The organism is Achromobacter sp. UMC71, from assembly GCF_014170305.1.
In the GTDB taxonomy this organism is placed as follows: domain Bacteria; phylum Pseudomonadota; class Gammaproteobacteria; order Burkholderiales; family Burkholderiaceae_B; genus Achromobacter.
The window spans coordinates 168,137-395,364 of sequence record NZ_LZZT01000031.1 but is presented as its reverse complement, the minus strand read 5'-3'; the positions used below and the strand labels follow the sequence as shown (position 1 = coordinate 395,364).

Below are 227,228 nucleotides of genomic sequence, written 5' to 3'. Positions count from 1 at the left end.
CCTTGCGGGAGGCGGTTTCGGTTTGACGTGAGACAGGTGTCTCAGTATGATTCTTTCGTCTCATTTCTAGATTCTACAGGCCCTGGCGGCCTCACACATATCGAGGCGCGCACCGAGTGTAGCCGCCCGCGGAGGAGTCATGACGCATGCGAACCGGCGGGTCTACGTGGCCGCCACCTACGACACCAAGGGCCACGAGGCCGAATACGTCGCCGGCCTGCTCAAGCGGGAAGGGCTGGACGTGGTCACCGTGGACGTGTCCACCACCGGCGCGGCCAGCGTGGCCAGCGTGCAGGCCCGCGAGGTCGCCAACAGCCACCCGCAGGGTGCGCAAGCCGTCTTCACCGGCGACCGTGGCACGGCCATCGCCGCCATGGCGCTGGCGTTTGAACGCTATGCCGCCGGCAGCCCCGCCATCGGCGCCTTGCTGGGCCTGGGCGGATCGGGCGGCACCGCGTTGATCACGCCCGCCATGCAGGCGCTGCCCATCGGCGTGCCCAAGCTGATGGTCTCGACCATGGCGTCCGGCAACGTCGCGCCGTACGTCGGCCCGTCGGACATCGCCATGATGTATTCGGTGACCGACGTGGCGGGCCTGAATCGCATCTCGCGCCGCGTGCTGGCCAATGCCGCGGGCGCCATCGGCGGGGCGTTCCGCCAGGCTGCCAGCGCCACCGCCGACGACAGCCGGCCCGCCGTGGGCATCACCATGTTCGGCGTCACCACCGCCTGCGTGCAGCAGGTGACGCCGCTGCTCGAATCGCGCTTTGACTGCCTGGTGTTTCACGCCACCGGCACGGGCGGCCAGTCGATGGAAAAACTGCTGGACAGCCATCTGCTGGCCGGCGTGCTGGACCTGACCACTACCGAAGTCTGCGACTTCCTGTTTGGCGGCGTGCTGGCCTGCACCGAAGACCGCTTCGGCGCGGTGGCGCGTACGCGCGCGCCGTATGTGGGGTCCTGCGGCGCGCTGGACATGGTGAACTTCGGCAGCATGGATTCCGTGCCCGAACGCTACCAGGGCCGCACGTTCTATCCCCACAATCCGCAGGTGACGCTGATGCGCACCACGGTAGAAGAAAACAAGCGGCAGGGCGAATGGATCGCCGCCAGGCTGAACCGTTGCGACGGCCCCGTGCGCTTCCTGATCCCGCAAGGCGGCGTGTCGGCGCTGGACGCGCCGGGCCAGGCGTTCTGGGACCCGCAGGCCGACGCCGCGCTGTTCGCGGCGCTGGAAGCCAACCTGGTGCAGACCGCCGACCGGCGCCTGATCCGGGTCCCCTGCCACATCAACGACCCGCTGTTCGCCCAGACCGCGGTCGATCATTACCTTGACATCGCTACCCACTGAGGACCTTCGCCATGCCGCGTTTTGACCGTCACCAACTGCTGGACAAGTTTCGCGCCATGGTGCGCGCCCGTACCCCCATCGTGGGCGGCGGCGCAGGTACCGGGCTGTCCGCCAAGTGCGAGGAAGCGGGCGGCATCGACCTCATCGTGATCTACAACTCGGGCCGCTACCGCATGGCCGGACGCGGCTCGCTGGCCGGCCTGCTGGCCTACGGCAACGCCAACGACATCGTGGTCGACATGGGCCGCGAAGTGCTGCCCGTGGTCAAGCACACCCCCGTGCTGGCCGGTGTCAACGGCACCGATCCGTTTTGCGATTTCGACCTGTTCCTGGATGACCTGAAGCGCCAGGGCTTTGCCGGCGTGCAGAATTTCCCCACCGTGGGCCTGATCGACGGCACCTTCCGCGCCAACCTGGAAGAAACCGGCATGGGCTACGCGCTGGAAGTCGACATGATCCGCCTGGCCCACGAAAAGGGCCTGCTGACCACGCCCTACGTGTTCAACGAAGACGATGCCGTGGCGATGACGCAGGCCGGCGCCGACATCATCGTGGCGCACATGGGCCTGACCACCGGCGGCTCCATCGGCGCTGAAACCGCGCTGACGCTGGACGACTGCGTGGCCGCCATCGACCGCATCGCGGCCGCGGCCCTGGCGGTGCGGCCAGACGTGATCGTGCTGTGCCACGGCGGCCCGATCGCCACGCCCGAAGACGCGGCCCACATCCTGCGCCATTGCAAGCATTGCCATGGCTTCTATGGCGCCAGCTCGATGGAGCGCCTGCCCACCGAACAGGCGCTGACCGCCGCTACCCGCGAGTTCAAGCAGTTGACGTTCTGACGTTCCCCTTCATCCGCACCGGCCCCGGCGCAAGGCGCCTGGGGCATCCCTGCCAGGAGTCCGCATGTCGCATACCGTCTATATCAGCGCCGTCATCCACGCCCCGCTGGCCCGCGTCTGGCCGCTGTTTCGCGATTTCAACGGCCTGGCGGGCTGGCATCCGGGTATCGCCCAAAGCCGCCTGGAAGAGGGCGGCCGGCATGACGCGGTGGGCTCAGTGCGTTACCTGACGCTCAAGCCGTCGGGCTTCGTGCGCGAGCAACTGCTGATGCTGGACGATCCCGGCACCGCGCTGCGCTATTCCATCATCGAGACCGACCTGCCGATGCGCGACTACATCGCGGGCGTGACGCTGCGCCCCGTGACCGAGGGCGACACGACGCTGGTGCAGTGGTGGGCGGATTTCCGCGTCGAAGACGGCGCGGACCTGCAGGCGGTGGCCGCCGCGGTGGGGCAGGGCGTCTTCGCGGCCGGGCTGGCGGCGCTGGACGAAAAACTGCGCGGTTGACCGACGCGGCGCCGGGGGGGGCGGCCGTTGCGGATCACAGCGCGCGCGGGCCGCAGCCCCCCGGTGGCAACATCGCGGGCCGCGGCGTTCTGGCTAGCCGCGCTTGCGTCCCGCGCTTGCAGCCGGCCTGCACCCCGCAGGCAGTGCCGCCGTACGCAGATACTTGCGGATCGCCAGGATCAACGCCTGGGCCGCCGGGCTCAGCGGGTATTCCTTGTGGCGGATGATGCACATCGTGCGCACTACGGTCGGCCGCGCGAGCAGCCCATACGCCAGCTCCGGTTCCATCACGCGCTGCGCCGCCAGCGCGGGCAGCACCGCCACCCCCATGCCGGCCTTCACCAGCGCTGCCTGCGACGTCGTGCTGGACGCTTCATAGAACGGCGCCGCGGCTTCGATCGGCAGATCGGCGCGGGCCCGCAGCAGCGCCATGATGCCGGTTTCGTCCACCACCCCCACCAGCTTGCGGCCGGCCAGGTCCGCCCAACGCATCGTGCCGTCGCGGCCCGGACGCAGATCGGGATCGTCGCGCCGGTACAGCACGCCGAAGCGGTCTTCGAGCAGGGCGTCGAAGTGGAGCCCGGGGGCATCGGCCCAGCGGCTGGTCAGGCCGAAGTCGACGTCGCGCGTGGCTACCTTGCGCTGAATGCGGCCCGAGTTGTCATCGCTGAGATACAGCCGGATGGCGGGATATTGTGCTGCGAATTCGGCCGCCGCAGGCGCGATGATCTGGGTAATGGCCGACGGCGCCGCCGCCACGCCCACGCGGCCGCGCTCCAGGGCGCCGAATCGCACCACGTCGCCGATGGCGCCGTCGAAGTCGGCCAGCAGCCGCATCACGCGCGGCAGGAACTCCTCGCCCGCCGCGGTCAGCAGCACGCGCCGGCTGGTGCGGGCGAACAACTGCGTGCCCAGCGCGTCTTCCAGTTGCCGCACCAGGCTGGTCACGGAAGACTGGGTCTGGAACAGGCGCTTGGCCGCGTGCGTGAAACTGGATTCCTGCGCCACCGCGACGAAGGCGGTCAGGTGCTTCAGGGTGACGTGCTTGGGCAGGCGATACATTTCAAATCCCGATAGATGAATCAGTAAAAACAATTTTTCCAGATTGATCAGGCGGACGATACTAGAGCCTGTTCCCACTGGAAGGCGCCTTCCAGTGGGAACAGGCCCTGGGGCCTTCATCAAGATCGGGGGGCGATCGTGTCCCACGATCCGCGCAACAAGAGGCCGGCATCCATGTCCGGCCCGCATCAAGGCAGAGCAATGCAGGACACTTTGGATCTGGTCATCGAAGGCGGCTGGGTGATCGACGGGCTGGGCGGGCCGCGGCAACGGGCCGACGTGGGCATCCACGGGCAGCGCATCGCCGCCATCGGCGACCTGTCCGCCAGGCCCGCGGTGCGCCGTATCGATGCCACGGGCAAGATCGTGGCGCCGGGCTTCATCGACACGCACGGGCACGATGACCTGATGTTCGTGGAAAGGCCGGGGCTCGAATGGAAGACCAGCCAGGGCATCACCTCGGTGGTGGTGGGCAACTGCGGCATCAGCGGCGCGCCCGCGCCGCTGCCCGGCAACACCGCGGCGGCGCTGGCGCTGCTGGGCGAATCGCCCCTGTTCGCCGATATGGCTGCCTACTTCGCCGCCTTGCAGGCGCAGCAGCCAATGATCAACGTGGCCGCCCTGGTGGGCCATGCCAACCTGCGGCTGGCGGCCATGCGCGAACCGGCCGCACAGCCTACCGAAGCGGAACAGCAGGCCATGCAGCAGATGCTGGCCGACGCGCTGGACGCAGGCGCGGTGGGCTTCAGCACGGGCCTGGCCTACCAGCCAGGCGGCGCGGCTCGGCAGGCCGAGCTGGACGGGCTGGCGCAGGTGGCGGCGGCGCGCGGCGCCCTGCATACCAGCCATATCCGCAACGAAGGCGATCGCGTCGAGGAAGCGGTCGACGAAGTGCTGTCGGTCGGCCGCCGCACCGGTTGCGCCACCGTGCTGTCGCATCACAAATGCATGATGCCGGACAACTGGGGCAAGAGCCGCGTCACGCTGGCCAGCATCGACCAGGCGCGCGCCGCCGGCGTCGACGTGGCGCTGGATATCTACCCGTATCCCGGCAGCTCCACGATCCTGATTCCCGAGCGCGCCGAGCTCATCGACGACATTCGCATCACCTGGTCCACGCCGCATCCGGAATGCGGCGGCCAGATGTTGCGCGACATCGCCGCCGCGTGGGGCTGCGACAAGGCCGAAGCCGCGCGGCGCCTGTGCCCGGCCGGCGCCATCTATTTCGCCATGGACGAAGCCGAAGTGCGCCGCATCTTCCAGCACGAGTGCTGCATGGTCGGGTCCGATGGCCTGCCCAACGACGCGCATCCGCACCCCCGGCTGTGGGGCAGTTTCACGCGCGTGCTGGGTCGCTATGTACGCGAGGCCGAATTGCTGACGCTGGAGGCCGCGGTGGCCAAGATGACCGCGCTGCCGGCCCGCGTGTTCGGCCTGGCGGATCGCGGCCGCCTGGCGGCTGGCGCCTGGGCCGACGTGGTGGTGTTCGACGCCGACACCGTCGAGGACCGCGCCACCTGGGACGCGCCGACGCTGGCCTCGGCCGGCATCGAGCACGTGCTTGTCAACGGCTGCTCGGTGTTTCCGACGGTGGCCGGCCAGCCGCGTCCCGGCCGGATATTGCGCCGCGAGACTGCTGCTGGCGGCGTTGCCGATTTTCCCCAATAACAAGCAGAACCCATCCCCACAGGAGACAACTTCATGATCCGCAAGACTTGTGCCGCCTTGGCGCTGGCCGCCATGCTGCCCGCCGCCCATGCCGAATTTCCCGACCGTCCCATCACCCTGATCGTGCCGTTCCCGGCGGGCGGGCCCACCGACATCGTCGGCCGCCTGGCCGCCGCCAAGGCGGGCGAGATCCTGGGCCAGCAGATCGTGGTGGAAAACCGCACCGGCGCGTCCGGCACCATCGGCATGGCCGCTACGGCGCGCGCCAAGCCGGACGGCTACACGGTGGGGTTGGCCACCGTCAGCACCCATGGCACCGCGCCGCACCTGTTCCCCAACCTGGCCTACGACCCGGTCAAGGACTTCACGCCGGTCAGCAATCTGGTGACCAGCCCCAATATCCTCAGTGTCAACCCGCAGTACCCGGCCAAGACCTTGGCCGAGTTCGTCACGCACGTGCGCGCCAACCCGGGCAAGGATGGCTACGCCAACGCTGGCGCGGGCGGCATCAACGACCTGGGCATGATCTGGTTCCTGCAGATCACGGGCGGCAAGATGAACAGCATCTCGTACCGTGGCTCGGCGCCCGCGCTGACCGACACGGTGGGCGGCGTGGTGCCGGTGATCTTCGACAACTTCCCATCGTCGCTGCCGTACATCAAGAGCCAGCATCTGCGGCCGCTGGCCATCACCGGCACGGCGCGCAACTCGCGTCTGCCGGACGTGCCGACTTTTGCCGAGCAGGGCTACAAGGATTACGACGTCACGGCCTGGTACGGCGTGGTGGGGCCGGCGGGCATGCCCGACGCGGTGCGCGACAAGTTGGCGCAGGCCTTCGCCCGCGCGGTGCGCGACCCCGCCACAGCGGCCAAGATGGAAGAGACGGGCGCTTTCCCGCTGGGCAACACGCCAGCGGAGTTCGCCGAGCAGATCCGCACCGAACGCGACCGCTGGAAGGCGGTGATCGACAACGCGCAGATCAAGCTGCAGTAAGCCAGGGCGGGGCGGGGGCCGTCAGCGCAAGCGCGGCGGCAGCGGCGCAAGAAAAACGGCGCAAGAAAAACGATGCAGGCGCGGCGGCGCGTCAATACACGTCGCGCCGGTAGCGGCCGTCGTGCAGCATCGTCTGCAGTGGATCGTCGCCCAGCATCTGGCGCAGGGCGGCGTCCACGCCGCCCGCCATGCCTTGCAGGCTGCCGCAGACATAGATCGCGGCGCCGTCGTCGACCCAGGCTTTCACGCGTTCCGCTTGTTCCAGCAAGCAATGCTGCACGTAGCGGCGCTCGGCCTGGTCGCGCGAATACACGGTGTCCACGCGTGCCAGCGTGCCGTCCCGGTGCCAGGCCTCGATCTCGTCGCGGCAAAAGCCATCGTGCGCCGCGTTGCGTTCGCCGAACACCAGCCAGTTGCGTCGGTGCCCCGCCATCCGCCGTGCCTTGATCAGCGCGCGCAAGCCTGCCAGGCCCGTGCCGTTGCCCACCAGGATCAGCGGACGGCCGTCCTGCGGCGCATGGAAATTGCGGTTGCCGCGCACCCGCAAGGCGATCTCGTCGCCCGTCTGCGCGATGTGCGTCAGCCAACCGCTGCCCAGGCCCAGCCCGCCGTCCGCGGCGCGCATCTGGCGCACCAGCAGTTGCAGCGTGCCGTCGGCGGGCAGCGACGCAATCGAGTATTCGCGGTGCGCCATCAAGGGGCCGCCGCGCATCTGGCGCGGGCCGACTTCCGCGATGTCGCCGGCCTGCCAGGCGGGCGTGGCGGCGTCGGGCGGCGTCAGCGTCAGCAGGTAGCAGGGCCCGCCCTGGCTGCCGGGATTGAGCAGTTCGCGCCGCGCCAGGCGCCAGGATTCATACGCCGGCGCCTGCCAGTCGGGCAAGTCGCTGCGGCCGGCCAGCAGGCCCAGGTGATGCTGCCAGTGACGCAGCGCGGCCGGGTCGCCGTCGTCGACCTCGACCAGATCGAACAGCGGGGCCGCGCCTTGCGCGTGCAGCCAGTCGTCCAGCCGATGGCCAAAGCCGCAGAAGTGGGCGTAGTCGCTGTCGCCCAGCGCCAGCACGGCGTATTGCAGGCCGGCCAAGGTGGTGGGCGTTTCGCGGTGGGGAAGGGACGCGCCGGCGGCCGGCGCCGCCGGACGGGCGCCGCTCTGCATGACCTGTCCCGCGAACGCGGCCGCTGCATCGGGCGGATCGCCTTCGCCATACGTGCTGGCGATGAACAGCACGCGGCGGTAACTGGCCAGGCGCGCGGCATCCAGCTGGCCCAGCGGGGTGACGCGCACCGTCAAGCCGCCGGCGCGTAGCGCATCGGCGGTCTGCGCGGCCAAGGCTTCGGCGTAGCCGGTCTGGCTGGCATAGGCGACCAGCATGTCGTCCTGCGCGGCCGGGGCATCCAGGTCCTGTCGAGCCGCCAAGGCTTGCGACCGGCGGCGCCTGACGCCGCGCCAGGCCCAGCCGCACAACAGCAGCCAGGCCAGCACCACGCACGCAGCGGCAATCCAGCGCAGCGTCATAAGTCAGCAGGGGGCGGCCAGCGCCTGGAAGGCGGCGGTGGCGCTGACACGGTAGCCATCGGCTTCGCGCAGGATGAACAAGGCAGCTACGCCATGACGTTCGGCATGGGCCAGGCCGTCGCGTTCGCCTAGCACCGTCAGCGCGGTGGCCAGCGCGTCGGCCTGCATGCAGCCGGCGTGCAGCACGGTGACGGACGCCACGCCGTTGCGTACCGGCTGGCCGCTGCGCGGGTCGATCGTGTGGGCATAGCGGGCATCGCCGTCGCCCGCATGGCGGCGGTAGTCGCCCGAGGTGGCGATGGAGAGGTCCTGCAAGGGCAAGGCCAGCGCGTGGTCGTCGCTGCCGTCGGGCACTTCGACCGCTACACGCCACGGCGCGCCATCGGGCCGCTTGCCGCGCGCGCGCAGCTCGCCGCCCACTTCCACCAGGTAGTTCGCGATGCCCAGCGCATCCAGCGCCTGCGCGGCGCGGTCCACGCCATAGCCTTTGGCGATGGAGGACAGGTCCAGGTAGATGCCGCCGGGCTGGTGCGCGGCCTGGCGCGCCTCGTCCAGTTGCACGCGGCGCCAGCCGCAGCGCAGCCAGGCTGCCTCGATGGCGGCGGCGGACGGCGGTTCGAAGGCGCGCTGCCACGGCCCGAACCCCCAGGCGTTGACCAGCGGCCCCACCGTCGGGTCATAGGCGCCGCCGCAATCTTCAGCCAGCGCCAGCGCATGGCGCAGCACATGGAAGAACGCGGCGGGCAGCTCGCGCCAGCCGGCGGCGGCGCGGTTGTAGCGGCTGATGTCCGATTCCGCTTCCCAGGTGCTCATCTGCGCGACCACCTCGTCCAGCGCGGCCTGGATCGCCTGCCGCGCGGACGCGTCGGTGGCGCCGGCCGGCAGCGCCAGCCGCGCTGACCAGGTGGTGCCCATGGTCGCGCCCGCCAGCGCCGCGGCCCGCAAGGGCAGGGCGCCGAAGCGGACACGCATGGCTGGCGCCGCGCCGCGCGGGGCGTAGGAAGGGACGGACCTCATGCGGGGCAACCGGTCAGGGCTGCAGCACTTCGACCGTGCCGGCGTACGACAGCCGGCGCTTCTTGGCCTGCGGCACGGTGACCTTGGCGTCTTCGGTGCCGGCTTCGATCCAGTACAGGCCGGGCTGCGGCCACTTGACCGAGAACTTGCCGTCCTTGTCGGTCTTCACGGCGATTTCGCCGACCTTGTCGCGATAGCGGCTGCCGCCGGGCACGATGGTCACGTCCAGGCCGGCGGCGGGCTTGCCATCCAGCAGCATCTGGAAGCTGGCCGCTTCGCCGGTGAACAGATCGTTGGGGTGCGTGGCGGGCGCCAGCTCCAGGCCGCGGCCTACGGGCTTGACGGCGCTGGGCTTGCCGGCCGTCACGAAGGTCTCGACGCGGCCCAGGCTCTGGGTCACTTCCAGGTCGGCGGCGCCGGCCGGCACGGCTTGCGCCAGGCCTTCGGGCTTGCCGAAGTAGCGCTTGGGCTTGCCGTCTTCCTTCCAGCGCGCGAACACGCCGTCGTTCACCACCGCGATGCGGTAGGTGCCGGCCTGCTTGAGTTGCAGGTCGAAGGTGCTGCGCAGCTTGCCGCGGTTCAGGTTTTCGGCGTCGGCGGCCGAGCCGTCCGGCGCCACCACGGCCAGGCCGTCCAGGCGCAGCGGCGCATGGTTGAAATAGAACTTGTCGTTGCCCACCGCGGCGTCCACGGTGATCCAGCTGTCGGTGCCCGACAGCACGGTCGACGACGGCACCATCCAGACGTCATGGGCCTGGGCGGCGAAGGGCAGGCACAGCGCCAGGGCGGCGGCCAGTTTGGCGGCGGATTTCATGGTTGCGTTCCTAGAGAGGTGAGAGGGGTGGATCAAGGTTTCAGGTCCAGGGCGATGGCGCCCAGCTCGTGTTCGCCGCGCGCGGTCAGTTGCTCGGTCTTTTGCGGCGGCCACTGGAAGGGGATGCGCAGCAGTTCGCGGCCGCCCACTTCGCGCGCCGCTTCCACCACCACCGCGTACTGGCCCGGCTTCAGGCCGGCCAGGGGTTTGGCGTTGGCGTCAAAGCGCAGGGCATGCTTGCCAGCCGGCTTGGTCGCGCCGCTGACGCCATCGACCGGGAAGGTCTGGTTGCGGCCGCTGCGGCGCCACCACTGGCGCATGTCCTTGAGCCATTCGGTGCCTTCGTTGTTCTTCTTGGCCACGTCGTACCAGACGGCCAGGTCGGCGGCCACGCTCTGGTCGGGGTTTTCGATCCAGATCGCCACGTACGGACGGTGGTACTCGGCCACGTCCAGGCGCGGCACTTCGATGGACAGGCCGATGTCGGCGGCATGGGCCGTTCGGGCGATCAGGCCGGCCAGCAGGGCCGACAGCAATAACTTGCGCATGGAAATCTCCAGGGCGGATCGGGTGAATCAGTGAATGAAGAGCAAGGCCAGGACCAGCGGGATCACGACGCCCAGCCCCACCATGGGCCAGGTCGCGCCACGGTTGCCCGCGTGCATCTTGAGCAGCACCAGCCCGGTCAGTGAAAAGACCAGACAGGCGATGGCGAAAATGTCCAGGAACCAGCTCCAGGCCAGGCCGGTGTTGCGGCCCTTGTGCAGGTCGTTGAGGTAGGCGATCCAGCCGCGGTCGGTGCGTTCGTACTCGACCTCGCCGCTGTCGCGGTCGATCGACAGCCAGGCGTCGCCGCCGGCGCGCGGCAGGGATACGTAGACTTCGCCGGCCGACCATTCGGCGTCGCGGCCGGCCGCGCCCGCGTCCAGTTCCTGGTCCAGCCACTGGGCGACGGCAACGGGCAGCGGGGCTTTCTTCTGGCTGGCCGGGGCGGTCAGCTGCGCCAGCACGGTGTCGGGCAGGCGCGCCTGGCGGGTAGCCACGACCGCCTTCGATTCGATGTGCGAGGCGTTGTTCAGCGTCAGGCCTGTGACCGCGAACAGCAGCATGCCCAGCAGGCAGAGCGCCGAGCTGATCCAGTGCCATTGGTGCAGCGTCTTGAGCCAATAGGCCCGGCGCCGGGGGGATGCGTGACTGTCCATGGGATGGGCGAAATCGAAGGGCCGGATTCTAACATTCAAATGAGAATTACTCTTATAGAACACATTGTTAACGCGCGAATAAATTTCAATCGATTTCGGACCGCTTCCCGGGCGCGGCGATAAGATAGGGCACCCGTACACACCCTCGGAGGTCGTCATGCTTGAATCGCAAGTCGTGGATCAGATCGGTCGTCATTGGGGTTGGGTGGCGCTGCGCGGCGTGGTCGCCATCCTGTTCGGCTTGATGGCCATGTTCATGCCGGCCATCACGTTGTCGGCGCTGGTGCTGGTCTGGGGCGCGTTCGCGCTGGTCGATGGCGTGCTGGCGTTGATCGCGGGCTTTCGCATCCGCGACCAGGGCAAGCCGCTATGGGCGCTGATCATCGTCGGCCTGCTGGGCGTGGCCGCTGGCATCGTCACGTTCCTGTGGCCGGGCCTGACCGCGCTGGTCCTGCTCTACATCATCGCCATCTGGGCGCTGGTGGCCGGCCTGTTCCAGGTCATCGCCGCGATCCGCTTTCGCAAGGACATCCGCAACGAATGGTTCCTGGGGCTGTCGGGCCTGGTGTCGATCCTGTTCGGCGCCATGCTGATCGCGCAGCCGGGCGCGGGCGCCCTGGCGCTGGTGTGGGTCATCGGCATCTACGCGGTGTTCTTTGGCATACTGCTGCTGGTCTTTTCCTTGCGCCTGAAGCAGCACCGCGCCCCCTGAGCCATGTCCGCCTACCAGACCCTGATTCCCCTGAATTTCCTGGCCGTGGGCCTGGGCGCCGTGCTGGGCGCATGGGCCCGCTGGCTGGCCAGCCTGTGGCTGAACACTGAGTCCTGGCCCTGGGGCACGCTGGCGGTCAATCTGGCGGGGGGGTATCTGGTCGGCCTGTTGCTGGCGCTGGTTGCCGGCCACCCGGAATGGCCAGCCTGGGTGCGGCTGGGCGCCATCACCGGCTTCATGGGCGGCCTGACCACGTTCTCGACCTTCTCGGCTGAAACAGTCGCCATGCTGGAACGCGGCGCGTATGCCGGCGCGCTGGGCTACGCCGGCTTCAGCCTGCTGGGGTCGCTGCTGCTGACGGGGTTGGGGCTGGCCACGGTCAACCTGCTGCGCTAGGGCCTTCTAGTGTGAACAGGCCCTGGCCGTGCCCCCCGCGCTTCTGCTTAGTAGTCGCCAGCCCGGGGATTCAACACCCGCGCGGCTTCCAGCCCGCTGCGCACCGCGCCTTCCAGCACGCCGGGGTAGCCCGTGTCGGTCCAGTCGCCGGCCAAGGCCAGCGTGGGCCAGGGCGTGGTATTCAGCGGCCGGCTCAGGCCCGGCACCGCCGCGAAGGTGGCGCGCTTCTCGATGAACAGTTCAGCCGCCGATACTTCGGGCATCGGCGGCAGCCGTTGCGGATAGGCCGCGGCCTGTTCGGCCACCTGGTCGATCAGCGCTTCGATGGATTGCTGGCGATTGCGCTCGGTCAGCGTGGTGGCGGCGCTGGCCACCACCGCGAGTTCGCCGGCCTGGGCGTCGCCCGCCAGCTGCGCGCGGTCGAACAGCCATTGGCCCACATGGCCGCGCGCGGGTTCCTCGCGCAGCATCATCATGGGTTCGGGCAGGCGCCAGGGTTCGGCCAGGCGTAGATTGAGCGTGGCGATGGGCAGGTAGTCAAAGGCCCGCAGCGCATCCAGCAGCCCGGTCGCGCCCGCGGCCCGCAACGGGCCTTCGAGCAGGCGCGCCGCGAAGGCCGGCGGCACCGCCAGCACGGCGGCGTCGAAGCGTTCCTGGTTGATGTCGATGCCGTCCTCGGCCGGCTGCAGTTGGCGCACGGTGCTGCCGTAGCGCATGGTGACCAGGCGCGCGGCGGCATCGGGCCACAGCGCCGACAGGTCGGTGCAGGGCATGAGCAGGTCGCTGTCTTCGCGGCGGCCGGCCAGGCTGTCGCGCAGCACGCGGGCGAACAGCCCGGCGCAGGCCGTGGCCAGCGGGGTATTCAGCGCGGCCAGGCAGAGGGGTTCCCAGACCTGGCGGATCAGCGTGTCGGATTGCGCGTGGTAGTGCAGCAGCTGCTGCACGGTCCAGTCGCGTGGCGGCTTCCAGGACATGGTGCGCAGGCCGCGCATCAGGCGCAGCGTGGCCAGGCGGTCGGCCCACGACAGGCCGCGGGCGCGCAAGATCGCCACCGCCATGTGCAGGGGCGCGGGCAGGCGCGGCGCCGATAGATGGAAGCGGCCGTCCAGGCTGGCCAGGCGCAAGGGCCGACGCATCAGCAGGGCATCGGGGTTGCGGCCCACCCGGCGCATCAACGCCAGCGTGTGCTTGTAGGCGCCCGACAGCAGGTGCTGGCCGTTGTCCAGCGGGGATTCGAAACCGTCGTGGAACACACGCCGGGCGCGTCCGCCGGGCGTGTGGCCGGCTTCAAAGACCGTGACCTTGGCGCCCGCTTCGCGCAAGGCGACGCTGGCGGCCAGGCCGGCCCAGCCGGCGCCGATGACCGCGGCCTTCACCGCGCCAACCGGCGGACCAGTCCACGGCCGCCGCCCACCCAGGTTTTCCAGGCCAGCCAGAGCTTGCGCAGGGGCGTCAGCGAAATGCGCTGATGCAGCACCTGCCAGTTGTCGCGTTCGATCTCGTCGAGCAACGCGTGGTAGATCGCCGCCATCATCAGGCCGGGGCGCTGCGCGCGCCGGTCGGTTTCGGGCAGGCTGCGCATTGCTTCGCGGTACAGCTCGCGGGCGCGGTCGGCCTGGAACTTCATCAGGGCCGAAAAGCGCTCGGAGTATTCGCCGTTCAGGATGTCCGAAGCCTTGACCTCGAACTGCTGCATGTCGTTGACCGGAATGTAGATGCGGCCGCGGCGCGCATCGTCGCCGACGTCGCGGATGATGTTGGTCATCTGGAACGCCAGGCCCAGCTTTTCGGCGTAGACGAGCGTGGCCGGGTCGGTGTAGCCGAACACGCCGGCCGACAGCTCGCCCACCACGCCGGCGGCGTGCCAGCAATATTTGCGCAGGCCCGGCCAGTCCAGGTAGCGGGTCTGGTCCAGGTCCATTTCCATGCCGTCGATGATGGCCAGCAGACGCTCGCGGGTGATCGAACAGCTTTGCAGGTGCGGCTGCAGCGCCCGGGTCACGGGATGGTCGGGCTTGCCGTCGAACATCTGGTCGACCTGCGTGCGCCACCAGGCCAGCTTGATGCGCGCCAGCGACGGGTCGGTGCATTCGTCGACCACGTCATCGACCTCGCGGCAGTACGCGTACAGCGCCGTGATGGCGCGGCGCCGCTCGGGCGGCAGGAACAGGAAGGAATAGTAGAAGCTGGAACCGCTTTTGGCGGCTTTCTCCTGGCAGTACTCGTCAGGGGTCATAGTTGGCAGGGCCGGTTACTTACTTGATAGAGCGCCACAACATGATGGCCCAGTCTTTGGCGCCCAATTCGGGGCGGTTCATGAATACATCGTAGCCGCCCGCCTCGATACGCTCCAGCACGCGCAGGCCGCCTTGCACCACCAGGCGCAGCTCCAGGCCGATGCGGCCCGGCAGGCGGCGCGCCAGCGGAGCGCCGAAGTGTAGCAGCGAGCGGGTGCGTTCCACCTCGAACGCCATCAGCTCGCGCCAGGCGGGCGTCAGGCGGGCCGCGGCCAGGTCTTCTTCCGAGACGCCGAAGCGGCGCAGGTCTTCCTGCGGGATATAGACGCGGTGCTTGTGCCAATCGACCCGCACATCCTGCCAGAAGTTCACTTGCTGCAAGCCGGTGCAGATGGCGTCGGACTGCTCCACGTCTTGCGGCGCGGTGGCGCCGAACAGGTGCAGCATCAGGCGGCCCACCGGATTGGCCGAGCGGGTGCAGTAGTCGGCCAGGGCGGCGTAGCCGTCATAGCGCTTGACGCTGATGTCCTGCTCGAAGGCGGACAGCAGGTCGTAGAACGGGGTGATGGGCAGCTGGTGGCGGGCGATGGTGGCGGCCAGCGGCACGAAGATGCTGGCCAGCGCTGGCGCGCCGGGGGCGGGTACCGTGCCCGGTTCGGCGCCGATGCGGTGCAGTTCGGCGCGAAACGCCGCCAATTGCGCCAAGCGCTCGGCGTCGCTGGCGCTGCCTTCGTCGGCGATGTCGTCGGCGGCGCGGGCAAACCGGTACAGATCGGTCACGGCGCCGCGCAGCCGGCGCGGCAGCAGCAGCGAGGCAACGGGGAAATTTTCGTAGTGATCGATGGGCATATGGGGTCCTGCGGTCTGGCCGCTGTGGGCCGGATCCGGATCATTTTAGAGTACGCGTGGCGCCGCGATCCTGCTGCCGCCGCGACGCCGATCAGTTAGACTTAAGCGCCACAGGATCTCATACCATGCCCCGCCCAGTCTCAGCCACCGTTTCCGTCTCCGCCCTGGCGCACAACCTGGCGGCCGTGCGCCGCCATCTGGACCAGACCGCCGCCGCCGCTTCCGGCCTGCCGCCGTCGATCTGGGCGGTCATCAAAGCCAATGCCTACGGCCATGGCATCGAACAGGCCGTCGCCGGGTTCTCCAAGGCCCAGGGTCTGGCCATGCTCGACCTGGACGAGGCCGTGCGCTGCCGCGAAGCCGGCTGGGGCGGCCCCATCCTGCTGCTCGAAGGCTTCTTCAACCCGTCCGACCTCGATCTGGTCGACCGCTACCATCTCAGCATCACCGTGCATCAGCGCGAGCAGCTGGACATGCTGGCGCGGGCCCGCCTGTCGCGCCGGGTCGACATCATGCTCAAGCTCAACAGCGGCATGAACCGGCTGGGCTTTTCGCCCGCCGCCTATCCCGCCGCCCACGAACGCGCCCAGTTGCTGCAGCAGCAGGGTACGGTCGGCTCGATTGGCAAAATGACCCATTTCGCCTGCGCCGACGGCCCCCAGGGCGTCAGCGAACAAATGGCCGTGTTCAATTCGGTGACGCATAAGCTGCCCGGCCCCGTCAGCGTTTGCAATTCGGCGGCCACCTTGCGCTTTGCCGAGATCGCCGTGGCGTCCGAAAACCAGGCGCACTGGGTTCGCCCCGGCATCTGCCTGTACGGCGCCTCGCCGTTCGCCGATGCCGACGCCGCCTCGTTCGGGCTCAAGCCGGCCATGTCGCTGCGCTCCGAGATCATCGCGGTGCAGGAACTGAAAGCCGGCGACTCGGTCGGCTACGGCGCGCTGTTTCGGGCCGACCGCCCCATGCGGGTCGGCATCGTCGCCTGCGGCTACGCCGACGGCTACCCCCGCCACGCCGCCACCGGCACCCCGGTGGCCGTCGCCGGCATCCGCACCCGCCTGGTGGGCCGGGTCTCGATGGACATGCTGATCGTCGACCTCGATCCCATCCCCGCCGCCGGCGTGGGTACCCCGGTTTCGCTATGGGGCGAAGACGGCCCCTCGGTGGACGAAGTCGCGCTGGCGGCCGGCACCATCGGCTACGAGCTGCTCTGCGCCCTGGCCCCCCGCGTGCCCGTCACCCGGGACGCCTGACCCTCGCCCCAGGGGGCGCCTGCGGCTTTTGCCGTCATCCTTACAGATGACCCTGAAACGGCTGGCGCCACCCGTCCCCCAAGACGGGGCCGGATGGTGTCCAGCGTGCAAGAATTGCTACGCAATTTACAAGACAGCCACCGCCGGATGGTGTCTACTTGAAAAAACGGGCGCCCAAGCGCCCGTTTTCGACCCAGTAAACAATCAACGAGGTTTCGATCCATGAAGGACAAATGCGTGCTCATTACGGGCGCCACCAAAGGCATAGGCTGGGCGCTTACTCAGCGGCTGTCCGACATGGGTTGTCATGTGGTCGGCATCGCGCGCAATACCGGCGATGTGGACTTCCCCGGCTATCTCTATGCCTGTGACCTGGCCGACGCTGGCCGCACCGAAGAAGTGCTGCGCGAAATCCGCGAGAAATTCCCCGTCGACGCCGTCGTCAACAACGTCGGCATCGCCTCGCCCCAGCCGCTGGGCGAGATCGACCTGGCCACCCTGTACAACGTGCTGGACCTGAACGTGCGCGTGGCCGTGCAGGTCACGCAGGCGTTCATCGAGTCGATGAAGGTGCGCCGCGCCGGCCGCATCGTCAACGTGTGCAGCCGCGCCATCCACGGCGGCCTGGAACGCACCGCCTACTCGGCCGCCAAGAGCGCGCTGGTGGGCTGCACCCGCACCTGGGCGCTGGAATTGGCCGAATACGGCGTCACGGCCAACGCCGTGGCCCCGGGCCCGATTGAAACCGAAATGTTCCGCGCCACCCGCCCCGCGGGCAGCGAAGGCGAAAAGCGCGCGCTGGCCTCGGTGCCCATGAAGCGTCTGGGCACCCCGGCCGAAGTGGCCGCCGCCATCGCCTTCCTGCTGTCGGACGATGCCGGCTTCATCACCGGCCAGGTGCTGGGCGTTGACGGCGGCGGCAGCCTGGGCGGTCGCTCCTGACCGACGCCGGCAGGGCCGTGCCCTGATGAATCCGCGCTCCGCAAGACAGACCGGCCCGCTGCAAGCGGGCCGGTTTTCATCTCCGCGTCGCGCGTCAAGCGCGACTATCAGGCGTCAATACGGTCCATTGGCCGCGTCCACGGTCTTCACGTTCTTGAATTCGCCCGCCAGCTTTTCGGCGGCGCGCGCCAGCAGCACCGCATCCACGCCCACGGCCACGAAGGTCGCGCCCAGCGCCAGGTAGTGGCGCGCCTGCGGCACGCCGCTATGCAGGATGCCGGCCGCCTTGCCGGACTTGACGATGCGGGCGATGGCCGCGTCGATGACCTGGGCGACTTCGGGGTGCTCGGGCTTGCCCAGGTAGCCCATGCTGGCCGACAGGTCGGCCGGGCCGATGAAGGCGCCGTCGACCCCGTCCACCGCCAGGATCTCGTCCAGTGCCTCGATGCCGCGCGGGGTTTCGATCTGCACGATCACGCACATCTCGTCGTTGGCGCGTTCCAGGTAGTCGGGGATACGGTTCCAGCGCGACGAGCGCGCCAGGGCGCTGCCCACGCCGCGAATGCCCGCCGGCGGATAGCGCACCGCGGCCACGGCGGCGGCGGCTTCTTCGGCCGACTGCACCATTGGCACCAGCAAGGTCTGCGCGCCCGTGTCCAGGATCTGCTTGATCTGCACCGGGTCGTTCCAGGACGGCCGCACCACCGGCGCCACCGGATAGGCGGCCACCGACTGCAGCTGGGCCAGCGTGGTCTGCAGCGTGTTGGGCGCGTGCTCGCCGTCGATCAGCAGCCAGTCGAAGCCGGCGCCGGCACAGATCTCGGACGTATACGCGCTGGCCAGGCCAGCCCACAAGCCGATCTGGGGTTGGCCGGCGCGCAACGCGCGCTTGAAGTGGTTGGTCAGGATATCCATGAGCGGCAAAGGGTTCAGATGAAGTGGCAGTTGACGGAACCGAGCACGCCGTAATCGACGTTGAAGGTATCGCCGGGGCGGGCCAGCACCGGGCGGGTGAACGAACCCGACAGGATGATCTCGCCTGCCTCCAGCGCCACGTCGTGGGCGGCCAGCTTGTTAGCCAGCCATACTACGCCATTGGCGGGGTGATTCAAGACGCCGGCGGCGATGCCGGTTTCCTCGATCACCGCGTTGCGCGACAGGATCGCGCCGATCCAGCGCAGGTCCAGCTCGCCGATCTTGACCGGCCGTCCGCCCATCACCACGCCGGCGTTGGCTGCGTTATCGGCGATGGTGTCGAACACCTTGCGTGGCCGCTTGCTGTCGGGGTCGATGCCGTGCGAGCGGGCGTCGATGATTTCCAGCGCCGGGATCACGTAATCCACCGCGTCGTACACCTGGAACAGCGTTACGTCGGGGCCCTTGAGCGGCTTGCCCAGCACGAAGGCCAGTTCCACTTCCAGGCGCGGCAGGATGAAGCGGCCGGCAGGGATGTCGCTGCCGTCCGCGAAGAACATGTCGTCCAGCAGCATGCCGAAATCGGGCTCGTCGATCTGCGAGGCCTGCTGCATGGCGCGCGAGGTCAGGCCGATCTTGTGGCCGCGCTTGATGCGGCCTTCGCCCAGCTTGATGTCCATCCAGGCGCGCTGGATGGCATACGCGTCGGCGATGGTGATGTCGGGATACTCGAGCGAGATCTGGCGTATCTGCTGGCGGGTGCGTTCGGCGTCGTGCAAGCGCGCGGCGATGGCACGCAGGGTGGCGGAATCGATCATGGCAGGGGTCCAGGTAAAGGGGGGAATTCAGAGCGGGGCGGGAACCAGCGTGTTCACCAGCCGGCCGATGCCTTCGATCTCGGTCACGACCTCGTCGCCGGGGACGACGTTGACGATGCCGTCGGGCGTGCCCGTCAGGATCAGGTCGCCGGGGGACAACGTCATGAAGCTGCTGAAGTAGGCAATCAGGGCGGGGATGTCGAACACCATGTCGCGGGTGTTGCCGCGTTGCGTTTCGACGCCGTTGACCGTGGTGCGCAGGTTCAGGTTCATGGGATCGGGCACGTCGTCGCGATCCACCAGCCAGGGCCCCAGCGGCGTGCAGGTGTCGCGGCTTTTCACGCGCAGGTTGGGGCGGTACCAATTTTCCAGGTAGTCGCGCAGGGCATAGTCGTTGGCCACCGTGTAGCCGGCCACGTAGTCGTAGGCCTGGTCACGCGAGACGTTGCGGGCCGTCTTGCCGATCACCACCGCCAGCTCGCACTCGTAGTGCATGAAGGCCACGTCGGCGGGGCGCAACGTCTGCGCGCGATGGCCGACGAAGGTGTTGGCCGCCTTCAGGAAACCCAGCGGTTCCTCGGGCGCCTTGAACGCCAGTTCCTTGGCGTGGTCGGCGTAGTTGATGGCCAGGGTGAACGTGGTGCGCGGTTCGATCGGCGGCAGCCAGGTGACGGCGTCTTCGGCCAGGCAGCGGCCGTCCGCCAGGCGGACCTGGCCGGGGCCGGCCTCGGTGGCGGCATGGAGCGCGCCTTCATAGGCGATGCGTGCATGTTTCATGGCGGGGTTCCGTGGGGGCGGCGCGCGTCAGGCGCTTGCGGCGATGGCGTTGCCCAGCGTGCCGATCTGGGCGATGCGAATGTCGTAGCGTTGGCCGGCGCGGGCGCGCGGCGGCTCAAACGGGGCGCCGGCCAGCAGGATGTCGCCGGCCTCGAAGCTCATGAACGCAGTCACGTCGGCGATCAGCCTGGCCACCGGCCGGATCAGGTCGGCCGTGCTGGCGCGTTGCACCAGTTCGCCGTCGACGCGTACTTCGATAGCCAGCGCGTTCGGATCCGGCACCGCCGTGGTCGGCGCGAGGTCGCGGCCGATGGGGCAGAAGCCGTCGCGGCATTGCTGCTTGAGCGCCGGGCGGAAGTAGCTGGCGTGCGGCGCCGACAGGTCGGCTACCACGCGATAGCCGGCCACATGATCCAATGCCTCGGCCTCGCTGACGCGCGCGGCGCGGCGGCTGAAGACGATGCCCAGGCAGGCGCCGATCGTCACTTCCGGCACGTCGGCGGGCAGCGTGATGACGTCGCCGTCCGCGGCATAGGTATTGGCAGGCTTGATGTACAGCACCGGCGCCTGCGGCGCGGCCTTGTAGGGGGGCGCGTTCACCGCGTCGCCCAGCGCCGCCAGCGCCTGGCGCGTGTTCAGCGCCACGCCCACCACGCTGCGCGGCGGCGCGCTGCCAGCGGCGGCGGCGCGCCGGGCCAGGTACTCGCGGTAGTTGTTGCGCTTGTAGTTCAGCACCGGGTCGGCCTCTTCGACCTGCAGCGAAATGCCCAGCGGCCGGCGCGCCATTTCCGTCGCCAGCGCCTGGTCCAGGGCCTGGAACACGCGTTCCCCCAGGGCGGCCTGCTGCTCGGCGCTGCGGCCATGGCCGATGCGCAGCAGCACGTGCACGAACGCGTTTTCGGGGTGGCCGTCCACGATCAGGTAATCGTCGATCCGCAACGCCCGCGTGCGCGCGCCGGCCAGGGGATACAGGCTGCCGTCGCCCACGGCGGCATCCTGCACCACGCGCATCAGCTTGCGGGTGTCCAGGTCGAGGTTGGCGGAGTATTCAATCCAGATGTGTGGCATGGCAGGCGCGGGGCGAACCCTTTCCGGCAAATATTGTTAGCATGTTAATTATCATAGTGAAAAACCCCCGCGGCGGCAACGCATACCCAGCGGGGTTTTCCGCCGTTGACAGCGATCATGCGCGCGAATAAAGTTAACTAGTTAACTAAATAATAGAACCCCCCGCCGGAGGCCTTCCGCCTCTGGGAAGCCAGCCGGTTTCAACCCGGCGGCCACCGGTCAGCAAGGAGACGCATGTGAGCATCAAGCACTGGATCAACGGCAAACAGGTCGACAGCGCCGAGCGCTTCATCACCTACGACCCGGCCACGGGCGAGGCGATCGACGAAGTCGCCGCGGGCGGCCAGCAGGAAATCGACGCCGCCGTCGCGGCCGCCACCGAGGCCTTCCCCAAATGGGCTGGCACGCCCGCCAAGGAACGCGCGCGCCTGATGCGCCGCCTGGGCGAACTGATCGACCGCAACGTGCCGCAGCTGGCCGAGCTGGAAACGCGCGACACAGGTCTGCCGATTTCGCAGACCCGCAAGCAGCTGATCCCGCGCGCTTCCGAGAACTTCACCTTCTTCGCCGAAGTCTGCACCCGCATGAACGGCCACACCTATCCGGTGGACGACCAGATGCTGAACTACACGCTCTACCAGCCGGTCGGCGTGTGCGCCCTGGTGTCGCCCTGGAACGTGCCTTTCATGACCGCCACCTGGAAGACCGCGCCGTGCCTGGCGCTGGGCAATACCGCGGTGCTGAAAATGTCGGAACTGTCGCCGCTCACTGCCGACCAATTGGGCCTGCTGGCACTGGAGGCCGGCATTGCGCCGGGCGTGCTGAACGTGGTGCAGGGCTACGGCGCCACCGCAGGCGATGCGCTGGTGCGGCATCCCGGCGTGCGCGCCATTTCGTTCACCGGCGGCACGGTCACGGGCAAGAAGATCCTGTCCAGCGCCGGCGGCATCAAGAAATTCTCGATGGAACTGGGCGGCAAGTCGCCCGTGCTGGTGTTCGACGACGCCGACGTCGAGCGCGCGCTGGACGCGGCGCTGTTCACCATCTTTTCGCTCAATGGCGAACGCTGCACCGCGGGTTCGCGCATCTTCGTGCAGGAATCCATCTACGCCGACTTCGTGCGGCGCTTCGCCGAACGGGCCCAGCGCCTGGTGGTGGGCGATCCGACCGACGCTGCCACCCATGTCGGCGCCATGATCACGCGCCAGCATTGGGAAAAGGTCACCCGCTACATCCGCCTGGCCGCCGACGAGGGCGCCCGCATCCTGGCCGGCGGTCCCGACATGCCGCAGGGCCTGCCCGCGCGCCTGGCCGGCGGCAATTTCGTGCGTCCCACGGTGCTGGCCGACGTCGACAACCGCATGCGCTGCGCTCAGGAAGAAATCTTCGGCCCCGTCGCCTGCCTGATTCCGTTCAAGGACGAGGCCCACGGCCTGGCGCTGGCCAATGACGTCAAGTACGGCCTGGCGTCCTATATCTGGACCAGCGATATCGGCCGCGCGCATCGCCTGGCCCGCGGCATCGAGGCCGGCATGGTGTTCATCAACAGCCAGAACGTGCGCGATCTGCGCCAGCCGTTCGGCGGCACCAAGGAATCGGGCACCGGCCGCGAGGGCGGCGAGTACAGCTACGAAGTGTTCGCCGAGATCAAGAACGTCTGCGTCTCGATGGGCAGCCACCACATCCCCAAGTGGGGCGTTTAAGCCCCCTCAGTATTCGGAGACAACACCATGGGCAAGCTCGCGCTGGCGGCCAAGGTAACGCACGTGCCGTCGATGTACCTTTCTGAAATGCCCGGCAAGCATTACGGCTGCCGCGAGGCCGCCATCCAGGGGCACCGCATCATCGGCCAGCGTTGCCGCGACCTGGATGTGGACACGCTGGTCGTGCTGGATGTGCACTGGCTGGTCAACGCCGGCTACCACGTCAACTGCAACGAGCGTTTCTCGGGCCGCTACACCAGCAACGAGCTGCCACACTTCATCAAGGACATGGACTACGCCTACCGCGGCGATCCGGCGCTGGGCCGGCGCATCGCCGAATGCGCCAGCGCGGCCGGCGTGGCCACGCGCTCGCACGAAATCGCCAGCCTGGAACTGGAATACGGCACGCTGGTGCCGATGCGCTACATGAATGGCGACGATCGCTTCAAGGTCGTGTCGGTGGCGGCCTGGTGCGCCTGGCATGCGCTGGAAGACAGCCGCCGCTTCGGCGCGGCGCTGGGCCAGGCCATCGAGCAAAGCGACAGCCGGGTGGCGGTGTTGGCCAGCGGCTCGCTGTCGCACCGCTTCAACGACAACAACAGTCCGGAAGCCGCCATGCACCAGATCAGCCGCGAATTCTTCCGGCAGGTCGACTTGCGGGTGGTGGACTTGTGGCGCCAGGGCGACTGGAAGCGCTTCTGCGCCATGCTGCCGGAATACGCCGAGCTCTGCGTGGGCGAGGGCGGCATGCACGACACGGCCATGCTGCTGGGGTTGCTGGGCTGGGATGCCTACGACCAGCCGGCCGAGATCGTGACGGACTACTTCGCCAGCTCGGGCACGGGGCAGATCAACGCGATCTTTCCCGTGCCGGCGTGATCATTGCGCGACCGGTTCGCGCTTGATCAGCTCGACCATCGCGTCGACGTCGGCATACAGCCGGTCCAGCAATTCCTTGCCGATACGGGCTTCGATTTCCTGGTATTTGGCGTCCACTTGCGGCCGCATGCGGTCGATCAGCTTGTTGCTCTTGGGCGTCAGCGAAATCTCCTGGCGCCGCTGGTCGGCGTTGGAGCGCACGCGCTTGATCAGGCCTTGTTCTTCCATGCCGGCCAGCATGCGGGTCAGGCTGGGGCTCAGGATCTGGCAACTGCGGGCGATCTGGTTGGGTTCCATCGAGCCCACTTCGCTCAGGGTGCGCAGCACCCGCCATTGCTGTTCGGTCACGCCCGCGGCGTGCAGGATCGGCCTGAAGTGCGCCATCAGGGTTTCGCGCGCGTAAAGCAGCAGGTGGGGAAGATTGCGGTGGTGGAAGCTGGGACTCATGGCGGCCATGTTAGCAAGAAGCCGTTCTTGTTTCTGATCGATCATTGCCGATCGTTACTCAGGGGTATCAACGCCCAGGCCCGCATGGGATGCGGGCCTGGGCGGGAAAGGAACGGGAAAAAAGGGGTCAGGACGCCGGGTTTTGCTGCGCCAGTTCGTGCAGGTCATCCGGCAGGGTCAGGTCGGGCGCACCTTGCTGCAATTCGCGCAGGGCAGCGACGGCTTCGTCGGTCTGGTCGTCCTGCATCAGGGCGCGGATGTGCGCCACGCGGGCCTCGATATCCTGTTCGCTGAAGGCCACGACGTCGGTCGTGGCGGCTTCGGCCGGTTGCTCGGCGGCGGCTTGCGGCGTGGCGTCGGCGGTTTGCGGCGCGGCTGCGGCCTCGGGGACGCTGGCCGGCACGGCAGCCGGCGCGGCGGCGGGGGCCTGAGCGGCGGTGCGCTGGACCGGCGCGGGCGCGGCTTGCGGAGCGGGCGTTTCGGCGGCCATCACCGGCCGCGGCGCCGGGGCGCGTTCCGCGGTGGTGCCGATCTCGTGAGGGACGGCCAATTGGGCGTTCAGGTCGGCCATTTCGGCGCTTTCGCGCATGTCGGTCCAGGCGAAGACGCCGGCCACGATCGCCAGGCAGGCGGCCGCGGCCCAGCCCGGATGCCAGCTGCGGCCGGGATGCCAGGTGCGGCGCACGGCCGCTTCCAATTCGGGGCTGCCGCCTGCCCTGGGCTTGCGATACAGGGCGCGCAAATCCAGTTCGTCGTCTTCGTCGAAGGGGGGGCGATAGGTAATGCTCATGCGCGTACTCCTCGCGCTTACGCCTGGTGGCAGGGCGTATTCGCGTTTGACCTTGCTTGTGCCGCGCCGGTGGTCCGGCGATCTCGTCCAGGCTCGGGTCGTGTTCCGGTTTAGATGTTGATTATGCGCGATTTGAAGAAATCTGCCAGTGAATTTCGTGTATTTGCAGGGTGTAACGCGACGACGTCCCCGATTGTGCAAGCAAACTGACAGGTGTGTGCACCAGCACGGGGCAAAGCGTGCGGAAAACGCGCGCGGACGCGGGCCGGCGGGGCGGGCTTGCCGGTACACTTTCGCCCATGGCCAAATCCCGAACCGTCTATGTGTGCGCCGAGTGCGGCGGCACCACCCCCAAGTGGCAAGGCAAGTGTCCGCACTGCAATGCCTGGAACACCCTGGAAGAAACCGTGGAATCGTCGGCGCCCGCCGCCGCCGCGCACCGCTACGCGCCGCTGGCATCCAGCAGCCCGGTGCGCAGCCTGTCCGAGATCGAGGCCCGCGAGACCCCCCGCCAGCCCACCGGGCTGGAAGAATTCGACCGCGTGCTGGGCGGCGGCCTGGTGGCTGGCGCCGTGGTGCTGATCGGCGGCGACCCCGGCATCGGCAAGTCCACGCTGCTGCTGCAGGCGCTGGCCTCGCTGTCGGAAACCACCAACGTCCTGTATGTCACCGGCGAAGAATCGGCCGAGCAGGTGGCACTGCGCGCGCGCCGCCTGGGCCTGCAGACCGGCAACATCAATCTGCTGGCGGAAATCCGCCTCGAGGCCATCCAGGCCGCGGTGTCCGAGCAGAAACCCACCGTCGCCGTGATCGACTCGATCCAGACCCTGTACAGCGGCGAACTGACCGCCGCGCCCGGGTCTGTGTCGCAGGTGCGCGAATGCGCCGCGCAACTCACGCGCCTGGCCAAGCAGACCGGCATTGCCATCGTCATGATCGGCCACGTCACCAAGGACGGCGCGCTGGCCGGCCCGCGTGTGCTCGAACACATCGTCGACACGGTGCTCTACTTCGAAGGCGACACGCATTCGTCGTTCCGCCTGGTGCGCGCCTTCAAGAACCGTTTCGGCGCCGTCAACGAACTGGGCGTCTTCGCCATGACCGACCGCGGGCTGCGCGGCGTGGCCAACCCGTCGGCCCTGTTCCTGTCGCAGCACGAACAGCAGGTGGCGGGTTCCTGCGTGATGGCCACGCAAGAGGGCACCCGCCCGCTGCTGGTCGAAATCCAGGCGCTGGTGGACAGCTCCCATGCCCCCAACCCGCGCCGCCTGACCGTCGGCCTGGAAGGCAACCGCCTGGCGATGCTGCTGGCGGTGCTGCACCGGCACGCGGGCGTGTCGACCTTCGACCAGGACGTGTTCGTCAACGCCGTGGGCGGCGTGCGCATCACCGAGCCGGCGGCCGACCTGCCGGTGCTGCTGGCCATCATGTCGTCGCTGCGCGACCGGCCGCTGCCGCGCGGCCTGATCGCCTTCGGCGAAGTCGGCCTGGCAGGCGAAATCCGGCCCGCGCCGCGCGGCCAGGAACGCCTGCGCGAAGCCGCCAAGCTGGGCTTTTCCATCGCCCTCATTCCCAAGGCCAACGCGCCGCGCCAGCCCATCGAAGGGCTGGAAATCTGGGCAGTGGACCGCCTGGATGCCGCGCTGGACAAATTGCGCTGACGGGAGCACGACGTGACGGTATGGCTTATTGCCCTGTGCCTGGGCGCGGGGTGTCTTATCGGCTTCATGGGCGGCGTGCTGGGCATCGGCGGCGGCCTGATCGCCATTCCGGCGCTGGTGCTGCTGATGAGCATGTCGCAGCAGCTGGCGCAGGGCACCGCGCTCATCATGGTGCTGCCCACCATCATGATGGCGGTGCGCAAGTACAACCAGCAGACCCGCATCGACCGGCGCGTGGCGCTGGCCGGGGCCGCGGGCGCGGTGGTATTCACCTGGGTCGGTGCGCGGCTGGCGCTGGGCATCGATTCCAGCAAGCTGCGCCTGAGCTTCGCCGTGTTTCTCTTTTTCATCGCGTTGTTCTACGCCTGGCAGACCTGGCGGGCCGGCGTGGCCGCCAAGTCGCCCAGGCCGGCCGCCGGCCGCGCCGCGCCCGTGTTCACGCCGCGCCGCGCCAGCGTGCTGGGCGTCCTGTGCGGCACGCTGGGCGGCTTTTTCGGCGTGGGCGGTGCGGTGCTCGCCGTGCCCATCATCACCTCGGTCTTCCGTCTGCCGCAGACCACCGCCCAGGCGCTGGCCCTGTGCATGGTGATCCCGGGCTCGGCCGTGGCGCTGGTCACGTATTCGTGGGCCGGCCAGGCCGATTGGCTGGTGGGCCTGCCGCTGGCCGCGGGCAGCCTGCTGTTCGTGCCGGTGGGCGTGCGGCTGGCCTATCGCTTGCCTGAACGCAAACTGAGAGCCTGCTTTGCCGCGATGCTGTTCGCCACCGTGGCGCTGCTGGCTTTTGAAAGCTAGGGCCGTGCGGCGCGCTGCGTGTTGTCACGATCCCATGACGAAGCGTTAGCGCCGGAAAATTTCCTGTTCCGGGCTGAACCTTCGACGGGACGCGGGTTCCAACGGAGTACGGGTCATGCGGCGATGTTGCCGCCCCGAGTAGGAAAGGCCTTCGGGCCGATACCATCAGGAGTTCATGTAATGACGACTCACTCCCGTATCGCTGCGTTCTTGTCCACCTCGGCCTTGTGCCTCGGTCTTGCTGCGGCGCCTTCGGCGTTCGCGGCGGGCGCCGATGCCACGACCAAGGCGGGCGACACCAAGACCCAGGCGCAGCACAAGCATCACAAGTCCGACAAAACCTCCGCCAAGCAGGCCGCCCCGAAATCGGGCGCTGCCAAAACGGATGCATCGGGCGGCATGGCGCCCGCGAAGTAAAGCAGTAAGGTAGGACCGCAGTGCCGGGCCGCAAGGTCCAAGTTCCTTTGCACGGCTAACGGGCGCAAGCCTGAAAGTCGAAAGCCTCTCGGTATGGGCGCCGAGAGGCTTTTTCGTTTCCGGGTCACGCATCGCGCGCGGGCCCGTCAAGTGTGCCGCGGCGGGCGTCAACGCATGACGCCCGGGGCGCGCTTCATTGCACCGGCGTGATCACGCGGCCGGTGTCGAAATAGGCCTGCAGGTTTTCCAGCATCAGGTCTTCCATCGACTGGCGCGTTTCCAGCGTGGCGCTGCCGATGTGCGGCAGCAGCACGGCCTGGTCGCTTTTGATCAGCGCCTCGGGCACCTTGGGTTCATGCTCGAATACATCCAGCGCGGCGCAGCCGAGCTTGCCGGCTTCCAGCGCGGCCACCAGCGCGGTTTCGTCGATGACCGGGCCGCGCGCGATGTTGACGATGATGCCCTTGGGGCCCAGCGCTTCCAGCACTTCGCGGTTGACCAGGTGGCGCGTGCTGGGGCCGCCCACGGTGGCCACGATCAGGAAATCGGCCCAGGCGGCCAGGTCCGTCAGCGAGGCCTCGTAGCCGAAGTCCACGTCGTCGCGCTTCTTGCGGTTGTGATAGCGCACCTGCATGTCGAAACCGATGCCGCGGCGGGCGATGGCCTCGCCGATGCGGCCCAGGCCGACGATGCCCAGCTTCTTGCCGCTGACGCGCTGGCCCAGCGGAATACTGCCGTGCACCTGGCCCCATTGGCCGGCGCGCACGAAGCGTTCGCCCTGGCCCATGCGGCGCGCTCCGGCGATCAACAGGCCCCAGGCCAGGTCCGCCACGCAGTCCGTCAACACGTCCGGCGTGTTGCTGACCTGCACGCCGCGCTTGTGCGCGGCCGCGACGTCGATGGTCTCGTAGCCCACGCCCCAGCTGCAGATGGCCTTCAGGTCGGGCAGGGCGTTGATGAGTTCGGCGTTGGCGCCGAAGTTGGCCGACGTGACGACGGCGGTGATGCCCTTGCCGAGTTCGGCCAGCGCGGCTTTGCGGTCCGGCTGCTTCCACAGCTCGATGACGTCGTAACGGTCCGCAAGGCGCTGGTTCGCGGAGGGCGAGCCGGCCAGCGAGCCGACCTGGATGATGCGATGCTTGGTGGTCATGTTGTCGTACAGGTGGGTGGCGAAACGCTCATGCTACTTGATCCGGCCGGATAGCCGGCTGAGAGGCCAGGGGCCGGCGGTAAGGGCCCGCCCCGATGCGTCGACCCTTTGCAGCCGGCCACCAGGACGGCGGCCCGGCGCGAAGCCTGCGACCACGCCGTCCGCGGCGCCCATCATTCCAGCTGGATATTGGCTTTCTGGATCACGTCCTTCCAGCGCTTGACCTCGGCTTCCTGGAAGGCGGCGAACTGCTGCGGCGTGTTGGCCACGACCTCAAAGCCCAGGCCTTGCAGGGTCTTCTCGGTCTGCGGATCGCGCAGGGCGGTCTGCAGCGCTTTGGTCAGTTGCTGCACCACCGCCGGCGGCGTGCCCTTGGGCACGGCGAAGCCCTGCCAGGAATACACCACCATGTCCTGGATGCCGGCCTCGGCCAGCGTCGGCACGTTGGGCAGGTCCGGCGTGCGCGCATCGCCGGTGATGGCCAGGGCCTTGAGCTTGCCGGCCTTGATGTGGTTCTGCACCGCGCCCAGGTTCTGGAACGACACGTTGACCTGGCCGCCGATCAGGTCGGCAATGGCCGCGCCGCCGCCGCGGTAGGGCACGTCCACGCCCGAGGTCTGGGTGCGCTGGCGGAACAGCACCGCCGACAGATGGTCCGACGAGCCCGTGCCGGACGAGGCATAGGACAGCTTGCCCGGATTCTTGTTGGCGTAGGCCACCAGCTCGGCCACCGTGTTGGCGGGGAAATCGGCCGAGGCCACCAGCACGTTGGGATTGCGCACCGCCTGGGTCAGGTAGTCGAAATCCTTGCTGGGGTTGTAGGACAGGTTCTTGTACAGAGCCTCATTGATGGCGAAGGTGCCGATCGAGCCGACCATCATGGTGTAGCCGTCGGGCGTGGCGCGGGCCAGCGCCTGCGCGCCGATGGCGCTGTTGGCGCCGGGCTTGTTCTCCACCACGAAGGTCTGGCCTAGCGCCTTGGACAGGCCAGGCGTGACGCTGCGGGCCGTGATGTCGGACGAGCCGCCCGGCACGAAGGGCACGATCATCGTGACGGGTTTGGTGGGATAGCCGGCGGCCTGCGCCGCCGGTCCGGCAAGCAGCGTGGCCGCGGCCAGTGCGACCGCGCATAGGGATTTGTTCATGTTGTCTCCTGGTTCGCGTGATGATGATGAACCCGGCGCCCACGCGTGGCGGCCGGATCCGGACCGGCACGGGTCAATCGACCTTGGCGCCTGATTGCTTCACCACCTCGGCCCACTTGACGGTTTCCTGCGCCATGAACCGGGTGAACTGCGCGGGCGTGTTGCCCGACGGCGTGGCGCCCTGGGCCTGCAGCTGGGCGCGCACCGGCTCCAGCTGCAAGGCCGCGGCGACGTCGCGCTGGATCTTGTCCACGATCTGCGGCGGCGTGCCTGCCGGGGCCAGCAGGCCGAACCAGCTGGACGCCTCGTAGCCCGCCACGCCGGCCTCGGCCAGCGTCGGCACGTCCGGCAAGGCCGGCGAACGCGCGGCGGTGGTGACCGCCAGCGGCCGCAGCTTGCCGCCCTTGATGAATCCCATCGACGAGGGCAGGTTGTCGAAGATCAGGTCGGCCGAGCCCGACATCACGTCGGTCAGCGCCGGGCTGCTCCCCTTGTAAGGAATGTGCGTCATGCGCGTGCCCGTCATGGTCTGGAACAACTCGCCGGACAGGTGGGTCGACGTGCCGTTGCCGGTGGACGCCATGTTGACGCTGCCGGGGTTGGCCTTCAGATACTTGATCAGGTCGGCCACGCTGCGGATGCCGTGCTTGTCGGCAAAGCCAGGGTTCAGTTCCAGCACGTTGGGGACCGGGATCACCAGCGTGACCGGCACGAAGTCCTTGACCGGGTCGTACGGCAGCTTGGCGTAGACGGACGGGTTGATGGCGTGGGTGCTGACGGTGCCCATCAGCAGCGTGTAGCCGTCAGGGGTGGCGCGGGCGGCTTCGCCAGAACCGACGTTGCCGCCGGCGCCCGCCTTGTTGTCCACCACCACCGCTTTACCCCAGGCCTTGCCGAGCTCGGCCGCCACCACGCGCGCGGCGATGTCGGCGGTGCCGCCGGCCGGGAAGGGCACGATGATCCTGACGTCGCGCTCGGGATAGTCCGCCTGGGCGGACGCGGCGGGCAGCAGGAAGGCCGCGGCGGCCAGACAGGCGGCAAGGGCCAGGCGGCCTCGCACAGGGGCTGCATGCATGGAATTCGTCTCCTCGGTGTGCGCGTGGCCGCGCATCGTTTGTGGGGTGTTCCGTCCGGGGATGAGCCCGGGCTTGAATGCTGCCGGCGTCTATCGCGCCTCGCCGTCGTGGTGCCGATGACTTGTAAAAAGAATATAGGTATTGAGCATTTACTTGTCAACCAAGTATACTTTTTTCACCATACTTATTTGACAACTGGATTCCGGTGACGGGATCCGCCAGGAGTCTTCCCGCCATGAAAACGTCCCCGGTTGCCGTCCAGGATCTGCAGCGTTCCGTCATCGCCGTGCCGCCCCTGGCGCGCCATGCCGACCTGTCCTTGAACGAGGCCGCCAACCAGGCGTTGCTCAAGCACCTGGAAGCCGGCGGCGTGCGCAACGTGATGTACGGCGGCAACGCCAACTTCTACAACGTGGGCGTGGGCGAGTACGCGCGCATCGTGGACATGTTGGCCGCGCTGGCCGGCCCGGACACCTGGATCCTGCCCTCGGTCGGGCCGGACTACGGCAAGATGATGGACCAGGCCGCCATCCTGCGCAGCCGTGCCTTTCCCACGGCCATGCTGCTGCCGATGTCGTTTCCCTATACCGACGCGGGCCTGGCCGACGGCGTGCGCCGCTTCACCGACGCGCTGGGCAAACCCGCGGTGGTCTACATCAAGTCGGCCGACTACCTGGCGCCGGCCACCGCCGCGAAGCTGATCGAAGAAGGGCGCATCGTGGCATTCAAGTACGCCGTGGTGCGCGAAGACCCGGCCCGCGACGCCTACCTGAGCGCGTTGCTGCAAGCCGTGGATGCGAATCGCGTCGTCAGCGGCATCGGCGAGCGCCCCGCCATCGTCCATTACCGCGATTTCGGCTTGAAGAGCTTCACGTCCGGCTCGGTCTGCGTGGCGCCGCAAGGCTCGATGCGCCTGCTGCATCTGCTGCGTGAAGGCCGCTATGACGAAGCCGAGGCGGTGCGCCAGCATTACCTGGGCCTGGAAGACTGCCGCGACGGCATCAGCCCGATCCGCGTGCTGCACGACGCGGTGACGCTGTCCGGTGTGGCCGACATGGGTCCGATGCTGCCACTGTTGACCGGCATTTCCAGCGCCGAGCGCGAACGCGTGGCGCCGGTGGCGCGGGCGTTGGCGGCCTGGGACCGTGACGCGGCAGGCGATGCCGCCAAGCTGGCGGTGGACAAAAAGGCCGCGGTCGCCTGAGCCGCGCGTTGGCGGCGCCCGCGGCATTGACGGTACGATTAGCGCTCTTGTCATAGCGCCCAGTTCCCCAGGAGGTTTCGTGGCCCGACCGAAAGCATCGCCCCCGTCCGCGCCGCAGGCGTCTGCCGAGCCGGACGCCATCGGCGCGCTGGTGCTCGAGCGCGGCCACCGGGTCCGCCTGGCCGACCAGCTCTACGGCCAGATCTTCGAGCAGATCGTCTCGGGCAAGCTCAATGTCGGCGACAAGCTGCCCTCCGAAAACGAAATCTGCGATCGCTTCGGCGTTTCGCGGCCCGTGGTGCGCGAAGCGCTGCTGCGCCTGCGCGCCGATGGCCTGATCACCGCGCACCAGGGCCTGGGCACTTTCGTCAGCCACCAGCCCGCACCGCGCCTGACCGCCTTCAGCGACGTGCAGAACGTGGGCGCCTATCTGCGCGCGCAAGAGTTGCGCGTAGCCCTGGAAGGCGATGCCGCCCGGCTGGCCGCGCTGCGTCGCACCGACGAGCAACTGCAAAAAATCGAAGCCGCGCACGCCGCCTTTGCCGACAGCCTGGCGCGTGGCGAAGTCTCGGCCGAAATGGACCTGGCGTTCCATGCCAGCATCACCGAGGCCACCGGCAACGATTTCTACCTGGGCGTGCTGGAAAGCATCCATGAATCCATCAACGGCTTCATGCGCCTGACGCTCAACCTGACCCGCACCGGTTCGCGCCAACGCGCCCAGCGCGTCCTGGACGAGCACGCCACCATTCTTGACGCGATCCGCGCGCAGGACGGCGAACGCGCCCGGGTCGCCATGCAATTCCATCTGGGCCAGGCCCGCCACCGGCTGGTCGACCGCGAACGCGATTGACCTGTCCGCACTGGCCCGGCCCTTCACATACCTACAACAGGAGACAGCGCGTGCAAGGCAATGGTTCGGCAGGAACGGCGGCATCGGCAGGACAGGTGCGCGAGCAGATTCTGGTGGTGCTGCAGGCTTGGGGCATGGCGCCCGACCTGGCCGCCGTGACCGCGGGCCTGATGGCCGAGACGGATCTGCTGGGCATCGACTCGCACGGCATCTCGATGCTGCCGTCGTATGAAGAAAAATGGCGCGCCGGCTCGCTCAAGCTGGATGCGCGGCCCCGCCTGGTGCGCGACGGCGGCGCCAGCGCGCTGCTGGACGGCATGGGCGGGCTGGGCTATCCGGTGTCGGCGCAGGCCATGAACCTGGCCGTGGACAAGGCGCTGGAGCACGGCGTGGGCGCGGTGTCGGTGTGCAACTCGCATCACTTCGGCGCGGCCGGCGTGTATGCGCGCATCGCGGTCGAGCGCGGCGTGGTCGGGCTGGTCACCAGCAGCGCCAACGGCGTCATCATGGTGCCTACGCGCGGCGCCATGCCCATGCTGGGCACCAATCCCATCGCCTTCGGCGCGCCGGCCGCCAGCAACGAACCGTTCGTGCTCGACATGGCCACCACCACCGTGGCGGCCAACAAGGTCAAGGTCTATGACTTCCTGGACAAGCCGCTGCCCTCGGGCTGGGCGGTCGACGGGCAGGGCGCGCCGGTCACCGCGGCCGACACCGCCATGCAGTTCATCTTCAAGCGCCCCGAAGGCGGCCTGACGCCGCTGGGCGGCACGGCGGCCATGAGCAGCCACAAGGGCTACGGCCTGGCCATGATGGCGCAGATCCTGGGCGGCACGCTCAGCGGCAGCGCCCTGGCGGCGCGCCGCAATGTCACGCGGCGGCCAGGCGAGCCCGATGACGTTGGGCATTTCTTCCTGGCGCTCAACCCCGACGCCTTCCGCGCGGCCGGTTCATTCGAGTCCGACATGGACGACCTGATCGACACGCTGCACGACACGCCGCCCGCGCGGCCCGACGAGCCGGTGCTGGTGGCGGGCGAGCCCGAAACCGCCGAGCGCGAGCGCCGCCGGGTCCAGGGCATTCCGATTCCGGCCGCGCTCGCGGCGCGCCTGCGCGAGATCTGCCAGCGCGCCGGCGCCCCCTATCTGCTGGACTGAGCGCGCGGCTTTCCCTTTCGCGCTGGGCGCCTGGCGGCCGGCGCGAGAACACACCGACCCGGTCACCGGGCGGCATGCATTAGAAAAAAACGACAAGGAGACAAACCATGCAAGAAAAGACATCGCCGGGGCGCCGCCGGCTGGGGCTGGCCGCAATCGCGGCCGGCGCCGTCGTCGCGCTGTGTCCGGGCCTGCTGCTGGCGCAGTCCGGCAACTGGCCTACACGGCCGGTCAAGCTGATCGTGCCGTTCCCCGCGGGCGGCAGCACCGATGCGGTCGGCCGCCTGCTCGCGGCCGAGCTATCCAAGGAATTGGGCCAGAGCGTCATCGTCGAGAACAAGGGCGGGGCCAACGGCAACATCGGTTCCGACGTCGTCGCCAAGGCCGAGCCCGACGGCTACACGCTGCTCTTGTCCGGCGTGGGCTCCAATGCCATCAGCTACGCGCTCTACCAGAGCATGCCGTACCGCGACAGCGACTTCGCGCACATCTCGCTGCTTGCGACCGGCCCCAACGTGTTGGTGGCCAACATGGAATTCCCGGCCACCACCTTCGCCGACTTCATCAAGCTGGTGCGCGACAACCCGGGCAAGTACACCCACGCCAGTTCGGGCAGCGGTTCGTCGGGGCACCTGGCCATGGAAATGCTCAAGCAGGCCGCCAAGATCGACCTGGTGCACGTGCCCTACAAAGGCGGCGCCGCGGCCATCACCGACATGATCGGCGGCCGCGTTTCGGTGATGTTCCTGAACCAGGATTCCTTGCTGCCGCAGGTCAAGGCCGGTAAGCTGCGGGCCCTGGCGGTGGCCAGCGCACAGCGCAATCCGGCCTACCCGGATACGCCCACGGTGGCGGAATCGGGCTACCCGGGGTTTGCGGCCGAATCCTGGTTCGGCCTGTCGGCGCCGGCCAAGACGCCGCCCGCCGTCATCCAGCGCCTGAACCAGGCCACGGTCAAGGCCCTGGCTTCACCGGATATCCGGCAAAAGCTGGAAAGCGTAGGCTTCGTGGTGGTGGGCGACGACCCGAAGGCGTTTTCGGCCTTCGTCCAATCCGAAATCACCAAATGGGGCGCGGCGGCCAAGGCCTCCGGCGCCCGCATGGATTAAGGCCTGCCAGCAGGCCATGTGCGATACCCCCGCGCGCCGGCAGGCGGCGGGGTTTTCATTCGATGGGAATCCTAAGCATCATGACTTCACCCTTGCCCAACCGCTTCCGCCAACGCGTCCTGGCCCGTGAGCGCCTGATCGGCTTCTGGATGTGCATGTCCAGCCACATCACCGCCGAACTGGCGGGCCTGGCCGACTTCGACTGGCTGCTGCTGGACGGCGAGCATTCGCCCAACACCGTGCCGATGTTCCTGCAGCAGCTGCAGGCCTTGCAGGGCAGCGCCAGCGCTGCCGTCGGCCGCCCGACCTGGAACGACCCGGTCGAGATCAAGCGCCTGCTCGACATCGGTTTCTATAACCTCCTGATTCCCTTCATCGAATCCGAGGACGACGCGCGCCGTGCCGTGGCCGCCACGCGCTATCCGCCGCAAGGCATCCGCGGCGTGGCGGGCATGCAGCGCAGCAACCGCTACGGCACCGTGCCCGACTACCTGAAGACCATCAACGACAACATCTGCGTGCTGCTGCAGATCGAAAGCCGCGCGGGCATCGACGCGGTGGACGAGATTGCCGCGGTCGAGGGCGTGGATGGCGTGTTCATCGGGCCGTCGGATCTGGCCGCGGCGTTGGGTCATCTGGGCAATCCCGGCCATCCGGAGGTGCAGGAGGCCATCCGCCACCTGTACCAGCGCGTCACGGCGCAGGGCAAGGCCGTGGGCATCCTGGCGCCGGTGCAGGCCGATGCGCGCCGCTACCTGGACATGGGCATGCACTTCGTGGCGGTCGGCACTGACCTGGGCGTGTTCAAGCAAGCCACCTTCGCGCTGCGCGAAGCGTTTCCTTCCTGACAATGCCTGCGGGGCGCCTGGGCGCCCCGCATTGCTCCGGGTGCCGGACCTTGCGCGCAAGGCCCGGACGCGGGTTTCAGTCTTCCAGCGCCAGCAGGTCGGCCACCGTCTGACGGCGGCGGATCAGGCGCGCTTCGTTCTTGTCCAGCAGCACTTCGGCCGCCAGCGGGCGGGTGTTGTAGTTGGAAGACATCGACGAGCCATAGGCGCCGGCGTTATGGAACACCATGAAGTCGCCGATGCGCGGCTGCGGCAAGGCCTGGTCCGACACCACGCCGCCCGCGTCCTGCGTGAACACGTCGCCCGATTCGCACAGCGGGCCGGCCACGGCGATGCGCGTTTCGGGCACGCCCTGCGGCGCGCTGCCGTCCGGCGCATGCACCGAGATGCGGTGGTAGCTGCCGTACATGGCGGGGCGCATCAGGTCGTTGAAGCCGGCATCGACCAGCGCGAAGTCGCGCCCGGGGCGGCGGTTGATCGCATGCACTTCGGCGACCAGCGCGCCCGCTTCGGCCACCAGGAAGCGGCCGGGTTCGATCTCCAGGCGGACCGCGTGGCCCAGATGCTGTTCGATGCGCTTGCGGGCGGCATCCCATTGGTCGAAATAGTGGTCGCAGTCGATGCGCGGCTCGCCGTCGCGATACGGAATCGACAGGCCGCCGCCTGCCGAGATGGCCTCGATGTCGTGGTCCAGCGAGGCCACCACGTCCACCATCGCATCGCACACGCTGGACAGGTGGCCGTAGTCGACCCCCGAGCCGATGTGCATGTGGATGCCGACCAGCTTCAGGCCGTGGCGGCGCACGATGGCCACCGCTTCGGCCACGTCATCGATCCAGATGCCGTGCTTGCTTTGCGGGCCGCCGGTGTTGGTCTTGTTGCTGTGGCCATGGCCAAAGCCGGGGTTGATGCGCAGCCAGACGCGGTGTCCGGGCGCGGCCTGGCCGACGCGCTCGAGCATGTCGAGCGAACCGGCATTGACGGTGATGTCGTGCTTGATGACGGTGGCCAGGGTGGCATGGTCGATCAGGTCGGCCGTGAACACCACGCCGGCCGGTTCGCCTTCGGGCTGAAAGCCGGCAGCCAGGCTGCGTTCGATCTCGCCCAGCGACACCGCGTCCACCATCACGCCTTCGGCGCGCATCAGGCGCAGGATGTGCAGGTTCGAGCAGGCCTTCTGGGCGTAGCGGATGACGTCGAAGCGGCGCAGCTGGGCGATGCGTTCGCGGATGACGGCGGCATCGTAGACCCACAGCGGGGTGCCGTGCTGGGCGGCGAGTTGGGTGAGTTGGCGCGGATCGAAAGCCATCGCGGGCGGACCTTGTCAGTAGGGGAGAGTCAGGCGGGCATCATGCCTGAGCCAGCCCATCCAGTAAAATGCTTAAATATTCAAGATCGATTCATTCCTGATATGGATTCGCCATGCTCACGCACCGGCATATCGAAGTCTTCCGCGCCCTGATGATCGCCGGCAGCGTCACCAAGGCGGCCGACCTGCTGTTCACCTCCCAGCCCACGGTCAGCCGCGAGTTGGCGCGCATGGAGCAGAGCATCGGTTTCGCCCTGTTCGAGCGCATCCGCGGCCGCTTGCGGCCCACCATGCCGGCGTTGGCGCTGTACGACGAGATCCGCCAGTCCTACACCGGCCTGGAGCGCGTGGCCTCCGCCGCCGCGCGCCTGCGTTCGTTCCAGGACGGGCAACTGGCCGTGATCGCCTTGCCGGCGTTTTCACACTCGCTGCTGCCGGGCGCCTTCCGCCGCTTTCGCGGCACGCACCCGGGCGTGAGCCTGTCGCTGGAAGCACAGGAGTCGCCCTTCCTGGAGGAATGGCTGACCGCGCAGCGCTACGACCTGGGGCTGACGGAGCACGAGCTGGAGCCGGCAGGCACGCGGCTGGAACTGCTGATCGAGGTGGATGAAGTGTGCGTGCTGCCCGACGGCCACCCGTTGCTGGCGCGGCAGGCGCTGGAACTGGCCGATTTCGCCGGCGAGCCCTTCATCAGCCTGTCGTCCAGCGACCCCTACCGGATCCAGATCGACGAGGCCTTCGCGGCCCAGGGGGTATTGCGGCGGGCCATCATCGAAACGCCCACGGCGGTGTCGGTGTGCACCTTCGTGCGCCAGGGTCTGGGCCTGGCCATCGTCAACCCGCTGACCGCGCTGGATTTCATCGGCCGCGGCCTGCACATCCGGCCCCTGACGCGGTCGTTTCCGTTCCGGGTCAATCTGGTGTTTCCGGAGCACCGCCCCAAGAACCCGCTGGTGGACGCGTTTACGGCCTCATTGCGCGACGAGGCCGCGCAGGTCCGCGCCCGGCTGGCCGCCCGTCAGGACTGACTGGGCAACAAAAAAGGATGCCCAGGGGCATCCTTTTTTATTTGCCGTATTCATGACGCCCTGTGTAGCAGGGCGGCAGAATCTTAGGCCAGCGCCTTGATGGCGGCAGCCAGGCGGCTCTTGTGGCGAGCAGCCTTATTCTTGTGGATGATGTTCTTGTCAGCCACGCGATCGATCACGCTCGACGCTTTCTGGAACACTTCGCCAGCCGCAGCCTTGTCGCCGGCAGCGATGGATTGGCGAACGCGCTTGATGGCGGTGCGCAGCATCGAGCGCAGGCTGGAATTGTGCTTGTTGCGCTCAACGGATTGGCGAGCGCGCTTGCGGGCTTGGGCGGTATTGGCCATGTTGCTATATAAGTTGAATTCGGCAAAGTCGAACATTTTAGCAAGTCCCTAGGGGATTGCAAGCTTTAAATGCCACGTCTGCCGATGGAACGCCCGTCAACCGGGCGGGGGGCGCTACGGGGAGAACCCCTGAGGCTGAAACCTGGGTTGGAGAACCCCGGCTGAAAACTTCCGGCTGAAATCCCTGACTTGATAACCCTGACTTGCCGGGGGAATCAATACTGGAGTTGCGCCTCAAGTTTCCGAGTTAAGCCTTATTGCGCCTACTGGATAAAAACACGGTGCTCAGTATACAACGAAGCGGCCCCGGGTTACAGGGTTGTGTCAGAGAGCGTGGTCAGGCCGCGACGTTGATCGAGACAAACCAGGGGGTATAACGCCGCACCTGGATGGGCATCATGTCCTGCAGCGTGCTCAGCGCGGCGTCGGTGTCGTCCAGCGGAAAGTGGCCGGATACCGGCAGGCCGCCGGCGGCCATGGACACGCGCAGGCTGCCGCTGCGGTAGGGACGCAGGGCGGCGATCACCTCGGCCAGGGGGCGGCCGCGGGCATCGACCCAGCCGGCTTCCCAGGCGGCCTCGGCCATCAGTTCGGCGCGCGGCGTGTCGATGCGGGAGGCGTCAAAGCGCGCGCCGGTCCCGGCGCGCACGATGCCGTGGGCGCCGGCCATGGTTTCCACCACCACCTCGTGCTCATGCACCACGACCACCGTGCGCTGGGCCTGCTGGCGCACCATGTAACGGGTGCCCAGCGCCCGCACGGTGCCTTCGGCGGTCTGGACCAGGAAGGGGCGGCGGGCGTCGGGCGCCACCGAAACGGTGACGGCGCCGTCCAGCAGCCGTACCTGGCGGTAGGCGGGCGTGAAGTCCAGATTGACGCGGCTGCGGGCGTCCAGCAGCAGTTGGCTGCCGTCCGACAGGATGTAGCGGCGGCGTTCGCCCGTGGCGGTGGCGGCATCGGCCGCGACGTTGTTCAGCGGGTAAAAGGCGTTGCCGACATAGGCGGCACAGGCGCCCGCGCTGGCGAGCGCCAGCGAGCCGGCCAGAAAACGGCGGCGCGGGGGCACGGCCACGTCGGCGGCGGTCGCGGCGGCGGGTACGGGCGTAAGCGGAATCGGCGGCTGCGGCGCCGTCGTGGCATAGCCAGCCGGGTAGGCATCGCCCAACCGGCCGAACGTCGACCCTGCCAGGGTGCCCGTCAATTGTTGCCAGGCATTCTCGTGGAGAGGGTCAGCTGCGCGCCACGCCAGGAAATCGTTGTAGTCCTGTGCTGTCGCTTTACCGGAGCGCAGCAGCAGTAACCAATTGATCACTTGGTCCGCCATGGGGTGTCCTTGGGCGTACTTCACTTCAACTCCCCGCCCGTGTTGCCAGGCGGGAATCCTTTCGATGGCAATTTGTAAATAATAAAGGTTTTTTACCAAAGATTACCGGCCAGTTGTCAATTCTTGACGAATCAAATGCAAAAAAGCCGGTGCTAGGCCGGCTTTTTGCGGAAGATGAGGCATTTCTGCGAGTGCCTTACTTCGCCGGGCGGCGTCCGAAGTCTCGGGGACGGAACCCAAACAGTAACAACATGCCGAAGTAAACCGCGCTGCAGGCCAGCAATACGCCGCCCAGCCACAGCGCGCGCTGCCCCGAATGGGCCTGCAGCCCGATCCAGTCAATACGGCCATCAGCGTAGATGAGCAGGGCAGCCAGGGCGGCCAGGGCCGGTATCAGCCGCAGCGCGAAGCGGCCCCAGCCGGGGGCGGGCTGATAGACGCCGCGGCGGCGCAGGCCGATCAGCAGCGCCAGGGCGTTCAGGCAGGCGCCCAGGCCGATGGCCAGCGCCAGGCCCGCATGGGCCAGCAGCGGCACCAGGGCCAGGTTCATCAGCTGGGTCAGGACCAGCACGCCGATGGCGATTTTCACGGGGGTGCGGATGTCCTGCTTGGCGTAGAAGCCGGGCGCCAGGATCTTGACCGCCAGCAGGCCGATCAGGCCGGCGGAATAGGAAATGACGGCCAGCCGGGTTTGCAGCACATCCTGCGCCGAAAAGGCGCCATAGTGGAACAACGTGGCCACCAGTCCGTCGGACAGCAGCGCCAGGCCCACCGCCGCCGGCAGGCCGAACAGCAGCACCAGCCGCAGGCCCCAGTCCAGCAGCGCGCTGTAACCGCCGTGGTCATCGCGGGCATGGGCAGCCGACAGGCTGGGCAACAGCACGGTGCCCAGCGCCACGCCCAGCAGCGCGGTCGGGAATTCCATCAGCCGATCGGCGAACGACAGCCAGGTGACGCTGCCCGGCGTGAGCCACGTGGCGATGTTGGTGTTGATGAGCAGCGAAATCTGCGCGACCGACACGCCCAGCGTGGCGGGCGCCATCTGCTTGAGGATGCGCTGCACCGTAGGGTCGGCCCAGGCCTGGCGGAACCGCAGCGAAAAGCGCGGCGTCATGCCCAGCCGCGCCAGCGCGACCCACTGCACCGCCAGTTGCGCCACGCCGCCGATCATCACGCCGATGGCCAGCGCGTAGACGGGCACGTCCATGCGCGGCGCCAGCCAGATGCAGGCGGCGATCATGGACAGGTTGAGCAGCACGGGCGTGAACGCCGGTACCGCGAAGCGGCGCCAGGTGTTCAGCACGCCCGAGGCGAACGCGATCAGCGACATGCAGAAGATGTAGGGGAACATCATCCGCGTCATCCAGACGGCGGCGCCAAATTCCGTATCGCGGGCGGCGCCCCGCAAGCCGCTGGCCATGGCCGACACGACCCACGGCGCGGCGATGATGCCGATCAGGGTGATGGCCATCAGCGCGGCCGTCAGCAGCAGGGCGACCCGGTCGAGCAAGGTGCGCACCTCGGCTTCGGAGCGGCTGTTGCGGGCGTGGCCCAGAATGGGCACGAACGCCTGGGCGAACGCGCCTTCGGCGAACAGCCGGCGCAGCAGGTTGGGAATACGGAACGCGACCCAGAAGGCATCCGTGATGGGCCCGGCGCCAAAGGCGCGGGCCACCAGGATGTCGCGGATCAGGCCGGAGATGCGTGACAGCAGCGTAAAGCTGCTGACGGTGGCCGCCGAACGGAACAGGCTCATGGGGTAATTACGTCAAAAGAAAGCAGACTAGCAATAAAAAGCGCCGCCCCAAAGGAACGGCGTTCTTCAAGTATGCCCAGAAGAAGGTTTTTTCCCGCCGGGCCTTCCCAAGGGAAAAAGGCCCCCTCGGGGGGCAGAGAGCCCTCGAAGAGGGCGCGGCGTGGGGGCACTATTTCGGCGGCATCCGGATGGCGCCGTCCAGGCGAATGGTTTCGCCGTTCAGCATGTCGTTCGTGATGATGCTTTGCACCAGCTTGGCGTAGTCTTCCGGGCGGCCCAGGCGGGCGGGGAAGGGGATGCTGGCGGCCAGCGAATCCTGCACTTCCTGGGGCATGCCGAAGATCATCGGGGTGCCGAAGATGCCCGGGGCGATGGTCATGCAGCGGATGCCGGTCTTGGACAGGTCGCGGGCGATCGGCAGGGTCATGCCGGCCACGCCGGCCTTGGACGCGGCGTAGGCCGCCTGGCCGATCTGGCCGTCGAACGCGGCGACCGATGCGGTGTTGATCATCACGCCGCGTTCGCCGGTGGGTTCGGGCGTGTTGCCGCTCATGGCCTCGGCGGCCAGGCGCATCATGTTGAAGCTGCCGATCAGGTTGATCGACACGACCTTTTGGAACAGGTCCAGCGGGTGCGCGCCGTTCTTGCCGACGATCTTGGCGGCGGGGGCGACGCCGGCGCAGTTGACCAGGCCGAACAGGGTGCCGAGTTCCTTCGCGGCGGCGACGGCGCGCTGGCCGTCGGCCTCTTGCGTCACATCGCAATGCACATAGCGCTGGCCCAGTTCCTTGGCCAGTTCTTCGCCAGGCCCGTCCTGCAGGTCGGCGATGACGACCTTGGCGCCGTTGGCCACCAGCATGCGCACGGTGCCGGCGCCCAGGCCGGACGCGCCGCCGGTAACGATGAATACCTTGTTTGCGATTTCCATGTCTCTACCACCAGATCAAATTCAAGGGATGAAAACGGGGGGACGAAAGCGGCGCGACGGGCGCCGGATGTGACAAGGCCTTCGGGCCCGCGCCGGGACGCGTCGCGTCCGGCCGGCGCCGAAGGCCTCGTGCCATCAAAGCGCCGGTCAGCTATTGACGGCGTCGAACAGGCGCGACTTGATTTCGTCGACCGCGCCCACGCCCGAGATCTTGCGATACTTCGGGGCGTCGGCCGGGTGCTGCTGGGCCCACGACGAGTAATAGTCGACCAGCGGACGGGTCTGCTGGCGGTAGACGTTCAGGCGGTTGCGGACGGTGTCCTCGCGGTCGTCATCGCGCTGGATCAGGTCTTCGCCGGTGATGTCGTCCTTGCCGTCGACCTTGGGCGGGTTGAAGCGCACGTGGTAGCTGCGGCCGCTAGGCTGGTGCACGCGGCGCCCGCTCATGCGTTCGATGATGTCTTCTTCCGGGACTTCGATTTCCACCACGTAGTCCAGCTTGACGCCGGCGCTTTTCAGCGCGTCGGCTTGCGGGATAGTGCGCGGGAAGCCGTCGAACAAATAGCCATTGGCGCAGTCGGGCTGCTTCAGGCGGTCTTGCACGAGGCCGATGATGATCTCATCCGAGACCAGGCCGCCGGCATCCATGACCTTTTTGGCTTCAATGCCCAGGGGCGTGCCGGCTTTGACCGCTGCACGCAGCATGTCGCCGGTGGAAATCTGGGGAATGCCGAAGTGCTGGGTGAGAAAAGCGGCCTGAGTGCCTTTGCCGGCGCCGGGAGGTCCGAGCAAGATGAGACGCATGAGTGCTCCTGAATGGGGTTTAATTTTTGTGGTCCGAGCGATTATGCCGCAACGCAGCAGCCTCTGCGGGGCTGCGCCATGCGAAATAACCCTTATATCCGTTTGCTATAGATCAAGCGTACGCGTTCCAGGTCCGCCGGGGTATCTACGCCAGCGGCAGGAGGGTGCGAGGCCTGGTGCACGACGATGACGTGGCCGTGTTCCATGGCGCGCAACTGCTCCAGCGATTCGAACCGTTCCAGCGCGCCTTGCGGCAGGGCCGGGTAGCGGCGCAGGAACGACACGCGGTAAGCATACAGGCCGATGTGGTGCCAAGCCGGCAGGCCGTCGGCCAGCACGCGCTCGCCGCCGGCCAGCGCATCGCGGGCCCAGGGAATCGGGGCGCGTGAGAAATACAGGGCGCGGCCGTCGGCGGCGCACACCAGTTTCACGACATTGGGGTTGAACAGCGCCTGGGCGTCCGCCAGCGGGCAGGCGCAGGTGGCGATGTCGGCTTCTGGGCTGGCGATCAGCCGGGCCGCCACGGCGTCGATGAGTTCGGGCTCGATCAGCGGTTCGTCGCCTTGTACGTTGACGACCACGGCGTCATCGGGCAGGCCCAGCTGCAGGGCAGCCTCGGCCAGCCGGTCGGTGCCGGTGGGGTGGTCGGCGCGGGTCATCAGCGCCTGCAGGCCATGGGCCTGGGCAGCCTGCTGCACGCGCGCGTCGTCGGTGGCGATATACACCTGCGAGGCACCGGACAGCGCCGCGCGCTCGGCCGTGCGCACCACCATCGGCTTGCCGGCAATGTCGGCGAGCGGCTTGTCGGGCAGGCGGGTCGAGGCGGTCCGCGCCGGGATCAGGGCGATGAAGCTCACGGGGGCGGCGGGTCAGGAAGTAGCGGGGGCGTCGTCCAGCGAGCGCGCTTCGGATTCAAGCATGACGGGAATGCCGTCGCGCAGCGGGAACGCCAGGCGGTCGGCGCGGCAGACCAGTTCGGCCTGGGTCCGGTCGTGTTCGAGGCGGCCCTTGCACAGGGGGCAGACGAGGATGTCGAGAAGGCGGGATTCCATGACCGGGATTCTAAAACAGTTTGGCGGCCGCGCAGCCGCAATGGGCCGTCTGGCGCATGGGGAAAGGCCGGCTGGGATCGGCTCAATTGCGTGGTCTGTTAATTATTGTCACGTTTTGACGCGGGCGCTACATATTTCGGGACAGATCATAGCTATGATCCGCCGCGATTCCTAGAAAGAGGATAGCGATGGATTCCAACACCATTCGGATCGGATTGTTCCTCATCATCCTGATCTGGTCGGTTATCAGCGGCATTACCTATATGGTCCGCCGCAGCGGCAACAAGAGCGCACTGCGCGAACTGAAGCAAGAGGGGCAGCCGCTGCGTCGCCTCAGCGCCGAGGAACAGGCGCTGGTGCAGCCGTTCCTGGTCTATCCGGCGAACCCGAAGAAAACCGCCCAGTTGCTCGGCGACGGGGTGTTCCCCCTGCGGGGCGCCTTCGTGCGCCACGGGCTGGAGAGCGGCCAAGGGACGGCGACGCTGCACGACACGCTGGGAGGCGTGGACGTGGTGCTGCCCTACGACGCACGCGATTACCTGCGTGAAGACAATCAGGCCGAAGTCGTGATGACGGAGAAATTCGCCATCGTGGTGGCCTTGAACGGCGAATACGATCTGGCCGGCGGCCGCGAGCGCGATGCGCGCCGCCAGAAGCAGAACCAGCAATGGACGGGCGGCAAGCAGGGCGCGATGCAGAATGTGGTCGACGCCGATGCCGCCGACCCGGCGCACGGCGCCCAGGCCGCGCGCGAATTCGACGATGCCACCCGTGTCGAGATCCTGAGCCAGCGCGACGAGACCCCGGCCGAGGTCGCCCATCGTCAATCGCGTGGCATCGCCTTCTGGCCGGGCCTGCTGTGGCTGGTGGCGTTCGTCTGCATCGGCGTCGCGGGCATGGGCGGCGGCATGACATGGCTGGCGGCCGCGGCGGCGCCGGCGCTGCTGGCGCTGTGGCTGACCTGGCGCCGTCCGGCGTTGGGCGAGCCGCAGAAGGTGAACCGCGTGCGCGGCGAGCTCAACGCGATCGTGCTGACCAATCCGGCCAATGCCCAAGCGGTATCGACCCAGCTGTTCCTGGGCGACAAGCTGCCCATTTCGTTGCCGGATCACTGGCGCGCCAATCTGGAGCTGCCGGAGGATGGCCGCGTGGACGTGGACCTGCGGGTCGAGGACTACGCGGTGCTGCGCCTGGGCGGCAACTATTCCGTGGATGAGGAGCAGCGCCTGTACCCGAAGGTGTACTGGGGCCGGCATGTGACGCTGGCGCTGGTGGGCTTGATCGCGGGCGGCGTGCTGGCCTCGATCATGGCCAATGCGGGGGCCAGCCTGCAAAGCGATATCGCGCAGACGTCCGCGTGGCTGCGCGGGGCCCAGCCGCGCGCCTACGCGTCGGCCGCCGCACTGGCGCAGGACCTGCCCGTCGTCGGCGACATGGTGGCGCTGCGTGGCAAGGGCCGCTGCCAGTTCCAGCCGGATGAATACCGGCCGGACGCGCTGCGCTTCGATTGCGAACGCCTGCGCTGGCAGGGCGATGCGGCGCCCGCCGATGAATTGCATGCGGACCCCGCCGTGCTGCAGCTGTATTCGGGCAATTTCCTGAAGACGCGGCCCAATCCGATGATGGACATGCTGGTGCGCAGCCAGATCTACAACAGCATGGCCGGCAATCCGCTGGCCGCGTACAACGCCCGCAATATGTCGGCCGTGACGATCACGCGGCTGACCAACACGGTGCTGACGGTGGAGCAGGCGTGCGAAGCCGCCACCGGCCAGGCGATCGCCGACTGCGACCGCGTGAAGGCCGAACTGGCCGACAAGCTGATGCTGGCCAAGGATGAACCCGGCAACTGGCTCGAACTGCTCAAGCTGGCGCAGGACGGCGCCTTCAAGCGTCAAGGCAACGCGGACGAAGGGGTGTTGCTGTCGCGTCATGTGGACCAGGTGCGCGACTTGGCCAAGTCCAGCATGCAGCCTGTGTTGCAAGCGGCCATCGATCAGTCGGCGCGCGCCATCATGGCGAGCCAGCGGGGCGGCGTCGTGCTGCAGGTCTGGCCCGGCCGCTACGCGGAACTGCCGGAATTGCTGGATGGCGCCCAGCGGCAGGATCTGCTGCTTGCCTGGCAACGGCAGGTGGCGATGATGTCGGCCGACGGCGCCATGCCGTTCGAGGTCGCCGGCATGGTGACGGCCGTGGAACACGAGGCCTCGGGCACCCCCGTCATCGCCGTCGATGCGCGGCGTTCGCTGGACGATCCGTGGCCGGCGCTGGCCCGCGTGCTATGGCTGGCCCTGGCGGTCTTACTGGTGGCGGTGCATCTGCCGCTGGCGCTGGCGCGTTGGCGCGCCGCCGCCGCGCGTCGACGCAATCTGGCGGAATATGCCAGCCACCGCAGCGCGGCCAAGCCGGGGTTTTTCTGAGCGAAGCGGGCGTCTGACGGCCTGGTGGATGCAAAAAGGAGCCGGTGCAAGGCTCCTTTTTTTCGTCCATCAGGCTTTTGGGTCCGCGCGCACAAGGCGTCAGCGCGCCGGCGCGCGCAGCGCTTGCGCCAGCCAGTCGAACAACTGCGGGTCGGAAAAGCCGGCCTGCACCGGCACTTCCCAGAGACGCGCGTCGTGCAAGGCGGCGCACTTGATCGCGTCCTTCGAGGTCACCAGCACGGTCTGCGCCGTCAGGGCCTTGAACGGCGATTCCGCGTAATCATGGTGGTCGGGCAGCGGCAACGTGGCATCAAGCCGGATGCCTTGCGCCCGCAAGGTCGAAAAGAAGCGTTCGGGATTGCCGATGCCTGCCGCGGCGGCGACGTCCGGCCGGCCGGCGAACGCCGCCAGCGGACGTATCGCGCCGCCTTCGACCTGGCGAGCGTCGCCGGGCTCCAGCCACATGGCGGCTTCACGGGGGCGCCCGCTGGACGAAACCGCGGTGCGGCCATCGGGCAGCCCGATATTGGTGATCACCGCGTCCACGTCGCGCAGCCGGCTGGCCGGTTCGCGCAAGGGGCCGGCGGGCAGCAGCCGGCCGTTGCCGACGCCGCGCGCATCCTGCACCACGATTTCGATGTCGCGCGCCAGCGCCAGGTGCTGCAGACCGTCGTCGGAGACGATCACGTCCACCTGCGGATGGTCGCGCAGCAGCGCCTGGGCGGCCAGCGCGCGGCGCGGGTGCACCGATACCGGGGCGCCAGTGGCGCGCGCGATCAGCGCCGGCTCGTCGCCGAACTGCGCGGCGGTCAGTTCGCCTTGTCCGACGCGGGCATCCGGCCCGACCTTGACGCCATAGCCGCGGCTGACCACGCCCGGCGTGTAGCCGCGCGCGCGCAGCCCTTGCACGGTGGCGATGACCATTGGCGTCTTGCCGGTGCCGCCTACGTAGATGTTTCCGACCACCACCACGGGCACCGGTGCGCGGTAGGCCTGTTTACGGCCGTCGCGATAGCGCGCGCGCTTGTCCGCCACCACGCGGGCAGTCAGCGCGGACAACGGCAGGAGCAGGGTGGAGAGCCAGCCGCCGTGCTGCCATTGGCGTGCGAGCAGCGAGGCCTTGGGGGAACGTGCGCTCACCGGGCGGTCTGGGCGGCGAAGTTGACGCGGGCGATGCCGGCCAGCCGGGCCGCTTCCATGACGTTGATCACGGACTGATGGGTGGCCTGGGCGTCGGCGTTGATGACCACCAGCGCCTCGGGCTTGCCGGCGGCCGCCTGACGTAGGACCTCGGCGATTTCGGGCGGCGTCGAGACGTCGATCAGCGTGCCGTTCAGTGCGTAGCGGCCGTCCTGGCTGACGGCGACTTCGAGGGCCGGCGGCGTTTCCTGGTCGGCGGACGCTTGCGGCAGCGTGACCTTCAACTGCGTGAAACGGGCGAACGACGTGGTGGCCGCCAGGAAGATCAGGATGACCAGCAGGACGTCGATGAGCGGGATCAGATTGATGTCCAGCTCGTCGCGGTCGCCCCGGGAGCCCCGGAAATTCATGAACGCCCCTCGCGCGGGGCAGGCTGCGGCGCCACGGCGCGCGCCAGCCGCGAGGCCGACAGTTCCATGGCGTTCAGGTAGCCGTCCACCCGGCCGCGCAGGTAGCGGTGGGCGATCATGGCGGGGATGGCGATGAGAATGCCGAAGCCCGTGTTGTACAGCGCGATGGAGATGCCGCGGGCCAATTGCGCCGGGTCGCCGCCGCCAGGGGTGTACGAGCCGAAAATCTCGATCATGCCGACCACGGTGCCGAACAGGCCCATCAGGGGGGCGACCACGGCGATGGTGCCGATGGCCGGAATGTAGCGGCTTAGGTCGTGGGAGACTGCGCGGCCGGTGTCTTCGACCACGCTGCGCAGTTCTTCGCGCGGCAGGTGGCGGTGACGCATCACTTCGGCCAGCACGCGGCCCAGGGGTGAGTTGCGTTCCAGGCGATTCAGGGCTTCGGGCGTGTCCTGGTGGTTGCGCAGCATGTCGGCGACTTGTTCGTTCAGGCCGCGCGGCAGGACCTGGCTACGGCGCAGCGACAGGAAGCGCTCGAATATCAGCGCAAGACCCAGGACGGATGTCGCCAGCAGGGGCCAGATAGGCCAGCCGGCCTCGCGCAGGATGGAAAGCAAAGCGGTCAACTCCAGGAGCGCCCGGGCGGGGCAACAGGGCGCGCCCAAGCAACTGATCAAGCCGAAACTGTAACGGCGTGGCGGGGATGTGGCAAGGGCGGCCGGCCGCCGAAACTATCCACAGAAGTTGTGGATAATTCTGTGCAAAACTCCGCCGGAACGCTTGTGAACACAGGGCTGGCGCTTGTTTGCTTCAAATTAGAGCAGCGGTGTTTTTGTTAAAAGTCCATAAAAAACAGCAGCTTGCGCCGAATTTGCTGGCTTTCGGGGCGGTTGCGGCAAAAAAGCCGGGACGCGGTATCATTGCGCCCCGCTACGTATGCCCTGTGGACAGGTACGCATCGGAAAGCCTTATGACAATTGAACTTGCAGTCACAAACAACGTATTTGCGCGGGATATCCTGACGGTTGCCCAGCTGAACCAAGCAGTGGGGCAGTTGTTGGAGCGCAGCATCCCGGCGCTGTGGGTGCGCGGCGAGATTTCCAACTTTACGCAGGCGGCTTCCGGGCATTGGTACTTCACGCTCAAGGACAGCCGCGCCTCCGTGCGGGCTGTCATGTTCCGGGGCCGCGCCAGCGCGGTGGGCTTCGTGCCGCGGGCAGGCGATCAGGTCGAAATCAGGGCCAGAGTGTCGCTGTACGAGCCGCGGGGCGATTATCAATTGCAGGTCGACGCTATGCGCCGCGCCGGGATCGGCAACCTGTACGAGGCCTTCCTGCGCCTGAAGGAACAACTGGCTTCCGAGGGGCTGTTCGATCCGGCGCGCAAGCGCGAACCGGTGCCGTTGCCCCGCGCGATCGGGGTGGTGACCTCGCTGCATGCCGCCGCGCTGCGCGACGTGCTGTCGGCGCTGGCCCGCCGCGCGCCGCAAGTACCCGTCATCATCTATCCCGCGCCGGTGCAGGGCGCCGACGCGGCCGGCCGGCTGGCTGCCCAGGTGCGCCTGGCCAACGAGCGCGCCGAAGTGGACACGTTGCTGCTCGTTCGCGGCGGCGGCAGCATCGAAGACCTCTGGAGCTTCAACGACGAAGGCCTCGCGCGCGAAGTCGCGGCCAGCGCCATTACCGTGATCAGCGGCGTCGGCCACGAAACCGACTTCACGATCGCCGATTTCGTCGCCGACGTGCGCGCGCCGACGCCTACCGCGGCCGCCGAACTGGCCTGCGTGCCGCGTTCTGACCTGCTGGGCCGCGTGATGCAGTCGGCCCAGGCCATGGCCCGGGGCCAGCAGCGCCGTCTGGAGCGCGCCGCGCAACGCCTGGACCGCGCCAGCGCGCAACTGGTGTCGCCGGCGCAGCGCCTTGAGCACCAGCGCGAACGCTTGAACAGCCTGGGCTATCGCCTGGCGTCCGCCTGGGCCGGACCGCAGGCGCGGCGCAATGCGCGCGTTAATTTACTGGCGCAGCGCCTCGCGCATCGTGTTCCGGACACCGGCCGCGGCGCCGACCGTCTGGCTTCGGTCGTTCGTCAACTGGGCCAGGCGCACGCGCGCCTGCTGGTCCAGCGGCGCAACCGCCTGGCCTCGGCCAGCGCCCAATTGCGCGCGCTGGATCCCGGCAACACGCTGGCGCGCGGTTATGCTATCGCCCGCCATGCCGATGGCCGTATCGTGCGCGATGCCGCCGACCTGGCGCCGGGGCAGGGGCTGGACCTCAGCTTTGCCCAGGGCGGTGCGAAGGTCGACGTGACGCAAGTGCGCAAGACACGCGAGGCGTCCTGACGCGGGCGCGTGCGCGCGGGCCGGCAAGCCGGCAAGTTGGGTAACGGGTGGAACCATGCAGCAATTGACACCACGCAAGGGCCGGCGCGGCGTGCGCCAGGCCGTCACGCTCGCCGGCCTGCTGGCCGCCGCGCTTTCGCTGGGCGCCGCCGGGCTCGCCCCGTCGGCCCAGGCGCAAGGGCCCGGCAACGCCAAGCCCGCGAGCAAGACCGAAACCAAGGCCCGCGCGGCCGAGCGGCCCGCCGCCAGTTCCGCGCAAGCCGGCACGGACAGCTGCGATTGCGCCTCGCCCTACCGCGAGTACAAGGCGGCCGACACGGCCGACACCCGCGCCTTGTTCGCGGCCATCGACGCCGTCGATGAGGCTGCGTTCACCGCGGCCTTGGCCAAGGTGCCCCGGCCAGGCGACTACGCGCGGGAAGGCGTGCCGCTGCTGCACGCGCTGTTGATGCCGCCGTGGCCGCGCAGCAAGCGCGTGTATTGGGACATGTCCGCACAGGAGACGGCGCGGCTGCGCCAGGCCTACCGCGATACGTTGCCGGCGCGCGCCCGCATGTTGGCGGCGCTGCTGGCCACTCAGCCGCCGCTGAACGACATCACGTACGAATCCCGCCGCCCGCCGGTGCATCTGGCGTTGCTGTACGGCTCGCCCGGCATCCTGGACATGCTGCTGGCCGCCGGCGCCCGCGCGGACCAGCGCGGCGACGAGAACCGGACACCGCTGGACTTCCTGCTCAACCGCGATTTCGAATTCGCGGTGCGCATGACCTATCTGCCCCGCCTGGTGGACCGGCAGGAAACCACGCGCATGGTGCTGGCGCTGCTCAAGGCCGGCGCGCCGCGCCCCTTTGCCTATGTGGATGACAACAGCGACGACGTCACGCGCAGCGCGCTCAAGGACGCGCAGGGGCAGCCGCGCTTTGCCGCGGACTATCTGGCCTGGCCGGCGCTGGTCGAACTGACCGAAGGGGCCGACGTGGTGCGCGCCTTGGCCGCCACGGGCACCAAGCCGGCCTACGGCGACGGCATCAGCCCGCTGGCGCTGGCGGCGTACACCGGCAACGCGGGCGCGGTGTACGCGTTGATGGAACTGGGCCCGCGCACCACGCCGGCCACGGGCTACGGCGCCACGGGCGATATCGACCTGTGGCTGGACGCGGCGCAGGCCGCGCTGGCCGCCGGCCATGGCGACATCGCCCAGCTGCTGTTGCGCGCCGGCATGCCGTTCAGCCAGCGCGGCCCGCAGACCGGCACCGACACGGCGGTGTTCGTGCGCATGCAAGCCGACGCACAGCCGATCCTGAACCTGGCCGCGCGCCAGGGCGACGTGGCCACGGTGAAGCGCCTGCTGGCGCTGGGCGCGCCGGTCGAAGGCGACAGCGCGGATCCGTACGGCGACACGCCGCTGGCCGACGCGGTGCAGGCGCACCAGTTCGATGCCGCGCGCGCATTGCTGGCCGCGGGGGCGAACCCCGCGCTGCTGCGCCAGGGCTACGACCGCAAGTCCGCGCTGGCACGCGCCATCGACGCCGACGATCCGGCGCTGCTGCGTGATCTGCTGGCGGCGACGCCGCGCGAATCCTTGCAGGCGCTTCTGGCCGACCCCGCGCATTCCCCCGTGGCGCAGGCCCTGCGCCAGCCAGGCAAGCAGGGTGCCGCCATGCTGCGGCAACTGGCCGAGGCCGGGCTGGATTTGAAGACGCTGGATGCCGGCGCGATCCGGCAGGCGCTGGAAAGCCGCGACGCGGCGATGGCGACCTACCTGATGGATGCCGGCGTGCCGGTCAATCCGCCGCCAGCCGCGGCGGCGGCATCGGACGGCGCGTACGACCGCCAGGGCGTGCCGCCGTTGCTGGTGGCCGTGACCTCGGACCAGCCGGCCATGGTGGACGCGTTGCTGGCCAAGGGCGCGGACCCGCTGGGCCTGGCGCCCGAAGGCCGCAGCGCCCTGTATTGGGCGATCGGCAACGGCGATGAGGCCTTGCTCGAACGCCTGCTGCGGGCGGGCGCGAAGCTGGACGACCCGCGCTTGCCGCGGGCGCCCGCCCGCTATGCATTGCTCAATGCCGCGGTGGCCTCGGGAGATATCGCGCGGGTGAACCGCGTGGCGCAGGCCAGTGGGCAAGCCATCGCAAGCGCGTGCCTGACCGATGGCGCCGAATACGCGCTGCTGGACCAGGCCGGCTATTTTGCGCAGCTGCAAGCGGCCGGCTTCACTGGCGCGCATACCGATTGCATGAAAGACGCCGACCCCTTGTCGCAGCGGCTCTTGTCCGCCTTGCTGCGCGACCGGCAACTGGCGGTCGCGCGCCGCGATTCCGTCGTCGACGTGCTGACGCGCCTGAAGGCCGGCGGCGCGGACCTGGATGCGCGCCTCGAACACGGCGACACGCCGCTGATCGCCGCCATCCAGATCGGCCGCGCCGACCTGGCCGATGCGATGTTGGCCGCCGGCGCCAGCGCGGACGCGGCCGATGCGCAGGGCCGCAGCCCCGCCTGGGTGGCGCTGGAAAGCGGGCAGCCTGACATGCTGGCGCTGCTGGCGCGATACCAGGCCCGGTTCGCCGGCGCCGCCGCGCCGCAGGGGCAGTCGTTCGACCAGACGCTGGCGTGCCAATCCGCGCCGGCTTTCGCGGCCGCGCTGCAGGCCGCGGGCGTATCGGTCAAGCCAGGCTGCCCGGCGACGCCAGCGGCAGGCAAGGGCGCCCAGCGTGGCGCCGGCAAGGTCGCGCCGGGCATTGCCGGTCATTACTATCTGCGCGGCATGCGCGAAGTGGGCAGCGAACTGCTGCTGACCGAAGATGGCCGCTTCCAATACCTGATGAGCTACGGCGCGGTCGACATCGAGGCCAGCGGCCAGTGGCGCAGCGACGGCAAGCAGGTCCATCTGGACACGCCCCCGATTCAGCCGTTCTCCGCCATCGCCGACGTGCGCGCCGACGCACGTCCGGCCGATGCGGATCAACTGACCGTGCGCGTCTACTACCAAGGCCGGCCGGTCAAGGTCGACGTCGCCATGTCGTCGGCCCAGGCCGATTACGCCGGCACGCCCAAGCAATCCGAGGGTGCCGATGGCGTCAGCGCGCCGATCGCGGCGGGCGATCTCAAGGCACTGGCCGTGTTCGTGCCGCTGCCCGCCGGCGCGCGCTGGCATCGCGCGGACATCAGCAAGTTGGATGCCCAGGCGCGCGCGGTGCGCATCGATCTGGCGCTGCCCGAGGCGGCCAGTCGCACGCCGTTGCACATGACATTGGCATTACGCGCGGATGGCGCATTGACGGCCTCGCAGGGCGGTCGCGAACTGCGATATGAGAAAGAGTAGCGTTTACGCGCCGCAGTCATAAACACATGCCTGTTAACCCCGCGCCGCTGCGGGGTTAACGCGGTATCCTCGCAGAGTTGCCGATACAATTGAACGGCTTGATCGTGCACTCAACAGAAGGAACCCACACATGGCACATACTCTTCCCCCCCTGCCTTACGAACTGGACGCACTGGCTCCGCACATCTCCAAAGAGACGCTGGAGTTCCACTACGGCAAGCATCACCAGACCTACGTCACGAACCTGAACAACCTGATCCCGGGCACCGAGTTCGAGACCCTGTCGCTGGAAGACATCGTCAAGAAGTCCTCGGGCGGCATCTTCAACAACGCTGCGCAAATCTGGAACCACACGTTCTACTGGAACAGCCTGGCCCCCAAGGCCGGCGGCGCACCCACCGGCAAGCTGGCTGATGCCATCAACGCCAAGTGGGGCAGCTTCGATGCCTTCAAGGAAGCCTTCAACAAGTCGGCTGCCGGCAACTTCGGTTCGGGCTGGACCTGGCTGGTCAAGAAGGCCGACGGTTCCGTCGACATCGTCAACACCAGCAACGCGGCTACCCCGCTGACCACGGCCGACAAGCCGCTGCTCACCTGTGATGTCTGGGAACACGCCTACTACATCGACTACCGCAATGCCCGTCCCAAGTACCTGGAAAACTTCTGGGCCCTGGTGAACTGGGACTTCGCGGCCAAGAACTTCGCCTGAACGGCGCTGCATCGCGATCCTCGCACAGCCGGCGTCCAGCCGGCCGCTGCATGATCCGATCGCACTGAAAAAGGCCTCTCGTTGCACGAGAGGCCTTTCATTTATTCAGCCAGAATTCAGTTTTCTCCGTTGTGGGTCGTGTGACCGGCAGCAGGTGTCGATTGTCGAGTTCATTGCGACGAAATGAATAATAAACAGCCGGTTCTTTCGCGTTCTCGCGGGAAATCGCAAACGCTATCGTTGCCCCCGGTCTGCGACTGAGCCACGGGGCCAATGACTGCGGCATGCCCGCCATAAACCGTGGCAATTGAACGGGATGGGAAGCATGTTGCGGTATTTTTCGGGTTTACGTATCGGCTCGCGCCTGTCGGGCGCGTTCCTGCTGGTCGCGGTGATCGGCGGCGCCATCGGCGCCTTTGGCGTGTGGGGACTGGCCCGCATCAATGAAATGAACGACCGGCTCTACGACACCGAGCTGCGGGGTATTTCAGACATCAAAGAAGCCAACATCAATCTCATTTATGCCGGACGTGCGCGCAGCGGTTTCCTGGCCGCTTCTAGCCAGGAAGAACGCCAGGCTCTGCGCAAGCAGTTCGACGACGCAGTCAAGACCATGGACACGCTGCGCGAAAAGGCCGCCGCGAATTTCCATGCGGAGGAGGGCAAGCGCCTGTTGGCGCAGTTCGCCGAAACCGAGCAGGTCTGGAAGCGTGATGCCGCCGAGTTCTTCGCTGCTGCGCAATCGCATGCGTTGGCGCAGGCCGACGCCAGGGTCGACGCCATCGAAAAGCGCGTCATTGCCTCGTCGCAAAAGCTCGACGACCTGATGACCGACCTGGCCGTGGGCAAGGAAAAAGTCGCCGCGCAATCGGTGCAGGCCGGCACGGATCTCTACGAAACCATGCGCCTGATCATGATCGTGCTGGCCGTGGTGGGGGTGGCCGTGGGCATGCTGCTGGGGTGGCTGGTGACGCGCGGCATCGTGCGTCCGCTGCAGCAGGCCGTGGTGGCCGCGCGCCAGGTGGCCGCGGGCGACCTCACCACTGACATCCAGGTCGCCACGCGCGACGAAACCGGCGACCTGATGGACGCGCTCAAGGCCATGAACGAAAGCCTGGGGCGCATTGTGCGCGACGTGCGCGACGGTTGCGAAAGCATTGCGTCCGCCTCCTCGCAGATCGCGCAAGGCAACTCCGATCTGTCGCAACGCACCGAAGAGCAGGCCGCCTCGCTGGAAGAAACCGCGGCGTCCATGGAACAGCTCACCAGCACGGTGCAGCAGAACGCCAACAACGCCAGCGAGGCCGAGCGCCTCGTCACCCGGGCATCAACCGTGGCCGTGCGCGGCGGTGAAGTGGTCGAAGGCGTGGTGCAGACCATGAGCGCGATCTCGGACAGCTCGCGCCGCATCGCCGACATCACGGGCGTGATCGACGGCATCGCGTTCCAGACCAACATCCTGGCGCTCAACGCGGCGGTGGAAGCGGCGCGCGCTGGCGAGCAGGGCCGCGGTTTTGCCGTGGTCGCGGGCGAAGTCCGCACCCTGGCGCAGCGCTCCGCCGTGGCCGCCAAGGAAATCAAGGCCCTGATCGACGAGTCCGTCACCCGTGTCGAAGGGGGGACCCGCCAGGTCGACGAGGCGGGCCGCACCATGCGCGAAGTGGTCGACAGCGTGGGCCAGGTCGCGACCCTGGTGCGCGAAATATCCAGCGCGTCGGCCGAACAGTCTTCCGGCATCGGCCAGGTGAACCAGGCGGTGGCGCAGATGGACAGCGTCACGCAGCAGAACGCCGCGCTGGTGGAAGAGGCCGCCGCGGCCGCGGGCAGCATGCAGGAGCAGGCCGCCCGCCTGGCGCAGGAAGTGCGCCGCTTCAAGGTCGATGCCGGCGGTGGCTCGGCAAGCGCCGCGCAGGCGCGCCTGATCCAGGCGGTGCCCGCCGCCACGCGCAAGCCGGCGGCGCAAATCGCCACGCGGCGTCCCGCGCTGGCGCAGGCCTCGGACGACGATTGGTCCTCGTTCTAAGCGGTGCGCGCGGGGCCTAAGGCCTGTGCGAGGCGCTTTCCAGTGTGAACAGGCCCTGGTCAAAGGGCCCGCGTTGTGGGCTGGCAGTCAGGAGGGAATGGTAAGGTTAGCCACGTCCCGCTGCTTGCGTTGCCCATGAACCTACCCACTCCGCTGCGCCGTATCGCCACCGGTTCTCGCCACTTCCTGCGCCGCAAAGTGCGCCAGGCCAACCGCCTGTCCCGCAAGAGCGTGCAGATGGCCTTGCTGCTGGGCGGCGCGGCGCTGGTGGCGCTGGTCTCGCTGGGCTTCGCCTATCTGGCCGACAAGGCGCTGGAGTGGAATCGCGACTGGACTTCCGCCCACGGCTGGCTGGCGCTGGTGGTGCTGCCTTGCGGCCTGGCCGGCCTGCGCTGGGCCACCTTGCGGTTCGCGCCCAACGCCGTTGGCAGCGGTATCCCTCAAGTCATCGGCGCCTTGTCCCTATCGCCGGGCGCCAGCCAGCGCAGCCTGGTTTCGCTGGCGCAGGCGCTCTGGAAAATCCCCTTGGCATTTCTTGGCATGCTGGCCGGCGCGTCCATTGGCCGCGAAGGCCCGTCGGTGCAGGTCGGCGCCGCCGTCATGCTGGCCTGGGGGGATTTCTGGAAGCGCCGCGGCGTGCAACTGCGCGGCTTTCATGCCAACGAACTGATCGCCGCCGGCGCGGCCGGCGGCCTGGCCGCGGCCTTCAATGCGCCCCTGGCCGGCGTCATCTTCGCCATCGAGGAACTGGGCCGCGGCACTGTGCTGCGCTGGCAGCGGCTGGTGCTGATTGGCGTGCTGGCGGCGGGTTTCCTGGTGGTGGCGGTGGCCGGCAACAATCCCTATTTTGGCGTCTTCGGCGGCGCGCCGCTGGCCCACGGCATGCTGTGGTGGGTGGTGGCGTGCGCCATGCTCAACGGCGCGCTCGGCGGCATTTTCGCGCGGCTGCTGGGCAAGGGCGCCGCGGGTATGGCGCCCGCGACGTGGCGCGGCTGGATCCGCGCCCATCCTATCTGGACCGCCTTCGTCATGGGCCTGGTGCTGGCGCTGATCGGCCTGGCCACCGCCGGCAGCGTCTACGGTACCGGCTACGGCGCGGCGGCCAACCTGCTGTCGGGCCAGTCACCCGATCCCTTGCCCGCGGGCTTCGGCCTGGCCAAGCTGGCGGCCACCGTCACGTCCTATTGGGCGGGCATCCCCGGCGGCATCTTCACTCCAGCGCTGACCACCGGCGCCGGCATCGGCCATCACATCTGGCAATTGGCGGGCGAGGGCGTGGACCAGCGCGTGCTGGTGCTGTTGTCCATGGCCGCTTTCCTGGCCGCGGCCACGCAGGCGCCGCTGACGGCCAGTGTGGTGGTCATGGAAATGACGGGCAGCCAGCCCATGCTGTTCTGGTTGCTGGTCGGCTCGCTGCTCGCCTCGGGCGTGTCGCGCCAGTTCTGCCCACAGCCCTTCTATCACCTGGCCGCGGGCCGCTTCCGGCGTCAGGCCATCGTCGACGCGGGGCGCGCCGCCAAGTCCCGCCCGGCAACGCCGTAGCCGCGCCGTTCAAGTGAACATCCATTGGACACTGTCCGTGCTGCGGACATCCGCCCGATGCACCAACTTGGCGCGAAACCGCTGCGTTAAGATCGAGCGCATCCGATTTCTTCACTTCTATCCGAGCTTCTCATGACCGTGCATGCCTATATTTGTGACGCGATCCGCACCCCCTTCGGCCGCTACGGCGGCGCGCTGGCGACCGTGCGTCCCGACGACCTCGCGGCAGTAGCCATCAAGGCCCTCGTGGCGCGCAACCCCGGCGTGCGCTGGGAAGAAATCGACGATGCCATCCTGGGTTGCGCCAACCAGGCCGGCGAAGACAACCGCAACGTCGCCCGGATGGCCACGCTGCTGGCCGGCCTGCCGGTCGAAGTGCCCGGCGCCACCGTCAACCGCCTGTGCGGTTCGGGCCTGGACGCCATCGGCAGCGCCGCGCGCGCCATCCGCGCCGGCGAAGCCGGCCTGATGCTGGCCGGCGGCGTCGAAAGCATGAGCCGCGCGCCGTTCGTCATGGGCAAGGCCGACAGCGCGTTCTCGCGCAACGCCGCCATCTACGACACCACCATCGGCTGGCGCTTCATCAACAAGCTGATGAAGGCCCAGTACGGCGTCGACTCCATGCCCGAAACGGCCGAGAACGTCGCCGACGACTTCAAGATCAACCGCGAAGACCAGGATCTGTTCGCGCTGGCCAGCCAGCAAAAGACGGCCCGCGCCCAGAAAGAAGGCTTCTTCGACACCGAAATCGTGCCGGTCTCGATCGCCCAGAAAAAGGGCGATCCCATCATCGTCTCCAAGGACGAACACCCCCGCGAAACCAGCCTTGAAGCGCTGGCCAAGCTCAAGGGCGTGGTCCGCGAAGGCGGCACCGTCACCGCCGGCAATGCTTCGGGCGTGAACGACGGCGCGGCCGCGCTGTTGCTGGCCGACGAAAAGGGCGCCGCCCGCCACGGCCTGACCCCGCGCGCCCGCGTGGTCGGCATGGCCACCGCCGGCGTCGCGCCGCGCATCATGGGCATCGGCCCGGCACCCGCCACCCGCAAGGTGCTGGCCCAGACCGGTCTGACCCTGGACCAGATGGACGTGATCGAGCTGAACGAAGCGTTTGCGGCCCAAGGTCTGGCCGTGCTGCGCCAGCTGGGCATTGCCGACAACGATCCGCGCGTCAACCCCAACGGCGGCGCCATCGCGCTGGGCCACCCGCTGGGCGCCAGCGGCGCCCGCCTGGCCACCACCGCGATCAACCAGCTGCACCGTACCGGCGGCCGCTACGCGCTGTGCACCATGTGCATCGGCGTGGGCCAGGGCATCGCCCTGATCATCGAGCGCGTCTGATCCGGCGCCGGCCTGCCGCGCATTCAGACCGCAACGCAGGCCGCGTTCCACGATACGCGGCGTCCGCCCGCCGGCCGGGCGGCCAAACAAACAAGGGAGCCCTCGGGCTCCCTTGCTTTATGATCCGGGCGGCAAGGCCTGCCGCCCCGGTGCGCGTATTCAGGGCAGGCCGTCGATTTTCCGGCCGGCCTTGATGCCGTGGCCATCGAACCAGCCCTGGGCCATTTCCAGCGCATAGCGCACCGGTTTCTTGGAGCAGTGGGCGTCGTCGGTCTGCGGCGCCATGTCTTCGATGTTGACGATCGTGCCGTCGTCGGCGATAAAAGCGATCGACAGCGGCAGGATGGTGTTGCGCATCCAGAAGCATTGCACGTCGGGCTGCTCGAAGACGAACAGCATGCCGTCGTTGCCCGGCAGTTCCTTGCGGAACATGAGGCCGTCGCGGCGGGTGGCTTCCGTATTGGCGACTTCTGCGCGGATAATATGGATACCGGCAGCCAGTTGCGTGGTGGGCAGCGGCGCTTGCGGTCCGCTCGGGGCTTGCGCGTGGGTGGCCAGGGGCAGGGCCAGCGCGGCGGCGCTCAGCAGCGCGCAAACCGCCCCGCGTGATGCCGCTTTAATGAACGCTGTTTTGAACAACGCACGACCAACCTGAAACAAAGCAGCATTCTTCAGCATAACCAGATGCGGTAATCGCAGTAATAAGAAAATAACAAGGCGGGGCCCGAAAGCCCCGCCTGATAATGGCGCAACCTTACCGTTGCGCTGTAATCGGTAACTCAGGCAGCGGTGATATTGAGCGCCTGTTTGCCTTTGGGCCCCTGGATAATCTCGAAAGCCACTTTCTGGCCTTCTTTCAGGGTTTTAAAACCATTCATCTGGATAGACGAAAAGTGGGCGAACAGATCTTCACCGCCGTCGTCGGGCGTAATGAAGCCAAACCCCTTTGCATCGTTGAACCATTTGACGGTGCCCGTCGATTTGGGATTGTCCCCTTGGACGGCGGTTGCGGTCGTATCAGACATGCGGACTGCCTCATTGAATCGTATGTTGACGAAGGGCATCGCGGCCTAGACCCCTGTCCCCCCTCCGGCCTCCTGGCAGGTTTTCGGTGAATTGAAAACCCCAGAATGCGTGGATAATGCGCCGCTTTTCTTTGTGTAGTCAAGTATGGAAACTACGCATTTCTACCTGTAATTTTGCGTAAGTTACATGCAAGCCGTCCCCCGATTAAATAGAATAGCCGCCCTATGAGTTCTACCTTGGATACCCAGCACGATTTGGCCGTCGAGAAGGCGCCGGCGCGCGTTGCGCCGCCTCCGATGTACCAGGTCCTGTTGCTGAATGACGACTACACCCCGATGGAGTTTGTCGTGAAGGTGCTGCAGAAGTTCTTCAACAAGAACCACGAAGAAGCCACCCGGATCATGTTGCAGGTGCATCACGAGGGCCGTGGCGTGTGCGGCGTCTATCCGCGCGACCTCGCGGCCACCCGGATTGCCCAGGTGGCGCAGTATGCGCGGGCGCGTCAGCACCCGCTGCAGTGCGTGATGGAACCGGTTTAGAACACAGAACAAAAAAAACGCCGCCGTAAACAGGCGGCGTTGTGTTGCACAGGATCAGGACGCAGTCCCCGCGAACCGAGAAGCGCGCGGGTGTCAGGTCGGCAGCTCCGCCGCAAAGGAGCGATGCATTTGAGTAGGCGGGGAGGTTTGCCGTGAGTGGAAAGAACAGCAAGACCTGGCTGGCGGTAGCCGGCGTGATCGTATTGGCCGGCGCCCTGGGCGTGGGCTGGTGGATGGGCAAGGGCGGTCAACCCGCCGCGCCCGCCGCGCCGCCGGCGGCAACGTCCGCGGCCGTCCCTGGCGCCGCCACCCCTCCCGGCGAGGCCAAGCCCGCCGCCTTGCCGGCCTCGGCCGTGGTCGGCGCGGCCGACCCGTTTGCCGCGCTCAATTGCCAGCCGCGCCAGTACAACGATACCTTGGCGCTGGCGATCACGTTCACGCAGCCGGTCGACTCCAAGGCCAAGCTCGAGAGCTTCCTGCAGGTCATTGACACCGGCTCCGCGTCGGGCAAGGCCGACCAGGACAGCGAACAGGCCGCCCGCGCCGGCGACCAGCCCGCCTCGGTCAAGCCGGGCGATTCGGCCCCCAAGGGCAAGATCGTCCAGGGCAACTGGGTGGTGGGCGACAACCCCCGCATGGTCTATTTCCCCTACGTCCAGCCGCAGCGCTCGTACGCCATCTCGGTGCGCGCCGGCCTGCCGGGCGCGGGCGAAAAGGTCACACTGCCGACGGCATCGCACTGCGAAGTGACCACCGAAGCCATGCCGCCTTCGTTCTATTTCGCCAGCCGCGGCGTGGTGCTGCCGGCTGGCCAGAACGGCGGCCTGCCGGTCGCGACCGTCAACGTGCCCGAGGTCGACGTGCAGTTCCTGCGCGTGGCCCCCGAGCGCGTGCCGGAACTGTTCGACTCCGTGCTGCGCATCGGCCGCACGGCCAACGCCTCGTCGGATGACGATGACAGCGCGGGCGGTTACGACGAAGACGACGAGTGGCGCTATTCCGACAACCGCAGCCTCAAGGGCTCGGTCAGCAACTGGGACCTGGATCGCCTGAACACGTTGACCACCAGCGTCTACCAGGGCCGCTTCCTGACGGACGATAAGCCCAACCGCCGCCACGTCACCTTCCTGCCCGTTGAAGGCGTCAAGGAACTGCAAGAACCCGGTATCTATATCGCGGTGATGAGCCAGCCCGGCCGCTTCCGCTACGAATACCAGGTTACCTACTTCTATGTCAGCGACATCGGTCTGCACGCGCGCCGCTACAGCGACCGTATCGAAGCCTATTCGGTGTCGCTCAAGAGCGGCCAGGCCATCTCGGGCGCGGTGTTCGAACTGGTCGATGGCGCCGGCAAATCGCTGGCCAAGGCCCAGGCCGATGCCCAGGGTCATGTGCGCTTCGAAGGCAGCTTCACCAACGCGCGCATCATCCGTGCCTCGCGCGACAAGGAAATGACCGTGCTGGCGTTGGGCGAGCCCGCGCTGGACCTGTCCGAGTTCGACACGGGCGGCCATATTTCCCGCCCCAATAACCTCTTCGTCTACGCCGGCCGCAATCTGTACCGCCCCGGTGAAACCTTCCATGTGTCGGTGCTGCCGCGCGATCTGGACGGCCGCGTGATGCCGGCTTCGCCCCTGACTGCCACGATCAAGCGCCCCGACGGCCGCGTGGTGTCGACGAATCTGTGGCAACCCGCCAAGGACCTGCAGGGCTATGTCGAACGCGCAATCGATCTGCCGCCCGACGCGCAGACCGGCGCCTGGATGCTGGAGTTGCGCGTCGACCCCGCCTCGCGTACCCCGGATGCCTCGTGGAAGTTCCAGGTCGAGGAATTCCTGCCTGAACGCATGAAGATGGCGCTGACCTCCGATCAGGATGTGTTGTCGCCGAGCGACAGCCTGACGGTCGATGTGCAGGGCGACTACCTGTATGGCGCGCCCGCCGCCGGCAACCGCCTGCTGTCCAGCTTCCAGGTCAAGCGCGACCGCTTTGCCCTGCCACAGCAATGGCCCGGCTTCATCTTCGGCGATGTGGCCGACGATACCCGCCGCCATTTCGAGGAACTGCCCGAAGCCGCGCTGGATTCCACCGGCGCCGCCCAGCTCGAGATCGAGCCGCGCACCGACGGCACCCATTCGCCCATGAAGGTGCGGGTGTCGGCCAGCCTGCTGGAATCGGGCGGCCGCCCGGTGGTGCGTTCGATCGAGCGCAGCGTCTGGCCCGCCGACAAGCTGATAGCCGTGCGTCCGCAATTCGACAGCGACGTGGCCCGCGAAGGCGCGCCTGCCGCCTTCGAAGTGCTGCGCGTGGATGCGCAAGGCAAGATCGCGCCGCTGCCGCAAGCGCAGATGCGCCTGTATCGCGAAGAACGCCAGTACTACTGGCGCTTCGATGACCAGCGCGGCTGGAACAGCGGCTATACCGAGACCGAAGAACTGGTCGATTCGCGCGAGATCGCGCTGAACGACCGCAGCCAGCTGACCGTGCCGGTCAAGTGGGGCCGCTATCGCCTGGAAATCGCCGATCCTGAAACGGGTGAAACCCTGCGCTATCGCTTCTACGCGGGCTGGAATGCGCAGGACGCCGACGCTATGGGCAACCGCCCCGACCGCGTCCAGATGAAGCTCGAGGGTGTGCCGGCCAAGCCGGGCGACTCCGTCAAGCTGACGCTGACGCCGCCGCACGACGGCCAGGCGCTGATCACGGTGGAAGGCGACCGCATGCTGTGGTCCACCTGGGTGGCCGTGAAGGCGACGGGCACGCAAGTGGAAATCCCGATCGACAAGACCTGGAAGCGTCACGACCTGTACGTCGCCGCGGCGGTGTTCCGTCCCGGCAGCGAAGGCGACCGCGTGACGCCGGCGCGCGCACTGGGCCTGGCGTTCCTGCCGATCGCCAGCGCCGACCGCAAGCTGGACGTCAAGCTGACAGCCGCCGCCAAGACCGAACCCGAAACCAAGACCACTGTTCGCGTCAAGGTGGACGGCGCCCAGGGCAAGCAAGCCATGGTGACGCTGTCGGCCGTGGACGTGGGCATTCTCAATATCAACCAGTACCGCACGCCCGACCCGCTGGACTTCTTCTTCGGCAAGCACCGCTACGCGCCCGAATTGCTGGATATGTACGGCAAGCTCATCGAGAAGATGGACGGCACCAAGGGCAAGCTGAAGTGGGGCGGTGACGCCGCCATGCGCGGCGACAGCAAGAGCCTGCCCAAGAAGGTCAAGCTGGTCGACCTGTTCTCGGGTCCGGTCAAGCTGAACGACAAGGGCGAGGCCGACATCCCGCTGGATCTGCCTGACTTCAACGGCACGCTGCGCCTGATGGCCGTCGCGTTCACGCCGGACAACTTCGGCAGCACCGACACCGAGATGGTGGTGGCGGCGCCGATCGTGGCTGAACTGAACACGCCGCGCTTCATCACTCCGGGCGACCAGGCCGCCATCGCGCTGGACGTCACCAACCTGAGCGGCGCCGACCAGAAGGTGACGGTCAAGCTGGAAGCGCTGGATCCGCTGGGCATCGTCGACGGTACGCGTACCGTGACGCTCAAGGACAAGCAACGCACCACGCTGCGCTTTAACGCCACCACTACCGGTTCCTACGGCCTGGGCCTGATCCGCCTGACCGTGGACGGGCAGGGCGGCGGCAAGCCCGTGCATATCGTGCGCGAATCGGTGCTGCAGGTGCAGCCGGCCTACGCGGCCGAGCGTCAGGTGCGCCGTCTGCGCCTGAACCCGGGCGAAAGCAATGCGCCGCAAGCCTCGTGGGTAGCGTCCTACTATCCGGACTCGACCACCGTCAGCCTGACGGTCTCGAACCGCCCGCCGTTCAACGTCAACCGCCTGGTCGAAGGCCTGCTCAACTACCCCTACGGTTGCACCGAGCAGACCATCAGCGCAACCCTGCCCTGGGTCATGCTGGACGAGGACGCCGCCAAGCAGTTCGGCCTGAAGCCGCGTACCCAGGCTGAACGCGAAGCCAAGGTCGCCGGCGCCATCGGACGCCTGTCCGGCATGCGCAACGCGGTGGGTTCGTACAACCTGTGGAGCAGCTCGTCCTCGCGCGACGTGTGGCTGACGGCCTATGCCGTGGGCTTCCTGCAGGATGCCCGCGACAAGGGCTTCTCGGTGCCCGAGGCGTCGCTGGACCGTTCGCGCCAGTGGCTGCTCGAACAAGTGCAGCAGAGCTCCGGCTCGTTCGGCACCTGGTCGGCCAACCTGAAGCGCAACCTGGAGTCGGGCCGCCTGGACAGCGGCGACATCAACACGCTGCGTGAAGACCACCGCCGCTTTGCCGGCCTGGCCACCGCCGTGCTGGCGCTGGCGCGCGACAAGAAGGCGCCGCTCTCCACCGTGCGCCAGCTGTTCGACAACTACCAGGAGCGCGCGCGTTCGCCGCTGCCCCTGATCCAACTGGCCGCCGCCTTCAAGCTGATGGGCGACGAAGGGCGCATGAAGTCCGCGCTGGATCAGGCCATGGCGCGCGAATACGGCATCAACCGCCGCAACCAGAGCGCGTACTACGACGAGTGGATGGGCGACTACGGCAGCGCCGTGCGCGACTACGCCCTGGCATATGCGCTGGCCAACCAGTACCAGCTGCGCCACGACCGCGTGGAAAACCTGATGACGCAGCTGGCCGCGCGCCTGGGCAACCGCTCGTACCTGTCGACGCAAGAGCAGATGGCCCTGTTGCTGGCTGCCCGCGCCGCCGGCGGCGACAAGGGTACGCCGTGGGAAGCCACGCTGACCGTCAACGGCGCTCGCAAGCCGCTGACGGGCGGCAAGTCCGACCAGACGGTGTCCCTGACCGCGGCCGACTTGGCGAATACCCAGCTCGTCAACACCGGCAGCCAGTCGCTGTTCATCGAGTACGACATCCAGGGCAGCCCGACGACCGTGCCCGCGCCGCGCAACGACGTGATCCAGCTCAAGCGTGGCTGGTACCGTCCTGACGGCCGGCCGTGGGACGGCGGCACGCTGCAGACCGGCGACATGCTGGTGGTGTGGGTTCAGGCCAGCGCCAACCAGAACATCCCGGACGGCCTGCTGGTGGACCGCGTGCCCGCCGGCTTCGAGGTCGAGAACCTGAACCTGTCGCAAAGCCCCGAAATGCAGGACTGGAGCATCGGCGGGCGCCGCGTGGCCGACGCGATGGCGGATCCCAACATCAAGCACCGCGAATTCCGCGATGACCGTTATGTTGCGGCCGTATCGCTGGGCCGTGGCAAAGTGGACGTGTTCTATCTGGTGCGAGTCGTCACGCCGGGCCGTTATTCGGTGCCCTCGACGGTGGCTGAAGATATGTACCGTCCCGAGATCCGCGGTGTAGGCGAGCAATGGAGCACGGTCGAAATCCGCGATCGCGGCGCCAAGCAGCGTCCTTGACCGCCGCCGCCACCCCGTCGGCGGGCGCCTCGCGCGCCCGCCGCTGGCGGCGGCGCGGCATCTACGCGGCCAGCGTGTTGTTTGCGCTGGCCGCGTTGTTATTCGCGCTGGATCGCCTCTATCCCTTGCCCCCGATCGATTCGGGCGGCGCTGCCGTGGTGGTTGCCGCCGACGGCACCCCGCTGCGCAACTATCCCAGCCGTGATGGCATCTGGCGCTATCCGGTCAAGCCGGAGCAGGTGTCGCCGCACTACCTGGACACGCTGCTGACCTACGAAGACCGCTGGTTCTACTGGCACCCGGGGGTCAATCCGGTGGCGCTGGCGCGTGCCGGCTGGCAGTGGGTCACCAACCGCCGCATCGTGTCGGGCGGATCCACCCTGACCATGCAGGTCGCGCGGCTGATCGACCCCCAGCTCGCCGGTAAACCGTCGCGCTCGATGGCGGCCAAACTGCGCCAGGCCTGGCGCGCCGTGCAACTGGAAATGCACTACAGCAAGGACGAGATCCTGTCGCTCTATCTGACCCACGCGCCCATGGGCGGCATCGTGGAAGGGGTGGAGATGGGCTCGCGGCTGTGGCTGGGCAAGCCCGCCCGCGACCTGAGCCCGGCCGAAGCCGCCATGCTGACCGCCTTGCCGCAGGCCCCGTCGCGCCTGCGTCCGGACCGCCACCCCGAGGCCGCCCAGAGCGCCCGCGACAAGGTGCTGGACCGCATGGTGGAGCTGGGCCGCTGGACCCCGGCCGAAGTGGCCGACGCCAAGATCGAGCGGGTGGTGGCGCCGCCGCTGCGGGCCCGCTGGCTGGCGCCGCTGGCCGCGCAGCGCTTGTTGCAGGAAGCCGGGCGCAAGACCGGCGGCCCGCGCCGCCCCGGCAGCCGCCCGCCTTTGGTGGCGTCGACCCTGGACGCCGACATGCAGGCCGCGGTCGAGCGGATGCTGCTGGACCGGGTCGACAACCTGCCGCCCAAGGTGTCCATGGCCGTGCTGGTGATGGACAACGACACCCTGGAGGTCAAGGCCTATGCCGGCTCGGCCGACTTTTCCGATGATTCCCGATACGCCCACGTGGATATGGTCCGCGGCGTGCGCTCGCCGGGTTCTACTCTGAAGCCGTTCCTGTACGCCCAGGCGCTGGACGACGGCCTGATTCACTCGGAAAGCCTGCTGATCGACGCGCCCATGTCGTTCGGCGGGTATGCCCCAGGTAACTTCCAGGCCGCGTTTTCCGGTCCGATCAGCGTCTCGCAGGCCCTGCAGCGGTCGCTGAACGTGCCTGCCGTGGACCTGCTGGACCGGGTGGGACCCAGCCGTTTCGCCTCGGTTATGCTCAAGGGAGGCGTCTGGTTACGAATGCCTGCTGGCGCCGAACCCAATCTGAGCTTGATTTTGGGCGGGGGCGGCACCACATTGGAAGAACTGGTGGGCGCTTACCGGGCCCTGGCCCGCGGCGGCGTCTCCGGCCGGCCCCGGCTGCGTCCGGAGCAGCCGCGGGTCGAGTCCCGTATGATTAGTGCTGGCGCCGCCTGGATTGTCCGGGACATCCTCGAAGGCGGAGGCCACCCGGACCGGCCGTTCTATCAGTCGGGCAGCCCGGCCCGCCAACTGGCCTGGAAAACCGGGACAAGTTTTGGTTTCCGGGACGCCTGGGCGATCGGCGTGACCGACAGCTGGACCATAGGTGTGTGGGTGGGCCGCCCGGACGGCACGCCCAATCCCGGATTTTTCGGGGCGAATGTGGCGGCGCCGCTACTGCAGGACATCGTGGCGGCGTTACCAGAAGGCCCGCAGCACGTCCGCGTCAGGCCCGAAACGGTGCGGGCGGTCGTGACGTGCTGGCCACTGGGCTATAAATTGGGCAGCGTGCCGTCGGGCGAGTGCCCGGAACAGCGCGCCGCCTGGGCCTTGAATGAAACGGTGCCGCCGTCGTTTTCCGGCTACGCCGATGCCACGCAGGGCCCGTTGCGATTGGGCGGCGTGGCAACCGGTTCGGTGCTTCGGCCCGTGCCGGGCAGCAGGCAGGTGGCGCTGGATGTGGATGTGCAGGGCGCCGAAGGCGAAGTATGGTGGATGCTTGACGGTCGCGTGGTTGGCCATGGCGCGTCGAGTCATCCGTTTAATTTAGTGCTGGCGCAAGACGGCCGGTATACGCTTACCGTCATGGACGCGCAAGGTCGCCACGATAGCGTGGTTTTTGAAATCGCTGGCGTTACGCCATGATCGGCATAGAATATGAATCGTGTATTTGACCGCTTCGATGCGTTACGGAGGAAGCGTGATTTCCCAAGAGCTTGAAGTCAGCCTGCATATGGCTTTCGTCGAGGCCCGTTCGGCCCGGCACGAATTTATTACCGTCGAGCACCTGCTGTTGGCGTTGCTCGACAACGCGTCGGCAGTGGAAGTGTTGCGCGCCTGCGCCGCCAATCTGGATGACCTGCGCCGCAATCTGCGCCAGTTCGTTTCGGAAAACACCCCGGTGATCCCCAGCGGCGCGGAAGTCGATACCCAACCCACGCTGGGTTTCCAGCGCGTGATCCAACGCGCGATCATGCATGTGTCCGCGGGCGGCACCGGCAAGAAACCGGTCACCGGCGCGAACGTGCTCGTAGCCATTTTCGGCGAAAAGGATTCGCACGCCGTGTACTACCTGCAACAGCAGGGTGTCACACGGCTGGACGTCGTCAATTTTCTGTCGCATGGCATTACCAAACAGCCACAGGTGGAGTCCGCCGCCGTGCAGAAAGAGCAGCAGACCAATGGTGAAGAGCAGGGCGAATCGCGCCAGTCGCCGCTGGATCAGTACGCGACCGACCTGAACGCCGCGGCGCTGGCCGGCCGCATCGATCCGCTGATCGGACGCGAGCACGAAGTCGAACGCGTGATCCAGGTGCTGTGCCGCCGCCGCAAGAACAACCCGCTGCTGGTCGGCGAGGCCGGTGTGGGCAAGACCGCCATCGCCGAAGGCCTGGCCTGGCGCATCACGCGTGGCGAAGTTCCCGAAATCCTGCAGGCCGCGCAAGTGTTCGCGCTGGACATGGGCGCGCTGCTGGCGGGCACCAAGTACCGCGGTGATTTCGAACAGCGCCTGAAGGGCGTGCTCAAGCAGATCCGCGGCAACCCCGACGCGATCCTGTTCATCGACGAAATCCATACGCTGATCGGGGCCGGCTCGGCTTCGGGCGGCACGCTGGATGCGTCCAATCTGCTCAAGCCGGCCCTGTCCTCGGGCCAGTTGAAGTGCATTGGCGCCACCACCTATACCGAGTACCGCGGCGTCTTCGAGAAAGACCACGCGCTGTCGCGCCGGTTCCAGAAGATCGACGTGCCCGAACCCAGCGTCGAACAGACCGTGCAGATCCTGCGCGGCCTCAAGAGCCGCTTCGAAGAACATCACAACGTCCGCTATTCCGCCGCCGCGCTGTCGGCCGCCGCGGAACTGTCGGCGCGCTTCATCAACGATCGCCACCTGCCTGACAAGGCCATCGACGTGATCGACGAAGCCGGCGCCGCCCAGCGCCTGCTGCCGCGTTCGCGCCAGAAGAAGGTGATCGGCAAGGTCGATATCGAAAACATCGTTTCCAAGATCGCGCGCATTCCGCCGCAGTCTGTCTCCAACGACGACCGCAGCAAGCTCGCCACGCTGGACCGCGACCTCAAGACCGTGGTCTTCGGCCAGGACAACGCCATCGACGCGTTGGCCGCCGCCATCAAGATGGCGCGCTCGGGCCTGGGCAAGCCGGAAAAGCCGATCGGCGCCTTCCTGTTCTCCGGCCCGACCGGGGTGGGCAAGACCGAAGTCGCGCGCCAGCTGGCTTTCACGCTGGGCGTGGAACTGCTGCGTTTCGACATGTCGGAATACATGGAACGCCACGCGGTATCGCGCCTGATCGGCGCGCCGCCGGGATACGTCGGTTTCGACCAGGGCGGCCTGCTCACCGAGGCTATCACCAAGCAGCCGCATTGCGTGTTGCTGCTCGATGAAATCGAAAAGGCCCATCCGGACGTCTTCAACATCCTGCTGCAGGTCATGGACCACGGCACGCTGACGGACAACAACGGCCGCAAGGCGGACTTCCGCAACGTCATCGTCATCATGACGACGAACGCGGGCGCCGAAACCTTGAACCGTCCGTCCATCGGCTTTGCCAATTCGCGCGTCGTGGGCGACGAAATGGCGGAAATCCGCCGCATGTTCACGCCCGAGTTCCGCAATCGCCTGGACGCGATCATCCCGTTCGCGCCGCTGGATCGCGAGATCATCCTGCGGGTGGTCGACAAGTTCCTGATGCAGCTCGAAGACCAGCTGCACGAGCGCCGCGTGGAGGCCGTGTTCACCACGCGCCTGCGCGACCACCTTGCCAAGGAAGGGTTCGACCCGCTCATGGGCGCCCGGCCGATGCAGCGTCTCATCCAGGACACCATCCGCCGCGCCCTGGCCGACGAGCTGCTGTTCGGCAAGCTGGTCGACGGCGGTACGGTCACGGTGGACCTGGGCGACGACAACAAGGTCACGCTGGACTTCGACGACCATGGCAAGCCGCCGTCGGCCGCGCCCGACAAGCAGGAAGTCGAGCTCGTCGATTAGGCCTATGACCGCGGACCGCCAGCCGCTGATCGAGTGCGAACACTGCGCAAGCATCTATCGCCGACATCAGCTTGAACCTGGCGAGACCGCCAATTGCGCCCGCTGCGGTGCCATTCTGTGGCGCTACAGCGGGCTTACTTTGTCCAATTGGCTGGCGCTCGCCATTTCCGCCCTGATCATCTTCGGCGTGGCCAACGCCTACCCGGTTGCTTCGATGTCCGTGCAGGGCATGGTGCAGCAGGCGTCCCTGCTCGACGCCATTGCCATCACCTGGCGTCAAGGCCACTACATCGTGGCCATCATGACCGGACTGGCGGGCTTTGCCTTGCCGTTGCTGCAGCTCTCCGTGCTGTTGTGGGTGCTGGGGCCGCTGTCGCGCGGCGCCGAACCTGCCGGTTTCCATGGCGCGATGCGCCTGTTGGGCCTGCTGCGGCCCTGGTGCATGGTGCCGGTATTCCTGTTGGGCGTGCTGGTGGCGGTGGTCAAACTGGCCGGCATGGCGGCCGTGTCGCCCGGTATCGGGCTGGCGGCGTTTGGGGTGCTCACCATTTTGCTGACCATGCTGGGCCGCCTGACGCCGCACGTGCTGTGGCGCTATGCCGAATCGGAGGGCGTCGTGCCCGTCCATGTGCCCGAGGCCGGGCCGGACGTGGTGCTGACCGGCTGCCACGTTTGCGGGCAGGTGCAGGCGCTGCCGCGCAACGCCGACGAAGAAGCCGAACACCATTGCGTGCGCTGCCACGCGGTGGTGCATTACCGCAAGCCCGACCACCTGGCCCGCACCTGGGCGCTGCTGCTGGCCGCGGTGGTGTTCTATATTCCTGCGAACGTATTGCCGGTCATGAAGGTCAGTTCGGTGCTGGGCGACAGCGCTCATACCATCCTGGGCGGCGTGGTCGAGCTCTGGAACATGGGGTCATGGGACATCGCGCTGATCGTCTTCATTGCCAGCGTGGCGGTGCCGCTGACCAAGTTGCTGGCGCTGATCCTGCTATTGTTGACGGAACAGTGGCGCAGCACGACCAACCTGCGGCCGCGCACGCGGTTGTACGAGATGGTCGAGTTCATTGGCCAGTGGTCGATGTTGGACGTGTTTGTCGTGATCCTGCTGGCGGCGCTTGCCGACTTCCAGGGCTTGATGGAAATCAGCGCCGGCGGGGGCGCCGCGGCGTTCGGCGTGGTGGTCATCCTGACCATGCTGTCGGCCATGAGCTTTGACCTGCGGCGCAGCTGGGACCTGGAAGGCGAAAGCGAAATCGATATGGAACAACCGCCAGTGGCGAGCGGGCGGCGGCAGCCGGCGCCCGCCCCTGGCTCGGAAATGGGCTGACACGCCGGGCGCCCGCCACTGTCCGGCGCGGGGCCGAACGGTGTTCACCGCTTGAAGTAGAAAGAAGAAAAGGAACAACAGATGGCCGAGCAAGCTCCGGGATCGGGTGAAGAGAAGTTTGCGTCACCGACCATATCGCGCAAGCGCAAGAGCCGGATCTCCTGGATCTGGCTGGTGCCCGTTGTCGCCGCGCTGATGGGCTTGTCGCTGGTGGTGCGTACGTGGATGCAGGCCGGCCCGGATCTGTCTATCGAATTCAACACCGCCGAAGGGCTGGAGGTCGGCAAGACCCAGCTGCGCTACAAGGACGTGAACGTCGGCACGGTGAAGTCCATCGGTTTCAACAGCGACCGCAGCAAGGTCGTGGTGCAGGCCGAACTGTCCAAGGACGTGGCCGACCTGGCGCGCGAGGGCACCAACTTCTGGGTGGTGCGTCCGCGGCTCGATGTCAGCGGCGTGTCGGGGCTGGGCACCTTGTTGTCCGGGGCCTATATCGGCGTGGACGCGGTCGAGAGCAAGGATGCGTCCAAGAAGGCCACCAAGCTGCACTTCGTGGGCCTGGAGACGCCGCCGGCCGTGACGCATGACCGCGCCGGCAAGCGCTTCAAGCTCAAGGCATCGGATCTGGGTTCGCTGGACATCGGCTCGCCGGTGTATTTCCGCCGCATCAATGTGGGCCGTGTGATCGGCTATGCGCTGGACAAGACTGGTGACGCCGTCAATGTCGAAGTGTTCGTGGACGCGCCGAACGACAAGTTCGTCACCAACGGGACGCGCTTCTGGAACGCCAGCGGTGTGGATTTCAGCGTCAACGCCGAAGGCCTGAAGGTGCGCACCCAGTCGCTGGTGTCGATGGCGGTGGGCGGCGTGGCGTTCGAGCCGGTCTACAGCGCCCGCGATGCCGGCACGCCGGCCGCCGCCGATGCGCGTTTCGAGCTATACGCCACCGAGGCGGCCGCCAAGGCCAATCCGGACGGCGAGGCCTTCCCGATCCGCATGCGCTTTGACCAGTCGATCCGCGGCCTGTCGGTGGGCGCGTCGATCGATTTCTCGGGTATTACGCTGGGCAACGTCACGCAGATCAACCTGGACTTCGACCCCGTCAGCAAGCGCTTCTATTCGGTGGTGGACGCCACCTTGTATCCGGAACGCCTGGGCCGGGTGTACGAGGAAGTGCGCGCCCGCGCCGTCGAGGACGGCGACCAGGCCGGCGGCCGCTTGCTGGGCATCATGATCAAGCACGGCCTGCGCGCGCAGTTGCGTACCGCCAATCTCCTGACCGGCCAGTTGTACGTGGTGCTGGACGACTTCCCCAACGCCAAGCCGGTGGACTTCAAGATGTCCAGTCCGGCCCTGATCCCGACTGTGCCGGGCAACCTGGACCAGTTGCAGCAGCAGGTCAGCAATATCGTCGCCAAGATCGACAAGATCCCGTTCGACAAGATCGGCGAAGATCTGCGCACCACGCTGGCCAGCACCTCCAAGCTGATGACGCGCCTGGACAAGCAGGTGGCGCCGCAGGCACAGGGCGTGCTCAAGCAGGCGCAGGAATCCATGGCCAATCTGAATGCGCTGCTGGCCTCGGATGCCTCGTTGCCGGTCAACGCCGAAAAGGCTATGCAGGAACTGAGCCGCGCGGCCCGGTCGCTGCGCGCGTTGGCCGACTTCCTGCAATCGAACCCCGAATCGTTGCTGCGTGGTCGCGGCGACGACCCGATCCCCGGCGCCGGTCCGGTCAGGAACTGAACCCATGAATAGACTTCGCTCCCGCTCCGTCCGTCCCGCCGTTGCCGCCAAGCGTGCCCGGTTGCGGGCCCTGGGCCTGCCGGCGCTGGCCTTGGCCGCGCTGCTGGCCGGCTGCGCCTCGTCGCCACCGGTGCATTACTACACCTTGCAGGGACCCTCGCCCCAGGCGCCCGCGGTGCCGCGCGCGGCGGCGCCTTTCCTGATCGATGTGCAAGGCGTCAACGTGGCGGCGCAGGCTGACCAGCCGCAACTGATGGTGCGCACGGGCGACGGCAGCGTCTCGGCGCTGTACTCCGAGCGCTGGACCTCGCCGCTGGGCGACGAAATCCGCGGCGCGCTGTCGGATGCCCTGAAGCATGACCTGGGCGCGCTGGATGTGCAGGTGGTCAAGCCCGGTCCCACCGCGCCGGTCTGGCGGGTGCAGACCGACGTACAGCGCTTTGACCTGGTGTCGGGCAGCATGGCACAGCTGGATGTCACCTGGCGGGTGCGGCCGGTGAACCTCAAGGGCGCTGGCCTGCTGTGCCGCAGCGTCGTCACCGAAAAGGTCTCCGAGGCAGGCGTGCCCGCGCTGATTACGGCGCAGCAGCGCGCGGTCGTGGCGCTGGCCGGCGCCATGGCATCGGCCATCCGGGGGCAGACCCCGGACACGGGCGGCGCGGTGCAGATGCTGGGCTGCTCGCCGTTGCCGGACTGAGTCTGGCGGACAGCAAAATGGGGGCAGGGCGGGTGCCAAAACTCGCCATGATCTCAATCGGTTAACCCTAGGGTTAACCTCAATACAAACGCGGTTGCAACCTGACTAGCATACGGTCCTACCGATGCTGGGTCCTTCCGTTTGGGCCCGGTGTGACCTTTGCCATGCGACAGGAAGCAATCTCTTATGGCCAGCACCACCCTCGGCGTCAAAGTCGATGACGCGCTTCGCGACCGCCTGAAGTCGGCCGCGCAAAAGCTCAACTGCACGCCGCACTGGCTGCACAAGCAGGCGATTCTCGCCTACCTGGACAAGATCGAGCGCGGCCATCTGCCCGCCGAAATGTCCCATCTGGGCGGGGACGAGGGGGGCGACGACGAGAGCGGCGAACACCAGGCTGCCGCCACGCCGCCGTTCTACGAGTTCGGTCAGGACGTGCAGCCGCAGTCCGTGCTGCGCGCGGCCATCACCGCCGCCTATCGCCGCCCCGAGCCCGAGTGCGTGCCGCTGTTGCTGGGCCAGGCCCGCATGCCCAATCTGGAAAAAGTGCATGCGATGGCCACGGACCTGGTCAAGAAGCTGCGCGGCAAGCGCACCGGCGGCGGGGTCGAGGGGCTGATCCAGGAATTCTCGCTATCCAGCCAGGAAGGCGTGGCGCTGATGTGCCTGGCCGAAGCGTTGCTGCGCATTCCCGACCGCGCCACGCGCGACGCGCTGATCCGCGACAAGGTCGCCCGCGGCGACTGGAAGTCGCACATGGGCGGTTCGCAATCCCTGTTCGTCAACGCCGCGACCTGGGGCCTGATGATCACCGGCAAGCTGGTGGCCGTGAGCAGCGAGCAATCGCTGTCCAAGGCGCTGACGCGCCTGATCGGCAAGGGCGGCGAGCCCTTGGTGCGCAAGGGCGTGAACATGGCCATGCGCATGATGGGCGAGCAGTTCGTGTCGGGCCAGACCATCTCCGAAGCGCTGGCCAACAACCGTAAGATGGAAAGCCGCGGTTTCCGCTATTCGTACGACATGCTGGGCGAAGCCGCCACCACGGCCGAGGACGCGGACCGCTATTACGCCTCGTACGAGCAGGCCATCCACGCCATCGGCAAGGCCGCCGCCGGCCGTGGTATCTATGAAGGCCCCGGCATCTCGATCAAGCTGTCGGCGCTGCATCCGCGCTATTCGCGCGGCCAGCGCGAACGCGTCATGGCCGAGCTGCTGCCGCGTGTGAAGGCGCTGACGGTGCTGGCGCGCAGTTACGACATCGGCCTGAACATTGACGCCGAAGAAGCCGACCGCCTGGAAATCTCGCTGGATCTGCTGGAAGCCCTGTGCTTTACGCCCGAGCTGGAAGGCTGGAGCGGCATCGGCTTCGTCATCCAGGCCTACCAGAAGCGCGCGCCGTTCGTGATCGACTACGTCATCGATCTGGCCCGCCGCAGCCGCCACCGCGTGATGGTGCGCCTGGTCAAGGGCGCGTACTGGGACAGCGAGATCAAACGCGCCCAGGTCGATGGCCTGGAAGGCTATCCCGTCTATACCCGCAAGGTCTATACCGACGTGGCCTATCTGGCCTGCGCTCGCAAGCTGCTGGGCGCGCCGGAAGCGGTGTACCCGCAGTTCGCCACGCACAACGCCTATACGCTGGCGGCGATCTATCAACTGGCCGGCCAGAACTACTATCCGGGCCAGTACGAATTCCAGTGCCTGCACGGTATGGGCGAGCCGCTGTACGACGAGGTCGTGGGCGCGCTGGCGCAAGGCAAGCTGAACCGCCCATGCCGCATCTACGCGCCGGTCGGTACCCATGAAACGCTGCTGGCCTACCTGGTGCGCCGGCTGCTGGAAAACGGCGCCAACACGTCGTTCGTCAACCTGATCGGCGACGACAGCATCCCCGTCGAAACGCTGGTGGCCGACCCGGTCGAGGCAGCCTCGCGCATCGTGCCGCTGGGCGCGCCGCACGAGAAGATTCCGCTGCCGCGCGAGCTTTACGGCAACCCACAGCAAGGCGCGCGCGCCAACTCCGCCGGCCTGGACCTGAGCAACGAACATCGCCTGGGTTCGCTGTCGGCCGCGCTGCTGGCCAGCGCCGGCACGCCCTGGCGTGCCGCGCCCATGCTGGGCGAGGGCGCCGAGGCCTGGGACCCGGCTCGCGCGATCGAAGTGCGCAACCCCGCCAATCTGCGCGACGTCGTGGGCCATGTGATCGAGGCCAACGGCGAAGAAGCCGAGGCTGCCCTGCGCGCCGCCGCCAACACGGCGCCCATCTGGCAATCGACCCCGGTGGCCGAGCGCGCGCAGTGCCTGCGCCGTGCTGCGCAGTTGCTGGAAGAGCAGATGCAGACCTTGCTCGGCCTGATCGTGCGCGAGGCCGGCAAGTCGCTGCCCAACGCGATCGCCGAAGTGCGCGAAGCGGTGGACTTCCTGCGTTACTACGCGGATCAGGCCGACCGCGAGTTCGGTAACGACACGCACCGCCCCTTGGGCACGGTGCTGTGCATCAGCCCCTGGAACTTCCCGCTGGCCATCTTTACCGGCCAGGTTGCCGCGGCGCTGGCGGCCGGCAATACCGTGCTGGCCAAGCCCGCCGAGCAGACGCCGTTGATCGCGGCGCAGGCGGTGGCGATCCTGCGCGCCGCCGGCGTGCCGGCCGGCGCGGTGCAGCTGTTGCCCGGCCGCGGCGAAACCGTGGGCGCGCAACTGGTGGCCAGCCCCGGCATCCGCGGCGTGATGTTCACCGGGTCCACCGACGTGGCCCGCATCATCGCGCGGACACTGTCGGATCGTCTTGATGACGACGGCCACACCATTCCGCTGATCGCCGAAACGGGCGGCCAGAACGCGATGGTGGTGGATTCGTCCGCGTTGTCCGAGCAGGTGGTGTTCGACGTGCTCAGCTCGGCCTTCGACTCGGCCGGCCAGCGCTGCTCGGCGCTGCGCGTGCTGTGCGTGCAGGAAGACAACGCCGACCACGTGCTGACGATGCTGCGCGGCGCGATGCGCGAACTGAGCGTGGGCAACCCCGACCGCCTGTCGGTCGACGTCGGCCCGGTGATCGACACCGAGGCGCGCAATGGCATCCAGCGCCACATCGACGCGATGCGCACGGCGGGCCACCGGATCGACCAGGCCGAGCTGAACGGCGAATGCCGCCAGGGTACCTTCGTGGCGCCCACCATCATCGAAATCGACGCCGTCAGCGAACTGACACGCGAAGTGTTCGGGCCGGTGTTGCACGTGGTGCGCTACAAGCGCGAAGAGCTGGACGCCTTGCTGGATGCCATCAACGGCACCGGCTATGGCTTGACGTTCGGCGTGCACACCCGCATCGACGAAACCATCGCCCATGTGACCGGGCAGGTCCATGCGGGCAACGTCTATGTCAACCGCAACATCGTGGGCGCCGTGGTGGGCGTGCAGCCCTTCGGCGGCGAATGCCTGTCGGGCACCGGCCCCAAGGCGGGCGGCCCGCTGTATATGTACCGCCTGCTGGGCACGCGCCCCGCGGGCCTGCCGCCCGCGCTGGACGCGGCCGCGCCGCTGCCGCAGCGCATCGCGCTGCCGGGCCCCACGGGCGAGACCAATACCTATATGGTCGAGCCGCGCGGCGCCGTATATTGCGTGGCGGCCACCGAGGCTGGCGCGCGGGCGCAGTGGTCGGCGGCGCGCCTGACCGGCAACCATGCCTGGTTCGCGGACACCCCTGCCGCGCAAGCGCTGCTGGCCGGGCTGGATGCCGAGCAGCAGGGCCAGGCCGGCATCCTGGCGGATGACGAGGTCGACCAGGCCGATTACCAGGCGGTGCTGTTCGAAGGCGATGGCGACGCGCTGCGCGCCCTGAACCAGCGCATTGCGCAGCGTCCGGGCGCGATCCTGGCGGTGCACGGCCTGACGCCGGATGCCTTGGCCGCCGGCGCCGCGTATGTGCCGGAGCGACTCTTGACCGAGCGTTCCATCAGTGTGAATACCGCCGCGGCCGGCGGTAACGCCAGCCTCATGACCATCGGCTGAGTGTGACCGAGGGGTAACCCTTGGGAGACCAAGGGTTATCTCCAATATCTAGCGAGGTTGCACTGGAAGCAAAATCCGGTCGCACCTGAAGTTCGATTGTGGCAACCCGGCAATCGGACCCAAACAGAAAAACCCGGCCCAAAAGCCCGGGTATAACAAAGCCTCATCCGACATACCGGAGGATACCCAATGAAGTTTCGCACCACTTTGAAGCTTGTCGCCGCCGGCATCGCCGCCGCCAGCATGGCCACCGCCGCGCAGGCCGCCGACATCAAGTTCGGTTTCGCCGCGCCGCTGACCGGTCCCCAGTCGCACTACGGCGAGGACATGCAGAACGGTCTGAACCTGGCCCTGGAAGAAGCCAACAAGAAGGGCATCAAGATCGACGGCCAGCCCGCCAAGTTCGTGCTGGTATCGCGCGACGACCAGGCCGACCCGCGCGTGGGCGTGCAGGTCGCGCAGCAACTGGTCGACGAGAACGTCGTCGGCATCCTGGGCCACTTCAATTCGGGCACCACGATTCCCGCGTCGCGCGTCTACCATGAGGCCGGCCTGCCGCAGATCGCCATGGCCACGTCGCCCGAGTACACCAAGCAAGGCTACGAAACCACCTTCCGCATGATGACCAGCGACACCCAGCAGGGCGCCGCGGTCGGCAAGTTCATGGTGCAGAGCCTGAAGGCCAAGAAGGTCGCCATCATCGACGACCGCACCGCCTACGGCCAAGGCCTGGCGGACGAGGTCGAGAAGGCCGTCAAGGCCGCCGGCGGCCAAGTGGTGCGCCGCGAATACACGACCGACAAGGCCAACGACTTCACGGCCATCCTGACCAACATCAAGGGCGCGGCGCCCGACGCCATCTTCTACGGCGGCCTGGACGCGCAGTCCGGCCCGATGAAGCGCCAACTGGCCACGCTGGGCCTGAAGTCGCCGTTGGTCTCGGGTGAAATGACCCGCAGCGACACCTTCATCAAGCTGGCCGGCGACGCCGCCGACGGCACCTTCGCCTCGCTGGCCGGCGTGCCGCTGGACAAGATGGCCGCGGGCAAGGATTTCGAGCAGCGTTATCAAGCCCGCTTCAAGAAGGCCCCCGGCGTCTACGCGCCCTACGCCTATGACGGCGCCTGGAACATGATCAGCGCCATCGAAGCCGCCGGCTCGGCCAAGCCCGAGAAGTACCTGCCGGAACTGGCCAAGCTGAACCGCAAGGGCGCGACCAGCGAGCATATCGCCTACGACAAGAACGGCGATCTGAAGGAAATCTCCGTCACCATCTACGAAGTCAAGAACGGCAAGTGGGAGATGGTTGAGACGATGGTCAGCCAGGCCAACTAAGGCCGCTGCACCTGGCCAGGACGCGGCTGCCCCGCGCCTGGCCACCGACACCCGCCCGCACCGCCTGGTGCGGGGGCGCGCCACCCGGTGGCCGCCCTGCGGGTGCGCCGCGCGCGATGTGCGCGCGTTTTTTCCAGGCTTATTCTGCGGCCCCTATGGATATCTTCATTCAACAACTGATTAACGGCGTCACGCTAGGCAGCGTGTACGCCCTGGTCGCCCTTGGCTACACCATGGTGTACGGCATCATCGGGCTGATCAATTTCGCGCATGGCGATGTCGTCATGATCGGCGCGATGGCCGCGACGACGATCGCCATTTCGCTGGTGGGCGGCGACCCGTCCACGTCCGCGTTCGTGGTGCTGGGCCTGGGCCTGCTGGTGTCCGTGCCGCTGTGCATGGCGGTCGGCTGGACGGCCGAACGCGTGGCCTACCGGCCGCTGCGCCGCGCCCCGCGTCTGGCTGCCCTGATCACCGCGATCGGCGTGTCGATCATCCTGCAGAACGTGGCAATGATGGGCTGGGGCCGCAATTATCTGAATTTCCCGCAGGTGCTGACGCCGCAGGTGTTCGAGATTTTTGGCGCCCGCATGAGCACGCTGCAGATCGCGATCGTCGCTATTGCCGCGCTGATCATGGGCGGGCTGCTGGCCGTGGTGCACAAGACCCGCCTGGGTACCGCGATGCGCGCCACCGCGCAGAACCGCGAAGTGGCCGGCCTGATGGGCGTGAACATCAACACCGTGATTTCGGCGGCGTTCCTGATCGGTTCGGCCCTGGCCGCCGTGGCGGGCATGATGGTCGCCACCTATTACGGCGTGTCGCAGTACACCATGGGCTTCATGTTGGGGCTGAAGGCCTTCACGGCCGCGGTGCTGGGCGGCATCGGCAACCTGGTCGGCGCGATGGCCGGCGGCCTGTTGCTGGGTATCATCGAATCGCTGGGCGCCGGCTACATCGGCGACCTGACCGGCGGCTTCCTGGGCAGCCACTACCAGGACGTGTTCGCGTTCTTCGTGCTGGTTCTGGTGCTGATCTTCCGTCCGTCCGGCCTGCTGGGCGAGCGCGTGGGAGACCGGGCATGAGCGGCGCCATGAAGAACAGCGGGCTGTCGACCCGCAACCTGATCGGCATCGCGCTGATCGGCATCGTGCTGGCGGTGCTGCCGTTCGTGATCGGCATGGCCGGCCAGAGCTGGGTCCGCATCCTGAACTTCGCGCTGCTGTACGTGATGCTGTCGCTGGGCCTGAACATCGTAGTGGGCTTTGCCGGCCTGCTGGACCTGGGCTATATCGCGTTCTACGCCGTGGGCGCCTACACCTGGGCGCTGCTGGCTTCGCCGCACTTCGGCCTGCACCTGCCGTTCTGGGCGATCCTGCCGATCGCGCTGGCGGTGGCGTGCCTGTTCGGCGTGCTGCTGGGGGCGCCGACGCTGAAACTACGGGGCGACTACCTGGCGATCGTGACGTTGGGCTTTGGCGAGATCATCCGTATCTTCCTGAACAACCTGAACGCGCCGGTCAATATCACCAACGGGCCGCAGGGCATCAACCGCATCGATACCTTCAAGGTGGGCGAATTCGCCTTCGGCCGCACGGAGAGCCTGCTGGGCATCCGCGTGACCGGACCCGAGAAGTACTACTACCTGCTGCTGGCCCTGACGCTGATCATCGTGCTGGTGTGCGTGCGCTTGCAGAACTCGCGCATCGGCCGCGCCTGGGAAGCGATCCGTGAAGACGAGATCGCGGCCAAGGCCATGGGCATCAACACCCGCAACATCAAGCTGCTGGCCTTCGCCATGGGCGCGTCGTTCGGCGGCGTGGCGGGCGCGCTGTTCGCGTCGATGCAGGGCTTTGTCAGCCCCGAGAGCTTCTCGCTGATGGAATCCATTTCCATCCTGTGCATGGTGGTGCTGGGCGGCATGGGCCATATCCCTGGCGTAATCCTGGGCGCCCTGATCCTGGCCGCGCTGCCCGAGTTCCTGCGGGCCGTGGTCGAGCCTGTGCAGCAGATGCTGTTCGGCGCCGTGGTGCTGGATCCCGAAGGCATCCGCATGCTGCTGTTCGGCCTGGCCATGGTGTGCGTCATGCTGTTCCGTCCCGCGGGCCTGTGGCCGTCGGCCGTGCGCAAGCGCGAGTTGGCCACCAAGACCCAAGGAGGGGCGGCATGAGCAAACTGCTGCAAGCCCAGGGACTGGGCAAACGCTTCGGCGGCCTGCAAGCCTTGTCCGACGTCAGCTTCGATATCGAGCAGGGCGAGATCTACGGCCTGATCGGCCCGAACGGCGCGGGCAAGACCACGCTGTTCAACGTGCTGACCGGCCTGTACATTCCGGAAGACGGCTCGTGCACCTTCAACGGCCAGTCGATGTCCGGCAAGAAGCCGCACGAAGTGGCGCACGCGGGCCTGGCGCGCACTTTCCAGAACATCCGCCTGTTCGCCAATCTGAGCGCAATCGAGAACGTGATGATCGGCCGCCACGTGCGTACCCGCGCGGGCGTGCTGGGCGCGGTGTTCCGCACGCCGGGCGCGCGCGCCGAAGAAGCCGCCATCGAAGCCCGCGCCCAGGAATTGCTGGACTACGTGGGCATCGGCCACCGCGCCAACGACGTGGCGCGCTCGCTGCCCTACGGCGACCAGCGCCGCCTGGAAATCGCGCGGGCCCTGGCCACCGATCCCAAGCTGCTGGCGCTGGACGAGCCGGCCGCCGGCATGAACGCATCGGAAACGGTGGTGCTGCGCAAGCTGATCGAAAAGATCCGCGGCGACGGCGTGACCGTACTGCTGATCGAGCACGACATGAAGCTGGTCATGGGCCTGTGCGATCGCGTGCTGGTGCTGGAATACGGCAAGGTGCTGGCTATGGGCAAGCCCGCCCAGGTGCAGCGCGATCCCAAGGTCATTGAAGCGTATCTGGGCGCGGGCGCCGCCCAGGATCCGCTGATTCATCAGGAGCGCCAGGCATGACGACGGCAACCCACCCCCTATTGGAATTGCGCGGCCTGCAGGTCGCCTACGGCGGCATCCGCGCGGTGCGCGGCATCGACTTGCGCGTGGACGAAGGCGAGCTGGTCTGCCTGATCGGCGCCAACGGCGCCGGCAAGAGCACGACCTTGCGCGCCATCTGCGGCCTGGTGCCGCTGGCGGGCGGCGAAGTGGTCTACGGCGGCCAGTCCATCGGTGGCCAGAAGTCGCACGAGCTGGTGCGCCAGGGCCTGGTCATGGTGCCGGAAGGCCGTGGCATCTTCGGCCAGCTGACCATCGAGGAAAACCTGGCGATGGGCGCGTACATCCGCCGCGATGCCGCGCAGGTGCGCCAGGATACCGACCGCGTGTTCACGCTGTTTCCGCGTCTGGCCGAACGCCGCAAGCAGGCGGCTGGCACCCTGTCCGGCGGCGAGCAGCAGATGGTGGCGATGGGCCGCGCGATGATCGCGCGCCCCAAGCTGCTGCTGCTGGACGAGCCGTCGATGGGCCTGGCGCCGCTGATGGTGGAAAAGGTCTTCGAGGTGGTGCGCACCATCGCCAGCGAAGGCGTGACGATCCTGCTCATCGAGCAGAACGCCCGCCTGGCGCTGGAGAACAGCCACCGCGGCTACGTGATGGAATCCGGCGAGATCACGCTGTCGGGTCCGGCCAGCGACATGCTGCATGATCCGAAAGTGCGCGCAGCCTATCTCGGCGAGGTCGAAGAGGAGGGGGCGTAAGCCCCGTGCCGTGCACGATGCGCTGGCGACCCCCTGAAGGCGCTACCCCCCCCGCCTGGGGGCAGCGGTTTCAGCGAGGCAAATGCAAAGCCCGGCCTAGGCCGGGCTTTTTTTCATGCCTGTCGTGGGTCACGCAGGCTGCGCCACGACCCGCTCACGCCCGATCAGCAGCGCGATGACCGCGGCGATCAAGCCGGTGGCGCCGGCGGCCACGAAAGCCATCAGGTAGCTGCCTTGCGATTCACGCACCACGCCCGCCATCCAGGCGGCGCTGGCCGCGCCCAACTGGTGGCCGGCGACGATCCAGCCGAAGACGATCGGCGCTTCGCGGTCGCCGAAGGCCTCGGTGGCCAGGCGCAGGGTGGGCGGCACGGTCGCGATCCAGTCCAGGCCGAAGAACACCGCGAAAATCGCCAGGCTGTAGAACGAGAAGTCCGAATACGGCAGGTAGATCAGCGCCAGGCCGCGCAGCGCGTAGTACACGAACAGCAGCTTGCGCGGATCGTAGCGGTCGGTCAGCCAGCCGGACGCGGTGGTGCCGAACAGGTCGAAGATGCCCATGATCGCCAGCAGGCCGGCCGCCTGCACTTCGGGCATGCCGTGGTCGCCGCAAAGCGCGATCAGGTGCGTGCCGACCAAGCCGTTGGTGGTGAAGCCGCAGATGAAGAAGGTGGCAAACAGGAACCAGAAGGTGCGGGTCTTGGCGGCACGGGCCAGGGCGCCGAAGGTGGCGGCCAGCATGCCGGTGCGCGGCGCGGCGGGGGCGGGCGGCGCATGCGGGTCGCTGCCGAACGGCACCAGGCCGACGCTGGCGGGGCGGTCGGGCACCAGCCACCAGGCTAGCGGCACCAACGCGGCGGCGGCGCCGGCGACCGTCCACACCACCCGGGTCCAGTCACCGGACGAGGCCAGCGCGGCCAGGACCGGCAGGAAGATCAGCGTTCCGGTGGCGGTACTGGCGGTCAGCAGGCCCATCATCAGGCCGCGGTGCTTGGTGAACCAGCGGTTGACCACGGTAGCGCCCATGACCACGGCAACGGCGCCCGAGCCGATGCCCGAGAACACGCCCCAGGTCATCAGCAGGTGCCACGGTTGCGTCATGTAGGCGCTGACCGCGCTGGACGCGGCCATCAACGACAGCGACACGATCAGCACGCGGCGCAGGCCAAAGCGTTCCATCGCGGCTGCCGCGAACGGGCCGACCAGGCCGTACAGGAAGATGCCGACGGCGGCGGCGAATGAGGTCGTGCTGCGGTTCCAGCCAAAATTTTCTTCCAGCGGCACCAGCAGCACGCTGGGCGAGGAGCGCAGGCCGGCCGACACCAGCAGGGCCAGGAAGACCACCGCGACTACGACAAAGGCGTACTTTTGCCCGGCTCGCCGGAAGGGGATGGGTGGTTGGGCTATACTCATGTTACTGACCGGTACGTATTAAGGTTTGCGAATAGTACGTACCGGTCAGTAACATCGTCAAGCGTTATTTTTGACGACCCTGTTTTCAGGGCGGCGGGCAGTGCCCGACGGTCTCAGCAAGGAGTCTTCGCATGGCCAATAAATCCGACGCAGCGGGCAAGGCGCCCGCCGCAGCATCCCAGGCAAAGCCGCTGCTTGCGGCGGACCGCATCCGCAAGACCGCGCGCGAAATGTTCTACCGCGACGGCATCCGGGCGGTGGGGGTCGACGCCATCGTCAATCAGGCCGGCGTCACCAAGCCCAGCCTGTACCGCAGTTTCTCGTCCAAGGACGAGTTGGCCGCGGCCTACCTGCGCGACTACGACGCCGAGTTCTGGGGGCGCTTCAACGCGGCCTGCGACGCCCATCCGGGGGATCCGCAGGCGCAACTGCGCGCCTATCTGTCCGGCCTGAGCGTGCGCGCGGTGCAGAACGGCTACCGCGGCTGCGGCCTGACCAACGCGGCGGTGGAGTACCCCGAGGCCGGCCACCCCGCACGGGTGGTCGCGGTCGAACATAAGCTCGAATTGCGCCGCCGCCTGGCCGCCATGGCCGCCGAAATGGGCGCGCCGGATCCCGGCGCGCTGGGCGACGGCTTGCTGCTGCTGATCGAAGGCGCTTTCGTGTCGAGCCAGTTGTTTGGCGAGGGCGGGCCCGCGGGCCGGGTCGCGGATATGGCCGACAAGCTGATCGCCGCGCACGTGGGGTGCCGGTAAAGGTGAGCGGATGGGGCTGGGCGTTCGGTTCCGGATGCCTGGCTAGAAAGGTGCTTAGAGGCGGCCGGCTTGGCCGCCTTGTTGTTTTTGCACTGCACAAAAATGGTGCTGGATGTGGTGCCTATGCACCGTTATGGTGGTGTTTGTACCCATTACGCAACGGCAAAAATAATGCTAGGAAATATGCGTTGCGACGCAACATACGCGGGTCTAACATGAATTCGTGCTGTTCCCCATCGCGCTTTCTCAAGGAGAGAATCATGAGCGATACCGCGTTGAAAAATGCCCGTATGTCGGATGCGCTGGAGCGGTCCCTGATCCGCGAGGCCATCAAGGCGGAAACCCTGTCCGGTCCGTTCTCCCGCATGGGCTGGCGCCGGCTGAAGCTGCGCCTGGTCAAGATGGGCGGCGCTGTCGGCGAAGTGCTGCACGACATGGACGCCGGCCGCCGCCAGCATCCGGTCATCTCCGCCCGCCGTTGAATCACCGGCCCAAAGAAAAACGCCAGCGCAAGCTGGCGTTTTTTTTCATGGCTGGCCGTGTCGATGGCGGCCAGGCGCGAAGCATCACACCACCATGTCGACTAGCAGGTAGCCGTCGAGCAGCACGATGCCGACGGTGGCGATGACGGCGGCCCAGGCCCAGGCGCCGCGCAACGCGTGGTGGCCCATCAGGGTCTTGCGGCAGGCCAGCAGCACCAGCGGACCCAGCGCGAAGGGCAGGGCCAGGCTCAGGATGACCTGGCTCAGCACCAGCAGTTCGTCCGGATCCTGGCCGCCGGTGAAAATCAACAGGCCCACGGCGGCCGCGCCCGCGATCAGCCGGGTGGCCAGCGCGCGGCGGCGGTCGGACCAGTTGCTGCGCACCTGGAAGCCTTGCGACAGGATGCGGCCGGCCAGCACGCCGGTGATGGTGGAGCTTTGGCCGGCGGCATACAGCGCCACCGCGAACACGATGGCCGCGCCGATGCCCAGCGTGTGGCCGATCACGGCATGGGCGTCGTCCAGGCTGGAGACGATCATGCCCGAGCCGGACAGCGAGGCCGCGGCGACGATCATGATGGCCGAATTGATCAGCATGGCCACGCCCAGCGACACGACGGTGTCGTTGCGCGCGACCCGCATGGCCATGTCGCGTGCTTCCGGCGGCAGCACCCGGGCGCGTTGCGCCAGCGAGCCGGAATGCAGGTACAGGTTGTGCGGCATCAGGGTCGCGCCCAGAATGCCCAGCGCGATCAGAAAGCCCTGCGGGTTGCGCAGCGCCTGGCCCGTCTGGGTGATGCCATGGGCCACCTCGGTCCAGGCGGGGTTGGCCTTGAACAGCAGGAACACGAACGAGGCCGCCACTACCGACAGCAGCACGGCGATCACGCGCTCGTGGCGATCGGCATTGCCGCGGGTCAGGGCCAGCACGGCGAAGGTGCCGACGCCCGTGACCGCCACGCCGCCGATTAGCGGCAGGTTGAACAGCAGACGCAGCGCAATGGCGCCGCCGATCAGCTCGGCCAGGGCGGTGGCCAGGATGGCGGCTTCGCCGGCCAGCCAGGCAGCCTTGGACATGCGCGGGGAAAGATGACGGGCGGTGAGGGTGGCCAAGTCTTCGCCGGTGGCCAGCGCCAGGCGCGACACCAGCACCTGGAAACCCAGCGCCAGGATGGCCGATGCGATCACGACCAGCAGCAGGCCATAGCCGAAGCCGCTGCCGCCGGCAATGTCGGTGGCCCAGTTGCCCGGGTCGATGTAGCCCACGGCGACCAGCAGACCCGATCCGACCACCCGGCGCAGGTTGGCCGTCACCTGGGCGTCTTGTGCGTACGCCGCCTTGCCGCCAGAGATCGCATAGATGAATCGGGTCATGGTTTCTTCCTGAGAATGGTTCTCATTTTCCATAACTCAGGCATGACCGTCAAATTGATTTTCAACAAGCCCCGGATAGGGCGGGCCAATGGCGCCGCCCGCCGGGCTTACTGCGGCCGGTCAGGACTTGAGCTTGGCGTCCATGGTGATCTTGGCGTTCAGCACCTTGGAAACGGGGCAGCCCTTTTCCGCCTTGCGGGCGGCTTCTTCGAAGGCCTGGGCCGTGGCGCCGGGAATCACGCCTTCCACGGTCAGGTGCACCGCGGTGATGGCAAAGCCCCCATCGGCCTTGTCCAGCGTGACTTCGGCCTTGGTGTCCAGGCTTTGCGGCACCAGGCCGGATTCGCCCAGGATATTGGACAGCGCCATGGTGAAGCACCCGGCGTGGGCGGCGCCCAGCAACTCTTCGGGGTTGGTCCCGGGAGTGTCGCCGAAGCGGGTGTTGAAGCCGTAGGGTTGGCTCTTGAGCGCGCCGCTCTGCGTGGAAATCGTACCCTTGCCCGTCTTCAGATCGCCCGACCAGGCGGCGGTTGCGGTTTTCTTCATGCGTGACTCCTTTTGAGGGGGAGCGCGCCCGTTGCGGACGCGTCCGTTGGGGAGGCGCGGGCCGCCTGGCGGCGGCGCGCGGTGCCGGAAGGGGCATGGACCATGATACGGCGCGGACGGCGCGCCGGTATGCAAACGGGTCTCGCGCAACGGCAAGCCGATGTAACGGTTGCGGCCGCTACGCCTTGCCAGCGCAGCATGGCGCCGTCACACTTCGCCCTGGCTCAACCCGAACAGGCATTGGATACAGATGGTAGTGATCGACACCGAACAAACCCGCCGCGCATTGTCGTTCGACGCGGCGATCCCGGCTTTGCGCGAGGCATTCCGTCAAGGCGCCCACGTGCCGCCGCGCCACGTGCACGCCATCGAATCGGGCGGCGCGCACGGCACCACGCTGATCATGCCGGCCTGGAACGAGCAGGGCTATTTCGGCGTCAAGGTCATCAACATTTTTCCGGAAAACACGCGCCAGTCCTTGCCGGGCCTGCACGCCACCTACAACCTGTACAGCGCGCGCACCGGCGTGCCGCTGGCGCAGGTGGATGGCGATCAGGTCACGGTGTTCCGCACCGCCGGCGCCGCCGCGCTGGGCGCGTCGTACCTGGCCCGCCCCGACGCGCGGGTGCTGACCATCGTCGGCTCGGGGCGCATCGCCGGCCTGGTGGCCCAGGCCATGCGCGCCGTGCGGCCCATCGACAAAGTGCTGGTCTGGAACCTGCGCCCGGCCGGCGCAGATGCGCTGGCGGCCACGTTGCGCGAACAGGGTTTCGACGCCGCCAGCACTACCGATCTGGAGCAGGCCGTGCGCCAGGCCGATATCGTCAGCTGCGCCACCTTGTCGACCGAACCGCTGGTGCGCGGCGCCTGGCTGCGCCCGGGCACCCATCTGGACCTGATCGGCAGCTTCAAGCCCGACATGATCGAAACCGACACGGCCTGCTTTGACGGCACCACCGTCTACGTGGACACCGACGAGGCGCCCACCAAGGCGGGCGACCTGTTGGCGGCGTTCGATGCTGGCGTGCTGGCGCGCGACGGCATCCGCGGCACCCTGACCGACCTGGTGCTCGGCCGCGCGCCCGGCCGCAGCAACGCCAGCGAAGTGACCGTGTTCAAGGCGGTGGGCAGCGCGCTGGAAGACCTGACGCTGGCCGCGCTGGTCTACGAGGCCCGCGCCGGTCAGGCAAAATAGCGACATCCGCTTTTCTTCATTTCCGCGAGTTGCCTTTATGTCCCGCTCATTCTTCCGCTATGCCGCCGTCGTGGCATTGGTCATTCCGGCCCTGTCCGCCCACGCCGATATCGTGATCGGCGTGGACGTGTCCACCACCGGCCCGGCCGCGTCGATCGGCATCCAGACCAACAACGCGATCCGCCTGTGGCCCGCCACGCTGGGCGGCCAACCGGCGCGCTATGTGGTGCTGGACGACGGCACCGACGTCAGTCGAGCGGTCAAGAACCTGCGCAAGCTCACGTCCGAAGACAAGGTCGATGCCATCGTCGGCCCCAACACCACCGCCGCGGCGCTGGCGGCCCTGGATGTGCTGGCCGAAACCCGCACGCCGATGATCGCGCTGGCCGCATCCAGCGTCATCGTCGAGCCGATGTCGGACCCCAAGCGCGCCTGGGCCTTCAAGATGCCGCAGAACGATTCGCTGATGGCCACCGCGCTGGTCGAAGACATGAAAAAGAAGGGCATCAAGAATGTGGCCTTCATCGGCTTCGCGGATTCCTACGGCGACAGCTGGTGGAAAGAGTTTTCGGCCGCGGCCGGCAGCGATCTGAAGATCGTGGCGCAAGAACGCTTCCAGCGCACCGACGCGTCGGTGGTGGGGCAGGTGCTGAAGGTCATCGCGGCCAAGCCGCAGGCCGTGCTGATCGCCGGCGCGGGCACGCCCTCGGCCCTGCCGCAAAAGACGCTGCTCGAGCGCGGCTATACCGGCACCATTTATCAAACCCATGGTATCGGCACGCTGGAATTCCTGCAGGTGGGCGGCAAGGACGTCGAAGGCACGCTGTTCCCGACCGGCCCAGGCGTGGTGGCGCGCGAGCTGCCGGATTCCAACCCGGTCAAGAAAGTAGCCGTGGCGTTCGCCGACAAATATGAACGCCAGTACGGCGCCAATACGCTGACCCAGTTCGCTGGCGACGCCTACGGCGCCTGGATGTTGCTGGATTCGGCCGTCACGCGCGCCCTCACGACTGGCGCCAAGCCCGGCACGCCGGAATTCCGCGCGGCCCTGCGCGACGCTCTGGAAAATACCCGCGACCTGGTCGTGCCCAACGGCGTGCTCAATATCTCCAAGGACAACCACCAGGGCTTTGACGAGCGCGCCCGGGTCATGGGCATCGTGCGCGATGGCAAATTCTCGTACGCGCAGTAGGCCGCCGCACTGAAAATGGGGACGACATAGTCGCCTACTCTTCGTAACGTGTTCTAACCCGTCATAGGGCAGGGCAGGAAAAAAGCAGACTGAAGTCTGCTTTTTTTCGTCCATATCATTAGAAGTGAAATGATTTAATGTCGTATCATTTTTAGCGAAGCCATGTACCTAGAAATAAATTCGGGAGAAAAACACCATGACCTTGCCCTTGCGACGAACCTGCCGCGCCCTGCTGGCCCTGAGCCTGGGCGTGCTGGCCGCCTGCTCCGATTCCGGCGCCGACAAGACCGCCGGCCAGGCGCCGGCCGCTGCCAACACGCTGGAGGCCGCCAAGGCCGCTGGCAAGATCCGCATCGGCTACGCCAATGAGGCGCCGTTCGCCTTCATGGACAGCAAAGAGGCCAAGGTCACCGGCGAATCCGTCGAGATTGCCCGGGTGGTGCTCAAGCGCATGGGCATCAACGAAGTGCAGGGCGTGCTGACCGAGTTCGGTTCGCTGATCCCGGGGCTGCAGGCCAAGCGCTTCGACATCATCGCGGCGGGCATGTATGTCACGCCGGAGCGCTGCGGCCAGGTGGCGTTTTCGGATCCCACCTATGGCGTGGGTCAGGCGTTCCTGGTCAAGCAAGGCAATCCCAAGCATCTGCATAGCTATGAAGACGTGGTGAAGAACCCCGACGTCAAGCTGGGCGTGGTGGTGGGCGCCATCGAAGCCGAGTACGCCTCCAAGGTCAAGATACCCGCCGCCCAGATGGTGGTGTTTCCCGACGCGGTCAGCGCCCTGTCCGGCGTGCAGGCCGGCCGGGCCGATGCCTATGCGGCCACCGCCCTGACTGTCAACGACCTGATGGGCAAGACCGACGGCGGCAGCGGCCTGGAAAAGGCCGAGCCCTTCTCCGACCCGCAGATCGACGGCAAGGGCGTGCGTGGCTACGGCGCCTATGCCTTCCGGCCCGACGACAAGGCGTTCGCCGACGCATTCAACGCCGAGCTGGCCAAATTCATCGGCACCGACGAGCACAAGAAGCTGGTAGCGCCTTTCGGCTTCACGCCGCAGGAACTGCCCAACGGGGTCACGGCGGCCAAGCTTTGCGCCGGGCAATAGGGGGCGCCGATGCAGCTCATATCCGAACATATCTCGGAGCTGATACCGCCGCTGCTCGAAGGGCTGGCGGTCACGTTGCAGATCCTGGCGGGCGCCGTGGTGCTGGCCGTGCCGCTGGCGCTGGCCGCGGGCATCGGCCGCCTGTCGGCGCTGCGGCCGGTGCGCTGGCTGGCGGCGGTCTATGTCGAGGTGTTCCGCGGCACCTCGGCGCTGGTGCAGCTGTTCTGGTTCTATTTCGTGCTGCCGCTGTTCGGCGTGCAATTGCCGGCCCTGCTGGTGGGCATCGTGGTGCTGGCCCTGAACGCCGGTGCCTATGGGGCGGAAGTGGTGCGCGGCGCGATCCGCGCGGTGCCGCCGGGCCAGCGCGAAGCCGGCGTGGCGTTGAACCTGACCCGCGGGCAGATCATGCGCCGCATCGTGGTGCCGCAGGCCATTCCGGCCATGCTGCCGCCCGCCGGCAACCTGCTGATCGAGCTGCTCAAGAACACCGCGCTGGTGTCGCTGATCACCATCACCGATCTCACCTTCCGCGGCCAGCTGCTGCGCAGCGAAACCTTGCGCACCACCGAGATCTTCGGCCTCATGCTGCTGCTGTATTTCGCGGTGGCGCTCTTGATCACCGCCGGCGTGCGCCTGCTTGAACGGAGGGTCCGCGTCCGATGAAACCGGTATTCGATTGGTCCTTCGCACTGGAAATCCTGCCCACGCTGGGCTCGGCGCTGATCATCACCATCCAGGCCACCGTGCTGGGCATGCTGGTGGCCGTGACGCTGGGCCTGGCGCTGGCGCTGCTGCGGCGTTCGCGGCTGGCGCTGGTGTCGCTGCCCACGGCCTTCGTGATCGAGTTCGTGCGCAGTACGCCGCTGCTGGTGCAGATGTACTTCCTGTTCTACGTGTTGCCGCTGACCGGGGTGCAGATGTCGCCGCTGGCGACCGGCATCGTGGCGCTGGGGCTGCACTACGCCACCTATTGCGCCGAGGTCTACCGCGCCGGCATCGAGGCCGTGCCGCGCGGCCAGCTCGAAGCGGCGCGGGCCCTGAACATGTCGCCCTGGCGCACTGCCGTGGGCGTGGTGCTGCCGCAGGCGATCCCGCCCGTGGTGCCGGCGCTGGGCAACTACCTGGTCGCCATGTTCAAGGACACGCCGCTGCTGTCGGCCATCACGGTGGTCGAGCTGCTGCAGCAAAGCAAGATGATCGGGTCCACCACCTTCCGCTACACCGAACCCCTGACCCTGGTCGGCGCGCTGTTCCTGGTGCTGAGCCTGATCGCGGCATGGGGCGTGCGTGGCCTGGAGGCCCGCCTGCAACGATATGGAGGAAAGCGATGAGCGCCAGCGTCACCATCAAGAACCTGCACAAGCGTTATGGAGAACTGGAGGTGCTGCGGGGGATCAACCTGGAGATTCCGGCCGGTCAGACCGTGGCGGTCATCGGGCCGTCCGGGTCGGGCAAGTCCACCCTGCTGCGCGTCCTGATGACGCTGGACCGGCCTACCAGCGGCGATATCGAGATCGACGGCCAGGCCATGTGGACGGACGAGCAGGGCCGCCCGGCCGGCCCCAATTCCGAGCACGTGCGCCGCGTGCGCGGCAAGATCGGCATGGTGTTCCAGCACTTCAATCTGTTCCCGCACATGACGGCGCTGGGCAACACCATGGAGGCGCCGCTGCATGTGCTGGGCATGTCGCGCGGCCAGGCCCGCGAACGCGCCGTGGAATACCTGGACATGGTGGGCCTGGGCGACAAGCTGGATGTCTATCCGGCGCAGTTGTCGGGCGGGCAGAAGCAGCGTGTCGGCATTGCCCGCGCGCTGGCCATGTGCCCGGAGATCATGTTGTTCGACGAAGTGACCTCGGCGCTGGACCCGGAACTGGTGGGCGGCATCCTGCAGATCCTGCGCGACCTGGCGGCGCGCCGCAGCATGACGATGATCATCGTCACCCACCAGATGAAATTCGCCGAGCGCAGTTCCGACCGCACCCTGTTCTTTGACGAGGGCAACATCGTCGAGGACGCCGAGTCGCAGGCGTTGTTCAGCGCGCCGAAAGAGACGCGCACCCGGCAGTTCCTGGACAGCGTCATCGAAGGCCAATAGGGGCGCCGTGGGGCCACCACGCTTGCAGCCTGCGCCTTGCACCGGCAGGCAGGCTGCGGGCTTGCCATAGATCCCTTCGACATCAGCATCCCCCCGCCGTTTAACCCTGTTGCGGCCGTTGGGATTTGCGGGCGCGCGCGCCGGGCGGCGCTATGCTGTGCTTCCGCGTTCCTCGCCCGGAGTTCCTTGCATGAGTCACCTGTTCAGTCCCACGTCAGTCGGCAATGTCGACCTGGTTAATCGCATCGTCATCGCGCCCATGTGCGAGTACTCGGCCGACGAGGGCCGGGCCACCGATTGGCACATGATTCACCTGGGCCACCTGGCCCTGTCGGGGGCGGCGCTGCTGTTCACCGAAGCGACCGCGGTCGAGGCCGACGGCCGTATTTCCCCGGGAGACCTGGGGCTGTGGTCGGATGAGACCGAGGCCGCGCTGGGCCGGGTGGTGCAGGCGGTGCGGCGCTATTCGCCGATCAAGCTGGGCATTCAATTGGGCCATGCGGGCCGCAAGGCGTCCAGCCATGCGCCTTGGGAGGGGGGCCAGCTGGTGCCGCCCGAGCAGGGCGGCTGGCAGGGCTGGGCACCGTCGGCGATTGCCCACAACGCGTCCGAGCCGCCGCCGCGCGCGCTGGACGCGGCCGGCCTGGCGCGGGTGCGCGATGCCTTCGTGGACAGCGCCCGCCGCGCCATCCGCCTGGGTTTCGACGCGATCGAACTGCACGCCGCCCACGGCTACCTGCTGCACCAGTTCCTGTCGCCCCTGTCGAACCAGCGCGACGACGACTACGGCGGCTCGCTGGAAAACCGCATGCGCTTTCCGCTGGAAGTCTTCCGCGCAGTGCGCGAGGTCACCCCCGCGTCGGTGGCGCTGGGCGTGCGCGTGTCGGCGACCGACTGGGTCGAGGGTGGCTGGGACCTGGAACAGACCCAGGCCTTCGCGCAGCGCATCAAGGAACTGGGGGGCGAGTTCATCGACGTCTCCAGCGGCGGCGTGTCGTCGCAGCAGAAGATTCCGGTGGGTCCGAATTACCAGGTGCCGTTCGCTGACGCCCTCAAGCGCGCGGTGGGCCTGCCCACCATCACCGTGGGCCTGATCACCGAGGCGCAGCAAGCCGAGGACATCCTGGCCAATGGCCAGGCCGACATGGTGGCCCTGGCCCGCGGCATGCTGTATGACCCGCGCTGGCCGTGGCATGCGGCCGCGCAATTGGGCGGCCAGGTCAGCGCGCCGCGCCAGTACTGGCGGTCGCAGCCCCGCGAGCAGAAGGAACTGTTCGGCGAAACGCGCTTCGGCCAGCGCTAGCCGTCGCATTGGACCCGGGTGACGTACGCGAGTCCGCCACCCGCCCAGACCGATTCGCCATGAAAAACGCCGCTTTTCAAAGCGGCGTTTTTCATGTGGCCTTGCGGAGAAGCGCGAGCGTTACAGCTTGGCGTAGGCGGCTTCCAGATCGCGGTGCAGCAGGTCGGCGAAATCGGCGCGCGACGCGTCATGCTGCGACAGCAGGCGGGCCAGCACGACGTTGTCTTCCTCGCCGTTCCAGATCTTGATGTAGGTGCCTTCCTTGTAGCCGTGCTGCTGGCGGAAGATGTTCAGCACGTTCTTGGAGACGTACTGCGTGTAGGCATCGTTCCAGGTCATTTCGCAGGCCGTCATGCTCTGTTCCAGCAGCTTGAAGCTGGCGCGGCCGCACACCGCCAGGCCGCCGATCAGCTCCAGCAGTTCCGGCACGGACAGGCTGGCCAGCGCGTAGCTCTTGCCGTCCAGCGTGACCGAGGCCGGGCCGGCCAGGTCGGCCACCAGCGCGTCGGCGGCGGCGTTGACGTCGCCCCTGGCCTGCACGATGGTGTGCGACAGGTAGAAGTGCAGGATGTCGACCAGTTCCATCTGCACCTGCGGCAGGTCGATGGTCTGCTTCTTCCACCACTTCCAGCCGTAGTGCTCCAGCGCCTCGGCCGACTCGACGAACGCGGCGCGCAGGAAGCGGGCGCCGCCGTTGATCCAGTCCGGATTGATCATGCTGTTCAAGTGGCCTTGCAGCGTCAGCATCGTGGCCGCCTGGGCCTGGTTCAATCCGACAACGTTATTCACTTTTACTCCGGTATTCAGGGGGTCTTTCGACGGCGGCGGAAATGTTAGCACCATTGCGCGGGGCGCCTGGCGCCGGCCGCGTTCAACCGTCCTTGCGGTACGACGAGGTCTTGAGCGGGGGCAGTTTGTTCAGCGGTTGCTTGCGCGGATCGCGCGCGCCGCTGGCGGCCTTGAACAGCATGAACGCGAAGAAGGCCAGGAACACCGCCGGCATCAGTTCGTCCAGGTCGAAGCGCGGGGCGCGCAGTGCCTTGAACGCCACGTTGACCGCCGCCCAGCCGGCGATGGCGCCGGCGATGGTCAGGAAGATGCCCAGCTTGCGCTGGCGCGCGCGCTTGGCCATGGACACCGTGGCGGCGTCCTCCTGGCCGGGCACGGCCACCTGGGGGGCAGGCTCGGCGCGCCGCGATTGCAACGGCGGGGGCGCCGATTTTCCCCAGGTCAGGTCGTACAGCGAATCCTTGGCGGGCTTGGCGGGCGATGGCGTGGCGGCGGGCACGCTGGCCTGCTGGCGCTTGGCTTCGGCCTTGTCCGGCACCCGGCCGGGCGCGGCCCCACCCGCGCGCGACAGGTTTTCGACGTAGCGTGCGAAGTCGCCGTTTTTCGGCTCCATATCTATTGCCATCTTGTTCTCCAGCCAGGGCCTGTGGACGCTATCGCGGATCTTGGTTGCCGCGGCGCGCGCGCGCCGGCTGCCGGCGTTTGCGCATCATCGCGACCAGAAGCCCGAATCCTAGCAGTACCGAGAAGCCCGCGCCGATCATCATGGCGATCTGCTGGGCGTTTTCCGCCGCGCCCAGGCTGCGCGCCGTGATGTAGCCGGGCGCCAGCATCAGCGGCATCCACAGCACGGCCGACAGGACGTTGGCCATCTGGAAGCGGCCGTGGGCCATGCCCATGACGCCCGCCACCGTCGGGATGGTCGAGCGGATGGGTCCCAGGAAGCGGCCGACCAGCACCGAGGCGAAGCCGTAGCGGTAGAAGAACAAGCGGGCACGGGCCACGGCGGTGCGCTGCTGCTTGAGCGGCCAGCGGCGCAGCACGCTCGGGCCGGCCCAGCGGCCCAGGGCGTAGGACAGGGCATCGCCGACGATGGCGCCAGCGATGCCCCAGGCCAGAATGCTCCAGGGGTCCAGCGTGCCCGCGCCGATCAGGCCGCCGGTCAGCAGCATCAGCGCGGTCGCGGGGATGAACAGGCCGAGCAGCACCATGGATTCGCCCAGCGTCAGCAGGAACGTGATGGGGCCGGCCCAGGCCTGATTGGTTTCGATCAGCAGGCCGATCTTGTCGATGTATTGATCCATGAGGCGGAACTTGAAAATAAGCTGAACGCAATCGGGTATCTTAACGCCTGCGTAGTGGACGGCATGTGAAAAAGGCCGCTCGCGGAAAGCTATCGTCGGAGTGTTATGGATTCGGTTACACAAGCCGTGCTGGGCGCGGGCATACAGGGGGCGTTGCTGGGGCGGACGCAGGGGCGGCGGGCGTTGTTCTATGGGGCGGCGCTGGCCACGGTGCCAGACCTGGACGTGTTGATGCGCTATCCCGACCCGGTGTCGCTGATGACCTATCACCGCGGCTTCTCGCATTCCATTTTCGTGCTGACCGGGCTGGCGCTGCTGCTGACCTGGCTGATACGCAAATATTGGCCGCAGGCGCCCTATAGTGGCCGGCGGTTGTTCCTGACCTTATGGCTGGTATTGGTGACACATCCATTGCTGGATGCGTTCACCGTCTACGGCACCCAGCTGTTCTGGCCGTTGGCGTCCATTCCCGAAAGCTGGTCGGCGGTCTTCATCATCGATCCCGTCTATACGGTGCCCTTGTTGCTGGCGGCGGTCTACGCGACGGCGGTGGGCATGACGCGCAACGCCCGCCGCTACCTGGCCGGTGCCTTGGTGTTCAGCACGGCCTACCTGGGCTTCGGGTTGGCGGGGCGGATCGCGGCCGAGCACCGCGTACGCGACGCGATGCAGGCCCAAGGCCTCGCCGTCACCGAAGTGCGCGCCATGCCCATGCCCTTGAATACGCTGCTCTGGCGGGTCATCGCCAAGACGCCCGACGGGCATTACTACGAGGCCGTCAGCAGTTGGTTCGACCGGGCCGCGCCCGAATGGCTGGAGCAGCCGCTGAATCTGGACGTGGGCCGGGCGCTGGCGGGGGTGCCGCTGCACGAACGCCTGCGCTGGTTCACCGACGATTGGCTGCGCTATGACGCGATGGGCGACGCGCTGGTGGTGACCGACCTGCGCATGGGCATGGCGGGCCACTACAACTTCCGCTTTAAGATGGCCGAACGCGCGCCGGACGGCGCCTGGCGGCCGGTCACGCCGTCCCGCTGGCCGAGCGAACGGGGCGGTTGGGATGAATTGAAACTGGTGCTGGCCCGCATTCTGCACGCTCAGCCCCCGCTGCCGTTGGCGCAGTGGGCAGAGACGGCCACGCGCTAGCGGGCCGCCGGTTTACGGTGCCGGGGCGGACAGCAGGGCGGGCACGAAACCCGTGCTCGCCAGTGTCTTGACCGGCAGGAACAGCGGTTCCGGCAGCTTGCTCCAGCGAAACCATTCCCACGCCAGGCACTTGCCGGGTTCCAGTATCCGGGGCGGCGCGTCGTCCACGACCGAGGCTTCGACAAAGCAGGTGACGTAGTGCTTGCCTTCGTCGGCCATGACATCGTTGGTATAGGGCGCCGGCAGGACCCGTGCGAGCGTCAGGCCGGTTTCTTCCAGGACTTCCCTGCGGGCGCAGGCCTCGACGCTTTCGCCGAATTCCAGATGCCCGCCGGCTAGCGCCCAGGTGCCCGCGCCGTGCGAGCCCGCGCGCTTGCCCAACAGGATCCTTCCGTCACGAATGATGAGCACGCCGACGCCTACTTGCGGTTGAGGGGACCTGGAGGGCTGAGCAGTATTGGCCATGGTGGGGCAGGGTTTCCGTTGTGCTGGGGGGAAGTGCCGCATCGTGTCTCAATTCGCGGCAGTCCGCAATTCGCCGGGGCGCCGCGCCGGCCGATGCCCGGTCGTCACTGCGCCGGAATGGACCTGCGTTCTCGGCTCCGAAACAGGCCCCGGGTGCATCCGTATTGACCCGATCCTGATCGCTGCATTATCCTTGTTCCCTATTAAGGAACTATGGTTCCGTTTTATGGAACAATAATGAGCATTCTAGACGGCGTCCAACGCGTCCTGTCGCTATACGCCGAAGGCGCGGCAGAGTTGAGCTTCACCGACGTCGCCCAGCGCCTGTCCCTGCCGAAAAGCTCCGCCTCGCGCCTGCTGAACCAGATGCAGCACTACGGCATGCTGGACCAGGACGCCGCCACGCGCCGCTATCGGCCCGGCGCCTTGCTGTCGCAAGCGGTGCGCGCCGGCATGGCCGCCACGCCGCTGGACGAAGCCTGCCGCAAGGTGCTGACCCGACTGTCCGACGACAGCGGCCTGACCGCCTACCTGTCCACCCTGAATCAGCGCGAAACCGTGGTGCTGCAGCGGCTGAACGGCTCGCATCCCGTGCAGGTGCTGGCGCCGCCGGGGTCGCGCCGCGCCGCCTCGGGTACGGCAATGGGGCGGGCGTTGCTGTCGCGCCTGACCCAGGCCGAGTTCGACGCGCTCTACGGCGTTGATCCGGCCCAACCCCTGCCGGTGGAAGGCAAGGACTGCCCGGCCACCGTCGGCGAGCTGGCCCGACGCGTGGCGCAGATCCGTGCTGACCGTTGCGGCGTGGCCATCGACCAGGCCATGCCCGGCATCGGCGCGGTGGCGGCGGCGGTGCGCGATCCGGCCAATGGCGAACTGCGCGGCCTGTGCCTGTCGTTCGTGTCCTTCCAGGCCGACGCCGCCCGCGTGGCGACTTTGCGCGAATCCCTGATGCAGCAGGTCGCGGCGCTGGGCCGTGAACTGAACGATCCTTTCTGGCTGGCCTGACGCCAGGTCAGTCTGACTTCCTTTAACCGATAGCTTCGCATTTCAGCCGCGCCCTTGCGGCATCCCGACTCAACGATCCCACGGAAACCTCTCATGAACCTTCTGCTTCTCAGCAATTCCAGCAGCGACGCCGGCTACCTGGTGCACGCGCTGCCCGACATCCGCGAACTGATCGAATCCCTGCCGGCCGGCGCGAAGGCCGTGTTCGTGCCGTTCGCGGGCGTGACCCGCGACTGGGACGACTACACCGCGCTGGTGGTGTCGGCGCTGGCTGACACGGGCCTGGACATCCAGGGGCTGCATCGCGCCGCCGATCCGGTGGCCGCGCTGGAAAGCGCCGCCGTCATCATCGTGGGCGGTGGCAATACCTTCAACCTGCTGGGCCAGTTGCGCCGCCAGGGCCTGCTGGACGTGGTGGCGCGCCGCGTGCGCGAAGGCGCGGCCTACCTGGGCTGGAGCGCGGGCTCGAACCTGGCCTGCCCCAGCATCTGCACCACCAACGACATGCCGATCACCGACCCCGAAGGGTTCGACGCCTTGGGCCTGCTGGCTTTCCAGATCAACCCGCACTACACCAACGCGCATCCGCCCGGACATCGCGGCGAGACCCGCGCGCAGCGCCTGGCCGAGTTCTGCACGCTGAATCCGACGATGCCGGTGCTGGGCCTGCCCGAAGGCGCCGCCCTGCGCGTGCGCGACCAGGCCGTCGCGCTGATCGGTCCGCATGATGCGCCGCTGTTCCTGGGCCATGCCGAGCCGCGCGTGTTCCGCCCGGGGCCGCTGGAGATCCTGGCATGAAGCAGGTCATCGACACCATCGAACTGCTGTCCTCGGCCCACATCACGGGCGAGGACGTGGCGCAGTATCTGCGCGCGGCGGGCCATTGCGAAGTCGAGGTCACGCACCTCGAACGCGACGGCGCCGCCACGGATTTCCTGTCCATCATCATTCCCGGCTTGGATGACGCCGCGCCGCAATTGGGCATCGTCGGCCGTCTGGGCGGCATCGGCGCGCGTCCGGCCGTCACCGGGCTGGTGTCCGACAGCGATGGCGCGGTAGTCGCCATCGCCACGGCGCTCAAGCTCATGGCCATGGCGCGCCAGGGCGATGTGCTGCCCGGCACCGTGCGCATCCGCACCCACATCTGCCCGCGTGCCGGCACCCGTCCGCACCACCCGGTGCCGATGATGAAATCGCCGTTCCCCATGCGCGAAATGATGTCGCACGAGGTGGACCCGCGCATGGACGCCATCCTGTCGGTGGACACCACCCGCGGCAACCGCCTGGTGAACCAGCGCGGCGTGGCGATCACGCCGGTGGCCAAGCAGGGCTACCTGCTGCGTATTCCGGAAACCATGCTGGACGTGCTGGGCTGGGTCAGCGGCCAACTGCCCCTGACGCTGCCGCTGACCACGCAAGACATCACGCCCTACGAAAACGGGCTGTGGCACGTCAATTCGCTGATGCAGCCGGCCATCGTCACCGATGCGCCCGTGGTGGGCGTGGCATTGACGGCGCAGACCGCCGTGCCCGGCTGCGCCACCGGCGTGACCAACGCGGTCGACGCCGACGTGGCCATGCGCTTCTGCATCGAAATCGCCAAGCTCTTCGGACAGGGCGCCATGACCTTCTTCGACGCCGCCGAATGGAACGCGCTGCAAAGCCGCTACGGTTCCATGGCGCGCCTGCAGACCACGGGCGACGAGCCCGGGGGCGCGCAATGAGCGCGCGCCCATCGCGCCGCGTGGCGTTTTTCACCATCGGCCAATCGCCGCGCAGCGACGTGGTGCCCGAGATGGCGCCGCTGCTGGGCGCGCACGTGCGGATCGACGAATTCGGCGCGCTGGACGGCCTGGATGATGCCGCCCTGGCCGCACTGGCGCCGCGTCCGGGCGAATATCGCTTCGCCACGCGGTTGCGCAACGGCACGCAGATCGAGCTGGACGCGGCCGCCGCCGAAGCCCGCCTGGCGCAAGTCATGCGCGACGCGGATGCTTCCGGCTACGACCTGATGGTGCCGCTCTGCACCGGCACCGCGATCGCGCCGATGCGCACGCTCGTGATCGAGCCTCAGCAGGTCGTGGACCACCTGGTCGCGGGCCTGTCGCAGCATTGCCGCAAGGTCGGGTTGGTTGTGCCGCTGGCCGCCCAGGTGGATGCCTTCCACATGGCCGTTGCGCTGGAGTGCGAGGCGCGCGTCGCGCACGCCTCGCCCTATGAATCCGACGCCGACCGCGCCGCCGAGTCTTTTGCGCAGGCGGGCCGTGACCTGGCCGACTGCGATCTCATCGTCATGCATTGCATGGGTTACGCCGAGCGCATGCGACAGGCGGTGGCAGCGGCGTCGGGGCGCCCTGTACTGCTGTCCAACCGCCTGGTGGCGCAGACGCTCGCACAAATATTGGAATAAGGGGAAACCACTTCATGTTCAGCAGCACCTTGCAACGCGCCGCGGGCGCACTGTTTATCACCACCTCGCTGGCCACCGCACCGGCCTTGGCCGCCGATGCCTGGAAGCCGACCAAGCCGGTACGCCTGCTGGTGGGCTTCGCGCCCGGCGGCTCCGCCGACACCCTGGCGCGGCTGTTAGCCGAACCGCTGTCGCAGCGCCTGGGGCAGACCGTGGTGGTCGAGAACCTGGCCGGCGCCGGCGGCAACATCATGGCGTACCGCCTGTCGCAATCGCAACCCGACGGCTACACCATCGGCATCGCGGCTGCCGGCTCCATGGCCATCACGCATGTCCTCAATCCCAAGGGCACCAATTACAAGCCGGCGGATTTCACGCCCATCACGCTGGCGGCCGTGCAGCCCAACGTCGTCATCGTCAACAAGGACGTGCCGGCCAACAACCTGGCGGAACTGAAGGACTACTTCCAGAAGACGCCCACCGCTACCTACGGCACCGCCGGCGTGGGCATCTCCAACCACCTGATCGCCGAGACCATGCTGTACAAGATGGGCGTGAAGGTGCCGCACGCAGCCTACCGTGGCGCCGCGCCGGTCATCACCGACCTGCTCGGCGGCCATATCGCCATGACGATGGACAACATCTCGACCGCCGCGCCCTTGGCCAGCCAAGGCAAGGTCAAGGCCATCGCCGTGGCTTCGCTCAAGCGCTCGGCGCAATTGCCCAACGTGCCCACGCTGGACGAACAAGGCCTGAAGGGCTTCGACATGCCGACCTGGCAGGGCGTGTTCGCCCCGGCAGGCGTGCCAGCCAACGTGCTGGCGGCCTATTACGCCGCGTTGCAGGACGTGCTGAAGCAACCGGCCGTGATCGAGAAGATGGCGGGCCTGGGCTCGGAGCCGGTCACCGGCATGACGCCCGAGAAATTCGGCCAATTCCTGGAAAATGACCGCAAGCAATGGGCTGACATCGTGCGAGTGGCCAAGATCAGCCTGGAGCAGTAACGCAGGCGGTCGATGCCGGCATCCAGACCAGGCCTGGGCCGGCGTCGTGCAGCGCTACGCAAGCAAAAACGCCAGACTTTCGTCTGGCGTTTTTTTGGTGCGAAGGTGGCGGCCTGTAATGTGTATTGCAGATTTATCAGGTCGCTCAGGCCGGCAAACGCGCAGCGATCTCGGCGATCAGGCGGCGCGCGGCGTCCAGCTTGTCGGCGGCCGGCAGCGGGTGCGCACCCTGTGCGTCGAACAACACCAGTTCGGTGGTGTCGGCGTCCATGACCTTGTGCGCCAGGTTGCCGACCAAGAGCGGAATGCCCTTGCGCGCGCGCTTGGCTTCGGCATGCTCGGCCAGCTTTTCGGTTTCGGCGGCAAAGCCCACGCACCACGGGCCGTCTTTCAACTTGGCCACTTCGGCCAGGATGTCGGGGTTGGGCTCGAATTCCATCAGCGGCGCGCCGCCGCCTTCGCTGGTTTTCTTCAGCTTTTGCGCGCTGACGTTCTTGACGCGCCAGTCCGCCACGGCGGCCACCGCGATGAAGATGTCGGCGTCGGTCGCGCTGGCCATCACGGCGTCGTGCATCTGGCGCGCGGTCGTGACCGACAAGGCGGTGACGCCGCGCGGTACGGGCAGGGCGGTGGCGCCGGTGATCAGGGTGACGCGGGCGCCGGCTTCGCGGGCGGCCCGGGCCAGGGCGTAGCCGGTCTTGCCCGACGAACGGTTGCTCAGCACGCGCACCGGGTCCACGGGTTCGGACGTGGGGCCGGCGGTCAGCAGCACGTGGCGCCCAGCCAGCAGCTTGGGCTGGAAGAAGGCGATCAGGTCCGTCAGGATTTCGTGGGCTTCCAGCATGCGGCCGTCGCCCGTTTCACCACAGGCCTGTTCGCCGGCGGACGGGCCCAGCACGCTGATGCCGTCGGCGCGCAACTGCGCGACGTTGCGTTGCGTGGCCGGGTTGGCCCACATTTCGCGGTTCATGGCGGGTGCCACCAGCAAGGGGCAGGCGCGCGCCACGCACAGGGTGGACAGCAGGTCGTCGGCCATGCCGTGCGCCAGCTTGGCCATGAAGTCGGTGCTGGCGGGGGCGATCAGCACGGCGTCGGCGCCGCGCGTCAGGTCGATGTGCGCCATGTTGTTGGGCACGCGGGCGTCCCACGCATCCACGAACACCGGGCGGCCCGACAGGGCTTGCATCGTGACGGGGGTGATGAAGTGCGTGGCCGCCTCGGTCATCACCACATCGACGGTGGCGCCTTGTTCGGTCATGCGCCGCACCAGCTCGGCGATTTTGTAGCAGGCGATGCCCCCGGTCAGACCGAGGACGATGCGTTTGCGGGCGAGGTCGAGCATGAGGGTCGGACGGCGGGTTCAGCGCCGTCAAATCGAGGAACGGACAGTGATTTTATTCTGCATTGCGGTATTGCGCCGTTCGCCATGCCGATAGGGGGCGTCAAACAAGACAAAACCCGGCCATCGGCCGGGTTTTTGGGGCAGCAAGCCTGGGGAATCAGGCCCGAGGCTTGCGCGCGCGCAGCAATTCGTCCAGCACCAGCAGGGCGGCGCCGCAGCTGATGCCCACGTCCGCCAGGTTGAAGGCGGGGAAATACGAGTCGCCCCAATAGAACAGCAGGAAGTCCACCACGTGGCCATAGACCACGCGATCAATCACGTTGCCGATGGCGCCGCCCAGGATCAGCGTCAGCGCCAGGCAGAACCGCGGCTGGCCGCGGGTGCGGCGCAGGATCACGGTGATGACCACGGCGGCCACGATGCCCAACGCGGTGAACAGCCAGCGCTGCCAGCCTTCTTCCGAGGCCAAAAAGCTGAACGCCGCGCCGCGGTTGAACAGCAGCGTGAAGTCAAAGAAAGGCAGCAGATTGACCCGTTCGCCGTACTGATACGAGGTGTTGAAGTACACCTTGGTCAATTGGTCCAGGACGATGATCACGAGCGCGAGGGCCAGCCAGCGGCCCACCCGGGCGGGGGGCGCGCCAGCCGCCGCGGACACCGCGGCGCCTTCAGGGGCGGGGCCGGCCATGTTCAGGCCTTGTCGCGGGCTTCGCCCGAGCCGAACAGGTTGGACACGCAGCGGCCGCAGATCTCGGGGTGATCCGGATCCTGGCCCACGTCCAGGCGCCAGTGCCAGCAGCGTTCGCATTTCTTGTGCGCCGAAGGCGTGACCTGGATGCGGGTCTCGCCTTCGCCGGCATGCACGGTGGCGCGCGACACGATCAGCACGAAGCGCAGGTCATCGCCCAGGCTGGCCAGCAGTTGCTGGTCTTCGCCGTTGGCGTACAGGTCCACTTCGGCCTGCAGCGATGAACCGATGTCGCCCGCCGTGCGCACTTCTTCCAGCTTGCGCTGGACGTCGGCGCGAATGGCGCGCAGGCGCGTCCACTTGGTCGACAGGGCATCGGCGTCCGCGAACGGCGGCAGCGCGTGGTAGACCTCGGTGAAGATGGTGACGCGGGCTGCGTCGGCTTGGTGCTTCAGGGCCGAGTTCGCCAGTTCCTTCCAGGCCTCTTCCGCCGTGAACGACAGGATCGGGGCCATCAGCTTGAGCAGGGTCTGGGTGATGTCCAGCAAAGCGGTCTGGGCCGAGCGGCGGGCGACGCTGCCAACCGCCGAGGTGTACAGCCGGTCTTTCAGGATGTCCAGGTAGAACGCGCCCAGGTCTTCCGAGCAGAACGTCTGCAGGCGGGACACCGCCGGGTGGAAGTCGTAGCGTTCGTAGTTGGCCTGGACTTCGGCCTGCATCTGCGCGGTCATGGCCAGCGCATAGCGGTCGATCTCGAACAGTTCGCCGTACGGCACCGATTGCGACACGGCGTCGAAGTCGGCCAGGTTGGCCAACAGGAAGCGCAGCGTGTTGCGGATGCGGCGGTAGCCTTCGACCACGCGCTTGAGGATCTCGTCGGAAATCGACAGCTCGCCCGAATAATCGGTGGACGCGACCCACAGGCGCAGGATTTCCGCGCCCAGCGAGTCGGACACCTTTTGCGGGGCGATCACGTTGCCCACCGACTTGCTCATCTTGCGGCCCTGGCCGTCCACCACGAAGCCGTGCGTCAGCAGGGCCTTGTAGGGCGGCTGTCCATAGAGCATGCAGCCGGTCAGCAGCGAGGAATGGAACCAGCCGCGGTGCTGGTCGGAGCCTTCCAGGTACAGGTCGGCCGGCCAGGCGAGTTCAGCGCCGTGCGAACCGGCGAAGGCGTGGTCCTTGCCGCCCAGTACGGTGGCGTGGGTGCTGCCGGAATCGAACCAGACGTCCAGCGTGTCGCGGTTCTTTTCGTATTGGTCGGCCTCGTCGCCCAGCAGTTCGCGGGGATCCAGGGCCTGCCAGGCTTCGATGCCGCCTTGCTCGACGCGCTGGGCCACTTGTTCAAGCAGCTCGGACGTGCGCGGATGCAGCTCGCCGGTTTCCTTGTGCACGAAGAACGCCATCGGGACACCCCACTGGCGCTGGCGCGACAGGGTCCAGTCCGGACGGTTGGCGATCATGGCGTGCAGGCGGGCGCGGCCCCAGGCCGGGTAGAAGGCCGTGGCATCGATGCCGGCCAGCGCCGATTCGCGCAGGGTCGGGCCGCCGTCTTTCGGGGCCACGTCCATGCCGGCGAACCATTGGCTGGTGGCGCGGTAAATGATGGGGGTCTTGTGGCGCCAGCAGTGCATGTAGCTGTGCTTGTGCTTTTCCACATGCATCAGCGCGCCGGCTTCGGTCAGGGCCTCGACGATCTTGGGGTTGGCATCCCAGATGGACAGGCCGCCGAACAGCGCCAGGCTGTCGACGTACTTGCCATCGCCCATGACCGGGCTGATGAAGTCGGTGTCCTTCATGCCGTGCGCCTTGCACGAGATGAAGTCTTCGATACCGTAGGCGGGGGCCGAGTGCACCACGCCGGTGCCCGAGTCGGCCGTGACGTAGTCGCCCAGGTACACGGGCGACTTGCGGTCGTAGGCGGCTTCGAACTGGGCCAGCGGATGGCGGAATTCGATGCCCGACAAGGCGGCGCCGGGGGCGGTGGCGATGACTTCGCCTTCCAGGCCCCAGGATTTCAGGCAGGCTTGGACGCGTTCCTTGGCCACCAGCAACAGCGGACCGAACTTGGGCACGGGCGACACGCGCACCAGCGCGTATTCGATTTCCGGGTGCACGTTCAGCGCCTGGTTCGACGGGATGGTCCAGGGCGTGGTGGTCCAGATGACGATGGCGCCGTCTTCGACCGATTTCAGGCCGAAGGCCTGGGCCAGCTTGGCCGGCTCGGCGAACGGGAAGGCCACGTCCACGGCCGGGTCGACGCGGTCGGCGTACTCGACTTCGGCTTCGGCCAGGGCCGAGCCACAGTCGAAACACCAGTTCACGGGCTTCAGGCCGCGGAACACGTAGCCCTTGTCCAGGATGCTGCCCAGCGCGCGGATTTCGTCGGCTTCATTGCTGAAGTTCATCGTCATGTAGGGACGATCCCAGCCGCCCAGCACGCCCAGGCGCTTGAAGTCCTTGCGCTGGCGGTCGATCTGCTCGAGCGCGTAGGCGCGGGCCTTGGACTGCACTTCCGCCACGGGCAGGTGCTTGCCGTATTTCTTTTCGATCTGGATCTCGATCGGCATGCCGTGGCAATCCCAGCCCGGCACGTAATGCGCGTCGTAGCCAGCCATGTTGCGGCTCTTGACGATGATGTCCTTCAGGATCTTGTTGACCGCATGGCCGATGTGGATGTCGCCGTTCGCATAGGGCGGGCCGTCGTGCAGCACGAAGCGCGGACGCCCCTTGCTGGCGGCGCGGATCGCCTGGTAGACGTGGTTTTCCTCCCACTGCGCAATCCAGGCGGGCTCGCGTTTGGCGAGGTCGCCCCGCATGGGGAAGGGGGTATCGGGCAGGTTGAGGGTCTTTTTATAGTCCATGAACGGCAAAATAGGCGCGCGCGTTTCGCGCGTCTTCGGCGATGGCGGCAGTCAGGGAAGGGAGGTCAGGAAATTTTTCTTCGTCCCGCAACTTGTGCAGGAATTCGATACGCACGAGTTTACCGTAAGCGTCGACGGTCTCGTCGAGCAGGTGTGACTCAAGCAGCACGCGGCCGCGGTCTTCGACCGTGGGGCGCACGCCCAGGCTGGCTACGGCCGGCAGGGCGCGGTCGCCCAGGCCATAGACCTGGACCACGTAAATGCCCGAACGGGCCGCGCAGCGCTCGGCCACCCGCAGATTCATGGTGGGAAAGCCCAGGGTGCGGCCCAGCTTCTGGCCGTGGATCACGTGGCCGCTGATATGGTAGGGATGGCCCAGCAGGTGGCGGGCGCGGTCCAGGTCGCCCACCGCCAGGGCGGTGCGCACTTCAGAACTGGAAATGCGGTGGCCGTGCCGGTCGGTCACGTCGGCCAGGGTCTGCACCTCGAAGCCATGGCGCAGGCCGGCTTCGCGCAGCAGGTCGATGTCGCCGCTGCGCTTGTGGCCGAAGCGGAAGTCTTCGCCCACCAGCAGCCATTTGGCATTCAGCCCGGCCACCAGCAGGTTCTCGATGAAGGCATTGGCCGACATTTCGGCCAGGCGGGCGTTGAAGCGCTCCACCACCACCTGCGAAATGCCGTAGCGCGCCAGCGCCGCCAGTTTGTCGCGCAGGCCCGACACGCGGGTCGGCGCCAGCTCGGGGCGGTGGTTCAGCGTGGCGAAATACTCGCGCGGGTGCGGCTCGAAGGTCATCACGGCCGGGGTCAGGCCGCGCTCGCGCGCCACCTGGCAGACGTGCGCCAGCATGGCCTGGTGCCCGCGGTGGACGCCGTCGAAATTGCCGATGGTCAACGCGCAAGGAGCGCGCTGAGCGGGCGGAGGAAGGGATCGGTAGATGCGCAGCGATGGTTTCACGAGCGAGAGTTTACAATTTTGGATTACGGGATTGTTCGACATCCCCAATTTGGATTGGTCATCTTGCCGGAAACATCTACTACACAGCGCCGCATCGTCATCCTGATCTCGGGACGCGGCAGCAATATGCAGGCCTTGGTCCAGGCCTGTCGCGAGCAGGGCTGGCCCGCCCGCATCGCGGCCGTCATCGCCAGCCGGCCGGACGCCGGCGGCCTGGAATGGGCGGCCCAGCAAGGCATCGCCACCGCCGCGCTGTACCACAAGGACTACGCCAGCCGCGAAGCCTTCGACGCCGCGCTGGCCGCTGAAATCGACCTGCATGCGCCCGATTACGTCATCCTGGCCGGCTTCATGCGGGTCCTGACGCCCGGCTTCGTCAACCACTACGCCGGCCGGCTGGTCAACATCCACCCGTCACTGCTGCCGGCGTTTCCGGGGCTGCACACCCACGCCCAGGCCCTGGCCACCGGCGTGCGGGTGCACGGCTGCACCGTGCATTTCGTGACCCCGGTGCTGGATCACGGCCCCATCATCGCCCAGGGCTGCGTGCCGGTCCTGGCGGGCGATACCCCCGAAATGCTGGCTAATCGCGTACTAGAGGTGGAACATCAGGCTTTTCCCGCCGCCGTGCGCTGGTTGGCCGAAGGCCGGGTTACCCTGACCAACGACCACCGGGTAGACGTGCAGGGCGACCCCGACCGCCTGTTCTCCTGGTCGGCTGCGGCCTAGGCAATCTTGCATCGCGGGCCGCTTGCCTCCAGGCGGCCCTGAATCGCTTTTATCGGGCGGAACTCCTCCGCCCCACTGGAATACACCATGAGCAAACCCCAATCTCCGCGTTCACGTCCGGCCGGTGCCCCCAGGGCAGCCGCCGAAGGGCGCGACGGTCGGTCCTTCTTCTCGCGTCCCAAGGGCGAGGCGCGCGGCGCCACGCCGGGCGAACGCGCGCCGCGTCCCGAGCGCGCCAGCGGCGGCCGCGAAGACCGCGGCTCCTTCGGCGCCGAGCGCCGCGAAGGCCAGGGCCGTCCGGCTCCGCGTCAGTCCTATGACGCCCCGCGAGGCGAAAACCGGGGTGGCGAGCGCGGTTCCTACGGCGCCGAGCGCCGCGAAGGCCAGGGCCGACCGACGCCGCGTCCGTCCTACGACGCGCCGCGCGGCGAAAACCGTGGCGGTGAACGAGGTTCCTACAATTCGGACCGCCGTGAAGGCCAAGGCCGTCCGGATTCGCGCCCATCCTACGGCGCTCCGCGAGGGGAAAGCCGTGGCGGCGAGCGTGGTTCGTACGGTTCGGACCGCCGCGAAGGCCAAGGCCGTCCGGATTCGCGCCCGTCCTACGGCGCTCCGCGTGGCGAAAACCGTGGCGGCGAGCGTGGTTCGTACGGGTCGGACCGCCGCGAAGGCCAAGGCCGTCCGGATTCGCGCCCATCCTACGGCGCTCCGCGAGGGGAAAGCCGTGGCGGCGAGCGCGGTTCGTACGGGTCGGACCGCCGCGAAGGCCAAGGCCGTCCGGATTCGCGCCCGTCCTACGGCGCTCCGCGTGGCGAAAACCGTGGCGGCGAGCGTGGTTCGTACGGGTCGGACCGCCGCGAAGGCCAAGGCCGTCCGGACTCGCGCCCGTCCTACGGCGCTCCGCGTGGCGAAAACCGCGGCGGCGAGCGTGGTTCGTACGGGTCGGACCGCCGCGAAGGCCAAGGCCGTCCGGATTCGCGTCCGTCCCACGGCGGCCCGCGCGACGAGACCGGCCACGGCCATCGCGAAGCGGCCGCGCCGCAGAAACCGCAATTCAATCGCCCGCGCCTGTCCTACGCCGCCAGCCGCATTGACCAGGTGCAGCGCGTGCTGGGCGAGATCCTGCAATGGACCTACCCGGCCGACGCCGCGCTGTCGCATTGGCTGCGCCACCATCCCGGCCTGGGCGCCCGTGACCGGTCCGAGGTCGCCGAGGCCGTCTACGACGTGCTGCGCCACCTGCGCCGCTACCGCCAGTTCGGCGAAAGCGGTGTCGGGCCGGCCTCGCGCCGCCTGGCGATCCTGGGCCTGGCCGCGACGCTGGGCGTGGACGCGCTGGAAGAGGGCATGGACGCCGCTGAAGCCGAATGGCTCAAGCGCGTGCTGCAGATCGACCTGGCGACCCTGCCGCGCGCCGTGCGCGGCAGCATCCCCGACTGGCTCGACGAGCGCCTCGCGCTCATGGACAGCCCGGAAACCCTGATCGAGGCGCTGAACCGCCAGGCTAGCCTGGACCTGCGCGTCAACCCGCTCAAGGCCGAGCGCGACGCCATGTTGACCGAGCTGCAGCAAAGCGCCGGCCGCTACGAACCCGTGGCCATGCCCTACTCGCCGTGGGGCATCCGCATGGAAGGCCGTCCGGCCATCAACCGCTGGCCGCAATTCGAAAACGGCAGCATCGAAGTGCAGGACGAAGGCAGCCAACTGCTGGCCCTGCTGGTGGCTCCGCGCCGCGGCGAAATGATCATCGACTTCTGCGCCGGCGCCGGCGGCAAGACCCTGCTGCTGGGCGCGCTGATGCGCTCGACCGGCCGGCTCTACGCCTTCGACGTCTCGGCCGCCCGTCTGGCCCGCGCCAAGCCGCGCTTTGCCCGCAGCGGCCTGTCGAACGTCGTGCCCGTCGTCATCGACAGCGAAAACGACACCCGGGTCAAGCGCCTGGCCGGCAAGGCCCAGCGCGTGCTGGTCGACGCGCCGTGCAGCGGCATCGGGACCCTGCGTCGCAACCCCGACCTGAAGTGGCGCCAGCACCCCGAGGCGCTGGCCGAACTGGGCCAATTGCAGGAGCGCATCCTGAACAGCGCCGCGCGCTGCGTCGCCCCGGGCGGACGCCTGGTGTACGCCACGTGCAGCCTGCTGGCCGAGGAAAACGAAGTGCAGGCCGAGCGCTTCCTGGCCAGCCATCCGGATTTCGAACGCGTCGATGCCGTTGAAATCCTGGCCGCGCGTTGCGAAAACCTGAAGCTGGAAGGCCCGTACGTCCAACTGCGTCCCGACGTGCATGGCACCGACGGCTTCTTCGCCGCGGTCTTCGAGCGCCGCAAGAAGGGCGCCGCCGTGGCCGATGCCGAGGCCGACGCGCAGACGGAAGAGGCCGCCGAGGCAGAAAACGCCGTGGTGGCGGACGGTAATGACGAAGCCGACGCCGTCGTGCAGGCCGAGTCGGAAACCGTTCAGGCCCAAGCGGCCGATGACCAGGCGTCGGTGGCGGCCGAGGCGGTCGAAGCCAAGCCCGCGGCCTGAGGCGCGCGGGTAGCGCCGGCTCAGGGAGCCGGCGCGATGCCCAGCGTGGCGCTGTAGCGGCGGGTGCCGACCGTCTTATTCTGGTATTTCACTTCCCAGGCCAGCGAGTCCGATCCGGCCTGGTTGGCCTGATAGACCAGCTGGGCGACCGGTACTGTCTTATATGCGCAACGTCCCGTTTCGCCGGATTGCCCCCGGGTCTGCACGATGCTGGCTGTGCCCAGGCGTGGCTGCAGCGTGATCGTCACGCGCGGCGCGCGCAGCGCCAGGCAATCCGACCCCCGAATCTCATAGTAAGACGCGAGCACGGCAATGTCCCCGGTTTTCAGCGATTGGGCGCCGGCGGCTGCCGTCACGGTCAGCCCGCACAGGGCCAGCATTGAAATAAAGTAGGGACGGGCTTTTTCGCGAAACATCGGAAGGGAACGGCAGGATGGTGGCGGGGGAAACGGACCGAAGTGTGCGCCAGACACGTGGCGCCCGCAAGACAGCCACCGGACCTGACAGGAACTTTAATGGCGCAATGTAGCCAAAACACCATGCCTTGCGAAGGTTTCCCCTGTCCCGGGAAGCGCCGGCCCCGCTGCCGGAAGTCCGCACGGTATCTGTCCGCGGCTTGCCAACGCCGCCGCGAGCGTGCGATTTTGTGCTTAAAAGCGGGGCTTAGTCCTTGATTTCGCTCAAAACTATTTTGAAACTCCCTTGTCATAAGATGGCAAAGGTAAGCTAAACTTCAGGCACTCTTCAAGCGAGGCTAACAACAGCTTTATGGATTACATCCTCTCCTTCATTGCCGGTGGTCTGACCCAAGCGTCTTGGTGGCAGGTCGTCGTATTCACCCTGGTAGTGACCCACATCACGATCGTGGCCGTCACCGTCTTCCTGCACCGTAGCCAAGCGCACCGCGGCCTGGATCTGCATCCGGCCGTCATGCACTTCTTCCGCTTCTGGCTCTGGATGACTACCGGCATGGTCACCAAGGAATGGGTTGCCATCCACCGCAAGCACCACGCCAAGTGCGAAAAGGAAGGCGACCCCCATTCGCCCATCCTGTTCGGCATCTGGAAAGTGCTGTTCCGCGGCGCTGAGCTCTACCGCGAAGAATCCAACAACAAGGAAACCATGGCCAAGTTCGGCCACGGCACGCCTGACGATTGGCTCGAACGCAACGTCTACAGCAAACACAGCCTGTGGGGCGTGCTGAGCATGCTCGCCATCGACATCGCCCTGTTCGGCGCCATCGGCGTCACGGTCTGGGCTGTCCAGATGGCCTGGATCCCCTTCTGGGCGGCCGGCGTTGTCAACGGTATCGGCCACTACTGGGGCTACCGCAACTACAACAGCCCGGACACCAGCACCAACGTGTTCCCCTGGGGCATCGTGATCGGCGGCGAAGAGCTGCACAACAATCACCACGCTCACGGCACGTCGGCCAAGTTCTCGGCCAAGTGGTACGAATTCGACATCGGCTGGTGCTACATCAACATCCTGAAGTTCCTGGGCCTGGCCAAGATCAAGAAGGTCGCGCCCAAGCTCAAGCTGGATGACTCCAAGACCGGCATCGACCTGCGCACGCTGCAAGGCGTGATCACGCACCGCTACGAAGTCATGGCCCGCTATGCGGACGTGATCAAGGGCGCTGCCCGCGAAGAACTCGCCAAGCTGAAGGCCTCGCGCCAGGACGGCAACGCGGATTGCGGCTGGAACAAGCTGCACAAGGTGCGCCGCGCCATCCACCGCAACGAGGACATCCTCCAGCCCGAGCAACTCGAAGCCGTGGACAAGGCCATCGCCCAGAACAAGTCGCTGTCGACCCTGGTGCAAATGCGCCGCGAACTCGGCCGCATCTGGGAAAGCTCCAGCGCCAGCAGCGAACAGCTCCTTCATGATCTGCAGGCCTGGTGCCAGCGCGCCCAGCAAAGCGGCATCGCCGGGCTCGAGCAATTCGCTCAACGTCTGCGCCGCTACGCGGCATGATGCTAGAGAAGCTCAACCCTGAACAACGCGCCGCAGTAACGTTAGAACCGCAGCACGCCCTGGTCCTGGCCGGGGCGGGCAGCGGGAAGACCCGGGTGCTCACCACCCGCATGGCCTGGCTGATTCAAACCGGCCAGGCTTCGCCTTTTGGGCTTCTGGCGGTCACGTTCACCAACAAGGCCGCCCGCGAAATGCTGGCGCGCATGTCGTCCATCCTGCCGATCGATACGCGCGGCCTCTGGATCGGCACCTTCCACGGTCTTTGCAACCGCATGCTGCGTGCGCATCATCGCGATGCCGGCCTGCCGCAAACGTTCCAGATCCTTGATGTCACCGATCAGTTGGCGGCCATCAAGCGCCTGATGAAAGCCAACGGCGTCGACGACGAAAAGTACCCGCCGCGCGACGTGCAACGCTTCATCAACGGCGCCAAGGAAGAAGGCCTGCGTCCGAACGACGTCGAAGCTTACGACGCCCACCGCCGCCGCCTGATCGAGATCTACCAACTCTACGAAGCCCAATGCCAACGCGAAGGCGTGGTGGATTTCGCCGAATTGCTGCTGCGCGCCTACGAACTGCTGTCGCGCAACGCGCCCGTGCGCGAGCACTACCAGCGGCGCTTTCGCCACATCCTGGTCGACGAGTTCCAAGACACCAACACGCTGCAGTACAAGTGGCTGCGCTTGTTGGCCGGCGGCGGCGCGGCGATTTTCGCCGTGGGCGACGACGACCAGTCCATCTATGCGTTCCGCGGCGCTAACGTCGGCAATATGTCCGACTTCGAGCGCGACTACGCGCACGGCACCGTCATCCGCCTGGAGCAGAACTACCGCTCGTACGGCCACATCCTGGATTCGGCCAACGCGTTGATCGGCCACAACAGCGGCCGCCTGGGCAAGAACCTCTGGACCGACCAGGGCGAGGGCGAGCCGGTACGCGTCATCGAGCAGCCGTCGGACGGTATGGAAGCCCAATGGATCGTGGACGAAATCCGTTCGCTGATCCACGAAGGCAGCCTGCGCCGCGAGATCGCCGTGCTCTACCGCAGCAACGCGCAATCGCGCGTGATCGAGCACGCCATCTTCTCGGCCGGCATTCCGTACAAGGTCTACGGCGGCCTGCGCTTTTTCGAGCGCCAGGAAATCAAGCACGCGCTGGCCTACCTGCGCCTGATGGCCAATCCGCACGACGATACCTCCTGGATGCGGGTGGTCAATTTCCCCACGCGCGGCATTGGCGCGCGCACGTTGGAACAGCTGGCCGATGCGGCCCGCGCGCACGATTCCAGCCTGTATGCGGCCGTGGCCATGGTGGCGGGCAAGGGCGGGTCCAACCTGGCCCAGTTCGCCCAGCTTATCCATCGCCTGATCGAAGAAACGCGCGATCTGCCGTTGCCCGAAATGGTCGAGCACATGCTCGAGGCCAGCGGCCTGAACGCGCACTACAAGGCCGAACGGGAAGGCGCCGAGCGCCTGGAGAACTTGAACGAACTGATCACCGCCGCGGCGGTGTTCGCGTCCGAGGAAAACTACGACAGCCTGCCGGCCGGCGTGCCACCCGCACAGGACACCTCGTCCACGCTGGCGCCGGGTGTGGTCGATGCGCCGCCCGTGGTCGCCGACACCATGACGCCGCTGGCGGCGTTCCTGTCGCACGCGGCCCTGGAAGCCGGCGACAATCAGGCCCAGCAAGGCCAGGACGCCGTGCAGCTCATGACCGTGCACGCGGCCAAGGGCCTGGAGTTCGATGCGGTTTTCATCACGGGTCTTGAAGAAGGGCTGTTCCCGCACGAGAACAGCATCCTGGAGCAATCCGGCCTGGAAGAAGAACGCCGCCTGATGTATGTGGCGATCACGCGCGCACGGCAGCGCCTGTACATCAGCCTGGCGCAAAGCCGCATGCTGCATGGCCAGACGCGTTACGCCATGCGCTCGCGCTTCCTGGACGAAATCCCCGAACAGCACCTGAAATGGCTGTCGCCCAAGGCCGGCCTCGCGCCGGTCAGCAGCACGGGCGCCGGCTGGAACGGCAACCGCGGCGACGCATTTGGCCGCAAGGCCACCAACACCATTGCGCCGCGTCAACCGCGCGGCACGGCCACCGGCGTCACGGTGGGCGATAAGCAGTATCGTGTGGGGCAGGGTGTACACCATGCGCGTTTCGGCGACGGCACGATCATCGGCTTGAGCGGTGCGGGTCAAGACGCGCAGGCCGAAATCCAGTTCCGCGATGTGGGTGCCAAGACCTTGGCGCTGGGCATCGCCAAGCTTGATATTGTTCAAGGTTAATAGACATGGCCAATAACGATTCTCCGCAAGCCGAGCTGTCGGCACTGCGCGCCGAGGTCGATGAAATCGACCAGCAGATCATCCTGCTGCTGGGTGTGCGGTTCCGCTGCACGGACATGATCGGCGAACTCAAGCAGGCCCACGACATGGATCTGGTGGATCCGGTGCGCGAAGACCAGCAGGTCCAGCGTATCCGCCGCCTGGCCGAGGAAGCCGGCGTGCCGGCGGCGCTGGCCGAGACCATCCTGCGTGAAGTGATCGATACCGTCGTCGACCACCACACCCGTCTGCGCGAGCGTCCTTACTCCTGATCCAGGGGGGAGCGAGTGCCAGGGATTGCCATCCCGTAGCGCGCTGGCAGGTTGCCGCATCATGCGCTGGGTTGCCTCTCGGTAATCCGCAAGCTCGCCAGTAAAAGCTGCGTCCGTAACGGACGCAGCTTTTTTTACAGCACCTTCAAGAACGCCAACAACGCATCAATCTCGTCCGGGCTCAGGTCCAGCGGCTTGATGTGTTCCGACTTGCGCGGCGCATACGGGTCGGGCGGATTCGCGGGGCCGGGCTCGCGGCCCATGCCGGCGTTGTACATTCGCAGCAGCCCCTTCAGGTCCGGAAACAGGCCGTTATGCATCCACGGGCCGGCGCGCGAAACATTGCGCAGGCTGGGCGTGCGGAATGTGCCCAAGTCGCCGGGATCCCGCGTGACCTCGAAGCGTCCCAGGTCCTGATTGCGGCGGCCATAGAACGACAGGCCGATATTGTGGAACTGGTGATCGGTCAGCAGCGCGCCGCTGTGGCAGTTCATGCAGCGGGCCTGGGTACGGAACAGGTGCATGCCCAACAGTTCGGTGTCGTCCAGCGCATCCCTGCGGCCCGCGATGAACGCGTCGAAACGGGTGGGTTCTGGCCGCAGCGAGGCCACATAGGCCGCCAGCGCGCGCGCCATGCGGTCCGCGTCCACGGGCGACTGCGATGCAGGGGCCGCGCCAAACGCCTTCAGGAACAGCGGCGGATAGGCCTCGGCCAGCCGCAGCCGCGCCACCGCGCCGGCGGCGTCGTGGTTCATCTCGCGTGGATCGTGCAGAGGGCCCAGCACCTGCTCTTTCAGGCTGGCCGCGCGCCCGTCCCAGAACAGGCGCGGCGCGAACGGCGCGGCGAACAACGGCGTGGAGCGCCGCCGGCCCATCAGCTTGTCCTCGCCCACCGCCAACGCCAGGCCATCGGTGAAGGCGCGCTGCGGCAGGTGACAGGACGCACAGGATACTTGCCCCTTGCGCGACAGCCGGGTGTCGAAGAACAGCGTCTGGCCCAGTGTAACGATGGGCGCGCGCGCCACGTCGGCGGCCAGCTCTGTCTGGCCGGGATTGACGGCAGTCCAGCTCAGCGGCGGGCTGGTGGCGGGGGGGACGGACGTCCATTCCGTCCAGTGCACGCCGGGATCGATGGTCGGCGCGGGCCACGTCGAGGCGGGCCCGGCATAGCGCGACCGCAGGCAGGCGGCGTCCCAGCCGGTGGCGCTGTGGCACGCGGCGAGGGGGGGCGATGCGGGTGGATGGTTTGCTGGGGCGGGCAGAGTGGCACTGGACGGCCGAGCCGATGCCGCGATGCCGGGGGCGACGGCTCGGGGCTTGTCGGCGCCGGTGGCATCACCGCCCCACGCGGCGCCGGCCATCGCCAGCGCCGCGCCCGCGATCAGAAGCGGTAGCCGACTTGCAGCCATAGCTCGCGTCCCGATTGGAAGGTGCTGCGATTGGTTTTCAGGTTGGGATTGCTGGCTGTCACCGCGGGCATGCGGTTCAGCACGTTCAACACCTCGACCGTGAATTCCAGATTGCGCGCGAAGGTGGGTTGCCAGGCCAGCTTGGTGTCCCAGGTCCAGTACGACGGCAGCTCGCCGGATTCGTAGCGGTCCAGGTAATAGGGCTTGGGCCCCACCCCGACATAGATGGTGGCGTCGCGCTTGCTGCGCCAGTTCACCATGTTGCTCCACGTCAGCCCGGCGCGCGGCCACGCGCCGATCAACGTCATCGTGGCGACCTGCGGTTGGTAGAAGGTGCTGGGCGGCAGGTCGATGGCGCGCATCTGCGAACCGTTGTAGATCACGTAGTCGTCCGGCGCGCGGGCATCGCCGGTGTAGCCTTCGACCAGATCGGCGTTGGTCTTGCGCTTCTGCCAGCTCCACGACGCCTGCATGTTCCAGCGCGTCTCGCCCAGGCGCCAGGGTTCCAGCATGCGCAGCGTCAGGCTCACGCCGTCGGTGGTGGACAGGCCGTCGTTGGTGTACTTGTAGCCGTCGCGCTCGTTGCCCGTCTTGGTCCATTGATCGCGGCCGTTGCGATGCACGTAGCTCAGCACGCCTTCCACGCCGGCCATGCGCTGACGCAGCGACACGGCCCATTCGTCGTCATAGGGCATGCGCAGGCCCTTGTATTGAACGAAGTATTCCTTGTCGCCGTTGGCCACCGGCTTGCCCTTGGCGTCCAGCACCTGCTTGCGCAGGCGGCTGCGTTCGGCTTCCAGCGCGGTCTCCAGGACTTCGGCGCCGTAGTAGCGCGACCAGCCGGCGCTGAGCAGCGTGTCGCCCGATCCGACCATGTCCCAGTCCAGGCGGGTGCGCGGCGAGATATTGTTGTTGCCCAGGAACGTCTCGCGGTCGTAGCGCACGCCGGCATCCAGCGCCAGGCGCTGCCATTCGATACGGTCGGACAGGTACAGGCCGGCCATGTCGTAGTTCACGTCCACGGTGCCCGGCAGGTAGCGGACCTTGCTGAAGTCCTGGTACTTGCCATTGGCGCTGTAGGCACGGCGGTAGGAATACGATTCCTGGTAGCGCTTGAATCCCGCCTCGATATGCTGGATGTCGGCGCCCGCGTACAGGCTGTGGGTGAAGACGCCGGTACGCACCGGGTCCAGGTCGAAGCGGCCCTTGAGCGTCCAAGTGTCCTGCTGCGTCTGTTCGCGCCCGAAGCCGCCGGCGGTGTACTGCGGCAGCTTGTACGGCTGGTAGGTCACGAGCTCGTTGCCCACCGATTTGCGGTTGCTCATCGAGCGGTCCCAGCCAGCCTGCAACGTGAAGCGCCCGCCCTGGAACAGGTGATCCACATTGCCGCTGACGCCGCGCGCGCCGTGGTTGTTGTCCCAGCGCGTGTTGCGGAACAGGTCGCTGGCCAGGGTTTCGCGGCGGTCGCTGTATTTCAGCGTCAGATCGGCAATGGTGTCGGCGCTGGCGCGCACGCTGAACTTGCCCAGGAAGTTGTCGATGCGGTCCTGGTAGCGGTCCTGTCCGGGCAGCGGCTGGCCCTTGTCATCGACGCCCATGTTCCAGCGCGTGATGTCCGATTCGCGGCGCGACATGGCCAGCACCGCGCCGGCTTTCTCGCTGAACGCAATATCGCCCACGGCCGAATAGAAGCGCTTTTTCCATTCCGGCGAATAGCCGGGCTTGCCTTTCGCCCAACTGGCCTCGTCGCCTTCGGACACCTGCTGCTGCGTCATTTTCGACGTGTTCCAGCGGTAGTCCAGGTTCAGGTGGTTCTCGCCGGAAAAGCGGCGCAGCCGCGCATCCACCACGCCGCCGGTGAAGCGCCCATATTCCACCGGCACGAAACTATCGTGAACGCGCACCTCTTCCAGCAGGCTGGTGTCCACGAAGTACGACTGCGGATTGCTGGGGATGTTGCCGACCTGCAGGTTCAGGTTCTTGCTGGCTGGATCCACGCGGTTTGTCGCGTCCATGCCGTCGATCTGGAACAGGTTCTGGTAGGGGCTGGAGCCGTGGAAGGAGATGTCCTCGACGTTGAGCGAGCCGCGGTTCTGCGAACCAGCCGCGCCTGGGTTGGTACGGACCGCCGGGTGGGTGGCGAGCAGCGTGCTCAGGTCCCGGTTCGATGACGGCGTTTCGGCGATTTCCTCGCGTCCGTAGACGCGCTCGCCGACCTGTTCGCCGTAGACCCGCACCGCGTCCAGCCGCAGAGGCGAAAACTGGGTGGTCTTGTCCACGAAGACGATATAGCGGCCCGGACCGTCGGCGCGCAGCGCCAGGCCGGAACCGGCCAACAGCTTGTCCAGCGCCAGCAGAGCCGAGTATTCGCCTTGCAGCGCGGGAGCGGTCTTGCCCGCCACCGCGGCGGGCGGGAACGAAATCTCCAGCCCGGCCTGGCGGCCCAGTGCCAGCAGGGCTTCACCCAACGGTTGAGCGGGTATGTCGTAGGTGGCGGCGCGTGCTGGCGGCTGCGCCGCGGCGGGCGCTGTCAGCGCGAGTACGGCGCAAAGGAGGGCGGCTGAAGCGCCTGCCAGGCGCCGGGGGGTGCCGTCGAAGGGGAAAGCCATGGATACGTCCCAAGCGGTGTTGATGTCAGCCGTAGGACGTGGCCACGCAGCGTTTACCTCAGTGCCTGGGTGATGAATAATTTATATCGATTCTCATTTACCGATTGGCCGTGGCCCGTCAACGCAGGATCAGCACCCCCGGCAGATCGGTGATCCGTATCTTGGTCTGGGCCAGCAGCAAGGCCAGCGCTCGCTTGGGATCCGCGATATTGGCCGTGCCGGACACATGCGTGCCCTGGGCCAGATCGCCCAGCACCAGGATGTGCTTGCCGGTGTAGCGCGACAGTTGCGCGGCGGCATCGGGCAGCGAGGCATTGTTGAATGCCAGCAGCCCCTGGCTCCAGTCGGGCGCGCCTTCCTTGGGGGCGTCGCTGGGATCGAGGCCGGCAGCGGACACCACGGCGCTCTGGCCCGGTTCCAGGATCAGCGATTGGCCATCGGCGCAGGCCAGGCACTGCACCGCGACGCGATGCTGATAGACCGTGACATGAGTGCCGCCGGATCCGAGCGCCACGCTGTAGCGGGTGCCCAGCGCGGCCGCCGAGGCGTCGGCCGTGGTCACGGTGAAGGCCGGACCGCCGGCCACGCGAGGCGCCGCATTGAACAACGCCTGGCCGGCCAGCAGCCGCACCGTGCGTGTGTCGGGTCCGAAATCGATCGCGATGGCAGAATGCGCATCCAGCACGGCGGTGGATCCGTCGGGCAGGACCACGCGCAGCACTTGGGCGCCGCTGGCGTAGTCCGCGCCAGGATGAAAATCCCCCAGCATGTGCCACGCCATGCCGGTTGCCGCCAGCAGCGCCAGCGCCAAGACGGCGCGGCGCTTGCGGGTTGGCCGCGAGGCGAGCTTGCCGCGATCGATCTCGCCCATGCGGCGCCACACCCGCGCCAGCCTGTCGTAGGCGGCCGCGTGGCTGGCGTCGGCCTGATACCAGGCATCGAATTCCGCCTGGGTCTGCGCATCCAGCGGCTGCCCGCTGGCGCGCACCACCCAGCGCGAGGCTTCTTCATTGGCGGCCCGGGGCCGGCGGGCGGAAGGCGCCATGCTTACGCCAGCGCCTGGTCGCAGGCGAGCAGGATACGCATCATGTGCTTTTCCACCGCGCTGACCGAAATCGCGAAGCGTTCGGCGATGGCGCGATAGGTCAGCCCCTCGTGGCGATGCAGGACGAAGACATCCAGGCTGCGGCGGGGCTGGGCGAGCAGGGCGGCTTCCAGCTGGCGCAGCAATTGATTGGCGGCTGCGACATCCAGCGTGTCGGCTTCAAAGCAGGGGGGCTGGGCCGCCGCGTAGTCGGCCGTCGCGGTCAGTTCGCGGCTGCGGCGGCGGTGCCAGTCGGTGGCGATGTTGGCCGCCACCCGGAAGACGTACGCGCGGTCATTGTCCGGGCGGGTCTTGTCCTTGAACTCGGCCAGTTTGATCCAGGTGTCCTGCGCGCAGTCCTGGGCCACATCGCGAGATCCGGTGCGCAGCGAAAGAAAGCCCAGCACCTCGCGGTAGTGGCGGAGAAATACATCGGTAAGCGAAGACATATCGCTGACGCCCAGCGCCAGATAGAGTCAAATTCGCAACCAATTATAAATGATAACTATTATTATTAATAGGCTCAGGCGGCGGGGAACGAGGCGGGCGGCGTGGCCGCCCGCCGGATTCAGGCTTCGCTCTGGTCGATCTCTTCCAGCGAACCCTGCAGTTCAAGCCACTGCTCTTCCAGCGTTTCCATGCGCTTGCCGTGTTCGCCGTGCTCGGCCATGATCTTCTGGCGTTCGCTGCGGCGCGCATCCGAATACAGATCGGGGTCGGCGATGACGCCGTCCAGCGCGTGCAGCTTGGCGCGCAGCTTTTCCATTTCGGATTCCACCTTGGCCAGCTTGGCTTCCAGCGGCTTGCGCAAGGTGGACAGGCGTTGGCGTTGTTCGGCTTCGGCGCGCCGCTGCGCCTTGCGGTCGACGACGGGCTCACCATTTTCGGCGTTTTCGCGCGCGGCATCGGCGCGTTCACCGGCATTGCGGGCCGCCAACCAGTCCCGGTAGTCTTCCAGGTCGCCGTCGAATTCGCGCACGGCGCCATCGGCGACGATCCAGAAACTGTCCACGGTGGTGCGCAGCAAGTGGCGGTCATGCGAGACCAGCAGCATGCTGCCGCCAAACTCGGCCAGCGCGGCGGCCAGGGCCTCGCGCGTTTCCACATCCAAGTGGTTGCTGGGTTCGTCCAGCAGCAGCAGGTTGGGCTTTTGCCAGACGATCAGCGACAGCGCCAGGCGGGCTTTTTCGCCGCCCGACATGGGGCCGACCTTGCTGCTGACCGTATCGCCCGAAAAACCGAAGCCGCCCAGGTAATTGCGCAGTTCCTGCTCGCGTGTTTCCGGGGCCAGCCGTGCCAGGTGCGCCAGCGGCGTGCTGTCCACATCCAGCATGTCCAGCTGGTGCTGGTGGAAGTAGCCGATTGCCAGCCCGCGCGAGGCGCGGCGTTCGCCGGCCTGCACGGGGATTTCCTCGGCCAGCGTCTTGATCAGCGTGCTCTTGCCCGCGCCGTTCGCGCCCAGCACGCCCACGCGGCTGCCTGCGCGCACCATCAGGGTCACGTCGCGCAGGATCGGCACGGCGTTGCCCGCGGCGTCCGTATAGCCGGCCGACAGGTGTTCCAGCGTCAGCAGCGGATCCGGCACCTGCTCGGGCGACGGGATACGGATGTCGATGCCGGCCTCGGCCTGCAGCGGCGCCAGCACCTGCATGCGGGCCAGCGCCTTGACGCGGCTCTGGGCCTGCTTGGCCTTGGACGCCTTGGCCTTGAAACGGTCGATGAAGCCCTGCAGACGGGCCGCTTCGCGCGTCTGGCGTTCGTACGCGATATTGGTCTGGCGCAGGCGTTCGGCGCGCTGCGTCAGGAAGTCGCCATAGCCGCCGCGATAGCGCGTCAGCTTGGCGTGGTCGAAGTGCAGGATGGACTTGGCCACCGCGTCCAGGAACTCGGTGTCGTGCGAGATCAGCATGACGGTGCCGGGATAGGCGGTCAGCCATTTCTCCAGCCACAGCATCGCGTCCAGATCCAAGTGGTTGGTGGGCTCGTCCAGCAGCAGCAGTTCGGACGGCGCCATCAGCGCGCGCGCCAGCGCCAGGCGCATGCGCCAGCCACCGGAAAAGCTCGCCACCGGCTGGGTCCATTCGGCGGGCTTGAAGCCCAGGCCGGCCAGCAATTGCTCGGCGCGCGAGGCGGCGCTCCAGGCGCCGGCCTCTACCAGCGCCGCTTCGACCTCGGCGATCTGCGTGCCCTGATCATCCGTCAACGTGGCGCGGCGCGCCTGCAAGGCACGCAAGCCGGTGTCGCCATCGATGACGAATTCGCGGGCAGGGCGGTCGTCGGCGTGCAGTTCCTGTTCGACGCTGGCGATGCGCCAGCCGGCAGGCAGTGCCAGGTTGCCGGCGTCCAAGTCCAGCGCGCCGGTCAACAGGGCGAACAGCGATGACTTGCCGGCGCCGTTCTTGCCCACGATGCCGACGCGCTCGCCCGGATGCACCACGAATTCAGCGTCGTCCAGCAGCACCTTCGTGCCGCGGCGCAGGGTCAATCCAGTAGCGCGTATCACGTCGTCAGTTGCTCGCGAGTCAGCAGCAGAAGCTGGTCGGACGCTTCTGCCGTATCCAGCCATACCGGCGAGAGCTCGGGGAAGGCGGCTTCGAAGAAATCGCGCTCGTGGCCGATTTCCAGCACCAGCACGCCGTTTTCCGTCAGGAATCGCGGCGCGGCTTCAAGAATGCGCCGCACCAGGTCCATGCCGTCGGCGCCGCCGGCCAGCGCCAATTGGGGCTCGTGGCGGTATTCCTGCGGCAGCACGTCCATGGAGCCGCTGTTCACGTAGGGCGGATTGCACACGATCACGTCGTACTGGCGCTCCGGCAGACTGTCGAACAGATTGCTCTGGTGCAGTTCCAGCCGGTCGGCCAGGCCGTAATCGTCGACATTGCGGCGGGCCACGTCCAGCGCATCCGGCGACACGTCCACGGCGTCCACATGGGCGTACGGGAACGCCATGGCCGACAGGATGGCCAGGCAGCCCGAGCCGGTGCACATGTCCAGCACGTTGTCGACGGCCTGCGCGTCCTGCACCCAGGGCGACAGGCCTTCGTCCAGCAGCTCCGCGATGGGCGAGCGCGGCACGATGACGCGCTTGTCCACATAGAAGCGATGCCCGCGCAGCCAGGCCTCGTTGGTGAGGTAGGCGGCCGGCACGCGCTCGGTCACGCGGCGGTCGATCAGTTCCAGCACGCGGTTGCGCTCTTCGCTGAGCACGCGGGCGTCCAGGAAGGGCTCCAGCGTGTCCAGCGGCAGATGCAGCGCGTGCAGGACCAGGTAGACCGCCTCGTCCCAGGCGTTGTCGCTACCATGACCCAGCGCCACCTCGGCGGCGTTCAGGCGCGATACGCCGTAGCGGATCAGGTCGCGCAGGGTCAGCAGTTCTTGGCGGGCGGATTGATACATGAGGGGGCTTTTTACTTGGCGAGCAGGAGGTTTTCCAGCGTGCGCCGATAGATGTTTTTAAGCGGGTCCAGCGAGGCCAGCTCGATACGCTCGTTGACCTTGTGGATCGTGGCGTTGCAAGGGCCGAACTCGATGACTTGCGGACAGATCTTGGCGATGAAGCGGCCGTCGGACGTGCCGCCCGTGGTGGACAGCTCGGCCGTCACCCCGGTTTCGTCGCGGATCGCCTTGACCAGCGCGTCGGTCAGCGAACCACGCGGCGTCAGGAAGGGCTCGCCGCCCAGGTCCCAATCCAGCGTGTATTCCAGGCCATGCCGGTCCAGCACTTCGTGCACCCGCGCCTGCAGGCTTTCCGGCGTGCTGGCGGTGGAGAAACGGAAGTTGAACAGCGCCACGGCCTCGCCCGGCACCACGTTCGTGGCGCCCGTGCCCGAGTTCAGGTTCGACACCTGGAACGTGGTCGGCGGGAAATACTCGTTGCCCTGGTCCCATTCGATCTTGACGATGTCGGCCAGCGCCGGCGCCAGCTGGTGCACCGGGTTGCGGGCCAGGTGCGGGTAAGCCACATGGCCCTGGATACCCTTGACCGTCAGCGTGCCCGACAGCGAGCCGCGGCGGCCGTTCTTGCAGGTATCGCCCAGCACGTCGCCCGACGTCGGCTCGCCGACGATGCAGTAATCCATCTGTTCGCCACGCGCCTTGAGCGCGTCGCAGACGATGGCGGTGCCGTCGATTGACGGGCCTTCTTCGTCGGAGGTGATCAGCAGCGCGATCGAACCGCCGTGCTGCGGATTGGCCGCCACGAATTCCTCGGCCGCCACCACGAAGGCGGCGATCGAGCTTTTCATGTCGGCCGCGCCGCGGCCGTACAGGAAACCGTCGCGCTCGGTGGGCACGAACGGATCGCTTTCCCACTTGTCGCGCGGGCCGGGGGGCACCACGTCCGTGTGGCCGGCAAAGACCGCCAGCGGCGCGCTCGTGCCGCGCCGTGCCCACAGATTGGTGACACCGCCCTGGGCGATGGTTTCGCAGGTGAAGCCGATGCGCGCCAGGCGCGCCGCCAGCGTCGCCTGGCAGTCCGCGTCCGCCGGGGTGACCGACGGGCGCGAGATCAGATCTTTGACCAGATCCAGAACAACAGAGCCCGACATTTACGTTACGCCCTCAACAGATCATTGATGCTGGTCTTGGCGCGCGTTTGCGCGTCGACCCGCTTGACGATCACGGCGCAGGCCAGGCTGTGCGTGCCGTCGGCCGACGGCAGCGAGCCCGGGACCACCACCGAACCCGACGGTACGCGGCCGTAGGTGACCTTGCCCGTGGCGCGGTCATAGATCTTGGTGCTTTGCGACAGGTACACGCCCATGGCCAGCACCGAGTTCTCTTCGACGATCACGCCTTCCACGACTTCCGAGCGGGCGCCGATGAAGCAGTTGTCTTCGATGATGGTGGGGTTGGCTTGCAGCGGTTCGAGCACGCCGCCGATACCGACGCCACCGGACAGGTGGACGTTCTTGCCGATCTGCGCGCACGAACCGACGGTGGCCCAGGTATCGACCATTGTGCCTTCATCGACATAGGCGCCGATGTTCACGTACGAGGGCATCAGCACCACGTTGCGGCCCAGGAAGGCGCCACGGCGGGCCACGGCGGGCGGCACCACGCGGTAGCCGCCTTGCTTGAACGCGTTGTCGCCGTATTCCGAGAACTTCAGCGGCACCTTGTCGTAGAACTGCAGCGGGGCCTGGCCCATGATGGCGTTGTCGTACAGACGGAACGACAGCAGCACCGCCTTCTTGATCCACTGGTGCACGACCCAGTCGTCATTGATTTTTTCGGCCACGCGCAGGCGGCCCAGGTCCAGCCCGTCGATAGTGTGCTCGACGGCTTCGCGCACTTCGGCGCTGGCGTCGCCGGACGACAGGTTGGCCCGGTCATCCCAGGCTTTTTCGATGGTGGTCTGCAGGTCGAGAGTCATAACGGGTCAGCTTTTCAAAGGTTGATCAAACAGAAGTATGTACAAAATGGGCAATGCGTTCGGCCGCCTGCACGCAATCGGCCAACGGCGCCACCAGGGCCAGCCGGATGCGGCCATGTCCCGGATTCACGCCGTGCGCGTCCCGGGCCAGGAAACTGCCCGGCAGCACGGTAACACCCGTGCGGCCGTAAAGGTCGCGGGCAAACGCCGTATCGGACCCCGGCGTGGCCGCCCACAGGTAAAACGATGCCTGCGGCCGGGACACGTCCAGCACGTTTTGCAAAATGGGCAGCACCGCTTCGAATTTTTCCCGATACAGGCGCCGGTTGTCCTTGACGTGGGCCTCATCCGTCCACGCTGCGACACTGGCCGCCGACACAATCGGGCTCATGGCGCTGCCATGATACGTGCGATACAGCAGGAAGCGGCCGATCAGCGCGGCGTCGCCCGCCACGAAACCCGAGCGCAGTCCGGGCACGTTGGAGCGCTTGGACAGGCTGGAGAACGCCACCAGGTTGCGGTAGTCGTTGCGGCCCAGGCGGCGCGCCGCCTGCAGGCCGCCCAGCGGCGGATTGCCTTCGTCCAGGTAGATCTCGGAATAGCACTCGTCCGACGCGATTACGAAACCATGGCGGTCCGACAGGGCAAACAGGTCTTCCCATTCGTCCAGCGTCATCACATTGCCGGCCGGATTGCCCGGCGAGCACACGAACACCAGACGCGTCTTCTTCCAGACTTCGTCCGGCACCCGGTTCCAGTCGCAGGCGAAATTGCGCAGCGCGTCCGCATTGACGTAATAGGGCGTGGCCCCGGCCAGTAACGTCGCGCCTTCGTAGATCTGGTAGAACGGGTTGGGGCAGATCACCACCGACCCGGCCGACGGATCGATTACCGTCTGCGTAAAGGCAAACAGCGCCTCGCGCGAGCCCAGCGCCGGCAGCACCTGGGTCTCGGGATCCGGCGCCGGAATGCTGTAGCGCCGCGCCAGCCACTCGGAGATCGCCCGGCGCAGAGCCGGGTCGCCCTTGGTCGACGGGTACACCGACAACCCGCCCAGATGGTCGCGGATCGCCTGCCCGACGCGCTCCGGCGCGGCGTGCTTGGGCTCGCCAATCGACAGATTGATGGGCGTCAGGCCGTCCGGTTGCGAGCTGGCCGAAGCCAGCAACGCCCGCAATTTTTCGAACGGGTAGGGGTGTAAAGCATCGAGGCGCGGATTCATGACGCAAGATTTTAACAAGCAAGCTACAATAGCGGGCTTGGCTTTGCGAAGGTGGCGAAATTGGTAGACGCACCAGGTTTAGGTCCTGACGCCGTAACAGGTGTAGGGGTTCGAGTCCCCTCCTTCGCACCAAACCCCTATTAGATGCTGTTTCACCCCGAGTGGGCAGTCCTTGGATGGGCAATTTCCCTAAATGGGCAGCCCCCAGGCGAGCAGTGTCTGCAAGACTGTTGCAACTGGCTTTCAGGCCGGATTGCAGCCCTGAAACCCCCTTGGCAGGAATGCCTTGGGGGTTTTTTGTTTGGGAAGCGACGGTGGGGCGGATAGGGGCGCAACGAGGAGCCGTACCGCAGGGCCGTGCTAGAGCAGGAAAGGCAAAATAACAATGGCCTGGACCAGGATAAAAGCGCCGAACAGACTCATGGGCGATTCCTTGATAGGAGGCTTTATGCCGAAATGGCATCGGCCTCGGGAAAAACGAGTCTGACACCCTATTCTGCCGTTATTGGTGGGGCGGAGGGGAGAGGCCAGGGCGGCGCGGGCAGTCTGGTTGGCTTGCTCCGGCGTGCCTTCCAAGATTGGGTGTGCATCCGCCGAAGCAAGCTAAGTGTTACGAAAGGCCGGACCTTGTTGCCGCGACCTCTCATAAACTCGCAGCGTCTTGATCTTCCGAGTTCGAAAATGAAAATTCTCTGTGGGTTGGCCGCTATTGCCTTGTTGCTGACGGGCTGCGCCGTCTACACCCCGAGTGGTTCGGTAGTCGTTGATCCGCATGATGGTGGGGGGCGTGGCGGGTTCTGTCCGCCCGGCCAGGCTAAAAAGGGGAATTGCTGAGAGACTGGCCGCTGGGCGTTCACGCATCGTTGCGTCCGTTCTTGTCCGCCTTGGGCTGCTTGAGGGCACGGATGGCGCTTGCGCAAGCATCAAGCACGTTCTGATGCATGGTTCCCGCGGAGAACGCGCCTCGCCAGCTGTAGATGTCCTCACATTGCTGCGCGGCTTCCTCCAGCGCCGCATTGCGCACCGCATCGCTGGCCTGGGGCGCGGCATAGCAGGGGGTGCCAGTAATCAGAGGCGGGGTTATCCGACGTAAACGTGAGTTTCAGCCCCGGCTCATCAATTTCCTTCGGCTCCCGCGCATACCGACGTTCCCCCGCCCAATCGGTGTAATAGCCGACGGGCTTGGCCTCCCCGGCTACAGGGGCGCTTGCCAGGGCGTAATCCCGAGCGCAGGCATTGTCGGCCTTGGCGCGGCATTCGCCCTGACGGGGCCGTTAAACCGACCGCAACCAGCATACCGGCACTTGTTGCAACCATGAGGGTCGGGCAAATCATTCGCCCGCCCATCGCTCGCCTGCACGCCCTGCGCGCGCAGTTTGGGCAGCGCCTTAACCACGGCGTTGACCATGTTTCTGCGGATATCGGCGGCTACGGGCACGGGCGAGACGACCGGCTCTCGGCCTTCGCGCTGCGCAATCCGGGTCATCGTGTCGTAGCACTCGGCGTAGAGTTCAAGTGCGCGCCGCACGGCTTCCTGCGTTGCCGCCTGGGCGGCGTTGTTCGGGTTTGTCATGCCGGGATCTTTTGGAGTTTGGCGCCCTGGGGGGACCAGGCGGCCATTTCGGGGAGATTCGCGCGGACCAGTGCCGCAGCCAGCGGCGGGCATACGCTGTTACCGCACATGCGGACCTGTGCATGCATTTTTTCCTGCCTTTTGGGGTTTGAACCTCCAGGAATTTGGATGGCTTCGGAGCGCAGGCCGGGAGGCCCGATCAGTTCACTTCAAAGATGAAAGTCACTTTTTGCGCCGGTGACGAAGCGGCGCCGGCCCGCTCTCCGATGCCCTCGGCCAGAAAACGTGGGTAAATGCGATGCTTGCAAGGCAGGGCGTAAATACGCCGCCCGCCACTACAATTCGCCTTCAGACATCGGAACTCCCCGGCGCGAGCCATGAATACAAGCGACAAGTTGAAGGCCTGGGCCAAGCGTATTAAGCGTGACGGTGTGACCCTCTGGTTCGCGGGGAGGAACCCTAGGACCCCTTGGTATGCAAAGGCCCTTGGGATATTTGTCGTAGCCTATGCACTCAGTCCAGTCGACCTGATTCCGGATTTCATCCCGGTGTTTGGGTATTTGGACGATGTATTGCTGCTTCCGTGTCTCATTTGGTTTGCCATCAAGTTGCTGCCGGCCACGGTTCTTTCGGAATGTCGAGAGCAGGCGGATGAATGGATGCGCGTGCAAGGCGCGAAGCCTAGTAGCACGATTGGTGCGGTCGTCATCGTTGCCTTGTGGTTGGCAATCGCGGCTGCGATTTGGTACTGGCTCGCCCGTAGGTGATATGGGCCTGCAGGTGGCTTGACGATGGATTACAGCTTGCCGTTGCGATCCAGCACGCTAAGGATCGGGGCGATGATGTCGAGCAGGGCTTCCAGAAACTTGATCACGGGCATTCCTTGAGGGTGGTTGATGGCCCCGGATGCGATCCCGGGTTGGCTCCGGTGTCCCGACTCGCCGTCTACTGCCTGCCGTGCATGAGCATCCCCACGTCTTGCGGATTTCCCGAGCGTCACCGCTGCTGCGGCCTATGCCCATAGCCTGGGCGCTACTACTTGCCATCATCGGAGCGGGCGGGGTTCGAACCCGCGCCGGCGCAATGCCGCCGTCTGGATGCATCAGGTCGCATCCCCGACGCATTGCCAGCCTCACAGCCTGTGGGCGCTCTACCACTGAGCTACCGCTCCGATGATGGCCCTCCCTACAAGGCGGGGAGCAGTGTCTGCAAGACTGTTGCAACTGGCTTTCAGGCCGGGTTGCAGCCCTGAAACCCTCTAGGCAGGAATGCCTTGTGGGGTGCGCGCGGGGGAGGCGATCAGGTTCCCCCGTTTGCGTGCCGACCTGGTCATGGTGTTCGTATTATTTTGAAACAGCCATATCTTTATGACGTCAGATCGCCCATAGTGGCCCCGGGAATATTTTTTCCCGGAAAATCTAGGACTTACATTGAAGATTGAAACTGGTATCGTGAAGTGGTTCAACAACGACAAGGGCTTCGGCTTTATTTCTCCGGAGCTGGGCGGCAAAGACCTCTTCGCGCATTACTCTGAAATTCAGGGTGATGGGCACAAATCTCTTGAAGAGAACCAGCGCGTGTCATTCGTGGCGGCCCAGGGGCAGAAAGGTCCTCAGGCGACGATGATCAAATCGATTTAATCGCTGAACGGCCTGCTGAAATGCAGGCCGCTTGGCAGCAAGTTGTTGGGCCGGCTCCTTGAAACATGGGAGCCGGCCCTTTCATTTGTCCGGCGCAACATCGCTTTGCGCACGTGCGTGGCAGGTGGGCAGGTCGAGGGCTGTAAGACCTGCCGAACACGGTCGGCCCGTGATCGTTCTGAATCCTGTCATTCAGGTTCCATTAATACTGCGAACTCCTGCCAGCGCCCAGCGGGTCGCGGCGCGCAAGATGAGGGATCTGGACGCGCGCCGCCAGAAGGCACAGGCCGACGCCGGCGGCATTGCCACCAAGACGGTCCAGGAGGACAAAGCCTCGACCGAGAAGATTGCCAAGATCCAGGAGCCGTTGGCGCGCGCTGAAGCCCGCCACACGCGCGAAAAGCACGCTGTGCGGCGCACTATGGATGCCTGGATCGGCCAGCCCGAGGCGGAATTGCTGCGTGTCTGGGGACCGCTGGCGTGTCGCGGACCGCGGATACTGAGTCAGTCTCCAATCTTCACTCCGCGCGTGGGCGCATGGGGATGCCGTATGGGCCGTCTTTTCAGGCGGAGGGCGGATCAGCGCTGCCGATATACCCGTAGGGGATTTCCGTAAAACCGCGTCGCGCTCGTGCTACACCCGATCTGATCCGCAATCTGCCCCAAGGTATGAAAGGCCATGGTTAATATTTCCCGCGAGACCGCTGAGCAAACCGAGCAACGTCTACGACACGTCATCACCCAGGCGCGGCTGCGCATATACCCGGGGACCTACGCATTCGTGGAGTTCCCGTTGGACCAGTTTCCCGGCGCAGTCCGCGCAGATGCTCTTGCCTTGGTGCGGGATGACAATGTGTGGAGCCAGCTTGTACCCAGTGACGGAACGCACGACGAACAATTCGGGCTGTTTCGATTTCATTTCCCTCCTGGGGCGGACAACAGCGGCTTCGTTGGGTGGTTGGCAACCCATTTCAAGAATCGATTCGGTACAGGCGTGTTTGTCACGTGCGGACAAAATCTGTCGGATGGCGGGATATTCGACTACTGGGGCGTGCCCCAGACGCTCGCGGAAGAGGTATTTGGCGAGGTCGAGCGATTGGTTCAGGGGACTCGTCTTTGAGCGCCTGACTATCGTGGCCTTGCCCATGCGCCAGACCGAATGGCTGGTGCTTCGGGGTGGACTTTCTCATCTACTGACCGGTCGGCTCGCGAACTCGGTGTGGGATCCTGGCCTTCAGACGCATACTGCCCAGACCTTGTTCTGAGATGCGAGACAAGGCGCGTGTGCGCGTTGCACCGGGATCGCCGCTTGCTGTGCACCTCGGTATGCGACCATCCGGCGCATGTTTGCACTATCGAGGAGTCTGCATCATGGCTGCAACCAAAAAAGGAAATACCGAGCAAATCCACGACCTGCTGTACCAGGCGCTGGAAACGGAAATAGGGGGCGTGGGCGTCTATACGACGGCCCTGACCTGTGCGGTGAACGATGATCTGCGCAAGGAATGGCAGGGTTATCTGGACGAGACCAAAACCCACAAGCAGGTGCTGTTGACGGTATTTGAAGAACTAGGGCTGGATCCGGCGGCCGCCGTGCCAAGCAGGAAAATCGTCAAACATCATGCCGATGGCCTGGTTGCCGCCATGGAAATGGCAAAAAAAGGGGGCGATCCGTCGGCGGCGCAGATCGTGGCCGGTGAATGCGTGGTGTTGGCCGAGACCAAGGACCACCAGAATTGGGAGTTGATTGGCCTGGTCGCCGACAAGCTTTCGGGGGCCGAGGCCGCCACGCTGAAGAAGGCGTACGAGGCGGTCGAGAAGGATGAGGACCATCACCTGTATCACACCATGGGGTGGACCCGTGAACTGTGGATCGAGGCGCTAGGTTTTCCTGCGGTGCTGCCGCCGCCGGAAGAAGTGAAGAAGGTGGAAACCGCGATTGGGGCGTCTCGTGCGGAACACGCTCGCGATGACATGCTGAAACACCCCCGGTGAGACGATGCCGCGTCGCCCGGCATGACCCCTATTTTGCGAGTCCGAGGGGCCCGCCGGATGCAACCCGCTGGCCTGTCCAGGATGGGCCGGGAAAGCCCGCCGGGGTGCAGGCGCCGCTTTGATCCCCCCACCAAGCTTGCTATAAAGACGGGTCAAGTCTGTCTTTTCGAGCGAGGGTAAATGTCGATTGAAACGCTCTGCCGCGGCGCTTTTGTGCTGGCGTGCGCCGTGCTGGTGTCCGGATGTTCGTCCTCCGCTTCGCCTTGGTCGTCGCCGAATCCGGGGCCGGTGTCGGCCCCATCTTCTTCCCGGACTTCGCTCGAGTGCCGGGTTACCAACTGCCTGTACGACGGTAAGTACGAACCGAATGAACGCAGCTATGCCGAAGATGAGGCCAAGCGCTTGAATCGGGCCGAACTGGACCGGTTGCGCCGCGCCATGGGTAACTGACGCTAGCGTTGTCCCGGTATGGCCTGCAATTGAATCGTGAATGTGTCCGGCGGGTTGTTGAACGCCGCCGGCTTGTCGGCGCCAATGTCGATCCGCGCATCATGCCGCTCACTTGGCCTGTTTGGCCGGCATGGGCGCCAGCGTGTCGTACTGGTCGATCTGGCCCACATCCACCCACCCCGCGGGGCAGTCGCCGATGTAGTTGTCGTCCTTGCCGCGCTGGCAGGCCTGGCCGCTCTTTGCTGCTTTCCATTGCACCGGCAGGTCGGCGTCCTTGCACAGCGCGTTGTCGCGGCATTCCGGCACGCTGGCGGTGGGCACGACGATGACGTAGTGACGCTGAGTTTCGCCCTTGCGCGCCATGGCGGGGATGCAGACGAACTGGCGGTCTTGCACGTGGGCGACGGGGCTGCCTTCGCCATCGATGCGATCGTTCAGGTCGAGCCCGCCATCGGCCGCGATCGAGCCGAACGCGGCGCCGTCGCCGCAGTCGCCCAGGTTCACGGAATAGCCATCGGCGGTGCAGGTTGCGCCGCCGTAGCCGTCTGCGCGGCACTCGATCTTCGAGGCGGGTGTCATGCGGGTGAGCTGGGCTTGGGCCGCAGCGACGGCACCGTCGGCGGCCAAGGCGGCCGTGGCGCACAGGCTTGCGGCCAGGGTGGCCAACAGACGGGGCAGGGATATCTTCATGGGTGTTTCCTGGGAAGAAGCAGGGTGCGATGCCATCGACGGGAATTGTAATTCCGGGAACCGCAGGGCCCGCCCCAGGCGCGTCACGTCGGCGCGTCCGGCTCGGCGGCGGCCACAGGCGATTTGCCGTACAGCACCCGGGCGCACGCCACGCCGCTGACCAGTCCCGGGATCCCTCCAATGACCAATAGCCCCGTCAGGTCCGACCAGGAGTAGTCGCGAGATGCGAAGCCAAGCTGGAAGCCAGAGGCGTACAGGCCGCCTAGCAGGCCCGGCCAGCAATACGAGCGCCACGACGCGCGCGCCGGCCGAAACGCGCCGGCCACCCCGCCGCAGAGCAACGCGGGCACTCCGCCAAAGAGGTAGGAATAGGGCACCATGAAGATCATCATCGGCAGGTTCTTCAGGCTGTCCAGATCATGGCCGGCGATGGTCACGAACAGCGCGAAAACCACGGTGCCGGCAGGCGGCCCCAGGGCAAGGAACAGGCCGGCGCCGCCGGCCGCGCCGCGCAGGATATCGCCGGCGGTCTTGCCGGCGGGGCGGCGCCAGATGCGCCACAGCAATGCGGCCAGCGATAAAGCAGTCAGTACGCCAACGGTCAACAGCAGCAAAACAGGGATGTCCTTATTCGGGGGCCGGCTTGTTCGGAAAGAGATTCAGCGACAGGATGGCGTCGGGGTAGGTGGCCAGCAGCATGCCGGACAGATGGCCATGCAGCGCGCCGAACAGTGGCCAGTTCAGGGGCTCGCTGCCGGGCAGCAGGTCCAGCAGCATCAATTGGCCCGTGCGCACGGTGCCCACGAAATACGCGCGTTCGTCGTGCTGGCCGGTGGGTGTGGCGCGGTAGATCTTGGTGGCGCGGCCGCTGTCGTCCTTGCGCCAAGTGTTGCCGCCTGAGCTGGCTTTGGCGCCGATGGGCGCGATGTCCGCCTGGATGGTTTCCCAAAGGGCGCGGGCATTGGCGGCGTAGACGACGATGGTCATGGTGGCGCACTCCGGTAAGGAAGGGGGGACGCAGCAAAGGTACCAATGTCGCGTTGTTCCGGCAAGCCGGCCGGGCTACGAATGCGCCGGCCAGACCAGCTGCCGTTGCCGCCTGCGTCGCTCAGGGGCTAGTCACCCGCCAATTCCCGCAGCTCGCCGGCACGGTTGGCGTTGAGCAGCATCGGGCAGTATTCGTACATGGGCGAACCGACGTGCGCGCCCGCCAGCGAGCAGTGGCCGTTGCGATAGACCAGCCAGGCTTTCTGGGCTTCCTCGAGTTTATCGGCGTCTTCCGGGAAGTCGATGGCCAGGCGCGCGTGGATCTTGGCGTACTGGGCGTTGATCTCGCGCTTGGCCGCGGACGATACGGCGTTCGAGCAGGCTTCGACGGTACCGTTGTTGACCGCGCCGGCGTCTTTCAGGCAGCGGTTGTATTGATCCATATAGTCCGGGGTCGAAGCCGCCAGGGCGAGGGCGGGGGACAGCATCAGGCAAAGCGCAAGGGCGTGTCGGATCATGGGTGGCAGGGGGCGTGGTCAGGAGTGGAAAGTATGCCGGAATCGGCGTGCCAGCGAGCATACCGCCAGTCGCCGATGGGTGTTTTTCCTGCTTGACACTGTTCTGGATAGTCCATAAAGTCACCGCACAGATTTAGATAAAAGACCATCTGTAAGATGGTCTTTTATCGCGTGCACGTTGCGTCGACCTCTTACAGAAATAATTCCAAGAGGAGACAGCCGTGCAATCCACATCCATCAAGCTGCGTGGCATCGACGATGTCATCGCCTACATAGATTCACGCCCGGGCATCTTTGGCCGAGCCGGCCTGATCTGGTGGCTCGCCCTGGGAGGTCTGTTCCTGGACGCTTTCGCCAATTCCGCGCTCAGCGCGGGTCTGGGCCCCATGACGCGCAACCTGGGCCTGACCGCCGGGCAGGTCGCATTGATGACGTCGTTCGCGTCATGGGTGGCCATTGCCTTCAACCCCATCGGTGGCTGGATGGCCGATCGCTGGGGCCGCATGCGGCCGCTGATCGCGGCCAAGCTGCTGGCGTTGATCGGCGCGCTGCTGGTGGTGCTCGCGCCGTCTTTCGAGGTAATCCTGGCGGGCCGGTTCTTCGTGGGAGCGGCCTACGGCATCGACTTCGCCATCGCGATGGCGGTGCTGGCGGAGTTCACGCCGGTCAAGTTCAAGAGCCGGCTGAATACCTGGCAGGGCATGTGGTACACGGCCGTGTGCACCAACCTGCTGCTGGCGCTGCTGTTCTATTCGTGGGACGTGGGCGATGCGATCTGGCGCTATTCGGTGGCGGCCACGGCGGTGTTTGCCGTGACGATCCTGGTGCTGCAACTGAGCTACATGGTTGAAAGCCCGATCTGGCTGGCGCGCAAGGAACGGGTGGACGAAGCGGCGACGGCGATGACGCGCATCTATGGCCAGCCTTTCGCCGCCGCGCCGCTGGCCGAACGCGTGCCCGTGGCGAACCAGGCGCGGCGCGGATTGGCCAACGTGCTGCTGATTTTCCGTGGCGTTTATCTGCCGCGCACGATCCTGGCCGCCACGGTGCAGATCGGCCAGTCCATCCAGTATTTCGCGGTGGGCTGGTATCTGCCGGTGATCAGCGCGGCGTTGTTCGGCAAGGACTTCGTCTACGCCACGGTCGGCGCGCTGGTGTTCAACATCTTCGGCATTTTTGGCGGCTTCATGTCGCCGCTGATCGGTCGCAAGCTGGGGCTGCGGCGGGCGTCGGCCTTTGGCTTTGCCGCGGTATTCCTGATGCTGCTCATCCTGGGCACCTTCCACGGCAAGATGCCGCTGTGGCTGGCGGTAGCGGTGCCGTCGCTATTCATTCTGTTCCATTCGGGCGGGCCGGGCGCCAACGGCAAGAGCCTGTCGTCGCTGTCGTTCCGCGGCGAGTTGCGGGCCGGCGCCAACGGCGTCATCGGCGCGCTGGGCTCCATCGGCGCGGCGGTCGGGCTGCTGGTGTTTCCGCTGTTCCGCGAAAGCTATGGCCTGGAGAAGACTTTCCTGATCCTGTCGGTGGTGCCCCTGGTCGCCAGCATCATCTGCTTTGTGATCAAGTGGGATCCCACCCGCAGCGGGATCAATCCCGATAACGAAGCCGGCGCGCCGCAATTCAAGGGCGATGAGACCCTGCCCGCGCTGGACCCCGCCTTGGGGAAAACGGCGCGATGACGGACGGAGACAATATGCGCAATCACGTGATTCTGTCCATCGACGCGGGCACCTCCGGGACCCGCGCGGCCCTGGTGTCGGCGGATGGCCATGTGTCGGGGCAGGAATACTTGCCCCTGCAGGTTGATACGCCGCGCCCGGGCGTGGTGGAGCAGGATGCCGACGCCATTCTGGACAGGACGGTCCAGGTGTGCCGCCAGGTCATCGCGCAGGCGCGCCGGGACGGGCGCGGCATCGTGGCACTGGCGCTGGCCACGCAGCGCGCGACCGCGGTGCTGTGGGATACGGCCAGCGGACGCGCGCTGGTGCCGGCCATGGTGTGGCAGGACACGCGCTATGTCGACGAACTGGACCGCCTGGCGCCGGCATGGAACGCACGCCTGCTTGCGCACGTGGGCCGCCCGGCCGGGGTGCGTTCGCCTTATCTGTGGGCGGCGCGCCATCTGCGCGACTCGCCCGCGGTGGCGCAGGCCTGGCGCGAGCGCCGGCTGGCGTTCGGCACGATCGATACGTGGCTGTTGTGGCATCTGTCGGACCGTCGCGAATGCGTGACGACGCCTACCAATGCCACGTCCGCCGGCGCCTACGTGCTGGCCGACCATCGCTATTACCTGGACTGGATCGACGCGCTGGATTTTCCGCGCGAGCTGCTGCCGGCCCTGCGCCAGGAAGCGGACGACTTCGGCCATACCCGCGAGGACGTGCTGGGCATCAGCGTGCCGATACGGGCGTCGGCCGGCGACCAGCACGCGGGCGCCGTGGGCCTGGGATGCCTGGACCGCGGCCAGGCGATGTGCGTGCATGGCACGGGCAGTTTCGTGGACCTGATCATCGGTTCCGAGCCGCCCGTCAACAGCGGCCGCTACGAAGGATCGCTGACGATGACCGCGCGGCGCCAGGACCAGGTCTCGCACTTCGCGGTCGAGACGTTTGTCGCCACCACGGGATCGGCATTGAACTGGGTCTGCGACAAGCTCAAGTGGTTCAAGAATGCGCAGGAAATCAGCGCGCTGGCCGCCACGGCGCAGTCCGCTGGCGGGGTGACCTTCATTCCGGCCCTGACCGGGCTGCGCGTGCCGCGCATGGAGGCCAGCGCCCGGGCGTCCCTGACCGGTATTTCGATGGCCACCACGCAGGCCGAGGTGGCCTACGCCATCCTGGAAGGCATCGCGCATTCGGTGGCCAGTTGCATCGAGGCGGACGAGGAGGTCTCGGGCGTGCAGGTATCGGAACTAGTGGTGGGCGGCGGGCTGTCCTGCAGCGATCCGCTGCTGCGTATCCAGGCCGACCTGCTGGGCATTCCGATACGCCGCATGCAGGAGGCCGACCGCGCCAGCCTGCGCGGCGCGGCCTTCCTGGCGGGGGCATCGGGCTTGCTGTGGCCGTCGCTGCAGGCGGCGCGCGAGACGGCCGCCACCGACGCGGTGTTCCTGCCGGCCTTGGCGGCCGATGCACGCGCCCGGCGCCGCGCGTTGTGGCATTCGCGCGTCGAATCCGAATTGGCCCATGTGGGCCTGTATTCCCACGACAAGCTGGAGGCAGTACGGAAATGATCGGTTGGCCATCAAGAAAGCCCGGGAAGGACCGGGCCGCCATGACCCGCGGCGAGCCATTGCGGTGGGTGCGACAAGAGCAGGCGGACCGGCTGCGCAGCGAACGCTTCGACATTCTGATCGTGGGTGGCGGTATCACGGGCGTCTATGCGGCGCTGGATGCCAGTCTGCGCGGCTATCGCGTGGCGCTGGTGGAAAAGGACGATTTCGCGTCGGGCACGTCGTCGAAGTCTTCCAAGATGGTGCACGGCGGGCTGCGCTATATCGAGCAAGGCAACCTGAGTCTGGTACGCCATTCGCTGCACGAGCGCCAGCGCTTGCGCCGCAACGCCCGGCACCTGGTGCAGCGCCTGCCGTTCCTGTTTCCCATCCTGGAACGCGAGGGCGTGTTCGACAAGCGGCTGGCCAAGGCCTTCGAGAGCCTGTTGTGGACCTACGATCTGGCCGGCGGCTGGCGCGAGGGCATCCTGCACCAGAAGCTGAGCCCGGCCGAAGTGCTGTCGCATTGCCCGACCTTCAAGCAGGAAGGGCTGTTGGGCGGCTTCCTGTATTTCGATGCGCGGGTGGACGATGCGCGCCTGACGCTGACCGTGGCGCGCACTGCCGCGTTCCATGGCGCGGCGGTGCTGAACCACGCCAAGGTCATCGAGGTCACGCGCGACGGCCACGGCAAGGTGGACGGCGCCATCGTGCAGGCGGGGCAGGACGAAATCCGCGTGCATGCCGGCGTGGTGGTCATGGCCACCGGCGTGTGGCTGCGAGACTGGAACGGTAGCCGCAAGGGTGATCCCCAGGCCTTGCAGATCCGGCCGGCCAAGGGCGTGCATGTGGCGGTGCCATGGCTGAAGCTGCGCAACGACTGTACGGTGACGATCCCTGTGCCCGGCCGCAGTCGTCGCGCCACCATCACGCGCTGGGGCAACGTGTCCTACCTGGGCACCACCGACGAGGACTACGAAGGAGATCTGGACGACGTCCATTGCACACGCCGCGAGCTGGATTTCCTGCTGGAAGGCGCTCGCTCGGCGCTCAAGACAGACCTTCGGGCCGAAGACGTGGTGGGCAGCATCGCGGGCTGTCGGCCGCTGGTCGCGCCGCCGGGCGGCAAGACGCTGGAGATCAAGCGCAATCACGAGATCCGGGTGGCGGACGACGGCCTGGTCACCATCGTCGGTGGCAAGTTGACGACATCGCGCCACATGGCCGAGCAGACCATCGATGCTGTGCAGAAGGTGCTGGGGAAAAAGGCGCGCTGCGTGACGGCCGGCGCCTTTCTGCTGGGTGCGGCCGGTTACGACCCGCAGGCCATCGTGGCATCGGGCGGCCTGGCCGCCCATCTGGGCGAGCGCTACGGCACCGAGGCGCGCTTTGTCAGTGACCTGATGCAGCAAACGCCGTCGCTGGCCGCGCCGCTGGTGGCGGGGCTGCCCTATACCGAAGCCGAAGCGCTGTACGCCGTGCGCCATGAATTGGCGGCCACGGTTGAAGACGTGTTGTCGCGCCGCATGCGGGCCCGGCTGATGGCGCGCGACGCCTCGGCGCTGGCCGCGGCGCGCGTGGGCCAGCTATTGCAGGCCGAACTGGGATTGTCCGATGCCGATGTGGCGCAGCAGGTGAACGGCTACCGCGCCGCGATCCAACACGAAAAAACCGTACTAATGGGAGATGACTCGTGATCAGTAAAGAAGCTATCAAGCGTGGCTACAACCGTGGCAACTATGTGGTGGGTGCGCACACGCCGCCAGGCTACGCGGCGGGCCTGAAAGAGACCGGCACCGAGCCCGGGCTGCAGCGCGATCCGGTGGCCGTGCCGGCCGCGCAACTCGACGCGTTGCGCGCCGCCGCTGACGAGGTGTTGACGGCCACGGCCGACGCCGTGGCCTGGACGCGCGACTGGTGGGCCGGTTCGATGATGACCGAGACCGCGGGCCAGCCCGCCACGCCGCGGGCCGTGATCGTCAAGGTGTCGTCGGTGGCACAGATCCAGGCCGTGATGCGCATCGCCCATGCCGCTGCCCTCCCGGTCACCGTGTCGGCCGGGCGCAGCAACGTGACGGGGGCGGCATTGCCCCTGCGCGGCGGCGTCGTGCTGGACGTGTGCCAATTGAATCGGCTGGTCGGCTATGACCGCGATAGCCAGATCGTGGAGGTCGAGGCCGGCATGTTCGGCGATGTGTTCGAGCAGACCATCCAACGCGACTTCGGCATGACCATGGGGCACTGGCCGTCGTCGTTCGGCATCAGCACGGTCGGCGGCTGGGTGGCGTGCCGCGGCGCGGGCCAGCTGTCCACGCGCTACGGCAAGATCGAAGACATGGTCTTCGGCATGGACGTGGTGCTGGCGGACGGCAGCTTGATCACCGTGGGCGGCTATTCGCGGGCGGCGGTGGGGCCCGACCTGCAGCAGATGTTCATCGGCTCGGAAGGCACGCTGGGCGTGGTGGTGCGCGTGCGGCTCAAGCTGCACCGGCTGCCCGACTACGGCCGTGCCATCGCCTACGGCTTCAAGACGTTCGCCGCCGGGCTGGAAGCGTGCCGCCAGATCATGCAGCGCGGCGCCAACCCCGCCGCGTTGCGGCTGTACGACGAATTGGAAAGCGGCGTGCAGTTCAACCGGCCCGACCTGAATGTGCTGCTGATCGCCGACGAAGGCCCGCAGCCGATCGTCGATGCGGTCATGCAGATCAGCGAAGACGCGTGCCGCGAGACGGGCGACAAGCTGGATGGCGAGGCGATGTTCGAGCGCTGGCTGGATACCCGCTACCTGACCGGCAAGAGCGCCGAAGGCTTCAAGCGCAGCCCGGGTTTCGTCGCCGATACGCTGGAGATGGCGGGGCGCTGGAGCGATCTGGCGGCGATCTACGATGAGGTCGTGGCCGCGGTCAATGCCGTGCCCGGCACGCTGGCCGGGTCGGCGCACCAGTCGCATGCCTATGTCGACGGCGCGTGCCTGTACTTTTCGCTGCGCGGCGAGGTCGCGGTGCCGGACCGCGCCGCGTGGTATCGCCAGGCGTGGGACGCGGCCAATGCGGTGTTGATTAAATATAATGCGGCGCTCAGCCACCACCACGGCGTGGGTCTGCTGCGCGCGCCCTACATGCGCGAGTCGCTGGGGCCGGCGTTCGAGGTGCTGCTCGCCGTCAAGCGGGCGCTGGATCCGCAGAATATTCTCAACCCCGGAAAGCTCGGCCTGACGGACGCGCTCTTCTACGATCAAGGCAAGCGATAACATGGACAGGTCACTCGGGGCATGCCTGGCGCGGCATCCGGTCATCGCCACGCTCTACGGGCCGGAGCAGATCAACGCCTTCGTCGGCAGCGCGGCTGAAATCGGCATTGTCGCCAACGTCGAACTGCGCAAGCTTGCGCCGGTGATCGCCGCCCTGAACCGGGCCGGCAAGTACGTGATCGTGAATATCGACAGCTGCGAAGGGTTGTCGCAAGACAAGGGCGGCGTCGAATACCTGGCGGATATTGGCGTGGCGAGCCTGGTGTCCACCCGGGTTGCCACCATCCAGCGGGCCAATCGCGCCGGCATGGTCACGATGCAGAAAGTATTCGTGACCGACCGTTCCACCTGGCCACGCAGCGTCAAGGCGCTGGAGCAGAGCGACCCCAACCTGGTCCAGATCATGCCGGCGCCGATGCTTGGCCACATGGCCTCGCCAGACCTGAAGGCGCTGCCGCCGATCGTCGCCTCGGGCTTTGTCTGCAACCAGGCGGACGTGGCTGCTGCGCTGCGTCACGGCGCGGTGGCGGTGTCCACCAGCGACGCGGTGCTCTGGAGCGTGGATCCGAAGGCGCTCCGATAGCGCCGACGGGCTTCAGTCCAGCCGCGCGCCGGACTGTTCGACCAGCGTTTTCCACACGGGTAATTCGCGGCGGTAGTTCGCGGCGAATTCCTCGGGGGAATTGCCCAGCGGGATGAAGCCCATGTCGATCAGCCGGGCCTGCACGTCGGGGGTTCGCACCATGTCGTGGATGTCGCGCGCCAGCCGCGCGACGATTGGGGCAGGCGTGGCTTTCGGCGCGGCCAGCGCCACCCAGCCAACCACCCGGTAGGCGTCGTCGCGCAAACCTTGTTCGGCCAGCGTGGCGGCCGCGGGCAGCACGGCCATGCGGGTGTCGCCCGTGACGCCGATGAGCGTGAGCCGGCCGTTGTCGATGTAGGGCTTGGCGCCCAGCGCGCTGGCGAAGGCGATCTGGATGCGGCCGCCGATCAGGTCCTGCAGCATCGGGGATTCGCCCTTGTAGGCCACATGCGTCATGTCGCCGTGCTGCGTAGCGCCCAGGTAGGCGCTGCCCAGATGCCCATACGAGCCGACGCCCCATGAGCCATATGCGACCTTGCCGGGATGCTCGCGCACGTAGGCGAGCAGCTGCGGGCCGTCGGCAGCCGGCACGCTGGGGTGTGCCACCAGCGTCACGGGGGCCATGGCGATCTGCGAAATTAGGACGAAGTCGCGCTCGGTGTTGTACGGCAGTCGCTGATACAGGAACTGGTTCTGCATCAGCGAGGAACTGAGCGATACGGTCAGGGTGTAGCCATCCGGCGCGGCCTTGGCGGCGGCATCCGTACCCATGATGCCGGAGGCGCCGCCGCGGTTTTCCACCAGCACGGGCTGGCCCAGGGTATGCGACAGGCGTTCGGCCACCACGCGCGCCACGATGTCGGTGGCGCCGCCCGCGTTGTAGGGCACGATGATGCGTATGGGTTTGGACGGCCATGCCGCTTCGGCTTGGAGCGGGCCGGACAGCGCCGCGCCCGCCAGGGCGATTGCGCTGCACGCCAGCCAGCGGCGACGGGATCGTACGGGGTTGCCCTGAGCCATGCGGGTGTCTCCTGGTGGGCGCGTGTGGCGGCGGGGCAGGATGGCCCGCGCCGCTGCGGCGCTTGTTTCAGGATTCTTGTCTGGCAGGGCGGCTTTTACAATCCGAGGTCAGATTGACAGCATGTCAAACGCTATTTGACGTCGGTAATTCAACGTAATTCGCTGCGTCGATACAGGCTCAAGCCCAGCGCCAGCAATGCCAGCATGCCGGCGCAACCGCGATTGACCCAGGTCATGACGCTGGCCGAAAAGACGCGCATGGCGTGGCGGCCGCCGTAGGCATACAGGCACATCATCACGCAGTCGATCGCGGCGCTGACCAGCGCCAGCATCACGTACTGCGAGGCGACCGGCGCTGCCGGCTGGATGAATTGCGGCAGGAAGGCCGAGAAAAACAGGACGCCCTTGGGGTTCGACAACCCCACCAGCAGCGCCCGCAGAAAGGCTTTTTTGCCGCTCGCCGACACCTCCGTCGGGCTGACGCGCAATGCCCGGGCCGGCGAATGCCAGATCGCCCAGGCCAGGTACAGCAGGTACGCCGCGCCGCCCCATTTGACGATCGCGAACAGGTGCTCGGACGCCTGCAGCAATGCGCCCAGGCCGCAGCCCACCGCGCCGATCAGCAAAAGATCAGACAGCATCGCACCCGCGATGCCGAAGCCCGCGACGCGCATGCCGTGGCAGGCGCCGTTGTTCAGCGCCAGCAGCATGGACGGGCCGGGGCTGGCCATGACGGCGCTGACGGTGACGACGTACAGCAATAGGGTGGTGGCGTCCATCGGTCATGGTGGGGGTAGGAAAACAGCGCCAAGCATAGCAATGTCAAGAATCGAAAGGAATTTGCATTGTTTTGAAATCGGCGGCGCTACTTTGGCCGACCATCTAGTTTTCCGCTTGGAGGGCGAATCATGTACCCATTGTCAAAGCGCTGCGGCGCGGAATGCTTCGGCACGTTCTGGCTGGTGCTGGGCGGCTGCGGGGCCGCGGTGCTGGCGGCGGGCTTTCCGCAACTGGGCATTGGCTTTGCGGGCGTGGCGCTGGCGTTCGGCCTGACGGTGTTGACCATGGCGTTTGCCGTCGGCCATATTTCGGGCGGCCATTTCAACCCTGCGGTCACGGTCGGACTGGTGGCGGGAGGGCGTTTCCCGGCCAAGGAAATCCTGCCCTACGTGGTGGCGCAGGTGCTGGGGGCCATCGCGGCGGCGGCGGTATTGGCGGTGATCGCCGACGGCAAGCTGGGCTTCGATCTGAAAGGCAGCCACTTCGCGGCCAACGGCTATGACGCGTATTCGCCCGGCAAGTACTCGATGGGCGCCGCGCTGGTGACTGAAGTCGTGATGACGGCGGGCTTCCTGTTCGTGATCCTGGGCGCCACCGCCAAGCGCGCCCCGGCCGGCTTTGCCGCCATTCCAATCGGTCTGGCGCTGACGCTGATCCACCTGGTCAGCATTCCGGTTACCAACACCTCGGTCAATCCGGCGCGTTCCACGGGGCCTGCGCTGTTCGTGGGGGGCTGGGCGTTGGAACAGCTGTGGTTGTTCTGGGTGGCGCCGATCGCCGGGGCGATCATCGGGGCGCTGGCGTACCGCTTGGTGAGCGAACCGGCCACGCAGGCGTAGGGAAGGGCTGGCGCCGCGGCAGTGGATGCGGCCGCCGGTGCCCGCCTGGATGTCAGTCGATGGCCTGCAATTGCAGCAGCTGCGCGTCGCTGGGAAAGCCACGGGTGCGGTAGCGCACCGGGTAGACGTCTTCGCGCTCCAGCAGGGGCGCCAGCACGGCCAGGGCCTGTTCCCAGCGTACGACGCGGACTTCGCCAATGTCGTCGGCGGCATCGGGCCGCACGAGCGCCAGGCGGTCGACCTGGGGCAGGGACGTGTCCACGCCGCGCGTCCAGGACGCCACCGAGAACGACGCGGTGGCGTCGTTGTCTTGCGTGAACAGGTTGTAGTTGGCGACGAACACGTCGATGCCCTGTTCTTCATGGATGCGGTCCAGGGTTTCCTTTTGCGCGTCGTAGTCGCCCTTGGCCAGCAGCCGCGCCAGATGGGTCAACTGGCGGTTGGTGCCGTCTTGCGACGGCCGGTAGCGTTCGACGCCGACGTCGGCGTAGTGGTACATGTGCGGCGACACCGGGCGGCCATGCGGCATGACCTGCTGGCAGAGCTCGGCCATCTTCATCAGGCCGGCGTCGTCGTTGTCGCCGCTGACCAGCAACAGGTCTCGGGTGGGCATCATGAATACAGGGCGACCGCGCACCGGCACGCGCTCGAGCATGTCGGGCAGCAGCGCGCGGCTGGTGTCGTAGCCGTCTTCCCAGCCACCGCTGTAGACGCCGGGCGCCACTTCCACGAAGTCGTCGGCCGAGTCGCGCAGGTTGTCGATGGCGATGGCCAGGGCCTGCTCGAACGAGATCCCCCAGGCGGCCTCGGGGCCGTTGGTCAGGGTCGAGATGGATTCGGGGTGATCCAACGCCAACAGGACCACGCAATCGTCGCCGAAGGGGCGCACTGCGGGGTGGAAATCGGTGTCGTTGCCGTCGGTGCGCACGTGGTGCATGCGCACGTCTTCGACTGCGCCCAGATTGCGGATCACGGGCCGCAGCAGGGGGCGGGCCTCGGCCAGCGATTGCGGCACGGCCTGGCCGCTGCTCAGCAGCGTGGAGACGAAGCCTTGCAGGGCGCCCTGGCGCTGTCCGCCCGGCGCATGACAGTAGGCGTGATAGGCATTGTGCAGGTTGAAATACGAGCCTTCGCCTTGCAGCAGGCGGAATTCGTCGGCCTTATAGGCCAGGTCGCCCTTGTAACCACGCTGCCGCACGGCGGCAATGAAAAGCTCGGCAAACTGGTCCTGTGTAGGCTTGCGCCGTAACAGCGAATCTAGGAATCCCATGCTTTTCTCATGTGGTTGAGGCGGCGCGGCAGGACGCCGTGGCATTCGGCTACGTGACGTCGCCCTCGGCAAGAGGGCGTCGCGTGGCGCCGGCCGGTCGCGCGGCGGCCTGCTCGCGGATGCGGGCCTGGGTGTCGGCGTCCACCAGCCGGCGCAGTTCGCGAAAAAGGGGCAGGGCGTCGGTGTACTTGCGGCCGTAGTCCAGATTGAACGCGTAGTCGAAGTCCGGCTCGTTGGCACCCTGGTTATGTTGCAGCAGGGTCTCGAGCTTGTCCATGGCTTTCACCGCCCGGGCCTCGGGCGAGACGGCATTTTCGTAGTCGTCCCACAGCGCCAGCAGCTGGGCGCGGGCCGTGGCGTCCAGCGGGCCGGCCAGGGCCAGCAGGTCCCGGCGTTCCTGGGCGCCTTTGTCGACGCCGGGGGCCTGATGGATGGCCGGCACGTCGCCGTGGATGGCTTCGCCCAGGTCATGGATGACGCAAAGCTTCAGGATGCGGGCGAAGTCCAGGCCAGCCAGGCCGTCTTCCAGCATCATTGCCATCAGGCAGAGGCGCCAGGTGTGTTCCGCGGTGCTTTCCTGGCGGCCGCCCGAACTGCGGGCGCTGCGCAGCACGTCTTTCAGCCGTTCGGCCTGGCGGAGAAATTCCAGCCGGCCCCGGAGGGTATCGGTATCCATGAATCAGGTTGTCGTAAGTCTGAAATCAATATTCTGGCGGGCGTTGCCTGGGAACAGGCCCCTAGCTGACGAGTGTATCTTGTGACCACCGCCTCGATCCCGACTTCCCCTGCCGGCAACCTGCATTACGATCGGGCCACCATCGTATTCCATTGGCTCACCGTCCTCCTGGTGGTCGGCCTGTTTGCCCTGGCGGAAATCTGGGGCTTCCTGCCGCGCGGCACGCCCACGCGGCGCCTGCTGCAATCGCTGCATATTTCGTTCGGGCTGCTGTTCGCGGCGGTGTTCGTGCTGCGCGCCGTCTGGCGCCTGGCCGCGGGCCGGCGGCTGGCGCCGGCCGGGGCGGGGTGGTTGCGCCTGGCCAGCTCGGGCATGCACGGGCTGCTGTATCTGCTGCTGGCGACCCAGATCGTGCTGGGGTTCCTGTTCCGCTGGGCCCAGGGTGAGCCGTTCGCCTTTTTCGGGCTGTTCGATATTCCCACGCTGATCAGCATCGACCACGAGCAGCGGCGTTTCATCGGCGGCCTGCACAATACGGTGGCCTGGAGCATCATCGTGCTGGCCTGTATCCACGCGGTGGCGGCCCTGTTCCACCACTATGTGCTGCGCGACGGCGTGCTGCGCCGCATGACCTCCAGCCGCTGATGCACGCCAAAAGGCGGCGCGGGCGGCCGGATCCAGGGTGGGCAGGTTGTACATTACGCACTATTACCTGCTTCACCTTTACAGGATTGCCTCATCATGACCGCCCCGGAAGTCGTCATCTCGCCCTCGATCACCTGCGCCAACGACCAGCCCTTCGTGCTGTTTGGCGGGATCAACGTACTGGAATCGCTGGATCTCGCCCTGCGCGCCTGCGAGCAATACCAGCGCGTGACCACCAAGCTGGGCATTCCCTACGTCTTCAAGGCCTCGTACGACAAGGCCAACCGTTCGTCGATCCATTCCTACCGTGGTCCGGGCCTGGAAGCGGGCATGAAGATTTTCGAAGCGGTCAAGAAGGAGTTCGGTGTGCCGGTGATCACCGACGTGCACGAACCCTGGCAGGCCGCGCCGGTCGCCGAGGTGGCCGACATCCTGCAATTGCCGGCCTTCCTGGCCCGCCAGACCGACCTGGTGGTGGCCCTGGCCAAGACCGGCCGCGTCATCAACATCAAGAAGCCGCAGTTCCTCAGCCCCACGCAGGTGCTGAACATCGTCGAGAAATTCACGGAAGCCGGTAACGAGCAGCTGATCCTGTGCGACCGCGGCACCAGTTTCGGCTACGACAATCTGGTGGTGGACATGCTGGGCTTCGGCGTCATGAAGAAGGTATCGGGTAACCGTCCGGTGATCTTCGACGTCACGCACGCCCTGCAGCAGCGCTCGGCCCTGGACGCGGCGTCCGGCGGGCGCCGCGAGCAGGTGGCCGACCTGGCGCGAGCGGGCATGGGCGTGGGCCTGGCCGGGCTGTTCCTGGAAGCCCATCCGGACCCCAGGAATGCCAAGTGCGACGGCCCCAGCGCCTTGCCGCTCGACAAGCTTGAACCTTTCCTGACCCAGCTCAAGCAGCTGGATGACCTGGTGAAATCCTTTGCGCCTATCGATATCGAGCCCTGACCGCAGCTGTCATCGCAGGTCAGCCAAGTTGTTATACGATCCGGGCCACATACTTTAGGGAGGCCTGGATGTCTTTTTATGCGATCGTCGCCGTTCGTAAAGAACCCGTCAGCGGCCATGTCGCCTATGTGCGTTGGGGGCTGGCCGAACGCGGCGTGCCCGGTTGGGTCAGCGACCCCGTCACGGCGGCGGCCTCCGAAGTCATCGAGGCCATCAAGGCCGGCGCCGACGTCGAAACCATGATCAGCGTGGACGGCCGTTCGGTCGCCTCGCGTCCCGTGCGCGTGCTGGCCGACGACGACGGGCGCGAGCATCTGGCGTCCGCGCCCGCGCCCAGTTCCACCCTGCATACGCTGTTCGAACTGCCAGAGTTCTAGCGCGCCCACGCCCGGCATCGGGAATACCCTCTTGCGCCATGTCCGCCATGGGGCGACTCTGATGGGATAACCGCCAGAGGGGGGTCTGCATGCCTGAGCCAGAACCTGCCAGCGTTGCCGCAGCCCCGCGCGGGCGCCGCCGGCGTATTTCCTGGATCTGGCTGGTGCCCGCCGTGGCCGCCTTGGGCGGCTTGTTGCTGGTGCTGCATGCCTGGCTGCAGGCCGGTCCCACCGCCACCATCGCCTTTCGCACGGCCGAAAGCCTGGAGGCCGGCAAGACCCAGGTCCGTTTCAAGGAAGTCGTGGTGGGCGTGGTCGAGCGCGTGGCGCTCAACGCCGACCGCTCAGGCGTGGTGGCGACCATCCGCCTGAATCAGGACGCCGCCGATCTGTTGCGCGACGGCACCGCATTCTGGGTGGTCCGGCCGCGCCTGACGCTGAACGGGGTGTCTGGCTTGAGCACCTTGCTGTCTGGCGCGTACATCGGCGTGGACCCGGCCGGCCCGCGCAAGGACGGCGCGCGCCCGGCGGCCAAATCCGCGTTCACCGGCCTGGAAACGCCGCCTCAGGTGGCCCAGGACCGCAGCGGCAAGCGCTATGCGCTGCACGCCAGCGATCTGGGTTCCCTGGAAATCGGTTCCCCCGTCTATTACCGGCGCGTCGCGGTCGGCGAAGTCATCGGCTACCAGTTGGACAGCGGCGGTTCGGGCGTCACCGTCGAGGTGTTCGTCGACGCGCCTTACGACGCGCACGTCAATGCCGGCTCGCGGTTCTGGAACGCGGGCGGCATCGACTTCACCGTGGACTCGCGCGGGCTGAAGGTGCGCTCGCAATCGCTGCTGTCGGTGGCGATCGGCGGCATGGCGTTCGAAACCTTCGACGCGCGCGAGCGCCCGCCGGCCCCGCCGGGCACGGCATTCGCCCTGTTTCCCAACGAAGAGGCCGCTCGCGCGCAGCCCGACGGCCAGCCGTTGCGGATACGCATGCGCTTTGACCAATCGGTGCGCGGGCTGGCGGTCGGTGCGCCCATCGACGGGTTTGGTGCGGCGCTGGGGCAGGTGGATGCGATCGGGCTGGAATTCGACAATGCCACCGGCCTGTTCTATGCCGTCGTGTCGGCCACGGTCTATCCCGAACGGCTGGGCAGGCAAGCGCTCGGGGACGTGCGCGAGTACACCGGCCCGGACCTTGCGCGCCCCAGCGGCCGCTTGATGACCGCCCTGGTCGAGCGCGGCCTGCGCGCCCAATTGCGCATCGGCAATCTGCTGACCGGCCAGCTCTATGTCGCCCTGGCGGTGTTTCCGGATGCCGCGCCGGTGGCGTTCAAGATGGAGGAAGTGCCGTTCCTGCCCACCGTGCCGAACAATCTGGACCAGCTGCAGCAGCAGATCAGCCGCATCATGACCCGGTTGGACAAGGTGCCGTTCGATTCGATCGGTATCGAATTGAGCGGCCTGTTGCGCGCCACGTCCAGCCTGGCCAGGCGGCTGGACACGCAAGTGGCGCCGGCGGCCCAGGCCCTGCTGCGCGACGCCACCCGCTCGTTGGCCGCCGTGGGCAATATGCTGCAGCCCGACGGTACGCTGGTGGGGGATGCCGGCGTCGCGGCGCGCGAGCTGGGCAGGGCTGCGCGCTCGCTGCGGGACCTGTCCAACTACCTGCAGACCCGTCCCGAGGCCTTGCTGCGGGGACGGGCGCCGGACCCCGCGGTGCCTAAGCGCTGATCGGGCGATAACGGTAGTTTTTGCACTGCGCGGCCGGGCCTGGCGCGGCGGATGGGCGCCTTCAGGTTACTGCGGCGCCCGGGCCCGTGGCAGGCATGGCGCTTGCTGCTGATTTGCCAGTCTGATCGCTGTGGCCCTCGGGGCCGCGGCCCGGCTTCAGTGGGGAATCAGTATGGACCATAACGAAATGATGGTTTGCATGATCAGTAAACCCGTCGCGCCCGCCAAACCCGAGGGGTGGGACGGCATTCTGTCCGCCTACGCGGACTGCCTGATGAAAGTGCAAGGCAAGCTGACGGACGAGGATGTGCGGGGTTTTCTGGACGTCGGCGCGCGGGTGTTCCGGACCTGCTGTCAGGAAGAGGCCAAACAGCGCTGGACGGCCGAACAATTGGCCGCCTATCACCGCAAGCCACCCGTCTAGGAGTAGGGCAGCGCGGTTATAGGGCGGCGAGGGGCGCTACAGGCACTGGCGCAGCGCGAACTTGCGGCCGAAGGCGCGGATTTCATCGCCGTCGACCGAGGCGCCGACATCCCAGTGATCGCCGCGCGTCACAAGCACGGACTGCGACGACAGGGCATGGCGCAGTGCAAACATCCAGAAGGCAGCCTCGGAGCCGACGGGCGCCAGGTCGTGGGGACCGATCCGCAGCCGTTCGGGCCGGGGCGTCGCGCCCAGCGACCAGCGCAGCGCGATCGCCAGGAACGCAAAGCGCGCCGACGGGGACGACGGCTGCACGCAAAGCACGCGGATCTTCTGCTTCATGGATGATGGCCTCCAGGAGTGTGACCCAGCGTAGCAAAGAAGGTTGCATCCTCCTATACCGCGTTCGGCCGAGCCGCGCGGGCATCAGGGGCCTGCGCCAGGCTCTCCTGTTCGCGCAGGCGGGCGTTCAGTCGGCGGGCAACCGGGTGAAAACGTTGGTGACGATCAGCTCGTCCGGCCGCTTGGTGCCGGGCGCGGCTGCAGGCATCAGCTTGTCCATTTCCTTGCGGTCCTGGATGCGGGTCAGGCTCAGGTGATCGCCCTGGATCTTCACGTAGCGGATCGAGGCCACGCCCAGCTCGTACTTGCTGGTGGATTGTTCCAGCGTCTGCTCGATGCGCTTGGCGTCCAGCCAGCGGTAGGTGCCGCTGGACACCATGCCGGGTCCTTGCATGGACCAGGTGCCGTCCGCGCGGAATTCCGCGACGCCCGAGCCGCCGGCGGGCTGCGGCGGCAAGGCCTGGCCGTCTACCGTGCGCAACATGGTCTGGTGCCGCCATTTGCCGACCAGGGCCTGGGCGGTCTCGGGGGCTGGCGGTTGAGCGGAAGCGGCGGCGGGCAGCAGCGCGGTGCCACAGAGCAGGGCGGCCAAGGCGTAAGGGCGCAAGAGCTTCATATGCGGAATCAGGCGTTCAAAGTCGTAGGGGGCCGGGTTTACGCGCCGGCCTTGCGCGGCGGGCCGTTGCGGCCTGCCAGGAAAAATACCGTGCTGCATTATGCGCGCCGGCGGGGCTGCCGTCACGGCTCTCGCCGCAGCCCTTGCAACAGCAGATCCACGGCTTGCAGCGCTTGCGCCAGACGCGCCGGGCCATCGTCGCCGGCGGCGATCCAGAAGGCGCTTTCGGCCAGACCGCCATAGAGCATCCGGGCCAGCGCGCGCGGATCGGCCGGGCCGATACGGCCTTGCTCCATCAAGGTCTGCAGCAACGTGCCCAGCGATACGCTGCACTGGTCTTGCGCGGTGTTGCCGTTGTGGCCCAGCACCGCGCGCGCGTCTTGCAGCACGATCCGGCGAATCTCCGGTTCGTTCGCCATTTCCAGATAGGCGTGGCAGCGCTCGCGCAAGCCGGTCCAGGCGTCCGGTGCGCGCCGGGAGATATCCTGCAGCCGCTGATCCATCTCACCATCGATCAGCTCGACCACCGCCGCCAGCAAACCTTGCTTGTCACCAAAATGGTGATACAACGCTCCTCGGGTCAATCCGGCGGCGGCGGTCAGATCATCCATCGATGTCGCCGCGTAGCCGCTGCGGCGGAACGATTCCCGCGCCGTCGCCAGCAGTTTCCCGCGGGTCTCTTCAATCATCTCGGCGCGCGATCGCGGCATGGTTGGCTCCCGTTGCATACGCGACGTATGTTAATTGACAGGCGCCGGGTATGTGAATACGATCTCACATACGTTACGTATGTCAATCTGTCCGGCGGCAAGCGGCCGCTGGCCTGCAACATCCCCAGAGGTTCCGGGTGTCGAATCCCTATCGCGAATTGTTCAAGGCGCCCGGCGCCGCAGGTTTTGTCGCCGCATGCGCGGTGGCGCGGCTGGCCCTGCCGATGATCGGCATCGGCATCATCACGATGCTGTCGCAGGTGCGAGGCGCCTACACCTTGGCCGGGGCGGTGGCCGCCACGTTCGCGCTGGCAACGGCGCTGTTGGCGCCACGCATTTCCCGCCTGGTGGACCGCCACGGCCAGGGCAAGATCCTGCCGTTGGCGGCCGGCGTCAGCGTGGCGGGCCTGGTCGGCCTGGCCGTCTGCGTGCGCACGGGCGCGCCCGACTGGACCTTGTTCCTGTTCGCGGCGCTGGCGGGCAGCCTGCCTAGCATGCCCGCCATGGCGCGGGCCCGCTGGACCGAGATCTACCGCGACCAGCCGCAGTTGCGCACCGCCTATGCGCTGGAATCGGTGTTCGACGAACTCAGCTTTATCATCGGGCCGCCTGTGGCGGTGGGGCTGTGCGTCGTGCTGTTCCCCGAGGCCGGCCCGCTGGGCGCGGCATTGTTGCTGGGCCTGGGCGTCACGGCTTTCGTCTTGCAACGCGCTACCGCGCCGGCGGTGCAGCCGCGCGAGGCGGGCCGCGAAGCGTCGGTGCTGAGCGTGCCCATCATGCGCCACCTGACCGCCATGATGGCGGCCATGGGCGTCATCGTCGGCACCATCGATGTGATGAGCGTGGCCTTCGCCCGCCAGCAGGGCCTGCCCGCAGGCGCCAGCGTGGTCCTGTCGGCCTACGCCCTGGGTTCCTGCATCGCGGGCCTGGCGTTCGGCGTGCTGAAGTTCCGGATGCCGCTGGCGCGCATGCTGGCCATCGCCGCCGCCATTACCGCCTTCACCACCGTGCCGCTGTTGCTGGTGGGCGATCTGCTGACCCTGTCGCTGGGCGTGCTGCTTGCCGGCCTGTCGTTCGCGCCCACAATGATCATCGCGATGGCCATGGTAGAAGGCAGCGTGCCGGGCCGACGCCTGACCGAAGGGCTGACCTGGCTGGTGACCGGGCTGGGCGCCGGTGTGGCCGCCGGGGCGGCCCTGGCGGGCTGGATCGTCGACCACCGTGGCGTCGGGGCGGGGTTCTGGACCGCGGTGGGGGCGGGCGCGATTGTGTTGCTGGCGGCGCTTTACACGGCGCGGGGCGCCAAGCCGGCGACCGCGGCGGCATGAGGCTGCGATGGTTCTAGAATGCCTGTTGCGCCGTGCCGCGGGGCGCGGCGCCTACCAGGAGAAAAAACATGTCCCGAACCGTCGTCAATCCCGATACCGTCTTCAACTCGGTGCAATACGGATTCAGCCAGGCCGTCATCGTGACCGGCCAACGGCGCATGCTGTTGTCCGGGCAGGTGGGCGTGGATGCCGACGAGCGCACCGTCGGCCCTGGCCTGAACGAGCAGACCAAGGCCGCGCTGGACAATGTCGAACGCGTCCTGGCCGCGGCCGGCGGTACGCTGGCGCAGGTCATCATGCTGCGCATCTACATCTGCGACACTGTCCGCGAAGACCAGGAAGTGATCGCGCAGGCGCTGCGCGACCGCTTTCCGAAAGATCCGCCGCCTTCGTCGTGGGTCGTGGTCAGCGGCCTGTCGCTGCCGGAATGGCTGATCGAGATCGAAGCCGAAGCGATGCTGGACTGACCCGCCGCTAGGGCTTGTCGCGCCACGGCGTGGCGGCAAACGCCTCGCGCAGGTGGGCCAGAAACCCCGCCGTGCGCGCCGACAGGTCCTGGCGCGACTTGACCAGCGCCACCACATTCGCCTCGGGCAAAGTCCAGCCGGCCAGCAGTGGCACCAGGTCGCGGTTCTTCACATGCTCGGCCACGTCCCATTCGGACCTTGCCACGATGCCGTGGCCCGCCAACGCCCAGGCCACGGCGGCCGCGCCGGCGTTGCTGGACAGCACTGGCGCGATACGCACTCCCACGGCCGGCCCGCGTCCGCGCTTGAAGCGCCAGAGCGTCACGTCCTCTTCGTTTTCCCGCAAGGCAATGCAGTCGTGGTCGCGCAGGTCTTCGGGCTTGGCGGGGGCGCCACGGCGCGCCAGGTAGGCGGGCGAGGCGCACAGGATGCGCCGGTTGGGCGCCAGCGGATACGCCACCAGGGTCGAATCGCGCAGCTCGCCGATGTGAATCATCACGTCCCAGTTGTCGCTGGCCAGGCGTGGCGGCCCGTCCGACAGGACCAGGCTGGCGGTGACGTCTTCGCTATTCTCGCGAAACTGCGCCACCAGTCCCGCCACATAACGCTGGCCGAAGCCCAGCGGGGCCACCACCCGCAGATGGCCGGCCACCACGCCGCGCCGGCCGACCAGTTCGTCGGCCAGGTCGTTGAGCTCTCCGCAGATCTGGCCGGCGCGCAGCGCCAGCAGCCGGCCTTCGTCTGTCAATGCCGTGCCGCGCCCGGACCGGTTGACCAGCCGCACGCCCAGGCGTTTTTCCAGGGCGTGCAGCCGCTGGGTCACCGCCGGTGGCGTCACGTCCAGCGCGCGGGCGGCTTGCGCCAGCGAACTGGTCGCCGCCAGGCTCAGGAAAAAGCGCAGGTCGTCGGTGGTAATCATTCAGAATCGCCTTAATGATTGATTAAGTCCTTATTAAACACGTAGTGCTCGGCGCGCACCATACTGCCGTCATGCGGATCCGCGCCGGGCGGCGCCCGCTCCGATCCCGCTTGTTCCCGCCCGGTTTTTCCCGCCGACACTGCCATGACTGCTGCCCACGCCACCCTGGATACCCTGGAAACGCCCTGCCTGCTGCTGGACGAGACCCGGATGACGCGCAATATCGAGCGCCTGAACGGCCTGATGGCCGGTCATGGCGTGCAACTGCGCCCGCACCTGAAGACGCCCAAGTCCATCGAGGTCGCGCGGCGCGTCATGACCCGCCCCGAGGGGCCCGCCGCTGTTTCGACGTTGCAGGAAGCCGAACAGTTCGCCGCGGCCGGCGTGACGGATCTGCTGTATGCCGTGGGGGTGGCGCCGGCCAAGCTGGACCGCGTGCTGGCCCTGCGCCGTAGCGGCGTGGACCTGACGGTGGTGGTCGACAGTGTGGAGGCGGCGAGGGCCGTCGCCGCGCGGGCCAGGCAGGAAGGCGCGGCCATCCCCGCCTTGATCGAAATCGACTGCGACGGCCACCGCGCGGGCGTGCAGCCCGGCCAGGCAGAGCAATTGCTGGCGATCGCCCAGGCGCTGCACGGCGCGGGTTGCCTGCGCGGCGTCATGACCCATGCGGGCGAATCCTATGGCTGCCGCAGCCTGGATGCCATCGCCGCCATGGCCGAGCAAGAGCGCCTGGCCGCCGTCGGCTGCGCCGAGGCCATCCGCGCCGCGGGCCTGCCGTGTTCCGTTGTCAGCGTCGGATCCACCCCCACCGCGCACTTCGCCCGCAGCCTGGAAGGCGTCACCGAGGTGCGCGCGGGCGTCTATGTGTTCTTCGACCTGGTCATGGCCGGGCTGGGCGTATGCACCGTGGACGACATCGCCGCCACCGTGCTGACGACGGTGATCGGCCACCAGCCCGACAAGGGCTGGATCCTGGTCGACGCCGGCTGGATGGCGATGTCGCGCGACCGCGGCACCGCCAAGCAGCCCGTGGACCAGCTGTATGGCCTGGTGTGCGACGCCGATGGCAAGGTCTATCCCGATCTGTTGCTGGCCGAGACCAACCAGGAGCAGGGCATCATCAAGCTGCGCGCCGGCAGTGGGGCCGCCTTGCCGGATCTGCCGCTGGGCACCAAACTGCGGATCGTGCCGAACCACGCCTGCGCCACCTGCGCCCAGCACGACGCCTACGAAGTCCTGCAATCCGGTGACCGCAAGATCGTGGCGCACTGGGAACGCTTCCGCGGCTGGTAATCACCACAGGAAACCAGATGGACCTCATCCACACCCCCAACGCCATCCCGCCGGCCGGCCACTATTCGCAGGCCGTGCGGGCCAATGGCTTCGTTTTCGTTTCCGGGCAGTTGGGCTTGCTGCCCGCCCTGCCTGGCGAACGCCCGCAACTGGCGCAAGGCGTGGCGGCGCAGACCGAAGCCGCGCTACGCAGCATGGCCGCTATCCTGGAAGCAGCGGGCTCGTCGATGTCCTCTGTGGTCAACGTCACCGTCTACATTCCCGACGTCGGCATGTGGAACGAGGTCAATAGCGTGTACGAGCGCAGCTTCGGCGACCACCGGCCCGCCCGCGCCATCGTGCCGACGCGTGAACTGCACTATGGCGCGCTGGTGGAAATCAGCGCCATCGCCGTGGCGCCGCCGGCCTGAAACGTCCGGACAGGTCCTGCCAGGCCTCGGATCCTTCGGGGACAGATGGGCCGCGCCGCCGCCTATAATGCGGGCGCCTCAATACCCCCGGGGGAGTCCATCCGCATGCAGTACGAATATCTGTTCTGGTCCATGGCCGCCATGGTGGCCGCGGCGCTGGTGGGCGGTTCGCTCTGTGGCCGCCTGCGCTCGGTCGGTCAGGCGCTGGCGGGCGTGGCCCTGCTGGCCGCGGCGGTCTTTGCCGCCGTGTTCTTCCTGTCGCGTTCGGCCGGCTTCGGCGACCAGGCGGCCATGCTGTCGATCGCCGCTTTCATGTTCAGCCTCGTGATCGGCAGCGCCGCAGCGCTGCTCACCCGGCGCATCCTGCGGCGCGGCTGAGCCAAAAAAAGGCGCCCCGCAAAGGGGCGCCTGTATCGGCCTTCGCGACCAGGGCGTCAACGGGTGCCCAGGTCACGGTCAGCGGACCGCGACGCCTTATTCCTCGGCGTCGAAGTCCTCGTCTTCTTCGTCGTCCTCATCCTGTTCCAGGGCATCGTAGCCCTTCCAGGTGATACGCCAGCGCGTGTCGCCGGCGGTCGCCGCCGTCTCGCTGATCTGCTTGACCAGGCCGGCGTCGGCCAGCAGGTCCAGGTGGTGCGCAATCAGCTGCAGGCCCTGTTCTTCGGGGTGGGGCGCCAGAGCGGCGTTCTTGATGTCGTGGGTGCTCAGGTTGGGGCCCGGCGCGTCGCGCAGGGCTCCCAGGATCGTGACGACCAGATCGAAATCGCGTTGCATGATGTCCGCCATGTAGGGAAAAAACAGGCTGACGATAGCAGAGTTCCGTGGCGTCCACGCGACAGCCGCGAGGCCGGGTTACAGTGCTGGGTTACCGATAACCGTTACGGGCAGTACCCATGAAGAAACCCGCTGAGCGCGATTGCCTCGCGTTGATCCCCGGCTACACCGGCCAGGCCGCCAAGCTCTTTCTGACGCGCACCGAAGACGGCGCCATCGCTGGCGTGACTGTCTTCGACCTGCTGGGACACGTCAAGCTGCAGGGCGACGCCCAGGCTGCCGCCGACTGGGTGGCAGCCTGGTTGGCCCAGGAAGCCGACAACCGCAAGGCCCGCCGCACCCAGCTGCAGGCCCAGATGTTCCTGTGCAAGCTGGCCGGCGACGAGAAGGCCGTGTTCCTGGCCGCCCAGAAGCCGCTGCTCGCCGCGCTGGCCGCGGCCGGCGTGCGCAGCCGCAACGTGGCGGCCACGTCTGGCGCCGCTCGCCAGTCACTCGGTCCGATTGTCAGGAAGCCTTAGCATAAGGCTGTTATAGTCGCGCCTGGGCGTAGGCGCACCTGCGCGGTGCGCGCCCGGGCGGGCCTGGCCCGCAAGTCTAGGAAGATTGATCATGGAAATACTCAGTCGGCATGTTGCCGACGTGGCGGGCGGCGTTGAGCTGCACACAACGCTCGATGGCGAAAGCATCAGTGCTTATGTCGTGACCGGCGTAAACGATCTCAATGCCATCGCGGACATCGTGCCCCCCGAAAAAGTCGAAGGCGGAGCGGACATACACGCTGCCAATGTCGACAATGTTGATAATGCGCAAGACCAAATCGACCAGGTCCTGGAAAATATGAATCCCGGCGACGTGGCGGTTTTCCTTTGCTCGGACGCCGAGGCTTTCAACGCGGCGCTCGATCTGTTGGGTTTACCTATCGACGAGTAAGCCTGACGGCAAACCAAAGTGCCAGCCAAAACGACGTATGAGTTCAATGCGCGTTTGACGGCATTTATATAAGCCTCGATTGTTTTTTTATGATGTGTGGGTGTTTACACCTATGCAGGGCCTCTTTTTGCCTATGAAAACGTGTGAATTTGGTGCGCAGTTTCTCTTTGTTGCATTATTGGCACGTATTTTTTAGGATTATGTTGACTTGTGAGGGGAACATAACGATAGTGTCGGCACACGATCACAAGCGTTGCGATTTTCGTTCAGTGCCGTGCCTTTTCCGGCTCAGCGTTATTGTTCTACTGTCCCCTCCTTGATTGATTCGTGACCTCCGGGCATTTGCCCATTATCTCTAGGAAATACAGTATGGAAACCGGCGTCGTTAAGTGGTTCAATTCGGAAAAAGGCTATGGCTTCATCACCCCGGAAGCGGGTGGTAAGGACCTGTTCGCTCACTTCTCCGAAATTCAGGGCTCGGGCTTCAAGTCTCTGGAAGAGAACCAGCGCGTCAGCTTTGTGACGGCCAATGGCCCCAAGGGCCCGCAAGCCACGAAGATTCAGGTCCTGTAAGGTCCTGACTTTTCGGAAAAGCCCCTTCGGGGGCTTTTTTGCATCCAAGGCCTCCGCAAGGAGGCCTTTTCGCATCCAGCCTCTTGCAGGGCTTTTTTTGCGCCTGTCAGCCGGCAAGGGGCACCGGCGCCAGGGTCCGGCGGCTCGCGGTATCCTTGCCCAGTTTTCCGCATCCAGCCCGGCTCCGCGCCGCGCGCATTCGACACAGGACGATCTCCATGACCCATCCCGGCCAAGAACCGATTTCCCTGCAGCCGCACGACGTGGTGGCTTTCTGGCGCGATGCCGGACCCCAGCACTGGTTCACCAAGGATGCCGCCTTCGATGAGCGCTTCCGCCAGCACTGCGGGGCCGCCCACCTCGCCGCGGCTGCGCGGCAGCTGGACGATTGGCTGGACGCGCCTGATGGCGCCCTGGCGTTGATGATCCTGCTGGACCAGTACCCCCGCAATGCCTATCGCGGCACCGCCCACATGTTCGCCACCGATCCTCTGGCGCTGGTTTTCGCCGAACGGGCCATCGCGGCGGGACACGACCTGGCGGTCGATCCGTCGATGCGCCAGTTCTTCTACCTGCCTTTCGAGCATGCCGAGAACCTGGCCGTGCAGAACCGGGCCGTGGCGCTGATGGAGCCCCTGGGGGCCGACTCGGTGCATTGGGCAGTCCTGCATCGCGACATCATCAAGCGCTTTGGCCGCTTCCCGCATCGCAATGCCGCCCTGGGCCGCAACACCACGCAGCCCGAGCAGGAATTCCTGGACGCGGGCGGCTTCGCAGGCTGAGGTCCGTCCGCTGCGGCTGCCCGAGAGTATCCGCTTGTATCGGCGCGTGGCCAGTTGAAAATATTGCGGCGCGCCGCCTAGTGCGAACGGCGGTGCGACCTTCGGAACGCACGCATATTTGACGTTTTTCGGGGTTCGCCAATACACTGGGTTCAGCGAGATTTTCAAGAGACGCGGTCTGCGTTTAACTTGTCGCCGTCAGTGGTGCTGCGGTTGCTTCCTCTCCCATCCTTGATGATCTGGCGCCCCGCGAGCAATCGCACTTTTTAGGTTCGAGGAAATTCCATGGCAACCGGCATCGTCAAGTGGTTCAACGCCGAAAAGGGTTATGGCTTCATCATGCCCGACGACGGCAGCAAGGATCTGTTCGCTCACTACTCTGAAATCCGCAGCGAAGGCTACAAGTCGCTGCAGGAGAACCAGCGCGTCACGTTCGAGGTCGGTACCGGCCCCAAGGGTCCTAGCGCCAAGAACATCAAGGTGGCGGCCTGAGTTCCGTCCGGTAGCGGCCGGCAACGGTCCGCTCCAATAAAAAGCCCCCGCACGCAATGTGCAGGGGCTTTTTCTTTTTCCGTGCCGTCGCGGTGGCGTCAGTGCTTGGGGTGCGGCGCCGGCGTGGACAGCTTGTCGACCAGGGCGATGCCCAGCGCGGACAGGATGAACAGGGCGTGGATGATGGTCTGCCACATCACGCCGGCCTCTGAAAAGCGGGCGTTGGGCGTGCCCAGGGTGCCCGCCTCGATGAAGGTGCGCAGCAGGTGGATCGACGAGATGCCGATGATGGCCATGGCCAGCTTGACCTTCAGGACGCTGGCGTTGACGTGGCTGAGCCACTCGGGCTGGTCCGGGTGGCCTTGCAGGCGCAGGCGCGACACGAAGGTCTCGTAGCCGCCCACGATCACCATGACCAGCAGGTTCGAAATCATCACGACGTCGATCAAGCCCAGCACCAGCAGCATGATTTCCATTTCACCGAAGCTGTTGGCGTGCGTCAGCAGATGCCACAGCTCTTTCAGGAACAGCATCACGTAGACGCCCTGGGCGACAATCAGGCCCAGGTAGAGCGGCAATTGCAGCCAGCGCGAACTGAAGATCAGGCTGGGCAGCAGGCCGAGGCGGGGAGGGGTGTTCGGGGTCATGGGTGGTTGCGAGCCGAGGTTGGGTGCGAAAAAGTGCGGCGGCAATTCTATCAATGCCAGGCAGCGGCGATTCTGTTTTTTATGACAAATCGGCGTCGGGGTTGCGGTACTTACCACGCTAAGAACGCATTCGCATGCCTTTTGTGTAAGCGAAATTCGCATTTGCGAAACTCTGTGGCGAAACGGTTTGCGAGCTTTTGGCGTATATAGAATTGCCGCCTCACTCGCACAGAGTCAGTCAAGAGGAGTTTTTTCCATGAAGATCCGCTACACCGTTGCCGCGCTGGCCGTTACGCTCGCCCCTTATTCCGCGTCGCATGCTCTCGATATCGGGGGCCTGGTGGGCGCCGGCAGCAAGGTGGTGCAGGCCGCCACCCTGAGCGATGCCGACATCAAGACCTTGTCCGACAAGGCCTGCGCGCAAAGCGATTCCCAGGAAAAGATCGCTGCCCCCGGCAGCAAGTACGACGCCCGCCTGCAGAAGATTGCCAAGCAATTGGGCGGCACCGTGAACGGTCAGAAGGCCAACTACAAGGTCTACATCACCAAGGACGTCAACGCCTGGGCCATGGCCAACGGGTGCATCCGCGTCTACAGCGGCCTGATGGACATGATGACCGACGACGAAGTGCTGGGTGTGGTCGGCCATGAAATCGGCCACGTGGCGCTGGGCCACAGCAAGAAGGCCATGCAGACCGCCTACACCGTGTCGGCTGCGCGCGACGCCGCCGGCGCCGCGGGCGGCGCCACCGTGGCTGCGCTGAATTCGTCCCAGCTGGGCGACGTGACCGAAAAATTCATCAACGCGCAATTCTCGCAGTCGCAGGAAAGCGCTGCCGACGATTATTCGTTCGACCAGCTCCAGGCCAAGAAGCTCAACACGAAGGGGCTGGTGACCGCGTTCCAGAAGCTGGCCGAGCTTGATGGCGGCAAGAGCGATATGATGAGTTCCCATCCGTCTTCGGCCAAGCGCGCTCAGCACATCGAAGAGCGCATCGCCAAGGCGAAATAAGGCGCCCCAGCGGGCGTTTGCCTCCCTCAGGGGTGGAAAACGGGGTGCGAGCATCCGGGCTTATCCGGGGGCTCGCACCCCTTTGCGTCAGGGTTCCGGAAGTTTCCGGTAAAATGGTGCGTTTATCCGCCCGTCATCTCTTATCTCTCGGAAAATAGGTCTTTTAATGCAGCCTGTGGTTGAAACCCTCTCCGGCCTGGAGCGCCGTGTTGATCTGGCCGTCTCGGTGGCCGACGTCGAAAAGGAAGTCCAGGCGCAATTGAAGCGCGTGGCCCGTACCGCCAAGGTGCCTGGTTTCCGTCCTGGCAAGGCGCCGCTCGCCATGCTCGAGCGCAGCCATGGTCCCAGCATCCGCTACGACGTGATCAATAGCCAAGTTGGCCGTGCGTTCGAACAAGCCGTCGACGGCGCCAAGCTGCGCGTCGCCGGTGCCCCGAACCTGGAACCCAAGACCGAAGGCGCCGCCGACGACACGCTGGCGTTCACCGCCACGTTCGAGGTCTACCCCGAAGTCGCCGTGCCCGACCTGTCGGCACTGACCGTCACCCGCTTTGACACCGCCGTCACCGACGCCGAAGTGCAACAGACCCTGGACGTCCTGCGCAAGCAGCGCGCCACGTTCGAAGCCCGTGAAGGCCGCGCTTCGCAAGACGGCGACCGCGTCACGCTGGACTTCGCCGGCACCATCGACGGCGTGCCGTTCGAAGGCGGCAAGGCCGAAGACTTCCCGTTCGTGCTCGGCCAAGGCCGCATGCTGCCGGAATTCGAAGAAGCCGCCCGCGGCCTGAAGGCTGGCGAAAGCAAGGTCTTCCCGCTGAAGTTCCCTGACGATTACCAAGGCAAGGAAGTCGCCGGCAAGACCGCCGAATTCACCATTACCGTCAAGGAAGTGGCTGAAGGCGTCCTGCCCGAACTGAACGCTGAATTCGCCAAGTCGCTCGGCCAGGCCGAAGGCGACGTCGAAAAGCTGAAGGCCGACATCCGCAGCAACATCGAACGCGAAGTCAAGGTGCGCTCGCAAGGCCGTACCAAGTCCAGCGTGATGGACGCCTTGGTCGAGGCCGGCAAGTTCGACGTGCCGAAGGCCCTGGTCGACAACGACGTGCAAAGCCGCATCGCCGCCGCTCGCGAAGAGCTCAAGCAGCGTGGCGTGCCCAACGCCGAATCGGTGCCGATCCCGGCCGAAGCCTTCTCGACCGAATCCGAGCGCCGCGTGCGCCTGGGCCTGTTGGTGTCCGAACTGGTCAAGCAAGCCCAACTGCAGGCCAAGCCGGAACAAGTTCGTGCCCGCATCGAAGAATTCGCGGAAAACTACGAACAACCCGCTCAGGTTGTCAGCTATTACCTGGCTGACCGCCAGCGTCGTGCTGAAATCGAGGCTATCGTGCTCGAAGACAACGTTGTCGCGCACGTGCTGGACAAGGCCAAGGTCACCGAAGAAAAGGTGCCTTTCGATCAGTTGATGGGGATGGCGTAACACTATGCAGAGATTCACCGATTTCTATGCGGCAATGAATGGCGGGTCTTCGGTGACCCCCACCGGCCTGGGCTACATTCCCATGGTGATCGAGCAGTCGGGGCGCGGCGAACGCGCCTACGACATCTATTCGCGTCTGCTCCGCGAGCGGCTCATTTTCCTGGTGGGCCCGGTCAACGACGCAACGGCCAACCTGGTCGTGGCGCAGTTGCTGTTCCTGGAATCGGAGAATCCTGACAAGGACATTTCCCTGTACATCAACTCGCCTGGCGGGTCGGTGTACGCGGGCATGGCCATCTACGACACCATGCAGTTCATCAAGCCGGACGTGTCGACCCTGTGCACCGGCCTGGCGGCCAGCATGGGCGCCTTCCTGCTGGCGGCTGGCAAGAAGGGCAAGCGTTTCACGTTGCCCAACTCGCGCATCATGATTCACCAGCCCTCGGGCGGCGCCCAAGGGCAGGCTTCCGACATCCAGATCCAGGCTCGCGAGATCCTGGACCTGCGCGAGCGCCTCAATCGCATCCTGGCCGATAACACCGGCCAGTCGATCGAGCGTATCGGCCTGGACACGGAACGTGACAACTTCATGTCCGCCGAAGATGCGGTATCGTATGGACTGGTGGACAAGGTGATGACCTCCCGTTCGGAAGGCTGACTTCCCGGTTGAGTCCGACCCGCTGCTGCCACGTTTGAGTAAGCGCAGGCGCCGGGCCGTTTACCCGGTCCGGCGCTTCTTTACCTGAGATACGACTACATATGCCTGAAAAAAAGGGATCGGCAGACGCAAAAGTGCTGCATTGCTCGTTTTGCAATAAAAGCCAGCACGAAGTCCGCAAGCTGATCGCGGGTCCGTCGGTATTCATCTGCGATGAATGCATAGACTTGTGCAACGACATCATCCGCGAGGAAGCGCAGGCGACTGCGCGCGCGGCGATTCGTTCCGAACTGCCCACTCCGGCCGAAATCAAGACGTTCCTCGACCAGTACGTCATTGGGCAGACCTCGCCCAAGCGTATGCTGGCGGTGGCCGTCTACAACCATTACAAGCGCATCCGCCACGGCGAGATCAAGGGCGACGAAGTCGAGTTGTCCAAGAGCAACATCATGCTGATCGGCCCCACCGGGTCGGGCAAGACGTTGCTGGCGCAGACGCTGGCTCGCATGCTGAACGTGCCGTTCGTCATGGCTGACGCCACCACGTTGACCGAAGCCGGTTACGTGGGCGAAGACGTCGAAAACATCATTCAGAAGTTGCTGCAGAACTGCAACTACGAAGTCGAGAAGGCGCAGCGCGCCATTATCTACATCGACGAAATCGACAAGATTTCCCGCAAGTCCGATAACCCGTCCATCACCCGCGACGTGTCGGGCGAGGGCGTGCAACAGGCCTTGCTCAAGCTGATCGAAGGCACGGTTGCCTCGGTGCCCCCGCAAGGCGGCCGCAAGCATCCCAACCAGGACTTCGTCCAGGTCGACACGACCAACATCCTGTTCATCGTCGGCGGCGCCTTCGACGGACTGGAAAAGGTCATTCGCGACCGTACCGAAAAGTCCGGCATCGGCTTCTCGGCCTCCGTGCGCGCCAAGTCCGAACGCGGCGTGGGCGAGTTGTTCTCCGAGGTCGAACCCGAAGACCTGATCAAGTTCGGCCTGATCCCCGAACTGGTCGGCCGTCTGCCGGTGGTCGCCACGCTGGACGAGCTCGACGAAGCCGCGCTGGTTCAGATCCTGACCGAGCCCAAGAACGCCCTGCTCAAGCAATTCCAGAAGCTGTTCGCCATGGAAGGCGCCGAGCTGGACGTGCGCCCGGCCGCCCTGAAGGCGATCGCCCGCAAGGCGCTCAAGCGCAAGACGGGTGCCCGCGGCTTGCGTTCCATCATCGAACAGGCGCTGCTCGACACCATGTATGACCTGCCGTCGCAAGGCAACGTCAAGCGCGTGGTGCTGGATGAAGGCGCGATCGAAGGCGAGGGCAAGCCCTTGCTGATCTACGCGGACGAAGAAAGCACCGCCGAAAAGCCCGAGCGCGGAGAAGTCCGCGACGCCGCGGCCTGACGGTTATTTCAGAAAAACCCGTTCTCGTAACGGGTTTTTTTACCTGGGGGACAGACGTTGAACGGATGTCCCCGAGGGGTGTCCAAGAAAGCAAGAGATACCGGCCACTGTTTTTTTTGCCGTTTTGTTTATCCGGCAGCCGGGATCTTGAATTTTCGGCTATTGTTCCCATAACAGACGTAACTGACGAAGATGCCGGGGTATACCCGGACATCCTGTCCCCGATACGCCGAGTCATACCGAGGAACCTCCTATGTCTGCCAGCCAGACCCTGCCTTCCGACCCGATCGACCTTCCCCTGCTGCCACTGCGCGATGTCGTGGTGTTCCCGCACATGGTCATCCCGCTGTTCGTCGGCCGTCCGCGCTCGATCCGCGCGCTCGAGGTTGCGATGGAAGCGGGCAAGAGCATCATGCTGGTGGCCCAAAAGTCCGCCGGCAAGGATGATCCCACTCCCGAAGACGTTTACGAGATCGGCTGCGTTGCCGGCATCCTGCAGATGCTCAAGCTGCCCGACGGCACCGTCAAGGTGCTGGTCGAAGGTACCCAGCGCGCCCGCATCAACAGCATCGAAGACGCCGATTCGCACTTCACCTGCCAGGTCACCCCGATCGAGCCGGACGCCGTTCAAGGCTCCGAGACCGAGGCCCTGCGCCGTGCGATCGTCGCCCAGTTCGAGCAGTACGTAAAGCTGAACAAGAAGATCCCTCCGGAGATCCTGACCTCGCTCGCCGGCATCGATGACGCCGGCCGCCTGGCCGACACGATCGCCGCGCATCTTCCGCTCAAGCTCGAGCAAAAGCAGAAGATGCTCGAGATCGTTGGCACCTCCGAGCGCCTCGAAGGCTTGCTCACGCAGCTGGAAACCGAAATCGACATTCTCCAGGTCGAAAAGCGGATCCGCGGCCGCGTGAAGAAGCAGATGGAAAAGAGCCAGCGCGACTACTACCTGAATGAGCAGGTCAAAGCCATTCAGAAGGAGTTGGGCGAAGGCGAAGAAGGCGCGGACATCGAAGAGCTCGAAAAGAAGATCATCGCTGCCCACATGCCCAAAGAGGCGCGTAAAAAGGCCGATGCCGAGCTCAAGAAGCTCAAGCTGATGTCGCCCATGTCGGCCGAAGCCACCGTGGTGCGCAACTACATCGACACGCTCATCAATCTCCCCTGGAGAAAGAAGAGCAAGATCAACAATTCCATCGCCAACGCCGAAACCGTACTGGACAACGACCACTACGGCCTGGAAAAGGTGAAGGAACGCATTCTTGAATATCTTGCCGTGCAGCAGCGCGTGGACAAGGTCAAGGCGCCGATCCTGTGCCTGGTCGGTCCTCCGGGCGTGGGCAAGACCTCGCTCGGTCAGTCCATCGCCAAGGCCACGAATCGTAAGTTCGTGCGCATGGCCCTGGGCGGCGTGCGCGACGAAGCCGAGATCCGCGGCCACCGCCGTACGTATATCGGTTCCATGCCGGGCAAGATCGTCCAGAACATGTCGAAGGTCGGCGTGCGCAATCCCTTGTTCCTGCTTGATGAAATCGACAAGCTGGGCATGGATTTCCGCGGCGATCCCTCGTCGGCCCTGCTCGAAGTGCTGGACCCGGAACAGAACCACACGTTCCAGGACCACTACATCGAAGTCGACTTCGACCTGTCCGACGTCATGTTCGTGGCGACCAGCAACACGCTGAACATTCCGCCGGCGCTGCTGGATCGCATGGAAGTGATCCGCCTGTCGGGTTACACCGAGGAAGAAAAGATCCACATCGCCCGCGACCATCTGCTGCCCAAGCTGATGAAGAACAACGGCGTGAAGGATACCGAGCTGACCGTGGACGACAGCGCCTTGCGCGACATCGTGCGCTACTACACCCGGGAAGCCGGTGTGCGTGCGCTCGAACGCGAAGTGGGCAAAATCTGCCGCAAGGTCATCAAGCAGTTGCTGACCCAGACCGACCGCGCCAAGGCGGAAGGCAAGTCGCTGGATCTGAAGCCTGTGAATGTCACGGGCGACAATCTGAGCGACTTCCTGGGCGTGCGCCGCTACACCTTCGGCATGGCCGAAAAGGAAAACCAGATCGGCCAAGTGACCGGCCTGGCCTGGACGGAAGTCGGCGGCGATCTGCTCACGATCGAAGTGGCGGACATGCCCGGCAAGGGCGTGATCCAACGCACCGGTTCGCTGGGCGACGTGATGAAGGAATCGGTCGAGGCGGCTCGTACGGTGGTGCGCTCGCGGGCACGTCGCCTGGGCTTTGCCGACAGCGTGTTCGAGAAGCACGACATGCACGTGCACGTGCCGGAAGGCGCGACGCCCAAGGACGGTCCGTCCGCCGGTATCGCGATCACCACGGCAATGGTGTCGGCGCTGTCGCGCATCCCGGTGCGTGCCAACGTCGCCATGACCGGTGAAATCACGCTGCGTGGCGAAGTCCTGCCGATCGGTGGCCTGAAGGAAAAGCTGCTGGCCGCCCACCGTGGTGGCATCAAGACGGTCTTGATCCCGGAGGAAAACGTCAAGGATTTGGCGGAGATCCCGGACAACGTCAAGAACCATCTCGAGATCGTGCCGGTCCGCTGGATCGACAAGGTGCTGGAACTGGCGCTGGAACGCCTGCCCGAGCCGCTGGCTGAAGACGAGGCGGTCAAGGAACCGCTGGTCGCCAAGCCGGCGGAGCCGGGCTCGACGGACCCGGTGCTCAAGCACTAAAGTCCGCGCAAGTCCCCGAAGGCGTTGCTTGCAACGCCTTCAACAAGAAACCCCGCTTGCGCGGGGTTTCTTTTTTGGAGCCGGGGCAACGTCGAAGAGGGCCGCTGCGGCGGCCAGGCCTAGTGCAGCGCGTGAGTGCGGATCAGTCCGACCGCGATGCCTTCAAGGGCGAATTCCTGGTCGGCTTCGACGATGATGGGGGCGAAGTCGGGATTTTCGGGCAGGAGTTCGATGCGGCCATTCTGGCGCTGCAGGCGTTTGACCGTGACGTCGTCGCCTAGGCGGGCAACCACGATCTGGCCATTGCGGGCTTCAGAGGCTTTCTTGACGGCGAGCAGATCGCCTTCGAGGATGCCGGCGTCGCGCATGCTCATGCCGCGTACCTTGAGCAGGTAGTCGGGGGCTTGGGCGAACAGGCTGGAATCGACGCCGATTTCGCGTTCGACGTGTTCGGCGGCCAGGATCGGACTGCCAGCGGCCACGCGGCCCACCAGCGGCAGCAGCAGCTGCGCCAGGCCGGGCAAGGGCAGGGGAGCTTGCGTAGAGGCGGGCGCGGCGTCTTTCAGGCGGATACCGCGCGACGCGCCTGCGGTGAGTTCGATGGCGCCTTTGCGGGCCAGGGCCTTGAGATGGTCTTCGGCCGCGTTGGGCGAGCGGAATCCCAGGGCCAGGGCAATTTCGGCGCGGGTGGGCGGAAAGCCGGTGCGCGTGACGGTTTGCCGGATGAGGTCCAGGATTTGCTGTTGACGATCAGTGAGTTTGCTGGCCATGGCGATGATCCGTTTGGGGTCGGACTGTACATATATACAGCAGCATTCTGGGGGACATAACGCAAAAAAGCAAGCGGGTATCAGCCGGGCTGGCAAGCACGCAATAAAAACGGGACCCGAAGGTCCCGTTTGGCAGGCGCCGGCAGGCAGGTGCGTTACAGCACCGCGGCGATGCCCTTGGCGACTTGGTCGATGTTGCCGCTGTTCAGCGCGGCGACGCAGATGCGGCCGCTGGAGACGGCGTAGACGCCGTGTTCTTCGCGCAGGCGATCGACCTGGGCCGAAGTCAGGCCCGAATACGAGAACATGCCGCGCTGCTGGAGCACGAAGCTGAAGTCCTGCTTGCCGCCGTGTTCCTTGATTTTCTCGACGAGCTGCTTGCGCATCAGGCGGATGCGGTCGCGCATGCCGGCCAGTTCCTGTTCCCACATGGCGAACAGTTCAGGCGTGTTCAGCACGGTGGAGACGATCGTGCCGCCATGGGTGGGCGGGTTGGAATAGTTGGTGCGGATGACGCGCTTGAGCTGGCTCAGGACGCGGGTGGCCTGGTCCTTGCTGCCGGCCACGACGGTCAGGGCGCCGACGCGTTCGCCGTACAGCGAGAACGACTTGGAGAACGACGAGCTGATGAACATGGTCATGTCCAGATCGGCGAACAGGCGCACGACGGCAGCGTCTTCCTTGAGGCCTTCGCCGAAACCTTGGTAGGCGATGTCCAGGAACGGGACCAGGTTGTTTTCCTTCACGACGGCGGCGATCTGCTGCCATTGTTCGAAGGTGGGGTCCACGCCCGTGGGGTTGTGGCAGCAGGCGTGCAGTACGACGACGGTCTGGGCCGGCGCGGCCTTCAGGGCGGCCAGCATGCCTTCGAAGTTCAGGCCGCGGGTGGCGGCGTCGTAGTAGGCGTAGGTGCCCACTTCGAAGCCGGCGCGTTCGAACAGCGCGCGGTGGTTTTCCCAGCTGGGATCGCTGATCAGAACCTTGGAGGTCGGCAGCAATTGGCGCAGGAAGTCAGCGCCGATCTTGAGCGCGCCGGTGCCGCCCAGGGCTTGGGTGGTCAGGACGCGGCCGGCAGCGGCCAGCGGGGAGTCCTTGCCGATCAGCAGGGCTTGAGCGCCTTGGTTGTAGCCGGCGATGCCTTCGATCGGCAGGTAGCCGCGAGCGGCGGCGGCTTCGATGCGGGCAATTTCAGCCTTGCGCACTGCGCCCAGCAGGGGAATCCGGCCTTGATCGTCGTAGTACACGCCCACGCCCAGGTTCACTTTACCGGGGCGGGTATCCGCGTTGTATTGTTCGTTCAGACCAAGGATGGGGTCGCGCGGCGCGAGTTCGACGGAATCGAAAAGGGTGCTCATGAGACTCTGCTGAGAGTGAGTGGACGCAGTGGGAAGTGCTGTGGATAATGGGGGGTTTACCCTGGGAACAGTCTAGCATGCCTAAGAGCGCTATAGACCCGATTGCGGCGGGCAAGGCGGTCTCCGCCGTCGTGAATGACACGGTTGGCGATGCCCCCGTTTCCGCCGTGCCCGGCGCGGGCCCGGCGGGTGCCGGGTATGTGGATTTCCCGGACAGCCCGTTCCACTTATATCAGCCGTATCCGCCCGCCGGCGACCAGCCCGCGGCGATCGAGGGACTGATCCAGGGCGTGCAGGATGGCCTGATGTTCCAGACCCTGCTGGGGGTGACTGGATCAGGCAAGACCTACACCATGGCCAACGTCATTGCCCAGCTCGGGCGGCCGGCGCTGGTACTGGCCCCCAATAAAACGCTGGCGGCGCAGTTGTACGCGGAAATGCGCGAGTTCTTCCCGAAGAACGCGATCGAGTATTTCGTTTCGTACTACGACTACTATCAGCCCGAAGCCTACGTGCCGACGCGCGACCTGTTCATTGAAAAGGATTCGTCCATCAATGAGCACATCGAGCAGATGCGCCTGTCGGCCACCAAGAGCCTGCTGGAACGGCGCGACACGATCATCGTGGGCACGGTGTCGTGCATCTACGGTATCGGCAATCCCGGCGACTACCACGCCATGGTGCTGATCCTGCGCGCGGGCGACCAGATCTCGCGGCGCGAGATCCTGGCGCGCCTGGTGGCGATGCAATACACCCGCAACGACGCCGAGTTCACGCGTGGCGTGTTCCGCGTGCGCGGCGAAACCATCGACATCTTCCCGGCGGAAAGCGCCGAGCTGGCGCTGCGGCTGACCCTGTTCGACGACGAGATCGAAAGCCTGGAGCTGTTCGATCCGCTGACCGGCCGCATCCGCCAGAAGCTGCCGCGCTTTACGGTTTACCCAGGTTCGCATTACGTGACGCCGCGCGATACCGTCATACGCGCCATCGAAACCATCAAGGAAGAGCTGCGCGAGCGGGTCAAGCGGTTTGTCGATGATGGTCATCTCGTCGAGGCCCAGCGCCTGGAGCAGCGCACCCGCTTCGACCTGGAAATGCTGCAGGAACTGGGGTTCTGCAAGGGCATCGAAAACTATTCGCGCCATCTGTCGGGCGCCGCGCCGGGCGATCCTCCGCCCACGCTGATCGACTACCTGCCGTCCGACGCACTGATGTTCATCGACGAAAGCCACGTCACCATCGGCCAGCTCAGCGCCATGTACCGGGGCGACCGCTCGCGCAAGGAAACGCTGGTGCAGTACGGTTTCCGCCTTCCTTCGGCGCTGGACAACCGGCCGCTCAAGCTCGAGGAATTCGAGGCGCGAATGCGCCAGTGCGTATTCGTGTCGGCCACGCCGGCGGCTTACGAAAAAGAGCACACCGACAACGTGGTCGAGCAGGTGGTGCGCCCCACCGGCCTGGTCGACCCGATCGTCGAGGTGCTGCCTGCCCGCACGCAGGTGGACGACCTGTTGGGTCAGATCAAGGCGCGCGTGGGGCAGGGCGAGCGGGTGCTGGTCACGACCCTGACCAAGCGCATGGCCGAGGACCTGACCGACTTCCTGGCCGAGCATGGGGTGCGGGTGCGCTACCTGCACTCGGATATCGATACGGTGGAACGGGTCGAAATCATCCGCGACCTGCGCCTGGGCACGTTCGACGTGCTGGTGGGGATCAACCTGCTGCGGGAAGGCCTGGATATCCCTGAGGTTTCCCTGGTCGCGATCCTGGACGCCGACAAGGAAGGCTTCCTGCGGTCCGAGCGCAGCCTGATCCAGACGATCGGGCGGGCGGCGCGCAACCTGAACGGCCACGCCATCCTCTATGCCGACCGCATTACCGATTCGATGCAGCGCGCCATGGAAGAAACCAGCAGGCGCCGTACCAAGCAGCTGCAGTTCAACGTCGACAATGGCATCACCGCGCGGGGCGTGCACAAGGCCGTGCGCGAACTGATCGACGGCATCGTGGCGCCGGTGCAGCACGACGCGCTGGAGGCGGCGGTGCCTGCGGAGTTCCTGAAGGACGAAAAGGCCCTGGCGCGCGAATTCAAGCGCCTGGAAAAGCTCATGATGGACCACGCCCGCAACCTGGAATTCGAACAGGCGGCAGCCGCCCGCGATGCCCTGACTGCATTGAAGCAACGGGTACTGCTGGACGGCGCTGTGTAAGCGGCGCCGAGTATCTGAATGTATCTGTGCGCTGACAACTTGCTGAATAGCGGTTGGAGGCGCGCCGTTGCAATTCTGCGCGCATTATTCGAGCAAATGCCGCCCCGCAGATGTTTCAATGTGCCTTAAATATAGTCCATAACTATTTGATTTATAGGTGATATTTAAACGCTTTGATTTGCGCGCCGTCCTGGGTGCAGGCACAAAAAAAGCTTGCCTTATCTCGGGTTTTCCCGCACACTTACTCCCATGATGACCAAGGTACTTTTCGTTTGCATGGGCAATATCTGTCGCTCGCCGAGCGCAGAGGGCGTGTTTCGCCATTTGGTGAATGACGCGGGTTTGGGCGATGTGGTTCGCATCGACTCCGCGGGCACGCACGCGTTTCACATCGGCGAGGCGCCTGATGCCCGGGCGCAGGCCGCAGCGCGTAAGCGCGGCTACGAGATCACGCACTGTGAGGCGCGTCAGGTCACCGCGGAAGACTTCCGCGACTTTGATCTTATCCTCGCGATGGACTGGGACAATCTGTCTGCCATGCAGCAGCAGTGCCCCAAGGCCTATCAGCACAAGTTGATGCTGCTGATGCGTTTTGCCAACGAGTTCGAGGAAGCCACCGTGCCGGATCCGTACTACGGTGGCGCCGACGGCTTCGGCAAGGTTCTCGACTATCTCGAAGACGCCTGTCAGGGTGTGCTCGAGTTGGTCCGTAAGCGCGCTACCCAGTACCAGGCGGCCTGATCCCCTGGTGCGCCGGGCTGCCTTACGGGCGGCCCCGGGCAATTTGGTAGTGAAAAAACCGCGCAACTGCGCGGTTTTTTCTAGCCGGGAGCCATACCAAATTAGTCGGGAATTTGCTATACTTGAGCCAATTACTCGGGTATTGACCGCCGGATTCGCCGGCGGCCATTGCCGAATCACAGGGAACCCACCATGCGGCTAACTACCAAAGGGCGTTTCGCCGTGACTGCCATGATCGATCTGGCTATGCGGCAGCATAGCGGCCCGGTCACTCTTGCGGCCATCAGCCAGCGTCAGAACATTTCGCTTTCGTACCTGGAACAGTTGTTCGGGAAACTGCGTCGCCACGAACTCGTGGATAGCGTGCGGGGCCCGGGCGGCGGCTATTCGCTTGCCCGCTTGGCACGCAACGTGACCGTGGCCGACATTATCTTCGCCGTCGACGAGCCGCTGGACGCAACCAGCTGCGGCGGCAAGCGAGACTGTACGAGTGGCAACGACGGCAAGCCGGGCAAGTGCATGACGCACGAACTCTGGGCAACGTTGAATCGCAAGATGGTGGATTACCTGGATTCGGTGTCCCTGCAAGATCTGGTTGATCAGCAGCGCGTGCGCCAACTGCAGGAAGCCAACAATCAAGCGCAGGCCTGCGCGGTGCGCGTGAATCGGGTGGGGGGCACCAATGCCGCCGCCAATTCCCCGACCACCACCGTCGCGGCCAATGCCACCGTATAAGCAGCATCAGGAGTTGTAGAAATGACCACCCGCCCGATTTATCTGGACTATTCGGCCACGACCCCCGTCGACCCGCGCGTCGTCGACAAAATGGTGCCCTGGCTGTACGAGAACTTTGGTAACCCCGCCTCCCGCAGCCATGCCTTTGGCTGGGAATCCGAGGACGCCGTCGAGCGTGCCCGCGAAGAGGTCGCCAAGCTGGTGAACGCCGATCCGCGCGAAATCGTCTGGACTTCCGGCGCCACCGAATCGGACAACCTGGCGATCAAGGGCGCCGCGAATTTCTACGCGGAACGCGGCAAGCACATCATCACCGTCAAGACCGAGCACAAGGCCGTGCTGGACACCTGTCGCGAACTGGAGCGCCAGGGTTTTGAAGTGACCTACCTGAACGTCAAGGACGACGGCCTGATCGATCTGGACGTCTTCAAGGCGGCGCTGCGTCCCGACACCGTGCTGGTGTCGGTGATGATGGTGAACAACGAAATCGGCGTCATTCAGGACATCGAAACCCTGGGCGAGATCTGCCGCGAGAAGGGCATCATCTTCCACGTGGACGCCGCACAGGCGACTGGCAAGGTCGAGATCGACCTGCAGAAGCTGAAGGTCGACCTGATGTCGTTCTCGGCTCACAAGACGTACGGCCCCAAGGGCATCGGCGCGCTGTACGTGCGCCGCAAGCCGCGCGTGCGCATCGAGGCCCAAATGCACGGCGGTGGCCATGAGCGTGGCTTCCGTTCGGGCACGCTGGCCACGCACCAGATCGTCGGCATGGGCGAAGCTTTCCGCCTGGCCCGCGAAGAAATGGGAACTGAGAACGAGCGCATCCGCATGCTGCGCGACCGCCTCTGGGCCGGCCTGTCGCAGATCGAAGAGGTCTACCTCAACGGCGACATGGATCAGCGCGTGCCGCACAACCTGAACGTCAGCTTCAACTATGTGGAAGGCGAGTCCCTGATCATGGCGATCAAGGAACTGGCCGTGTCCAGCGGTTCGGCCTGCACCTCGGCCAGCCTGGAGCCGTCCTACGTGCTGCGCGCCCTGGGCCGCAACGACGAGCTGGCGCATAGCTCGATCCGTTTCACGCTGGGCCGCTTCACGACCGAAAAGGAAGTGGACTACGCCATCGAATTGCTCAAGAGCCGGGTCGGCAAGCTGCGCGATATGTCGCCGCTGTGGGAAATGGCCAAGGAAGGCATCGACCTGAATACCGTGCAGTGGGCTGCGCACTGAGCGCCCGCGCCAAGAAATACGTGGAGAACTGATATGTCTTACAGCACCAAAGTCCTGGATCACTACGAAAACCCGCGCAACGTCGGTTCGTTCGACAAGTCGGACGACTCGGTGGGCACCGGCATGGTCGGCGCGCCGGCCTGTGGCGACGTCATGAAGCTGCAGATCAAGGTCAACGAAGCTGGCGTCATCGAAGACGCACGTTTCAAGACCTACGGCTGTGGCTCGGCCATTGCCTCGAGCTCGCTCGTGACCGAATGGGTCAAGGGCAAGACGCTGGACGAAGCGATGAACATCCGCAACACGCAGATCGCCGAAGAACTGGCCTTGCCGCCCGTGAAGGTGCACTGCTCGATCCTGGCCGAAGACGCGATCAAGGCCGCCGTGCAGAACTACAAGGAAAAGCATTCGGTTCCGGCCGAAGCTGTGGCGAACTGACATGTCCGTTACCCTGACCCAACAGGCTGCCACCCACATCGGCCGCTACTTGCAAAAGCGCGGAAAGGGTATTGGCTTGCGGCTCGGCGTTAGGACGACGGGCTGCTCCGGCATGGCCTACAAGCTGGAGTACGTGGACGACGTGGCACCCGAAGACCAGGTGTTCGAGAGCTTCGGCGTGAAGGTCTTCGTCGATCCCAAGAGCCTGGCCTACCTGGACGGCACCGAGCTGGACTACGCCCGCGAAGGTCTGAACGAAGGCTTCAAATTCCGCAACCCCAACGAAAAGGCGACCTGCGGCTGCGGCGAGTCGTTCACGGTGTAAGTCTTGGCTGGAGACGACCACTTCAGCCTGTTTGGCTTGCCGGCACGCTTTGACCTGGACGCGCAAGCGCTGGAATCCGCATGGCGCGCCGTCGCCGCGCAGGTGCACCCCGATCGCTACGCCACGGCAAGCCCCGCGGAACGCCGCGTGGCCATGCAGTGGGCGGCGCGTGCCAACGAGGCTTACCGCCAGTTGCGCGATCCGTTGCTGCGGGCGCGCTACCTGTGCGAGCAGGCCGGCGTGGATTTGCAGACCGAGAGCAACACGTCCATGGACACGGCCTTCCTGATGCAGCAGATGACCTGGCGCGAAATGCTGGACGACGCGCGTGAAGACGCCGGCGCCTTGGCGACGCTGCAGGCCGAGTTGCAGGAGGCGCGCGTGCAGATGCGCGCCACGCTGGCGCGGTTGCTGGACGAACAGCGCGACTACGCCGCCGCGGGCCTCAAGGTGCGGGAATGGATGTTCGTGGAGAAGCTGGCGCAAGAGCTGGCGCACGCCCATCCGTAGTTCGAGCGGCCCGAGACGGCCTGGCCACCGGGTGTCCAGGTTTTGCCGCCTACTGAGCAGAAAAATAGAATCATGGCCTTATTGCAGATATCCGAGCCCGGTGAATCGCCCGCGCCGCACCAGCGCAAGCTGGCGGTGGGGATCGATTTGGGCACTACCAACTCCCTGGTCGCCGCGGTGCGCAGCAGCGTCGCCGAGGTCCTGCCCGATGCGCAGGGCCATGTGCTACTGCCTTCCGCGGTGCGTTATTACCCGGGTGGCCGCGTCACCACGGGCCGCGAGCCCCTGGCGCAGCAGGCCGAAGACCCATTGAACACGGTGGTGTCGGTCAAGCGCTTCATGGGCCGTTCGCTGGAAGAGGCCCGCGCCACGCGCGCGCCTTACGAATTTGTCGATGCGCCCGGCATGGTGCGCATACGCACGGCACAGGGCGACCTGAGCCCGGTGGAAGTGTCGGCCCAGATCCTGGCCGTGCTGCGCCAACGCGCCGAAGATGTGTTGGGCGACGACCTGGTGGGCGCGGTGATCACGGTGCCTGCCTATTTCGATGACGCGCAGCGTCAGGCGACCCGCGATGCGGCGCGCCTGGCGGGTCTGAATGTGCTGCGTCTGCTGAACGAACCCACCGCCGCGGCGATTGCCTACGGCCTGGATAACGCGGCCGAAGGCGTGTACGCGGTGTACGACCTGGGGGGCGGCACGTTCGATATCTCGATCCTGCGCCTGACGCAGGGCGTGTTCGAAGTGATTTCGACGGGCGGCGATACCGCGTTGGGCGGTGACGATTTCGATTCGTTGATCGTCGACCACGTGGTGACGGCCGCGGCCGCGGGCGAATTGGCGCACACTGATCGGCGTGGTCTGCTGATGGCGGCGCGCGCGGCGCGCGAGGCGCTGTCCGACGCGCAGGAAGCCCCCCTGCAATGGACCCTGGCCAATGGCCAGGCGATCGACCGCGTGCTGACCCGCACGGAATTTGAAGCGCTGGCCCAGCCGCTGGTGCAGCGCACGCTGGACTGCGCGCAACGCGCGTTGCGCGACGCTGAGCTCAAGCCGGCGCAGGTGCGTGGCGTGGTGATGGTGGGCGGCGCGACGCGCATGCCGGTGGTGCGCGCGGCCGTGGGCGGGATGTTCGGCACCACGCCGCTGACCGATCTGGATCCGGACCAGGTGGTGGCGCTGGGCGCGGCCCTGCAGGCGAACCTGCTGGCGGGCAATCGCGCGCCGGGCGAGGACTGGCTGCTGCTGGACGTGATTCCGCTATCGCTGGGCCTGGAAACCATGGGTGGCCTGGTCGAGCGTGTGATTCCCCGCAACAGCACCATCCCGGTGGCGCGGGCGCAGGAATTCACGACGTTCAAGGATGGCCAGACGGCCATGAGCATCCATGTGCTGCAAGGCGAACGCGACCTGGTGTCGGATTGCCGCTCGCTGGCGCGCTTCGAGTTGCGCGGCATTCCGCCGATGGTGGCGGGCGCCGCGCGCATCCGCGTGACTTTCCAGGTGGATGCGGATGGTTTGCTGAGCGTCACGGCGCGCGAACAGAGCAAGGGTGTCGAGGCTGCGGTGACGGTCAAGCCGTCTTACGGCCTGACGGACGACGAGATCGCGAAAATGCTGGCCGACAGCGTGGCGCAGGCTGATACCGATGCCCGTGCCCGCATGCTGCGCGAGCAACAAGTGGATGCGCGTCAGCTGGTGGAGTCGGTGCAAGCCGCGCTGGCGGCCGATGGCGACCTGCTCGATGGCGACGAGCGCAAACGGGTCGACGAGTGCCTGCAAGGCGCGATCGCGGCGCAGGACGCCCAGGACGTGGACACGGTAAAGGCCGCGACCGAGGCTCTGGCGGCGGCGACCGACGACTTTGCCGCGCGCCGCATGGATCGCAGCATCCGCGCCGCGCTGGCCGGTCGCAAACTTGACGAAATTGCCTGATAAAAAGCTATGCCGAAACTGACCGTATTGCCTCATCCCGATTACTGCCCCGAAGGCGCCGTGATCGAAGACGCGCCCAAGGGCGTGTCGATCTGCCGCGTCCTGCTGGACAACCACATCGATATCGAGCACGCCTGCGAACTGTCGTGCGCGTGCACGACCTGTCACGTGGTGGTCAAGCAGGGGTATGCATCGCTGGAAGACGCGACCGATGACGAAGAGGACCTGCTGGACAAGGCCTGGGGGCTGACGCCGACGTCGCGTCTGTCGTGCCAGGCTTTGGTGACGGACGCCGACCTGACGGTCGAGATTCCCAAGTACACCATCAACCACGCGAAAGAGGGCCATTGATGAAGTGGACCGATACCTACCAGATCGCCGAAGCGCTGGTGGACGCCCATCCGGACGTCGACCCCAAGACGCTGCGCTTTACCCAGCTGCGCGAATGGGTGCTGGCCTTGCCCGGGTTCAGCGATGATCCCGACCGCAGCGGCGAGAAGATCCTGGAGGCCATCCAGATGGCCTGGATCGACGAAGCGGACTGAACCGCCCGGCAGACGCTCCCCACGGGGAGCGTTTTTGCATTGGCGCGCCGGCAGCGGGGTATCATCAAGACTCTCTTTGTTGTTCTTACCGCCCGAGTCTACCGATGCCCGCTGCCCCCCTGCGCTTTGGCCTGGCCGCCAACCGACTGCACCATGAAACGCCCGATGCCGCCTTGTTCACGTGGCTGCGGGCCTGTTCGTCCACCATTCGCGAGCTGGGGGTGCAACTGCACACCGTGGGCCGCACGCATGATGCGATCGTCCGCGAAGGCATGTTGCAAGGCTACAGCGGCCTGATCCGCTATCCCTATGGCCGCGAGGGCGGGCTGATGAAGCTGGTGGCGCGCGTGACCGAAGGCCGTGATGGGCAGGCGCCGTTCGATGGCGCGATCTACCTGATCGACCCGGTCGATCCCTCGTCGATCTTTCCCGAGGCGCTGGCGCTCAAGCGTCAGTGCATCACGCATGGCCGGCCGTTCATTTCGACGCTGGCCGGGGCCATCGAGTGGATGGAGGTCGAGCGCATCCACGCGGGGCTGGCGCCCGATGTGTCGGCGTCACGCTTGTTCAACTACACCGGGCAGACCTTGGCGCTGATCGCCCACGATGCGCTCAAGGACGAGATGGTGGCGTTTGCCAGCGAGCATTTCGACGTGCTGTCGCAGTTTGCGCGGCGCGTGGCGACCGGCACGACCGGCGGCCGCTTGAACGATCTGGCGTGGTCGCGGGGCTGGCCCAAGGATACGCCGTGGGTGCATCGCTACCTGAGCGGGCCGCTGGGCGGCGATGCCCAGATCGCCGAATTGGTGCTGGAACACCAGTGCCAACGCGTGATTTTCTTCGAGGATCCGCATGTGGCGCGCCAGCACGAGGCCGACATTCAGCTGCTGGAGCGGGCGGTGCGGGTCGTGACCGAGTCCGCGACTTGCGCGACCTCGCCGTCGGTGGCGCGGCGCTGGGCGCAAGCCGTGCAGATGCGCGCCGGACGCGCATAGCACAGCAGGGCGGGCGGCGCGAGCGCCGCCCCGTTGCCGGGTCGGGAATGTGTGGTTTCTTGGCAAAATAAAAGGTAACAATAACCATTCTCGAAAAGAGAGACATTAACATTTGACTTTCAAAATCCATACAAAAGGGAGTCATGTTGATGTTTCGTCCTCTCATGCGCCGTCGCGTCGGACTGGCCGCGGCGTTGGGTCTGCTGCCCACCGTGCTGCTCGCGCAGCAAGCCGCCGTAGGGCCCACCACGACGCTTCCGGCCGTCACCGTGGAAGGCAGCGGCGAAGAGACGGCGACCAGTCCCGTGCTGGGCTACGCGGCCACGCGATCGGCCACGGCCACCAAGACCGATACGCCGCTGAACGAGACGGCGCAATCGATCACGGTGGTGCCGCGCGACCAGATCGTGGACCAGGGCGCCACCAGCCTGCAGCAGGCGCTGGGCTATGCAGCCGGCGTGCGGTCCGATGCCTATGGCCTGGATTCGCGTACCGACAGCGTGCGCGTCCGGGGCACCGACGCCGATGTCTACCTGGACGGCTTGCGCCAGGCGTTCGACTACTACACCAGCACGACGCGGCCCGATCCCTACATGCTGGAGCGCATCGAGGTGTTGCGCGGGCCGGCGGCGATGACGTATGGCCAGGGCAGCACGGGCGGCATCATCAACATGGTCAGCAAGCGCCCGCTGGCCGAGACGCAGCGCGAAGTGGGCGTGCAGTTCGGCAACCATGGGCGCAAGCAGGCGCAGATTGACCTGACCGGTCCGGTCACCGAGGATGGCCAGTGGCTCTACCGCCTGATCGCGCTGCAGCGCGACGCGGATACGCAGGTGCATCATGTGCCGGACGACCGCACGCTGCTGGCGCCGTCGCTGACCTGGCGGCCGAGCGCGGCGACGACATTGACGTTGCAGGCCTTGTACCAGAAGGACAAGTCCGGCTCGACTGCGCAATTCATGCCATGGTCCGGTATGCGCACGCCTAACCCGAACGGCACCATACCGACCTATCGCTTCATCGGCGAGCCCGATCACGACCGCTACGATTCGGACCGCCGCAGCATCGGCTGGCTGTTTGAACACAAGTTCAACGACAACTGGTCGTTCAGCCAGGGTTTCCGGCACGCGAACAACAAGGTGACGTACTTCACGCACTATGCGGACTCGTTCTCGCTGCCCGGCGGCTGGGCGGCCGATCCGGTCAACCAGCGCATCATCGGCCGCTATGCCGATGACACCATCACCAAGGTGCGCATGGACACGCTGGACCAGCACGTGACCGGCGACGTGCGCACCGGCGCGGTGACGCACAAGCTGCTGCTGGGCCTGGACTGGGCAAGCTATCGCCGGGACCGTGAAAGCGGCAGCGGCAAGGATACGATCGATGCCTATGCGCCCGTCTACGGCAATGGCTATATCCCGGTGCTTACCGGCGAGCCGCAGTTCACGCAACGCCAGACCGGCATCTACCTGCAGGACCAGATGAAGTTGGGCGAGCACTGGATCGTGACGGCCGGGTTGCGCCATGACCGCGCGCGCACACAGCTCGAGGGCGGCGATGCGGACAAGGTCCAGGCCACCACCAAGCGTTTCGGCTTGATGTATGCCGCCAGCAACGGATGGTCGCCGTATGTCAGCTACAGCGAATCGTTCACGCCGGTGGCCGGCACCACGCGCAGCACGCCCGAAGGCAGTGTGCCCGAGCTGTACAAGCCGCTGCGCGGCAAACAGTGGGAGGCGGGCGTGAAGTATCAGTCGCAAGACGGCGGCCACCTGGCTACCGCGTCGGTGTATGACCTGCGGGAGAAGAACCGGCTGGTGCCGGATCCGACCTCGGCGCTCAACAACATCCAGACCGGCAAGACACGCACGCGCGGCCTGGAACTGGAATGGCGCGGCCAGGTAACGTCGGCGTTCGATGTGATCGCGCACTACAACTACATCGACCTGGATCCGCAACTGGAAGGGATTCCGCGCCATCAGGCGGCGACGTGGGGCCGTTACCGCTTCGCCCTCGATAACCTGGATGGGCGCTTTACCGTGGGCGCGGGGACGCGCTGGATGTCGTCGTTCCGCGATGGCAACGGGCCGAAACTGCCGCAGGTATGGCTGGTGGACGCCATGGTGTCGTATGAAACCAGCCAATGGCGTTATGCCCTGAACGTCAACAACCTGACGGACAAGACCTACCTGGCCACGTGCCTGTCGCGGGGCGATTGCTGGTACGGCGCGCGGCGCAGCGTGATTGCCAGCGCCAGCTACAAGTTCTGACGTCGGCCCTCAGGTGTTCGCCTAGCGGCCCGCAAAGCGCGGTGCGCGCTTTTCGCGGAAGGCGGTGACGCCTTCGGCGAAATCCTCGCGTTGGGCCGAGGCCAGGAACGTGGCGGTTTCTTCGGCCAATTGCGCTTCCAGTGGCGCTTGCGCGGCGTTGCGCAACAGGCGCTTGGCGCCGGCGATGCCGTGCGGCGCGTGGCTGGCGATGGCCTGTGCGTAGGCCTGTGCTTGAGGTTCGAGCTGGCCGGCGGATGCCGTGCGGGTAATGATTCCCCAGGCCTGCGCATCGGCGGCGGTGAAGGCGTCGTGGCGCAGCAGCAGGTCAAGCGCGCGCTTGGGGCCCGCCACGCGCATCAGGCCGTGCGTCATACCGGCGTCGGGCGTGGCGCCCAGCTTCAGGTAGGCGGTCAGGAAGCGTGTGTCGGCGTCGGCAATGGCCAGGTCGCAGGCCAGCACCAGCGACAGGCCGGCGCCCGCCGCCACGCCGTGCACCCGGGCCAGCCAGACCTTGTCCATGCGCGCGATGCGCGAGATGAAATCATTCAGCGGCGTGAACAGATCGAGCAGCTTGCCGCGGACGGTGTCGGCGGCGCCTTCGAACAAGGCGATATCGCCGCCGGCGCAAAAGGCCTTGCCCGCACCGCGCAACACCACCACCCGAAGATCGCCGCGCGTCTCGAGCCATTGGGCGGCGCGCTGCAGGTCTTGCGCCATCGCGACACTGATGGCGTTGAGCGCGGCGGGTTGATTCAGGGTGAGGGTGGCGATACCGTTGCCGGCGTCCAGGAGCAGGGTTGGAAAGATCGGAAGGGAAGGGTTCATGGCTTGTCTCCGTTATCGGGTAAATACCAACTTTCGATCCAAAAACCGCGATGCTATGGTCAGAACCGAGCGCTTGCTTGGTAGCCGTCCGCCCTGCAAGCGTAACGCATAGAACGATTTTCCGGCGCTGTACCAGCGTAGGTAAAGACAGGTTCGCTGCATCGCCTGCCTCGGGGCTCCGCTGATTCACCGCCATTAGAAAAACAGCTTCGCGGCACAGCGAGGAGACAAAGGTGGATCAATCCGACAACCCTCCCTTGCTGGAGGTGGACGGGGTCACGTTGGCGTTCGGCGGGGTCAAGGCGCTCAGCGGCGTGGGCTTTCGCGTGGCGCCGGGGTCCATCACCACCGTCATCGGCCCCAACGGCGCGGGCAAGACGTCGCTGTTCAACACCATATCCGGGTTCTACCGGCCGGCCGCGGGCACGATCCGCTTCCTGGGCCGGGACATCACGCGCGTGGCCGCGCCTGAACGGGCCAAGCTGGGGCTGGCGCGCAGCTTCCAGAACATCGCGCTGTTTCGCGGCATGACGGTGTTGGACAACATCAAGCTGGGGCGCCACGCGCATCTGCGCAGCACGGTGCTGGATGCGCTGTTCTACCTGGGCCGGGCGCGGCGCGAGGAAATGGCGCTGCGTGCCGACATCGAAGAACGCATCATTGATTTCCTGGAGATCGACCACATCCGCCACGCGCCGGTGGCGGCGCTGTCGTATGGCCTGCAAAAGCGCGTGGAACTGGCGCGGGCGCTGGCGATGAATCCGAAAGTGCTGATGCTGGACGAGCCGGTGGCGGGCATGAACCGCGAAGAAACGGACGACATGGCGCGCTTCATCCTGGATGCGCGCGCCGAGTGGGGCGTGACGGTGCTGATGGTCGAGCACGACATGGGCATGGTGATGGATCTGTCGGACCACGTGGTGGTGCTGAATTTCGGCCAGGTCATCGCAGACGGCGCGCCCGCCGAGGTGCAGGCGGACCCCGAGGTCATCAAAGCCTACCTGGGCGCTGGCGACGTGGGCGATCTGCGCCGCCGCTTGCGGGAGGCGGCCTGATGGATGGCTTGTTTTTCCTGGAAGTGACGCTGGCGGGCCTGGGCAGCGGCGGGCTGTATGCGTTGGCGGCGCTGGCGTTCGTGATCGTCTACAAGGCGACACGGGTGGTCAATATCGCCATCGGCGAATTCCTGATGCTGGGCGCCTATGTGTTCTACGCCTTCGCCGCCGGCATGGCCTGGCCGATCTGGCTGGCGATCGCAGGGGCGGTGGGCGTGTCGGCGGCGCTGGGCGCGCTGGTCGAACGCCTGACGATCCGGCCGATGCTGGGCGAGTCGCCGATCTCGGTGTTCATGATCACGGTGGGCCTGGCATCGATACTGGTGGGCGTGGTGGAACTGATCTGGACGGCGGACCAGCGCCGGTTGCCGGAATTCATGCCTCGCGCGCCCGTGATGGTGGGCGAGGCCTTCGTGGCGCCCAAGGTGTTCTACGGCTTTTGGGTAGCGGTGGCGCTGGCCTTGCTGGTGCTGGCGGTGTTCCGCTACTGGCGTGGCGGAGTGGCCTTGCGCGCGACCGCGTCGGACCAGGGCGCGGCCTACGCGATGGGCATCAACGTGCCGCGCGTGTTTTCGTTGTCATGGGCCGCGGCGGGCGCCATTGCCGCGGTGTCGGGCGTGATCGTCGGCGCGATTGGCGGCATTTCGTCTTCGATGGGCGTGTTCGGCCTGTCCGTGCTGGTGGTGGTGATCGTAGGCGGCCTGGACAGCGTGGCGGGGGCGCTGCTGGGCGGCGTCTTCATCGGTTTGCTGGAGGCCTGGGCCGGCGCCTATCTGGGCGGCGAATACAAATTGCTGGCGACCTTCGTGGTGCTGGTGGCGGTGCTGATGGTCAGGCCCTACGGCCTGTTCGGTACCCGCGAAATCGAGAGGCTCTGATGCGCATCGCGACCGCGAAAGAGACGTACCTGGCCGACGAAGGGCTGTTCGACACCCGCACGCAACGGCTGTGGCTGGCGCTGCTGGCGGCGTCGCTGGCGCTGTTCCCGTTCGTGGCGGATGCCTATTGGCTGTACCTGGCCTGCCTGGTGGCCATCAATGTGGCGAGCGCGACGGGGCTGAACATCCTGACCGGCTACACGGGGCTGGTCAGCCTGGGGCAGGCCGCGTTCATGGGCTTGGGCGCGTACACGGTGGCGGTGATGGAGCTGCGCCTGGGCACGCCTGTGCTGGTCAATCTGCTGGGCGGCGGCGTGGTCGCGATGCTGGGCGGCTTGCTGGTGGGCATTCCGTCACTGCGGGTCAAGGGCCTGTATCTGGCGATCTCGACCATCGCGGCGTCTTTCATCGCGCATTTCGTCTTCGCCAACTGGCAATTCACCGGCGGCACCGGCGGGCTACAAGTGCCGCCCGCGCGCATTCTGGGCATGGACCTGGATACGTCGTTCAAGATCTATTGGCTGATCGTGCCGCTGACAGCGGCCATGGTGCTGGGCGCCGCCAATCTGTTCCGCACCCGCATCGGGCGCGCGTTCATCGCGATCCGCGACCGCGATATTTCGGCCGAGGTGTTGGGCATCCACCTGTTGCGCTACAAGCTGCTGTCGTTCGGCCTGTCGTCGTTCTATGCGGGCGTGGCGGGCGGATTGTGGGCATATTTTTTCCGGGTGGTCACACCGGAGAGCTTTCCGCTGATCATGTCGATCTTCTTTCTGGCCGCCATCATCGTGGGCGGTATGGGATCGATCCTGGGTTCCATCCTGGGCGCCGTGTTCATGACGATGGTGCCCGAACTGCTCAAGCTGATCGTGGGCTGGCTGCCGGTTGGGGGCGATGCCCTGCAACTGATTTCGCCGGTGCGCACGATTGTGTTCGGCCTGCTGATCGTGGGCTTTTTGATCTTCGAGCCGCACGGGCTCGCGGAAATCTGGCGCCGCGTGCGCCGCTACTTCCACCTGTGGCCATTCCGCACCTAGGGCGGCCGCGCACCCCAAAGAACCAGGAGACGAAACCATGAAGCGCATCCGGATAGGCAGCGGTTTATCGAAGTTGCTGGCGCCCTTGGGCGTGGCGATGGCCTTGGCGGCCGCGCCCGCGGCCCAGGCCGAAGAGGACCTGGTGCTGGGCGGCTCGATCCCCATGAGCGGGGTGTTCGCGTTCGCCGGCCAGGGCATCCACGCGGGCATTACCGACTACGTGAAGATTATCAACGAGCAGGGCGGCGTGAAGGGCCGCAAGCTGCGGTACGTGCCGGAGGATACCGCCTACAAGGTGGATGCATCGGTGGCGGCGTTCAAGAAGATCACCAGCCAGAACAAGGTGAACTTCTACTACGGCGATTCGACCGGATTTTCCAAGACCATCAACGCCGAGCTGAACCGCACGGGCAGCATCCTGATGACCGGCGCGTCGTTCGCGACCGAACTGAATGACCCGGCCAAGTATCCTGCCCAGTTCATGCTGGGCCCGGACTACACCGAGATGTTCGGCATCCTGCTGCGGTATATCGCCAAGGAGAAACCGGGCGCCAAGGTGGCGTTCGTGTATTCGGACACCGAGTTTGGCCGCGATCCCATCGCCAGCTCGCGCGCCGTGGCGCAGAAACTTGGGCTGACCGTGGCCACCGAGATCATGACGCCGCCGGGCAGCGTGGACGTGTCGACCGAGGTGATCAAGCTGCGCCGCGCGGATCCGGACTTCACGATTTTCCACGGCTATGTACTGGCGCCGATTCCGGAATTCGTCGGGCAGGGCAAGCGCATGGGCCTGAAGACCCGCTACATGGGCACGTTCTGGACCATGGACAATTCCACCGTGATGCAGATGGGGGAGGACGCCGAGGGCTTCATGGGCGTCATGCCGTACCGCTATTACTACGACGACGCGGCCGATGCGCCGATGCTCAAGAAGATCCGCGAGCTGCGGCCACAATACCAGAGTACAGGCTATATGCAGGGCTTTCTGGCGGCGATGCTGTTTACCGAAGTGGCCAAGCGCACGCTGGACGCGGGCAAGGAGCTGACCAGCGCCAACATGAAAGCCACGCTGGAGGGCATCAAGGACTTCGACACGGGTGGCCTGATCGGCGTGCCGATCTCGATCAAGGGCAATTCCATTCCGGTGGGACGGATCTACCGCGCGGACACCAAGCAAAAGCAGATGGTGCCGGCGTCGGACTGGATCGTGCTGCAGTGAGGCGCCTGTGATTCTTGAACCCGCCGCGCACGCGCCGGCGCCGCCCGCGGCGGTGCTGGACATCAACAACATCGAGGTCGTCTACAACAAGGCGGTGCAGGTGCTGCGCGGCCTGTCCCTGTCGGTACCCGCCGGCGCCATCGTGGCGCTGCTGGGCAGCAACGGGGCGGGCAAGTCGACGACCTTGAAGGCGGTGTCGCGCCTGCTGGACCTGGAAGACGGCGAACTGGTGCGCGGACGCATCCTGTTCGACGGTGGCGATACGGCCGGCAGCCGGCCGCAGAACCTGGTGCGCGCGGGCCTGTCGCACGTGATGGAGGGGCGCCGCGTGTTCGAGGACCTGACGGTCGAGGAAAACCTGGTGGCCGCGACCTACGCGCTGACTGGCAGGCCCGGCGCCAAGGCGGATTTTGACCTGGTGTATGGCTATTTCCCGCGGCTGCACGAGCGGCGTCGGGGGCTGGCGGGGTATCTTTCGGGCGGCGAGCAACAGATGCTGGCGATCGGCCGCGCGCTGATCGCGCAGCCCAAGTTGATGCTGCTGGACGAGCCGTCGCTGGGGTTGTCGCCGATGCTGGTGGAGACGATCTTTTCCATCATCGCGCGCATCAATCGTGAGCAGGGGGTGTCGATGCTGCTGGTCGAGCAGAACGCGTCGGTGGCGCTGGCGGTGGCGCACTACGGCTACATCATGGAAACGGGCAAGGTGGTGATCGACGGCACGGCGGACAAGCTGGCAGCCGATCCGGACGTGCGCGAATTCTATCTGGGCGTGGGCGGCTCGGGCGAGGCCCGCGGCTTTCGCGATATCAAGCACTACAAGCGCCGCAAGCGCTGGCTGTCATGACGGCGCCGGGCATGTCCTCGCCGGGGGCGCAGGCGGACGGCGCATGGCCGCCGCTGACCTTGCCGCAGATGCTGCGCGAGCAGGCGCGCCGCCAGCCGGCCGCCATCGCCGTGCGGCAAAAGGACTTCGGCATCTGGAAGCCCGTGCCGTGGGCCGCATACTGGCGGCGTGCCTGCAGGGTGGGGCTGGGCCTGCAGGCGGCGGGTCTATCACGCGGCGGACGGGTGGCCATCGTGTCGGAAAACCGGTTGGAATGGCTGCTGGTGCAGTTGGGCGCCGGCGCGGTCGGCGGCGTGCCGGTGGGGGTGTACGCTACCAGCCCGGCCGAGGAAATGGGCTACGTGCTCGAGCATGCCGACGTCGAACTGGTGGTGTGCGAAGACCAGGAACAGACCGACAAGATCCTGCAGGTGGCGCACCGCCTGCCCCTCTTGCGCCGTATCGTGGTGATGGAGACCAAGGGCCTGCGTTCGTATCCGCCGGCCGAACGCGAGCGCATCGTGTCGTTTGCCGAGCTGGAAGCCGACGGCCAGCGGCACGAGGCCGACGGCCTGGACGCCCTGAACGTCTGGCTGGATGCGCAGCAATTGGATGACTTGGGCTTGATGATCTACACGTCGGGGTCCACGGGCAAGCCCAAGGGTGCGATGCTGAGCTACCGCAATATGCGCGGCGTGGCGCCGGGCATTGCCGACCGGCTGGCAATGGACGCATCCAGCGTGCACCTGTCGTACCTGCCGCTGTGCCATGTGGCCGAGCAAATGCTATCGACCTTCGTGCCGATCTACCTGGGCGCGCAGGTCAATTTCGGCGAATCGATCCGCACCGTGCAGGAAGACCTGCGCGAAGTGGCGCCGACGATATTTCTGGGCGTGCCGCGCATCTGGGAAAAACTGCACGCGTCGATCTCGATCAAGATGCAGGAGACCGGCCGGATGCAGCAATGGCTGTACCGGCGGGCGCTGGCGGCCTGCGCGCCGTTCCTGGAGAAATCGGCGCGGCAGCGCGGCTGGGGTGAGAAGCTGACCTACGCGCTGTGGTACTGGCTGGTGTTGCGGGCGCTGCAGAACTTCATCGGTCTGCGGCGCGTGCGGGTGGCAATGACGGGCGCGGCGCCGATCGCGCCCGACGTGGTGCGATATTTCCGCAATCTCGGCGTGCCCTTGATCGAGGTCTATGGCCTGACCGAATCCAGCGGCATGATCTTCGGCCAGCATCCGGACCGCGTGACGGTGGGCACGGTGGGCGAGGCGATCCTGGGGGTGGATTGGCGCCTCGGCGACGCCGGCGAACTGCAGGTCCGTGGCGAAATGGTGTTCACGGGCTACTACAAGAACGAGGCGGCCACGGCCGACACGGTGCGAGACGGCTGGCTGCACACCGGGGACGTGGCGGCGGTGCGGGAAGGACGGCTGTGCATCGTCGACCGGTTGAAGGACATCATGATTACGGCCGGGGGCAAGAATCTGACGCCGTCGGAGATCGAGAACGCGGTCAAGAGCAGCCCGTACGTGAAGGAATGCGTGATCGTCGCGGATGGCCGGCGGTACGTGGCGGCGTTGATCCAGCTGGAATTCGAAACGGTGGGCAAATGGGCGGAATCGCGCCGCATCGCCTTCACGCATTTCCGCTCGCTGGCGGAAAACGCGCAGGTGCGCGAGCTGGTGGCGGGCGAGGTGGCGCGCGCCAATGCCGGGCTCGCGCCGGTGGCGCGGATCAAGCGCTTTCATTTGCTGACCAAGGAACTGGATCACGATGATGGCGAAGTGACCGCGACCATGAAGGTGCGGCGCGCCAGTATCTATCGCAGTTATGCGGACGAGATCGAACGGCTGTACGCCGAGGAGACACCGGCATGAATGAAGCAGTGATTGTGCAGGCCGTGCGCACGCCGTTCGGGCGGCGTGGCGGCTGGTGGTCGGACAGGCGCCCGGACGACCTGATGGCCGACGTGATCCTGGGCGTGCTGGGGCGCGCGGGATTGCCGGCCAGCCAGGTCGAGGACGTGTTGGTCGGCTGCGTTAGCCAGGCGGGCGAGCAGGGGGCCAATATCGGCCGCCTGGCGGCGCTGCTGGCTGGGCTGCCCGAGACGGTGCCGGGCGTGGCGCTGAACCGCATGTGCGGCTCCAGCCAGCAGGCCGTGCATATGGGTGCGCAGGCGATCGCGGCGGGCGATATGCGTTATGTGGTCGCGGGCGGGGTGGAGAGCATGAGCCGGGTGCCCATGTTCCTGGACGTGACGTTGGGGCAGCGTGAGTTCACCGGTTTCGAGTCCTTGAACCCGGGGCTGCTGCAGCGCTATCCGCTGATCCATCAGATCGAGAGCGCGGAGCGTATTGCCGAACAGTGGGGGCTGACGCGCGCCGAGCTGGACGCGTGGTCGATGCAAAGCCATGCGCGTGCCTGGGCCGCGGCCGCCGAGGGCCGGCATACGGAATTGCTGCCGGGGCCGGCGGGAACGCCGGCGCGCGACGAAGGCATCCGCGAGCGGGCCGATCCGGCCAAGGTGGCGGCGCTGGCGCCCGCGCTGCGGGCACCGGGACAGGGCAACGTGACCGCGGCCCAGGCCAGCCAGATCGCCGATGGCGCGGCTGCCGTGCTGTTGGCGGACCGGGCGGCGGCGGTGTCGGACGGCCTGACGCCGCTGGCGCGGTTCCGGGCCCGGGTGGCGCTCGGGTCGGACCCGGTGCTGCAGTTGACGGGCGTGATCCCGGCGACCGAACGCGCGCTGGCCCGCGCCGGCCTGCGCCTGCAGGACATGGACTGGATCGAGATCAACGAGGCGTTCGCCAGCGTGGTGCTGGCGTGGCAGCAGACGCTGGGCGCGGACCCGGCGCGCGTGAACCCCTGGGGCGGCGCGATTGCCCACGGCCATCCGCTGGGGGCCACGGGCGCGGGGTTGATGGCCAAGATGCTGGCCGGCTTGCGCGCCACGGGCGGGCAATTCGGGCTGCAGGTCATGTGCATCGGGCACGGCATGGCGACCGCGACCATCGTCGAGCGCTTATGAACCCGCCCGGCAAGGAAATGGCGGTGCCAGCGGGCCATGAGGAGGGCGCGGAATCGCAGCGCCGCGGCGAGGTCGTGCTGACCGCTGGACGACTGTTCCGCCAGCACGGCTACGAACGCACCACGGTGCGCGAACTGGCGCGCGCGGTGGGCTTGCAGTCGGGCAGCCTGTTCCACCACTTTCGCAGCAAAGAAGAGATCCTGGTGGCGGTGATGAACAATGGCATCCAGGAGGTGCTCGATTGCGGCAACGCGGCGCTGGCGCACTATCGCGCGCCGGCGGACCGCCTGGCGGCGCTGTTCCGGGTGCATATGTGGAGCATGCTGCACGGCGCCGGCGGCGATGCGATGAATGCGCTGGTGTACGAATGGCGCAGCCTGTCGCCGTCCAGCCAGGCCAGCGTCAAGGCGCTGAGCGACCGCTATGAGGCGATGTGGCAACAGGCGGTGGCGGCGGCGGTGGATGCCGGATTGCTGCGGGGCGATGCCCGAGTGATCAAGCGTTGCGTGCTGGGGGCGATGAACCTGACGGTGCAGTGGTACAAGCCCGGCGGGCGGTTGGCGCCTGCCGCATTCATCGATGAAATGTTGCTGGCCAGCCTGCCCACGTTGCCGGCGGACGCCGGCCGTTGGCCGCTGGCCTAGAGAGCTCGGCGCGGGGCCGCTAGGTCTGCGTCGGCCAGTAGTAGCTGTCGGGCAGGGCGCGGGCGCCGAAGATGGCCTGGCCGACCCGCACCACGGTGGCGCCTTCCTCGATGGCGATCTCGAAGTCGCCGGACATGCCCATGGACAGCTCGTCCAGCGCGATGCCGGCCGGCGCGTCCTGACGCAGCTGGTCGCGCAGGCCGCGCAGCAGGACAAAGCACTGGCGCACCCGGACGGCGTCGCTGGAAAACAGCGCCAGCGTCATCAGCCCGCGAACCTTCAAGGCCGTAAACGCAGGCAGCGCCTGGATGAAGGCGGCGGCCTCGTCCGGCGGCAGACCGTACTTGCTGGGTTCGCCCGAGGTGTTGACCTGCACGAACACATCCAGCGCGCGGCCTTCGGCCTGCAGGCGGCGGTCCAGCGCCTCGGCCACGCGCAGGCTGTCCAGGGCCTGGAATTCCGTGGCGAAACGCGCGACCAGCTTGGCCTTGTTGGTCTGCAGGTGGCCGATGACCGACCAGCGCAGATCGGTGAGATCGGACGTGCCTTCCCACTTGCGCAGGGCCTCCTGCACCTTGTTTTCTCCCAGCAGGCGGCAGCCCGCCGCATAGGCCAGCCGGATGCGCGATTCGTCCATGGTCTTGCTGACGGGCAGCAGCCGCACCTGCGACGGATCGCGTCCGGCGCGCTGGCAGGCCGCCAGGATGCGGGCCTGGATCGCGGCCAGGTTGCGTTGGAAGTCCTGCACGGTCAAGGCTTGCGGGTAGCGGCCGTGCTCGGCGTGACGGGTCTGCGTGTCGTCGTCGGCCGGCGGCGTGGCGGGGGTGGGAGCTTGCACTACTTCACCATGTCCTTGGCGATCGATGCGCCAGTGTAGCGGGACCGCCGCGGCAGGCGGCCGTTGAGCATGGCATGGGCCGCCAGGCCGATCACCAGGCCCCAGAAGGCGCCGCCGATGCCGAACAGCTTGATATTGGCGGCGGCCGCCAGGAAGGTGATCAGCGAGGCTTCCCGCGTCTTTGCGTCGGCCAGGGCGTTGGCCAGGCTGGCGCCGATAGTGCCCAGCAGCGCCAGCCCGGCCAGCGTGGTGATGAAGGTGCCGGGCAACGCCATGAACACGGCGGCCAGGGTGACGCCGAACACGCCGACCAGGATATAGAACAGGCCCGCCGCGATGCCGGCGATCCAGCGTTTGGACGGGTCTTCGTGCGATTCGCGGCCGGTGCAGATGGCGGCCGTGATCGCGGCGATATTGAAGGCGTGCGAGCCGAAGGGGGCCATCAGCAGCGAACCGAGCCCGGTGAGGGTGACGATGGGGTTGGCGCTGGTCTGGAAGCCGTCATTGCGCAACACCAGCATACCGGGCATGTATTGGCCGGTCAGGGTGATCAGGAACAGGGGCAGCGCCACGCTGAGCACAGCGTTGACAGAGAACGCGGGCATGGTGAACACCGGCGCCGCCAGGGTCAGCGTCAGGCCGGACAGATCGAGGCGGTCTTGCAGCAGCAATAGCGCCAGCCCCGACACCAGGATGCCGACCACGGCGTAGCGGGCGGTGTAGCGCTTGAGCACGACGTAGGCCAGGATCAGCCAGCCGGCCAGCAGCGGGTCCAGGGTCATGCCGCCGAAGGCGCCGATGCCGAAGGGGAGCAGGATGCCGGCCAGGAGACCCGCCGCGACGCCGGGCGGGATCAGGCGGATGACTTTCTCGAAGCAGCCCGACAGCCCCAGCAGGACGAAGGCGGCGGCCGAGATCAGGTAGGCGCCCACTGCCTCCGGATAGGGCGTGGCCGCCAGGGCCGTGACCAGGAATGCCGCTGCGGGCGTGGACCAGGCTGTGATGATCGGCTCGCGGGAGGCCCAGCTCAGGATGATGCCCGTCACCCCCACGCCAATGGAGACAGACCAGACCCATGAGGCGGTCAGCGCCGGGTCCAGCCCAGCCACCTTGGCGGCCTGGAAGACCAGGATGAAGGTGCCGCCGTAGTTGACGATGACGGAAATGAGTCCGGCGACCACGGGGTGGAGGAGATCGCGTGATCGCAGAAAGGAGGTGGGCGATGACATGGGTAGGGCGCCTCTGCGGCGTTGAAGGTCAAGGGGGAGGAAAGCGGAATCGCAAAACCGTTTTATAGTCCGGCATTGGACTATTGAGTCCCTACACTTTTTGAGCTGTCACCAGACCACATCATGAGCAAGGCATTTGCGCTGGAAACCCTGAAGATCCGCATGGGCGACGCGGATTTCCGGCTGCTGGACCTGCACCAGCGCATTCAGCGCGCGCTGGGCGCCCTGATCCTGGACGGCGCGCTGGACCCCGGGGTGAAGCTGCCGGCCACGCGCACGCTTGCGCAGTCGCTCGGGGTGGCCCGCGACACGGTCGAGAATGCCTACGTGCAGTTGCATCGCGACGGCTTCATCGCGCGGCGCAAGGGCTCGGGCAGCTACGTGTCCGACACGATCGGGGCGGAATTGCGCGGGGCCGTGCGCCGGCGCATCAAGGCCCAGGCGCGCAAGACGGTGGCGGCCGAGCCGGGCGCCGGGCTTAGCCGCCGGGGCCGCTCGATCTTCGACAGCGGCGGCGTGGCCGACCAGCAATCGATCCAGGCGTTCGCCACCGGCCTGCCCGAGACGCGGACTTTTCCCACGGATGTCTGGGAGCGCCTGCAACGCCAGGTGCTGAAGGACCATCGCGGCAATGTGCTGCTGCATGGCGACCCGCAAGGCGCCGAGCCGCTGCGCAAGGCCATTGCCACCTATCTGAACCTGGAGCGGGGCGCCAAGGTGTCGGCGCAGCAGATCGTGGTGCTGAGCAGCACGCGGCAGGCCTTGTTTCTATGCGCGCAACTGCTGGTGGATGCCGGCAAGCCGATCCTGCTGGAAAACCCCGGCTACTTCGGCGCTCGCAAGGCTTTCGAATTCGCCGAGGCCCGCATCGTGCCGATCGACGTGGACGCGCAAGGCATCCGCACCGACCTGCTGCGGGCTGACCGCAGCGGCGCCGCCTGCGTGTACGTGACGCCCTCGCACCAGTACCCCACGGGCGCGACCCTGTCGCTGGAACGCAGGCTGGACCTGACGCGCTGGGCCGGCGAGACCGGCAAGTGGATCATCGAGGACGACTACGACAGCGAGTTCCACTACGATGGTCTACCGACCGCGTGCGTGCAGGGCCTGGACAAGCATGGCCGCACGATCTACCTGGGCACGTTCAGCAAGACGCTGTTTCCCGGCCTGCGTATGGGCTACATGGCGCTGCCGGACGAGCTGGTCGGCGCCTTCAGCCGTGCGCGCAGCATTATCGACGGACATACGCCGCAGATCCTGCAACTGACCCTGGCCCGATTCATGGCGGATGGACACTACAACTCGCACGTGCGGGCCATGCGCAAGCTGTACGCGGCGCGCCGCGAGGTCATGCTGGAGGCGGTGGCCCGGCATCTGAAGGGCGTGGCGCTTGCGGCACGGCCCGAAGGCGGATTGCAGATCCCGTGCCTGCTGGAGCCGGGCTGGTCCGAGGCGGAAACGATCCGCCGGGCGGCCGCGGCCGGGGTGGCGTTACCGGGATTGAGCCGGCTGTATGCGGGGCCGCAGAAGCGGGAAGGCTGGCTATTGGGCTATGCGTCGCTGAGCGCCCATGAAATCGAGGCGGCGATGCGGCGCTTGGCTGGCGCCTTGGGCAAGGCGTGACGGGGCGTCTAGCCGCGGCGCTTGAAGAAGGCGCCGACACCGCAGGCGATGGCGATGGCCAGCAGGGCGCCCGCGATGGTGAGCAGGAAGTCGGCTTCGCCATGGTAGCCCCCGCCGGTGACGCCGCCGGCGACGCTGCCCATCCAGATCACCGCGGTGATCAGCGCGCCCGACAGGCCCAGCGCGGCGGCCAGGCATAGGGCGATGAATAGCGGCGAGCGGCGCACGGGCGCCGGGCCGGCCGTAAAGCCGGCGCGGCCGCGGCGCGGTTGCATCACCATGTAGAACAGCGCGGCAACCACCGCGGCCAGCATCAGGATCTTGAAGATCATGATGCGGCGCGCGGCTTAGTCTTCACGGCGCAGGTGCGGGAAGAGGATGACGTCGCGGATGCTGGGGCTGTCGGTGAGCAGCATGACCAGGCGGTCGATGCCGATGCCGCAGCCGCCAGTCGGGGGCATACCGTACTCCAGGGCGCGGATGTAGTCGGCGTCGTAGTACATGGCTTCTTCGTCGCCGGCGTCCTTGGCTTCGACCTGCGAGCGGAAGCGTTCGGCCTGGTCTTCGGGGTCGTTCAGCTCGGAGAAGCCGTTGGCGATCTCGCGGCCCGTCATGAACAGTTCGAAGCGTTCGGTGATGCCTTCGCGCGAGTCGGAAGCACGCGCCAGCGGCGAGACTTCGACCGGGTAGTCGATGATGTAGGTCGGGTTCCAGAGCTTGGCTTCGGCGGTTTCCTCGAACAGCGCCAGTTGCAGCGCGCCCAGGCCGGCGCGCGACAGCACGGGGCCGTCGGCATCGGCGCCCAGCTTCTTGAGTTCGGCGCGCACGAAGGCCTTGTCGTCCAGCTGCGCCTGGGTGTAGCCCGGCGCGTACTTGAGGATGGCTTCGCAGATGGTCAGGCGGTCGAACGGCTTGGACAGATCCAGTTCACGTTCCTGATAGGTCAACACCGCACTGCCGGTGGCCGAGATGGCGGCCTGGCGGATCAGTTCTTCGGTGAAGTCCATGAGCCAGCGGTAGTCCGTGAAGGCCGCGTAGAACTCCATCATCGTGAATTCCGGATTGTGGCGCGGGCTGACGCCTTCATTGCGGAAGTTGCGGTTGACTTCGAACACGCGCTCGAAGCCGCCGACGATGAGGCGCTTGAGGTAGAGCTCGGGCGCGATGCGCAGGAACATTTCCATGTCCAGCGCGTTGTGGTGCGTGACGAACGGCTTGGCCGCCGCGCCGCCCGGGATCGGGTGCAGCATGGGCGTTTCGACTTCCAGGAAGCCGGCGTTCAGCATGAACTGGCGGATGCTGCCCATGGCCTTGCTGCGCGCCTCGAAGGTGCGGCGCGTGGCGTCGGTCATGATGAGGTCGACGTAGCGCTGGCGGTAGCGCAGCTCCTGGTCGGCCACGCCGTGGAACTTGTCGGGCAGCGGGCGCAGCGACTTGGACAGCAAGCGCGCCGTGGCGGCGTGCACCGACAGCTCGCCCTTGTTGGTCTTGAAGACCGACCCTTCGACGGCGATGATGTCGCCCATATCCCATTGCTTGAACGCGGCGTAGTTGTCTTCGCCCAGCGTGCCGCGGTCCAGGTAGATCTGGATGCGGCCGGTGCTGTCCTGCAGGGTGGCGAAGCTGGCCTTGCCCATGACGCGCTTGAGCATCATGCGGCCGGCGACCTTGACGGTGACGGCGGCGGCGGCCAGGGCTTCCTGTTCCTCGCCGTCGTACTTGTCGTGCAGGGCGGCGGCGTGGGCGTCGGGGACGAAATCGTTGGGGTACGCGACCCCGGTTTCGCGCAGTTTGGCCAGCTTGGCGCGCCGTTCGGCGATCAAGCGGTTTTCATCCTGGGCGGGTGCCGGAGCGGTCGTGTGGTCGGTCATGGTCGGGATCAGTCGTAATTGCGGATGTCGTCGATTTCGGTGGTGCCGAAATCGTCGCGATCCAGGTAGGCGAGGATGCGGGAGGCCACGTTGGCGGGTGCGGACAGCTTGCCGGTGGCGTGGAAGTCCTGGAACTTGGCCAGCGCCGGGAAGCTCTTGGCGTCGCTGGCGCGGATGGCGGCCTGCATGTCGGTGTCGACGATGCCGGGGGCCAGCGCGACGATGCGCGCGCCGCCTTCGCCTTGTTCCTGCTTGACCACGCGCGAGTACATGTCGAGCGCGGCCTTGGTGGCGCAGTACACGCCCCAGCCGGCGTTGGGGTTGCGGCCCGCGCCGGACGAGATGTTGAGCACGCGGCGGTCGGCCGGCAGGTCTTCGACGGCGGCCAGGAAGCGCGCGGTCAACAGCATCACGGCGGAGACGTTCAGGTTGAAGGCGGCGGCGATGGCCGGGCCGTCGATCAGTGCGTCGGTGCCGGCCACGGGGTGTACCGTGCCCGCGTTATTGATCAGCAGGTAGCGGCGCGCGTCGCGCGGCAGGGCGCCGCAGATGCGCTGCGCGGCGGCGTCGGCCGCGGCCAGGTCCGAGAGGTCCACGGACAGCTGTTCCAGTTGCGCGCCTTGCTCGCGGGCATAGGCCGCCAGCTCGGGGTCTTCGCGGCGCGCCAGGGTGATCAGGCGCGTGCCCGGTTTGGCCAGGCCGCGCGCCATGGCGGCGCCGATGCCGCGCGAGGCGCCGGTGAGAATTGCGATGGTTTCAGACATTCGTGGACCCTCTGGGTACGGTGGGCGGAAGATGCGCGGAACTCAGACGCCTTGCTTCAGGCTGGCCTGGATGAAGGGATCCAGGTCGCCGTCCAGCACTTTCTGCGTGTTGGAGATTTCGACGTTGGTGCGCAGGTCTTTGATGCGGCTCTGGTCCAGCACGTACGAACGGATCTGGTGGCCCCAGCCCACATCGGTCTTGGAGTCTTCCAGCTTCTGCTGTTCGGCCATGCGGTTGCGCATTTCCAGCTCGTAGAGCTTGGATTTGAGCATCTGCATCGCTTCGGCGCGGTTGCGGTGCTGCGAGCGGTCGTTCTGGCACTGCACCACGATGCCGGTGGGGATGTGGGTCAGGCGCACGGCCGAGTCGGTCTTGTTGATGTGCTGGCCGCCCGCGCCGGACGCGCGGTAGGTGTCCACGCGCAGATCGGCGGGATTCACTTCGACTTCGAAGGAATCGTCGACTTCGGGGTAGACGAACACGCTGGCAAACGACGTATGACGGCCGCCGGACGAGTCGAAGGGGCTCTTGCGGACCAGGCGGTGCACGCCGGTTTCGGTGCGCAGGTAGCCAAAGGCGTATTCGCCTTCGATCTTGATCGTGGCGGACTTCAGGCCCGCGACTTCGCCTTCGGATTCTTCAAGGATTTCGGCCTTGAAGCCCTTGCGTTCGGCGTACTTGAGGTATTGGCGCAGCAGCATCGATGCCCAGTCCTGCGCTTCCGTGCCGCCCGCGCCCGCCTGGATGTCCAGGAAGCAGTTCAGGGGATCGGCCGGATTGGAGAACATGCGACGGAACTCCAGGTTTTCCAGCTTTTGCTGGAAAGCGTCGGCGTCCGATTCGATGGATTCGAGCGTGGCGTCGTCGTTGTCGGCGGCGGCCAGTTCGAAGAGCTCGTTGGAGTCGGCCAGGCCCGTGCCCAGGCCGGTGAGCGTTTCCACCACGTCTTCCAGGGCTTTCTTTTCACGGCCCAGGTCCTGGGCGTGCTTGGGGTCGTTCCAGACGGCCGGGTCTTCGAGTTCGGCGTTTACGACTTGCAGGCGTTCAGTTTTGGCATCGTAGTCAAAGATACCTCCGTAGAGCCTGTTCGCGCTCCGCGTAGTCGGCGAGGCGGGCTGCGAGCTGGTTCTGACGTTCGGCTTCCATGATGATCCTGTCTGATGACTTTTGTGCGAAACCTGGCATTTTACCGTGGTTGTGACCGGCCTGCGGGCTTGGGCAGCAAGATAGGGGACGGATTGCCAGGAAATTGTCTTCTAGGGGTTTGCGCGCAGAGGAGTAGGTTGTTCAGTTTTTTGTCAACTTCGGGATTCTAGGCTTGATGGCCGGCCCATATGTCCCCACCCAGGGGCGCGGGACCGCGCAAGATGCCGGCGACCAGCCGGCCTATCCCGTTAGAGGAGGAGACGTTGATGGAACACACTATGGCCCCCGGGGTCTCGCCGGCGATCCCGGCGGCTGAGGAGGACCGGATCTACCGCAAGGTGGGGTGGCGGCTGGTGCCGCTGTTGGTGGTTTGCTATGTCGTGGCCTACCTGGACCGCGTCAATGTGGGCTTCGCCAAACTGCAGATGTTGCAGGAGCTTCAATTCAGCGAGACGGTCTACGGCCTGGGAGCAGGGATATTCTTCATCGGGTATTTCCTGTTCGAGATTCCCAGCAACATCATTCTCCATAAAGTCGGCGCACGCGTGTGGATCGCGCGGATCATGATCACTTGGGGCATCATTTCGGCCTGCATGATGTTCGTGACCAGCGTGCACATGTTCTATTTCCTGCGCTTCCTGCTGGGTGCGGCCGAGGCCGGGTTCTTCCCGGGCATCATCCTCTACCTGACCTACTGGTATCCGGCGGCCCGCCGCGGGCGCATCACCACCTTCTTCATGACCGCCGTGCCCATGTCCGGGCTGATCGGGGGGCCGATCTCGGGTTGGATCATGAGCACCTTCCACGGCGACCACGGCCTGTCGGGCTGGCAGTGGCTGTTCTTGCTGGAAGGCATCCCGTCGGTGATCATCGGCGTGCTGGTGCTGATCTACCTGGATGACCGCATCAACAAGGCCAAGTGGCTGACGGCCAATGAAAAGGCGGTGCTGATCCGCAATATCGCGGCCGAAGAGCAGAACAAGGAAGACCCGCCGATCCGCGCCGCGCTGACCCGTCCGCGGGTGTGGGCGATGGCGCTGATCTATTTCTCGTTCGTGATGGGGCTGTACGGCGTGGGGTTCTGGATGCCGACGCTGATCAAGAGCACGGGCGTACAAAGCCCGCTGGCGATCGGTCTGTTGACCGCGGTGCCCAATCTGTTCGCGGTGATCGGCATGATCCTGATCGCGCGCAACTCCGACCGCAACCGCGAACGCCGCTGGCACGTCGCGATTCCGGCGCTGTTCGGCGCGGTGGGGCTGCTGTTCTCGGCCATCTGGAGCGGCAACACGGTATTGGCCATTCTGGCGCTGACGGTGGCCAATATCGGCATCTGCACGGTGCTGCCGCTGTTCTGGAGCCTGCCGACCGCCTTGTTGGGTGGCACGGCCGCGGCGGCCGGGATCGCGCTGATCAACTCGGTGGGCAACCTGGCCGGGTTCGTCAGCCCCTACCTGGTGGGCTGGCTCAAGGACATGACCGGCACCACCAACACGGGCCTGTACATGCTGTCCGCATGCCTGGTGGTCGGCGCGCTGGTGGCGCTGGCGCAGCCGGCCAAGCTGGTGAACAAGTAACGCGGGTGGTTTGATGCGACAAGGGCGCTTCCGCAGGGAAGCGCCCTTGTTGTTTTGACAGCGGGCGAACGCGTTGCCCTTGGCCTGGGCGGCAGGCGCTCGGGGCAGGTCCGTGGTTAATCAGCCCGCGTGTTCTATGACGAGCTGAACCGACACCATCCCGTTCCATACATTCTGCTCGAGCCGATACGCCGCCTGGATGTGCTCCGGCAGCGACTGGTCGTGGCCGAACCAGATGGCGTCAAAGCGCTGGTGGCCGCGTTCGAGCGACAGCTTCAGGTGCTTTTCGCCGACCAGGCGCTGGTTGCGCACCACGAATTCGTCCAGGAACAGCGGCGCGGCAAAGCCGGCGCCCCAGACCTGCTGTTGCAGCAGACCGGCCACTTCGGCGTTGGCGTAGCCTGATTCCAGCGAGCCGTCGGTTTCGATGACGGGCTCGAAGGTGTCGCGGCCGGTCAGTTCGCGCACGGCGGCGTCGAAGGCGGGGGCGAAGGCGGGAAAGTCGTCCTTGCCCAGCGTCAGGCCGGCCGCCATGGCGTGGCCGCCGAACTTGCGGATCAGGTTGGGGTGGCGCTTGGACACGAGATCCAGCGCGTCGCGCAGGTGCACGTCGGGAATCGAGCGGCCGGAGCCGCGGATTTCGTCGTCGCCGGCGGGGGCGAAGGCCAGGGTGGGGCGCCAGAATTTTTCTTTCAGGCGCGAGGCCACCAGGCCCACCACGCCCTGGTGCCAGCCGGGGTCGAACACGCACACGGTGGCACCGGCCGCGGCGTTGGGTTCTTCCATCGCGGCCAGCGCCTGCTCGCGCATTTCGGCTTCGATGCTGCGGCGTTCGCGGTTGATGTTGTCGAGTTCGCGCGCCATTTCCAGTGCCTGCGCCTCGTCGTCGGTGGTCAGGCAGGCGATGCCCAGGCTCATGTCGGCCAGGCGGCCGGCGGCGTTGATGCGCGGGCCCAGGGCAAAGCCCAGGTCAAAACCGTTGGCGGCGCGGGGCTCGCGGCCGGCCACGGCGAACAGCGCACGCAGGCCCGGCTGCAGGCGGCCGCTGCGCATGCGTTGCAGGCCCTGCGTGACCAGCAGGCGGTTGTTGGCGTCCAGTTTGACCACGTCGGCCACAGTGCCCAGCGCGACCAGATCGGACAGGGCGTCCAGACGCGGGCCGCCGTCGGCCGCGTAGACGCCGCGGCGGCGCAGCTCGGCGCGCAGCGCCAGCATCATATAGAAGATGACGCCCACGCCGGCCAGGTTCTTGGACGGAAAGCCGCAGCCTGGCTGGTTCGGGTTGACGATGGCCAGCGCGTCGGGCAGCGTGTCGCCCGGCAAGTGGTGGTCGGTGATCACCACGCCGATGCCGGCGTCGTTGGCGGCGGCCACCCCGTCCACGCTGGCGATGCCGTTGTCGACCGTGATGATGATGTCGGGCTTGCCGCTGCGGTGGCGGCAGGCCAGTTCGACCACGGCGGGCGACAGGCCGTAGCCGGTCTCGAAGCGGTTGGGCACCAGGAAGTCGACGTCGGCGCCCATGGCGGACAGGGCGCGCAGGCCGACGGCGCAGGCGGTGGCGCCGTCGCAGTCGTAGTCGGCGACGATCAGGAGCTTCTTGCCAGCCTGGATGGCATCGGCCAGCACGCCGGCGGCATGCGCCGAATGCGTCAGGCCGGCCGGCGGCAGCAGCGACGGCCACGCCAGCTTGGTCTGGTCGGGATGGGTGACGCCGCGGGCCGCCCACAGGCGCGCCAACAGCGGGTGGATGCCCGAGGCTTCCAGGGCGTGGCAGGCGGACAGGTCGGCCCGGCGGATGGTTAAGCGGGGTGAGACCACCAGGCGCTCCAGTTTTTCTTGGGGGCGGGCAGCAAGCCGAGCAGGCCCCCGCGCGGTTTCAGGGTCAGGGCGGCGCTGCGGTCGTCGCCCAGCAGCAGCAGTTCGGCGGGCGCGCCGGGCAGGCCGTTGGCGCCGGCCAGCGGCCGCAGTTGCTGCGTGTCGAGTTCGGCCAGGGCGTCGAGCCAGGCGGCCCAGTCGCCGGCGCGTTGCGGGCCGTCGAGCGCAGTCAGGATGTGCGCCGGGCCGGTTGCTGGACGCGGGATCCAGGGCGTGCCGCCGCCGTACAGCCACAGGGCATTGACGGGCGGCAGGCCGCGCGCGGCGCGGGTGTCGTTGACCGGGTGTTCGTGCCAGGCCATCTGGATTTCATTGAGCAGGCGGCGCCACGGGCGGGTTTCGGTGTCCTGGCGCCACCAGTCGTTCAGGCGCTGGCCGGCCACCGCCAGCGGGCTGGCGGTCTGGGGCCGCAGGCCTTCGGGCAGTTGCAGGCGCCAGCGCGCCGCGGACAAGGGTTCGACCGAAAAGCCGGTGCCTTCGAACAGGGGGCGGGCGGTGTCGAGCAGGGCGGCGGTTTCATCGTCGCGCAGGTCCATCAGGGCCGGGTCGAGCAGTGTGGCCTGGTCGGTGCCCAGGGCCAGATGGACCAGCTCGGCCAGCCAGACCGGCTCGCCGCCGTGTTGTTCGGCAGCCAACAGCGGGCCCAGCCCGGCGCCTTGCAGCAGGCCGGATTCGGCGGCGTAACCTGCCTGGTTCAGCTGCCAGGATTCGAAGGGCGTACAGCCGTAGGCGCGGATGTCGTGGGCTTGCACCCGGGCGGCGCCGGCCTGCAGCCAGCGGTGCAGCGTGGGCGCGCGCTGGGGCAGCAGTTTGGCCAGTTCGGCGGCAACGGGAAGGGCGGGCAAGGCGCCCGGAATGACGATCAGCATGGCCGCGATTGTAGTCGCTGGCCGCCCGGGGAACTAAGGCCGGCCCCGATTGCCATACGTTGACACGGCTGGTCGTCCATTCCCACATCCGCGGGGCGGTTTTCCAGCCGGTTAATGCCATAATGCGCACGTGCTGAAAATACCCTACGAACTCTGGATTGGCGCCCGCTATGCCGGGTTGGCCCGAATCCGCCAGCGACGCGGACGCCGCGATCGCTTCATCTCTTTCATCGCTGCCAGTTCCATGGCCGGCATCGCGCTGGGCGTTGCCGCCTTGATCGTGGTGCTGTCGGTCATGAATGGCTTCCAGAAAGAGGTCCGCGACCGCATGCTGTCGGTGCTGCCGCACATCGAGCTCTACATTCCCGGCGCCGCGCCCGAGCGCGTGCTGGAGCAATGGCAGCAATTCTCCGACGCGGCCAAGCGCAACCCGGAGGTCAAGGCCGGCGCGCCCTTCGTGGCAGCGCAAGGCATGCTGGTGCGGGGGCAGGCGCTGCGCGGGGTCCAGGTGCGCGGCATCGATCCGGGCACCGAGGGCAACGTATCCGACCTGCCACGCCAAATGGTGTCGGGCAAGCTCACCGACCTGAAACCGGGTGGCTTCGGCGTGGTGCTGGGCAACGAACTGGCCGATGGCCTGGGCGTGAAGCTGGGCGACACGTTGCTGATGATGGCGCCGCAGGGTTCCATCAGCCCGGCCGGTTTTGCGCCGCGCATGCGCCAGTTCACGGTAGTGGGCGTGTTCTCGTCGGGCCACTATGAATACGATTCGTCGCTGGCCTTCGTGGACAACGACGATGCCGCCAAGGTCTTCCGCGACAGCGGCACCGCCGGGGTGCGCCTGCGCATCGCCGACATGCAGAAGGCGCCCGAAGTGGCCGCCGAGCTGCGCAAGGTACTGCCTCCGTACGTCATGGCCAGCGACTGGTCGCGCAACAACCGCACCTGGTTCGCGGCCGTGCAGACCGAAAAACGCATGATGTTCCTGATCCTGGCGCTGATCGTCGCGGTGGCGGCGTTCAACCTGCTGTCGTCGCTGGTGATGGCCGTCAAGGACAAGCAATCGGACATCGCCATCCTGCGCACCCTGGGCGCGGGGCCGGGCGAAGTGGCGCGCATCTTCCTGGTGCAAGGCGCCCTGATCGGCGTGATCGGCACCTTGCTGGGCGTGGTGGGCGGCATCGTCATCGCCTACAACGTCGATGTGATCGTGCCGTTCATCGAACGTCTGCTGGGCGTGCACTTCCTGCCGCGCGAGGTCTATTTCATCAGCGCCTTGCCCTCGGACCCGCAGGTGGGCGACATCGTCATCATCGGCCTGACTTCCCTGGTGCTGTCGCTGCTCGCGACCTTGTACCCCAGCTGGCGCGCGTCGCGCTTGCAACCTGCTCAGGTGCTGCGCCATGATTGATACCCTGACCCCGGCGCTGCAGGCCGACAACATCGTCAAGGTCTACGACGAAGGCCCCGCCCGCATCGAGGTGCTGAGCAACGTCACCCTGACGGTGGCGCGCGGCGAAATGGTCGCCATCGTGGGCGCGTCCGGTTCCGGCAAGAGCACCTTGCTGCACATCCTGGGCCTGCTCGACATGCCCACCAGCGGCTCGGTATCGGTGGATGGCCAGTTGGCCATCGGCCTGTCCGAAGCCCGCAAGAGCGCGGTGCGCAACCGCAGCCTGGGCTTCGTGTACCAGTTCCACCACCTGTTGCCGGAATTCTCGGCGCTGGACAACGTGGCCATGCCGCTGATCGTGCGCCGCGAGAATCGCGACAAGGCGCGCGAGGCCGCGCGCGAGGTCCTGGGCCTGGTCGGGCTGGCGGCGCGCGAGGGCCACTACCCGGGCCAGTTGTCGGGCGGGGAACGCCAGCGCGTGGCGCTGGCGCGCGCGCTGGTGACGCGCCCGGTGTGCGTGTTGGCCGACGAACCCACCGGCAACCTCGACCGTCATACCGCGCACAATATGTTCGAGCTGCTGACCCGGGTCAACAAGGAATCCGGCACGGCGTTCGCCATCGTGACCCACGACCCCGAACTGGCTGCCCGCGCCGACCGTCAACTGCTGATGGAAAACGGCCGCCTGGTGTAAGGCTTGCCAGGGCTGACACGCCCGTATCCGCCCGCCCCGCGGCGGGTGGATAATCAGGGCGAGGAGACCGCGCCCATGCTGATCGACACCCATTGCCACCTGGATGCCGCCGAGTTCGATGCCGACCGCCAGCAGGTCGCCGACGACGCGTGCGCGGCGGGTGTCCAGGCCATCGTCATCCCCGCCGTCGAGCGCGCCAACTTCGCCGTGGTGCGCGAGCTGGCTCCGCGGGTCGCCGGCGGCGCCTACGCGCTGGGCATTCATCCGCTGTATGTGCAACGCGCGTCGGACGCGGATCTGGATGCGTTGCGCGACGCCGTCAAGGCAGCCATGGGCGATCCGCGTTTCGTGGCCATCGGCGAGATCGGGCTGGACTTCTTCGTGCCCGAGATCGCCTCAGGCGAACCGCGGGAGCGTCAAGAACACTTCTATGCCGTCCAGCTGGCGCTAGCCGCCGAGTTCAGGCTGCCCGTGCTGCTGCACGTGCGCAAATCCCAGGACATCCTGCTGAAGCATCTGCGCCGCCATGACCGCATCGGCGGCATCGCACATGCGTTCAACGGCAGCGCCCAGCAAGCCCAGGCCTTTGTCGACCAGGGGTTCGCGCTGGGCCTGGGGGGCGCGATGACGTACGAGCGGGCCTTGCAGATCCGCCGTCACGCCACTGAGGTGGGCTTGCATCACCTGGTGCTGGAAACCGATGCCCCGGACATCCCGCCGGCCTGGCTGCACCCGCCCCAGCGGCGCAACCGGCCGGGCGAACTGCCCCGCATCGCCCAGGTGCTGGCGGACCTGCGCGGCATCTCGGCAGGGCAGGTGGCGCATGCGACGACGGCCAATGCCTTGCGGGTATTGCCACGCCTGTCGGCGGCCATTCTGGCTGACGGCGACTGAAAAGCTGTCCCTGTTTGATAGTGATCAAAGCACGACGTTGTCGTGCGGATGCATCATTTTTGCCTGAAATTTTGTAATTCTGTCTGATTGCTGAATAAATTCTGACATTTAGTTGAATCAATGAATAGCAATAACTATCATTGCGGTTCCTAAAAAATCAGAACGTTGTTGTGGAGCTTGCCGCGGGGCTGGCTCCCAGGAATCCCATGAAAAAGACAGAAACGGCTGTAGCCACCGCCGGAGGTACCGGCTCGTCCACGATTTATGCGGCCATGTGCGGCGCACTGATGTCGCCCGGGCTGGTCCTGGCGCAAGGTAGCGCCGCGCCGGGCGCGGTGCACCAGTTGTCGCCGGTGCACGTGCAGGGGCAGGCGGTGAGCGACGGCTATGAAGCCAACGTGGCCTCGTCGCCCAAGATGACGGCGCCCTTGCTGGACACGCCGCGGTCGGTCACCGTCATCACCGAGCAACTGATGCGCGACCGCGCCGCGACCTCGCTGATGGATGTGCTGCGCACGGCGCCCGGCATCACGTTCGGCGCCGGCGAAGGCGGCACCCCGACCGGCGACCGGCCGTTCATCCGCGGCTACGAGGCCAGCACCGACATGATGGTGGACGGCATGCGCGACCTGGGCCGCTTCTCGCACGAGACCTTCAACCTGGAATCGGTCGAGATCCTGAAGGGGCCCAGCTCGGCCTATTCGGGCCGCGGGTCGACCGGCGGCAGCATCAACCTGGTCAGCAAGAGCCCCAAGCTCGAGGATTTCGTCGAAGGCTCTGTGGGCTATGGCACGGACAACAACTGGCGCCTGACCGGCGACGCCAACTGGGCGTTCAGCGAAAGCTCGGCGTTCCGCCTGAACGTGATGAAGCAGGGCGGCGACGTCCCCGGCCGCGACCATGTCGAAACAGACCGCTGGGGCGTGGCGCCGTCGTTTGCCTGGGGGCTGGGCACGCCCACCCAGGTGACCCTCAGCTACTACCATCTGCAGAACGACGACACGCCCGACCTGGGCATTCCGTTCAAGAACGAATCCCGGCCCGACCGCCTGACGCCGCCCAAGGTGGACCGCGACAACTACTACGGCCTGACCGGCCGCGACTATCGCAAGAACCAGGCCGACATGGGTACGCTGATGGTCGAGCACAAGTTCAACGACACGCTGAAGCTGCGCAACGGCACGCGCTACAGCGAATCGCGCAACGAGTATGTCATGACGCGCCCGTCGTTCGACAATTGCGCGGCCCGCATCGGCGGCCGGCCCAACCGCGCCTATGGCGTGGCGCCGTGCTCGAACGAAGCGTCCGGCCTGCAGATCAGCAAGGCGCTGCGCACGCTGAACCAGACCAACCGGTCCTTCATCAACCAGACCGACCTGTTCGGCGAATTCACCACGGGTTCCATCCGCCACAGCTACGCGGCGGGCCTGGAATACAGCACCGAGAAGATCATCAAGCGCGACGGCATTGCCCGCGGCGGCTTTGACCGAACGCTGCTCGATGACCTGTACCGCCCGAATCCGAACCAGGCCTACACCGGCAGCCTGGGCTGGGGCCCGAAGTACGACGCGGCCAAGACCAGCACGCGTGCGGCCTACGTGTTCGACACGATCAAGTTCAGCGAGCAGTGGGAGACCAACGTCGGCCTGCGCTACGACAACTACCGCGTATCCAGCGGCGGGGCCGAGCGCACCGATGACATGTGGAACTACCAGCTGGGCCTGGTCTACAAGCCGGCGCCCAATGGCAGCATCTATGTGTCGTACGGCACCTCGTCCAACCCATCCGGCGAAACGGCCGGGCAGTCGGGCGGCGCGGACGGCGCGGCGGGCGGACGCCTGACCGCGGCCACTGCGGCGCTGGCGCCCGAAAAGAGCCGCAGCATCGAGCTGGGCACCAAGTGGGACCTGTTCGACGAGCGTCTGTCGCTGACCGGCGCGGTGTTCGAGACCCGCAAGACCGACGCGCGTTCGGCCGATCCGCTGACGGGCGACATCACCTTGGCGGGCAGCAACCGGGTGCGCGGCGTGGAACTGAGCGCGGCCGGCTCCATCACACCCAAGTGGCAAGTATGGGCGGGCTACAGCTACATGGATCCGAAGGTCACGAACTACACGAGCGGCGGCACGGACTTCAGCGGCAAGCAGATGAAGTTCATCGCGCGCCAGAGCGCCAGCCTGTGGACCACCTACAAGTTCCTGCCGGAATTGACGGTGGGCGCGGGCGCGACCTACACCGGCAAGCGCTACGTGGATGATGCCAACGTCTACCGGTTGCCTTCGTACTGGCGCTACGATGCCATGGCCGCCTACCAGTTCAACAAGAACTTCGGCTTGCAGCTGAACCTGAACAACCTGACCGACGAAACGATCTACGAGGCGTCGCACGTGGGCCTGTTCAGCTATGTGGCGCCGGGCCGCTCGGCCATGCTGACCGCGACGTTCCGCTACAACTGAGTGGAGCAGACGGCGTCCTGGGACGCCGCTCGCGGCAGTTCGATGCGCACGCTCAACCCTTGCGGCGAGGCGTTGCGCGCCGATATCCGGCCCTTGTGCGCGGCCACTGCCGCGCGGGCGATGCTCAGGCCCAGGCCGGCGCCGCCCGCCGCGCCGGCGGCGACGGCGGTGCTTTGGTAGAACGGCTCGAACAGGTAGGCCAGTTCCTTTTCGGGTACGCCGGGGCCGCTGTCGTCGATTTCCAGGCAGGCCTCGCCGGCATCGGCCAACAGGCGGATGTGGATGGTGCCGCCGGCCGGGGTAAAGCGCAGGGCGTTGCGCAGCACATTTTCGATGGCGCTGGCCAGGCTGTCGCGGTCCGCGGCCACGTGCAGCGGCGCCGGGCGGGTCCAGCCGATGCGCAATTGGCGATCGCCCGCTTCGAAGCGGGCGTCCTGCACCACATCGTCCACGACTTCGGCCAGATCCAGCGTATCGGTCGGCGAGGGCAGCGCGCCCATGCGGGCCAGCCTCAAGGTGCTGCCCACCAACGCGTCCAGCCGTTCGCATTCGCGTTCAATGCGGTCCAGCTGCAAGTCCTGGCGCTCGTCCTTGCGGCGCGCCAGTTCCACGCCCAGGCGCAGGCGAGCCAAGGGCGAGCGCAGCTCGTGCGCGATGTTGCGCAGCAGCTGTTCGCGGGTGTCGACCAGGGCCTGCAGGCGGCCGGCCATGGCGTTGAAATCGCGCGCCAGCAGGCCCAGTTCATCCTTGCGTTTCGATAGCTTGGCGGGCGTGCGGGTATCCAGCCGTCCGGCAGAGAGCGTGCGCGCGGCCAGGCGCAATTGGCCCAGCGGCGCGGCGATGTGACGGGTCAACGCCCAGCAGAAGGGCGCGGTCACGGCCAGCGCGAACAGCAGCAGCGCCAGCGTGACCGGGGTCAGGCCCAGCACTTCCCAGTGCGAGGAGTCGTACGGCAGGAACAGCATCAGCAGTTCCGTGCGGTCGGGCAGCACCAGCAATTGCGGATCCCACCATGACACGCGCAGGGTGGATGGATCGGCAGGCAGGTCCAGCGCCGCGATCAGATTGGCCTCGTGCGAAGCGCGGAAGGCGATCAGCCAGTCATGCAGGCGGGTGGGCAGGGGCCGTCCCAGGATGTCCTGGTCTTGCGTATCGACCACGTAGATCTTGAGCGCCGAGTAACGGCTGTCCATCGCCTCGAGCCAGCGGCGCAGGCCGGCGGCGCCCTCGGTCCGCGTGATCTGGGCCGCGTCGCGCGTCAGGTTGCCGGGGTTCAGGCCGTCCAGCGAATCGACGCGGTACCACGCCACCGCCGCGGTCAGCATCATGCCGCAGACCATGATGACGGCCATGGCGCCCCAGAAGGTCAGGAAGGCCCGCCAGAAAAGCGAGCGGATGGGCAGCCAGGCCATCAGGCCGCGCCCGCCAGCACATAGCCCAGGCCGCGCAGGTTGCGAATGGCGGGCGCGTCGCCGGCGTGGTCCAGCCGCAGCTTCTTGCGCAGGCTGCTGATGTGGGTATCGATGCTGCGGTCGTAGCGATCGGCCGCGCGGCCCAGTGCATACAGGCTGATCTGTTCGCGCGCTACGACTTGGCCGGGCGCGCGCATCAGGATTTCCAGGATGCGTTGCTCGGCGCCGGTCAGCAGCACTTCCTGCGCGCCCAGCCGGGCGCGGCCGGTGGCCGCATCCAGCGACAGCGCGCCGACGTTGAGCGCGGCAGCCGGCTCCTCGGGCTTTTCCTCGAAGCGGCGCAGCACCGCGCACATGCGCGCCTTGAGCTCGCGCGGGCTGAAGGGTTTGGCCAGGTAATCGTCCGCGCCCAGTTCCAGCCCCAGCACGCGGTCGGTCTCGCCGCCATGGGCCGTGAACATGATGACAGGACGGCGCGAGGTCTGGCGCAGGCGCCGCAGCAGGTCCAGGCCGTTGCCGTCGGGCAGCATCAGGTCCAGCAGGATCAGGTGGTAGCTGTCTTGCAGGGCCAGGGGCAAGCCCTGGGCGCAGTTGTGCGCCAGCGTCAGTTCGAGATGACTGGGTTCGAGGTATTCACGCAGCATCAGCGCCAGGTCGACGTCGTCGTCGATCAACAGGATGCGGCGCGTCGTCAATGGGGTAGGTATGGACATGCGCTTGGGGTCTGTTGCCGCCGGCAGCATGGCGGGTCGCCGGCAGCCGGAGTGTCAAGAAGTGCGAAGAAGATAAAAGTTGAGGAAAGCGTGTTGCAGGCTCCCGAACCCCTCAATTCTAATATGAGAATAGTTTTCATTAAAAATACGAAGCAGGCAGTGGCGCCGCGCACGGGGCGCGGCGGCGGTCTGGGACGGGAGAGTTTGAAACATGAGCAGCATCGATCTGGCCGCGCGCCGCGCATTCGGCCCGCGTACCCGCCTGGCCGCCGCGTTGTGCGCGGCGGGCCTGGGCATGGGCCAATCGGCCTGGGCGCAGTCGGCGGAACCCGCCGCGCCCAAGATCATGGACACCGTGGTGGTGACGGCCAGCGGCTACGAACAACAGATCCAGGACGCGCCGGCGTCGATCAGCGTGATCACGCGCCAGGACCTGGAAAAGAAGTTCTACCGCGATGTGACCGATGCACTCGTGGAAGTGCCCGGCGTGGTGGTGACCGGCGGCGGCGACCGCCAGGACATCAGCCTGCGCGGCATGGGCCCGAAGTACACGCTGATCCTGATCGACGGCAAGCGCCAGAATTCGCGTGAAACGCGCACCAACTCGGATTCGAGCGGCGTGGAGGGCGGCTGGACGCCGCCGATCTCGGCCATCGAACGCATTGAAGTGGTGCGCGGGCCGATGTCGTCGCTGTACGGGTCAGATGCCATGGGCGGGGTGATCAACATCATCACCCGCAAGGTCCCCAGCGAGTGGGGCGGCGAAATCCGCATGGACACCACCATCCAGGAAAGCAGCAAGTCGGGCGATATCTACCAGGGCAACTTCTACCTTGCCGGCCCGATCAAGAACGACTTGCTGGGCCTGCAGATCTACGGCCAGGCGACGCAGCGCGACGAAGACAAGATTATCGACGGCTACCGCAAGCGCAATGCCTCTAACATCACCGCCAAGCTGGCGCTGACGCCCAATCGCGACCACGACATCGTGCTGGAGGCCACTTCCAGCCGCCAGAAATACGAGAACACGCTGGGCAAGACGGTGGCGCCGCTGCCGCCGGGCGTGGCGTGCCCGCGCACCGGCTGCCCGGCCTCGTCTGAAACCGACTACCGCAGCAACAAATGGGCGCTGTCGCACACCGGCCGCTGGGGCTGGGCCGTGTCGGACAGCTACGTGCAGCAGGAAGAGTTCGACAACCGCTCGCGCCAGATGAAGATCAAGAACCTGGACCTGCAGACCAGCTGGTCGCTGCCGCTGGGGTCGCACATGCTGACGTTGGGCGGCAGCTACCTGTCGCAGCGCCTGACGGACCAGACCGGCAACCAGCTTGCCGGCGGCCCGAGCAGGGTGGACCGCTACCAGTGGGCCGTGTTCGCCGAAGACGAATGGCGCCTGACCGACAGCTTCGCCCTGACCGGTGGCCTGCGCATGGACCAGGACGAGAACTTCGGCAGCCACTTCAGCCCGCGCCTGTACGGCGTGTGGCACATGGCCGAGCGCTGGACCCTGAAGGGCGGCGTTTCCACGGGCTTCCGGGCACCCGACCTGCGCCAGACCGTGGCCGGCTGGGGCCAGGTCAGCCGGGGCGGCAACATGTACGGCAATCCGGACCTGACGCCGGAAAAATCGGTGACCGAGGAAATCGGCCTGCTGTATGACGACGGCGAGGGCTTCAATGCTGGCCTGACGCTGTTCAACAACAACTTCAAGGACAAGATCACCCGCGTCGCGTGCCCGCTGTCGCAGTGCACCGACGGCCCCAACCAGTTCGGCGCCAACCCCACCACCTACATGAACGTGGACAAGGCGGTGTCGCGCGGCGTGGAGGCCAGCATGAAGCTGCCGCTGGGGCGCGATTGGTCCATGACCAGCAGCTACACGTTCACCAAGTCCGAGCAGAAGTCCGGCCAGTACGCCGGCCAGCCGCTGAACCAGCTGCCCAAGCACCTGTTCACCACCACCGTGAACTGGCGGGCGTCCGATGCGCTGGAAGCGTGGGCCCGCGTGAACTACCGCGGCAAGGAAAGCCAGCCGATCACGGGGCCGTCGTCGTCGTCGCTGGTGGCGCCGTCCTACACCTTCGTGGACCTGGGCGGCTCCTATGCGGTCAACAAGAAGGTGTCGGTCTACGCCGGCATCTACAACCTGTTCGACAAGCAGGTCGCCTACGACGATTACGGCTACGTGGAAGACGGCCGCCGCTATTGGCTCGGCGTAGGCGTGAAGTTCTAAGCCCGCGGGGGGCAACACCAGCGGGCACCGCCCAGAAGGCCGTGCGCGCGCAATATCCAGAGGTAATGATGATGATGACGATGCAAGCAGATGCGGGACGCGCAGGCCGTTGGTTGGCACGCGCCGGGGCGGTGCTGGCCCTGAGCGCGGCCAGTGCGGTATGCGCGGCCCAGACCGTGCCGGTCAAGCATGCGCGCGGTGAAACCGCCGTGCCGCAGAATCCGACCAAGACCGTGGTGCTGGACCTGGCCGTGCTGGATACCCTGCACGCGCTGGGCGTGGACGTGACCGGCGTGCCGACGGCCGCCAAGCTACCGCCGCAACTGAGCCAATACGCCGACAAGCGCTACCTGAAGGTCGGCAGCATGTTCGAGCCGAACTACGAAGTGATCCACGCGGCCGCGCCGCAGGTCATCTTGGTGGCCGGGCGCTCGGCGCCCAAGTACGACGAACTGGCCAAGCTGGCGCCCACGGTGGACCTGACAGCCGACGCCAAGGACCTGGTGGGCAGCGTCGTGCGCAACACCGGGACGCTGGCTGCCATCTACGGCAAAGAGGCGTTGGCCAAGCAAAAGCTGGATGTGCTGCGCGCGTCGATCGCGGCGCTGCACGGCCAGGCCGCCAAGGCGGGCACCGGCCTGATCGTGCTGACGACCGGCGGCAAGATGAGCGCCTACGGCCCGGGTTCGCGCTTTGGCGTGATCCACGACGCCTTTGGCATCGCGCCGGCAGCCAAGGATCTGAACGTGTCGAACCACGGCCAGGCGATTTCGTTCGAGTTCATCGCCCAGACCGATCCGGACTGGCTCTTCGTGATCGACCGCGATGCGGCGATCGGCCGCGAAGGCACGTCGGCCCAGCGCATGTTGGACAACGACCTGATCCGGCCGACCAAGGCCTGGAAGAACCAGCGCGTGGTCTACCTGAACGGCTTCAATTGGTATCTGCTGGGCAGCGCCGGTTTGACCGCCATGCAGCAGAACGTGGACGACATCGCCCGCGCGTTGTCGGCGGCGAAGTAAGCCCATGGCGCGCATGATGAGGGCGGGCGGGTGAAGGCTGGCGGGGCGATCAAGGGCTGGGCGGGATTGGCGACGTTGCTGCTGTTGCTGCTGGGGCTGTGCGCGGCCAGCGTCAGCCTGGGGGCAGGCTCGTTCTCGTTCGCCGCGCTGACCGGCGGGCCGGACGCCGAGCGCGCCTGGCGCCTGCTGCTGGTCAGCCGCGTGCCGCGCACGCTGGCCTTGCTGCTGGCGGGTATGTCGCTGGCGGTGGCCGGGCTGATCATGCAGATGCTGGTGCGCAACCGCTATGTCGAGCCCACCACCGCCGGCACGGTGGAATCGGCCACGCTGGGCATCCTGGCCGTGACGCTGCTGGCGCCGGACACGCCGGTGATCGGCAAGATGTTGACGGCCACGGCGTTCGCGCTGGCGGGCACGCTGCTGTTCCTGGCGTTGTTGCGGCGCGTGCCCTTGCGCACGCCTTTCATCGTGCCGCTGATCGGCCTGATCCTGGGCGGCGTGATCCACGCGGTGACCACTTTCGTGGCCTACCGCTACGACCTGCTGCAATCGCTGCACGCCTGGACCACCGGCGATTTCTCGGGCGTGCTGCGCGGCCGCTATGAACTCTTGTGGCTCGGCTTCGGCCTGGCCGCGGCGGCTTACCTGGCGGCCGACCGCTACACGGTGGCCGGCATGGGGCGTGAGTTCGCCGCCAACCTGGGCCTGAACCACGCGCGGCTGACGCTGGTTGGCTTGCTCATCGTGTCGGCGATTTCCGCCGTGGTGGTGGTGACGGCGGGTGGCATCCCGTTCCTGGGCCTGATCGTGCCTAACGCCGTCAGCCTGATGCTGGGCGACAACATGCGGCGGTCGATTCCCTGGGTGGCGGTGCTGGGCGGCGTCTTCGTGCTGGCCTGCGATATCATCGGCCGCCTGGTGATCCACCCCTACGAGATTCCGCTGGGCACAGTGGTGGGCGTGGTCGGCAGCGTTCTGTTCCTGTGCTTGCTGCGCAGCCGCAGGGGGCGCCGTGGCTGACGCCGTCTTGCGCGCCTTGGCGCCGCGTTCGCCCCAGGCCTGGCGCCTGGCCCTGCTGGCCGTGGCCGCGCTGGTCTGCATCGGCGGCTTCATGACGCTGGGCGCCAACGGCAAGTGGTCGTTCGTGCTGCCATTTCGCGGCGGCAAGCTGGCGGCGATGCTGCTGGTGGCGTACGCCGTCGCGGTGTCGTCGGTGCTGTTCCAGACGATAACCCACAACCGCATCCTGACGCCCGCCATCATGGGCTTTGATTCGCTGTACCTGCTGATCCAGTCGGTGGTGGTGTTCGGCTTTGGCCAGATGGCCGGCGCGGTGAATCATCCGGTGGCGGCCTTTGCGCTGGAAGTGTGCGCCATGACGGCGTTTGCCTGCCTGCTGTTCCGGTGGTTGTTCACGGACGCGGTGCGAAGCCTGCATTTGATGATGCTGGTGGGCATTATCTTCGGCCTGCTGTTTCGCAGCCTGTCCAGCTTTGTGGTGCGGCTGATCGACCCGAATGAATTCCTGGTGCTGCAGGACCGCATGTTCGCCAATTTCAATACGGTGCGCACGGGCCTGTTGCCGATCGCGCTGGCGGCGGTGGCGGCGGCAACATGGCTGGTCTGGCACATGCGCCGGCGCTACGACGTGCTGGCGCTGGGCCGCGAGATATCCCTGAACCTGGGCGTGGACTACCGTCGCACGTTGTTGCTGACGCTGGCGGCGATCGCGGTGCTGGTGTCGGTGTCCACGGCGCTGGTCGGGCCGGTGACCTTCTTCGGCCTGCTGGTCAGCAACCTGGCGTACCAGGCGATGGGGTCGGACAGGCACCGCCATACCGTGCCGGCCGCGGTGCTGCTGAGCGTGATCTTCCTGGTGGGCGGCCAGACGTTGCTGGAACGGGTGCTGGGTTTGAGCACGACCGTCAGCGTGGTGATTGAATTCGTGGGCGGAGTGATGTTCCTGGCCCTGATCTTGCGCAGGGGACGCCAATGATCGATATCCAGCAAGTCAGCAAGCAATACGATAGCAACGTGGTGGTCGACCAGGTGACGCTGGCGCTGCCGGCGGGCGGCGTGACCGCCATCATCGGCCCCAACGGCGCTGGCAAGTCGACGCTGCTGTCGATGATCAGCCGCCTGCTGCCGACGTCGGCCGGCCAGATCCAGGTCGACGGCCTGGACGTTACCCGGACCGACAGCCGCGAGCTCGCGCGGCGCCTGTCCATCCTGCGGCAGGACAATCACCTACCGCTGCGCCTGACGGTGCGCGACCTGGTGGCGTTCGGCCGCTATCCGCACAGCGGCGGGCGGCTGACGCTGGACGACAAGGTCCACATCGACCGCGCCATCGCCTATCTGGACCTGGAACCCTTGGCGGACCGCTACCTGGACGAGATGTCCGGCGGCCAGCGCCAACGCGCCTTCGTGGCGATGGTGTTGTGCCAGGACACGCGCTACGTGGTGCTGGACGAGCCGCTGAACAGCCTGGACATGAAGCACGCGGTAGCCATGATGGGCACGCTGCGGCGCGCCGCCGATGAATTGGGCAAGACGGTGGTGCTGGTGCTGCATGACATCAACTTCGCCTCGGTCTATTCGGATCGCATCGTGGCGATGAAGGCAGGCAGGGTGGCGCACCATGGCACCCCGGCCGAACTGATCCGGCCCGAGGTGCTGGGCGCCTTGTACGAGCTGCCGATCGACGTGCACGAGATCGGCGGCAAGCGCATCTGCGTGTACTACCGCTGAACGGGCGTGGTTGCGGCGGCGTTTGTCCCCGCCGCCGCTTGCCCGCGCCCGACGCAGGGGGAGCGCGCAGCTCGGTGGTGCCCGGAACGGTGACAACCGACGTCGCGCCCGCGTGCCATGCACAAGCTGAAAAGCATCTGAATTAGACGGGTGTCTTATTTATCGTGGCCTGCCGACAACGAAACGATAAAACGATTGCGACAGATTCTCATTGTCAAGAGAATGGCGAATCCTTTCATTTCAAACGACTTCAGAAAGACCTCGCTGGCCATGCACGCCCCTCGCTCCCTCTCTGCCGCCTTGCTTGCCCTGGCGCCCCTGGCCGCCTCGGCCCCCGCCCACGGCCAAAGCGCCGCGCCCACCGCCACCTTGCCCGCCATCAGCGTCACGGGGCAGGCGGACACCGAACAGAGCTACAACCCGCCGGCGTCCACCAGCGCCACCAAGATCGATGCCCCGCTGCGCGACATTCCGCAGACCGTGAACGTCGTGCCGGCGCAAGTGCTGCGCGACCAGCACGCGATGTCGGTGCAGGACGCGCTGAAGAACGTGCCGGGCGTCAGTTTTTCCACCGGCGACGGCCAGCGCGACCAGGTGTCGATCCGCGGCTTCACCGCCATCGCCGACCAGTTCGTCGACGGCTTCCGCGACGACGCGCTGTACTACCGCGACCTGTCCAACGTCGAGCGCATCGACGTGATCAAGGGCCCGGCGGCGGTGCTGTACGGCCGTGGCTCGTCGGGCGGCCTGATCAACCGCGTCACCAAGAAGCCGGGCGAGGACATCTCGCAGGTGGGCCTGAGCTACGGCTCGTGGAATGACCGCCGGCTGGATGTGGACCTGGGCCGGTCCAACGAAAGCGGCAGCATGTCGTGGCGCCTGACCGGCGCCGTGGAAAAGGGCGACAGCTACCGCGACAAGCAATTCATCGACCGCAAGGCCATCGCGCCGTCGGCCCAGTTCAAGCTGGGCGAGAACACCACCTACCTGATCCAGACCGAGTTCCTGGAAGACCGCCGCCTGACCGACTTCGGCATTCCGGCCTACCACGGCCGGCCGGTGGATGTGGACCCGTCGACCTACTACGGCGCCGCAAACGCGCGCGACACCGACTACACGCAGACCCGGGTGCAGTCCTATGCCGGCACGCTGACGCACCGCTTCAACGACAACTGGTCGCTGCGCAACGCCACGCGCTACTACCACTACACGCTGAACCGCAACAACACGCTGCCGGGTACCGTCAATGAGGCCGCGCAGACTGTGTCGCTGACGCATGGCAACGTGCTGCGCGATGAACACGGCTGGACCAACCAGACCGAACTGATGCAGCGCGTGCAATGGGGGGCGGTGCGGCACGACATCCTGTACGGTGTCGAAGTCGGCCAGCAGAACAAGGACCTGGTGAACTACTCGGCCGCCAACGTCGCCACCGTGAACCTGTTTGATCCGCAACTGCCGACGCTGCAGCGCCAGGTGAAGGGCGCGCCGGGTTCCGACAGCCTGGGCCGCTTCAACACGCTGGGCCTGTACGTGCAGGACATGGTGTCGCTGGGCGAATACTGGAAGGTGCTGGGCGGCGTGCGCCACGACCGCTTCGAGCAGAAGACCGAAGACCGCCGCAGCGGCCAGAACCTGCAGCGCACCGATTCCAACCTGAGCCCGCGCCTGGGCCTGGTGTTCCAACCCGACACCGTGCAGTCCTACTACGTGTCGTGGAGCCGCTCGTACCAGCCGTCGGGCGAAGCCTTCGCGCTGGCCGCCAACAACGTCGACCTGGCGCCGGAAAAAACCACCAACTACGAGGTCGGCGCCAAGTACGACTTCCTGGACGGCAAGCTGTCGACCACCGTGTCCGTGTTCCGTCTGGAACGCACCGACATCAAGGTCACCAACCCCGTGACCAACACGCTGGTACCGGTGGGCACCCAACGCACCGACGGCGCCGAGTGGACCCTGTCGGGCGACCTGTCCAATGGCTGGCGCGCGATGCTGGGCTACGCCTACCTGGACGCCCGGGTGACGCAGTCGGTGGCCCGCGACGCCGGCAAGGACGTCGAAGGCAAGCGCGCCACGCTGACGCCGCGCCACGCCGGCAACGTGTGGGTGACCAAGGACCTGGGCGAAGGCTTTGGCGTGGGCGCCGGCCTGAACCTGGTGGGTGGACGTTTCGCCAACCCGGGCAACACGGTCAAGCTGCCGGGCTACGTCACCGCGGACGCGGCCGCGTGGTGGCGCCAGGGGCCGTATTCGGTGCAGCTGAACGTGTACAACCTGTTCGACGCGGGGTACATCGTGTCGGCGCACGGCAGCAGCCCGAACCTGAACATGCCGGGCGCGCCGCGCAATGCGATGCTGAGTCTGCAGTACCGGATGTAAGGCGGATCAGGGCGTGCTGGCGGGTGACGTGTCAGCGCAAGGGTGATTCCCGCGTCAGGCTGTCGATCTCCAGCGCGGCCAATGCATCAAGAAAACGCCAGGCGAACGAGCCGGGGCCGTCCGCCAGCTGCCCGGCGCGGCGGCCGGCGATGCCGAAGCAGGACAACGCCGCCACTGCCGCGGTGTAGGCATCGCCCCGCGAGACCGCCACGAACGCGCCGACGACCGCCGTCAACGCGCACCCCGTGGCGGTGACTTGCGGCATCAACGGTGAACCGCCGGTAACGCGCACCTCGCGCGTGCCGTCCGTCACGAAATCCACTTCTCCCGTTACCGCGACCACGGTCTGCTGCGTCCGCGCGAGGTCGCGCGCCGCCTGTTCCGCCAATTGCACCGGGTCGCGCGCGTCCACGCCCTGGCTGGCGCTTTGGCCGCCGGCCAGGGCGATGATTTCCGAGGCGTTGCCGCGGATCACCGCGGGCCGCAGGGCCAGCAGTCGCTGCACCGCATCGCGGCGGAATGCCGTAGCGTGGTGCGCGACCGGATCCAGCACCCAGGGTGTGCCGGCCCGGGACGCCGACGCGGCGGTCTTCAGCATGCTCTCCAGCCAAGGGGCCGACAGGGTGCCGATATTGATCACCACGGCGCCGCTGATGCGGGCGAATTCCGGAGCTTCTTCCACGGCATGCACCATCGCGGGCGATGCGCCCATGGCCAGCAGGGTGTTGGCGGCCGTGTTCATGGACACGAAATTGGTCAGGCACTGCACCAGCGGCGCATCGCGGCGCACGGTAGCGTAGAGATCCTGCGAGGCCTGGGCCAGTAAGAAGGTGGAGGATTGCGTCATGCCGGCGGGTCCTTGCTGAAGGAAAGGACTGGGCAGGGAGGGACGGCAGGAGGTTGCGCCGTGATCCGGGGCGCGTTTGCGGAGCCGCACCATCCCTACGCCAGTATTGTCTGGATCAGGTTCAACGGGTCTGCGCGCCGCAGGGCGGGCGTCTGGACGCCAGCCCTGCCATCGGATTCTCAGCTTCTTGCCGAAGCTCCCCGGGTGGATGGGGCTATGTTCGGAGGGGGCAGGGGGATTGTCAAGGCGAATGACTAAAGCTATCTCATGTTCTGCCGTATATATGGATGGAAATTCCTCTCGAGGGGCCGAATAGTTGAGAGGTCGCTTGGCAGCGCGTGGACACTTCACGCGCGACGGACATACTTACGGAGGCTGTATTGGTCAGTTTCTTTGGCTCGATTCAGAACTGGTTTTCGGCCGATGTATATGGCCGGCATCTTGGCTTGATTTTGCAGGAGGTTGGGACTCGACGACCGAATACGCTCACATCTTTTCTATCAAGAACCTTTGGCATTTCGCACAAAGACTTGAGGAATGCCAGGTTCGAAGCGGAGTACTCGTTCAGAGGTCAGAATGGTTGGCGTCGGGCGGATCTGGCGGTATTTCGGGCTGATGACGATGAGCCCGTCGTGTTGGTCGAGATTAAATATCACGACAAGCCGTTGCCAGAGACGGATCTGAAGCCGGCGCAATTAGCTGATTATCGAGTGTGGCGGAACAGGTTTGATAGCAAGCGACATGTATTGGTTTTATCGCGCGAGCTATACCGTGCCGAGGATCTGGTGGTCTGCCGCTGGGATGCTCTGACGCGTCATTTGCGGCCGTTTGCAGAAGAATCCGACCTTGTCGACATGTTGGTCAAGTACTTGGAGGAAGAAGGTAACGCGATGCAGGAAATCAATGGAAGCTCTTTGATTCGCTATTTGAAGCGCCTGGTTTGTCATGGTGAATTTGGCGCTAATAACGTCAACGGCCCGGCCGAGTTCTCCAGTCTGCTGAAGAATATGCAGTTGACGTCCGGCGTATTTCATGGACATTTCAAGGCGGCATGGCGCATGGCGGGCGAGAAAGTGCATGGTGAAAACGGAGTTCGCAGATCAAAGGCGGCGAGTATAGATTTTTCCGTATGGAACCGTGTTAAGCCAACACGGTCTGCTCGACCGGCGGTCGACGAGAACGGTTGGTTTGAGAACCGTTTAAGGAACGGCGGTCACGTCTCTGCGTTCGCCAGACATGCACTGGGGCATGCAAGAGATTGGCTACGGGTAAGTTATGGCGTGAGATTTGACGTGTCCCCTGGAGATTCTGTGGACACAGTTCCCACCACGTATTTGTGGGCGGAAATTAGAGGGGCAAAGCTTCGATCGGCAGACGCTCGGGTCTGGAAAGAACACAAGATAAATTTCAAGTGGGTTACAGACGATGCCGAGTCGGCCGCGGGTAAGGTTGAAAGTCGCTTCAACCTATTGCTGTTAGCCGTGATCGATCAAGCCTTGAATTCAGGGGTCAGGTTTCTGCCTCAACAGAGAAAAGCGTTGAAGCTGCTGCAGCAGTCGTTGAGTAGTGGTCTGCAGCCCTTGCTTAATGGCAATTGAGGCCTAGATGTTGGGGATAGTTCAAGCGCGTCGATGACTCGGGATGAATTGCTGCTACAGGTGTTAGGACGTGACTCTGACAATCCGTCGTGGGTGAGGGCTTGCGGGCCTAGATCTTGTTTCGGTGCAGGGTATGAGGAGGTGGACAAATCTGTTCATAGAGTATGCCCGGCAGAGGATGCCCGATCTAAGCTGTTCGTTTCAGGAGACGGACATCAACGGTCGGCTGTTTTGCCTGGCTTTCGTGGCGGGCGCGGGGGCGGTGCAATGCCTGCCCGCGCTGCCCGGTGCGGGGGCGTACGTCGCGGCGGCAGGGGCGGGCGCTGCTGCGCTGGCAGCGTGGCTGCGGTGGCCGGGACGCGTCTTGGGGCTTTGCTCCGCGTTGATCCTGGGCCTGTGCCTGGGCGCTATCAACGCCGCCGCGCAGGCGCAATGGCGGCTGGACGACGCGTTGGCAGACGAACACCAGAACGAAGTCGCGCGGTTGGTGCTGCGGGTGGCGGAATTGCCGGATGGCGATGCGCGCGGGCAGCGCTTTGTCGGCGAACAGGTGGCGCCGGCAAGACCCGGCATTCCGTCGCGCATCCTCGTGTCGTGGCTGGCGCCGCCGGGCGGGAAGGCCGGTCGGCCCATGCTGATGCCCGGCCAGGTGTGGCGCATGGCGTTGGTCTTGCGCCGGCCGAACGGACTGCTCAATCCCGATGCGTCCGACAACGAGGCGCGGATGTTTGCGCGCGGCCTGCGGGCGACGGGTACCGTGCGGGGGCAACCCCGCTTGCTGGACGACCAGCCCTGGGCGTCGGCAGGCGTTGCGATTGAACGCGCCCGCCATCATGTGCGGCGGGGCATGCGGCAGGCGCTGGGCGAGCACCGCTATGCGCCGGTGCTGATCGCGCTTGCAATCGGCGATCAGGCCGGGGTGGCGCGCGACGACTGGCGCATCTTCAACCGCAGCGGGATTACCCATCTGGTGTCGATCAGCGGCATGCACGTCACGTCCATTGCGGGCATCGCGGGGCTGTTGCTGGCCGCGATCTGGCGGCGCGCGCGCTGGCGCGGGGCGGGCCTGGCCGAGTTCATTCCCGCGCGCATTGCCGGCGGCGCGGCGGCGATGATGGTGGCCTTGGGGTATTGCCTGATCGCGGGCTGGGGCGTGCCGGCGCGGCGCACATTCTTCATGCTGTCGGTGGTGCTGGCCGCCGCCGTATCGCGGCTGCGGGTCCCGGCAGGGCGCATCCTGGCGTGCGCGGCCGCGGCCGTGGTGGCGCTGGATCCGTGGGCGCCGATGGCCGTGGGCTTTTGGCTGTCGTTCGGCGCCGTCGCCATCTTGCTGCGCGTGGTCGAGGCGCTGCGTGATGCGGACGCGGGATGGATCGCGCGTTGGCGGGCGGGGCTGGCGCAAGCGGCGCGGCTGCAGTGGGCGGTGACGCTGGGGCTGACGCCGTTGCTGGCGTATCTGGTGCATCAGGTGTCGCTGGGGTCGCCGCTGGCCAACGCGGTGGCGATTCCGGCGATCACGTTCCTGGTGACGCCGCTGGCGCTGCTATGCGCGGCCTTGTCGGTGACGCCGGGGTTGGCCGGTGTGGCGACGATGGCCGGGCAAGGCGGCCTTTACGTGTTTGACTTGATGATGGTGGTGGTGGCTTGGGTGGGCAACGCGCGCTGGGCCAGTTTTTCAGTGGCGGCGGCGCCCTGGCCGTGGCTGGCGCTGGCGGTGGCGGGCATGGCCTGGGCGTTGCAGGCGCCAGGGTGGCCGGCGCGGCGGCTGGGGTGGGTGTGCATGGTGCCGCTGCTGTGCTGGCGGCCGGACCGGCCCGAGCCGGGCTATTGGCGCATGAGCGCGATGGATGTGGGGCAGGGCAGTGCGATTCTGGTGGAAACCGCCACTCAGGCGCTGCTGTTCGATGCCGGGCCGCGCAGTTTCAGCGGCAGCGATGCGGGCGAGCGGGTGATCGCGCCATTCCTGCGGGCGCGCGGCATCGGGCAACTGGACGTGCTGGTGTTGTCGCACGCGGATACGGACCATGTGGGCGGCACGCGGTCGGTGCTGGCGGCCGTGCCCGTGACGCGCAGCTATACCTCGTTCGACCTGGCGGCGTTTCTGAGGCGCGACGCGCGCCAATGGCCGGACGGCGCCGGGGCGTCTTATGCGCCGCCGGCGCAGGTTCTGGGTTGCGCACGCGGGGTCGGTTGGGAAGCCGACGGTGTGAGGTTCACTTTCCTGCACCCCGCGGCCGGCCCGAGCGGAAGGGTGAAGGACCGTAACGCCGACAGCTGTGTGCTGCGCATCGACGGCGTCCGTCATGCGCTGCTGCTGACAGGCGATATCGGCGTGGCGCAAGAGCGCGAGCTGGTGTCACGGGGCCTGGACGCCGCGGATGTGGTGATGGCGCCGCACCATGGGTCCGCATCCTCGTCGAGCCGGGAACTGGTGAAGACGTCGCAGGCCACGCACGTGATCGCGCAGGCCGGCTACTTGAACCGCTTCCGGCATCCGGCGCGGGCCGTGGAGCTACGCTGGACGCGGGCAGGGGCGGCGTTCTGGCGCAGTGACCGGGATGGGGCGGTGATGGCGCTATCCGGACCCGACGCGCTGGAGATATGGGCGCAGCGGGAGGTGGCGCGCCGCTATTGGCACGGCCGCTAGACCGGTGCATTGGTCAGCGCCGGTCCACGGCCACGGCATCGCGGATGGCACGGAATGTCGCCAACGCCTCCGGCATGGCATCGCGCGTGGTGGCGCAGGCCAGGCGGATGCGGCCTTGCGGGACGGTCCAGTCGGCGATGTATTGCCGGGCATCTTCATGCCCCGGGCCCGCGCCCGGCGCAACGAGATAGTCGATGCCGCGTCTGCCGGGCTGGTCGAACACGTCGAGTTCTTCGATGGTGCCGCGCAGCTTGCGCTGCTGGCGGGTGGCCGCCGCGACCAGGGCATCAAAGGCCTGGACGCCCTTGGGGGCGGCGGTGTTGGCGGCGCCGGCTGGCGCGGCGTTGAATCCCGCGCGGCACAGGAATCTGGCGCCTGGGGCCATGGGC

General features: G+C 66.6%; 208 protein-coding genes, 2 tRNA genes and 1 riboswitch (1 of these 211 cut by a window edge). Of the genes, 127 read left to right on the top strand and 83 right to left on the bottom strand.

Annotated elements, in window-relative coordinates:
- Positions 1-139: 139 nt before the first annotated feature.
- The 3 genes from A9974_RS15985 (at position 140) to A9974_RS15975 (ending at position 2,701) form a co-directional block, all read left to right on the top strand.
- Positions 140-1,351 (top strand): Tm-1-like ATP-binding domain-containing protein, encoded by a 1,212-nt coding sequence (locus A9974_RS15985; protein ID WP_183005134.1) that lies wholly within the window; start codon positions 140-142, stop codon positions 1,349-1,351.
- A gap of 11 nt (positions 1,352-1,362) precedes the next feature.
- Positions 1,363-2,193 (top strand): phosphoenolpyruvate hydrolase family protein, encoded by an 831-nt coding sequence (locus A9974_RS15980; protein ID WP_183005133.1) that lies wholly within the window; start codon positions 1,363-1,365, stop codon positions 2,191-2,193.
- 64 nt (positions 2,194-2,257) lie between these two features.
- Positions 2,258-2,701, top strand: a complete 444-nt coding sequence (locus tag A9974_RS15975; RefSeq protein WP_183005132.1) for an SRPBCC family protein — start codon at positions 2,258-2,260, stop codon at positions 2,699-2,701.
- Positions 2,702-2,794: 93 nt separating this feature from the next.
- Here A9974_RS15975 and A9974_RS15970 read toward each other — a convergent pair whose 3' ends face one another.
- On the bottom strand, positions 2,795-3,763 hold the full coding sequence (locus A9974_RS15970) for a LysR family transcriptional regulator (protein WP_183005131.1): 969 nt from the start codon (positions 3,761-3,763) through the stop codon (positions 2,795-2,797).
- A 201-nt stretch (positions 3,764-3,964) separates the two neighbouring features.
- Here A9974_RS15970 and A9974_RS15965 point away from each other — a divergent pair, with 201 nt between their 5' ends.
- Together A9974_RS15965 and A9974_RS15960 are read left to right on the top strand one after the other, a co-directional pair.
- Positions 3,965-5,431: an N-acyl-D-glutamate deacylase gene (locus A9974_RS15965; protein WP_183005130.1), complete on the top strand. Its 1,467-nt coding sequence runs from the start codon at positions 3,965-3,967 to the stop codon at positions 5,429-5,431.
- A gap of 33 nt (positions 5,432-5,464) precedes the next feature.
- On the top strand, positions 5,465-6,424 hold the full coding sequence (locus tag A9974_RS15960) for a tripartite tricarboxylate transporter substrate binding protein BugE (protein WP_183005129.1): 960 nt from the start codon (positions 5,465-5,467) through the stop codon (positions 6,422-6,424).
- A gap of 91 nt (positions 6,425-6,515) precedes the next feature.
- Here the strand turns inward: A9974_RS15960 and A9974_RS15955 are convergent, their stop codons facing one another.
- From A9974_RS15955 to A9974_RS15935, 5 genes are read right to left on the bottom strand one after another with little or no spacing between them, the layout of a single operon-like run.
- A complete protein-coding gene (locus A9974_RS15955; RefSeq protein ID WP_183005128.1) occupies positions 6,516-7,937 on the bottom strand; it encodes a sulfite reductase subunit alpha in 1,422 nt (473 codons plus the stop codon).
- Between the two features lie 3 nt (positions 7,938-7,940).
- Positions 7,941-8,954 carry an FAD:protein FMN transferase gene (locus tag A9974_RS15950; RefSeq protein ID WP_183005127.1) on the bottom strand — a complete coding sequence of 338 codons (1,014 nt, stop codon included), beginning with the start codon at positions 8,952-8,954 and terminating at the stop codon, positions 7,941-7,943.
- 13 nt (positions 8,955-8,967) lie between these two features.
- A complete protein-coding gene (locus A9974_RS15945) occupies positions 8,968-9,768 on the bottom strand; it encodes a DUF4198 domain-containing protein (RefSeq protein WP_183005126.1) in 801 nt (266 codons plus the stop codon).
- Positions 9,769-9,800: 32 nt separating this feature from the next.
- On the bottom strand, positions 9,801-10,316 hold the full coding sequence (locus A9974_RS15940; RefSeq protein ID WP_183005125.1) for a DUF2271 domain-containing protein: 516 nt from the start codon (positions 10,314-10,316) through the stop codon (positions 9,801-9,803).
- A 27-nt stretch (positions 10,317-10,343) separates the two neighbouring features.
- Positions 10,344-10,970: a PepSY-associated TM helix domain-containing protein gene (locus tag A9974_RS15935; protein ID WP_183005124.1), complete on the bottom strand. Its 627-nt coding sequence runs from the start codon at positions 10,968-10,970 to the stop codon at positions 10,344-10,346.
- A gap of 157 nt (positions 10,971-11,127) precedes the next feature.
- On the opposite strand from A9974_RS15935, the gene A9974_RS15930 reads away from it, so the two are divergent.
- Both A9974_RS15930 and A9974_RS15925 read left to right on the top strand, forming a co-directional pair.
- Positions 11,128-11,682 (top strand): HdeD family acid-resistance protein, encoded by a 555-nt coding sequence (locus A9974_RS15930; protein WP_183005123.1) that lies wholly within the window; start codon positions 11,128-11,130, stop codon positions 11,680-11,682.
- 3 nt (positions 11,683-11,685) lie between these two features.
- Entirely contained in the window at positions 11,686-12,078 is a 393-nt protein-coding gene (locus A9974_RS15925) for a CrcB family protein (protein WP_183005122.1), read from the top strand.
- Between the two features lie 47 nt (positions 12,079-12,125).
- Here A9974_RS15925 and hpnE read toward each other — a convergent pair whose 3' ends face one another.
- The 3 genes from hpnE to hpnC are packed head-to-tail and all read right to left on the bottom strand — an operon-like array spanning position 12,126 to position 15,164.
- The gene (gene hpnE / locus A9974_RS15920; protein ID WP_183005121.1) at positions 12,126-13,454 is read right to left on the bottom strand and encodes a hydroxysqualene dehydroxylase HpnE; all 1,329 of its coding nucleotides are present in this window, start codon (positions 13,452-13,454) and stop codon (positions 12,126-12,128) included.
- A complete protein-coding gene (hpnD, locus tag A9974_RS15915) occupies positions 13,451-14,314 on the bottom strand; it encodes a presqualene diphosphate synthase HpnD (protein ID WP_025135800.1) in 864 nt (287 codons plus the stop codon). Before hpnD ends, hpnE begins: the two co-directional genes overlap by 4 nt.
- 19 nt (positions 14,315-14,333) lie before the next feature.
- Complete coding sequence (gene hpnC / locus A9974_RS15910) at positions 14,334-15,164, bottom strand: squalene synthase HpnC (RefSeq protein ID WP_183005120.1); 831 nt, start codon at positions 15,162-15,164, stop codon at positions 14,334-14,336.
- A gap of 125 nt (positions 15,165-15,289) precedes the next feature.
- Here hpnC and alr point away from each other — a divergent pair, with 125 nt between their 5' ends.
- Both alr and A9974_RS15900 read left to right on the top strand, forming a co-directional pair.
- Positions 15,290-16,417, top strand: coding sequence for an alanine racemase (alr, locus tag A9974_RS15905; RefSeq protein ID WP_183005119.1), 1,128 nt, complete (start codon positions 15,290-15,292; stop codon positions 16,415-16,417).
- Positions 16,418-16,639: 222 nt separating this feature from the next.
- Positions 16,640-17,359, top strand: coding sequence for an SDR family oxidoreductase (locus A9974_RS15900; RefSeq protein ID WP_006396065.1), 720 nt, complete (start codon positions 16,640-16,642; stop codon positions 17,357-17,359).
- A gap of 114 nt (positions 17,360-17,473) precedes the next feature.
- Here the strand turns inward: A9974_RS15900 and hpaI are convergent, their stop codons facing one another.
- From hpaI to A9974_RS15880, 4 genes are read right to left on the bottom strand one after another with little or no spacing between them, the layout of a single operon-like run.
- Positions 17,474-18,274, bottom strand: a complete 801-nt coding sequence (gene hpaI, locus A9974_RS15895; protein WP_183005118.1) for a 4-hydroxy-2-oxoheptanedioate aldolase — start codon at positions 18,272-18,274, stop codon at positions 17,474-17,476.
- Between the two features lie 14 nt (positions 18,275-18,288).
- A complete protein-coding gene (gene hpaH, locus A9974_RS15890; RefSeq protein WP_183005117.1) occupies positions 18,289-19,092 on the bottom strand; it encodes a 2-oxo-hept-4-ene-1,7-dioate hydratase in 804 nt (267 codons plus the stop codon).
- A gap of 27 nt (positions 19,093-19,119) precedes the next feature.
- Positions 19,120-19,869: a fumarylacetoacetate hydrolase family protein gene (locus A9974_RS15885; RefSeq protein ID WP_183005116.1), complete on the bottom strand. Its 750-nt coding sequence runs from the start codon at positions 19,867-19,869 to the stop codon at positions 19,120-19,122.
- 27 nt (positions 19,870-19,896) lie between these two features.
- Entirely contained in the window at positions 19,897-20,937 is a 1,041-nt protein-coding gene (locus A9974_RS15880; protein ID WP_183005115.1) for a fumarylacetoacetate hydrolase family protein, read from the bottom strand.
- Between the two features lie 236 nt (positions 20,938-21,173).
- Here A9974_RS15880 and hpaE point away from each other — a divergent pair, with 236 nt between their 5' ends.
- The gene (gene hpaE / locus A9974_RS15875) at positions 21,174-22,640 is read left to right on the top strand and encodes a 5-carboxymethyl-2-hydroxymuconate semialdehyde dehydrogenase (protein WP_183005114.1); all 1,467 of its coding nucleotides are present in this window, start codon (positions 21,174-21,176) and stop codon (positions 22,638-22,640) included.
- Between the two features lie 27 nt (positions 22,641-22,667).
- Complete coding sequence (hpaD, locus tag A9974_RS15870; RefSeq protein ID WP_183005113.1) at positions 22,668-23,519, top strand: 3,4-dihydroxyphenylacetate 2,3-dioxygenase; 852 nt, start codon at positions 22,668-22,670, stop codon at positions 23,517-23,519.
- Here the strand turns inward: hpaD and hpaR are convergent, their stop codons facing one another.
- Positions 23,520-23,966, bottom strand: a complete 447-nt coding sequence (gene hpaR / locus A9974_RS15865) for a homoprotocatechuate degradation operon regulator HpaR (protein WP_183005215.1) — start codon at positions 23,964-23,966, stop codon at positions 23,520-23,522. It lies immediately after the preceding gene.
- A gap of 127 nt (positions 23,967-24,093) precedes the next feature.
- On the bottom strand, positions 24,094-24,756 hold the full coding sequence (locus A9974_RS15860) for a hypothetical protein (protein WP_183005112.1): 663 nt from the start codon (positions 24,754-24,756) through the stop codon (positions 24,094-24,096).
- Positions 24,757-25,055: 299 nt separating this feature from the next.
- Between A9974_RS15860 and radA the strand changes: the two genes are divergently transcribed.
- The 3 genes from radA (at position 25,056) to A9974_RS15845 (ending at position 27,626) form a co-directional block, all read left to right on the top strand.
- Positions 25,056-26,417 carry a DNA repair protein RadA gene (gene radA, locus A9974_RS15855; protein WP_183005111.1) on the top strand — a complete coding sequence of 454 codons (1,362 nt, stop codon included), beginning with the start codon at positions 25,056-25,058 and terminating at the stop codon, positions 26,415-26,417.
- 12 nt (positions 26,418-26,429) lie between these two features.
- Entirely contained in the window at positions 26,430-27,209 is a 780-nt protein-coding gene (locus tag A9974_RS15850) for a sulfite exporter TauE/SafE family protein (RefSeq protein WP_183005110.1), read from the top strand.
- 180 nt (positions 27,210-27,389) lie between these two features.
- Positions 27,390-27,626, top strand: a complete 237-nt coding sequence (locus A9974_RS15845) for a hypothetical protein (protein ID WP_183005109.1) — start codon at positions 27,390-27,392, stop codon at positions 27,624-27,626.
- Positions 27,627-27,819: 193 nt separating this feature from the next.
- Here the strand turns inward: A9974_RS15845 and A9974_RS15840 are convergent, their stop codons facing one another.
- The 3 genes from A9974_RS15840 to A9974_RS15830 all read right to left on the bottom strand — a co-directional run bounded on the left by A9974_RS15840 (position 27,820) and on the right by A9974_RS15830 (position 30,996).
- Positions 27,820-28,776, bottom strand: a complete 957-nt coding sequence (locus A9974_RS15840) for a 2-hydroxyacid dehydrogenase (protein WP_183005108.1) — start codon at positions 28,774-28,776, stop codon at positions 27,820-27,822.
- Positions 28,777-28,949: 173 nt separating this feature from the next.
- Positions 28,950-29,921, bottom strand: coding sequence for a tripartite tricarboxylate transporter substrate binding protein (locus tag A9974_RS15835; RefSeq protein ID WP_183005107.1), 972 nt, complete (start codon positions 29,919-29,921; stop codon positions 28,950-28,952).
- A gap of 73 nt (positions 29,922-29,994) precedes the next feature.
- Complete coding sequence (locus A9974_RS15830) at positions 29,995-30,996, bottom strand: tripartite tricarboxylate transporter substrate binding protein (RefSeq protein ID WP_183005106.1); 1,002 nt, start codon at positions 30,994-30,996, stop codon at positions 29,995-29,997.
- Between the two features lie 236 nt (positions 30,997-31,232).
- Here A9974_RS15830 and A9974_RS15825 point away from each other — a divergent pair, with 236 nt between their 5' ends.
- The 5 genes from A9974_RS15825 to garL all read left to right on the top strand — a co-directional run bounded on the left by A9974_RS15825 (position 31,233) and on the right by garL (position 36,168).
- Positions 31,233-32,201, top strand: coding sequence for a dihydrodipicolinate synthase family protein (locus A9974_RS15825; RefSeq protein WP_183005105.1), 969 nt, complete (start codon positions 31,233-31,235; stop codon positions 32,199-32,201).
- Between the two features lie 139 nt (positions 32,202-32,340).
- Positions 32,341-33,054: a FadR/GntR family transcriptional regulator gene (locus A9974_RS15820; RefSeq protein ID WP_183005214.1), complete on the top strand. Its 714-nt coding sequence runs from the start codon at positions 32,341-32,343 to the stop codon at positions 33,052-33,054.
- Positions 33,055-33,104: 50 nt separating this feature from the next.
- Positions 33,105-34,211 (top strand): Ldh family oxidoreductase, encoded by a 1,107-nt coding sequence (locus A9974_RS15815; protein WP_183005104.1) that lies wholly within the window; start codon positions 33,105-33,107, stop codon positions 34,209-34,211.
- Between the two features lie 107 nt (positions 34,212-34,318).
- Entirely contained in the window at positions 34,319-35,320 is a 1,002-nt protein-coding gene (locus A9974_RS15810) for a tripartite tricarboxylate transporter substrate binding protein (protein ID WP_183005103.1), read from the top strand.
- An 80-nt stretch (positions 35,321-35,400) separates the two neighbouring features.
- Entirely contained in the window at positions 35,401-36,168 is a 768-nt protein-coding gene (garL, locus tag A9974_RS15805; protein ID WP_183005102.1) for a 2-dehydro-3-deoxyglucarate aldolase, read from the top strand.
- 76 nt (positions 36,169-36,244) lie between these two features.
- On the opposite strand, the gene lysA is transcribed toward garL, so the two are convergent.
- Complete coding sequence (gene lysA / locus A9974_RS15800; RefSeq protein ID WP_183005101.1) at positions 36,245-37,477, bottom strand: diaminopimelate decarboxylase; 1,233 nt, start codon at positions 37,475-37,477, stop codon at positions 36,245-36,247.
- A 113-nt stretch (positions 37,478-37,590) separates the two neighbouring features.
- Here lysA and A9974_RS15795 point away from each other — a divergent pair, with 113 nt between their 5' ends.
- Positions 37,591-38,505 carry a LysR family transcriptional regulator gene (locus A9974_RS15795; protein WP_183005100.1) on the top strand — a complete coding sequence of 305 codons (915 nt, stop codon included), beginning with the start codon at positions 37,591-37,593 and terminating at the stop codon, positions 38,503-38,505.
- Positions 38,506-38,588: 83 nt separating this feature from the next.
- On the opposite strand, the gene rpsT is transcribed toward A9974_RS15795, so the two are convergent.
- The 7 genes from rpsT to A9974_RS15760 form a co-directional block, all read right to left on the bottom strand.
- A complete protein-coding gene (gene rpsT, locus A9974_RS15790; protein ID WP_006396042.1) occupies positions 38,589-38,852 on the bottom strand; it encodes a 30S ribosomal protein S20 in 264 nt (87 codons plus the stop codon).
- 337 nt (positions 38,853-39,189) lie between these two features.
- On the bottom strand, positions 39,190-40,176 hold the full coding sequence (locus A9974_RS15785; RefSeq protein WP_183005099.1) for a FecR domain-containing protein: 987 nt from the start codon (positions 40,174-40,176) through the stop codon (positions 39,190-39,192).
- Positions 40,177-40,372: 196 nt separating this feature from the next.
- A complete protein-coding gene (murJ, locus tag A9974_RS15780; RefSeq protein WP_183005098.1) occupies positions 40,373-41,932 on the bottom strand; it encodes a murein biosynthesis integral membrane protein MurJ in 1,560 nt (519 codons plus the stop codon).
- 169 nt (positions 41,933-42,101) lie between these two features.
- Complete coding sequence (locus A9974_RS15775; RefSeq protein ID WP_183005097.1) at positions 42,102-42,860, bottom strand: 3-hydroxyacyl-CoA dehydrogenase; 759 nt, start codon at positions 42,858-42,860, stop codon at positions 42,102-42,104.
- Positions 42,861-43,007: 147 nt separating this feature from the next.
- On the bottom strand, positions 43,008-43,664 hold the full coding sequence (gene adk, locus A9974_RS15770; RefSeq protein WP_183005096.1) for an adenylate kinase: 657 nt from the start codon (positions 43,662-43,664) through the stop codon (positions 43,008-43,010).
- Positions 43,665-43,756: 92 nt separating this feature from the next.
- Positions 43,757-44,521 carry a 3-deoxy-manno-octulosonate cytidylyltransferase gene (gene kdsB / locus A9974_RS15765; RefSeq protein WP_183005095.1) on the bottom strand — a complete coding sequence of 255 codons (765 nt, stop codon included), beginning with the start codon at positions 44,519-44,521 and terminating at the stop codon, positions 43,757-43,759.
- A gap of 12 nt (positions 44,522-44,533) precedes the next feature.
- Positions 44,534-44,716, bottom strand: a complete 183-nt coding sequence (locus A9974_RS15760; protein ID WP_183005094.1) for a Trm112 family protein — start codon at positions 44,714-44,716, stop codon at positions 44,534-44,536.
- 188 nt (positions 44,717-44,904) lie between these two features.
- Between A9974_RS15760 and A9974_RS15755 the strand changes: the two genes are divergently transcribed.
- The gene (locus A9974_RS15755; RefSeq protein ID WP_183005093.1) at positions 44,905-47,136 is read left to right on the top strand and encodes an IgaA/UmoB family intracellular growth attenuator; all 2,232 of its coding nucleotides are present in this window, start codon (positions 44,905-44,907) and stop codon (positions 47,134-47,136) included.
- Between the two features lie 99 nt (positions 47,137-47,235).
- Here A9974_RS15755 and lpxK read toward each other — a convergent pair whose 3' ends face one another.
- From lpxK to A9974_RS15740, 3 genes are read right to left on the bottom strand one after another with little or no spacing between them, the layout of a single operon-like run.
- Positions 47,236-48,276: a tetraacyldisaccharide 4'-kinase gene (gene lpxK, locus A9974_RS15750; RefSeq protein WP_183005092.1), complete on the bottom strand. Its 1,041-nt coding sequence runs from the start codon at positions 48,274-48,276 to the stop codon at positions 47,236-47,238.
- Positions 48,273-48,686, bottom strand: coding sequence for a biopolymer transporter ExbD (locus tag A9974_RS15745; RefSeq protein WP_183005091.1), 414 nt, complete (start codon positions 48,684-48,686; stop codon positions 48,273-48,275). The genes lpxK and A9974_RS15745 overlap by 4 nt, the downstream gene beginning before the upstream one ends.
- Complete coding sequence (locus tag A9974_RS15740; protein WP_183005090.1) at positions 48,683-49,306, bottom strand: MotA/TolQ/ExbB proton channel family protein; 624 nt, start codon at positions 49,304-49,306, stop codon at positions 48,683-48,685. The genes A9974_RS15745 and A9974_RS15740 overlap by 4 nt, the downstream gene beginning before the upstream one ends.
- 353 nt (positions 49,307-49,659) lie before the next feature.
- Between A9974_RS15740 and xseA the strand changes: the two genes are divergently transcribed.
- The 6 genes from xseA to pcaF all read left to right on the top strand — a co-directional run bounded on the left by xseA (position 49,660) and on the right by pcaF (position 59,961).
- Positions 49,660-51,027 carry an exodeoxyribonuclease VII large subunit gene (xseA, locus tag A9974_RS15735; protein WP_183005089.1) on the top strand — a complete coding sequence of 456 codons (1,368 nt, stop codon included), beginning with the start codon at positions 49,660-49,662 and terminating at the stop codon, positions 51,025-51,027.
- 55 nt (positions 51,028-51,082) lie between these two features.
- Positions 51,083-54,349 (top strand): ankyrin repeat domain-containing protein, encoded by a 3,267-nt coding sequence (locus tag A9974_RS15730; protein ID WP_183005088.1) that lies wholly within the window; start codon positions 51,083-51,085, stop codon positions 54,347-54,349.
- 130 nt (positions 54,350-54,479) lie between these two features.
- Entirely contained in the window at positions 54,480-55,058 is a 579-nt protein-coding gene (gene sodB, locus A9974_RS15725) for a superoxide dismutase [Fe] (protein ID WP_054430101.1), read from the top strand.
- A gap of 325 nt (positions 55,059-55,383) precedes the next feature.
- Positions 55,384-57,081 (top strand): methyl-accepting chemotaxis protein, encoded by a 1,698-nt coding sequence (locus A9974_RS15720; protein WP_183005087.1) that lies wholly within the window; start codon positions 55,384-55,386, stop codon positions 57,079-57,081.
- A gap of 135 nt (positions 57,082-57,216) precedes the next feature.
- Positions 57,217-58,623 (top strand): chloride channel protein, encoded by a 1,407-nt coding sequence (locus A9974_RS15715; protein WP_183005086.1) that lies wholly within the window; start codon positions 57,217-57,219, stop codon positions 58,621-58,623.
- Between the two features lie 132 nt (positions 58,624-58,755).
- Positions 58,756-59,961 (top strand): 3-oxoadipyl-CoA thiolase, encoded by a 1,206-nt coding sequence (gene pcaF, locus A9974_RS15710; protein ID WP_183005085.1) that lies wholly within the window; start codon positions 58,756-58,758, stop codon positions 59,959-59,961.
- 159 nt (positions 59,962-60,120) lie between these two features.
- Here the strand turns inward: pcaF and A9974_RS15705 are convergent, their stop codons facing one another.
- Both A9974_RS15705 and A9974_RS15700 read right to left on the bottom strand, forming a co-directional pair.
- Positions 60,121-60,639 (bottom strand): DUF192 domain-containing protein, encoded by a 519-nt coding sequence (locus A9974_RS15705; protein ID WP_183005084.1) that lies wholly within the window; start codon positions 60,637-60,639, stop codon positions 60,121-60,123.
- Positions 60,640-60,740: 101 nt separating this feature from the next.
- Positions 60,741-60,986: a cold-shock protein gene (locus A9974_RS15700; RefSeq protein ID WP_006220277.1), complete on the bottom strand. Its 246-nt coding sequence runs from the start codon at positions 60,984-60,986 to the stop codon at positions 60,741-60,743.
- A gap of 225 nt (positions 60,987-61,211) precedes the next feature.
- On the opposite strand from A9974_RS15700, the gene clpS reads away from it, so the two are divergent.
- The 13 genes from clpS to A9974_RS15635 all read left to right on the top strand — a co-directional run bounded on the left by clpS (position 61,212) and on the right by A9974_RS15635 (position 84,323).
- On the top strand, positions 61,212-61,526 hold the full coding sequence (clpS, locus tag A9974_RS15695; protein WP_025135841.1) for an ATP-dependent Clp protease adapter ClpS: 315 nt from the start codon (positions 61,212-61,214) through the stop codon (positions 61,524-61,526).
- A gap of 152 nt (positions 61,527-61,678) precedes the next feature.
- Positions 61,679-66,916 carry an alpha-2-macroglobulin gene (locus tag A9974_RS15690; protein ID WP_183005083.1) on the top strand — a complete coding sequence of 1,746 codons (5,238 nt, stop codon included), beginning with the start codon at positions 61,679-61,681 and terminating at the stop codon, positions 66,914-66,916.
- A complete protein-coding gene (pbpC, locus tag A9974_RS15685; protein ID WP_183005082.1) occupies positions 66,913-69,135 on the top strand; it encodes a penicillin-binding protein 1C in 2,223 nt (740 codons plus the stop codon). The genes A9974_RS15690 and pbpC overlap by 4 nt, the downstream gene beginning before the upstream one ends.
- A 55-nt stretch (positions 69,136-69,190) precedes the next feature.
- On the top strand, positions 69,191-71,500 hold the full coding sequence (clpA, locus tag A9974_RS15680; protein WP_183005081.1) for an ATP-dependent Clp protease ATP-binding subunit ClpA: 2,310 nt from the start codon (positions 69,191-69,193) through the stop codon (positions 71,498-71,500).
- A gap of 4 nt (positions 71,501-71,504) precedes the next feature.
- Positions 71,505-72,830, top strand: coding sequence for a PqiA/YebS family transporter subunit (locus A9974_RS15675; protein ID WP_183005080.1), 1,326 nt, complete (start codon positions 71,505-71,507; stop codon positions 72,828-72,830).
- An 81-nt stretch (positions 72,831-72,911) separates the two neighbouring features.
- Positions 72,912-74,576: an intermembrane transport protein PqiB gene (locus A9974_RS15670; RefSeq protein WP_183005079.1), complete on the top strand. Its 1,665-nt coding sequence runs from the start codon at positions 72,912-72,914 to the stop codon at positions 74,574-74,576.
- Between the two features lie 4 nt (positions 74,577-74,580).
- Positions 74,581-75,273, top strand: coding sequence for a membrane integrity-associated transporter subunit PqiC (locus A9974_RS15665; protein ID WP_183005078.1), 693 nt, complete (start codon positions 74,581-74,583; stop codon positions 75,271-75,273).
- Between the two features lie 186 nt (positions 75,274-75,459).
- The gene (putA, locus tag A9974_RS15660; protein ID WP_183005077.1) at positions 75,460-79,281 is read left to right on the top strand and encodes a trifunctional transcriptional regulator/proline dehydrogenase/L-glutamate gamma-semialdehyde dehydrogenase; all 3,822 of its coding nucleotides are present in this window, start codon (positions 75,460-75,462) and stop codon (positions 79,279-79,281) included.
- Between the two features lie 189 nt (positions 79,282-79,470).
- A complete protein-coding gene (locus A9974_RS15655) occupies positions 79,471-80,616 on the top strand; it encodes a branched-chain amino acid ABC transporter substrate-binding protein (protein WP_183005076.1) in 1,146 nt (381 codons plus the stop codon).
- Between the two features lie 116 nt (positions 80,617-80,732).
- Complete coding sequence (locus A9974_RS15650; RefSeq protein ID WP_370539637.1) at positions 80,733-81,701, top strand: branched-chain amino acid ABC transporter permease; 969 nt, start codon at positions 80,733-80,735, stop codon at positions 81,699-81,701.
- Positions 81,698-82,786, top strand: a complete 1,089-nt coding sequence (locus tag A9974_RS15645) for an ABC transporter ATP-binding protein (protein WP_183005074.1) — start codon at positions 81,698-81,700, stop codon at positions 82,784-82,786. Before A9974_RS15650 ends, A9974_RS15645 begins: the two co-directional genes overlap by 4 nt.
- Positions 82,783-83,583 carry an ABC transporter ATP-binding protein gene (locus A9974_RS15640; RefSeq protein WP_183005073.1) on the top strand — a complete coding sequence of 267 codons (801 nt, stop codon included), beginning with the start codon at positions 82,783-82,785 and terminating at the stop codon, positions 83,581-83,583. Before A9974_RS15645 ends, A9974_RS15640 begins: the two co-directional genes overlap by 4 nt.
- Complete coding sequence (locus tag A9974_RS15635) at positions 83,580-84,323, top strand: ABC transporter ATP-binding protein (RefSeq protein ID WP_183005072.1); 744 nt, start codon at positions 83,580-83,582, stop codon at positions 84,321-84,323. The genes A9974_RS15640 and A9974_RS15635 overlap by 4 nt, the downstream gene beginning before the upstream one ends.
- A 129-nt stretch (positions 84,324-84,452) precedes the next feature.
- Here A9974_RS15635 and A9974_RS15630 read toward each other — a convergent pair whose 3' ends face one another.
- A complete protein-coding gene (locus A9974_RS15630; RefSeq protein WP_183005071.1) occupies positions 84,453-85,736 on the bottom strand; it encodes an MFS transporter in 1,284 nt (427 codons plus the stop codon).
- 131 nt (positions 85,737-85,867) lie between these two features.
- On the opposite strand from A9974_RS15630, the gene A9974_RS15625 reads away from it, so the two are divergent.
- Both A9974_RS15625 and A9974_RS15620 read left to right on the top strand, forming a co-directional pair.
- Positions 85,868-86,491, top strand: a complete 624-nt coding sequence (locus A9974_RS15625; protein ID WP_183005070.1) for a TetR/AcrR family transcriptional regulator — start codon at positions 85,868-85,870, stop codon at positions 86,489-86,491.
- Between the two features lie 260 nt (positions 86,492-86,751).
- Entirely contained in the window at positions 86,752-86,973 is a 222-nt protein-coding gene (locus tag A9974_RS15620; RefSeq protein ID WP_183005069.1) for an XRE family transcriptional regulator, read from the top strand.
- 84 nt (positions 86,974-87,057) lie between these two features.
- Here A9974_RS15620 and A9974_RS15615 read toward each other — a convergent pair whose 3' ends face one another.
- Positions 87,058-88,347, bottom strand: a complete 1,290-nt coding sequence (locus tag A9974_RS15615) for an Nramp family divalent metal transporter (RefSeq protein ID WP_183005068.1) — start codon at positions 88,345-88,347, stop codon at positions 87,058-87,060.
- Between the two features lie 120 nt (positions 88,348-88,467).
- A complete protein-coding gene (locus tag A9974_RS15610) occupies positions 88,468-88,893 on the bottom strand; it encodes an OsmC family protein (RefSeq protein WP_183005067.1) in 426 nt (141 codons plus the stop codon).
- A gap of 250 nt (positions 88,894-89,143) precedes the next feature.
- Between A9974_RS15610 and A9974_RS15605 the strand changes: the two genes are divergently transcribed.
- From A9974_RS15605 to A9974_RS15575, 7 genes are all read left to right on the top strand, one after another.
- On the top strand, positions 89,144-90,088 hold the full coding sequence (locus tag A9974_RS15605; protein ID WP_183005066.1) for an ornithine cyclodeaminase family protein: 945 nt from the start codon (positions 89,144-89,146) through the stop codon (positions 90,086-90,088).
- Between the two features lie 37 nt (positions 90,089-90,125).
- Entirely contained in the window at positions 90,126-91,280 is a 1,155-nt protein-coding gene (locus A9974_RS15600) for an ABC transporter substrate-binding protein (protein ID WP_183005065.1), read from the top strand.
- A gap of 196 nt (positions 91,281-91,476) precedes the next feature.
- Positions 91,477-92,385 (top strand): ectoine/hydroxyectoine ABC transporter substrate-binding protein EhuB, encoded by a 909-nt coding sequence (ehuB, locus tag A9974_RS15595; RefSeq protein WP_183005064.1) that lies wholly within the window; start codon positions 91,477-91,479, stop codon positions 92,383-92,385.
- 9 nt (positions 92,386-92,394) lie between these two features.
- Positions 92,395-93,048, top strand: coding sequence for an ectoine/hydroxyectoine ABC transporter permease subunit EhuC (gene ehuC / locus A9974_RS15590; protein WP_183005063.1), 654 nt, complete (start codon positions 92,395-92,397; stop codon positions 93,046-93,048).
- Complete coding sequence (ehuD, locus tag A9974_RS15585; protein ID WP_183005062.1) at positions 93,045-93,716, top strand: ectoine/hydroxyectoine ABC transporter permease subunit EhuD; 672 nt, start codon at positions 93,045-93,047, stop codon at positions 93,714-93,716. Before ehuC ends, ehuD begins: the two co-directional genes overlap by 4 nt.
- Entirely contained in the window at positions 93,713-94,483 is a 771-nt protein-coding gene (gene ehuA / locus A9974_RS15580; RefSeq protein ID WP_183005061.1) for an ectoine/hydroxyectoine ABC transporter ATP-binding protein EhuA, read from the top strand. The genes ehuD and ehuA overlap by 4 nt, the downstream gene beginning before the upstream one ends.
- A 190-nt stretch (positions 94,484-94,673) precedes the next feature.
- The gene (locus tag A9974_RS15575) at positions 94,674-95,786 is read left to right on the top strand and encodes an NADH:flavin oxidoreductase/NADH oxidase (RefSeq protein ID WP_183005060.1); all 1,113 of its coding nucleotides are present in this window, start codon (positions 94,674-94,676) and stop codon (positions 95,784-95,786) included.
- Between the two features lie 120 nt (positions 95,787-95,906).
- Here the strand turns inward: A9974_RS15575 and A9974_RS15570 are convergent, their stop codons facing one another.
- The 3 genes from A9974_RS15570 to A9974_RS15560 form a co-directional block, all read right to left on the bottom strand.
- Complete coding sequence (locus A9974_RS15570) at positions 95,907-96,557, bottom strand: dUTPase (protein ID WP_220805980.1); 651 nt, start codon at positions 96,555-96,557, stop codon at positions 95,907-95,909.
- Positions 96,558-96,657: 100 nt separating this feature from the next.
- Positions 96,658-97,200, bottom strand: coding sequence for a hypothetical protein (locus A9974_RS15565; RefSeq protein ID WP_183005059.1), 543 nt, complete (start codon positions 97,198-97,200; stop codon positions 96,658-96,660).
- A 28-nt stretch (positions 97,201-97,228) separates the two neighbouring features.
- Positions 97,229-97,879, bottom strand: a complete 651-nt coding sequence (locus A9974_RS15560) for a DedA family protein (RefSeq protein ID WP_183005058.1) — start codon at positions 97,877-97,879, stop codon at positions 97,229-97,231.
- Positions 97,880-97,984: 105 nt separating this feature from the next.
- Between A9974_RS15560 and A9974_RS15555 the strand changes: the two genes are divergently transcribed.
- A complete protein-coding gene (locus A9974_RS15555) occupies positions 97,985-99,025 on the top strand; it encodes a metal-dependent hydrolase (protein WP_183005057.1) in 1,041 nt (346 codons plus the stop codon).
- A gap of 12 nt (positions 99,026-99,037) precedes the next feature.
- On the opposite strand, the gene A9974_RS15550 is transcribed toward A9974_RS15555, so the two are convergent.
- Entirely contained in the window at positions 99,038-99,490 is a 453-nt protein-coding gene (locus A9974_RS15550; RefSeq protein WP_183005056.1) for an NUDIX hydrolase, read from the bottom strand.
- 237 nt (positions 99,491-99,727) lie between these two features.
- Between A9974_RS15550 and A9974_RS15545 the strand changes: the two genes are divergently transcribed.
- The 5 genes from A9974_RS15545 to A9974_RS15525 all read left to right on the top strand — a co-directional run bounded on the left by A9974_RS15545 (position 99,728) and on the right by A9974_RS15525 (position 103,909).
- On the top strand, positions 99,728-100,495 hold the full coding sequence (locus A9974_RS15545; RefSeq protein WP_183005055.1) for an IclR family transcriptional regulator: 768 nt from the start codon (positions 99,728-99,730) through the stop codon (positions 100,493-100,495).
- A 93-nt stretch (positions 100,496-100,588) separates the two neighbouring features.
- Complete coding sequence (gene pepE, locus A9974_RS15540; protein WP_183005054.1) at positions 100,589-101,293, top strand: dipeptidase PepE; 705 nt, start codon at positions 100,589-100,591, stop codon at positions 101,291-101,293.
- On the top strand, positions 101,290-102,219 hold the full coding sequence (locus tag A9974_RS15535) for a DUF1177 domain-containing protein (protein WP_183005053.1): 930 nt from the start codon (positions 101,290-101,292) through the stop codon (positions 102,217-102,219). The genes pepE and A9974_RS15535 overlap by 4 nt, the downstream gene beginning before the upstream one ends.
- The gene (locus A9974_RS15530) at positions 102,216-102,905 is read left to right on the top strand and encodes an AroM family protein (RefSeq protein ID WP_183005052.1); all 690 of its coding nucleotides are present in this window, start codon (positions 102,216-102,218) and stop codon (positions 102,903-102,905) included. The genes A9974_RS15535 and A9974_RS15530 overlap by 4 nt, the downstream gene beginning before the upstream one ends.
- 14 nt (positions 102,906-102,919) lie before the next feature.
- Positions 102,920-103,909: a tripartite tricarboxylate transporter substrate binding protein gene (locus A9974_RS15525; protein WP_183005051.1), complete on the top strand. Its 990-nt coding sequence runs from the start codon at positions 102,920-102,922 to the stop codon at positions 103,907-103,909.
- 145 nt (positions 103,910-104,054) lie between these two features.
- Here A9974_RS15525 and coaBC read toward each other — a convergent pair whose 3' ends face one another.
- The 4 genes from coaBC to A9974_RS15505 all read right to left on the bottom strand — a co-directional run bounded on the left by coaBC (position 104,055) and on the right by A9974_RS15505 (position 109,758).
- Positions 104,055-105,251 carry a bifunctional phosphopantothenoylcysteine decarboxylase/phosphopantothenate--cysteine ligase CoaBC gene (gene coaBC / locus A9974_RS15520; protein WP_175191942.1) on the bottom strand — a complete coding sequence of 399 codons (1,197 nt, stop codon included), beginning with the start codon at positions 105,249-105,251 and terminating at the stop codon, positions 104,055-104,057.
- 157 nt (positions 105,252-105,408) lie between these two features.
- Positions 105,409-105,939 carry a signal peptidase II gene (gene lspA / locus A9974_RS15515; RefSeq protein WP_183005050.1) on the bottom strand — a complete coding sequence of 177 codons (531 nt, stop codon included), beginning with the start codon at positions 105,937-105,939 and terminating at the stop codon, positions 105,409-105,411.
- 2 nt (positions 105,940-105,941) lie between these two features.
- Positions 105,942-108,803, bottom strand: a complete 2,862-nt coding sequence (ileS, locus tag A9974_RS15510) for an isoleucine--tRNA ligase (RefSeq protein WP_183005049.1) — start codon at positions 108,801-108,803, stop codon at positions 105,942-105,944.
- Positions 108,793-109,758 (bottom strand): bifunctional riboflavin kinase/FAD synthetase, encoded by a 966-nt coding sequence (locus tag A9974_RS15505; RefSeq protein WP_183005048.1) that lies wholly within the window; start codon positions 109,756-109,758, stop codon positions 108,793-108,795. The genes ileS and A9974_RS15505 overlap by 11 nt, the downstream gene beginning before the upstream one ends.
- Before the next feature lie 63 nt (positions 109,759-109,821).
- Here A9974_RS15505 and purN point away from each other — a divergent pair, with 63 nt between their 5' ends.
- Together purN and A9974_RS29615 are read left to right on the top strand one after the other, a co-directional pair.
- On the top strand, positions 109,822-110,487 hold the full coding sequence (gene purN, locus A9974_RS15500) for a phosphoribosylglycinamide formyltransferase (RefSeq protein WP_183005047.1): 666 nt from the start codon (positions 109,822-109,824) through the stop codon (positions 110,485-110,487).
- 1,107 nt (positions 110,488-111,594) lie between these two features.
- Positions 111,595-113,010 (top strand): RsmB/NOP family class I SAM-dependent RNA methyltransferase, encoded by a 1,416-nt coding sequence (locus A9974_RS29615; protein WP_183005212.1) that lies wholly within the window; start codon positions 111,595-111,597, stop codon positions 113,008-113,010.
- A gap of 20 nt (positions 113,011-113,030) precedes the next feature.
- Here A9974_RS29615 and A9974_RS15490 read toward each other — a convergent pair whose 3' ends face one another.
- Positions 113,031-113,426, bottom strand: coding sequence for a hypothetical protein (locus A9974_RS15490; RefSeq protein WP_183005046.1), 396 nt, complete (start codon positions 113,424-113,426; stop codon positions 113,031-113,033).
- 352 nt (positions 113,427-113,778) lie between these two features.
- On the opposite strand from A9974_RS15490, the gene A9974_RS15485 reads away from it, so the two are divergent.
- The 3 genes from A9974_RS15485 to A9974_RS15475 are packed head-to-tail and all read left to right on the top strand — an operon-like array spanning position 113,779 to position 117,586.
- Positions 113,779-114,987: a fatty acid desaturase gene (locus A9974_RS15485; RefSeq protein ID WP_183005045.1), complete on the top strand. Its 1,209-nt coding sequence runs from the start codon at positions 113,779-113,781 to the stop codon at positions 114,985-114,987.
- The gene (locus tag A9974_RS15480) at positions 114,984-117,275 is read left to right on the top strand and encodes a UvrD-helicase domain-containing protein (protein WP_183005044.1); all 2,292 of its coding nucleotides are present in this window, start codon (positions 114,984-114,986) and stop codon (positions 117,273-117,275) included. Before A9974_RS15485 ends, A9974_RS15480 begins: the two co-directional genes overlap by 4 nt.
- Positions 117,276-117,280: 5 nt before the next feature.
- Positions 117,281-117,586, top strand: a complete 306-nt coding sequence (locus tag A9974_RS15475; protein WP_183005043.1) for a chorismate mutase — start codon at positions 117,281-117,283, stop codon at positions 117,584-117,586.
- 134 nt (positions 117,587-117,720) lie between these two features.
- Here A9974_RS15475 and A9974_RS15470 read toward each other — a convergent pair whose 3' ends face one another.
- From A9974_RS15470 to dapC, 9 genes are all read right to left on the bottom strand, one after another.
- Positions 117,721-118,995 (bottom strand): cytochrome-c peroxidase, encoded by a 1,275-nt coding sequence (locus tag A9974_RS15470; RefSeq protein WP_220805960.1) that lies wholly within the window; start codon positions 118,993-118,995, stop codon positions 117,721-117,723.
- Entirely contained in the window at positions 118,968-121,604 is a 2,637-nt protein-coding gene (locus tag A9974_RS15465) for a TonB-dependent siderophore receptor (protein ID WP_183005042.1), read from the bottom strand. Before A9974_RS15465 ends, A9974_RS15470 begins: the two co-directional genes overlap by 28 nt.
- A gap of 118 nt (positions 121,605-121,722) precedes the next feature.
- Complete coding sequence (locus A9974_RS15460) at positions 121,723-122,649, bottom strand: FecR domain-containing protein (RefSeq protein ID WP_183005041.1); 927 nt, start codon at positions 122,647-122,649, stop codon at positions 121,723-121,725.
- 2 nt (positions 122,650-122,651) lie between these two features.
- Positions 122,652-123,137 (bottom strand): RNA polymerase sigma factor, encoded by a 486-nt coding sequence (locus tag A9974_RS15455; protein WP_183005040.1) that lies wholly within the window; start codon positions 123,135-123,137, stop codon positions 122,652-122,654.
- A gap of 119 nt (positions 123,138-123,256) precedes the next feature.
- Positions 123,257-125,191: an ATP-binding cassette domain-containing protein gene (locus A9974_RS15450; RefSeq protein WP_183005039.1), complete on the bottom strand. Its 1,935-nt coding sequence runs from the start codon at positions 125,189-125,191 to the stop codon at positions 123,257-123,259.
- A complete protein-coding gene (gene prmB, locus A9974_RS15445; RefSeq protein WP_183005038.1) occupies positions 125,188-126,084 on the bottom strand; it encodes a 50S ribosomal protein L3 N(5)-glutamine methyltransferase in 897 nt (298 codons plus the stop codon). Before prmB ends, A9974_RS15450 begins: the two co-directional genes overlap by 4 nt.
- 11 nt (positions 126,085-126,095) lie before the next feature.
- A complete protein-coding gene (dapE, locus tag A9974_RS15440) occupies positions 126,096-127,235 on the bottom strand; it encodes a succinyl-diaminopimelate desuccinylase (RefSeq protein ID WP_183005037.1) in 1,140 nt (379 codons plus the stop codon).
- A 5-nt stretch (positions 127,236-127,240) separates the two neighbouring features.
- Complete coding sequence (dapD, locus tag A9974_RS15435; RefSeq protein WP_183005036.1) at positions 127,241-128,062, bottom strand: 2,3,4,5-tetrahydropyridine-2,6-dicarboxylate N-succinyltransferase; 822 nt, start codon at positions 128,060-128,062, stop codon at positions 127,241-127,243.
- A gap of 25 nt (positions 128,063-128,087) precedes the next feature.
- On the bottom strand, positions 128,088-129,284 hold the full coding sequence (dapC, locus tag A9974_RS15430; RefSeq protein WP_183005035.1) for a succinyldiaminopimelate transaminase: 1,197 nt from the start codon (positions 129,282-129,284) through the stop codon (positions 128,088-128,090).
- Positions 129,285-129,329: 45 nt separating this feature from the next.
- Between dapC and A9974_RS15425 the strand changes: the two genes are divergently transcribed.
- A tRNA-Leu gene (locus A9974_RS15425) sits at positions 129,330-129,416 on the top strand.
- A 1,063-nt stretch (positions 129,417-130,479) separates the two neighbouring features.
- On the opposite strand, the gene A9974_RS15420 is transcribed toward A9974_RS15425, so the two are convergent.
- Positions 130,480-130,857 (bottom strand): hypothetical protein, encoded by a 378-nt coding sequence (locus A9974_RS15420; protein WP_183005034.1) that lies wholly within the window; start codon positions 130,855-130,857, stop codon positions 130,480-130,482.
- Between the two features lie 377 nt (positions 130,858-131,234).
- Between A9974_RS15420 and A9974_RS15415 the strand changes: the two genes are divergently transcribed.
- Complete coding sequence (locus A9974_RS15415; RefSeq protein WP_183005033.1) at positions 131,235-131,624, top strand: YkvA family protein; 390 nt, start codon at positions 131,235-131,237, stop codon at positions 131,622-131,624.
- 282 nt (positions 131,625-131,906) lie between these two features.
- On the opposite strand, the gene A9974_RS15410 is transcribed toward A9974_RS15415, so the two are convergent.
- Positions 131,907-132,028, bottom strand: a tRNA-OTHER gene (locus tag A9974_RS15410).
- 265 nt (positions 132,029-132,293) lie between these two features.
- Between A9974_RS15410 and A9974_RS15405 the strand changes: the two genes are divergently transcribed.
- The 5 genes from A9974_RS15405 (at position 132,294) to A9974_RS15385 (ending at position 134,942) form a co-directional block, all read left to right on the top strand.
- Positions 132,294-132,497 (top strand): cold-shock protein, encoded by a 204-nt coding sequence (locus tag A9974_RS15405; RefSeq protein WP_183005210.1) that lies wholly within the window; start codon positions 132,294-132,296, stop codon positions 132,495-132,497.
- Between the two features lie 169 nt (positions 132,498-132,666).
- A complete protein-coding gene (locus tag A9974_RS15400; RefSeq protein ID WP_183005032.1) occupies positions 132,667-133,113 on the top strand; it encodes a hypothetical protein in 447 nt (148 codons plus the stop codon).
- A 63-nt stretch (positions 133,114-133,176) separates the two neighbouring features.
- Complete coding sequence (locus A9974_RS15395) at positions 133,177-133,617, top strand: DUF6196 family protein (protein ID WP_183005031.1); 441 nt, start codon at positions 133,177-133,179, stop codon at positions 133,615-133,617.
- 251 nt (positions 133,618-133,868) lie between these two features.
- On the top strand, positions 133,869-134,492 hold the full coding sequence (locus A9974_RS15390) for a hypothetical protein (RefSeq protein WP_183005030.1): 624 nt from the start codon (positions 133,869-133,871) through the stop codon (positions 134,490-134,492).
- 180 nt (positions 134,493-134,672) lie between these two features.
- Positions 134,673-134,942 carry a hypothetical protein gene (locus A9974_RS15385; RefSeq protein ID WP_183005223.1) on the top strand — a complete coding sequence of 90 codons (270 nt, stop codon included), beginning with the start codon at positions 134,673-134,675 and terminating at the stop codon, positions 134,940-134,942.
- 108 nt (positions 134,943-135,050) lie between these two features.
- Here A9974_RS15385 and A9974_RS15380 read toward each other — a convergent pair whose 3' ends face one another.
- The 4 genes from A9974_RS15380 to A9974_RS15365 form a co-directional block, all read right to left on the bottom strand.
- Complete coding sequence (locus A9974_RS15380) at positions 135,051-135,632, bottom strand: hypothetical protein (protein ID WP_183005029.1); 582 nt, start codon at positions 135,630-135,632, stop codon at positions 135,051-135,053.
- Between the two features lie 83 nt (positions 135,633-135,715).
- Positions 135,716-136,246, bottom strand: a complete 531-nt coding sequence (locus tag A9974_RS15375; protein ID WP_183005028.1) for a hypothetical protein — start codon at positions 136,244-136,246, stop codon at positions 135,716-135,718.
- A 13-nt stretch (positions 136,247-136,259) separates the two neighbouring features.
- Positions 136,260-136,619, bottom strand: coding sequence for a hypothetical protein (locus A9974_RS15370; RefSeq protein WP_183005027.1), 360 nt, complete (start codon positions 136,617-136,619; stop codon positions 136,260-136,262).
- Between the two features lie 128 nt (positions 136,620-136,747).
- A complete protein-coding gene (locus A9974_RS15365; RefSeq protein WP_255468179.1) occupies positions 136,748-137,107 on the bottom strand; it encodes a lysozyme inhibitor LprI family protein in 360 nt (119 codons plus the stop codon).
- A gap of 251 nt (positions 137,108-137,358) precedes the next feature.
- Between A9974_RS15365 and A9974_RS15360 the strand changes: the two genes are divergently transcribed.
- The 5 genes from A9974_RS15360 to A9974_RS15340 are packed head-to-tail and all read left to right on the top strand — an operon-like array spanning position 137,359 to position 144,181.
- On the top strand, positions 137,359-138,816 hold the full coding sequence (locus A9974_RS15360) for an MFS transporter (RefSeq protein ID WP_183005025.1): 1,458 nt from the start codon (positions 137,359-137,361) through the stop codon (positions 138,814-138,816).
- Between the two features lie 14 nt (positions 138,817-138,830).
- The gene (locus A9974_RS15355) at positions 138,831-140,369 is read left to right on the top strand and encodes an FGGY family carbohydrate kinase (RefSeq protein WP_183005024.1); all 1,539 of its coding nucleotides are present in this window, start codon (positions 138,831-138,833) and stop codon (positions 140,367-140,369) included.
- Entirely contained in the window at positions 140,366-142,045 is a 1,680-nt protein-coding gene (locus tag A9974_RS15350; RefSeq protein ID WP_183005023.1) for a glycerol-3-phosphate dehydrogenase/oxidase, read from the top strand. The genes A9974_RS15355 and A9974_RS15350 overlap by 4 nt, the downstream gene beginning before the upstream one ends.
- A complete protein-coding gene (locus A9974_RS15345; RefSeq protein WP_183005022.1) occupies positions 142,042-143,598 on the top strand; it encodes an FAD-binding oxidoreductase in 1,557 nt (518 codons plus the stop codon). Before A9974_RS15350 ends, A9974_RS15345 begins: the two co-directional genes overlap by 4 nt.
- Position 143,599: 1 nt before the next feature.
- A complete protein-coding gene (locus tag A9974_RS15340) occupies positions 143,600-144,181 on the top strand; it encodes a glycerol-3-phosphate responsive antiterminator (RefSeq protein WP_183005021.1) in 582 nt (193 codons plus the stop codon).
- Positions 144,182-144,193: 12 nt separating this feature from the next.
- Here the strand turns inward: A9974_RS15340 and A9974_RS15335 are convergent, their stop codons facing one another.
- Positions 144,194-145,201, bottom strand: coding sequence for a tripartite tricarboxylate transporter substrate binding protein (locus tag A9974_RS15335; RefSeq protein ID WP_183005020.1), 1,008 nt, complete (start codon positions 145,199-145,201; stop codon positions 144,194-144,196).
- A gap of 149 nt (positions 145,202-145,350) precedes the next feature.
- Positions 145,351-145,980, bottom strand: a complete 630-nt coding sequence (locus A9974_RS15330; RefSeq protein ID WP_183005019.1) for a LysE family translocator — start codon at positions 145,978-145,980, stop codon at positions 145,351-145,353.
- A 129-nt stretch (positions 145,981-146,109) separates the two neighbouring features.
- Here A9974_RS15330 and aqpZ point away from each other — a divergent pair, with 129 nt between their 5' ends.
- Positions 146,110-146,820, top strand: a complete 711-nt coding sequence (gene aqpZ / locus A9974_RS15325; RefSeq protein ID WP_220805958.1) for an aquaporin Z — start codon at positions 146,110-146,112, stop codon at positions 146,818-146,820.
- Between the two features lie 52 nt (positions 146,821-146,872).
- On the opposite strand, the gene A9974_RS15320 is transcribed toward aqpZ, so the two are convergent.
- Positions 146,873-148,090: a hypothetical protein gene (locus A9974_RS15320; RefSeq protein WP_183005018.1), complete on the bottom strand. Its 1,218-nt coding sequence runs from the start codon at positions 148,088-148,090 to the stop codon at positions 146,873-146,875.
- A 49-nt stretch (positions 148,091-148,139) separates the two neighbouring features.
- A complete protein-coding gene (locus A9974_RS15315) occupies positions 148,140-148,766 on the bottom strand; it encodes an HD domain-containing protein (protein ID WP_183005017.1) in 627 nt (208 codons plus the stop codon).
- Between the two features lie 81 nt (positions 148,767-148,847).
- Between A9974_RS15315 and A9974_RS15310 the strand changes: the two genes are divergently transcribed.
- The 5 genes from A9974_RS15310 to A9974_RS15290 all read left to right on the top strand — a co-directional run bounded on the left by A9974_RS15310 (position 148,848) and on the right by A9974_RS15290 (position 152,890).
- On the top strand, positions 148,848-149,411 hold the full coding sequence (locus A9974_RS15310) for a cytochrome b (RefSeq protein ID WP_183005016.1): 564 nt from the start codon (positions 148,848-148,850) through the stop codon (positions 149,409-149,411).
- Positions 149,412-149,507: 96 nt separating this feature from the next.
- The gene (kdsA, locus tag A9974_RS15305) at positions 149,508-150,365 is read left to right on the top strand and encodes a 3-deoxy-8-phosphooctulonate synthase (RefSeq protein WP_183005015.1); all 858 of its coding nucleotides are present in this window, start codon (positions 149,508-149,510) and stop codon (positions 150,363-150,365) included.
- Between the two features lie 68 nt (positions 150,366-150,433).
- The gene (locus tag A9974_RS15300; protein ID WP_183005014.1) at positions 150,434-150,742 is read left to right on the top strand and encodes a carbohydrate isomerase; all 309 of its coding nucleotides are present in this window, start codon (positions 150,434-150,436) and stop codon (positions 150,740-150,742) included.
- Positions 150,743-150,831: 89 nt separating this feature from the next.
- On the top strand, positions 150,832-152,466 hold the full coding sequence (locus tag A9974_RS15295; RefSeq protein ID WP_183005013.1) for an intermembrane transport protein PqiB: 1,635 nt from the start codon (positions 150,832-150,834) through the stop codon (positions 152,464-152,466).
- 199 nt (positions 152,467-152,665) lie between these two features.
- Positions 152,666-152,890, top strand: coding sequence for a hypothetical protein (locus A9974_RS15290; protein WP_255468178.1), 225 nt, complete (start codon positions 152,666-152,668; stop codon positions 152,888-152,890).
- Between the two features lie 36 nt (positions 152,891-152,926).
- On the opposite strand, the gene A9974_RS15285 is transcribed toward A9974_RS15290, so the two are convergent.
- The 3 genes from A9974_RS15285 to A9974_RS15275 all read right to left on the bottom strand — a co-directional run bounded on the left by A9974_RS15285 (position 152,927) and on the right by A9974_RS15275 (position 154,558).
- Positions 152,927-153,232, bottom strand: a complete 306-nt coding sequence (locus A9974_RS15285; protein ID WP_183005011.1) for a hypothetical protein — start codon at positions 153,230-153,232, stop codon at positions 152,927-152,929.
- A 127-nt stretch (positions 153,233-153,359) separates the two neighbouring features.
- Positions 153,360-153,848, bottom strand: coding sequence for a hypothetical protein (locus A9974_RS15280; RefSeq protein ID WP_183005010.1), 489 nt, complete (start codon positions 153,846-153,848; stop codon positions 153,360-153,362).
- A gap of 122 nt (positions 153,849-153,970) precedes the next feature.
- Positions 153,971-154,558, bottom strand: a complete 588-nt coding sequence (locus tag A9974_RS15275) for a TetR/AcrR family transcriptional regulator (RefSeq protein ID WP_183005009.1) — start codon at positions 154,556-154,558, stop codon at positions 153,971-153,973.
- Positions 154,559-154,695: 137 nt separating this feature from the next.
- On the opposite strand from A9974_RS15275, the gene A9974_RS15270 reads away from it, so the two are divergent.
- Both A9974_RS15270 and A9974_RS15265 read left to right on the top strand, forming a co-directional pair.
- A complete protein-coding gene (locus A9974_RS15270) occupies positions 154,696-155,886 on the top strand; it encodes an MFS transporter (RefSeq protein ID WP_183005008.1) in 1,191 nt (396 codons plus the stop codon).
- Positions 155,887-155,954: 68 nt separating this feature from the next.
- A complete protein-coding gene (locus tag A9974_RS15265; RefSeq protein WP_183005007.1) occupies positions 155,955-156,353 on the top strand; it encodes a RidA family protein in 399 nt (132 codons plus the stop codon).
- Between the two features lie 7 nt (positions 156,354-156,360).
- Here the strand turns inward: A9974_RS15265 and A9974_RS15260 are convergent, their stop codons facing one another.
- A complete protein-coding gene (locus tag A9974_RS15260; RefSeq protein WP_183005006.1) occupies positions 156,361-157,272 on the bottom strand; it encodes a LysR family transcriptional regulator in 912 nt (303 codons plus the stop codon).
- Between the two features lie 144 nt (positions 157,273-157,416).
- Here A9974_RS15260 and A9974_RS15255 point away from each other — a divergent pair, with 144 nt between their 5' ends.
- The 3 genes from A9974_RS15255 to A9974_RS15245 all read left to right on the top strand — a co-directional run bounded on the left by A9974_RS15255 (position 157,417) and on the right by A9974_RS15245 (position 159,353).
- Positions 157,417-158,565, top strand: coding sequence for a DSD1 family PLP-dependent enzyme (locus A9974_RS15255; protein WP_183005005.1), 1,149 nt, complete (start codon positions 157,417-157,419; stop codon positions 158,563-158,565).
- A gap of 17 nt (positions 158,566-158,582) precedes the next feature.
- The gene (locus A9974_RS15250; RefSeq protein WP_183005004.1) at positions 158,583-158,975 is read left to right on the top strand and encodes a RidA family protein; all 393 of its coding nucleotides are present in this window, start codon (positions 158,583-158,585) and stop codon (positions 158,973-158,975) included.
- A gap of 105 nt (positions 158,976-159,080) precedes the next feature.
- Positions 159,081-159,353, top strand: a complete 273-nt coding sequence (locus tag A9974_RS15245) for a hypothetical protein (RefSeq protein WP_183005003.1) — start codon at positions 159,081-159,083, stop codon at positions 159,351-159,353.
- 96 nt (positions 159,354-159,449) lie between these two features.
- Here the strand turns inward: A9974_RS15245 and A9974_RS15240 are convergent, their stop codons facing one another.
- On the bottom strand, positions 159,450-159,749 hold the full coding sequence (locus A9974_RS15240) for a DUF2513 domain-containing protein (protein ID WP_183005002.1): 300 nt from the start codon (positions 159,747-159,749) through the stop codon (positions 159,450-159,452).
- Between the two features lie 119 nt (positions 159,750-159,868).
- On the opposite strand from A9974_RS15240, the gene A9974_RS15235 reads away from it, so the two are divergent.
- From A9974_RS15235 to A9974_RS15215, 5 genes are all read left to right on the top strand, one after another.
- Positions 159,869-160,267: a hypothetical protein gene (locus A9974_RS15235; RefSeq protein ID WP_183005001.1), complete on the top strand. Its 399-nt coding sequence runs from the start codon at positions 159,869-159,871 to the stop codon at positions 160,265-160,267.
- Between the two features lie 91 nt (positions 160,268-160,358).
- The gene (locus tag A9974_RS15230) at positions 160,359-160,679 is read left to right on the top strand and encodes a hypothetical protein (protein ID WP_183005000.1); all 321 of its coding nucleotides are present in this window, start codon (positions 160,359-160,361) and stop codon (positions 160,677-160,679) included.
- 369 nt (positions 160,680-161,048) lie between these two features.
- Complete coding sequence (locus tag A9974_RS15225) at positions 161,049-161,252, top strand: cold-shock protein (protein ID WP_006220190.1); 204 nt, start codon at positions 161,049-161,051, stop codon at positions 161,250-161,252.
- Between the two features lie 218 nt (positions 161,253-161,470).
- Positions 161,471-162,034, top strand: a complete 564-nt coding sequence (locus A9974_RS15220) for a DUF924 family protein (protein WP_183004999.1) — start codon at positions 161,471-161,473, stop codon at positions 162,032-162,034.
- A 285-nt stretch (positions 162,035-162,319) separates the two neighbouring features.
- Positions 162,320-162,526 (top strand): cold-shock protein, encoded by a 207-nt coding sequence (locus A9974_RS15215; protein WP_006225311.1) that lies wholly within the window; start codon positions 162,320-162,322, stop codon positions 162,524-162,526.
- 98 nt (positions 162,527-162,624) lie between these two features.
- On the opposite strand, the gene A9974_RS15210 is transcribed toward A9974_RS15215, so the two are convergent.
- Complete coding sequence (locus A9974_RS15210) at positions 162,625-163,173, bottom strand: TIGR00645 family protein (RefSeq protein WP_025135987.1); 549 nt, start codon at positions 163,171-163,173, stop codon at positions 162,625-162,627.
- Between the two features lie 256 nt (positions 163,174-163,429).
- Here A9974_RS15210 and A9974_RS15205 point away from each other — a divergent pair, with 256 nt between their 5' ends.
- The 5 genes from A9974_RS15205 (at position 163,430) to lon (ending at position 170,424) form a co-directional block, all read left to right on the top strand.
- On the top strand, positions 163,430-164,185 hold the full coding sequence (locus A9974_RS15205; protein WP_183004998.1) for a M48 family metalloprotease: 756 nt from the start codon (positions 163,430-163,432) through the stop codon (positions 164,183-164,185).
- Between the two features lie 166 nt (positions 164,186-164,351).
- Entirely contained in the window at positions 164,352-165,662 is a 1,311-nt protein-coding gene (gene tig, locus A9974_RS15200; protein WP_183004997.1) for a trigger factor, read from the top strand.
- A gap of 4 nt (positions 165,663-165,666) precedes the next feature.
- A complete protein-coding gene (gene clpP / locus A9974_RS15195; RefSeq protein WP_183004996.1) occupies positions 165,667-166,320 on the top strand; it encodes an ATP-dependent Clp endopeptidase proteolytic subunit ClpP in 654 nt (217 codons plus the stop codon).
- A 101-nt stretch (positions 166,321-166,421) separates the two neighbouring features.
- Positions 166,422-167,720, top strand: a complete 1,299-nt coding sequence (clpX, locus tag A9974_RS15190; RefSeq protein ID WP_183004995.1) for an ATP-dependent Clp protease ATP-binding subunit ClpX — start codon at positions 166,422-166,424, stop codon at positions 167,718-167,720.
- 253 nt (positions 167,721-167,973) lie between these two features.
- On the top strand, positions 167,974-170,424 hold the full coding sequence (lon, locus tag A9974_RS15185; protein ID WP_183004994.1) for an endopeptidase La: 2,451 nt from the start codon (positions 167,974-167,976) through the stop codon (positions 170,422-170,424).
- A 119-nt stretch (positions 170,425-170,543) separates the two neighbouring features.
- On the opposite strand, the gene lexA is transcribed toward lon, so the two are convergent.
- Positions 170,544-171,194 carry a transcriptional repressor LexA gene (gene lexA, locus A9974_RS15180; protein WP_183004993.1) on the bottom strand — a complete coding sequence of 217 codons (651 nt, stop codon included), beginning with the start codon at positions 171,192-171,194 and terminating at the stop codon, positions 170,544-170,546.
- A gap of 155 nt (positions 171,195-171,349) precedes the next feature.
- Positions 171,350-172,549, bottom strand: a complete 1,200-nt coding sequence (locus A9974_RS15175) for an amino acid aminotransferase (protein ID WP_183004992.1) — start codon at positions 172,547-172,549, stop codon at positions 171,350-171,352.
- A 77-nt stretch (positions 172,550-172,626) separates the two neighbouring features.
- On the opposite strand from A9974_RS15175, the gene uvrB reads away from it, so the two are divergent.
- From uvrB to A9974_RS15115, 12 genes are all read left to right on the top strand, one after another.
- Entirely contained in the window at positions 172,627-174,759 is a 2,133-nt protein-coding gene (gene uvrB, locus A9974_RS15170) for an excinuclease ABC subunit UvrB (RefSeq protein ID WP_220805957.1), read from the top strand.
- Positions 174,760-175,008: 249 nt separating this feature from the next.
- Positions 175,009-175,500 (top strand): low molecular weight protein-tyrosine-phosphatase, encoded by a 492-nt coding sequence (locus A9974_RS15165; RefSeq protein WP_006386176.1) that lies wholly within the window; start codon positions 175,009-175,011, stop codon positions 175,498-175,500.
- Between the two features lie 192 nt (positions 175,501-175,692).
- Positions 175,693-176,235 (top strand): Fe-S cluster assembly transcriptional regulator IscR, encoded by a 543-nt coding sequence (gene iscR / locus A9974_RS15160; RefSeq protein WP_183004991.1) that lies wholly within the window; start codon positions 175,693-175,695, stop codon positions 176,233-176,235.
- Positions 176,236-176,256: 21 nt separating this feature from the next.
- Complete coding sequence (locus A9974_RS15155) at positions 176,257-177,468, top strand: IscS subfamily cysteine desulfurase (protein ID WP_183004990.1); 1,212 nt, start codon at positions 176,257-176,259, stop codon at positions 177,466-177,468.
- Between the two features lie 33 nt (positions 177,469-177,501).
- A complete protein-coding gene (iscU, locus tag A9974_RS15150; RefSeq protein ID WP_183004989.1) occupies positions 177,502-177,906 on the top strand; it encodes a Fe-S cluster assembly scaffold IscU in 405 nt (134 codons plus the stop codon).
- 1 nt (position 177,907) lies between these two features.
- Complete coding sequence (gene iscA / locus A9974_RS15145) at positions 177,908-178,231, top strand: iron-sulfur cluster assembly protein IscA (RefSeq protein WP_006395864.1); 324 nt, start codon at positions 177,908-177,910, stop codon at positions 178,229-178,231.
- A gap of 3 nt (positions 178,232-178,234) precedes the next feature.
- The gene (hscB, locus tag A9974_RS15140) at positions 178,235-178,741 is read left to right on the top strand and encodes a Fe-S protein assembly co-chaperone HscB (RefSeq protein WP_183004988.1); all 507 of its coding nucleotides are present in this window, start codon (positions 178,235-178,237) and stop codon (positions 178,739-178,741) included.
- Between the two features lie 72 nt (positions 178,742-178,813).
- Positions 178,814-180,676, top strand: coding sequence for a Fe-S protein assembly chaperone HscA (hscA, locus tag A9974_RS15135; protein ID WP_183004987.1), 1,863 nt, complete (start codon positions 178,814-178,816; stop codon positions 180,674-180,676).
- Between the two features lie 9 nt (positions 180,677-180,685).
- Entirely contained in the window at positions 180,686-181,027 is a 342-nt protein-coding gene (gene fdx, locus A9974_RS15130) for an ISC system 2Fe-2S type ferredoxin (RefSeq protein WP_006395860.1), read from the top strand.
- A complete protein-coding gene (gene iscX / locus A9974_RS15125; RefSeq protein ID WP_183004986.1) occupies positions 181,027-181,221 on the top strand; it encodes a Fe-S cluster assembly protein IscX in 195 nt (64 codons plus the stop codon). The genes fdx and iscX overlap by 1 nt, the downstream gene beginning before the upstream one ends.
- 104 nt (positions 181,222-181,325) lie before the next feature.
- Positions 181,326-182,216: a methylglyoxal synthase gene (locus A9974_RS15120; RefSeq protein ID WP_183004985.1), complete on the top strand. Its 891-nt coding sequence runs from the start codon at positions 181,326-181,328 to the stop codon at positions 182,214-182,216.
- Between the two features lie 149 nt (positions 182,217-182,365).
- Complete coding sequence (locus A9974_RS15115; protein WP_183004984.1) at positions 182,366-184,489, top strand: TonB-dependent siderophore receptor; 2,124 nt, start codon at positions 182,366-182,368, stop codon at positions 184,487-184,489.
- A 21-nt stretch (positions 184,490-184,510) separates the two neighbouring features.
- On the opposite strand, the gene A9974_RS15110 is transcribed toward A9974_RS15115, so the two are convergent.
- Positions 184,511-185,314 carry an enoyl-CoA hydratase/isomerase family protein gene (locus tag A9974_RS15110; protein WP_183004983.1) on the bottom strand — a complete coding sequence of 268 codons (804 nt, stop codon included), beginning with the start codon at positions 185,312-185,314 and terminating at the stop codon, positions 184,511-184,513.
- A 257-nt stretch (positions 185,315-185,571) separates the two neighbouring features.
- On the opposite strand from A9974_RS15110, the gene A9974_RS15105 reads away from it, so the two are divergent.
- The 8 genes from A9974_RS15105 to A9974_RS15070 all read left to right on the top strand — a co-directional run bounded on the left by A9974_RS15105 (position 185,572) and on the right by A9974_RS15070 (position 194,004).
- Complete coding sequence (locus A9974_RS15105; protein WP_220805974.1) at positions 185,572-186,369, top strand: ABC transporter ATP-binding protein; 798 nt, start codon at positions 185,572-185,574, stop codon at positions 186,367-186,369.
- A complete protein-coding gene (locus A9974_RS15100; protein ID WP_183004981.1) occupies positions 186,369-187,247 on the top strand; it encodes a branched-chain amino acid ABC transporter permease in 879 nt (292 codons plus the stop codon). The genes A9974_RS15105 and A9974_RS15100 overlap by 1 nt, the downstream gene beginning before the upstream one ends.
- Positions 187,247-188,284, top strand: coding sequence for a branched-chain amino acid ABC transporter permease (locus A9974_RS15095; protein ID WP_183004980.1), 1,038 nt, complete (start codon positions 187,247-187,249; stop codon positions 188,282-188,284). Before A9974_RS15100 ends, A9974_RS15095 begins: the two co-directional genes overlap by 1 nt.
- Positions 188,285-188,381: 97 nt before the next feature.
- Positions 188,382-189,503, top strand: a complete 1,122-nt coding sequence (locus A9974_RS15090; protein WP_370539640.1) for an ABC transporter substrate-binding protein — start codon at positions 188,382-188,384, stop codon at positions 189,501-189,503.
- Between the two features lie 52 nt (positions 189,504-189,555).
- Positions 189,556-190,350 carry an ABC transporter ATP-binding protein gene (locus tag A9974_RS15085; RefSeq protein ID WP_183005207.1) on the top strand — a complete coding sequence of 265 codons (795 nt, stop codon included), beginning with the start codon at positions 189,556-189,558 and terminating at the stop codon, positions 190,348-190,350.
- Positions 190,351-190,361: 11 nt separating this feature from the next.
- A complete protein-coding gene (locus A9974_RS15080; RefSeq protein WP_255468177.1) occupies positions 190,362-192,209 on the top strand; it encodes a long-chain fatty acid--CoA ligase in 1,848 nt (615 codons plus the stop codon).
- A complete protein-coding gene (locus A9974_RS15075; protein WP_183004977.1) occupies positions 192,206-193,360 on the top strand; it encodes a thiolase family protein in 1,155 nt (384 codons plus the stop codon). The genes A9974_RS15080 and A9974_RS15075 overlap by 4 nt, the downstream gene beginning before the upstream one ends.
- Positions 193,357-194,004, top strand: a complete 648-nt coding sequence (locus tag A9974_RS15070; protein WP_255468176.1) for a TetR/AcrR family transcriptional regulator — start codon at positions 193,357-193,359, stop codon at positions 194,002-194,004. The genes A9974_RS15075 and A9974_RS15070 overlap by 4 nt, the downstream gene beginning before the upstream one ends.
- Positions 194,005-194,023: 19 nt before the next feature.
- On the opposite strand, the gene A9974_RS15065 is transcribed toward A9974_RS15070, so the two are convergent.
- Entirely contained in the window at positions 194,024-194,842 is an 819-nt protein-coding gene (locus A9974_RS15065; protein ID WP_183004976.1) for a YggS family pyridoxal phosphate-dependent enzyme, read from the bottom strand.
- Positions 194,842-196,071 carry a benzoate/H(+) symporter BenE family transporter gene (locus A9974_RS15060; protein ID WP_183004975.1) on the bottom strand — a complete coding sequence of 410 codons (1,230 nt, stop codon included), beginning with the start codon at positions 196,069-196,071 and terminating at the stop codon, positions 194,842-194,844. Before A9974_RS15060 ends, A9974_RS15065 begins: the two co-directional genes overlap by 1 nt.
- Positions 196,072-196,194: 123 nt before the next feature.
- Here A9974_RS15060 and A9974_RS15055 point away from each other — a divergent pair, with 123 nt between their 5' ends.
- Positions 196,195-197,694: a PLP-dependent aminotransferase family protein gene (locus A9974_RS15055; RefSeq protein WP_183004974.1), complete on the top strand. Its 1,500-nt coding sequence runs from the start codon at positions 196,195-196,197 to the stop codon at positions 197,692-197,694.
- A gap of 8 nt (positions 197,695-197,702) precedes the next feature.
- On the opposite strand, the gene A9974_RS15050 is transcribed toward A9974_RS15055, so the two are convergent.
- The 4 genes from A9974_RS15050 to prfB form a co-directional block, all read right to left on the bottom strand.
- Positions 197,703-198,026, bottom strand: a complete 324-nt coding sequence (locus tag A9974_RS15050) for a preprotein translocase subunit TatB (RefSeq protein ID WP_183004973.1) — start codon at positions 198,024-198,026, stop codon at positions 197,703-197,705.
- Positions 198,027-198,041: 15 nt separating this feature from the next.
- Positions 198,042-199,565 carry a lysine--tRNA ligase gene (gene lysS, locus A9974_RS15045; RefSeq protein WP_183004972.1) on the bottom strand — a complete coding sequence of 508 codons (1,524 nt, stop codon included), beginning with the start codon at positions 199,563-199,565 and terminating at the stop codon, positions 198,042-198,044.
- Positions 199,566-199,573: 8 nt separating this feature from the next.
- Positions 199,574-200,329: an SDR family oxidoreductase gene (locus tag A9974_RS15040; RefSeq protein ID WP_183004971.1), complete on the bottom strand. Its 756-nt coding sequence runs from the start codon at positions 200,327-200,329 to the stop codon at positions 199,574-199,576.
- A 42-nt stretch (positions 200,330-200,371) separates the two neighbouring features.
- Positions 200,372-201,476, bottom strand: a protein-coding gene (prfB, locus tag A9974_RS15035; RefSeq protein WP_183004970.1) for a peptide chain release factor 2 whose coding sequence is annotated in 2 segments (ribosomal slippage) — positions 200,372-201,394 and positions 201,396-201,476 — 1,104 coding nt in all. Because the reading frame shifts where the segments join, the coding sequence is not laid out codon by codon here.
- 266 nt (positions 201,477-201,742) lie between these two features.
- Here prfB and A9974_RS15030 point away from each other — a divergent pair.
- On the top strand, positions 201,743-203,053 hold the full coding sequence (locus A9974_RS15030; RefSeq protein ID WP_183004969.1) for an MFS transporter: 1,311 nt from the start codon (positions 201,743-201,745) through the stop codon (positions 203,051-203,053).
- A 120-nt stretch (positions 203,054-203,173) separates the two neighbouring features.
- Here A9974_RS15030 and recJ read toward each other — a convergent pair whose 3' ends face one another.
- Entirely contained in the window at positions 203,174-204,874 is a 1,701-nt protein-coding gene (gene recJ / locus A9974_RS15025) for a single-stranded-DNA-specific exonuclease RecJ (protein ID WP_183004968.1), read from the bottom strand.
- Positions 204,856-205,800, bottom strand: coding sequence for a hypothetical protein (locus tag A9974_RS15020; protein ID WP_183004967.1), 945 nt, complete (start codon positions 205,798-205,800; stop codon positions 204,856-204,858). The genes recJ and A9974_RS15020 overlap by 19 nt, the downstream gene beginning before the upstream one ends.
- A gap of 178 nt (positions 205,801-205,978) precedes the next feature.
- Here A9974_RS15020 and A9974_RS15015 point away from each other — a divergent pair, with 178 nt between their 5' ends.
- The 4 genes from A9974_RS15015 (at position 205,979) to A9974_RS15000 (ending at position 211,237) form a co-directional block, all read left to right on the top strand.
- Positions 205,979-207,211, top strand: coding sequence for a lipoprotein-releasing ABC transporter permease subunit (locus tag A9974_RS15015; protein WP_255468193.1), 1,233 nt, complete (start codon positions 205,979-205,981; stop codon positions 207,209-207,211).
- The gene (locus A9974_RS15010) at positions 207,204-207,887 is read left to right on the top strand and encodes an ABC transporter ATP-binding protein (protein ID WP_183004965.1); all 684 of its coding nucleotides are present in this window, start codon (positions 207,204-207,206) and stop codon (positions 207,885-207,887) included. The genes A9974_RS15015 and A9974_RS15010 overlap by 8 nt, the downstream gene beginning before the upstream one ends.
- Positions 207,888-207,962: 75 nt before the next feature.
- The gene (locus A9974_RS15005; protein ID WP_183004964.1) at positions 207,963-208,781 is read left to right on the top strand and encodes a TatD family hydrolase; all 819 of its coding nucleotides are present in this window, start codon (positions 207,963-207,965) and stop codon (positions 208,779-208,781) included.
- 206 nt (positions 208,782-208,987) lie between these two features.
- Positions 208,988-211,237: a TonB-dependent siderophore receptor gene (locus tag A9974_RS15000; protein WP_220805956.1), complete on the top strand. Its 2,250-nt coding sequence runs from the start codon at positions 208,988-208,990 to the stop codon at positions 211,235-211,237.
- On the opposite strand, the gene A9974_RS14995 is transcribed toward A9974_RS15000, so the two are convergent.
- Together A9974_RS14995 and A9974_RS14990 are read right to left on the bottom strand one after the other, a co-directional pair.
- Positions 211,228-212,649 carry an ATP-binding protein gene (locus A9974_RS14995; RefSeq protein ID WP_183004963.1) on the bottom strand — a complete coding sequence of 474 codons (1,422 nt, stop codon included), beginning with the start codon at positions 212,647-212,649 and terminating at the stop codon, positions 211,228-211,230. The genes A9974_RS15000 and A9974_RS14995 overlap by 10 nt on opposite strands.
- A complete protein-coding gene (locus tag A9974_RS14990; protein ID WP_183004962.1) occupies positions 212,649-213,362 on the bottom strand; it encodes a response regulator transcription factor in 714 nt (237 codons plus the stop codon). Before A9974_RS14990 ends, A9974_RS14995 begins: the two co-directional genes overlap by 1 nt.
- A gap of 211 nt (positions 213,363-213,573) precedes the next feature.
- Between A9974_RS14990 and A9974_RS14985 the strand changes: the two genes are divergently transcribed.
- From A9974_RS14985 to A9974_RS14960, 6 genes are all read left to right on the top strand, one after another.
- Positions 213,574-215,595, top strand: coding sequence for a ligand-gated channel protein (locus A9974_RS14985; RefSeq protein WP_183004961.1), 2,022 nt, complete (start codon positions 213,574-213,576; stop codon positions 215,593-215,595).
- A gap of 74 nt (positions 215,596-215,669) precedes the next feature.
- Positions 215,670-216,617 carry a siderophore ABC transporter substrate-binding protein gene (locus tag A9974_RS14980; protein WP_183004960.1) on the top strand — a complete coding sequence of 316 codons (948 nt, stop codon included), beginning with the start codon at positions 215,670-215,672 and terminating at the stop codon, positions 216,615-216,617.
- Positions 216,618-216,647: 30 nt separating this feature from the next.
- Positions 216,648-217,637, top strand: coding sequence for an iron chelate uptake ABC transporter family permease subunit (locus A9974_RS14975; RefSeq protein ID WP_183004959.1), 990 nt, complete (start codon positions 216,648-216,650; stop codon positions 217,635-217,637).
- The gene (locus A9974_RS14970; protein WP_183004958.1) at positions 217,630-218,613 is read left to right on the top strand and encodes an iron chelate uptake ABC transporter family permease subunit; all 984 of its coding nucleotides are present in this window, start codon (positions 217,630-217,632) and stop codon (positions 218,611-218,613) included. Before A9974_RS14975 ends, A9974_RS14970 begins: the two co-directional genes overlap by 8 nt.
- On the top strand, positions 218,610-219,368 hold the full coding sequence (locus A9974_RS14965; protein ID WP_183004957.1) for an ABC transporter ATP-binding protein: 759 nt from the start codon (positions 218,610-218,612) through the stop codon (positions 219,366-219,368). Before A9974_RS14970 ends, A9974_RS14965 begins: the two co-directional genes overlap by 4 nt.
- Before the next feature lie 270 nt (positions 219,369-219,638).
- The gene (locus tag A9974_RS14960) at positions 219,639-221,747 is read left to right on the top strand and encodes a TonB-dependent siderophore receptor (protein WP_183004956.1); all 2,109 of its coding nucleotides are present in this window, start codon (positions 219,639-219,641) and stop codon (positions 221,745-221,747) included.
- A 31-nt stretch (positions 221,748-221,778) separates the two neighbouring features.
- Here A9974_RS14960 and thiM read toward each other — a convergent pair whose 3' ends face one another.
- Complete coding sequence (thiM, locus tag A9974_RS14955; RefSeq protein WP_183004955.1) at positions 221,779-222,594, bottom strand: hydroxyethylthiazole kinase; 816 nt, start codon at positions 222,592-222,594, stop codon at positions 221,779-221,781.
- Between the two features lie 74 nt (positions 222,595-222,668).
- Positions 222,669-222,807: riboswitch (TPP riboswitch) on the bottom strand.
- A gap of 167 nt (positions 222,808-222,974) precedes the next feature.
- Here thiM and A9974_RS14950 point away from each other — a divergent pair.
- Entirely contained in the window at positions 222,975-224,192 is a 1,218-nt protein-coding gene (locus tag A9974_RS14950; protein WP_183004954.1) for a hypothetical protein, read from the top strand.
- A gap of 178 nt (positions 224,193-224,370) precedes the next feature.
- Positions 224,371-226,839 carry a DNA internalization-related competence protein ComEC/Rec2 gene (locus A9974_RS14945; RefSeq protein WP_183004953.1) on the top strand — a complete coding sequence of 823 codons (2,469 nt, stop codon included), beginning with the start codon at positions 224,371-224,373 and terminating at the stop codon, positions 226,837-226,839.
- A gap of 13 nt (positions 226,840-226,852) precedes the next feature.
- Here the strand turns inward: A9974_RS14945 and A9974_RS14940 are convergent, their stop codons facing one another.
- Positions 226,853-227,228, bottom strand: the 3' end of a protein-coding gene (locus A9974_RS14940) for an energy transducer TonB (protein WP_183004952.1). It continues 527 nt past the right edge of the window; the window shows 376 of its 903 coding nt (coding positions 528-903); its start codon lies off the right edge, out of view — the gene reads right to left on this strand; its stop codon occupies positions 226,853-226,855.

Coding starts and splice junctions, on each gene's coding strand:
- A9974_RS15985 (WP_183005134.1), top strand. CDS start 140: ATGACGCATGCGAACCGGCGGGTCTACGTGGCCGCCACCTACGACACC.
- A9974_RS15980 (WP_183005133.1), top strand. CDS start 1,363: ATGCCGCGTTTTGACCGTCACCAACTGCTGGACAAGTTTCGCGCCATG.
- A9974_RS15975 (WP_183005132.1), top strand. CDS start 2,258: ATGTCGCATACCGTCTATATCAGCGCCGTCATCCACGCCCCGCTGGCC.
- A9974_RS15970 (WP_183005131.1), bottom strand. CDS start 3,763: ATGTATCGCCTGCCCAAGCACGTCACCCTGAAGCACCTGACCGCCTTC.
- A9974_RS15965 (WP_183005130.1), top strand. CDS start 3,965: ATGCAGGACACTTTGGATCTGGTCATCGAAGGCGGCTGGGTGATCGAC.
- A9974_RS15960 (WP_183005129.1), top strand. CDS start 5,465: ATGATCCGCAAGACTTGTGCCGCCTTGGCGCTGGCCGCCATGCTGCCC.
- A9974_RS15955 (WP_183005128.1), bottom strand. CDS start 7,937: ATGACGCTGCGCTGGATTGCCGCTGCGTGCGTGGTGCTGGCCTGGCTG.
- A9974_RS15950 (WP_183005127.1), bottom strand. CDS start 8,954: ATGAGGTCCGTCCCTTCCTACGCCCCGCGCGGCGCGGCGCCAGCCATG.
- A9974_RS15945 (WP_183005126.1), bottom strand. CDS start 9,768: ATGAAATCCGCCGCCAAACTGGCCGCCGCCCTGGCGCTGTGCCTGCCC.
- A9974_RS15940 (WP_183005125.1), bottom strand. CDS start 10,316: ATGCGCAAGTTATTGCTGTCGGCCCTGCTGGCCGGCCTGATCGCCCGA.
- A9974_RS15935 (WP_183005124.1), bottom strand. CDS start 10,970: ATGGACAGTCACGCATCCCCCCGGCGCCGGGCCTATTGGCTCAAGACG.
- A9974_RS15930 (WP_183005123.1), top strand. CDS start 11,128: ATGCTTGAATCGCAAGTCGTGGATCAGATCGGTCGTCATTGGGGTTGG.
- A9974_RS15925 (WP_183005122.1), top strand. CDS start 11,686: ATGTCCGCCTACCAGACCCTGATTCCCCTGAATTTCCTGGCCGTGGGC.
- hpnD (WP_025135800.1), bottom strand. CDS start 14,314: ATGACCCCTGACGAGTACTGCCAGGAGAAAGCCGCCAAAAGCGGTTCC.
- hpnC (WP_183005120.1), bottom strand. CDS start 15,164: ATGCCCATCGATCACTACGAAAATTTCCCCGTTGCCTCGCTGCTGCTG.
- alr (WP_183005119.1), top strand. CDS start 15,290: ATGCCCCGCCCAGTCTCAGCCACCGTTTCCGTCTCCGCCCTGGCGCAC.
- A9974_RS15900 (WP_006396065.1), top strand. CDS start 16,640: ATGAAGGACAAATGCGTGCTCATTACGGGCGCCACCAAAGGCATAGGC.
- hpaI (WP_183005118.1), bottom strand. CDS start 18,274: ATGGATATCCTGACCAACCACTTCAAGCGCGCGTTGCGCGCCGGCCAA.
- hpaH (WP_183005117.1), bottom strand. CDS start 19,092: ATGATCGATTCCGCCACCCTGCGTGCCATCGCCGCGCGCTTGCACGAC.
- A9974_RS15885 (WP_183005116.1), bottom strand. CDS start 19,869: ATGAAACATGCACGCATCGCCTATGAAGGCGCGCTCCATGCCGCCACC.
- A9974_RS15880 (WP_183005115.1), bottom strand. CDS start 20,937: ATGCCACACATCTGGATTGAATACTCCGCCAACCTCGACCTGGACACC.
- hpaD (WP_183005113.1), top strand. CDS start 22,668: ATGGGCAAGCTCGCGCTGGCGGCCAAGGTAACGCACGTGCCGTCGATG.
- hpaR (WP_183005215.1), bottom strand. CDS start 23,966: ATGAGTCCCAGCTTCCACCACCGCAATCTTCCCCACCTGCTGCTTTAC.
- A9974_RS15860 (WP_183005112.1), bottom strand. CDS start 24,756: ATGAGCATTACCTATCGCCCCCCCTTCGACGAAGACGACGAACTGGAT.
- radA (WP_183005111.1), top strand. CDS start 25,056: ATGGCCAAATCCCGAACCGTCTATGTGTGCGCCGAGTGCGGCGGCACC.
- A9974_RS15845 (WP_183005109.1), top strand. CDS start 27,390: ATGACGACTCACTCCCGTATCGCTGCGTTCTTGTCCACCTCGGCCTTG.
- A9974_RS15840 (WP_183005108.1), bottom strand. CDS start 28,776: ATGACCACCAAGCATCGCATCATCCAGGTCGGCTCGCTGGCCGGCTCG.
- A9974_RS15835 (WP_183005107.1), bottom strand. CDS start 29,921: ATGAACAAATCCCTATGCGCGGTCGCACTGGCCGCGGCCACGCTGCTT.
- A9974_RS15830 (WP_183005106.1), bottom strand. CDS start 30,996: ATGCATGCAGCCCCTGTGCGAGGCCGCCTGGCCCTTGCCGCCTGTCTG.
- A9974_RS15825 (WP_183005105.1), top strand. CDS start 31,233: ATGAAAACGTCCCCGGTTGCCGTCCAGGATCTGCAGCGTTCCGTCATC.
- A9974_RS15810 (WP_183005103.1), top strand. CDS start 34,319: ATGCAAGAAAAGACATCGCCGGGGCGCCGCCGGCTGGGGCTGGCCGCA.
- garL (WP_183005102.1), top strand. CDS start 35,401: ATGACTTCACCCTTGCCCAACCGCTTCCGCCAACGCGTCCTGGCCCGT.
- lysA (WP_183005101.1), bottom strand. CDS start 37,477: ATGGCTTTCGATCCGCGCCAACTCACCCAACTCGCCGCCCAGCACGGC.
- A9974_RS15795 (WP_183005100.1), top strand. CDS start 37,591: ATGCTCACGCACCGGCATATCGAAGTCTTCCGCGCCCTGATGATCGCC.
- rpsT (WP_006396042.1), bottom strand. CDS start 38,852: ATGGCCAATACCGCCCAAGCCCGCAAGCGCGCTCGCCAATCCGTTGAG.
- A9974_RS15785 (WP_183005099.1), bottom strand. CDS start 40,176: ATGGCGGACCAAGTGATCAATTGGTTACTGCTGCTGCGCTCCGGTAAA.
- murJ (WP_183005098.1), bottom strand. CDS start 41,932: ATGAGCCTGTTCCGTTCGGCGGCCACCGTCAGCAGCTTTACGCTGCTG.
- A9974_RS15775 (WP_183005097.1), bottom strand. CDS start 42,860: ATGGAAATCGCAAACAAGGTATTCATCGTTACCGGCGGCGCGTCCGGC.
- adk (WP_183005096.1), bottom strand. CDS start 43,664: ATGCGTCTCATCTTGCTCGGACCTCCCGGCGCCGGCAAAGGCACTCAG.
- A9974_RS15760 (WP_183005094.1), bottom strand. CDS start 44,716: ATGGAATCCCGCCTTCTCGACATCCTCGTCTGCCCCCTGTGCAAGGGC.
- A9974_RS15755 (WP_183005093.1), top strand. CDS start 44,905: ATGGATTCCAACACCATTCGGATCGGATTGTTCCTCATCATCCTGATC.
- A9974_RS15745 (WP_183005091.1), bottom strand. CDS start 48,686: ATGAATTTCCGGGGCTCCCGGGGCGACCGCGACGAGCTGGACATCAAT.
- xseA (WP_183005089.1), top strand. CDS start 49,660: ATGACAATTGAACTTGCAGTCACAAACAACGTATTTGCGCGGGATATC.
- A9974_RS15730 (WP_183005088.1), top strand. CDS start 51,083: ATGCAGCAATTGACACCACGCAAGGGCCGGCGCGGCGTGCGCCAGGCC.
- sodB (WP_054430101.1), top strand. CDS start 54,480: ATGGCACATACTCTTCCCCCCCTGCCTTACGAACTGGACGCACTGGCT.
- A9974_RS15720 (WP_183005087.1), top strand. CDS start 55,384: ATGTTGCGGTATTTTTCGGGTTTACGTATCGGCTCGCGCCTGTCGGGC.
- A9974_RS15715 (WP_183005086.1), top strand. CDS start 57,217: ATGAACCTACCCACTCCGCTGCGCCGTATCGCCACCGGTTCTCGCCAC.
- pcaF (WP_183005085.1), top strand. CDS start 58,756: ATGACCGTGCATGCCTATATTTGTGACGCGATCCGCACCCCCTTCGGC.
- A9974_RS15705 (WP_183005084.1), bottom strand. CDS start 60,639: ATGCTGAAGAATGCTGCTTTGTTTCAGGTTGGTCGTGCGTTGTTCAAA.
- A9974_RS15700 (WP_006220277.1), bottom strand. CDS start 60,986: ATGTCTGATACGACCGCAACCGCCGTCCAAGGGGACAATCCCAAATCG.
- clpS (WP_025135841.1), top strand. CDS start 61,212: ATGAGTTCTACCTTGGATACCCAGCACGATTTGGCCGTCGAGAAGGCG.
- A9974_RS15675 (WP_183005080.1), top strand. CDS start 71,505: ATGACCGCGGACCGCCAGCCGCTGATCGAGTGCGAACACTGCGCAAGC.
- A9974_RS15670 (WP_183005079.1), top strand. CDS start 72,912: ATGGCCGAGCAAGCTCCGGGATCGGGTGAAGAGAAGTTTGCGTCACCG.
- A9974_RS15665 (WP_183005078.1), top strand. CDS start 74,581: ATGAATAGACTTCGCTCCCGCTCCGTCCGTCCCGCCGTTGCCGCCAAG.
- putA (WP_183005077.1), top strand. CDS start 75,460: ATGGCCAGCACCACCCTCGGCGTCAAAGTCGATGACGCGCTTCGCGAC.
- A9974_RS15655 (WP_183005076.1), top strand. CDS start 79,471: ATGAAGTTTCGCACCACTTTGAAGCTTGTCGCCGCCGGCATCGCCGCC.
- A9974_RS15650 (WP_370539637.1), top strand. CDS start 80,733: ATGTGCGCGCGTTTTTTCCAGGCTTATTCTGCGGCCCCTATGGATATC.
- A9974_RS15645 (WP_183005074.1), top strand. CDS start 81,698: ATGAGCGGCGCCATGAAGAACAGCGGGCTGTCGACCCGCAACCTGATC.
- A9974_RS15640 (WP_183005073.1), top strand. CDS start 82,783: ATGAGCAAACTGCTGCAAGCCCAGGGACTGGGCAAACGCTTCGGCGGC.
- A9974_RS15635 (WP_183005072.1), top strand. CDS start 83,580: ATGACGACGGCAACCCACCCCCTATTGGAATTGCGCGGCCTGCAGGTC.
- A9974_RS15630 (WP_183005071.1), bottom strand. CDS start 85,736: ATGAGTATAGCCCAACCACCCATCCCCTTCCGGCGAGCCGGGCAAAAG.
- A9974_RS15625 (WP_183005070.1), top strand. CDS start 85,868: ATGGCCAATAAATCCGACGCAGCGGGCAAGGCGCCCGCCGCAGCATCC.
- A9974_RS15620 (WP_183005069.1), top strand. CDS start 86,752: ATGAGCGATACCGCGTTGAAAAATGCCCGTATGTCGGATGCGCTGGAG.
- A9974_RS15615 (WP_183005068.1), bottom strand. CDS start 88,347: ATGACCCGATTCATCTATGCGATCTCTGGCGGCAAGGCGGCGTACGCA.
- A9974_RS15610 (WP_183005067.1), bottom strand. CDS start 88,893: ATGAAGAAAACCGCAACCGCCGCCTGGTCGGGCGATCTGAAGACGGGC.
- A9974_RS15605 (WP_183005066.1), top strand. CDS start 89,144: ATGGTAGTGATCGACACCGAACAAACCCGCCGCGCATTGTCGTTCGAC.
- A9974_RS15600 (WP_183005065.1), top strand. CDS start 90,126: ATGTCCCGCTCATTCTTCCGCTATGCCGCCGTCGTGGCATTGGTCATT.
- ehuB (WP_183005064.1), top strand. CDS start 91,477: ATGACCTTGCCCTTGCGACGAACCTGCCGCGCCCTGCTGGCCCTGAGC.
- ehuC (WP_183005063.1), top strand. CDS start 92,395: ATGCAGCTCATATCCGAACATATCTCGGAGCTGATACCGCCGCTGCTC.
- ehuD (WP_183005062.1), top strand. CDS start 93,045: ATGAAACCGGTATTCGATTGGTCCTTCGCACTGGAAATCCTGCCCACG.
- ehuA (WP_183005061.1), top strand. CDS start 93,713: ATGAGCGCCAGCGTCACCATCAAGAACCTGCACAAGCGTTATGGAGAA.
- A9974_RS15575 (WP_183005060.1), top strand. CDS start 94,674: ATGAGTCACCTGTTCAGTCCCACGTCAGTCGGCAATGTCGACCTGGTT.
- A9974_RS15565 (WP_183005059.1), bottom strand. CDS start 97,200: ATGGCAATAGATATGGAGCCGAAAAACGGCGACTTCGCACGCTACGTC.
- A9974_RS15560 (WP_183005058.1), bottom strand. CDS start 97,879: ATGGATCAATACATCGACAAGATCGGCCTGCTGATCGAAACCAATCAG.
- A9974_RS15555 (WP_183005057.1), top strand. CDS start 97,985: ATGGATTCGGTTACACAAGCCGTGCTGGGCGCGGGCATACAGGGGGCG.
- A9974_RS15550 (WP_183005056.1), bottom strand. CDS start 99,490: ATGGCCAATACTGCTCAGCCCTCCAGGTCCCCTCAACCGCAAGTAGGC.
- A9974_RS15545 (WP_183005055.1), top strand. CDS start 99,728: ATGAGCATTCTAGACGGCGTCCAACGCGTCCTGTCGCTATACGCCGAA.
- pepE (WP_183005054.1), top strand. CDS start 100,589: ATGAACCTTCTGCTTCTCAGCAATTCCAGCAGCGACGCCGGCTACCTG.
- A9974_RS15535 (WP_183005053.1), top strand. CDS start 101,290: ATGAAGCAGGTCATCGACACCATCGAACTGCTGTCCTCGGCCCACATC.
- A9974_RS15530 (WP_183005052.1), top strand. CDS start 102,216: ATGAGCGCGCGCCCATCGCGCCGCGTGGCGTTTTTCACCATCGGCCAA.
- A9974_RS15525 (WP_183005051.1), top strand. CDS start 102,920: ATGTTCAGCAGCACCTTGCAACGCGCCGCGGGCGCACTGTTTATCACC.
- coaBC (WP_175191942.1), bottom strand. CDS start 105,251: ATGCTCGACCTCGCCCGCAAACGCATCGTCCTCGGTCTGACCGGGGGC.
- lspA (WP_183005050.1), bottom strand. CDS start 105,939: ATGGCCGGCCCCGCCCCTGAAGGCGCCGCGGTGTCCGCGGCGGCTGGC.
- ileS (WP_183005049.1), bottom strand. CDS start 108,803: ATGGACTATAAAAAGACCCTCAACCTGCCCGATACCCCCTTCCCCATG.
- A9974_RS15490 (WP_183005046.1), bottom strand. CDS start 113,426: ATGTTTCGCGAAAAAGCCCGTCCCTACTTTATTTCAATGCTGGCCCTG.
- A9974_RS15485 (WP_183005045.1), top strand. CDS start 113,779: ATGGATTACATCCTCTCCTTCATTGCCGGTGGTCTGACCCAAGCGTCT.
- A9974_RS15480 (WP_183005044.1), top strand. CDS start 114,984: ATGATGCTAGAGAAGCTCAACCCTGAACAACGCGCCGCAGTAACGTTA.
- A9974_RS15475 (WP_183005043.1), top strand. CDS start 117,281: ATGGCCAATAACGATTCTCCGCAAGCCGAGCTGTCGGCACTGCGCGCC.
- A9974_RS15470 (WP_220805960.1), bottom strand. CDS start 118,995: ATGGCTGCAAGTCGGCTACCGCTTCTGATCGCGGGCGCGGCGCTGGCG.
- A9974_RS15465 (WP_183005042.1), bottom strand. CDS start 121,604: ATGGCTTTCCCCTTCGACGGCACCCCCCGGCGCCTGGCAGGCGCTTCA.
- A9974_RS15460 (WP_183005041.1), bottom strand. CDS start 122,649: ATGGCGCCTTCCGCCCGCCGGCCCCGGGCCGCCAATGAAGAAGCCTCG.
- A9974_RS15455 (WP_183005040.1), bottom strand. CDS start 123,137: ATGTCTTCGCTTACCGATGTATTTCTCCGCCACTACCGCGAGGTGCTG.
- prmB (WP_183005038.1), bottom strand. CDS start 126,084: ATGTATCAATCCGCCCGCCAAGAACTGCTGACCCTGCGCGACCTGATC.
- dapE (WP_183005037.1), bottom strand. CDS start 127,235: ATGTCGGGCTCTGTTGTTCTGGATCTGGTCAAAGATCTGATCTCGCGC.
- dapD (WP_183005036.1), bottom strand. CDS start 128,062: ATGACTCTCGACCTGCAGACCACCATCGAAAAAGCCTGGGATGACCGG.
- dapC (WP_183005035.1), bottom strand. CDS start 129,284: ATGAATCCGCGCCTCGATGCTTTACACCCCTACCCGTTCGAAAAATTG.
- A9974_RS15420 (WP_183005034.1), bottom strand. CDS start 130,857: ATGACAAACCCGAACAACGCCGCCCAGGCGGCAACGCAGGAAGCCGTG.
- A9974_RS15415 (WP_183005033.1), top strand. CDS start 131,235: ATGAATACAAGCGACAAGTTGAAGGCCTGGGCCAAGCGTATTAAGCGT.
- A9974_RS15395 (WP_183005031.1), top strand. CDS start 133,177: ATGGTTAATATTTCCCGCGAGACCGCTGAGCAAACCGAGCAACGTCTA.
- A9974_RS15390 (WP_183005030.1), top strand. CDS start 133,869: ATGGCTGCAACCAAAAAAGGAAATACCGAGCAAATCCACGACCTGCTG.
- A9974_RS15385 (WP_183005223.1), top strand. CDS start 134,673: ATGTCGATTGAAACGCTCTGCCGCGGCGCTTTTGTGCTGGCGTGCGCC.
- A9974_RS15380 (WP_183005029.1), bottom strand. CDS start 135,632: ATGAAGATATCCCTGCCCCGTCTGTTGGCCACCCTGGCCGCAAGCCTG.
- A9974_RS15370 (WP_183005027.1), bottom strand. CDS start 136,619: ATGACCATCGTCGTCTACGCCGCCAATGCCCGCGCCCTTTGGGAAACC.
- A9974_RS15365 (WP_255468179.1), bottom strand. CDS start 137,107: ATGCTGTCCCCCGCCCTCGCCCTGGCGGCTTCGACCCCGGACTATATG.
- A9974_RS15355 (WP_183005024.1), top strand. CDS start 138,831: ATGCGCAATCACGTGATTCTGTCCATCGACGCGGGCACCTCCGGGACC.
- A9974_RS15350 (WP_183005023.1), top strand. CDS start 140,366: ATGATCGGTTGGCCATCAAGAAAGCCCGGGAAGGACCGGGCCGCCATG.
- A9974_RS15340 (WP_183005021.1), top strand. CDS start 143,600: ATGGACAGGTCACTCGGGGCATGCCTGGCGCGGCATCCGGTCATCGCC.
- A9974_RS15335 (WP_183005020.1), bottom strand. CDS start 145,201: ATGGCTCAGGGCAACCCCGTACGATCCCGTCGCCGCTGGCTGGCGTGC.
- A9974_RS15330 (WP_183005019.1), bottom strand. CDS start 145,980: ATGGACGCCACCACCCTATTGCTGTACGTCGTCACCGTCAGCGCCGTC.
- aqpZ (WP_220805958.1), top strand. CDS start 146,110: ATGTACCCATTGTCAAAGCGCTGCGGCGCGGAATGCTTCGGCACGTTC.
- A9974_RS15320 (WP_183005018.1), bottom strand. CDS start 148,090: ATGGGATTCCTAGATTCGCTGTTACGGCGCAAGCCTACACAGGACCAG.
- A9974_RS15315 (WP_183005017.1), bottom strand. CDS start 148,766: ATGGATACCGATACCCTCCGGGGCCGGCTGGAATTTCTCCGCCAGGCC.
- kdsA (WP_183005015.1), top strand. CDS start 149,508: ATGACCGCCCCGGAAGTCGTCATCTCGCCCTCGATCACCTGCGCCAAC.
- A9974_RS15300 (WP_183005014.1), top strand. CDS start 150,434: ATGTCTTTTTATGCGATCGTCGCCGTTCGTAAAGAACCCGTCAGCGGC.
- A9974_RS15295 (WP_183005013.1), top strand. CDS start 150,832: ATGCCTGAGCCAGAACCTGCCAGCGTTGCCGCAGCCCCGCGCGGGCGC.
- A9974_RS15290 (WP_255468178.1), top strand. CDS start 152,666: ATGATCAGTAAACCCGTCGCGCCCGCCAAACCCGAGGGGTGGGACGGC.
- A9974_RS15285 (WP_183005011.1), bottom strand. CDS start 153,232: ATGAAGCAGAAGATCCGCGTGCTTTGCGTGCAGCCGTCGTCCCCGTCG.
- A9974_RS15280 (WP_183005010.1), bottom strand. CDS start 153,848: ATGAAGCTCTTGCGCCCTTACGCCTTGGCCGCCCTGCTCTGTGGCACC.
- A9974_RS15275 (WP_183005009.1), bottom strand. CDS start 154,558: ATGCCGCGATCGCGCGCCGAGATGATTGAAGAGACCCGCGGGAAACTG.
- A9974_RS15265 (WP_183005007.1), top strand. CDS start 155,955: ATGTCCCGAACCGTCGTCAATCCCGATACCGTCTTCAACTCGGTGCAA.
- A9974_RS15260 (WP_183005006.1), bottom strand. CDS start 157,272: ATGATTACCACCGACGACCTGCGCTTTTTCCTGAGCCTGGCGGCGACC.
- A9974_RS15255 (WP_183005005.1), top strand. CDS start 157,417: ATGACTGCTGCCCACGCCACCCTGGATACCCTGGAAACGCCCTGCCTG.
- A9974_RS15250 (WP_183005004.1), top strand. CDS start 158,583: ATGGACCTCATCCACACCCCCAACGCCATCCCGCCGGCCGGCCACTAT.
- A9974_RS15245 (WP_183005003.1), top strand. CDS start 159,081: ATGCAGTACGAATATCTGTTCTGGTCCATGGCCGCCATGGTGGCCGCG.
- A9974_RS15240 (WP_183005002.1), bottom strand. CDS start 159,749: ATGCAACGCGATTTCGATCTGGTCGTCACGATCCTGGGAGCCCTGCGC.
- A9974_RS15235 (WP_183005001.1), top strand. CDS start 159,869: ATGAAGAAACCCGCTGAGCGCGATTGCCTCGCGTTGATCCCCGGCTAC.
- A9974_RS15230 (WP_183005000.1), top strand. CDS start 160,359: ATGGAAATACTCAGTCGGCATGTTGCCGACGTGGCGGGCGGCGTTGAG.
- A9974_RS15225 (WP_006220190.1), top strand. CDS start 161,049: ATGGAAACCGGCGTCGTTAAGTGGTTCAATTCGGAAAAAGGCTATGGC.
- A9974_RS15220 (WP_183004999.1), top strand. CDS start 161,471: ATGACCCATCCCGGCCAAGAACCGATTTCCCTGCAGCCGCACGACGTG.
- A9974_RS15215 (WP_006225311.1), top strand. CDS start 162,320: ATGGCAACCGGCATCGTCAAGTGGTTCAACGCCGAAAAGGGTTATGGC.
- A9974_RS15210 (WP_025135987.1), bottom strand. CDS start 163,173: ATGACCCCGAACACCCCTCCCCGCCTCGGCCTGCTGCCCAGCCTGATC.
- A9974_RS15205 (WP_183004998.1), top strand. CDS start 163,430: ATGAAGATCCGCTACACCGTTGCCGCGCTGGCCGTTACGCTCGCCCCT.
- tig (WP_183004997.1), top strand. CDS start 164,352: ATGCAGCCTGTGGTTGAAACCCTCTCCGGCCTGGAGCGCCGTGTTGAT.
- clpP (WP_183004996.1), top strand. CDS start 165,667: ATGCAGAGATTCACCGATTTCTATGCGGCAATGAATGGCGGGTCTTCG.
- clpX (WP_183004995.1), top strand. CDS start 166,422: ATGCCTGAAAAAAAGGGATCGGCAGACGCAAAAGTGCTGCATTGCTCG.
- lon (WP_183004994.1), top strand. CDS start 167,974: ATGTCTGCCAGCCAGACCCTGCCTTCCGACCCGATCGACCTTCCCCTG.
- lexA (WP_183004993.1), bottom strand. CDS start 171,194: ATGGCCAGCAAACTCACTGATCGTCAACAGCAAATCCTGGACCTCATC.
- A9974_RS15175 (WP_183004992.1), bottom strand. CDS start 172,549: ATGAGCACCCTTTTCGATTCCGTCGAACTCGCGCCGCGCGACCCCATC.
- uvrB (WP_220805957.1), top strand. CDS start 172,627: ATGCCTAAGAGCGCTATAGACCCGATTGCGGCGGGCAAGGCGGTCTCC.
- A9974_RS15165 (WP_006386176.1), top strand. CDS start 175,009: ATGATGACCAAGGTACTTTTCGTTTGCATGGGCAATATCTGTCGCTCG.
- iscR (WP_183004991.1), top strand. CDS start 175,693: ATGCGGCTAACTACCAAAGGGCGTTTCGCCGTGACTGCCATGATCGAT.
- A9974_RS15155 (WP_183004990.1), top strand. CDS start 176,257: ATGACCACCCGCCCGATTTATCTGGACTATTCGGCCACGACCCCCGTC.
- iscU (WP_183004989.1), top strand. CDS start 177,502: ATGTCTTACAGCACCAAAGTCCTGGATCACTACGAAAACCCGCGCAAC.
- iscA (WP_006395864.1), top strand. CDS start 177,908: ATGTCCGTTACCCTGACCCAACAGGCTGCCACCCACATCGGCCGCTAC.
- hscA (WP_183004987.1), top strand. CDS start 178,814: ATGGCCTTATTGCAGATATCCGAGCCCGGTGAATCGCCCGCGCCGCAC.
- fdx (WP_006395860.1), top strand. CDS start 180,686: ATGCCGAAACTGACCGTATTGCCTCATCCCGATTACTGCCCCGAAGGC.
- iscX (WP_183004986.1), top strand. CDS start 181,027: ATGAAGTGGACCGATACCTACCAGATCGCCGAAGCGCTGGTGGACGCC.
- A9974_RS15120 (WP_183004985.1), top strand. CDS start 181,326: ATGCCCGCTGCCCCCCTGCGCTTTGGCCTGGCCGCCAACCGACTGCAC.
- A9974_RS15115 (WP_183004984.1), top strand. CDS start 182,366: ATGTTTCGTCCTCTCATGCGCCGTCGCGTCGGACTGGCCGCGGCGTTG.
- A9974_RS15110 (WP_183004983.1), bottom strand. CDS start 185,314: ATGAACCCTTCCCTTCCGATCTTTCCAACCCTGCTCCTGGACGCCGGC.
- A9974_RS15100 (WP_183004981.1), top strand. CDS start 186,369: ATGGATGGCTTGTTTTTCCTGGAAGTGACGCTGGCGGGCCTGGGCAGC.
- A9974_RS15095 (WP_183004980.1), top strand. CDS start 187,247: ATGCGCATCGCGACCGCGAAAGAGACGTACCTGGCCGACGAAGGGCTG.
- A9974_RS15090 (WP_370539640.1), top strand. CDS start 188,382: ATGGCCTTGGCGGCCGCGCCCGCGGCCCAGGCCGAAGAGGACCTGGTG.
- A9974_RS15080 (WP_255468177.1), top strand. CDS start 190,362: ATGTCCTCGCCGGGGGCGCAGGCGGACGGCGCATGGCCGCCGCTGACC.
- A9974_RS15075 (WP_183004977.1), top strand. CDS start 192,206: ATGAATGAAGCAGTGATTGTGCAGGCCGTGCGCACGCCGTTCGGGCGG.
- A9974_RS15070 (WP_255468176.1), top strand. CDS start 193,357: ATGAACCCGCCCGGCAAGGAAATGGCGGTGCCAGCGGGCCATGAGGAG.
- A9974_RS15060 (WP_183004975.1), bottom strand. CDS start 196,071: ATGTCATCGCCCACCTCCTTTCTGCGATCACGCGATCTCCTCCACCCC.
- A9974_RS15055 (WP_183004974.1), top strand. CDS start 196,195: ATGAGCAAGGCATTTGCGCTGGAAACCCTGAAGATCCGCATGGGCGAC.
- A9974_RS15050 (WP_183004973.1), bottom strand. CDS start 198,026: ATGATCTTCAAGATCCTGATGCTGGCCGCGGTGGTTGCCGCGCTGTTC.
- lysS (WP_183004972.1), bottom strand. CDS start 199,565: ATGACCGACCACACGACCGCTCCGGCACCCGCCCAGGATGAAAACCGC.
- A9974_RS15040 (WP_183004971.1), bottom strand. CDS start 200,329: ATGTCTGAAACCATCGCAATTCTCACCGGCGCCTCGCGCGGCATCGGC.
- A9974_RS15030 (WP_183004969.1), top strand. CDS start 201,743: ATGGAACACACTATGGCCCCCGGGGTCTCGCCGGCGATCCCGGCGGCT.
- A9974_RS15020 (WP_183004967.1), bottom strand. CDS start 205,800: ATGCTGATCGTCATTCCGGGCGCCTTGCCCGCCCTTCCCGTTGCCGCC.
- A9974_RS15010 (WP_183004965.1), top strand. CDS start 207,204: ATGATTGATACCCTGACCCCGGCGCTGCAGGCCGACAACATCGTCAAG.
- A9974_RS15005 (WP_183004964.1), top strand. CDS start 207,963: ATGCTGATCGACACCCATTGCCACCTGGATGCCGCCGAGTTCGATGCC.
- A9974_RS15000 (WP_220805956.1), top strand. CDS start 208,988: ATGAAAAAGACAGAAACGGCTGTAGCCACCGCCGGAGGTACCGGCTCG.
- A9974_RS14995 (WP_183004963.1), bottom strand. CDS start 212,649: ATGGCCTGGCTGCCCATCCGCTCGCTTTTCTGGCGGGCCTTCCTGACC.
- A9974_RS14990 (WP_183004962.1), bottom strand. CDS start 213,362: ATGTCCATACCTACCCCATTGACGACGCGCCGCATCCTGTTGATCGAC.
- A9974_RS14985 (WP_183004961.1), top strand. CDS start 213,574: ATGAGCAGCATCGATCTGGCCGCGCGCCGCGCATTCGGCCCGCGTACC.
- A9974_RS14980 (WP_183004960.1), top strand. CDS start 215,670: ATGACGATGCAAGCAGATGCGGGACGCGCAGGCCGTTGGTTGGCACGC.
- A9974_RS14965 (WP_183004957.1), top strand. CDS start 218,610: ATGATCGATATCCAGCAAGTCAGCAAGCAATACGATAGCAACGTGGTG.
- A9974_RS14960 (WP_183004956.1), top strand. CDS start 219,639: ATGCACGCCCCTCGCTCCCTCTCTGCCGCCTTGCTTGCCCTGGCGCCC.
- thiM (WP_183004955.1), bottom strand. CDS start 222,594: ATGACGCAATCCTCCACCTTCTTACTGGCCCAGGCCTCGCAGGATCTC.
- A9974_RS14945 (WP_183004953.1), top strand. CDS start 224,371: ATGCCCGATCTAAGCTGTTCGTTTCAGGAGACGGACATCAACGGTCGG.